The 178893-nt window shown below is 50.2% G+C and carries 143 protein-coding genes (1 of these 143 running past the window's edge); 66 read left to right on the top strand and 77 right to left on the bottom strand.

The genetic code is table 11. The features are described from left to right. A partial coding sequence (locus NT073_RS21850; protein ID WP_297377676.1) for a carboxypeptidase-like regulatory domain-containing protein occupies positions 1–642 on the bottom strand: 642 nt, incomplete at its 3' end. A gap of 364 nt (positions 643–1006) precedes the next feature. On the opposite strand from NT073_RS21850, the gene NT073_RS21845 reads away from it, so the two are divergent. Beyond that, a complete protein-coding gene (locus tag NT073_RS21845) occupies positions 1007–2146 on the top strand; it encodes a VCBS repeat-containing protein (RefSeq protein ID WP_297377674.1) in 1140 nt (379 codons plus the stop codon). A 79-nt stretch (positions 2147–2225) separates the two neighbouring features. Then, the gene (locus NT073_RS21840) at positions 2226–2624 is read left to right on the top strand and encodes a hypothetical protein (RefSeq protein WP_297377672.1); all 399 of its coding nucleotides are present in this window, start codon (positions 2226–2228) and stop codon (positions 2622–2624) included. Between the two features lie 80 nt (positions 2625–2704). On the opposite strand, the gene NT073_RS21835 is transcribed toward NT073_RS21840, so the two are convergent. Together NT073_RS21835 and NT073_RS21830 are read right to left on the bottom strand one after the other, a co-directional pair. Continuing rightward, on the bottom strand, positions 2705–4204 hold the full coding sequence (locus NT073_RS21835) for a Gfo/Idh/MocA family oxidoreductase (RefSeq protein WP_297377670.1): 1500 nt from the start codon (positions 4202–4204) through the stop codon (positions 2705–2707). A 76-nt stretch (positions 4205–4280) separates the two neighbouring features. Next, positions 4281–5009: a pseudouridine synthase gene (locus tag NT073_RS21830; RefSeq protein ID WP_297377668.1), complete on the bottom strand. Its 729-nt coding sequence runs from the start codon at positions 5007–5009 to the stop codon at positions 4281–4283. A gap of 40 nt (positions 5010–5049) precedes the next feature. Between NT073_RS21830 and NT073_RS21825 the strand changes: the two genes are divergently transcribed. Further along, positions 5050–6702: a CehA/McbA family metallohydrolase gene (locus NT073_RS21825; protein WP_297377667.1), complete on the top strand. Its 1653-nt coding sequence runs from the start codon at positions 5050–5052 to the stop codon at positions 6700–6702. Here the strand turns inward: NT073_RS21825 and NT073_RS21820 are convergent. Next, a complete protein-coding gene (locus tag NT073_RS21820) occupies positions 6699–7472 on the bottom strand; it encodes an SDR family NAD(P)-dependent oxidoreductase (protein WP_297377665.1) in 774 nt (257 codons plus the stop codon). The genes NT073_RS21825 and NT073_RS21820 overlap by 4 nt on opposite strands. An 87-nt stretch (positions 7473–7559) precedes the next feature. Then, positions 7560–8444: a 5-dehydro-4-deoxy-D-glucuronate isomerase gene (kduI, locus tag NT073_RS21815; protein ID WP_297377663.1), complete on the bottom strand. Its 885-nt coding sequence runs from the start codon at positions 8442–8444 to the stop codon at positions 7560–7562. Between the two features lie 554 nt (positions 8445–8998). Here kduI and NT073_RS21810 point away from each other — a divergent pair. From NT073_RS21810 to NT073_RS21775, 8 genes are all read left to right on the top strand, one after another. Next, on the top strand, positions 8999–9733 hold the full coding sequence (locus tag NT073_RS21810) for an HAD family hydrolase (RefSeq protein WP_297377660.1): 735 nt from the start codon (positions 8999–9001) through the stop codon (positions 9731–9733). A 46-nt stretch (positions 9734–9779) separates the two neighbouring features. Then, positions 9780–10931, top strand: a complete 1152-nt coding sequence (locus tag NT073_RS21805; RefSeq protein WP_297377658.1) for a TIGR03364 family FAD-dependent oxidoreductase — start codon at positions 9780–9782, stop codon at positions 10929–10931. A gap of 238 nt (positions 10932–11169) precedes the next feature. Then, positions 11170–14328 carry a SusC/RagA family TonB-linked outer membrane protein gene (locus NT073_RS21800; protein WP_297377685.1) on the top strand — a complete coding sequence of 1053 codons (3159 nt, stop codon included), beginning with the start codon at positions 11170–11172 and terminating at the stop codon, positions 14326–14328. Positions 14329–14412: 84 nt separating this feature from the next. Then, complete coding sequence (locus NT073_RS21795) at positions 14413–16011, top strand: SusD/RagB family nutrient-binding outer membrane lipoprotein (protein WP_297377656.1); 1599 nt, start codon at positions 14413–14415, stop codon at positions 16009–16011. Positions 16012–16128: 117 nt separating this feature from the next. Continuing rightward, entirely contained in the window at positions 16129–17043 is a 915-nt protein-coding gene (locus NT073_RS21790; RefSeq protein WP_297377654.1) for a metallophosphoesterase, read from the top strand. Positions 17044–17045: 2 nt separating this feature from the next. Continuing rightward, positions 17046–17594, top strand: a complete 549-nt coding sequence (locus NT073_RS21785) for an HD domain-containing protein (RefSeq protein WP_297377652.1) — start codon at positions 17046–17048, stop codon at positions 17592–17594. A 134-nt stretch (positions 17595–17728) separates the two neighbouring features. Beyond that, a complete protein-coding gene (locus NT073_RS21780) occupies positions 17729–20515 on the top strand; it encodes a phosphoesterase (RefSeq protein ID WP_297377650.1) in 2787 nt (928 codons plus the stop codon). Positions 20516–20728: 213 nt separating this feature from the next. Beyond that, complete coding sequence (locus tag NT073_RS21775) at positions 20729–22015, top strand: DUF5690 family protein (protein WP_297377648.1); 1287 nt, start codon at positions 20729–20731, stop codon at positions 22013–22015. 143 nt (positions 22016–22158) lie between these two features. On the opposite strand, the gene NT073_RS21770 is transcribed toward NT073_RS21775, so the two are convergent. Further along, positions 22159–24300, bottom strand: coding sequence for a PAS domain-containing sensor histidine kinase (locus tag NT073_RS21770; RefSeq protein ID WP_297377646.1), 2142 nt, complete (start codon positions 24298–24300; stop codon positions 22159–22161). A gap of 261 nt (positions 24301–24561) precedes the next feature. Beyond that, positions 24562–25614: a glycoside hydrolase family 43 protein gene (locus tag NT073_RS21765; RefSeq protein WP_297377644.1), complete on the bottom strand. Its 1053-nt coding sequence runs from the start codon at positions 25612–25614 to the stop codon at positions 24562–24564. Between the two features lie 229 nt (positions 25615–25843). On the opposite strand from NT073_RS21765, the gene NT073_RS21760 reads away from it, so the two are divergent. Together NT073_RS21760 and NT073_RS21755 are read left to right on the top strand one after the other, a co-directional pair. After that, on the top strand, positions 25844–27274 hold the full coding sequence (locus NT073_RS21760) for a PQQ-dependent sugar dehydrogenase (RefSeq protein WP_297377643.1): 1431 nt from the start codon (positions 25844–25846) through the stop codon (positions 27272–27274). Positions 27275–27359: 85 nt separating this feature from the next. Then, positions 27360–27935, top strand: coding sequence for a sugar O-acetyltransferase (locus tag NT073_RS21755; protein WP_297377641.1), 576 nt, complete (start codon positions 27360–27362; stop codon positions 27933–27935). Between the two features lie 62 nt (positions 27936–27997). On the opposite strand, the gene NT073_RS21750 is transcribed toward NT073_RS21755, so the two are convergent. From NT073_RS21750 to NT073_RS21730, 5 genes are all read right to left on the bottom strand, one after another. Beyond that, positions 27998–29521: a RagB/SusD family nutrient uptake outer membrane protein gene (locus NT073_RS21750; protein ID WP_297377639.1), complete on the bottom strand. Its 1524-nt coding sequence runs from the start codon at positions 29519–29521 to the stop codon at positions 27998–28000. Between the two features lie 103 nt (positions 29522–29624). Next, positions 29625–33077: a SusC/RagA family TonB-linked outer membrane protein gene (locus NT073_RS21745; protein ID WP_297377637.1), complete on the bottom strand. Its 3453-nt coding sequence runs from the start codon at positions 33075–33077 to the stop codon at positions 29625–29627. Between the two features lie 32 nt (positions 33078–33109). Then, complete coding sequence (locus NT073_RS21740) at positions 33110–34177, bottom strand: FecR domain-containing protein (RefSeq protein ID WP_297377635.1); 1068 nt, start codon at positions 34175–34177, stop codon at positions 33110–33112. Between the two features lie 82 nt (positions 34178–34259). Further along, positions 34260–34856: a sigma-70 family RNA polymerase sigma factor gene (locus tag NT073_RS21735; protein WP_297377633.1), complete on the bottom strand. Its 597-nt coding sequence runs from the start codon at positions 34854–34856 to the stop codon at positions 34260–34262. 77 nt (positions 34857–34933) lie between these two features. Next, a complete protein-coding gene (locus NT073_RS21730) occupies positions 34934–36250 on the bottom strand; it encodes a gluconate:H+ symporter (RefSeq protein ID WP_297377631.1) in 1317 nt (438 codons plus the stop codon). 164 nt (positions 36251–36414) lie between these two features. Between NT073_RS21730 and NT073_RS21725 the strand changes: the two genes are divergently transcribed. Next, positions 36415–37200 carry a hypothetical protein gene (locus NT073_RS21725; RefSeq protein WP_297377629.1) on the top strand — a complete coding sequence of 262 codons (786 nt, stop codon included), beginning with the start codon at positions 36415–36417 and terminating at the stop codon, positions 37198–37200. 86 nt (positions 37201–37286) lie between these two features. Here NT073_RS21725 and NT073_RS21720 read toward each other — a convergent pair whose 3' ends face one another. After that, positions 37287–37949 (bottom strand): NAD-dependent epimerase/dehydratase family protein, encoded by a 663-nt coding sequence (locus NT073_RS21720; protein ID WP_297377627.1) that lies wholly within the window; start codon positions 37947–37949, stop codon positions 37287–37289. 184 nt (positions 37950–38133) lie between these two features. Between NT073_RS21720 and NT073_RS21715 the strand changes: the two genes are divergently transcribed. Further along, positions 38134–39501: an amidohydrolase family protein gene (locus NT073_RS21715; protein WP_297377625.1), complete on the top strand. Its 1368-nt coding sequence runs from the start codon at positions 38134–38136 to the stop codon at positions 39499–39501. A 66-nt stretch (positions 39502–39567) separates the two neighbouring features. On the opposite strand, the gene NT073_RS21710 is transcribed toward NT073_RS21715, so the two are convergent. Next, complete coding sequence (locus NT073_RS21710; protein ID WP_297377623.1) at positions 39568–41466, bottom strand: AAA domain-containing protein; 1899 nt, start codon at positions 41464–41466, stop codon at positions 39568–39570. Positions 41467–41566: 100 nt separating this feature from the next. Further along, positions 41567–42514: a hypothetical protein gene (locus NT073_RS21705; protein ID WP_297377621.1), complete on the bottom strand. Its 948-nt coding sequence runs from the start codon at positions 42512–42514 to the stop codon at positions 41567–41569. 384 nt (positions 42515–42898) lie between these two features. Between NT073_RS21705 and NT073_RS21700 the strand changes: the two genes are divergently transcribed. Then, on the top strand, positions 42899–43324 hold the full coding sequence (locus NT073_RS21700) for a DUF2147 domain-containing protein (protein ID WP_297377619.1): 426 nt from the start codon (positions 42899–42901) through the stop codon (positions 43322–43324). 92 nt (positions 43325–43416) lie between these two features. Here NT073_RS21700 and NT073_RS21695 read toward each other — a convergent pair whose 3' ends face one another. Beyond that, positions 43417–43665 (bottom strand): DUF3820 family protein, encoded by a 249-nt coding sequence (locus NT073_RS21695; protein ID WP_297377618.1) that lies wholly within the window; start codon positions 43663–43665, stop codon positions 43417–43419. A 73-nt stretch (positions 43666–43738) separates the two neighbouring features. Between NT073_RS21695 and NT073_RS21690 the strand changes: the two genes are divergently transcribed. Then, positions 43739–45454 (top strand): arylsulfatase, encoded by a 1716-nt coding sequence (locus tag NT073_RS21690; RefSeq protein ID WP_297377616.1) that lies wholly within the window; start codon positions 43739–43741, stop codon positions 45452–45454. Here the strand turns inward: NT073_RS21690 and NT073_RS21685 are convergent. Further along, positions 45451–46476 (bottom strand): LD-carboxypeptidase, encoded by a 1026-nt coding sequence (locus tag NT073_RS21685; protein ID WP_297377614.1) that lies wholly within the window; start codon positions 46474–46476, stop codon positions 45451–45453. The two genes, NT073_RS21690 and NT073_RS21685, sit on opposite strands and share 4 nt — an antisense overlap. Positions 46477–46619: 143 nt before the next feature. Between NT073_RS21685 and NT073_RS21680 the strand changes: the two genes are divergently transcribed. The 4 genes from NT073_RS21680 (at position 46620) to NT073_RS21665 (ending at position 50635) form a co-directional block, all read left to right on the top strand. Next, entirely contained in the window at positions 46620–47165 is a 546-nt protein-coding gene (locus NT073_RS21680) for a DinB family protein (RefSeq protein WP_297377612.1), read from the top strand. 382 nt (positions 47166–47547) lie between these two features. Beyond that, entirely contained in the window at positions 47548–48915 is a 1368-nt protein-coding gene (locus NT073_RS21675; protein WP_297377610.1) for a DUF4403 family protein, read from the top strand. Between the two features lie 66 nt (positions 48916–48981). Next, complete coding sequence (locus NT073_RS21670) at positions 48982–49785, top strand: M90 family metallopeptidase (RefSeq protein ID WP_297377608.1); 804 nt, start codon at positions 48982–48984, stop codon at positions 49783–49785. 106 nt (positions 49786–49891) lie between these two features. Continuing rightward, on the top strand, positions 49892–50635 hold the full coding sequence (locus tag NT073_RS21665) for a DUF1080 domain-containing protein (protein WP_297377682.1): 744 nt from the start codon (positions 49892–49894) through the stop codon (positions 50633–50635). A 117-nt stretch (positions 50636–50752) separates the two neighbouring features. Here the strand turns inward: NT073_RS21665 and NT073_RS21660 are convergent, their stop codons facing one another. Then, on the bottom strand, positions 50753–51199 hold the full coding sequence (locus NT073_RS21660; RefSeq protein WP_297377606.1) for an energy transducer TonB: 447 nt from the start codon (positions 51197–51199) through the stop codon (positions 50753–50755). Between the two features lie 314 nt (positions 51200–51513). On the opposite strand from NT073_RS21660, the gene NT073_RS21655 reads away from it, so the two are divergent. Beyond that, a complete protein-coding gene (locus tag NT073_RS21655) occupies positions 51514–52368 on the top strand; it encodes a DUF2911 domain-containing protein (protein ID WP_297377604.1) in 855 nt (284 codons plus the stop codon). A gap of 282 nt (positions 52369–52650) precedes the next feature. Here NT073_RS21655 and NT073_RS21650 read toward each other — a convergent pair whose 3' ends face one another. Continuing rightward, on the bottom strand, positions 52651–53187 hold the full coding sequence (locus tag NT073_RS21650) for a GAF domain-containing protein (RefSeq protein WP_297377602.1): 537 nt from the start codon (positions 53185–53187) through the stop codon (positions 52651–52653). Between the two features lie 180 nt (positions 53188–53367). Between NT073_RS21650 and NT073_RS21645 the strand changes: the two genes are divergently transcribed. Then, complete coding sequence (locus NT073_RS21645) at positions 53368–54093, top strand: hypothetical protein (RefSeq protein ID WP_297377600.1); 726 nt, start codon at positions 53368–53370, stop codon at positions 54091–54093. 62 nt (positions 54094–54155) lie between these two features. Here NT073_RS21645 and NT073_RS21640 read toward each other — a convergent pair whose 3' ends face one another. Beyond that, positions 54156–54719: a cupin domain-containing protein gene (locus NT073_RS21640; protein ID WP_297377598.1), complete on the bottom strand. Its 564-nt coding sequence runs from the start codon at positions 54717–54719 to the stop codon at positions 54156–54158. 244 nt (positions 54720–54963) lie between these two features. Between NT073_RS21640 and NT073_RS21635 the strand changes: the two genes are divergently transcribed. After that, entirely contained in the window at positions 54964–56007 is a 1044-nt protein-coding gene (locus tag NT073_RS21635) for a proline iminopeptidase-family hydrolase (RefSeq protein WP_297377596.1), read from the top strand. Between the two features lie 34 nt (positions 56008–56041). Beyond that, complete coding sequence (locus NT073_RS21630; RefSeq protein ID WP_297377595.1) at positions 56042–57160, top strand: alpha/beta fold hydrolase; 1119 nt, start codon at positions 56042–56044, stop codon at positions 57158–57160. 167 nt (positions 57161–57327) lie between these two features. Here the strand turns inward: NT073_RS21630 and NT073_RS21625 are convergent, their stop codons facing one another. Further along, positions 57328–58896 (bottom strand): glycoside hydrolase family 43 protein, encoded by a 1569-nt coding sequence (locus NT073_RS21625; protein WP_297377593.1) that lies wholly within the window; start codon positions 58894–58896, stop codon positions 57328–57330. A gap of 269 nt (positions 58897–59165) precedes the next feature. Between NT073_RS21625 and NT073_RS21620 the strand changes: the two genes are divergently transcribed. Continuing rightward, a complete protein-coding gene (locus NT073_RS21620; RefSeq protein WP_297377591.1) occupies positions 59166–59732 on the top strand; it encodes an antibiotic biosynthesis monooxygenase in 567 nt (188 codons plus the stop codon). 37 nt (positions 59733–59769) lie between these two features. Here the strand turns inward: NT073_RS21620 and NT073_RS21615 are convergent, their stop codons facing one another. The 3 genes from NT073_RS21615 to NT073_RS21605 all read right to left on the bottom strand — a co-directional run bounded on the left by NT073_RS21615 (position 59770) and on the right by NT073_RS21605 (position 62443). Next, the gene (locus NT073_RS21615; protein WP_297377589.1) at positions 59770–60360 is read right to left on the bottom strand and encodes a DUF308 domain-containing protein; all 591 of its coding nucleotides are present in this window, start codon (positions 60358–60360) and stop codon (positions 59770–59772) included. Between the two features lie 158 nt (positions 60361–60518). Further along, on the bottom strand, positions 60519–61259 hold the full coding sequence (locus NT073_RS21610) for an SDR family NAD(P)-dependent oxidoreductase (RefSeq protein WP_297377587.1): 741 nt from the start codon (positions 61257–61259) through the stop codon (positions 60519–60521). 62 nt (positions 61260–61321) lie between these two features. After that, on the bottom strand, positions 61322–62443 hold the full coding sequence (locus NT073_RS21605; RefSeq protein ID WP_297377585.1) for a glycoside hydrolase family 18 protein: 1122 nt from the start codon (positions 62441–62443) through the stop codon (positions 61322–61324). Between the two features lie 206 nt (positions 62444–62649). Here NT073_RS21605 and NT073_RS21600 point away from each other — a divergent pair, with 206 nt between their 5' ends. After that, on the top strand, positions 62650–63081 hold the full coding sequence (locus tag NT073_RS21600; RefSeq protein ID WP_297377583.1) for a VOC family protein: 432 nt from the start codon (positions 62650–62652) through the stop codon (positions 63079–63081). 137 nt (positions 63082–63218) lie between these two features. On the opposite strand, the gene NT073_RS21595 is transcribed toward NT073_RS21600, so the two are convergent. Then, complete coding sequence (locus NT073_RS21595; protein ID WP_297377581.1) at positions 63219–63575, bottom strand: hypothetical protein; 357 nt, start codon at positions 63573–63575, stop codon at positions 63219–63221. Between the two features lie 544 nt (positions 63576–64119). Here NT073_RS21595 and NT073_RS21590 point away from each other — a divergent pair. After that, the gene (locus NT073_RS21590) at positions 64120–65916 is read left to right on the top strand and encodes a peptidase (RefSeq protein ID WP_297377579.1); all 1797 of its coding nucleotides are present in this window, start codon (positions 64120–64122) and stop codon (positions 65914–65916) included. 153 nt (positions 65917–66069) lie between these two features. On the opposite strand, the gene NT073_RS21585 is transcribed toward NT073_RS21590, so the two are convergent. From NT073_RS21585 to NT073_RS21565, 5 genes are all read right to left on the bottom strand, one after another. After that, entirely contained in the window at positions 66070–66372 is a 303-nt protein-coding gene (locus NT073_RS21585; protein ID WP_297377577.1) for a hypothetical protein, read from the bottom strand. A gap of 134 nt (positions 66373–66506) precedes the next feature. Continuing rightward, complete coding sequence (locus NT073_RS21580) at positions 66507–69890, bottom strand: DEAD/DEAH box helicase (protein WP_297377576.1); 3384 nt, start codon at positions 69888–69890, stop codon at positions 66507–66509. Positions 69891–69946: 56 nt separating this feature from the next. After that, entirely contained in the window at positions 69947–71182 is a 1236-nt protein-coding gene (locus NT073_RS21575; RefSeq protein ID WP_297377574.1) for a multidrug effflux MFS transporter, read from the bottom strand. A gap of 154 nt (positions 71183–71336) precedes the next feature. Next, a complete protein-coding gene (locus NT073_RS21570) occupies positions 71337–73211 on the bottom strand; it encodes a M1 family metallopeptidase (protein WP_297377573.1) in 1875 nt (624 codons plus the stop codon). Positions 73212–73342: 131 nt separating this feature from the next. Further along, a complete protein-coding gene (locus tag NT073_RS21565) occupies positions 73343–74704 on the bottom strand; it encodes a M20/M25/M40 family metallo-hydrolase (protein WP_297377571.1) in 1362 nt (453 codons plus the stop codon). A gap of 185 nt (positions 74705–74889) precedes the next feature. Between NT073_RS21565 and NT073_RS21560 the strand changes: the two genes are divergently transcribed. Then, positions 74890–76428 carry an amidase family protein gene (locus NT073_RS21560; RefSeq protein WP_297377569.1) on the top strand — a complete coding sequence of 513 codons (1539 nt, stop codon included), beginning with the start codon at positions 74890–74892 and terminating at the stop codon, positions 76426–76428. Between the two features lie 102 nt (positions 76429–76530). On the opposite strand, the gene NT073_RS21555 is transcribed toward NT073_RS21560, so the two are convergent. The 7 genes from NT073_RS21555 to NT073_RS21525 all read right to left on the bottom strand — a co-directional run bounded on the left by NT073_RS21555 (position 76531) and on the right by NT073_RS21525 (position 83790). Beyond that, positions 76531–77169 (bottom strand): DUF892 family protein, encoded by a 639-nt coding sequence (locus NT073_RS21555; RefSeq protein WP_297377568.1) that lies wholly within the window; start codon positions 77167–77169, stop codon positions 76531–76533. A 233-nt stretch (positions 77170–77402) separates the two neighbouring features. Continuing rightward, positions 77403–79142 (bottom strand): gamma-glutamyltransferase, encoded by a 1740-nt coding sequence (ggt, locus tag NT073_RS21550; RefSeq protein WP_297377565.1) that lies wholly within the window; start codon positions 79140–79142, stop codon positions 77403–77405. 386 nt (positions 79143–79528) lie between these two features. Next, positions 79529–80227: a hypothetical protein gene (locus NT073_RS21545; RefSeq protein WP_297377563.1), complete on the bottom strand. Its 699-nt coding sequence runs from the start codon at positions 80225–80227 to the stop codon at positions 79529–79531. 21 nt (positions 80228–80248) lie between these two features. Further along, positions 80249–81028: a hypothetical protein gene (locus NT073_RS21540; protein ID WP_297377561.1), complete on the bottom strand. Its 780-nt coding sequence runs from the start codon at positions 81026–81028 to the stop codon at positions 80249–80251. A 68-nt stretch (positions 81029–81096) separates the two neighbouring features. Then, positions 81097–81888, bottom strand: coding sequence for a HEAT repeat domain-containing protein (locus NT073_RS21535; RefSeq protein WP_297377559.1), 792 nt, complete (start codon positions 81886–81888; stop codon positions 81097–81099). Continuing rightward, positions 81872–82390: a sigma-70 family RNA polymerase sigma factor gene (locus NT073_RS21530; RefSeq protein ID WP_297377557.1), complete on the bottom strand. Its 519-nt coding sequence runs from the start codon at positions 82388–82390 to the stop codon at positions 81872–81874. Before NT073_RS21530 ends, NT073_RS21535 begins: the two co-directional genes overlap by 17 nt. A gap of 251 nt (positions 82391–82641) precedes the next feature. Beyond that, positions 82642–83790: a cellulase family glycosylhydrolase gene (locus tag NT073_RS21525; RefSeq protein ID WP_297377555.1), complete on the bottom strand. Its 1149-nt coding sequence runs from the start codon at positions 83788–83790 to the stop codon at positions 82642–82644. A gap of 134 nt (positions 83791–83924) precedes the next feature. Here NT073_RS21525 and NT073_RS21520 point away from each other — a divergent pair, with 134 nt between their 5' ends. Continuing rightward, complete coding sequence (locus NT073_RS21520; protein WP_297377553.1) at positions 83925–84788, top strand: TIM barrel protein; 864 nt, start codon at positions 83925–83927, stop codon at positions 84786–84788. Between the two features lie 59 nt (positions 84789–84847). Here the strand turns inward: NT073_RS21520 and NT073_RS21515 are convergent, their stop codons facing one another. Beyond that, the gene (locus NT073_RS21515) at positions 84848–85930 is read right to left on the bottom strand and encodes an acyloxyacyl hydrolase (protein WP_297377551.1); all 1083 of its coding nucleotides are present in this window, start codon (positions 85928–85930) and stop codon (positions 84848–84850) included. Positions 85931–86094: 164 nt separating this feature from the next. Here NT073_RS21515 and NT073_RS21510 point away from each other — a divergent pair, with 164 nt between their 5' ends. Then, entirely contained in the window at positions 86095–87543 is a 1449-nt protein-coding gene (locus tag NT073_RS21510; RefSeq protein ID WP_297377549.1) for an NADP-dependent isocitrate dehydrogenase, read from the top strand. A gap of 27 nt (positions 87544–87570) precedes the next feature. Beyond that, entirely contained in the window at positions 87571–87849 is a 279-nt protein-coding gene (locus NT073_RS21505) for a hypothetical protein (RefSeq protein WP_297377547.1), read from the top strand. 231 nt (positions 87850–88080) lie between these two features. On the opposite strand, the gene bla is transcribed toward NT073_RS21505, so the two are convergent. From bla to NT073_RS21480, 5 genes are all read right to left on the bottom strand, one after another. Beyond that, positions 88081–89130, bottom strand: coding sequence for a class A beta-lactamase (bla, locus tag NT073_RS21500; RefSeq protein WP_297377545.1), 1050 nt, complete (start codon positions 89128–89130; stop codon positions 88081–88083). A gap of 25 nt (positions 89131–89155) precedes the next feature. Continuing rightward, positions 89156–90337: a cystathionine gamma-synthase family protein gene (locus NT073_RS21495; RefSeq protein ID WP_297377543.1), complete on the bottom strand. Its 1182-nt coding sequence runs from the start codon at positions 90335–90337 to the stop codon at positions 89156–89158. Positions 90338–90555: 218 nt separating this feature from the next. Next, the gene (locus NT073_RS21490; protein WP_297377541.1) at positions 90556–91710 is read right to left on the bottom strand and encodes an aminotransferase class I/II-fold pyridoxal phosphate-dependent enzyme; all 1155 of its coding nucleotides are present in this window, start codon (positions 91708–91710) and stop codon (positions 90556–90558) included. A gap of 43 nt (positions 91711–91753) precedes the next feature. After that, the gene (locus tag NT073_RS21485; RefSeq protein WP_297377539.1) at positions 91754–93148 is read right to left on the bottom strand and encodes a tetratricopeptide repeat protein; all 1395 of its coding nucleotides are present in this window, start codon (positions 93146–93148) and stop codon (positions 91754–91756) included. Continuing rightward, a complete protein-coding gene (locus tag NT073_RS21480; RefSeq protein WP_297377538.1) occupies positions 93148–94512 on the bottom strand; it encodes a hypothetical protein in 1365 nt (454 codons plus the stop codon). Before NT073_RS21480 ends, NT073_RS21485 begins: the two co-directional genes overlap by 1 nt. Positions 94513–94729: 217 nt before the next feature. Between NT073_RS21480 and NT073_RS21475 the strand changes: the two genes are divergently transcribed. Then, on the top strand, positions 94730–95380 hold the full coding sequence (locus NT073_RS21475) for a hypothetical protein (protein ID WP_297377536.1): 651 nt from the start codon (positions 94730–94732) through the stop codon (positions 95378–95380). 16 nt (positions 95381–95396) lie between these two features. Here the strand turns inward: NT073_RS21475 and NT073_RS21470 are convergent, their stop codons facing one another. Continuing rightward, a complete protein-coding gene (locus tag NT073_RS21470) occupies positions 95397–96722 on the bottom strand; it encodes a DEAD/DEAH box helicase (protein WP_297377534.1) in 1326 nt (441 codons plus the stop codon). 108 nt (positions 96723–96830) lie between these two features. Further along, complete coding sequence (locus NT073_RS21465) at positions 96831–98678, bottom strand: PQQ-binding-like beta-propeller repeat protein (protein ID WP_297377532.1); 1848 nt, start codon at positions 98676–98678, stop codon at positions 96831–96833. A 248-nt stretch (positions 98679–98926) separates the two neighbouring features. Between NT073_RS21465 and NT073_RS21460 the strand changes: the two genes are divergently transcribed. The 4 genes from NT073_RS21460 to NT073_RS21445 all read left to right on the top strand — a co-directional run bounded on the left by NT073_RS21460 (position 98927) and on the right by NT073_RS21445 (position 103989). Continuing rightward, a complete protein-coding gene (locus NT073_RS21460; RefSeq protein ID WP_297377530.1) occupies positions 98927–100270 on the top strand; it encodes a DEAD/DEAH box helicase in 1344 nt (447 codons plus the stop codon). Positions 100271–100313: 43 nt separating this feature from the next. Continuing rightward, positions 100314–101456: a DEAD/DEAH box helicase gene (locus NT073_RS21455; RefSeq protein ID WP_297377528.1), complete on the top strand. Its 1143-nt coding sequence runs from the start codon at positions 100314–100316 to the stop codon at positions 101454–101456. Positions 101457–101560: 104 nt separating this feature from the next. Further along, positions 101561–102601 (top strand): TIM barrel protein, encoded by a 1041-nt coding sequence (locus tag NT073_RS21450; RefSeq protein WP_297377526.1) that lies wholly within the window; start codon positions 101561–101563, stop codon positions 102599–102601. A 194-nt stretch (positions 102602–102795) separates the two neighbouring features. After that, positions 102796–103989: a T9SS type A sorting domain-containing protein gene (locus tag NT073_RS21445; RefSeq protein ID WP_297377524.1), complete on the top strand. Its 1194-nt coding sequence runs from the start codon at positions 102796–102798 to the stop codon at positions 103987–103989. Between the two features lie 87 nt (positions 103990–104076). Here the strand turns inward: NT073_RS21445 and NT073_RS21440 are convergent, their stop codons facing one another. Further along, positions 104077–104574 (bottom strand): DinB family protein, encoded by a 498-nt coding sequence (locus NT073_RS21440; RefSeq protein WP_297377522.1) that lies wholly within the window; start codon positions 104572–104574, stop codon positions 104077–104079. Between the two features lie 253 nt (positions 104575–104827). Here NT073_RS21440 and NT073_RS21435 point away from each other — a divergent pair, with 253 nt between their 5' ends. From NT073_RS21435 to NT073_RS21425, 3 genes are all read left to right on the top strand, one after another. Continuing rightward, on the top strand, positions 104828–105520 hold the full coding sequence (locus NT073_RS21435) for a YMGG-like glycine zipper-containing protein (protein WP_297377520.1): 693 nt from the start codon (positions 104828–104830) through the stop codon (positions 105518–105520). 101 nt (positions 105521–105621) lie between these two features. Continuing rightward, entirely contained in the window at positions 105622–106077 is a 456-nt protein-coding gene (locus tag NT073_RS21430; RefSeq protein ID WP_297377518.1) for a nuclear transport factor 2 family protein, read from the top strand. A gap of 87 nt (positions 106078–106164) precedes the next feature. Then, positions 106165–107076, top strand: coding sequence for an alpha/beta hydrolase (locus NT073_RS21425; protein WP_297377516.1), 912 nt, complete (start codon positions 106165–106167; stop codon positions 107074–107076). Between the two features lie 72 nt (positions 107077–107148). On the opposite strand, the gene NT073_RS21420 is transcribed toward NT073_RS21425, so the two are convergent. Next, positions 107149–107916, bottom strand: coding sequence for a cupin domain-containing protein (locus tag NT073_RS21420; RefSeq protein ID WP_297377514.1), 768 nt, complete (start codon positions 107914–107916; stop codon positions 107149–107151). 128 nt (positions 107917–108044) lie between these two features. Between NT073_RS21420 and NT073_RS21415 the strand changes: the two genes are divergently transcribed. Both NT073_RS21415 and NT073_RS21410 read left to right on the top strand, forming a co-directional pair. Then, on the top strand, positions 108045–109100 hold the full coding sequence (locus NT073_RS21415; protein WP_297377512.1) for an SDR family oxidoreductase: 1056 nt from the start codon (positions 108045–108047) through the stop codon (positions 109098–109100). A gap of 140 nt (positions 109101–109240) precedes the next feature. Beyond that, a complete protein-coding gene (locus tag NT073_RS21410; protein ID WP_012927852.1) occupies positions 109241–109525 on the top strand; it encodes a microtubule-associated protein 1A in 285 nt (94 codons plus the stop codon). Positions 109526–109665: 140 nt separating this feature from the next. Here NT073_RS21410 and NT073_RS21405 read toward each other — a convergent pair whose 3' ends face one another. After that, entirely contained in the window at positions 109666–109923 is a 258-nt protein-coding gene (locus NT073_RS21405; RefSeq protein ID WP_297377510.1) for a DUF6582 domain-containing protein, read from the bottom strand. 81 nt (positions 109924–110004) lie between these two features. Between NT073_RS21405 and namA the strand changes: the two genes are divergently transcribed. From namA to NT073_RS21385, 4 genes are all read left to right on the top strand, one after another. Then, positions 110005–111075, top strand: a complete 1071-nt coding sequence (gene namA, locus NT073_RS21400) for an NADPH dehydrogenase NamA (protein ID WP_297377509.1) — start codon at positions 110005–110007, stop codon at positions 111073–111075. 96 nt (positions 111076–111171) lie between these two features. Next, positions 111172–112026 (top strand): neutral zinc metallopeptidase, encoded by an 855-nt coding sequence (locus NT073_RS21395; RefSeq protein ID WP_297377507.1) that lies wholly within the window; start codon positions 111172–111174, stop codon positions 112024–112026. A gap of 231 nt (positions 112027–112257) precedes the next feature. Beyond that, entirely contained in the window at positions 112258–112791 is a 534-nt protein-coding gene (locus NT073_RS21390; protein ID WP_297377506.1) for a collagen-like protein, read from the top strand. A 226-nt stretch (positions 112792–113017) separates the two neighbouring features. Then, positions 113018–116290 carry a CotH kinase family protein gene (locus NT073_RS21385; RefSeq protein WP_297377504.1) on the top strand — a complete coding sequence of 1091 codons (3273 nt, stop codon included), beginning with the start codon at positions 113018–113020 and terminating at the stop codon, positions 116288–116290. Between the two features lies 1 nt (position 116291). Here the strand turns inward: NT073_RS21385 and NT073_RS21380 are convergent, their stop codons facing one another. From NT073_RS21380 to NT073_RS21365, 4 genes are all read right to left on the bottom strand, one after another. Beyond that, a complete protein-coding gene (locus tag NT073_RS21380) occupies positions 116292–116651 on the bottom strand; it encodes a hypothetical protein (RefSeq protein ID WP_297377502.1) in 360 nt (119 codons plus the stop codon). Between the two features lie 48 nt (positions 116652–116699). Beyond that, complete coding sequence (locus NT073_RS21375; RefSeq protein ID WP_297377500.1) at positions 116700–119414, bottom strand: ABC transporter permease; 2715 nt, start codon at positions 119412–119414, stop codon at positions 116700–116702. A 3-nt stretch (positions 119415–119417) separates the two neighbouring features. Further along, complete coding sequence (locus tag NT073_RS21370; protein WP_297377498.1) at positions 119418–119747, bottom strand: helix-turn-helix transcriptional regulator; 330 nt, start codon at positions 119745–119747, stop codon at positions 119418–119420. A 232-nt stretch (positions 119748–119979) separates the two neighbouring features. Next, on the bottom strand, positions 119980–123660 hold the full coding sequence (locus tag NT073_RS21365; protein WP_297377496.1) for a PAS domain S-box protein: 3681 nt from the start codon (positions 123658–123660) through the stop codon (positions 119980–119982). 161 nt (positions 123661–123821) lie between these two features. On the opposite strand from NT073_RS21365, the gene NT073_RS21360 reads away from it, so the two are divergent. Genes NT073_RS21360 through NT073_RS21350 form a run of 3 tightly spaced genes read left to right on the top strand, consistent with a single transcriptional unit; the run spans position 123822 to position 126184 of the window. Beyond that, positions 123822–124157 carry a PKD domain-containing protein gene (locus NT073_RS21360; protein WP_297377494.1) on the top strand — a complete coding sequence of 112 codons (336 nt, stop codon included), beginning with the start codon at positions 123822–123824 and terminating at the stop codon, positions 124155–124157. A 5-nt stretch (positions 124158–124162) separates the two neighbouring features. Beyond that, positions 124163–125335: a hypothetical protein gene (locus NT073_RS21355; protein ID WP_297377492.1), complete on the top strand. Its 1173-nt coding sequence runs from the start codon at positions 124163–124165 to the stop codon at positions 125333–125335. Between the two features lie 18 nt (positions 125336–125353). Continuing rightward, a complete protein-coding gene (locus tag NT073_RS21350) occupies positions 125354–126184 on the top strand; it encodes a hypothetical protein (protein ID WP_297377490.1) in 831 nt (276 codons plus the stop codon). Between the two features lie 48 nt (positions 126185–126232). Here the strand turns inward: NT073_RS21350 and NT073_RS21345 are convergent, their stop codons facing one another. The 7 genes from NT073_RS21345 to NT073_RS21315 all read right to left on the bottom strand — a co-directional run bounded on the left by NT073_RS21345 (position 126233) and on the right by NT073_RS21315 (position 137004). Continuing rightward, positions 126233–127765, bottom strand: coding sequence for a WG repeat-containing protein (locus NT073_RS21345; protein ID WP_297377488.1), 1533 nt, complete (start codon positions 127763–127765; stop codon positions 126233–126235). Between the two features lie 47 nt (positions 127766–127812). Then, a complete protein-coding gene (locus tag NT073_RS21340; protein WP_297377486.1) occupies positions 127813–128385 on the bottom strand; it encodes a retropepsin-like aspartic protease in 573 nt (190 codons plus the stop codon). Between the two features lie 27 nt (positions 128386–128412). Next, the gene (locus NT073_RS21335) at positions 128413–129792 is read right to left on the bottom strand and encodes a hypothetical protein (protein WP_297377484.1); all 1380 of its coding nucleotides are present in this window, start codon (positions 129790–129792) and stop codon (positions 128413–128415) included. Between the two features lie 99 nt (positions 129793–129891). Then, the gene (locus tag NT073_RS21330; protein WP_297377482.1) at positions 129892–133326 is read right to left on the bottom strand and encodes a hypothetical protein; all 3435 of its coding nucleotides are present in this window, start codon (positions 133324–133326) and stop codon (positions 129892–129894) included. Positions 133327–133332: 6 nt separating this feature from the next. Next, complete coding sequence (locus NT073_RS21325; protein ID WP_297377480.1) at positions 133333–134823, bottom strand: hypothetical protein; 1491 nt, start codon at positions 134821–134823, stop codon at positions 133333–133335. Positions 134824–134972: 149 nt separating this feature from the next. After that, entirely contained in the window at positions 134973–135416 is a 444-nt protein-coding gene (locus NT073_RS21320; protein ID WP_297377477.1) for a hypothetical protein, read from the bottom strand. Positions 135417–135495: 79 nt separating this feature from the next. Beyond that, the gene (locus NT073_RS21315) at positions 135496–137004 is read right to left on the bottom strand and encodes a hypothetical protein (protein ID WP_297377475.1); all 1509 of its coding nucleotides are present in this window, start codon (positions 137002–137004) and stop codon (positions 135496–135498) included. A gap of 237 nt (positions 137005–137241) precedes the next feature. Here NT073_RS21315 and NT073_RS21310 point away from each other — a divergent pair, with 237 nt between their 5' ends. The 10 genes from NT073_RS21310 to NT073_RS33415 all read left to right on the top strand — a co-directional run bounded on the left by NT073_RS21310 (position 137242) and on the right by NT073_RS33415 (position 151361). Next, on the top strand, positions 137242–138999 hold the full coding sequence (locus NT073_RS21310; RefSeq protein WP_297377474.1) for an Ig-like domain-containing domain: 1758 nt from the start codon (positions 137242–137244) through the stop codon (positions 138997–138999). 105 nt (positions 139000–139104) lie between these two features. Further along, positions 139105–139410, top strand: coding sequence for an endonuclease domain-containing protein (locus tag NT073_RS21305; RefSeq protein ID WP_297377472.1), 306 nt, complete (start codon positions 139105–139107; stop codon positions 139408–139410). Positions 139411–139699: 289 nt separating this feature from the next. Further along, positions 139700–140515: a 16S rRNA (adenine(1518)-N(6)/adenine(1519)-N(6))-dimethyltransferase RsmA gene (gene rsmA, locus NT073_RS21300; RefSeq protein ID WP_297377470.1), complete on the top strand. Its 816-nt coding sequence runs from the start codon at positions 139700–139702 to the stop codon at positions 140513–140515. 58 nt (positions 140516–140573) lie between these two features. Next, complete coding sequence (gene mgtE, locus NT073_RS21295) at positions 140574–141926, top strand: magnesium transporter (protein ID WP_012927831.1); 1353 nt, start codon at positions 140574–140576, stop codon at positions 141924–141926. 16 nt (positions 141927–141942) lie between these two features. Beyond that, the gene (locus NT073_RS21290) at positions 141943–142500 is read left to right on the top strand and encodes a GNAT family N-acetyltransferase (RefSeq protein ID WP_297377467.1); all 558 of its coding nucleotides are present in this window, start codon (positions 141943–141945) and stop codon (positions 142498–142500) included. A gap of 44 nt (positions 142501–142544) precedes the next feature. Next, on the top strand, positions 142545–143726 hold the full coding sequence (locus NT073_RS21285; RefSeq protein ID WP_297377465.1) for a small-conductance mechanosensitive channel: 1182 nt from the start codon (positions 142545–142547) through the stop codon (positions 143724–143726). A 338-nt stretch (positions 143727–144064) separates the two neighbouring features. Further along, entirely contained in the window at positions 144065–144754 is a 690-nt protein-coding gene (locus NT073_RS21280; protein ID WP_297377463.1) for an SGNH/GDSL hydrolase family protein, read from the top strand. 208 nt (positions 144755–144962) lie between these two features. Further along, positions 144963–150287, top strand: coding sequence for an ATP-binding sensor histidine kinase (locus NT073_RS21275; protein WP_297377461.1), 5325 nt, complete (start codon positions 144963–144965; stop codon positions 150285–150287). Positions 150288–150471: 184 nt separating this feature from the next. Further along, positions 150472–150984, top strand: a complete 513-nt coding sequence (locus NT073_RS21270) for a CD225/dispanin family protein (RefSeq protein ID WP_297377459.1) — start codon at positions 150472–150474, stop codon at positions 150982–150984. Next, positions 150882–151361 carry a DUF2752 domain-containing protein gene (locus NT073_RS33415; RefSeq protein WP_366107623.1) on the top strand — a complete coding sequence of 160 codons (480 nt, stop codon included), beginning with the start codon at positions 150882–150884 and terminating at the stop codon, positions 151359–151361. Before NT073_RS21270 ends, NT073_RS33415 begins: the two co-directional genes overlap by 103 nt. 12 nt (positions 151362–151373) lie before the next feature. On the opposite strand, the gene NT073_RS21265 is transcribed toward NT073_RS33415, so the two are convergent. The 5 genes from NT073_RS21265 to NT073_RS21245 form a co-directional block, all read right to left on the bottom strand. Beyond that, positions 151374–152156 carry a caspase family protein gene (locus tag NT073_RS21265; RefSeq protein ID WP_297377457.1) on the bottom strand — a complete coding sequence of 261 codons (783 nt, stop codon included), beginning with the start codon at positions 152154–152156 and terminating at the stop codon, positions 151374–151376. A 93-nt stretch (positions 152157–152249) separates the two neighbouring features. Further along, positions 152250–153473 carry a protein phosphatase 2C domain-containing protein gene (locus NT073_RS21260; RefSeq protein ID WP_297377455.1) on the bottom strand — a complete coding sequence of 408 codons (1224 nt, stop codon included), beginning with the start codon at positions 153471–153473 and terminating at the stop codon, positions 152250–152252. A gap of 46 nt (positions 153474–153519) precedes the next feature. Next, entirely contained in the window at positions 153520–154215 is a 696-nt protein-coding gene (locus tag NT073_RS21255; protein WP_297377453.1) for an FHA domain-containing protein, read from the bottom strand. Positions 154216–154240: 25 nt separating this feature from the next. Beyond that, positions 154241–155590, bottom strand: coding sequence for a hypothetical protein (locus NT073_RS21250; RefSeq protein ID WP_297377451.1), 1350 nt, complete (start codon positions 155588–155590; stop codon positions 154241–154243). Positions 155591–155646: 56 nt separating this feature from the next. Continuing rightward, entirely contained in the window at positions 155647–156363 is a 717-nt protein-coding gene (locus NT073_RS21245; RefSeq protein ID WP_297377449.1) for an FHA domain-containing protein, read from the bottom strand. A 566-nt stretch (positions 156364–156929) separates the two neighbouring features. On the opposite strand from NT073_RS21245, the gene NT073_RS21240 reads away from it, so the two are divergent. The 3 genes from NT073_RS21240 to NT073_RS21230 are packed head-to-tail and all read left to right on the top strand — an operon-like array spanning position 156930 to position 160818. Next, positions 156930–158660 carry a protein kinase gene (locus NT073_RS21240; RefSeq protein WP_297377447.1) on the top strand — a complete coding sequence of 577 codons (1731 nt, stop codon included), beginning with the start codon at positions 156930–156932 and terminating at the stop codon, positions 158658–158660. A gap of 32 nt (positions 158661–158692) precedes the next feature. Further along, complete coding sequence (locus NT073_RS21235; protein ID WP_297377445.1) at positions 158693–159967, top strand: hypothetical protein; 1275 nt, start codon at positions 158693–158695, stop codon at positions 159965–159967. A 32-nt stretch (positions 159968–159999) separates the two neighbouring features. Next, the gene (locus NT073_RS21230) at positions 160000–160818 is read left to right on the top strand and encodes a hypothetical protein (RefSeq protein ID WP_297377443.1); all 819 of its coding nucleotides are present in this window, start codon (positions 160000–160002) and stop codon (positions 160816–160818) included. A 1-nt stretch (position 160819) separates the two neighbouring features. Here NT073_RS21230 and NT073_RS21225 read toward each other — a convergent pair whose 3' ends face one another. The 6 genes from NT073_RS21225 to NT073_RS21200 are packed head-to-tail and all read right to left on the bottom strand — an operon-like array spanning position 160820 to position 166449. After that, entirely contained in the window at positions 160820–161953 is a 1134-nt protein-coding gene (locus NT073_RS21225) for a type VI secretion system baseplate subunit TssG (RefSeq protein WP_297377441.1), read from the bottom strand. Between the two features lie 9 nt (positions 161954–161962). After that, on the bottom strand, positions 161963–163885 hold the full coding sequence (locus tag NT073_RS21220) for a type VI secretion system baseplate subunit TssF (RefSeq protein ID WP_297377439.1): 1923 nt from the start codon (positions 163883–163885) through the stop codon (positions 161963–161965). A 2-nt stretch (positions 163886–163887) separates the two neighbouring features. Continuing rightward, entirely contained in the window at positions 163888–164349 is a 462-nt protein-coding gene (locus NT073_RS21215; protein ID WP_297377438.1) for a GPW/gp25 family protein, read from the bottom strand. Between the two features lie 58 nt (positions 164350–164407). Further along, entirely contained in the window at positions 164408–164698 is a 291-nt protein-coding gene (locus NT073_RS21210; RefSeq protein ID WP_297377436.1) for a hypothetical protein, read from the bottom strand. Positions 164699–164710: 12 nt separating this feature from the next. Then, positions 164711–166006, bottom strand: a complete 1296-nt coding sequence (locus NT073_RS21205) for a PAAR domain-containing protein (RefSeq protein WP_297377434.1) — start codon at positions 166004–166006, stop codon at positions 164711–164713. A gap of 2 nt (positions 166007–166008) precedes the next feature. Further along, complete coding sequence (locus tag NT073_RS21200; RefSeq protein ID WP_297377433.1) at positions 166009–166449, bottom strand: DcrB-related protein; 441 nt, start codon at positions 166447–166449, stop codon at positions 166009–166011. A gap of 153 nt (positions 166450–166602) precedes the next feature. On the opposite strand from NT073_RS21200, the gene NT073_RS21195 reads away from it, so the two are divergent. Continuing rightward, positions 166603–167520 carry a TssN family type VI secretion system protein gene (locus NT073_RS21195; protein ID WP_297377432.1) on the top strand — a complete coding sequence of 306 codons (918 nt, stop codon included), beginning with the start codon at positions 166603–166605 and terminating at the stop codon, positions 167518–167520. Positions 167521–167565: 45 nt separating this feature from the next. Here NT073_RS21195 and tssD (NT073_RS21190) read toward each other — a convergent pair whose 3' ends face one another. The 7 genes from tssD (NT073_RS21190) to NT073_RS21160 all read right to left on the bottom strand — a co-directional run bounded on the left by tssD (NT073_RS21190) (position 167566) and on the right by NT073_RS21160 (position 175810). Beyond that, positions 167566–167997: a type VI secretion system tube protein TssD gene (tssD, locus tag NT073_RS21190; RefSeq protein ID WP_297377430.1), complete on the bottom strand. Its 432-nt coding sequence runs from the start codon at positions 167995–167997 to the stop codon at positions 167566–167568. Positions 167998–168052: 55 nt separating this feature from the next. Next, positions 168053–169819: a phage baseplate assembly protein V gene (locus NT073_RS21185; protein ID WP_297377428.1), complete on the bottom strand. Its 1767-nt coding sequence runs from the start codon at positions 169817–169819 to the stop codon at positions 168053–168055. Between the two features lie 23 nt (positions 169820–169842). Continuing rightward, positions 169843–170268 carry a type VI secretion system tube protein TssD gene (tssD, locus tag NT073_RS21180; protein WP_297377426.1) on the bottom strand — a complete coding sequence of 142 codons (426 nt, stop codon included), beginning with the start codon at positions 170266–170268 and terminating at the stop codon, positions 169843–169845. Positions 170269–170319: 51 nt separating this feature from the next. Further along, positions 170320–170721: a type VI secretion system tube protein TssD gene (tssD, locus tag NT073_RS21175; protein WP_297377424.1), complete on the bottom strand. Its 402-nt coding sequence runs from the start codon at positions 170719–170721 to the stop codon at positions 170320–170322. Next, complete coding sequence (locus NT073_RS21170; protein ID WP_297377423.1) at positions 170721–172136, bottom strand: type VI secretion system contractile sheath protein TssC; 1416 nt, start codon at positions 172134–172136, stop codon at positions 170721–170723. Before NT073_RS21170 ends, tssD (NT073_RS21175) begins: the two co-directional genes overlap by 1 nt. Positions 172137–172169: 33 nt before the next feature. Further along, positions 172170–172634: a hypothetical protein gene (locus tag NT073_RS21165; protein WP_297377422.1), complete on the bottom strand. Its 465-nt coding sequence runs from the start codon at positions 172632–172634 to the stop codon at positions 172170–172172. 665 nt (positions 172635–173299) lie between these two features. Further along, complete coding sequence (locus tag NT073_RS21160) at positions 173300–175810, bottom strand: ATP-dependent Clp protease ATP-binding subunit (protein WP_297377420.1); 2511 nt, start codon at positions 175808–175810, stop codon at positions 173300–173302. 377 nt (positions 175811–176187) lie between these two features. On the opposite strand from NT073_RS21160, the gene NT073_RS21155 reads away from it, so the two are divergent. The 3 genes in view from NT073_RS21155 to NT073_RS21145 are tightly spaced (at most 31 nt apart) and all read left to right on the top strand, a layout consistent with a single transcriptional unit that may run on beyond the window. Continuing rightward, a complete protein-coding gene (locus tag NT073_RS21155) occupies positions 176188–177936 on the top strand; it encodes a M48 family metallopeptidase (RefSeq protein ID WP_297377418.1) in 1749 nt (582 codons plus the stop codon). A 31-nt stretch (positions 177937–177967) separates the two neighbouring features. After that, positions 177968–178750: a caspase family protein gene (locus NT073_RS21150; protein WP_297377416.1), complete on the top strand. Its 783-nt coding sequence runs from the start codon at positions 177968–177970 to the stop codon at positions 178748–178750. 4 nt (positions 178751–178754) lie between these two features. Continuing rightward, positions 178755–178893, top strand: partial view of a caspase family protein gene (locus tag NT073_RS21145; protein WP_297377414.1) — the beginning only. The gene runs 725 nt beyond the window's last position; only the first 139 of its 864 coding nucleotides appear in the window; the start codon lies at positions 178755–178757; its stop codon lies off the right edge, out of view.

Raw genomic sequence — 178893 nt, 5'->3', positions numbered from 1 at the left:
GACGCCATCAACGACGTAGAGGGGGTTGTTGGAGGAGTTGATGGAGCTGAATCCCCGGATGCGGACGGTGGTGCGTCCGCCGGGTCGTCCCGAGTTGGTGTTGACCTGCACCCCGGGCATACGACCCGACAGTGCCTGGTTCAACGAGGATGTGGGGCGTTCCTGAAGCTGAGCTTCCTTCACGCTGGTGACAGCACCGGTAAGGTCAGACTTTTTGGCGGTACCATAGCCAATAACCACAATCTCATCCAGCACTTTGCTGTCGGCTTTTAGACTAATATTAACCGATGTTTGGTTGCCAACACGCACTTCCTGAGAGACATATCCGACAAAGGAGAAAACGAGCGTTGCGCCACCTGTAGGAATTTCCACCTTGTACCGGCCATCGGCATCGGTAACGGTTCCGCGCTGGGTTCCTTTCAGGATAACGCTCACACCGGGTAAGGCTTCATCTTTTTCATCCGTCACCCGACCCGTGAGTGTACGATCAGCTGTGATGGCACGTTGGTCTGCCAGTGATTTTAAGGGTAGAGGATTTTTAGCATAAGTAAAATTAACACACAATGCCGTCAGTAGTAACTGAGTAATTACTGCGCTGACTAACCTGCCCGGCAGGCTCTGAGGAGGTAAGTGTTTTTTCATAAATAAACTGGTTATAAGACAACAAATGGTGGTAAAGGTAAGTAAAATTGGGTTTTGTGGTATTATTCATAGAATAAATCAGTTGGATGGCGCTAACTACTCATAGCGGCAAAAGAAATAGAGTAAATAGTAGTTGAAAGATGTACTAGAGTTGGACTAGTGAAATATGCTCATAATATAATTAATATATTTTTTTAGGGTAATAGGTATTTTTACTATATGTGTATATTGATTGCGAAAAATAGGTCGAAGGGGCGATCCATTTATAGCAAGCAGTTTAAAGTCTTAAAAGGCGGGGAAGAATAACGGCTTCTTTAGTAGGGATGTAAGGCTTAAGTCTTTACGTAAGAAAACTAAATTGTCTATGCTCCGTCTGACTAGTTGCTTACTTATCTTACTTATTGCCGTTGGTGCAACGGCTCCCGAGCCGGGCTTACGCTTTACCCGTCAGTTTGTGGCTGCTGAGAGCTACGAGTCGGTAGGCGTGTTTGATGTTGATAATGACGATACACTCGATATTGTATCTGGTGATTTCTGGTATAAAGGGCCGGGTTTCTGGAACCGATATCTCATCGGAAATGAGCCCCGAAAAGATCAGTACTATGATGATTTCTCGACTATTCCCCTCGATGTCAATGGCGATGGCCGACTGGATTTCCTGACCGGCGGCTGGTTTGACCAGACGTTGCGGTGGGTTGAAAATCCCGGTAAGAAAAATGCGGTCTGGCCATTGCATGAGATCGGTAAAGTAGGCAATGTAGAAACGACCCGCGCCTGGGATGTGGACGGCGATGGCATCGTTGACATTGTGCCCAATAACCCCAACCATCCGCTAAAGTACATTAAACTAGTGGGCTCCGGCGTCTTTAAAACAGTTACCGTAGCGCCCACGCAGGGGCACGGACTGGGTTTTGGCGACGTGAATGGCGACGGACGGGGCGACCTTATTGTACCGGACGGCTGGCTCGAAGCACCTGTCGATCGGGAGGCTGGCCCCTGGACGTTACATAAGGAGTTCACACTCGGTACGGCTAGTGTACCTATTATTGTTGCCGATGTAAACGGCGATAAGCGGAACGACCTGATCGTAGGGCAGGGGCACAGTTATGGTCTGCACTGGTATGAACAAACGCGCGATGCATCGGGTCAGCGTGGCTGGACAAAGCACCTGATCGACGATAAGAACTCCCAATACCATTGCCTGGAGTGGGTTGATATTACGGGCGATGGGCGTCCTGAGTTACTAACCGGCAAGCGGTTTCGGGCACACAACGGCAACGACCCTGGCGAAAAAGATCCTGTCGGGCTATATTATTTCACCTGGGATGCCTCGAAGAAGCAGTTTATGAAGCATGACATTGCCTATGGTCCGGCAGGAATTGGTAAAGGCACAGGTATCTATTTCGCCGTTGCTGACTTGCACAAAACTGGTCGAAAGGACATTGTTGTTGCTGGTAAGGACGGCCTTTTTGTATTTTTTAACGAAGGAAGCACGAAAAAATAGTGGTTGTTGGTCTATATGGATAGTGGTTTTTGCGTATTTTTATCATTCGTACTTATCTCTTTCCGTAACAATCTAGTTTATGCAGCGTGCTCAATTAAAAGAATTTTACGGCTATGGACTCATTCTGGCCGTACTGACAACTGTTCAGATGTATTCAATTTACGTCGCAACGACGACGGATTTGATTCTCACCTGGAAGCATTACGTAGGCTTTGGCGCAACAGCGCTGGCTGGTATTTTATGGGCGTTCCGAAAGCCTGGCTATCTATTCTACGCCCTCGGACTAACGCTCGTGCTGGGTTACGAAAACCTCATCGGTTTCACGCCTACACTCGATTTCACCGCAACGCGGTACTATTTTAACAATATGGCCTTCCCGGTATCTTATCAGGATTTTTCCATGTACATGCTGCTCATATGGGCATACGTAGCCCACGGGCGCTTGCGTACGATAGTGCAGTCGTTGTTAGTGAAGTAAATGAAATGGGTGGAGTACATGTAATCTGTCAACAGATTACATGTACTCCACCCATTTCATTTACTTCACAGTAACCAAGTTTACGCCGTCAGCGACCAGCCCTGGCGGTAGTCGCGCTTAACGAACTGGTTGGCTTCGTCAAGGTTCGTAATTTTCATGTTTTTGCCGTCCCACGTCAGGCGTTTGCGGCCTGGGTAGTTGAAGCCTTTGCCATCGGCCTTCGGCGTCCGAAGGGTATAACTACGAATAGCCAGGTTACCCATCAGTACCGACTCGGTCAGCGGACCGGCAAAGTCGAACGAAGACGTGAGCGCCTTGTGTTCTTTGCTGTTGAAGCCAGCTTTGCAGGCTTCTGTCCAGAGTACCTGGTGGCCGTTTTCGGGCAGGCCGTTGCTCGGCTTGGGAGCGGCTTCATACTTCTGACCGCTCTTGGTATACAACCGTGGGTCATCACCGTACATGCCGCAAACCAGCAGACCTTTGTCGCCCTGGATCAGCACACCGTTTTCACCATTTTCTGGCATAGGCTCGCCTTCAGGCAGCATTTCTGGCCGGAAAGGACGTAGACCGCCATCCTCCCAGGTCATCGTTATGGCCGACTTATTCTTGGCCGTAGCCGGAAATTTCAACTCTACGTGTGAAGAAGGAGGACATCCTTCGGGAATGTATTCGGGAGTCCAGTCTTTCAGGAACACCTGACCGATACTGGTTTCCACTTCGGTGGGGTAGCCAAGACCAAGAACGCGGAACGGTACATCCATGATGTGACAGCCGATGTCTCCTAGCGCACCAGCACCGAAGTTCCACCAGCCACGCCACTTAAATGGATGATAGGCAGGTGTATAGCCAACTTTTTGAGCGGGCCCGAGCCACAGATCCCAATCCAGGTCGACGGGGGTTTCGGAAGCAGCTTGCGGAACCGGAATACCTTGCGGCCAAACGGGCCGGTTCGTCCACAGGTTTACAGAATGTACGGTGCCCAAGAGACCTTTGTCAAACCATTCCACCATTTGTTTTTGCTGTGGATTGGACGATCCCTGGTTGCCCATCTGGGTAACGACCTTGTATTTACGGGCCGCTTCGGTAAGCATGCGGGCTTCGTAAATGTTGTGGGTCAGGGGTTTCTGCACGTACACGTGTTTGCCGCGTTGCATAGCTGCCATGGCGACAACCGCGTGGGTATGGTCGGCAGTCGACACCGTTACGGCATCGATCGATTTGCCTTCCTTATCCAGCATCTCGCGGAAATCCTTGTAGCGTTTCGCATTGGGGTGCTTTGTGAAGTTTTCCTTCACGCGGGCCAGTCCCCAGTCTACATCGCACAGGGCCACAATGTTGTTGGCACCTTTGTTATAGGAGTTGTTTGTATCACTGAAACCTTTACCACCGAAACCTACTCCGGCAATATTGAGCTTGTCGCTGGGTGCAATAAACCCTTTGCCACCCAGCACATGGCGGGGCACAATGAAAAAGCTTGCCGCAGCCAGGGCTCCGGTTTGCATGAATTGACGCCGTGATGTGCCGGTATTCGTCTGCTCGGGCGAATCCACACGGGGCGTTGACTTATCTGACTGATTCATGAGAAAACAGATATTGAACGGATTGAATAAAGAAAAGCGAAGGGATTGTTTTTTTTACTTTCAGAGGAGTATGTTTTTAAGTCTTGCTCCCGAACAACTCCCCCAGCATCCGCCCAAACTCCGCCTGAAATGGTGCTGTTATTGTTATTATTTCTTCTGAAACAGGGTGAGTAAACTGAATCTGCTGCGCGTGGAGCAGCATGGTGTTCATCTCGAAATGCTCCTTGAATAACTTGTTTTGCTTGTTGCAGCCATGCGGCCGGTCGCCGATGATGGGGTGGAGGATGTGGGCCATGTGCCTGCGCAACTGGTGCATCCGGCCGGTGGTGGGCGTTAACTCCACCAGCGAGTAGCGGGACGTTGCGTGCTTGCCAAAGGGTAGGGGAACCTCCGTTCGCTGGATGGTTTTCAGGTGGGTAACGGCATCCTGAAGTACGCCTAATTGACCACTTCCGTCGTCCTTTCGCAGGGGGTAATCAATTGTTAGTTCATCCAATGTATAACCGCGCACAATGGCCAGGTAGGTTTTATGGACGACTCCATCCATAAACTGTTGCTGCATGATCGAGTTCATGGATTCGGAGAGGGCAAAGAGGAGGACGCCCGCCGTTTTTCGGTCGAGCCGGTGAACGGGGTAGACCCGCTGCCCCAATTGGTCGCGGAGGAGCTGAACGGCGAATTCGCTGGCGTCGCTGGCGATCATCGACCGGTGAACAAGCAAGCCATGCGGTTTATTAATGGCAACCAGTTCCGTATCCTGATACAGTATAGAAAGCGGTTGGGTTGTATTTAGCACTTGATTCATTGCCCGCAAATAGCAAAAAAATACAGACATCGTCTTCTATATGTTTCATATAAGCCTGGCTTATCTACGTGACCGTCCGGTATACAGCTATACACGTTTATGTTTTGGCTTTTTCTGGCTTTGGCTTTTTCTCTTTCCCCTGAACGATACCTATGCTACCGAAAAACCGCCCGGCTCAATCCACATTGCCGTGCGCGATGGCAAAACCGGGAAGCCAACGCCCGTTCGTGTGCGCTTGACGCAAGCGGGTAGACCCGTGAAGGTATTGCCAAACGAAGTCGTCGCGGTGTCGTATGGGCTGTGGGATCATGCCGATGGATATGCCTACCAGCCAGATAGCTCGTTTTATGTGCCCGGTGAGTTTGCCCTTGCCCTGCCAGCGGGCACCTATCAGTTGTCGCTGATGAAAGGCAATGAGTACGTCGAACAACATTATAAGCTGGTTATTAAATCGGGTCAGTCGCTACGAAAAACATACACCCTAACGCGCTGGATCGATATGGCAGCACGGGGCTGGTATTCGGCCGATGATCACATCCATATCCGACGGTCGCCGGGCGAGAACCAAGCGTTGGTGCAGTGGATTCAGGCCGAAGATGTCAATGTGGGCGTCTTGCTGAAAATGGGCGATTTCTGGGAGACCTACTACCCGCAGTATGCATTCGGTTCAACTGGAAATTACCTGAATGGGAACTACCTGCTGACATCCGGACAGGAGGACCCCCGAACGCCCGAGCTGGGCCACGCGCTGGGTTTTGGGGCTACGGGTTCGGTTCGCTACAAACAGGATTATTATTACTACGACAAGGTCTTCGACGAACTTCACAAACGGGGTGGCCTGACCGGCTACGCGCACCAGGCCGAATCGTTTCATGGGTACCGGGGGCTAACACTTGACGGGCTTCGGGGTAAGGTCGACATGCTTGAACTGCTGCAATATTGCGTGTCCGATGAACCCTTGCATACCGCAAACTACTACCGGATGCTCGATCTGGGCTTCCCGCTCACGGCTACGGCGGGTTCCGACTTTCCCTGGTGCGGGCACGACCACGACCACGGTCCGCCGGAACAATCGGCTCGCATTGGCAACGCCCGGTTTTATACCTATGTCGACAAACCATTCAGTTACACAGCCTGGAAAGCAGCTGTGCAGGGGGGCCATACTTTCGTGACCAGCGGACCAATTCTTGATCTGAAGGTCAATAATGCAATGCCCGGCGACCGGCTTACGCTTACCAAAGGCGACAAACTAACGCTAAAAGCCGAAGCATTCGGACATGCGCAACAAACGCCACTCAACGCCCTTGAACTGGTAGTACATGGCAAGGTTATAGGGCGCGTTACGAAAAATGATCCAGGCCAGTCGGCGGACCATCTGACCATTACGCTCGATTTACCTGCTTTAACTCACGGGCTTTGGGTGGCCGCCCGTTGTTATGGTGACGGTAAACAGGCGGCTCATACAACCCCCATTTACGTCAGCGTCGATGGAGGAGGGTTTCATAATCCTGAAACTGTCGGGAGCTATCTGGCACAAAGCGAGCAATACCTCACCGAACTGGAAAAGGAGTTGGACACGCACAGCGATAGCCCGGAGTTTCGGGCGTGGTATTACAAGAAAGGGCTCAAAACCCGAATTGAAGAAACGAGGGAGGTGATTCGGGTTTTGAGAGGGAAGTTGGTAGAGCGTTAACGTCCCATCCAGCCGCCGTCTACGGTGAGGATGGTGCCGTGTACGTAGTTAGCGGCTGAGGAAGCCAGGAAAACGGTCGGCCCTTTGAAGTCATCGGGTTCACCCCAGCGGCCGGCCGGTATCCGGTCCAGGATGGATTTGCTGCGGACGGGGTCGTTGCGTAAGGCTTCGGTGTTGTCTGTGGAGATATATCCCGGGGCAATGGCATTTACGTTTACCCCTTTCGACGCCCACTCATTAGCGAAGGCTTTCACCATACTGCCTATCGCACCTTTGCTGGCGGCATAGCCCGGCACGTTGACGCCCCCCTGAAAGGTCAGCAGAGACGCCGTAAAGATCACCTTTCCGCTTCCGCGTTCGACCATCTCCTTGCCGATTTCGCGGGTGAGGATAAATGGAGCTGTCTGGTTTACGGCAATCACTTCATCCCAGTATTCGTCAGGGTGTTCGGCAGCGGGTTTGCGCAGGATGGTGCCGGCATTATTCACCAGAATATCAATGACAGGGTGATCTTTTTTGACCTGCTCGATAAAAGCGTAGGTAGCGGCCCGATCGCTGAAATCGGCTTGATAGGCGTAGAACTTCCGGCCCAGTGCCTGAACGGCTCCGGCAACGGCGCTGCCTGCCAGCTCCAGGTTGGCCGAAACACCAATAATATCGGCTCCGGCTTCGGCCAGTGCTTCGGCCATGGCTTTGCCAATGCCGCGTTTGCAACCGGTTACTAAAGCCAGTTTGCCTGTTAATGAGAAAGAATTGAGAACTGAATTCATGTAAGTAAGCATGTTTGCCACTCAGTGGCTAGTGTTTATCTAAATCGATAAGGTTTCTAAAAACCTTATCGATTTGTGGTCAGGCTTTTACTTTAGATCGGTTATGGCGCAGAAGTCCATGTCGCCATAGTCGAGGTTTTCGCCCGCCATACCCCAGATAAAGGTATAGTTTGACGTGCCAGACCCGGCGTGGATCGACCAGTTAGGCGAAATGACGGCCTGTTCGTTCTGCATCCAGATATGTCGGGTTTCCTGCGGTTGGCCCATAAAATGACAAACGCTCTGGCCTTCGGGTACTTCGAAATAGAAATACACTTCCATACGCCGGTCGTGGGTGTGGGCGGGCATGGTGTTCCAGACACTACCGGCTTTTAGCTCGGTCATGCCCATCTGCAACTGACAGGTTGGTAATACGCTGTTGACCAGTAGTTTATTTATGATCCGGTGATTGGCCGTTTCCATGCTGCCTAACGTAACCACCTCGGCATCGGTCCGGGAGACCTTACGGGTCGGGTAGCTTTTGTGGGCAGGTGTCGAGTTAAGGTAAAATTTAGCCGGAGCACTTGCATCGTGCGAAACAAATTGAATGGCCTGCGTTCCCTGACCGATGTACAGGGCTTCTTTATAATTGAGGTCGTACGAGGTACCATCAGCAATAATACGGCCAGCGCCCCCTACGTTGATAATTCCCAGTTCACGCCGTTCCAGAAAGTAGCTTGCCTTGAGCTGGTCGGGCGTGTCGAGTGTAACGGGGCCATCAATGGGCATAATTCCACTGGTCAGGTAACGGTCAAAAAACGATAATACCCACTTGAATTGATTGGGAACGAAGAGTGTGTCGATCAGGAAATTTTGCCGCAGTTGCGTCGTATCCATGCCTTTCACTTCGCCCGGCGAAGAAGCATAACGGCTTTCAAAAATAGTCTGGGGTGCGGTTTTGTCATCCGCCACAGGAGTTATTTCAGTTTGCATAGGTGTAAAATTGCCAGGTGGCAATAGAAATTTATTCGTTTTTAAGCGCTGAAGTAAAGCTTAGCTAACTTTGAAAAATACAAGATAATGAGTTGAGGCTGGTCTGGGTAAAAAGCGCTCGTCTGTTATTTTTATTATTCCTGTACTGGGTATTTCACACGAATGTAAAGGGTTAATACAATCTGGTACGTCTTTTTAAGCAGAAAAAATGTGATTTCTCCGCAAGCGTTACTGCAAACGTTTGCGGTAACGCTTGCGAAGTGAAAAAAATTAATCTTAAAAACGTTTTATTTTTCTTCAGATCCGAAAAGCATATATAGTCTGGTTTTGGGGTGAAGTTGAACGGGTTGTGTGGCCCGTCTTTTTAAAATTATATTCGTCTGGTATAGAATAGCGGGTAGTGGAAGAGGCATGGTAAGCATAAGGGTAGTAACTTTTTGGTAAGGGTGTGTATTGTCGAATTTGTTGAATTATTTATTTCTTAATCCGCCACAAGTTGGCCGTAACAAAAGTTTCTGTTGATTTGCTTACATTTCCTCCTCATTCACTGAACTATGCAACCAATTGAATTAGTGGTATTTGATATGGCCGGTACTACTGTAACCGACCATCACGAGGTAGAACGGTGTTTCGCCGAAGCTGCCGTTGAAACGGGTTTGTCGGTTTCCGACGAGCGGATTCTGGCTATGCAGGGGCTCTCCAAACGCTATGTGTTTGAAACACTTTGGAAAGAACAACTCGGTGAAGATAGTCCCGCCGTTCAATCACAGGTTGACATTTCATACGATGCATTCCGTCGTATCCTGGAAAATCACTACCTCACACAGGGCGCTACACCCACCGAAGGTTGCCTTGATGTCTTCGCGTACCTCCATGAACGAGGTATCGCCATTGCGCTCACAACGGGCTTCTACCGGGTAGTAACCGACATCATTCTGGAGAAGCTCGGCTGGCTTAACGGGCTTAACGATGAGCGGATTGGCACAAAAGATAGCCTGCTACAGGTCTCTATTGCCAGTGATGAGGTGGAACGGGGAAGGCCCTATCCCCAAATGATCGAGCGGGCCATGAAACTATTGGACGTTACCAACCCAAAAGCCGTTGTGAACATTGGCGATACACCTTCCGATTTGCTCTCGGGACGGGCCGCCGGGGTAGCGCTGAATCTGGGCCTGACAAATGGTACCCATACCCGTGAGCAACTGGAACAACATCCACACGATCTGTTGCTGGGGTCACTCCGGGAATTACCCGCCCTTCTGGAAAAACATGATTTATCTCTTACCTAATCTGTGCCGTTCGTAAGCCATTTTGGCTACGAAACGAATTTATAAAATGACATCTTCTTACGATCTGATTGTTATTGGTGCCGGTGCACTCGGCACCTTCCATGCCTTCCATGCCGCTAAAGCCGGAAAACGAGTGCTCCTTCTCGAAAAAGACCGCTATCCGATCGGTGCCACCGTTCGCAACTTCGGGCAGGCAGTACCCTCTGGACTGGCTGGGCGGTGGTTCGACTACGGTAGGCGGAGTCTGGAAATCTACCAGGAAATCCAGCAACAGACCGATATAACCGTGCGCCAGAATGGTACGATCTATATAGCCTCCGATGCCGACGAGTGGACACTGGCCAATGAGCTTCATGACCGTTACCAGGGCATTGGTTACACCAGCGAGTTGTGGACAAAAGCGCAGTGCCTGGCCAAGTATCCGACGCTGAAGCCGGATTACGTGGTAGGCGGCATTTATTTCCCGCAGGAGATGAGCGTGGAGCCGGAGCAGATGATTCACCGGTTGATTGCCTTCGCCCAACGAAAGTACGGCGTCGATTACCGGCCCGGTTCGGTAGTTGTCGACGCCCAGTCGACTGCCAGAGGGGCTACCGTTACGCTTAGTAATCGGCAGCAATTTCAGGCGGAGCGGGTCTTTATATGCAGCGGGCACGAGGTTCGGCTGCTGTTTCCCGAGGTGCTGGCTCAGGCCGGGTTGGTGGTTAGTAAATTGCAGATGCTGCTGGTTGAGCCCGTTGCGGGTCTGAATTTACCGGGTAATATCCTGACGGGTCTAACGATTCGTCGGTACGAATCCTTCCAGGAGTGCCCATCTTATGAACGCGTGGTGGCCAACACGCCTGAGCATTTGACCGAACTTAAAAAGTGGGGCATTCATATTCTGTTCAAGCAGGCTACGGATGGATCGATCATTGTGGGCGATTCGCACGAATACGCCGAAGCGACCCAAGCCGAAGATCTTGGCTACCATACGCAGGACTTTATCAATGAGCTGATGCTGACCGAAGCCCGGCGCATTGTGAACCTCCCGCTAACAGTCCGTAAAACGTGGGCCGGGTTTTATAGCCAGACTAAAGACGAAATATTCGAGCATAGCATAGACGATAACATTCAGCTAGTGACAGGAATAGGTGGCAAGGGCATGAGTTCGGGAGCAGGTTATGCAGAAAACAATATACAGAAATGGGTAAAATGAAAATCTGTACATCGGATGCATTTATAATATTCTTATGTTAAGTATTAAGGCAGAATAAATATTCTGCCTTTTTATTTATATACTGGTAATATATCCTTAATATTAAGCCAATAGCCAAATGATACTTTTGCGGAAAATTACTTAAGCAAACTAACCCGTCACACGTATGAAGCTCTGTTTACAATCTTCAGCGCCATGGCAACGGATAATCGTTTCCCGCGATTCACACCGTTTATACATGGCGTTTTTATTTTGCCTGTTATCCGGCCTTTCAGCCGTTGCCCAGACGGTTACCGGACGAGTAACGTCGGGCGATAATAATCAGCCGCTGCCGGGCGTATCCATCGTTGTGAAAGGCACCAATGCCGGTACTACTTCCCGCGCCGATGGTACCTACTCCATCAATGTACAGCCGTCCAGCTCCCTGACATTCTCGTTTATTGGCTACGCAACACAGGAAATTACTGTAGCCAATCGTACCAAACTGGACGTGACGATGGTGGCTGGTGACCGTACATTGACCGAAGTGGTAGTAACGGCCCTCGGTATCAAGAAAGACGTTCGCAACATCGGCGTCTCGATTCAGTCTGTCGATGGTTCGCAACTGCTCAAAGCCCGCGAACCAAACGCAGTCAATGGTCTGGTCGGTAAAGTGGCCGGTCTGACCATCGGTGCCTCCGCCGAACTGCTGCGTCGGCCGAACATCGTGCTGCGTGGTAATACCGATGTTCTGTTCGTAGTAGATGGTGTGCCCATCAATTCCGATACCTGGAATATCAACCCGGACGATATTGACACGTATTCTGTTCTAAAAGGGGCTTCGGCGTCGGCGCTCTATGGTTTTCGGGGTAAGAACGGTGCCATTCTGATTACGACCAAACGCGGTACGAAAGATAAGCGTGGCTTTGCCGTAGATGTAAACACGAGCCAGATGGTGGATAATGGTTTTCTGGCCATTCCTAAAGTACAGGACGAATACGGCCCCGGCGATCACGGCGTTTATGAATTCGTTGACGGTAAAGGAGGTGGTAAAAACGATGGTGACTACGATATCTGGGGTCCCCGTTTCGAAGGACAGCTGATCCCTCAGTACGATAGCCCCATTGATCCCATAACGGGCAAGCGTCAGGGTACGCCCTGGATCGCACGTGGCAAAGACAACCTTAAGCGGTTTCTACAGCCGGGTCTTCTCTCGACCAACAATATATCGGTATCGTCGTCGGGTGAAAAGTATGACCTGCGTTTTTCGGTGTCGCACAACTACCAGCGCGGTTTGGTGCCCAACACCAAGCTGAACAGCACAACCTTTAAAGTATCATCGGGGTATAATTTCTCGAACCGGCTGCGGTTTGAAGGCGATGTGCAGGTAAACCGCCAGTTTACCCCCAACATCCCCGACGTGAACTACGGACCGAACTCCATGATCTATAATATCGTCATTTGGGGTGGTGCTGACTGGGATGTTGATCAATTGAAAAACTACTGGCAGCCAGGTAAAGAAGGTACGCAGCAGATTTACGCTGAATATCAGCGGTATAATAATCCCTGGTTTACGGCCAAGGAGTGGCTACGCGGCCATTACAAAACGGATATCGTTGGTCAGACATCGCTAAAATACAGCATTACCGATGGCCTTGACCTAACGCTGCGAACCCAAGTTTCGACCTGGAACCTACTGCGTAACGAGAAGTTTCCGTACTCGGCCACCAGCTACGGCCGCGAAGAAACGAAAGGCGATTACCGCGAAGACCGCCGGAATCTACTGGATAACAACACCGACTTACTGCTTAAATACAACAAGCGCGTTAGTCCGCTGCTGAACGTAAACGCTATTGCTGGGGGCAACCTGCGGGTGTATAACTACAACTCGAACTACACGTCGACCAACTACTTGAACGTGCCGGGCGTGTATAACTTCGCCAACTCGCTTAACCCGGTCATTGCGTCGAACTTCCAGTCTGACATGCGGGTGCTGTCAGCCTATTACTCGGCTGACTTCACGCTGAAAGATTTCGTAACCCTGTCGACAACGGGCCGGATGGATAAGCTGTCGACGCTGCCCAAAGGTAACAACACGTTCTTTTATCCATCGGTGGCGTTGAGCACGGTATTGTCCGATTACCTGCGGTTACCACAGGCCATTTCGTTCCTGAAATTCCGGGCATCATATGCCAATGTAAAAGACGGTTTGACCCAATCGACCATTGGTGTACCAAACTGGTCGCTGGGTTATGGTGAGCAGTATCAGTCGTCTTATGATGGGCCAACCTATCAAAATGCGGCTGTGTATGGTACACCGTTAACGATCAACAATACTTCAACCGCTTACTTTACCAATGCGCTGAATAACCCGAACATCAAACCCAACAGCACTTCGCAAACCGAAGTTGGCTTAGATGTGCGTTTTCTGAATAACCGCATTGCTTTCGATGCGGCTTACTTCATCAGTGACGACGGTCCACGTATTTTCAACCTGCCTATTTCTGAAACAACCGGCTATTCATCAGCCCTGGTGAACGGTATCAAAACCCAGAAGAAAGGCCTTGAACTGTCATTGACAGGTAAGGTGCTAACAAACCCCAGCGGCCTGAACTGGGATGTGCTCGCCAACTGGTCGACCTATAAAGAGGTGTACAAAGATTTCTACCCGGGCGTAACAGCGCTGAATACCTTCTTTAAAATCGGCGACCGGACGGATAAATACTACACGTCGACGTTTGTCCGCACGCCCGATGGGCAGATCATCAACGATGCCGGTGGTCGACCCATCCGTACAACCGTTGCGCAGTATGTTGGCAACATCAACCCGGATTGGGTATTTGGTTTGAACAACCGGTTCAGCTACAAGAACCTCACGTTTAGCTTCCAGGTCGATGGGCGTGTTGGGGGCGTTATTTCCGACTACGTAGAACAAAAAACCTGGGCCGGTGGCCGCATCATCAACACCGTACAAGGTGATATGGGCGTGGCTCGACTGAACGATACGAAAGGTATTAAGTCGTATCTGGGGGAGGGCGTACAGGTGAGTAACGGTGCCGTCATAAACTATAATTCAGATGGTTACGTGACCAACTATGCGGAGTTGCAGTTCAAACCAAATGAAACGAAAGCATTTTTGCAGGATTACATTGCCCGGCGGTATGGGTTCGATGGGGGCACTATGATTAGTCGGACCTACGTAAAGCTTCGCGAAGTAGTCCTTGGCTATTCACTGCCTCAGACATTCACCAGCCGCCTGGGTATCAAGCAGGCATCAGTTTCCCTGGTGGCCCGTAATCTGCTCTACTTTGCTGAAAGGAATGATATCGACATCGACCAATTCACCAGCGGTGGCCGTTCGGACCTGCAAACGCCAACCACTCGCCGGTATGGTATCAACCTGAATCTGACATTCTAATCCGTTGGAATTTAACGTCTATTAGCTAGTTGAGTGAACAGGTTATTACACAGAGACACGCTGAGACACAACTAATCACTAAATATGAAACTCAATAAACTCTTTATACTCTCGTTAACGACGCTGACTCTAACCCTATTGGGTTGCGAGAAGTCGTTTGACGAACTCGAAAAGGACCCTAACCGGGCAGTGAACGCACCGGCTTCACTCGTATTGAAGGGCATCCTGAACGATATGTACAACAGCGGGAACAGCCCATCCGGTTTTTCAGGCGTTACCAACCAACCCTGGGGTGCCGAGCAACGCTACAATCAGTTCTACGCCAGCAACTACGATTACTACTCGACCAATGAGTATAACTGGACCACCACGAACCTGAATTACTTCACGCTGAAAGACGTGATCAAAATGGAGCAGGAGGCCAAACGGGCGGGTGCAGCCGATGTGAATCCGTACTCCGCTTTAGGTAAGTTTTTTCGAGCGTATTTCTACGAAAATATGACCCGGCGCGTGGGCGATATTCCATTGACTGAAGCGTTGAAGGACTTGGGCAACCTGACGCCCAAATACGACTCGCAGAAGTCGGTCTATGTCCAGATTTTGAAATGGCTGGACGATGCCAATACCGATATGGCGGCTATTATCACCAAAGGCGACAACACGCTGGCGGGCGATTTCTACCTGAACAACGATCTGCGGAAATGGCAGAAGATCATCAACGCCTACCGGATTCGTGTACTGATCAGCCTAAGCAAAAAAGAAGGGGATACTGATCTGGCCATCAAGCAAAAATTTGCTGAAATCATCGGAAATTCGACGAAGTACCCACTGCCAGCGGGCCTGAGCGATAACCTCCAGTATATCCACAATAGCACTCAGAGCAAGTACCCACGCAATCAGGATAACTTCGGCCAGAGCGCTACCCGCGAAAACATGGCTAAAACCTATATCGACCTGCTGGTAGACCGTAAAGATCCACGCCTTTTTGTGGTTGCAGAACCTGCTTCGGCTAAAATAGCGGCTGGATTGAAACCAACGGATTTTGCTGCGTTCGTTGGCGCTTCGTCGGGCGAAGATTTGCAGGATATGGCGACCAAAGTGCTGAAAGGTGAGTATTCTTTCCAAAACCGGAAACGTTACTACACCTCTTATGTGGGCGAGCCAGTGTTCATTATCGGCTATCCTGAACTGATGTTCAACATTGCTGAAGGGATCAACCGGGGCTGGGCTACGGGTGATGCTGCTGACTATTATCAAAAAGGTATTGCGGCTTCCATGGAGTTTTACGGTCTGAAAGAAGGGGATAACACAGTAACCTTTTCGAAGGATGGCGGTATCTTCAACTTTAACGCGTACACACTTAAAATTAGCCTAAACGATTATCTGACGCAGCCATCGGTAAAGTATGCCGGGAATAACACGACGGGCCTGACCCAGATTCTGACCCAGAAATACATCGCTTTCTTTCAGAATTCCGGAATGGAAGCTTTTTATAACCAGCGCCGTACGGGTGTACCGACTTTCCTGACGGGTGTAGGTACCAGTAATAGCGGCCGGATTCCAAAACGCTGGCTGTATCCGCAAAGCGAACGGACCACCAACGGCGACAACCTTAAATCCGCCCTGACAACCCAGTATGGTGGTAATGATGATATAAACGCTACTATGTGGCTTTTACAGTAATAAGCGAGTTGTTTCGACACAGAGATACACAAAGAGTAAAAGAGATCCACGGAGTATTCCTTTAATCTCTTTTACTCTTTGTGTATCTCTGTGTCGAAACGTAATAATGTGTACATCATGAACCGCAGAACCCTCCTCAAATCGGCTGCTTTATTGCCCGCCATTGCTACCGAAGCAGCGATTTCACCCAATCTGGTCCGTAAACGTTCCGTTCGCTTTGCGTATTTGGGCGACACGCACATTACGCCAGAAACCAAGCCCATCGAAAGCATCGCTAAATGCTTTCATCATGTACAAAAACAAGTTGATAAGCCCTCGTTTATCCTGCATGGTGGCGACGTGATCATGGACGCGCTGGCCGAAGATCGGCAAAAGGTACAGCAGCAGTGGGATGCCTGGAACGGACTCGTAAAAGCCGACAACTCGCTGCCCATCGAGTATTGTATCGGCAATCACGACATTTGGGGCTTTGAGAATGCCAAGAGTGATCTGCTTTATGGCAAAAAATGGGCCATCGACCAGATGAAGATAAGCGGCCGCTATCGTAGTTTCGATCGGAACGGCTGGCATTTTATCATCCTCGACAGTGTACAACCCAAGCCCAACGGCAAATGGTACACCGGTTACATCGACAGCGAGCAAATGGACTGGCTAAAAGCTGATTTAGCCAAAACTAATCCGAAAACGCCCATTCTGGTCCTGTCACACATTCCAATCTTCAGTCCGACCGGGTTTTTCAGTGAGACGAACGTGAAAGAGGGCATCTGGAACATATCGGCGGGCCTTGTCCTGGCTAATACACCCGACCTGCTGAAGTTATTCTATCAATACCCCAATGTAAAAGCCGCCCTGAGCGGCCATATGCATTTGCTGGATCGGGTTGAGTACAATGGCGTTACGTACCTTTGCAACGGAGCCGTTAGCGGAAACTGGTGGAAAAGTGATGTTTACCAGCAAACGAAAGCCGGTTACGCTCTCTTTGATTTATACGACGACGGAAGCATAGAACGAACGTACCTCTCCTATATGTAATTATGGAAACCATTGCCAACCTCTTTGCCCAGGGCGGTGACGACGCCTACTTCGGCGAGCCGATCACTCAGCTCGAACACGCGCTTCAATGCGCTCAACTCGCTGAGGAAGCGGGTGCTGATGACGATACTATTGTAGCCGCTTTTCTGCACGACATTGGCCATCTGTTGCCGCCCGATATGGCTGGCGGATACATGGATGGCTACGGCACCGTTGATCACGAGCGCCTGGGAGCCGATTACCTGCGGGAGCGGGGCTTCTCGGAGAAAGTGGCGCAACTGATCGAAAACCACGTAAACGCCAAGCGATATCTGGTCTACAAAAACCCTGGTTACTTTGATCGCTTGTCTGAAGCAAGCTTGAAAACGCTGGAGTTTCAGGGTGGACCGATGACAGCCGCCGAAGCTATGCTGTTTGAAACGAATCCTTTTTTCAAGGGGATTCTATTAATGCGAACCTGGGATGAACAGGCCAAAATACCCGGTTTGCCAACCCCCAGTATCGACTATTATATGTCGATTGTTGAGCGTAATACCAACCGGGTCGATTAGGTTGTACGTTGGGTGGTTTCGATTCTGTACAACGGACCAGGCCGCCCGCGCGGTGGTACTCCGTTGTACAGAATTGAACCCTAATCAGTGACCTACTAAACCTTTCCTTTACCCACCTTTTCACTAGCCCTGCTATGAAGTACCTTTCCATTTTTGCACTTCTTCTGGCATCTGTTTATGCCTCGGCTCAACCCGCCCGCACCACGGCGGCAGCGGCCAAAGCAAAAACCTACACCACCTTACAGGTACCCGGTAGGGCTGAGTTTTCTAGAATAGACGTCAATGGGAAATCGGTGCTGCCCAGCGGCCGATATGTAACTCCGGCGGGCCAAACACTTCGCATCTCTAATGACCCGTTTGGGCTGGCCATCGCTCCCAATGGGCGGAAAGCTGTTTCCCTGCACGATGGTGTGCTAACTGTTTTTAACTTAGCTAGTTTACAGGCTACCCGAATTCCCGATTATGCCGGTACCATTCCACCTGCCCTGAAAGCGGGTTCGTTTCTGGGCGTGGCCTTTGCGCCCGATAATCGCACGGCCTACCTCAGTAACGGCGATAAAGGGCGGGTGCTGGTCTTTGATACCGAACAACTAAGAACAATCGACAGCATCAGTCTCGACGGTAACGGCTATACCGATAGCTTTACGTCTGATCTTCTCCTCAACGGCAACGAGCTTCTGGTGCTAGACAGGGCCAACTTCCGAATGGTACGCATTGATCTGGCTAACAAGCATATTAAGGCGTCTATTCCTACAGGTCGGCAACCTTTCGGTCTTGCCATCAGCCCCGACCGCAAATTGGCTTTCGTAGCCAACGTTGGCTTGTACGCTTACCCAAAAGTACCAGGCGTAACCAAAACCAATAAGGATACAATGGCGCTCAAATTCCCACCGTATGCTGCTCATACCAAAGAGTCGGCGGAAGGGGTGGAGGTAGAAGGTCGGCGGATTCCGGGACTGGGCAGCCCCCTGGCCGATGAAGCCATGAGCGTCTGGACGGTGGACCTAAGCACAAACAAAGTTGTTTATAAAGCCAAGACTGGTGTGCAGATCGGTGAGATGATCGAAGAAGCCGAAGTTGTTGGCGGGTCTTCCCCGAACTCGGTCGTGGTAGGTAGCCGGTATGCCTACGTGTCGAATGCAACCAACGACAATATCTCTATCTTGGACTATAAACCCACCAGCCGGTCAGCTAAACGACTGGTCGGTACGATTTCTCTAAAGGTCGACCCGAAGCTGGACCGCTACCGGGGCCTGATGCCCTTTGGAATGGCCCTCACAAAAGACCAGAAAACCTTATATGTTGCCTTGCTGGCCCTCAACGCAGTGGCCGTTGTCGATATACCCACGCGCAAAGTCACCGGGCTGATTCCAACGGGCTGGGGCCCAACGCGCGTGGCATTATCGCCGGATGAAAAGACCGTCTATGTTGTATCGGCGCGTGGGCACGGAGCCGGGCCGAATGGGGGTGCTACCTTCGTGAAACCACCACAGGGAACCTACATTGGCGACATTCAATTAGGTACCTTTCAGGCTGTTCCGGTGCCGGATGCAGCTCAGCTGGCGACTTATACAAAACAGGTGCTGGCCAATACCTACGAAACCGTTACCCTCACCGACGATGGCCGAAACCCATTGCCCGTATTGCCCAAAACCCGCCAGTCGCCCATAAAGCACATCGTGTACATCACGAAAGAAAACCGGACATTTGACGAAGTACTGGGGCAGCTGAAAACCGCCAATGGCGACTCAACACTAGCCCGTTTTGGCGAAGGTGTCACCATCAGAACCCGCGTCTCGACAAGTCGGGGTACCAGCGGACGCACGACCGATAGCGCCGTAGACAGTGTGCGTGTGACGGGTGCCGACGTTATGCCCAATCATATCCGTGTAGCCCGGCAATTTGCTTTCTCCGACAATTTCTATTGCGATTCTGACGCCAGTATTCACGGCCACCATTGGATGCTGGGCACTATTCCCAACGAATGGGTGGAGGCCAATGCCGCTTCGGAAGGGCGATTCGATATGGATTCCAAAGCGCCCGGTCGGCGGTTTCCCAAAGCGTCCGGCGCTATCGACCCCGAAGATTATAACGAAATCGGCGGACTCTGGGAAGCCTTCGAGCGCAACAAGGTCTCAATGTATAATTTTGGCCAGGTCAATGAATTTGCCGGAAATATAGAAGAATGGACAACCACGCAGTTTGGCGCGGCTCAGTCGGTGGTGTTTCCGATGCCGAAAGCCGTTTATCCGCACACCTCGCGCGACTTTGCCGGATACAACACCAACGTGCCCGACCAGTATCGAATGGAGCAGTTTGAGCGGGAGTTTACGGCCAAGTGGATAAAGGGGAAAGAGAAAATGCCCCAGTTTGTGACCATGCAGATACCGAACGATCACGGGGCTGGCCCTCGTCCTGATTTCGCTTACCCGTATCTGCATTCGTACATGGCCGATAACGATCTGGCGGTTGGCCGGGTGCTACATTTCCTGTCGCGCACCAAATACTGGAAAAACATGCTCGTCATCATCACCGAAGATGACCCGCAGGGGGGCGTCGACCATATCGATGCGCACCGGTCGATCCTGCTGATGGCCGGGCCGTACGTAAAGCGGGGCTATGTGTCGCACACGCACGCCAACTTCGGGTCGGTGCTGAAAACGATGTACAACATCCTCGGTGTTCCCTACGTAAACCAGTATGACCAGACGGCCTCGCTGTTACAGGATTTCTTCACCGATAAACCTGATTTCCGACCTTACGAGGTGGTACTGCCCGATAGCCGGGTGTTTGATCCGCAGGCGGCCATGAAACCCTACAAAAAAGTCTTCGACTGGCGCAAAATCCAAAAAGGTCCCGAAATGGATGACCGTGCCGACCAGCGTGCCGAACATTACCGCCAGCAGAACGGCGAGTATTGATGTAGTACCGACCGTCGATGCGTCGAACCGTCCCGGTCGGGTGTATGGGGAGTTGTAAAGTGCGGGGACATTACGTGTACAATGGACTAGTAATCCATTGTACACATAGCGTAAGAGGCCGATTTTATTTTATCTTGCGTTCTTACGAGACCCATTTTTCGCGATCAAAAATTCTTTATAACTCTTACGCATCAATATTAACGCAACCTATTTGTGAAATCTCCCGCTTTTTTACGCAACCCAACGGCATTTATGCTCTTTGGTGCCACGGCTGCGTTTTCTACGTATGCCTGCATGTATGCCTTCCGAAAAGGCATTACCGCCGTAACGTTCGAAGGGATGGCCTTCGCGGGTATTAGTTACAAAATATGGCTCGTTACGGCGCAGGTGTTTGGCTATGCCGTGTCGAAAGGTATCGGGGTGAAGGTTGTGTCCGAAATGTCGCCGGGTCGTCGGGCCGTTAGCTTGCTGTTTTTTGTAGGATTCGCCCTGCTGGCTCTCCTTGGTTTTGCGCTGGTTCCAGCTCCCTATAACATTATCTTTTTGTTCCTGAACGGATTACCGTTAGGCATGGTCTACGGCACGATGATTGGCTTTCTGGAAGGTCGGCGGCAAACGGACGGGCTGGTGGCCGGGTTGACAGCCTCGTTTATTTTCGCGTCGGGATTCGTGAAAACGGTAGCCCTCACCATCCGGGCCGACTGGGGCGTGTCGGAGTTTTGGCTACCCTTCGTGACGGGTATGCTGTTTGTATTGCCCATGCTGATTTCAGTATACGCCCTAACTTTACTGCCGCCCCCCACCGACGAAGACCGTGCCCTGCGTACCGAGCGCAAGCCTATGGACGGTGCCGAACGCCGGGCGTTTGTCCGCAACTTCAGACCGGGTTTGATCTTACTGATTGCCTCCTATGTGCTCCTTTCAGCCTTTCGCGATTTTCGCGATAACTTCGGCCCTGAAATTCTCAAGGATGCGGGTGTAGAAAACCCTGGCATTTTCGCCAAAACCGAAACGCTGGTCGCCCTTGGTATTCTGGTAGTGATGGCGTTGCTCCAGCGCGTAACCCAAAACTTCCGGGCCTTTGCCCTGCTCAACGGACTCATGCTACTGGGGGGCGCTCTGGTCGGCCTAAGTACCTATGCGTACTCGACGGGGGCACTCTCCGCCGGAAATTGGTTTCTGCTGACAGGTCTGGGGCTATATATGGCGTATGTACCCTGCAATGGCCTTTATTTCGAGCGGCTGATTGCGTCTTTTCGGTACGTGAGCACGGTCGGTTTTATGGTCACCCTGGCCGACTGGTACGGGTATCTGGGTAGCGTTGGTGTGTTACTCTATAAAAACTTCGGCCATGCCGACATTAGTTACCGAGAATTCTTTATGGATGGTGCCTACATTCTGTCAATAGTGTATGGGGTGTTGGTGATTGGTTCGTTTATCTACTTCCAGCGCAGGTATAGCGCTGAGTTGACGGTTCGGGTAGCGGAAGGTGTGGTTTAATGGCAAAATGACGAGCGAACCAGTCCGGCGTCGTGATGTGCTTTATCCTGAATCTGTGTCCGTATAGACTCAGGATAAAGCACATTTTATGTCTACAGTGGCAAGCTTAACCCAATGGATTGTTGCCCATGCTTCTTTGCCGATCAATTGGTGGATCTATTTTTTGGTAAGGTTAGCCTGAATGTGGTGCCCAAACCTAACTGGCTTTCAACATTTATTGTGCCTTGCTGTAACTCGACAAACTTTTTAGCAATGGATAGTCCAAGGCCAGAACCCGGTACGGCTGAAGCATTGCTTGCCCGATAAAAATCTTCAAATAGGTAAGAGATATCATTTTTAGAGATACCAATTCCTTCATCCACGACCTTAATAACTATTTCATTGTCTAGGGATTCCAGCATTATTTTTGGACTCTTTTGTGAAAACTTTAAGGCGTTAGATAATAGGTTTACTAAAACATGCTCCATGAGAGCTACATCTAAAAAAATTAACATGCGAGGCTTCTCGTGATTTAATTCTACTTTTCTGCCTTGCAGGTTATCTACAAAATAAGCGTTGATGATTTTTTGGCAAAATTCAACTAAGTCAATTTGTTCGAAATATACCTTTACTTTACCAGCTTCAATTTTACCCAGAATCAACATATCGTTTATGAGATTGCCATATTTCTTAATTTCATTTTGAATAATGTTAAGGTGTCGATGGATTGATGATGATTTATCTGAGGGTGCCTGTAAGTAATTATTTATTAAGTCAACACTAGTTTGCATCGTGCTCAGAGGAGTTTTGAATTGATGCGAAACCATTGACACAAACATACTTTTGAGCTTATTTATTTCCTTTTCCTGTTCTAAAGCTAATTGCAGGGACTCTACTTTTTTTTTCCCTTCTGTAATATCTGTAGCAATGCCCATGCGGTGAATAATAGTACCCTCAGTGTCGGCCAACGTAAGTAGTTTAGCCTCTAACCAGCGATAAGTTTGGTCTGAGAGTTTAATTCTGAATTCAATTGTCAGGTTTTTTTCAGTGGGCATTTCATAAAGTTGCATCAAAAATGGTTGATCATCAGGATGAATAAACTTAAAAAGGGAATTTGAATCGGTTCGCAGTTGATCTATTTTATAACCAGTAAATTTTTCGAAGTAAGAGTTGATATATAAAAATTTAAGTTCTTTCGGATCCCTGATCCATATAATGCTATTGATATTTTCCGCAATCTCTTTTAACAATGTTTGTTCATCGGACATAGACTGATGAAGCTCTGGCTGTTCTGCTATATATATGATCGTTCCTGTATAGCCAGTAATAGTATCATCGTCATCTCGGTCAAGCCACACGGATAGTTCAACCGAGCATGTCCCGCCATCTTTTTTTAGACAGTCTACCGTTGTTCGATCAAATCCTGCCTTTGCGTGAAAATTTTCTGAGAATAAATGGGAAATCAGTTGCTCATCTTCTGTATGGATAAAGTCGAAAAATGGTCGTCCCAGACTTTCTGCCTTTGTGAAACCTGTAATTCTTTCCCAGGCTTCGTTTAAAAAACTCCAATTTTCTTCTAAATCGACTTGAAAAACTACTTGCTTAAACTTATCAGCTATACTTCGATAGATAAGCTTACTTTCCTGTATGGCTTTTTCTACGATAACGGTATCTGTTATATCGTTTGCAGAACCAGGCATATGGAAGGATAGACCATTTTTATTCCTGATTGAAGCAGGCTGGTTTTCTATGTATGATAAACTGCTTTCAGCGTTAATGATATATCGATCCTGTTGTGGATCAAACTGCCGGTTATCCAAACCTGCCAACTGGGTTACTTGTTTTAATAGCAGCTTTGTATACCGTAACTGATTCTCTACATTATCTAAGCGTATACTAAGAGCTATATTTTGATTCTCATCGAAATTTTTTTCCTGCTGATTGACAGGATAGTGTAGCTGGCCAATGATGCCAATGGGTGATTGACTCAAATTAAGTCCAACTGAGTAACCAGATTCCAGGGCAAGATGATAGAAGCCCTCTCCTTTTTTTGAAAAGTCACTGAAAATGGGGGCGATATCAACATTACCGAATTCTAATAGACTTTGTTTGAAAGAGTCACCTATGTGCCACTCTGTCCCGGCCATTTTTAACAAATTACCCGCCGATTCACTGATCCAGGAGATTGTTAAATTTGAGCCAGTCTGTTCCTCTTGTATGGAACCTTTAAGCGTAAGCAAGCCAGGTAAATTGGGCGCAAAAAACGCACTGGGTCTCAGTGGTTTATCTGATAAACTATTTTTCATGTATACGCTAAAAATAAAAAGGTTATAACAAGTGTATTCATTGCTAATTTAAGTAATTATGCTATGTTGAGCGTAAATACTCGATGTATTAGGTAATTATGACCCTTGTTAATGTCATTTCGCGTATTGATTAACTAGTTTACTCTGTTCCGGGTAAGATGAATAGGATAGTTAAATAGGTTATTGAACTGTAATTGGGGCTCTTACTGTATGTTACTTTTGTTACGGTAGCAGGCTATTAATAAGCTAACGCGCTCCGGTTCACTCGCCACTGGGCCGCTTAATCCATTGCGTTATTGGCGCTGGCGTGCCAAAATCGGGAGAGCCGTCGGCTTTCCAACTAAAAGGCTGCATCCGGATGGAGCGGTTATCGCCACAGCCTTGTCCAGACGCGGCATTGGCATGGTAAACGAGCCAGTTCTCTTTTCCGTCGGGGGTAGTGAAAAAACTGTTGTGGCCCACGCCAAAGGTACCATTTCCGCCATTTGGGCCGAATACAGGCGTGGCCGATTTTGTCCAGGATGCCGGGTTGAGCAAATCCGTGCTGGTATCGGCGGAAAGTTGTCCCAGTGCGTACAGATCAGTACCGCAGAAACTGGCCGAATAAATCAGAAAGACTTTGTTGTTGTGCATCAGGAACTCCGGCCCTTCATTCACGCCAAAGCCGTTTTTCTCCCAGGCGTAATCAGGCGACGATAACCGGACCCGGCTGGTACTTTCGACGGTGTATGGATTCGATAGTTTAGCGATGTAGATATGTTGCGACCCGCCCAGATCCGTTTCCCAACCTGACCACGCGAAATACAACTGACCATTTTGCTGAAGCAGTGTACCGTCAATCGCCCATCGGTTTTCGGGTAAGTTAAGCAGCCCCCGGTCGACCCACGTTCCCTGCGTCGGGTCGGCGGATTCGTTTTCTAGCACAAACATGCGGTGGGTCGCGTCGTTGCCGTTATTGTCGGCAGCGTAGTAGATGTACCATTTACCATTGACGAAAAACAGTTCGGGTGCCCAGATGTCGCGGGAGTTGGGGCCAGTGGCGGGCGGTGTCCAGACGGTCACCGGTCGCGCCGAACTCAGACGACTCATAGCGGCTGTTTTATAGATGCGCAGGTTGTTTCCGGTGGTGTGCATTACGTAATAGAACCCATCTTTATACGTCACCCAAGGGTCGGGAGCGGCTGTCAGTAATGGATTCTGAAATTTACCGACCGTGTCGACCGTCGTGACGGGGGGCGTAGGAGTGGGGTTTGGCTTGTCGGCCGATTGGCAGGCGATCACCAGCGCCAGCAGCATAAACAGATAATTTTTCATCGTTGAGGTAAGCTATTCCTGACAACAAAGATACGTTTACGTAAGCATTACTTCTTCGCTTGCTTAAGCTACCCCATTGTAATCCGGGTAAAGGGGCGAACTACGGAACTCATTGGGCGTAACACTTACGTTATTTTCGACGGACTGACGTCTCTCCTCCATACCCGCACCCTCTGAGCTATACAAAAAAATGTAACTTGCTACTCAGGAAACCTCAACCCAGAGACTAATGCGTACTTCGTTATCGGCCCTCCCGGTCTTTGGAACGTTACTGTTCATCTTTGTTTTAGTTGTGTCTGTCTCTCTTCAGTCAATGGCGCAGAACGGGCAGATCGTTTACAAAAAATACTGTGCCGGATGTCATGGAGCCCAATTACAGGGCAGTGCAGGACCCGCACTCATCAAAAAGGAATGGAAACACGGGGGCGACCGCAACTCGTTGCTCAAAACCATCCGGAATGGCGTTCCATCGACCGAGATGATCAGGTTTGAAGGCGTTCTTTCGGCTAAAGAGATAGAGGCCGTCACCGATTTTATACTGAATGCGCAAACCTCGCCGGAACTGGTAAAAAAGACAGACTTACCCCTTCGCGTTGATACAAAACTCTACAAACTCAGGATTGAAAAGCTGGTGACCGAAGGCTTGACCAGCCCTTGGGGCATTGAATTTGTCGATGCTAACCATGCGCTTGTTACCGGCAAGAACGGGGAGCTTTTTTCGCTGGTGAATGGCAAACTCGACAATCAGAAAATTGCCGGCCTACCGAAAACGTACGGAACTGACCTGGTTGGGGGGATGATGGATCTGGCGCTCGATCCCGATTACAAAACCAATGGTTGGATTTACATTGGATTCAGTCATAACCCGCAAAATAGCTCGGATAAAAAGACGCCGGGCATGACAAAAATCGTCCGGGGAAAAGTTCGGGAACATCAGTGGGTAGAGGAACAGACGCTGTTTCAAGTTCCCGACTCGCTGCTGGTGACGGGTGGCACGCGCTGGGGGTGCCGGTTTCTGTTCGATAAACAAGGGTATCTGTATTTCACCATTGGCGATATGAACCGCGCTGGCGATTCCCAGATATTATCGAGACCGTCCGGCAAAATCTACCGAATCAATCCCGATGGGTCGATTCCGAAAGACAATCCCCTCTACGGCAAAGCGAATGACTTACAGGCGATCTACAGTTGGGGAAATCGCAACGCACAGGGGCTGGCCCAACATCCGACAACCGGCGTAATCTACGCGAGTGAACACGGACCACAGGGGGGCGACGAGTTGAATATTCTAAAGAAGGGAGCAAATTATGGTTGGCCAGTAATTACTTATGGCATCGACTATAACGGCAGCATTATTACCACAGAAACCCATCGGGAGGAGATGGAACAGCCAATTACCTACTGGACGCCCTCTATTGCTGTCAGTGCCATTGAATTTGTGACCGGTAACCGCTTTCCGCGCTGGCAGAATAACCTGCTGGTAACCGCACTCAAGTTCGAAGAGATCCGACGGCTTGTGGTCAAGGGCGATAAGGTGACGGAACAGGAAGTGTTGTTGAAGGGCTACGGCCGTGTGCGAGATGTAAAGATCGGACCGGACGGTGCCCTGTATGTGCTTACCAACAGTCCTGATACGCTCTTACGAGTTACGCCCGAATAAGCGTAGCCTGGACGGCCACATCCGGGTAAGTAATCGATATAATTTAGCCCGGACGTGGCCGTCCGGGCTACTGATATACCAGAAGATGACCGATCAAACCGCCAATACCGATATTTTCCAGCGATTGCAGGCTGGTGAACTCCTCCGAAAAGACGACCCAGAATATGCCCGCTTCGGCGAAGTAGTTTCACGAACCATCCGGCTATGCGTTGAAATGAACGCCACAGCCACCAGCGTCGATCAGGTACGTAATCAGTTGAGCACCATTATAGGCAACCCAATTGATGAATCGACAGCGATCTTCCCGCCGTTCTACACCAATTTTGGCCGGTCGATCCGTCTGGGGAACAACATCTTTATCAACCACGCCTGTTCGTTTCTCGACATTGGTGGCATCACAATTGAAGATGACGTTCAGATTGGCCCACGAGTCAACCTGACTTCCGAAAACCACCCGCTCGACCCAACCGACCGGACCACCCTGATTCCCCGCCCGATTGTCATCAGGCGCAATGCCTGGATTGGCGCGGGGGCAACCATTTTGCCGGGCGTTACCATTGGTGAAAACTCGGTTGTAGCCGCCGGAGCTGTGGTAAGTCGCGATGTGCCACCCAATACCGTTGTGGCGGGGGTCCCGGCTAAAGTCGTCAAGTCTTTGTAATTCTTTGTCACCGCAACGGCGGACCGTGTGTCTCTGTGGTTCGCCGTTGCGGTGACAGAAAATCAGTAATTCGGGTTTTGCACCAGGTTGGGGTTCAGGTCCCGGTCGAGTTGCGGAATCGGCAACAACTCACTCTTGCCTTTCACAAAGGTAGAGAAAGCTGGGTCGCGCGGGGCTAATTGCGGACCGAGGTCACCCCAGCGGGCCAGGTCGTTCCAGCGCCAGCCTTCGCCCGATAGCTCTAGTAACCGCTCGTGCTTTAGCTGGGTCAGAAACTGCGCCTGCGTGAGTCCCGGTTTTGCGACGGTCAATGTAGGCAGCCCAGCCCGCTGGCGCACCTGATCGACGTAGGTGTATGCCTGCGTTGTTTTGCCGGTAGCGTTGAGGGCTTCGGCATACATCAGCAGCACATCGGCGTAGCGAATGTACCGCCAGTTGTTGGGCGACCGATAATCTTCTTCAGTTTTCCAGTGATCGTTCTGAAACTTCCGGAACCATACCCGTTTGTTATCCCGGCCGTATCGCTGGGTGAATGTCTGCCCGTAAATCTGGGTGAAATCAGGGCCACGCACATCGGTCGAGTCGAAGAGAAACGACGCTTCAAGACGCGGGTCGCGGGCGCCGGTTGTTGTTCGTTCGGTGAATTCGCGGGTAGGCCAGCGTTGCGCTTCGCCATCCGACCAGCCAACCGGTGGCGGGCCAAAGAACTTTGCCAGTGAGGTGCCGTAGTTTTGATTCGGCGTTTCAGTATCGTCGTCGGTGTATTCGGCCGGGTTGATCTGGAATTGCCATTCGAATACGGACTCACGGTTGTTTTCGGTCGTAATCAGGAAATTGTCGCGGTAGTTCGGCATCAGTGAGTACACACTTTTTCCATCACCTTCTACCAGCCATTGCAGGGGTGTGAGTGCTTCGGTATATTTCTGCTGCTGCATCTGCGCTCTGGCCAGCAGGGCATAAGCGGCCCCTTTGGTGGCGCGGCCCAGATCGGCGTTGCCATAGGTTGTGGGCAGGACGGCAGCGGCATCGGTCAGGTCTTTCTCGATCTGCGCCCATACCTGCGCTGTGGTGGCCGAGTTGGGTTTATCACCAACGACCGAGGTTTGCAGGATCAGCGGCACGTTGCCCCAAAGCGTAACCAGATGGAAATAATACATGGCCCGCAGGAACTTGGCCTCGCCAATATACCGGCCCTTCAGCGTAGCGTCCATCTGAATGTCGGGCACGTTGTCGATGACCTGATTGGCGCGGTTAATGCCGATATAATTGTCATTCCAGATGGAATATGCATTGCCGTAATTATAGTCCGTAACCAGGAACTGGTCCATGTTATTGACAATGTCGGTTGCCGGGCTCTGGCTGCGGCCTTCATCGGACCGGATGATGTAGTAGAATGGCATCCAGCGCGAAATACCGCCCCGGTGCGTGGCGCTGTAGACGGCATTGACACCCGCCAGCGCATCGGTCGGCGTTTTCCAGAACGACTCGGCTGTCACCTGGTTGGGGTTCACGATATCGAGGCTACGCTGACAACCCGTAAAGGCCAGGGCTGCGGCTATCGTTAGCGAAATGAATCTATTTTTCATTTTTATGAAAGAGCGAAAGAGTGATAGAGTGAAAGAGCGGTTATGCTAATAGCATGTCTGAATAGATCATCATGTAGTTTCATAAAAGGCCTTTCAAGGATAGTTAGAAATCGCAATTGACACCAACGGAAACAACGCGGGGTGACGGCCAGTGACCAAGGTCAACGCCCCTCTCCTGAATGTTTGCACCCGTAACGTCGGGGTCGAGGCCGGTGTATTTGGTGATGGTGAATAGGTTCTGTCCACTTACATACACACGGGCATTGCGGATTTTGATAGTATTAAGCAGGGCTTTCGGTAACATATAGCCAATCTCAACGTTGCGCACCCGAACGTAAGAGGCATTCTCCAGCCAGCGGTCGGTATACCCGAAGTTGTTCGAGATAATGCCCTGATCGCCGGATTCCAGCCCCAACCGAGGGTCAGTTGCGCTAGTATTGCTCGTTGTCCACGGGTTGATGTCGTTGCGGAAGTTGGTGAGCTGGTAGCTATCCAGTCCGCGCCGTACGTCGTTGTAAACGGTGTAGCCAAACACGCCGGTCAACTGCACATTGAGCGAAAACTGGCCGTAGGATGCATTGGCCTGTGCACCCGCCTGCAATTTGGGCCAGGGTGAACCCACAAACTGACGGTCGTCGTTCTGGGTGATCTGCCCATCGCCGTTGGTATCGACATACTTAACATCACCCGGTTTGGCATTCGGCTGAATGAGGTTTCCGTTGGCTCCTTTGTAATTATTGATTTCCTCCTGATTTTGGAAGAGCCCTGCCGTTTTCAGCACGTACCACTGCCCAACAGCCTGCCCAACCTGCGAGCGTGTATTACCGCTCTGGATGTAGTTGATGTTCTGCCCTTGGTTTCCTACGTTTTCAACTCGGTTCTTGATGGTCGTAAAGTTGCCGGATACATCCCATTTAAGGGCATGTTCGTTGTTGCGGTAGGTAGCAGAAAACTCGACGCCCCGGTTGCGGATAGAGGCCGTATTCACGTACGGATTACCGCGCAGGTTACCCAGGTAACCCGGCACCGCCAGGTTCAGAATGGCATCGTTCGATAACGAGTTATAGACGTTAATTTCCGTCGTAATACGATTTCTGAGGAAACTTGCCGACACACCGTAGTTCTGCTGGATTCGCTCTTCCCAGCGCAGATCGGGGTTGGCCAACTGCGCCTGATAGGCTCCGACGTACGGTGTCTGGTCGACCCCAAAAATAGTTCTCGGATTGTTGTTGATGAAGGCCGTGTAGGGGAACGAACCCAGTGTAGGCACCACGATGCCCAGCTTACCATACGACGCATTCAGCTTTAGATCCGAAATCCAGTCGACGTTAAAGAATTTTTCCTCACTAATGCGCCAGGCCGCGGCCACCGATGGGAAGAAACCCGTTCGGTAATTGGCCCCGAAACGGGAGTCCTGATCGACCCGACCGGTCAGCGTTAGCAGGTAACGGTCGTTATAGGTGTAGTTGACCCGGCCAATGTAGCCCAGAATTCGGTAATCATCGGGCGTGCCACCGGCCGAGTTGGAAATGCCCGTGGCCGCATTGATGGTGTTGAAATACTGCCCACCGGCAAAGCCCAGATTGGTGCGTGAGCCGGACGTAATGTCGCGACGGGTCGTTTGCTGGCTGATACCCACTACGCCGTTGATGTTGTGCATACCGAACACTTTATTGAAGTTCAGCGTGTGCTCGAACAGCATACTGAGGTAACGCGAGCGGTCTTCGCCAACCGACGTGGGCACCGGCGAAGCACTGTACTGGTAGATACCCAGCCGACGCAGATTTTGAGTGTAATCGAAGCTTACTTCCAGACCCGCGTTGGCGCGGTAGGTCAGCCAGTCGGTCAGTTTTACATCGAGGTAAGCGTTGCCGACCAGCTTGGCGAAATTGCTTTTGTTGCTGGCCAGATTACGAACCGCCACCGGGTTGAAGGCGTACGTAACGGCATCCGGGTTACGGCCAAGGCCATAGCCCCCCGGGTTGCTGGCGTCGATATAACTGGGGTCCTGTACCGGAATAACGGGCAGCATGCCGGCCATGTCGTAAATAGGGTTGCCCGCCGGAAAATTCTGAATATTCGAGTTCGTCAATAGGGCGTTCTCGCCAAATGTGAAGCGCCCAAGCTGGCTTTTGGTATTGATACGCAAACTGGCCCGGTCGAAGCCGCTGCCAATCACATAGCCTTTGTTGCTGAAATAACTGCCTGATATCAGATACGTACCGGTTTTGGTACCACCCGACAGTGTCAGATTGTAATCCTGAAGATTACCCGTTTGCAGTACCTGATCCTGCCAGTCGGTGTTGATGTTCGGATTGAACGTACCGGTAGCTACGCTCGATGGGGGTGTTTGTCCGGCGTTCTGGTATTGCGTCCGCTGCGTAGTCGCAAAGTTTGTTGCGTTCATCACATCCCAGCGTTTGTACACCTGCTGTATCCCGTATTTGGCCGAAAAAGCTACCCGGATGGGGCCTTCTTTGCCTTGTTTAGTGGTAATGATGATAACGCCATTAGCCGCCCGCGACCCATAAATGGCCGCAGCCGAGGCATCTTTCAATACCTGAATAGATTCAATATCGTCGTTGTTGATGGTTGGATTGGCATCGGCAATCATCCCGTCAATGATGTATAGCGGGTCGGTATTGAGAAAGCTGGCCACCCCGCGAATCTGGATCGACGCCTGCTGCCCCGGTACACCCGTGTTGCGTACCGTAACCCCCGGCGACAGCCCCTGAATGGATTCGGCCAGCGAGTTAGCCGTCACTTTGTTGGCCTGCGCGGGGCTGATCACATCATTGGCACCGGTTACGTCCCGCTTCCGAACAGTCTGATAGCCGATTACAACGACCTCATTCAAGGTTCGATCGTCGGGAACGAGTTTGACGTTCACAACCGTGTTGTTGCCGATCGTTATATCCTGACTGGCGTAGCCCACGCTGGAAATCGTTAGCGTCGTGGCATTGTCGCTAACGTTCAGGACGAAATTGCCATTGGCATCGGTTGTGGCACCTGTCGTCGTCCCTTTTTCAATGACGTTGGCGCCGGGCAACCCCTGGTTATTTTCGTCGGTAACCTGCCCCGTAATGCGCTTTAGCTGTGGTGCTTCCGTTACATCGGTCGGTGCGTTACTAACAGTAGCCAGCGCAGGAGCGGTACTTTCGGCGGGCACGGTCATACCTACTTTTTTGGCCGGTATCGCCTGAATGGCAAACAGGTTGGCGTTCACTTTGCGGTAGCGCAGCCCCTGCGAATCGATCAATTGATTGAGCGCCTGTTCGAGCGAGAGGCCCTCCAGGTCGGTGTCGGTCTGCCGACCGGCCACGACTTGTTCATCGTAGGCGAAGTTGACGTTGAAGCGCTTTTCGAGTTCAGACAGGGCTTTTTTGAGCGAGCGACTCCGGCGGCTGTGCTGACCAGCCGGTGCCTCCGCTTGCTGCCCGCTGGCGTTGCTCTCATAGGCTGGTTGGGCGCGGGTCAGTACCTGCGCAACGCTGGGTTGCGGCAGGGTGTAGACTCCGCCCATAAGCATAGAAAGGAGAAGATACTTGTTTTTCATAAAGAGAGATGTAAGAAAAGTTGTTGACTCAATCAGGGGTTATGACGTAAACTGATACGGTCGCCGTTGCGATGAGCCGTCAGGTCGAATGTGAGCGAAAGGGTAGCTAGCAGTGTCTCGATGCTCTGATCCGACAGATTACCCGTAAACCGACGGTTAGCCAGGTCACTGTCTTCGAAGACAATATCCAGCCCATAGGTGTCATGAAGCTGCTGGGCAATGTCGCTCAGCGCCGTATTCTCAAATACAAATTGATGCTCAACCCAGGAAGTGTGCAGTTGTGGCTTTTCCTCCCGAATTTCAACGGCTTCGATTGCGGGTTTGGTGGCGGCAAACTGGCCGGGTTTCATCTCGATCACCTTACCCGCTGGTTCGTCGGGTTTAGACAGTTGTACTTTGCCTTCCACCAGCGTAACGGCCGTGCTGCCCCGTCGGGTGTTCACGTTGAACTGCGTGCCCAATACGGTAATGTCCAGTCCGGACGTGTGCGTCACGAACTTCACCCGGCCGCCCCGGTGGCTCTTTTTTGTGACAGTGAAAAAGCCTTCGCCATCGAGCCAGACCTCGCGGGATTTGTCGTCGCTCCAGCCATCGGTATAGGTGAGGGTGGTATTGCCATTCAGGAGTACCGTTGAGCCGTCGGGCAGCGTAACGGTCTTGTTCTCGCCGAAAGCCGTATGGATACGTTGCTCTTTGGGCAGTAGCTTATAGTACGTAAGCCCACCAACAATCAGCAGAAAGCCCGCTATAGACGCGGCCAACTGCCAACCAAAGCGGGCTCGTTGATCCAGGAAACGCTGCCGGCCAGTCAGCGGCCGGACACGGGCCTCTCTGGTCTCATGCTCATCAAAGGCCTGGTTCAGTGCCAGCCAGATACGTTCCTGGCTGGCATTTGTCAGGTCGTTAAAGCGAACGTTCAGGTGAAGTAGTAACGAAGCGGCTTCATCGACCATAGCCTGTTTTTCAGGATGCTGAAGCATGAAGCCATGCCAGAAAGTCATACTCTGCTCGTTGGGTTGCAGAACCCACTGGCGGAACGAGTCATCGAGCACGAACTCGTTGAGGGAGTAACGGCTGTAATCGGGTAAAGGCGTATTCATCTACGGAAACCGGCTGTCGTATACTCAACAAAGAGCTTCGAGCGGCAGATTATCCCTCGGTATCTCCACTTTTTACTAGATTTTATCGGAGGAATGCCAAAAGGAGGAAAACGGTGTTGGTCGGAATGCGTTTTTGAAGGGACGCAATGGCTTTGTACACGATTTTGTAGACGGATGTTTGCTCGATGCCCATAATGCCGGCAATTTCCTCGTAGCTGAGGTTATCGAAATACTTCAAAAATAAGGCTTCTTTCTGGCGGGCGGGGAGGTTGTTCAACTCATACAGCAGCAGCGTCGATTGCTCCTGCGAAATCTGCCGATCAAGCCAGGTGGGTTCATAATAAAACTCGATGGCGAAGTCCAGATGATCAGAATCATGGTCGAATCGCTGCTCATTGCTGAGCTTCCGGACGATCTCCCGCCGAAGCGAGCGCATGAGGTAAAACTTGATGGAATCGGTACGGCCGAGTCGTTCGCGGGTTTCCAGAATGTTCAGGAACAGGTCTTGCAGGCAATCTTCGGTCAGCTCCCGATTCTGAGCTATTTTATATCCGTAGTTGTAAAGCGTAGGAGCGTATTTATGGTACAGAAAAGCGTATGCCTGTTTACTGCCGCTCAGGAAATCATCCCACAGGGCAGCATCCGTAGTATAAGGATAGGATGTCGTTGAGCTTTCCAATGATTCGTTGAGTAATTGGAAGCTTAAATTTACGACCGTTTAGAGAATAGTACAACTGAGTCGGTAAAAAGTAATGTTTATCCCATCACCCAGCTCAGTACCATTACCCCGGCCAGACCACTCACCGAGACCAGCGTTTCCATAACGGACCACGTCTTTAAAGTGTCGGCCATGGAGAGTTGAAAATATTCCCGGAACAACCAGAAACCCGTATCGTTGACGTGCGAGAACATCATGCTCCCGGCTCCGATACTCAGCACCATCAAATTGGGCTCTACGCCCGGCGCACTTAGCATGGGCGTAACAAACCCGGCGGTAGTAATGCCCGATACCGTTGAGGACCCGACGCACACCCGAATGAGAGCCGCCATGCCCCAGGCCAGCACATAGGGATGCAGGGTCGAGTCGCGCATGAGGTCGGCAACAGCCTGGTTCACCCCACCATCGGTAAGCACTTGTTTCAGCGCACCCGCTCCACCAAAAATCAGGAACAGCAAAGCCACATCCTTTATCGACTCGCCGAGCATGGCCGTCACCGTTGGCATCGACTTGCCCCGCCAGATACCGAGCGTAACCGAAGCCACCAGTACCGCACAGAACATACTCACTACGGGTTCACCCACGAACAGCAATACCTGCTGGCTAACCGAACTGGCAGGAAGCATCGGACTCACCAGCGTACTCAGGCCGATTAGTAAAATGGGTAGTAAAACGGTCAGGAAGCTCACGGGAGCCGAGGGCATCTGATCGTCGGGGAGATCGGGGGCGATGAAGGCGGGGTTCGGTAAGGTTGTGTACCGTTTGACCGTCGAGCCGAACAGCGCGCCCGAAATCAGGATGGCCGGAATGGAGACGATGATGCCATAGAAGAGCGTGAGGCCCATGTCGGCGTTGAATTGCTTAAGAATCGCCAGGGGGGCCGGGTGGGGGGGGAGGTAGCCCTGCGTGACTGACAATGACGCCAGCATGGGCAGTCCGATGTAAAGTGCGGGCAATTTATACCGGTACGCCACCGTAATGACCAGCGGGGCCAGCAGCATGAAGCCAACAGAATAAAAAAGCGGCAAGCCGACAATAAAGCCCGTCACCAGAAAGGCCCATCGCGCGTGCCGGGTACCCACCAGCGCCATGATGTTGGCCGCAATGCGCTGAGCCGCACCGCTTTGTGCCACCAGTTTGCCCAGCATTGCCCCCAGAGCGATGATGGCCGTTATGGAGCCCAGTGTGCCACCAATACCCTTCTGTATAGCATCTAATACAGCCAGCGGTTGGAGTCCAAGTGCCAGACCAACGCCGATGGAAACGGCCAGGAACGCCAGAAAGGCATGGATACGAACGAGTGAAATAAGTGCAATAAGGGCCAGAATGCCAAGTAGGGTAATGGTTAGGGGCATGACAGAACATCGGTAAGCTATCCAGCAAAGCGTGTGTACGGGTAAACTCTAATGTACCGGGCCAATGTCAGGGAACCAGCAATCCGGTAAAATGAACGCCGACCTGTATCTTGCGCTCCATATGTGATCCGCGAAGCACAAACAATATACCACGCTCTCCATTCATGAAAACTGTTTTTATGCTGCTGTTTTTGGCTTGTCCGCTGCTAAGCCGGGGCCAGAAAGCAACCGAAATCCGCCGGTTCCAACTGCCACAGGTGCAGCAGGGTGTGGCCGTCGATCAGACTCACTTTTACGTCATTAATAACCATTCGCTGACAAAGCATACCAAGCAAGATGGCCGACAGGTAGCCGCCTGGCAAGATACCACCGGTATGCTAAAACACATGAACAGTGGGGTGGTAATGGGGCAGAAGCTGTACTGCACGCATTCCAACTATCCCGATGTACCAATGGCCAGCTCGATCGAAATTTTCGACACCCGAACGCTCAGGCACATCGGCACGCATAGTTTCGGGCTCTTTCCCGGCTCCGTAACCTGGGCCGATTTCTACAACGGCTACTGGTGGGTGGCCTTCGCCAACTACTCGAATAAAGCCTCGGCCGAAGGGCGCGACAACCGCTGGACGACCCTGGTTAAATACAACTCAACCTGGCAGCAGGTCGAGTCGTGGGCGTTCCCGGCCAACGTGTTGCAGGCTTTCGGTTTATACAGTACCTCGGGTGGAACCTGGGGGCCAGATGGGCTGATCTACTGCACCGGCCACGACAAACCCGAACTATATGTACTGAAGCTACCCGAACGCGGGCATACCTTACAATACGTTAAGACCATTCCAACCGTGAGCGAAGGGCAAGCCTTTGCCATCGACCGGAGTCTCAAAGGGAAAACAGTGTTGTATGGCATCACCCGGAACGACAATTACGTGATCGTTTCGGTAGTGGAATGAGGGTTTGTCAAATATAAAGGCACAGGGCTCTCAGTAAAAAGCTTTGTTTACGTTGTCCCTCTGTGTTCAAGAGGGACAACGTAATGCTACCGCTTTGCTAACTCCACAATATCCTTCACTTCCAGAATGGGCTTTTCATAACCGATGCTGACCGACTTTATCATGGCCAGCGCCAGTTCCTGCAAGGTCGAAAAGCCAGCCGGGTAAAGTGCCCGGCCGATGGGATACAGCCAGTTGATGTATTTGTAATAGACCAGCGTGTTTTTCAGGCCGGGGGTTGGTTTCATGAAGCCCGGCCGAAACATATACGCTTTTTTGAATGGCAGCCGCATCAGGGCATTCTCGGTAGCGCCTTTTACCCGTGCCCACATGCTGCGGCCCTGTTCGGTGCTGTCTGTACCGGCGCCGGAGATGTAGCCAAAGGTCATGTCGGGGTTGAGTCGCGCCAGCGTTTCGGCTACATGTAGCGTCAGATCGTAAGTCAGATGTCGGTATTCTTCTTCTTTCATGCCTACCGACGATACCCCCAGACAGAAAAAGCAGGCGTTGTATCCGCTCAGTTGCGATTCGATTGCCGACAGATCGAGGAAATCTTTGTGGATAATCTCGCTGACCTTCGGATGTGAGACGCCACTGGGTTTGCGGTTGATGAGCAGTACCGCTTCGACGTCGGGCTGCTGTAAACATTCGTGCAGGATGCCTTCGCCTACCATGCCCGTGGCACCGGTTATGATCGCTCTGATTTTCATGAAGTGATTGGGTTTGTGTCGGGTGAATCCGGAATGAATGAATAAATTTACAGGGCGGCTTATTACTCCCAATCAGAACCAACGGCAATAGGTTCAACGATTTAGCCAATTTGATGACCTCATTTGTACCCCGGGCGGGCCGCTCGTGGGTATAGCCGAATGCTACGACTAACTTATTTACTGTATGAAACACCTGCTTCTACTCATTTACCTGCTCATGGCTCCGTGTGCCACGCTTTCGGCCCAGGAACTGGTCAGCAATGGACAGCGCGACATTGTATTCAAATCCGTAAACGTTATCCCCATGGACCGCGAGCGCGTGCTCGAAAATCAGACGGTTGTCGTGCGAAATGGCAGGATAGCCGCCCTGGGTACGGACGGAAAAGTAACTATCAGTAAAGACGCGCTGATTATTGACGCAAAAGGAAAATATCTGACTCCGGGCTGGGCCGAAATTCACGCCCATGTGCCGCCCATCGACGATATCGAGCCTATGAAAGAGGTGTTGATGCTCTACTTGGCCAACGGCATTACGACCATTCGGGGTATGCTGGGCCACCCCCGCCATCTGGAACTCCGCAGCAAGATCAACAGCGGTGAAATTCTAGGACCACATTTTTACGCCACCGGCCCGTCGTTCAACGGGCAAACCGTAAAAACCGCCGAGCGGGGTGCCCAGATGGTTCGCGAGCAGAAAGTGGCTGGTTATGATTTTCTTAAACTGCATCCGGGATTAACTAAAGAGACGTTCCCGGCTATTGCCAAAACGGCGCACGAAGTCGGTATTCCTTTTGTAGGCCACGTATCGTTCAATGTTGGCGTCTGGCGGGCGATTGATGCGGGGTATTCGTCCATTGACCACATGGACGGATTTGTAGAAGCCATCGTTCCTCGTTCGGATACGCTGGCCGAACCCGAAACCGGCCTGTTTGCGTCCTGGATTGCCTATCGGGCCGATGCCTCGCAGATTCCAAAACTGGTAAAGGGGCTGCGCGATAAGCACATACGCGTCGTACCCACGCAGGCTCTGGCCGAGCGCTGGCTTTCGCCTTTACCCGCCGATGCATTCACGAACGATCCGGAAATGAAATACATGAAGCCCGAGCAGGTTAAAGGTTGGGAGAACACCAAAAAAGGCTACCTCGCCAACCCGAACTTCTCGAAAGAACATGCCGAAAAACTGATCCAGATTCGGCGGAAGCTCATTTATGCATGCCAGAAAAACGGCGTCGATATTTTGTTAGGCTCCGATGCGCCCCAGATTTTCAATGTACCTGGCTTCTCTATCCACCACGAAATGAAATACATGGTCGATGCCGGACTAACGCCTTACGAAACCTTGCGGACGGGTACGGTCAACGTGGCATCTTACCTGAACAAACCCGATTGGGGCGTCGTGAAAACGGGAAATGTATCGGACCTGGTGTTGCTTGGCGGCAACCCGCTGAAAGACATCAGCCAGACCAAAAATATTGAGGGTGTAATGATGGGTACGAACTGGTTGTCGAAGGCGTATATCCAGAACGAGTTGAAAAAGCTGGAGAAACAGTAAATGGTCGCTGGTATGGGTAGGCTGGCGCGGGCATTTGCCCGCGCCAGCCTACCCACACGATCTGCCTCACATAAACTCCCAGGCGCTTTGGTAAGCGTTCAATTGCTCAGCGTAGGCGATAAAATCCGCGTAGAAGGAAAGCCCCGCCAGCGTCGCACTGTCGCCAACGATGACCAGTTTCTTGCGGGCGCGGGTCATGGCCACGTTCATCCGGCGAATGTCGGACAGGAAACCAATTTCCCCTTCGGCATTGCTGCGGGTCATGGAAATGTACACAATGTCGCGCTCCTGCCCCTGAAAACTGTCGATGGTATTGACTGAAATCCGGTCGCTATAAGGCTGTAGTTCGGGCGTATGCAGCAACTGGTCTTTCAGTACGTTTATCTGCTGCTTATAGGGCGAGATAATGGCGACAGTCGGGAAATTCTCCTTTGCGTAGCGGGTACTCAAGTCCGTGACCAGTTGTGTCAGGTGTTTCATCAGCAGGGCGGCTTCTTCGGGATTTGTCGAACTGGTGCCATCCAGTTTCTCATCGAAACCGCACCCGGCTGTATCTACAAACACCAAAGATGTATCGCTGTCGAACAACGAGTGCCGCGCTACCGAGCCGTGCGCCTTTAACTTGTTCTCATAAAATACCTGCGACGAATACCCCATGATGTGTTCGTGCATCCGGTATTGTTCATCTAGCAGGGAAACGGCCTCAGGATGCAACTTAATGCATCTTTCGAGCAGCGTATGGCTCAATCCCTTCCGGGCGGCTTCGGCCGATTTGATGGTGGGCGGGAGCTGGCAATGATCACCGGCCAGAACAACCTTCTGCGCTTTGAGAATGGGAATCCAGCAGGCCGGTTCCAGCGCCTGACCGGCTTCGTCGATGACCACCGTATGATACGTGAGGTTGCGGACCGTGTAGTGATTGGCACCCACCAGCGTTGCCGTAATCACCTGCGCTTTACCAACCAGATCATCGATGACGTACTGCTCCGTATTGCCCACCTCCTTCATAATCCGGTGGGCCTCGTCGAACAAGGCTTTGCGCTGATCACGCTCCGCTTTACCGAAGTTGCGCTTGTATTTATGCGCCATGTTCTTGAACTCGTTGGCCTGCTTCTTTAGCTTCTTCGCTTCTTTCATGGCCGGGTGATCGGCTACTTTATGATCGAGCGTAAGGGCCATCAATCGCTCCGATACGCGGGCCGGATTACCCACCCGAAGCACGCTCAGCCCTTCGTCATGCAGCTTTTCACTCAGTAAATCGACGGCCGTATTGCTGGGCGCAACGACCAGCAGCTTCTTGTTGTCCTGTTTATGCAGGGCTTTAATGGCCTGTACCAGCGTAGTGGTTTTGCCCGTGCCGGGTGGGCCATGTACAATGGCCAGTTCGTTAGCCGTCAGTATCTTGCCCACGGCAGCTACCTGACTGGGGTTCAGTCGGGGCAGCGATAAGGGTGGCGTATCGGGGTGAAAGGTCGGCGATGTGGAGCCCGTCAGTACGTTGATCAGTCGGTTGTCGGCTTTCTCGGCGAGGGAGTTGGCCAGTTTAAGGGCCGTTTCCATTTCGTCGTAGCTATTGTCGTCAAACAGTACTTCAACGCCCAGTTTACCATCCCTCGACCAGTCGGGCAGTTCGTCCACGCGCAGAGTTATGCGCAGGCGGTTGCCGCTCTGGTGAGAGATCGTACCTTCCACACGATCAGTCCTGGGGTCGTGGTTGCTGAACAGTACGGCGGGCATACCAAACCGCAACTGATGCGGAATGTCCTGGTGGGTAGTCCGCTCGACCTCTACGGATATATAATCGCCCCGGCTCATTTCGGAACCCCGGATGGCAATAGGGTACCAGGTCAGGCCATTAGCCCGACGCTCGGCAATGGAAGTTGTTTCGGTGAGTTTACGGTATTGGGTGCGGTCTTCTTCTCGTTCAACCTTTAGTAATTCAAGCAGATTTTTGAAATAATCCATTCACAAAGGTAATCAGTTTACCGCCCATAAGATCAGATTGCAGTAAGGGTCTGTGGCATCCAATTTCCTGAAGTCGCCCGTTGCGTCAGCTCAGCTAGTCCTAAACCGTTTCCAGAAATCGCTGGAACTCGTCCGATTGCAGCTTCGTCTGTTCGGCTGATTGAGCCAGCTGACGTTCGAGTTCGGTTAGAGCGGCAACCAGTTGATTTTCGATAGTCTTGGCCGCTTCTCTGGCTTCGTTGATGCGGGCTTGTACCGACCAGTCGGTGAAAATATTGTCGAAGAAGATGTCTACGAACCGGGTCAGGTTGTTATCGATAGTCCAGTCGGACCGGAAAGTTTGGTTGATATCGCCGTATTCGCTACGAAACAGTTGTAAACGCTGGGCCACCCGTTCCGATTGATCCCGGACTTCGTCCAGCTTTCGGTATTTAACAATTGACGAAATAGTGGAGCCACCCAGCATGTCCCAGGTACCCCAGGTATGGGCTTCATCCAATAATTTCCGGAGTTGCATCACTTCCTGAAGCGCCTGAGCCCCCGCACCTTTTGCCTCCGTCAACTCCTGCGCGTAGTGGTTATTGTGAATAAGTGCGGTCAGGTGCTGCTGGTATTGGTCCCGTACGGCATCCGAGCTGTTAAGCAGCGCTTCCCGTTTGCGCTCAATGAGTTGTTCATACACGCTGTTGACATCGTTGAAGTCGGGCAGTCGTTTTTCCTGATTGGCACATTGCTGTTGCAGTGTACTCACCGTAGCACAGATGGCATCGTAACGGAGCCGGGCCTGTTGGGCTTCGGCTTCTTCTTTGCTGATTTGCTGGCCTTTCTGATTAAGAAGATCATGGTACAGACTAGCCCAACTCAGCCGGTTTAATCGGTCTACATCGGCTTGTTCATCCCGCCATTGGTCGAGTAAGGCCGCCTGTTCGAGCAGCCGCTTTCCCAGTTCTGCCTTAGTTTGTACCAGTTGCTTCTGTAAGATATCGCGTTCATTACGACGCTGAATTGCATGCTGCAAAGCGTCCTGTTGGGCCGTTGTCCAGTTCATTGTTCGGATGTAAAGGTTAATTCAAATCAACTGCCGTTTGCTGATTTGGCCTATCAGTATCGGATGAGAGGGCGTAGATGTGGTTAAGCGCATGGAAACAAGGTTGCCGCTTGTGTCTAATCGTTTAATGACTGACTACTTGCCTGATGGTCATTCTAGTGAAAGTATATAGGGCGTTTATATTAAAATTGAGCCTTAGCTTATATCTTTGATTTTCAGTTGGTTGTGCAATAAAGTCTTTTAATTGGCCAACTGTGATTAAACAAACACCCGCTTTAAGGAGTCATTTCTATAAGATCTGGCCATGAAGTAGCCTATCAATTAGTCAGCTACTTTCTCAAATAAAATTATCTTCCTACTTTGTATCAAAAATCCTAGTCTATTGTGAATAATAGTAACGAACCAAAATCTGTATTCATCAATCAGCGTCTACACTGGTTGATAGCACTGGTTTTCCTCTTGATGGGAGCGAAAGCTGATCAGCCAGCGGATCGACTCATAGGCCGGTGGCAATTTCCCTCTAAGGGATCCAGTGTTGATATTTACAAACAAGGCGGTCTGTACTTTGCCCGGGTAGCCGAAGTCGATCAGGCCGGTGAACGAAACTTTGGCCTGATGAAAGATAGTCTTCTGATCCGCAGTCTTCAGTACAATGGAGAGGTGTGGGGAGGAGGGCGCTTAATTCATCCCAAAACTGGAATTTCCTTAAGTGTTGAGGTGGAAATGCAAAGACCGAAAGCTATAGATGTGACCGTTTATAAAGGCATCAAACTCCTTCATCGAAAATTTACGATGACTCGTCAGGAATAGCAGTAGCGTTTAAGGCCGACAGGCTACAAGCAGTAACAACGTGAGGTCTTTTGCGGCTGGTACGGGCTCATTCCGCACTGGCCTATCCACTATCAGTTTCCTTTCCGCAGCCCGTCCAGCAAGTACTCCAGTCCGTTGAGCCGGATTTCGTACATTGTTTGCAGGAGCATACCGAGCTTGCCCGCCGGGAAGCCTTTCTGCACGAACCACTCCAGATACGAAACAGGCAGTGTTCTGATCAGGTGCCCCTTATACTTGCCAAACGGCATCTGGTAATGTAGTAATTCCCGTAAAATATCGCTGTTGCCTTTGGCGGGGTCGTTCATCATATCGTTTACCATAGGTATCAAAATAAGAAATATAATTGAAATGACAACATGATAAACCGGATCGGACAGCCTTACTACTAGCAAGATGAAAAAAGGTTTATTCGTACTGGTATTACCGTTGATGGCACTGATATCTATACTGATACTGGGCGGATTTGAACGGGAACAAGCAACATCGCCAAGCCGTAAGGAAGCACCCAGGCCCAACATTATTGTGATCATGGCCGATGATATGGGCTATTCGGATCTGGGCTGCTACGGGGGCGAGATCCATACACCAAATATCGACTATCTGGCGAACAACGGCATTCGCTACACGCAATTTTACAATACCTCGCGCTGTTGTCCAACCCGGGCATCGTTGCTTACTGGCCTCTACAATCACCAGGCAGGTATCGGCAAAATGACCGATGCTGAAGACGAGCCTGGGTATCGGGGCCATTTGACGGAGAACACCGTTACCCTGGCCGAAGTCCTTAAATCGGCAGGCTATCAGACGGGTATGACCGGTAAGTGGCATGTCTCGAATACCAATGTACAGAAGAACCCACAGGAGCAGCTCGACTGGTTGAACCACAAGAAAGACTATGGTGATTTTGCGCCCATCAGCCAGTATCCAACCAGCCGGGGCTTCGACAGGTTTTTTGGTAATATCTGGGGGGTGGTCGATTTCTTCGACCCGTTTAGTCTGGTGAGCGGTACTAAACCGGTTAAGGAAGTCCCCAAAGACTACTACCATACCGACGCTATCAGCGATACAACGGTAGCCTACATTAAGTCCTTCGCCGGAACATCGTCGCCCTTTTTTATTTACGTTGCCGAAACGGCCCCCCACTGGCCTCTGATGGCCTTGCCTGCAGACATTGCGAAGTACAAGGATACGTACAAACCCGGTTGGGATGCCATTCGGAAAGCGCGCTACCGAAAAATGAGCAAGCTGGGACTGATCGATTCAACGAAAACAAAACTTTCCAAACGCTGGCAGGATGACCTGACCTGGGAAGCCAACCCGGATAAGGAGTGGGATGCGCGGGCGATGGCGGTTCATGCAGCCATGATCGACCGGATGGACCAGGGAATCGGGCGCATGATTAAAGCCCTGCGCGAAACGGGACAACTCGATAATACGCTAATTCTGTTTCTGTCCGACAACGGGGCTAGTCCGGAGAACTGTGCGGCCTACGGTCCCGGCTTCGACCGCCCGAACGAAACCCGCGATGGCCGAAAAATCGTATACGACTTGAAAAAACAGGTTCTACCCGGTGCCGAAACGTCCTATGCGTCCATTGGTCAGCGGTGGGCCAATGTGGCCAACACGCCTTATGCATTCTGGAAAGCAGAGTCCTATGAAGGGGGGATTCGTACCCCGCTGGTTGCCTTCTGGCCAAAGGGGATCACGGCCAAAAAAGGTAGCTACAGTACGCAGGTAGGGCACGTGATGGATTTTATGAAGACGTTCCTCGACCTGACGGGTGCCACCTATCCGGCCACGTTCAAGGGACATTCCATCACGCCTACAACGGGTGTAAGTCTGCTGACCTCTTTCGCAGGAAAGGCTTCAGTTGGTCATGAGACCTTGTTCAACGAGCATTTTGGTGCCCGATACGCCCGTTCAGGTGACTGGAAGCTGGTTTCTTCCGGCCGCGACAGCACCTGGAGTCTGTTCAATCTGGCCACCGATAAATCGGAAGTGCAGGATCTGGCAGCCAGGTACCCCGAAAAGGTTCGTCAACTTCAGGGCTTATGGCAACAATGGGCAAGTCAACATCAAGTGTTTCCCAAACCGGGTAAGAAGAATTAACTAACTGCCGATTCCAGTAAGCGGATCGTGCCCGCTGTGGCGTCCATTTCGGCGTCGATGCCCACCGGAACGGTGAATTTATCTTTAATATGCCCGATCATGGCCCCCGAATAAGCGGGCTTGTTCAGGGGTATGATGTACTCGGTCAGCACATCGTCCAGCGTTAGCGAGCCGTAGCCACTGCCGGGACCACAGTCTGTACATTTGCCAAATACGAAACCAGAAATCTGATCCAGAATGCCCGCTAATTTCAGGTGGTTCATCATCCGGTCCATGCGGTAAACATCTTCGTGGGTATCTTCCAGAAACAGGATGGCGTTTTTCCAGTCGGGCAGGTAAGATGACCCGATCAGGTGGCTCAGTACGGTGAGGTTACCGCCCATTAATCGACCACGAGCCAATCCCGGACGGAGCGTCGTAATCCGGTCCTGAACCTGGGTTAGGTTGTCGCCTTTTTCGGTGGGGTTTTTCATGGTCAGCGTTTCGCCCTCAATCAATAGCCGTTTGAGCCAGTCCACCGTGTAGGCGTTGAAAGTTGCCGAGGCAACGGGGCCGTGAAAGGTTACGAGTCCAGTTTTGGCGTAAATTCCCAGCAATAAGGCTGTCACATCGCTATACCCGATCAGGATTTTGGGATTGCGCTGAATGAGGTCGTAGTCGAGCAGGGGCAACAGGCGGGCGCAACCCCAGCCGCCATGAATGGCCATCACCGCCTTCACGTTTCGATTATCGAAAAGGGCGTGCAGATCGGCGGTCCGGTCGGCATCACGTCCGGCGAGGTAGCCGTACCGGTCGTAGGCATGTGGGCCAACGATGGTTTTGAACCCCAGCGCCTGGAGTGACTCTTCGGCAATCTGTACCGTTTCGCGGGTAAAGGCCGGGGCCGCCGGACAAAAAAGCCCGATGGTATCGCCCGGTTTGAGCCGGTCGGGTTTAAGAGGTGTAACGGGTGGCTGAGTTGTTGCCAGGGATAAAAACGGAGCCAGAGTTGTGGCCTGTAAGAACGAACGGCGTGAAGGCATGGGGTCGAAAGATGAACGGATTCTTGCAGAAAGATAACCGAAAAGGGAGGAGTTGCCAAGTAAAGACAGTAGCTTCAATCGTGGTAAAACTTTTTACCCTTATAAACCAAAACCGGTTATCACTTAATCATAATCCTGCACTGATGAATAAACTACCTTTTCGATTTGCATTGGCTCTGATGAGTCTGTTATGCGCCTTTTCGGCTGTTCAGGCCGCCCGGCCCATGACCACCATTACGCAGCTCACCGCCGACTGGCAGCGGGCTAAGGAATACACGAAGGAATACCTGGACGTGATGTCGGAAGATGGTGTAAACTACAAGCCAACGCCCGAAATCCGCAGTTTTGCCGAGCAGATGTTGCACCTGACGGCGGCTAACTACAACTTTGGCGCGATGGTGAGCGGTAAGCCCAACCCCATGCAGGGGAAAAAGCTTGAAGAGATGAGCGAGTTAAAAACGAAAGCCGCGCTGACCAAAGCGGTTATGGATAGCTACGATTTTATGATCGACGCGGTTAAGGGGTTAACGGATGCGCAACTGGCCGAGAATGTGAAAATGGGCCAGCGGGAAATGACACGCGAGGTACTGCTCGCCAAAGCGTTTGAACACCAGACCCACCACCGGGGGCAGTGTACCATTTACATCCGGATGAAAGGCATCAAGCCACCAAATGAAAAACTGTTTTAAGAAACAGGATGCTCTATAAAACAAAGCGGTGTCATGGATTTAACTCACGACACCGCTTTGTTTTAAGGTACAGCAGATCATCTGCTTGCTGGCTGCTCGACCTAGTCTGTGGCTATATCGGCGTTATCCGGTCTCTGACCGGTGCGGATGTATTGCTTAGTATACCGGTCAGAGACCGGATAACGCTCGACCGTAGTTATAAACTACGGTCAACGAAGACTATGCCCAACGTCAGGCTAATCTATACGCATTAACAGTAGGGGACGGCTTTGTGGCGGCCTGTTTGTCAATTGAGTAAACATACCGAAATGGTCCGATGTTAGGTAAGGATGCAGTCTCATCAGGCGTCTTGTTGGCCTGTTGTGAACGGCTACCACCATTGATGAAAACACCACTACAGCTACTTACAGGAATGGGCGTCCTGTTGCTACTGGTACAATGCCAGAAACTGAAACCCGAAGCACCGAAAGCTGAGGGCTTCGACCCACCTATTTCGCCCACCATGTCTTATCTGGCAGGGCCTATTACATTTCAGCTTTCGGAACTGAAAGAGAAAATCAATGCCGAACTCGATCCGGTGCTTATTGGCAAACAGACAAAAGACGGAAAAACGAAAGGTATCATCTCCTTTCGGGTCAAACGCCTGGGACCAGTGAATGTCGAGTACGTTGACCAGCAGATAAAGCTGTCGGCACCCCTGCAAATGTGGCTGACCAAACCGTTCAGTCGGGACACGACCCCACCTAAAGAACCCTTCTGTGCGCTGAACGTTAATTTCAAAACACCCATCAGTGTGACACCTAACTGGCGGCTGGGGAGTCGAACGACCTTCACTGATTACACCTGGATTGTCCAGCCCAAAATTGCAGGTATTTCCCTGACAAATATCGTTCAAAATATACTGGACCGACACCGGACGGACATCGAAATGGCCATTGACTCGGCCGTTCATACGCAATTGCGGCTCGATGAAATGGTGAAACCTATCTGGCACGACATTCAGAACCCGCTTCTGATCAGTAAAGAATATGGCCTATGGCTGATACCGAAACCCATTAGTGTGGCTGCAGGTCCGATTACGGGCAATGCCCGTCAGCTAACGACCCACATTCGAATTGCGGTTCAAACGCAAACCGAACTGAAGCCCAAAGCACCCGAACACCCGCGTACTCCCCTGCCCATATTACAGAAACGGGAGCAAGTCTCGGAAGTATCCGATCTGAACGTGCTGAGCTTTATTCCCTATGCCGACATCAACCGGATGCTCGCCATCACGACCAATAACAAGAACAAAAAACTGGCCCTGGGCTCGCTGACAATTAAGAAGGTAAGTGTCTACGGCGGGCAGCGGTCATTGATTGTCAAAGCCGAAGTTAGCGGACTTATGGACGGAACGATGTATCTGCGCGGTCGGCCGGTATTTGATACGCTGACGAATACCCTCCGTGTCACGAATCTGGATTTTGATGCGGAAACCTGGAGTGCCCTGTCCAGCAGCTCAAACACGGTCTGGCACAAAGGACTGCGTAAACTGCTCGAAAGCCTGCTGACTATTCGGCTCGGCGACGATATTGCCAAGTTACCTCAAACCATTGATAAAGCTTTTGAAGAAGGAGGGCCGGGAAAAACGACCGACCTGACAATTCAGTCGTTTCGGTTCGTGCCGCAGAAGATTGCGATCCGACCTGATGGTATTCAGGCATTGATTAAAGTAAAGTCGACGGTTGGGGTTAAAATAAACCAGTTGTGAAACCCTATCCGGGCATATTGGTTCCTAGTTAAGGGGAGTATATTACAGGCACCCTACATCATTAAAATGGAACTATTCATCACGATTACGTTGCTGGTAGCAGGCTGGTTTCTGTGGCGTTACATACAGGATAAAAAGTCGGTTGTACCCCCTTTGCCAGCTACATACCCGCAACTGTTGGAAACACATGTGCCCTACTATCAGTCGCTGAGTGACGAGAAGAAGCCTATTTTCGAGAAACGCGTCAGTGAGTTTCTGGGCAAAGTGAGTATTGAAGGAGTGGGCGCCGAGGTGAGTGATATCGATAAAATTCTGGTAGCCAGCAGCGCTATCATCCCCATTTTTGGCTTCGATGACTGGTATTACCCGCTCACCAATGTGCTGCTGTATGAAGACCGGTTCAATGTCGATTATCAAACCACGGGCAACGACCGGAATATTCTGGGCATGGTAGGTGAGGGGGGAGCCTTGCAAAGTACGATGATTCTCTCAAAACCCGCTCTCTACGAAGGCTTTGCCAACGAAAGCAGCAAGTCGAACACAGGTATTCACGAATTTGTACACTTGCTGGACAAGATCGATGGGTCGACCGATGGGCTACCGGCTTATCTGTTGGAAAAAGACCATATAAAACCCTGGCTACAGCTTATTCATCGGAGCATCCGCGATATTAAAGCCAATCAGTCAGATATTGATCCATACGGTATCACGAACGAAGCCGAATTTTTTGCCGTCGTTTCCGAATACTTTTTCAAACGCCCGGATCTGCTGGAGCAAAAACATCCTGAACTTTTTGCCCGATTGGAAGAAATATTCCGCCAGAATCCGTTAGAGCCCGGCCAAACTGTTGGTGATGCCGCTTCGGTATGAGTAAATCTTAAACGCGGCACTCTTACCACATGATACATATCAAACCAACTGCGACTTCATGAAACGCTCCCTCACCAGATTTTATGCTTTCATTCCGGACCTGGTTATGCTGGTCTTAATTATAGCCATGACCCCAGCGGCTAAAGAACCGGTTGGCGTGGGGGTAAAAGCCCCTAAAGGTGCAGAGGTTCTGTTCGATGGGTCGAAGAAGATGCTCGATGAGAAATGGCAGTATTGGGAAGGACCTCGACTGGCCGCTACCATGCCCATCAAATGGCAAATCGAAAAAGATCCGGCGGGCAGCGGTACCGTCATGAATACCAACGACCCGGCGGCTGCGGGCGGCCTCTACGGTGCTGCCGATATTGTGACAAAAGAAACCTTCCGAGATTTCCGGCTGCATGTGGAATTCTACGTCAGCAAGCCGGGGGGCAACAGTGGGGTATATCTGCAAAACCGCTACGAAATCCAGATATTCGACGGCGATACGACCTCGCACGGGCTGGGAGCCGTGATCAACGAATCGCAATCGCCCTACAAACTATACAACGGTATCGGGAAATGGAACGCCTATGATATTCAGTTCCGGGCAGCACGCTTTGCCAATGGTAAACGTACCGAACCAGCCATGGTGACCATTTACCTGAATGGTAAAAAAGCCCACACCAACCAGAAAATCAGCCAGGTGTGGGGCGGGCCTAATTCGGGAATCGACGGCGGAAATGACGGCGGCAAAGGCATCACCGACACGCCCGGCGGCATCAAATTACAGGCCGAAGGCCATGACGTGCTGTACCGTAACATATGGATCAAACCGATGGAAATAAAGCAGTCTAATACGGATTTTTGACATAATTTGATCCGAGGGTTGCAAATTCACAGGCCAGGGGGTCAGATGCAGGGATGTTCCTGTATCTGACCCCCTGTTGTCGTTATAAACCGTTCAGGGTCGGCCCGCGTCCGGCTCTTATCGGGCACGAAAGGTAATGGGTAGTATGTATAGGCTGCTAACTGCCAGGCCTGACCGGTGCGCCGGGTACCAGCGGGGCATTCGGACAACCGCCTGCATGGCAACCTTATTCAGCATCGATTCGGTTGAGCGCACCACTTTAATTTCCGTCAGGTGACCCGTGGGCATTACCCGAAACTGGATATGAACGGTCCCTTCGTGTTGGTCAGCGTTTGATGGGTTGAGGTCATTCAGGTACGTCTGTAGTGCCTGCTGACCACCCGGGAAAAAAGGCACATTGTTGAGGGGAGCATAGTCCGTTGACTGGTCAGAAGGCGACGATACCGACTCCTGAACAGCCGTTAGAAGATCACGTTGATCAGCAGTATCGATATTAGCTTGTTGAGCAAACAGTAGCGTACTCGCGATCAGCAAACAGGCAGTGGTCAAAACGATTTGATTCATGATCTTATTGATTGAAAGAGGTTGAGAAAGGGAACGTACCGGTGGGATTAGCCCGCTAACCCCGTTGATTACATGTACAATCAAAAGTAGAGAGTAGGCTAAGGATCAACACTTAGTTTTGGGACAATATCACTTACTTTTAAGACAGTGGCAGCTAGTCAGCGAATTAGCAGACCGAGTGTTTCCGGTTGCGAAAAGAAAAGCCATAAACCTGTGAGCCGACTTATGGCAGAAGAAGCGTAACCGGCGCAATAATCTGTACCTTTGGGTATCGGAAATAATCTGACAACTATCAATTTCATCATTCCTTCATCATGAAGAAGCTTAATTTTTCGTCCGTTGCCGTAGCTTGTTTATTTGTAATTTCCTCATTATCAGTTGCTCATGCTCAGCTTAAAGTGCCAGCGGCTAGCCCGGCTCAAACCACTAAACAAAGTTTTGCTCTGGGTGACATTACGCTTGACTATTCCAGACCGGCGGTTAAAGGGCGGGCTATTTTTGGCGATCTGGTTCCTTACGACAAGGTTTGGCGGACGGGGGCCAACGCAACGACGAAAATCACTTTCTCGTCGGATGTGAAGCTGGAAGGTAAAGAGGTGAAAGCGGGTACCTATGGGCTATTCACCATTCCCGGAAAAAGCAGTTGGGAAGTAATGCTTTCGAAAGACCTGAATCTAGGTGCTAACGTGGGTGATTACAAAAAAGAAAACGAGGTCGTTCGCGTTCAGGTGAAACCAACTACGCTGGCCAACAGAGTAGAAAACTTTACCATCAACATCGCCAATATTTTGCCAAATTCTGCCGTGCTGGAAATCATGTGGGATAAAACTCGGGTTCCCGTTGCCATCACAGCGGATATTGATCAAACGATCGTAAAGAATATCGAGGCTTCGCTGGCGTCTGATAAGCCCGCTTATTTTGAGGCAGCGAGTTATTATTACGATACCAACCGGGATTTGAAGCAAGCCCTTGGCTGGGTAACCAAGGCTACGGAGCAAAATCCCAAAGCCTTTTGGGTAATGTTGCTCAAAGCCCGCATTGAGTTGAAATTAAAAGAGAAAGCCAATGCGATTGCCAGTGCGGAGAAAACCGTTGCGCTCGCCACCGAAGCCAAAAATGCGGACTACGTAAAAATGGCAAACGACCTGATTGCCTCGGCTAAAAAGTAACCTTCAATCATCAGCTTTTAAAAGAACGGCTGGCCCCGAATGGAGCCAGCCGTTCTTTTTTAATGACTCATGGCAAACGGTACGCCGTGCGGTCTATCTCTGAAATCCGCTACGCTTTCAGGATTTGAACTTGAACGAAACTTATTGTTATGTCTGGGCCAAGCCAGAGCTTGCCCCAGACATAACCCACTCAAACGATTAAACCGGAAGACCCCTAGTCTTATAGGGACTTTACGCAGTGTATCAGACAGCATCCTGCTGTCTGATACGATTTAGTACGATTCAGGCAGACGCGACATAAGCCGCTATTACCGGCTGCAAACGCGGCAGAATGGTCTCTATCTGGCTTTTCTCTTCATCGGTCCAGTGGCGGGGACTCCCAAACATACAGGGCTGTAAAATTCCCCACAGTTTATTGCCACTCTGAATATGTGCATGAATTAGCGCCCGGTGACCAAAGGTCTCTTCTTCAAATTGCCGGTTCAGCACCTCAGGCCCGGCCGTATCGACATCATCGACGTAGACCGACGGCTTCATGGCTAGCCCCGCCCGAATCAGAGGATCTTCGGCGGGTAAGGTATCGGTGTCGGGTTGCCAGTTGGGCTGTATTGTGTTTTTATCGGGGATATGCTCGTTTTTCCGCCAGCAAAAAGCGGTTCGTCCCCGACCCAGATCGGGCTGCCGGACGTAGAGGAAGCAGCGATCGACCTGTAAGGCCATTCCCACGGATTGCACAACCCTGTTCAGCGTATCGGCGGGGGCATGACCTGCCGTAATGAGTTCTTCGACGGTGGCCGACAATGTATGTAGCGGAATCATAGTACTTGACTTACCTGATGTTTACGGAACGATTATGTAACGAACTCCAGAATAAAAAGACGGCTGAACATGTCATTTATTTAGCAAGTGCAAGTCTATTCTATAGTTATACGGGTTTATGCCAAAAGCGCCCTACCCGCTTTAGCCATGATTATTACTCATCCATTCATGTAAACTTTTATGAAAGCATTCATCTTAAGCCTGTCAACCTGCGTAGGTCTCGCAACGACCGCATTCACCCAAAATAACACCGTTACCCTGACTCAGATAGGAACGGCGCAAGAAGCGTCGGTTAGCCAGATCGGTAAGGCACTAACGGCAACAGTTACCCAGGCGGGTACTGACCAAAACGCCACCATCAGCCAGAAAGGATTCGGCTATTCGGAGGCCATCATTAGTCAGGGGCAAAATACAGCCGATAATCAGGCAACTATCACGCAGGTATCTGCCGGTGCGGGAGGCAGCTATGGCGTTATCAGCCAGGTAAATGCCTCAGGCAATAAGGCCACTATCACGCAAACGGTGAGCGCAAACGGCGGGGATAACTTTGCCACCATCACGCAGGGCTCTTCAATAGGCGTTGAGCTTGCCGGAACAGCTGGTGCCGGCAGCGTCAATAATCAGGCAACCATTACCATAGAAGGGTCTAACAACCGAAGCCGAATTCTACAGGTTGGCGACAACAACAGCCTGACGACGAGCCAGTATGGTGAGGGGAATTTAGTGAAAGGCATACTCGGTAATCCGGCGGGGACTAACCCCGAGGAAGCTACGCAACTGGGTGTAGGAAATAGCCTGTCGGTCGTCCAATCGTCTCCTTTGGGGGCTTACTTTGGTACCAATACCGTAAATGTCTACCAGAGCGGGATGAGTAACGTAAGTACCGTTAATCAGACGAATCAATAAACTCACGTTTCGTTCAGGATTGGCCAGCCGGGCAGGGCACTTGGTCAATCCTGAACTACGCTTTAGTCTACTTTTAAAGGCGGACCAACGATCTGCATTTGGTTGTCTTTGAATAACCTGGCTATTTCTTCCGCACTGGGGTCATGGTCCATACCGGCCAAACTGACAAAGAAATCCTCCATTTTACCCGCCGGTTGAAACACCACAATCATTTTGCCTTTATCAGCCATCTGAGTCCAGGCATGGGGTACGTTTCGGGGAAGAAAAATGCTGTCACCGGCCTTCAAATTGAATTTTTCGTCGCCTACCTGAAAATAGTAAGCCCCTTCAATCACATGAAAAACCTCATCCTGCTCTGGATGAACGTGTAGGGGTGTGCCCCGTTTTGGCGATAGGGAAGTTTGCTCGAAAATAGCCAGACCGCCGTTGGTATCGCTACCAGAAATCTTTACATCAAGAATGTTGACGTTGACGCCCTTGAGTTTTAGATGACCACGTTTACGGCTTTCGCCTGCATTCACTTTAAAGCCTCTGTCGGGTAAAAGCGTTTTTCTAAATCCGGAGAATGCCAGAGATGGCACGGCTGCCAGCGCGGAGAGAGCTGCCATAAATCGGGTTCTGTTCATGATCTTAGCCAGTTAGCGTTTGTTCGCTGAGTTGAAATTGGTTGAATTAACAAGGTGGAGAGGGGCGCTGAATAAATGACCCCTGGCTAAGGTACTGTATCTGCTAATCGAGTATTCCGATGGTTTATCCATCGGTTCATTTGCCGGAAACCAACTGCTAGACAAGGCTTTCGATCAAAAAAGTAGAAGTTACGGTCGACTGTGTGTATACTTGTCAACTGTCTCTCCTTTAACCGGTTTCCTGATGAAATACCTCTGCTTACTCCTTCTTTTTACGGCTGCGTTAAGCTGGTCGTGCCGGTCGTCCGAAACGGATACCACTACCCTCAAAAGCTATTTTACGTCGGATACGAGCGGAGTGGCTACCGGCGGAATGCGTTTTGTGCCGATCAAAACACCCAAGGGCAACTTCAACGTCTGGACGAAACGCTTTGGCAACAACCCGAAAATCAAACTGCTGCTCCTTAACGGTGGACCCGGTGCCACACACGAGTACTTTGAAGTAATGGAAAGCTTTCTGCCCGCTGAAGGCATCGAGTTTATCTACTACGATCAGTTAGGCACGGGCAACTCCGACAATCCGAACGACACGACCTTTTGGGATTTGCCGCGTTACGTGGAAGAAGTAGAGCAGGTGCGGGCGGCCCTGAACCTGACATCCGACAATTTCTACCTGCTGGGCCACTCGTGGGGTGGTATTCTGGCGACCGAATACGCGCTTAAATATGGTAAGAATCTGAAGGGACTGGTGATCTCGAACATGATGTCCAGTTGCCCCGACTACGGCAAGTATGCCGATAACGTGCTGGCAAAACAGATGGACCCCGCCGTCGTGAAAGAGGTGAACGACATCGAAGCCAAAGGCGCGTATACAAGTCCCCGGTACATGGAACTGCTCCTGCCAAACTTCTACGCCAAACACATCTGTCGGCTACCCCTCGACCAGTGGCCCGAACCCATGACCCGTGCCCTGAACAAAACGAACCAGTCGCTGTACGTGACCATGCAGGGACCAAGCGAATTTGGTATTGCGGGCAACCTCGTCAACTGGGACCGCAAAGCCGACCTCCCGAAAATTACCGTGCCCACGCTGACCATCGGTGCTCAATACGACACCATGGACCCGGAGCATATGAAATGGATGGCCACCCAACTGCCCAACGGCAGCTATCTCTACTGCCCCAACGGCAGCCACATGTCCATGTACGACGACCAGAAAACGTATATGAATGGCCTGATCAAATTTATAAAAGGCGTTGATCAAGGGGAGAAGAAGGTGACGCTGTAAAAGTAAAAAAGACGTTTTCCGTTCTTCTGTCGCCATGAACGTTAACTCTATGAATCGCCAATCAACACAATCAACTCGTTTAGTTCGGTCCCTGCTGATGCTGGGTATTTTAGGTATACTCTTTGCCATACCAGGCCACAGTCAGGACAGTCCCGTCAAAGCCGGTAAAGTGGAACGCATAAAAGTACACGGCAAAGGGCTGGAAGGTAATCTGGCTGGTGACTCGCCGGATCGGGATGTGTCGGTGTATTTGCCGCCCAGCTACCAAACCGACAAAAAACGCAGGTATCCCGTCATCTATTTTCTGCACGGCTTTACCGACAGCGACGATAAATGGTACGGGTTAACAAAACACTGGATCAACCTGCCCGCCGTGGTCGATAAAACGCTGGCCGATGGTAAATCGGGGGAGTTTATTATCGTAACGCCCAATGCCTACAACCGGTATTTCGGCAGTATGTATTCCAACTCGGTAACGATTGGCAACTGGGAAGATTTTGTGGCTGATGAACTGGTAGCGTATGTCGACAAAAACTATCGCACCCTTCCGCAAGCCGTCAGTCGCGGGCTGGCGGGTCATTCGATGGGCGGTTACGGCACCATTCGCATCGGGCAGAAGCACCCCGAGATCTTCTCCAGTTTGTACCTGTTAAGCCCCTGCTGCATGGTGCCGAATATGGGTGGCTCCGCTAACCCGCAGATGGCAACCCGCATGGAAGCTGTAAAAACGGTGGCCGACCTGGAAAAAGCCGACTTTGGCACCAAAGCCATGTTTGCGTCAGCGGCATCGTGGTCGCCTAATCCCACAAAGGCCCCGTTCTTTCTGGATTTGCCGGTGAAAGAAGGGGAGGCACAACCGATGGTTACGGCCAAATGGGCTGCCAACGCGCCCCTCGCCACCCTCGATCAGTACATCAATAACATCAAACAACTGCACGCGCTGGCTTTTGACGCGGGCTCAAAAGATGCCAGTATAGCCGCCAACAACAAGATACTGGACGCCATGCTCACCAATTACAGCATCCCGCATACCTACGAAGAGTACGATGGCGACCACATCAACCGAATCGGCGAGCGCATCGAACAGAAAATGCTGCCGTTCTTCACCAAAAATCTGTCGACGGAGATGGTGAAAGGAGGGAAGAAGAAGTGAGCGAATACTTTGTTTGTTGCTCGACATAGTCTGTGCCTACGTCGTAGCGTTATCCGGTCAGAGACCGGTGGGAGTAGCTTATTTAGCACACTGGGCTCTGACCGGATAACGCTACGACGTAGTTTACAACTACGGTTAACGAAGTTTTCTGAACAAAGTCACTGAACTTAGTCATAGTGAGCCGTTATGGTTCGTACTAGACTGCTTGCGTTGTTTTTGCCAAGCAGGCCAATGCCAACACGGGGTGCACGGTCCCAGCGAGGTAGAAAAGACCCATTCAATGGAGCATCCGTTATGAGGTTAAGTCCACCAGTTTTAGTACCCCAGCCAAACTCATACAAATGCTGCCCCCGACTTCGTATTTGCAGCGTAACTGAAGAGGTACCGGCTGGTATGGACTGCGTCTTCAGAACACTACGCGTTCCGGCTTTAAGCTGCCATAACTCAAGAAATCCAGACCTGATACCAATGCCTAGTTGATTTTGGGCATCTCCATATATACACAAACTTTGAAGCAGATCAATCTGGGGAATGATGTTGGCCGACAGGGTAAAGGCGCCTTTTTTGATGACTAGACCCAGAAAGGTACCCGTCTGGCTTGAGCCCTGATTGACGAGCTGCAACTGGCCCTGCTGTACCCGATAGACAGGCTTGGGAAGGCTCACATCCCATACCCAGGGGGCTTTTTTAGAGGGGTGGCTAAAATCAATCGTCAGGTTTGACTGCCGTACTTGTTTGGCCTGTAGCGGTGATTCAGCCTGAGTGGGCGTAGAGCGTCCATACCGAAAAGCGGGCCATTGACTTTGCTCATCCCAGATCAACTCACTGAGTACACCCTGACGTCCGGTTAAGGTAAAGTCAATACCATTGTAGGCATGGTGTAAGTAGAAGTATCGCTGATCGGGCGTTACCACTACGGTACCATGTCCGGGGCATTTCCAGGTGGAATCACTAACTAATAGCGGATTGTTTGCATACTTTTCCCATGGCCCCTGCAAGGTTTGAGCCCGCGCTATACCGACCTGATAGTTACACTGTAAACCGCAACAGGCGTTGCCCGAGTAGAGCATATAATAGTAGTTACCCCGTTTGAAAATTGCCTGTCCTTCGGCTCCTCCTTTTTCCCAGTTGCCTGCCTCCGCCTTGATAAGCGAGAAAGCAGGGCCACTAACCTTAAGTCCGTTGGCCGACAGTTCGGCCCCCAGTATTTCGATGCTTCTGCCTCGATCTAACCCGTAGGCTTTCCAGGTTATAAACCGTTTACCGGCATCGTCGATGATAAAGGGATCAATCGCTTCGGCTGTCCATTCGAGTAATAAGCCATGGTCGGTGAAACCCTTGGTCAGGTCATGTGTGGTGGCCACACCGATAAATGATCGCTGGTCGGTTTTTCGTCGAGCGGTATAATACAGAAAATAAGTACCCTTCTCATAGAATAGCTCGGGAGCCCAGTAGCTACCCATCGTCCACTGAGGTAATTGGTTAAAGGCCGGGCCTATATAAGTCCAATTTACAAGGTCTTTTGAGGTATAAATGGGAAAGGCTGGCCCCCACTCCGAGGATGTACCAACGGCGAAATAAGTATTACCTACCCGAATGATGGAAGGGTCCGCAAAATCACCTTCAATTACTGGATTGGTATAATCGACCTTCTGGCCAGATAAATGTGTCGATTGAGCTAATGCCTGCCAGACCATAGCCAGGGTAAAAATAATTGTAAGTAACTGTTTTTTCATTGGATGATTGCTTGCTACCGGCCGTGGGGAGTTGGCTATCGACGTAGAGGCTCTGCCATGGGCCGAAGATAGTTAGCGGCTTTTACCGTTCCGCCTGGATGACGGTAATTGTTCGCATCAGGCAAATTTGTTTGAGTTAATAGTATCTTATTATCCAGGGAAGGGAATTGATAATGTATTAATGATAGAGCGGCTTATTTCGCTGGAGTAATATTTTTTACTTTGTGCACCCAAAAAAAGCTTCCCTTTAGTTTAAAAGAATTCACGTTATGTCAGCTCGTATCCCCATCGAAATCGAGAGTGCCGTTACGACCATCATTGTGCAACGGCCATATAAAAACCAGGTTCAGGCATATGAGAATTGGTTGAAAGACATGGTAGAACTAGCCCAAGGAGCCACCGGGCATCGCGGAGTGAACATCATCAAACCCCACGGCCAGAACGACGAGTATACCATTGTCCTGCATTTCGCATCCGAAACGACGCTACGCCACTGGCTGGAATCTGATACGCGCAGGCAGATGGTCGAGAAGGTGCGTCCGTTTCTGAACACGGACGAGAAGATAGAAATAAAGACAGGACTTGAGTTTTGGTTTACTCCGCCGGAAACCAGAAAAATAGCACCCCCGTATAAGCAGTTTCTGCTGACGTGGTCAGCTATTTTTCCATTGTCTGTACTTGTCCCGCTGGTGCTTTCGCCCCTTTTTTCGGCACTTCCTGTTTTGTCGTTCTCACTGTTCAAGCCGTTGCTGATAAGCATGCTCATTGTAGCGCTCATGACGTTTGTTATCATGCCCCGCTACACCCGGCTTGTTGCCAAATGGCTCTATCGGTAAGTACCCGACAGCCAGAGGCTGTCGGGTAGAATTCCGGTTACCCAACGCGATGCTCGGTCTCGTTGGCTTTTTGGGCGCGCATCAACTGGATCAGTACGAAAAGAAGGACACCCAGCCCAATGGTAAATAGACCGGACAGGTGCATGGACTCATTAAAGCCCGTTGCAAACGTTAACAGCACATACGACATACCCCCCGATACCAGCACCGTGACGCCATGCGTTAACATGCTCTTGAGCGGTGCGCTTGTTCCACCCCTTGCGGCAATAAACGAATACATAGCCTGTACGGATTGTAAAATGGCATACAGCAACGCCCAGAAGGCAAGCGTTTGTACGATGCTGTCCGAATCGCCCAGCGAATAAATGAGGATGGCGATACCGAAACCGATGTCGCTGAAGCCGTACATCAGACCCCAGATGTTGGAGGTATCGGTAGTTTTGTTCCGTCTCGAAAATAAGAGCTGAAAAACGCCCGCCAGCATAAATAATGCCGCCAGAATGCTACCTGATACTGCCGTAAATGAACCGGAAAATGCGAATATGAAGGCTCCAATAGCCACATATATAATTGCCTTTGCTGATAGAAGGCCCCAGGGGGTTGACTGATTGTGATCTTGATTTGTCATGGCGTTGAGTTCAGTTAGTTCTGTTGCTATTTTGAGGCTGAACAGCCTACTAAATGGCATTGTTTGGGAATATGCGTAAATAGTTAGGGTCTGTCATGTATGGATGACAGACCCCTGTATTCACTCCCCTTTTTCGTGGGAAAGGCTTCTTTTGCTCATTAAAACCGGCTGTTCATCTGCTGGAAAATTGCGTCGATCTGCTCCCGAGATGCGTTTCGGTTCGTTTCCGATGTGCCATAGCCGACTTCCAAAGCGCCGGCTTCCAGACCCGCTATCATCGCGTCAGCAAAATCGCCCACGGGCACACCAAAATTATGCAGTCCTGTACCGCCTAAATCCGTGTTGACAGCCGGAGGCACAAGTTCAATAACTTCAATCGAGGTTTTGGTCAATTGAAACCGCAGTGACATGGTAAACGAATGCAGAGCGGCTTTAGTGGCGCTGTAAACGGGCGCAAAAGCCCCCGGCACAAAGGCAAGTCCGGAGGTTACATTGACGATGGCGGCTTTAGACTGTTCCCGCAGATGCGGAATGAACAGCGTTGATAGATGAATGGGCGCTTCCAGGTTGATAGCTATTTCAGCCTGGGTTTCGGTCCAGTCTTCCTGAGTGTTGGTCAGTTGCACCCGTCGCTGGATACCCGCATTGTTGATGAGTACATTGACCTGCGGGAAATCACTGCGCACCCAGTCGAGCAGCGCCACTCGTTCGGAAGCTTGCCCCACGTCGCACTGGCGAATGTGGAGTTGCGGGTACTTCTGCTGGGCTTCCTGTAGCTTGTCGGCCCGTCGTCCGCAGACGATCACCTGACTGCCTGCCTGAAGAAAGCGTTCGGCCAGTGCCCAGCCTATGCCGGAGGCCCCGCCCGTAATCAGGATGGTATTTGTGGATATATCCATAGAATAAGTTGACGGTCAATAAATGAGCAATAAATGGTTGTCTTATCTTTAATGAACCTGTGCTACAGTAACTCCCGGTTAATTTCATCCAGCAGATACATTTTTTGGTCGCTGAAGTATTCCCAGAACATCACACCTGCCAGGCCGTTTTTCTTCACGTAGTCACACTTGGCCTTCACCGATTTCTCGTCATCGTAGGAGACAAACCGTTTAAGGTCGGCATTGTACAGGTAAGGGGCTTTGGCACGCCGGTCCCAGTGGCGTTTGTAAGCCGGATTGGTGAGCAGGCTGTCTTTGATAAACGTGTAGCCACCGCCCCGCTCCACTTTTGTAATAGTTCTGGGATGTGCTTTGGGATTATCGTTTTGCAACTGCCAGGCCCGACCATAGAAGGCAATGCCTAGCAAAAGCTTACTGGCCGGAACACCCGCCTGTTCATACCGCTTCACCGACAAATCGCCGGAGCTTTCCTTGTCTACTTTACCGGATGCGTACAGGTTCGTATGATGCCCGGCCTGTGGACCTCCCGTAAAGAAATCGTACGACATCACGTTGATGTAATCCAGATACTGCTGGGCCTGAGCCATATCGGTATGCGTAAAAATGGCCTCGAAGCCAGGCAGGGCGGTCGTAACCAGGTAGTCTTTGCCCGTTTGCTTTTTCAGGCCGTTCAGCTGTTCGCGCAGGGATTTGAACAGCAGGGTGAAATTCTCTTTGTCTTCCGGCCGAAAAACGTTGTCTTCGCCCTTCATGCCGGGGTATTCCCAGTCAATATCGATACCATCCAGCTGGTACTCCCGGACAATGTCGACGGCTGATGCGGCAAAGGCTACCCGACCTGTATCGCTCACGACCGCGTCGGAGAAGTTCTCACTCCAGGCCCAGCCGCCAAGGGAAATCAGTATTTTAAGGTCCGGGTTGCGTCGTTTGAGCAAGTTCAGTTTTCTAAAATTGGTGGAGTCGGTAGCGAGGTTATGTAGCCACGCCCGGTTCTTGCGTACATCCACAAAGGCGTAGTTGATATGCGTGATTTTTTCGGCAGCAATTTTCTCGGTATCCACCAGTCCGCGAAAACCGCCTACATAAGCCAGCACAATGGGTTTTGCCGACGGTTTGGGTTTGAACGCCACCAAAAGCAGTAGGGTAAATGAGAATAATAGGAAAGTGTATACCGGTCGAATCATGAGTAAAGCAGGTTTAGAAGGTGATGAAAGGTCATGGTTTGACGCGAGGATGTTTCTGTAAAAAAAGTTCGGGAGCGCGATTTTGCGACCCTATACCAGAAGGCCAAAGATTGCCGCAATTACCCCTTTTATTGCCGCATTTACACACCCTCACTTCAGGCTGGGGCTGGTATTTTTGTGTAGTAAACAACTAAACATAACTACGTATGGCAACCCAAATCTTTGTAAATCTACCCGTTAAAGACCTGACAAAATCCATTGAGTTCTTTACCCGCCTAGGGTATACTTTCAATCCCCAGTTTACGGACGAAAAGGCCACCTGTATGATCATTAGCGAGAGTATTTACGTCATGCTGCTGGTCGAGGAGTTCTTTAAAAGCTTCACAAAGAAAGAGATCGCCGACACTGCTAAATGTGCCGAAGCCATCATATGCCTTTCGTCGAATAGTCGGGAAGCGGTCGATGAATGGGTAAGCAATGCCGTAGCCGCCGGGGCCACCACGCCAAATGAGCCGCAGGATCACGGCTTCATGTACGGCCACGGCTTTCAGGATCTGGACGGTCACCTTTGGGAAACCATGTACATGGACCCCAGTTACATCCAGCAGGAGCAACCGGCTTCGGAGGTTAGTGCGTAGCGACTAATGATAAAGAAACTATTGGTCGTTGTTGGGCATAGTCATTGACTATGCCCAACGGTCACTTATCAGCTTGTAGCGTCCAAGCATATGTCGATTATCATATCGACATGGTGTTTATATCAAATCAATTTCGATCAATCCTTTACGTCCACCATAATTGCGAGCGCTTGAGTAGAGGTATTCCTGTGGCTCTTCCACCAGCCTGCTCGAACTGGGTTTTCATGAATATAATTTAATTTCTGGTTGATAAACTTAGTAGATGTAATTTCTATAGGGTGATTTTCGTGTGTCCAGAATTGATGGACGGAGTTACGAACATGGCGTTGAGCCGAAAATTCGAATCGCTTGAGCATCCAGTCTCTGCGACTTTCCCTATCACTGCTACTAATTTCCTTGATTATACGATTAGCGGTGAATTTCTTAAGGTCTCGTAATACGTCGGGCAAATTCTCATCACGAGCCCGAACCATTACATGTACGTGATTACTCATTATGACATAGCCGTAAACCAACAACCCTTTCTTCTGACGGCAATAGGTTAAACTTTCCAGTACAATATCCCGATAAATACGTCAGGTAAAGACGTCTATCCAGTCGACCACCTGCAGTGTAAGAAAATGCGTAGCGGCTGGGTCTCTTATTATGTAGCCTTCACTCATGGATTGGTAGACTTTTGCATGTTGGTAAAGTAAGTGAATTTGCGCCTATGGGTTACTTATGCTTGCTGGTATTATTTTTAGACCAAGCGTAGTTGGTTGAATAGGTCCGGTGGTTAGGCGTAGTCTGTGACTACGTCTTTGTGTTATCCGGTCTCCGACCGGAGCAATACGCTAGTTTCTTAATACCGGTCAGAGACCGGATAACGCCCGGACGTAGTCACAGACTACGCCCGACGTCTGGCGCAGCAGATTGACAACTTATTCTTGCCAAACACACCAACGCCATTTATCCCGTAATACTTCCGCAAGAACTATCTGCCTTTAGCCGTTTTGTGGGTTCAGTTAACTTGCTGCTTTACGTTGATATAGACCATTTATGAAGATCTTACGCTTGCTGGTTCTGGCGTCCAGCACACTCCTTTTTCAATTCACAACGGCCAAACCCACTACGCCACTGGTATACGAAGTGAACCTTAACGACCGCGCCGACGATCAATTTAAGGTGACCCTGCGGGTTAGCGGACTGACGGCCGCCAATGCCGTTTACCAGTTCGCATCCACCGCCCCCGGCACCTATCAGATCATGGATATTGGCCGGTATGTGCGGTCGTTCAAAGCATTCGATGCCAAAGGCCGCGAGCTGAAAACACAGCAGGTGTCGACCAATCAATGGCAGTTTGATAAACCCGAAAATGTGCGAACTGTCCAGTACAGCATCGCCGAAACCTGGGATACACCCGTCAACGAGCACAAGCCGTATAACATGTGCGGTACGTCCATCGAAAAAGACCACGTGCTCATCAACGGACAGGGTGTGTTTGGCTTTCCTACTGGTATGCAGGACGCACCCATCGACGTAAAACTCAATTACCCCGTCGAATGGTCGGTAGGGACGGCGCTGGAAAAAAACACAAAGGGTTACTTTACGGCCGCTAACTACGACCGAATTGTGGATTCGCCCATCTTGCTCGGTCGTCTGACCAAAGCAACGACCACGGTGGCCGGGGCACAGATCGACGTATATACCTACTCGAAAAGCGACAAGATCAAGTCCGATCAGCTGCTCACCAATATGCAGTCGATGCTCAATGCCGCTGGTCAGTTTTTGAAGCAGTTGCCCGTAAAACGGTACACCTTTCTTTATCACTTCGAAGATCAGGACTGGGGCGCGTGGGAGCACTCCTATAGTTCCGAATACGTGATCAAAGAAGAGGAATTCTCGAAAAAGCTGGCCGACAATATGACGTCTATTGCCGCACATGAATTCTTCCATGTCGTTACGCCACTCAATATTCACAGCGAAATCATCCAACAGTTCAACTTTGTGACCCCTACACCTTCCGAACACCTCTGGCTTTACGAAGGGGTAACTGAATGGGCCAGCGATGCTATGCAGCTTCGGGGACAGATTATGGATATGCCAACCTATTTCGAGGAGCTGAGCCAGAAAATAGCGTACGACAAAAGTCTGGATACGACCTATAGTCTGAGTAAGCTGGGCCTAACCTGCTACACCGACGAAGGGCAGCGGCAGTACGGCAACATTTACGCCCGGGGTGCTCTGGTAGCCGGTTTGCTGGACATTCGCCTGCTCGAACTGTCGAACGGGAAACGTGGGCTGCGTGAGGTTATCAATGAACTGGCCACAACATACGGTCCTAATCAGGCCTTTCCCGAGAAAGAGTTCTTTACCATTTTCACCCAGAAGACGTATCCCGAAATTGCCGATTTCTTCAACCGATACGTGAAAGCGACCGATCCGCTACCCTTCAGCGATTACTATGGGAAGTTAGGAATCACTTACATGCCCAGTGTAAATACGGGTCAGAAAGCACCCTACATGGGTATGGGAGCTGGTTTTGTCGATAATAAGTTCTTGTTGACAAGCCTGAGTGACTCCCTACGCAAAGCGGGTTTGCAGGAAAAAGACGAGTGGGTTGCATATAACGGGCAACCTGTAACGCTGGAAACGTTCAGTGACATTCAACATGAGTTGAAGAAGCAAAAGGTGGGCGATGTGTATGAGCTGACTGTCAGACGAAATGGGCAGGAACTGAAGGTTAAAAGCACGGTTCAGGAAAAAAAACTCGTTCAAAAATATAAATTTCAACTCAACCCGCAGGCAACACCTCAACAGGTTCAATTACGGGAAACCTGGCAGCGGAATCTGTAAAAAAACAGGCAAGGCGAACTACATCGTAGTTCGCCTTGCCTGATAACAGTATATTATTTTAGTAGTAGCTCTATACAGGAACGACTAGTATATAAACGTACCTGTCAACTTATTTTTAGCGTATTATTGTAGCAGTTTCTTTAAGTAGATTTTCTAGTTCAAACATAAAGGCGCTAGGGGTACTGACCTGGTCTGCGTTGATTTGGCTAAAAGCCGTTCGGCCGTTCGCAAGGTGTTGGCCAAAAACGAAACGATTTCCCGTTCATACGCTTCAAGCACAGCCTCAACGGTGAAACTGTCTGTATTGAACGTCAACGTAGATTTGGTCAGCGGAAGCCCGTCACGCAGTGTAGGCTTAAGAATGACAACAATAGTATCTGTATTTTTGTAAGGATAAGCATCCGCTACGAAAGGTAATTCGGACACGGCGGCCATAGTATGTAATAATGTAGGCATAAGTAAAAGTTACGGTGAGTATTACGCTGTAAAGATAAATAAGAATTCTATTGTAAATCTATAGTTTATGATAATTTATTTTTGTTAACCTAGGTAGTAACTTCATTTTTGAATCATAAAGTGAAAAAGCTGCATTAATTAAGTAGTTCCAGCAGATCTTTCTTTGATAAAGATTTGAGTATAGCAGTATCTGTTCTAACCAGTTTATCGGCCAGCTCCTGCTTGGTTTCCTGAAGCAGCAAAATCTTTTCTTCAATGGTACTGGGGCAGATTAACCGCACGGCCACTACATTATTCTTCTGCCCAATTCGGTAACTCCGGTCAATGGCCTGATTTTCGACCGCCGGGTTCCACCACGGGTCAACCAAATATACATAATCGGCCTGGGTCAGGTTAAGGCCAATTCCACCCGCTTTGAGACTAATTAGAAACACTCGAACGGTAGCGTCGGTCTGAAACCGGTCAACGATAGCCTGCCGGTCGCTGGTTTGGCCGGTGAGGTACCCAAACCCGATCTGCCGGGCTTCCAGTTCTTTCTTAATCAGGTCGAGCATGGTCACGAACTGAGAAAAGACCAGGATTTTATGGTTCGGGGACTTGTTCTCGATCTGCTCCATCAGCACGTCGATCTTGGCCGACGAGTTGCCGTAAAACTCTTCGTCGTTCAGCAGCGCCGGGGCGTTACAAATCTGGCGCAGCTTCGTTAATCCTTGTAATATATGCAGCTTGGCACGGGGAATGTCGCCTTCTTTAGTCGACAGCAGGTAATTCCGGAACTCCTGTTCGTAGGCGTCATATACCCGACGCTGTTCCAGTCCCATGTCGCAGTGAAGCACCATTTCTGTTTTTTCGGGCAGCTCTGTCGCGACCTGGGCTTTGGTTCGGCGAAGGATGAACGGGTTAATTTTTTTCTGTAGCTCGCGGGCACGCTGGTAGTCACCAAACTTGTCGATAGGCGTGGAATAATGCGCCCTGAAATGGTTGTAACTGCCCAGCAGGCCGGGGCAGGCGAATGATAATTGCCCATACAGGTCGAAAGTGTGGTTCTCGATGGGGGTGCCCGTCAACACAATCTTGTTGCGGGACTGTAGCAAACGGGCGGCCTGGTACCGCTGCGATTCGGGGTTTTTAATGGCCTGCGACTCATCCAGAAATACGTAATTGAATGGGTATTCTTTCAAAGAGCGAATGTCGGACAGGAGCGTACCATACGAGGTCAGGATGATTTCATATTGATCGAACACCTGTTTTGTCAGGCTGCGGTTAACGCCGTAGAAAGTGTATATCCGGAGGCTGGGAGCGAATTTCGCCACTTCGGCCTGCCAGTTGAAGAGCAGCGATTTGGGAACAACGACCAGATTGGTATTCGACCGGTTTTTTGTGCGCTGCAAGAGAATAAACGCGATAATCTGAAGGGTTTTCCCAAGACCCATATCGTCAGCCAGGCAACCGCCAAAACCAAGTTCGTCGAGGAAATTAAGCCAGTTCAGCCCTTCTTTCTGATAATCCCGAAGGATGGCCTGTAGTTCGTTCGGAACGGCAACGGGGCGGATGGACGTAAAATCACGAAACCCCTTCGCGAAGAGCGCCAGCTGATCTTTTACGTCATTCAGTAGTTCTTCTTCGGCGTAAAGTTCGCGAATGCTCTGAAAGTTGACTTTTGGCGTTCTTATACGGTCTTCGACAACGTCGCCCGCCTGGAAATAGGCCGAAAAACGGTCGAGCCATTCGGTGGGGAGTACGCCCTGTGTTCCATCGTCCAGCGTAACGAACCGGCTGCGATTTTTGATGGCTTTGTGCAGGTGTTTGAGTGATACCGTTTGCTTGCCGTACGACAGTCCCAATTCCGTTTCGAACCAATTGAGGCCGCTGCTCACCGTCACCGAAACTTTAGCCTTATTAGGGTTCAGCTTATTATCCTTCAGCGTATTGAAACCCAGTACTTTAATTCCCTGGCTAGCCCATGCCTCGAAGGCGTCCAGAAACCAGCCCTCATCCAGCACATGCTTTTTGTGAAGATAGAAATAACTCTGGTTGAGCTGATCGTAAAAATCGGGATGCTGCGCCAATACAGTCATGGTGAACGCTATCTCGGCGGCTTCGTCCCGAGCTACCGAAAACGGCTTCCCCTTTCGGTCGACGCCGTGAATCTGCCGTTTGGAGAGCACCGGTACTTCGACGTTGCCATAGTTCATAACCGGTGTCAGGAACACATAATTCTCCGTACCCGATAGGTAAATAAGCCGCTCCCGGTCCTGCGTGAACCCCTGCTGAGCCAGTTGACGGGGCGTAGCGGGTTTCAGGTATGCGTATTGAATCGAAACCTGATCTTCCAGTTCCGACAAAACCGTTTGCTGAAAGAAGTCGTACTTCGACTGGTGGATGGCTAGTTTCGTTTTCTTTTTACCGAAAAACTGGATAACGCGCAGGTAAGCCGGGTTGTCGATTAGATACAGCGTGTCATCGAGCAGAATGAAGTAATCGTACCGGAGTGTCAGGGTGTGTAAACCATGCGTTGCCCCGTTGATCTTGACGGTGCCGCCAACCTCATAAAAGCTGTCACTATACTGAACGGTTAATTGCAGGTCGGTTTGCAGGCTGGCCAGTTTGATGGGGACTAGCGAGTGAGCCGTTATGTTCTCCGAAATACGGCTTGAGTGGTAGTAAACCGCCATCTTCGATGAATTGCCCGTCACCAGTCGCAGTCCTTCCAGATCAATTTCTTCCTTTTTGGTTCGGTGATGATTCTGGAATCTGGCTACAGCCGAGTAGAATCTGACTTCGTTCAGGTCGTTGACTTTCGTAAGCAGGTCGAGTGGCTGGAGGGTCGTTAAGGGGTTCTTGGGCTTGCCGTCTCTGGTCGTCGCCACGTCGAAAAGCTCCAGACAGAAGTTGTCGTAATGCCGGTGCTTCGTAAATACCAGTATGCGTTTGTGGAGGGGCGACGGCTCCTCCACAAACGCATACTGCCGTGAGGTTTTCGGGAGCAAACTGGCGGTTAAGCGCTCGCGATCGGCCGTGGTAAACGGGATGAGTTCTTCCCGTTTTGGTCGAATACTGATGGATTTATTATCGTACTCAAGCCGGAAAAAGGCGTCCAGTTGGGCTTCGTTTTCCAGTCCATAGTCGCGGGCTACCTGCCGGATAGCCTCGTGCCGGATGGCCGGGTCGAAAAAAATACGCAGCTCCCGCCGACCGATCAGGCTGGACAGTACTTGTGTTTGATGCGGACAGAGCTTGTTTTTTTGGGCGTCGCAGGTGCAGGATACGAGTAGCGAATCGGTTGTTTGCTGGATGGTAACGATGGGGAAATATGCCACCCGCGATGCCGTTGTAAACGTTCCCTGGTCAACGCCGATAGTAGTCGGAATAATATCGGCGTACGGATCTACCGGCGACAGAAAACCCCCGCTATGCACGGCCAGCAGGCTATCCGTCAGCGTGGGAACCGTAACAGCATCCAGCCGGTAGTCGTATTCAAAATTAGTGCTGTCGCTTTTTTCAGAATGTTGGGGCATTGTGGTAGGCCGTCGTCGATTCGCCGTATTGGCTATAAGACACCCGTTTGAGGAATTTATAACAAAGCCTCGGTCATTGGCCCCTCCAGGTCTGCGGATTTGGCCTGATGGCGAATGACCCGCTCGCCGATCAGCAGAATGACCAGCCCCAAGATAATACAAGTAGTCATGACCCCCACCATCGGAATGGCGGTATTGTTGTGTAACAGGCTGACAGAGGCCGAAACGAGCGAGCCGAAGCCCATCCGGAAGCTCCCCATCAGGGCAGCCGCACTACCCGCATGTCGGGAAAACGGTGCCAGCGACAGCGCCGATGCATTAGGGTTGGTAATGCCCTGCCCGCCCAGAAACAGGAACAGCATACCGATCAGGCCATATTGCCCATACCAGCCCGCCCAGGTACCCAACACGAGAAGCAGGCCAACCACCGTTTGGTAGATCAGCGTGGCAAAAATGATCTGTTCATTACTAAACCGCCGAAGCAGAAACCGATTCAACTGCGTCGGGCCGATCAGAGCGATGGCCAGAAAAGCGAAGATCCAGCCATATTCCTGAGCACTGACGTGGTAGATATTCATGAACACGTCGGAGGAACCCGCCAGATAGGCGAATGGGGCCGACGTAGCAATGCCGCCAACGAGCGCATAGGTCAGAAACTGGGGTTGTTTCAGTACCGTATAGAAACTGCCCATGACGGCCTTCGGGCGGAGGGACAGAGATGTATCGGGGGCTTTACCGTTTGGCAGAACGAAATACACACCAACCAGCATCAGGAGGGTGATGATGGCCAGAATGACGAAGATCGAGTGCCAGCCAAACGCAACGGTGGCATACCCGCCCACGGTTGGCGCGATCATGGGCGACACGGCTACTACCAGCGTAAGTAACGAAAAGACCTGGGCAATTTCGCTCACCGGAAACAGATCGCGTACCAGCGCCTGAGCCGCTACCAGCCCCACGCAGCCGCCCAATGCCTGCAACAGACGCATAACAATCAGCACCTCAATCGACGAACTGAACGCACAGCCAATCGAGGCAACAAAATACACGATCAGCCCCGCATATAGCGGACGCTTCCTGCCAAACCGGTCGAGCAGGGGCCCGTATAAAAGCTGCCCGACCGAAATGCCCACCAAATAAGCCGTCAGGGAAAGCTGAACCTGCGAAATGGACGTGTGGAGGTCTTTGGCAATAGCCGGAAAGCCCGGCAAATACATGTCGATAGAAAACGGACTGATTGTCGAGAGAGCCCCTAAAATCAGGATAATAACAAAATGCTGTCGGCGAGTCATAAACTCAACTGGGAGGTGCTTATTTACATACGCGTTCCAGCAAACGATTGTTCCCACCAGGCAGGGAGTTGTTAGGGGAAGGGGTATCGACGTTGGCGTTTGTTAACGGGTTATGATAAACTGTTTTTGTTGCGGCCGGGCGGGCCGCCCGGTGTTACTTTGCTTTCCAGTCATTGTTTCGCTCGTCGGCGTCCATGAAGATGCCGCCTTCCAGCCGAATGGACGCAACTTTCTTTTTGATGGGAATCTTAACCACGGCAAGGCGCTGGTTGGCCTGCCAGATGGCCGGTGTCTGATGATAGGTTCCAGAAGTACCATCGGTAAATTTCACGATAATATCCGTTGGAGCTACGTAGCCGCCGATGTTCTGAATCGTGACAGTGCACAGCGTTGGGGTTGTGGCAACGTTCTGAATGGCGAGGTCGATGTAGTTATTGCTGAAGAACCAGTTGCTCCAGAACCAGTTCAGGTCTTTGCCCGACGCGTTATTGAAACTGTAGAACATGTCCCAGGGCGTGGGGTGTTTACCATGCCAGCGGGCCATAAATTCGAGCAAACTTTTTTTGAAATTGGCATCGCCCAATAGTTCTTTCAACGCCAGATAACCCAGCGCGGCTTTCCCGTATTCGTTATTGCCCATAGCCGCTCCGCTCAGGACGTTAGCGGGCGTGATGATCGGTAAATCCTGCTCCGCAGATGGGTCTTTTATCCAGCTTCGTACCCGAAATAGCTGGAAGTTCTTTGTCGCCTGATCGTTGCCAAGATCGGCCTGACTAATCAGGTACTCGAAGGCCGTAACCCAGCCTTCGTCCATAAATCCGTAGCGCGTTTCGTTGATGCCCATGTAAAACGGAAACCAGGTATGGGCAATCTCATGCTCGGCCACAAACCGCGAAAAATTCAGATCGTTGGTGCTACCATCATTCACCATCATGGGGTATTCCATATCGGCAAACCCCTGAACGATGGTCGTTTTAGGGTAGGGGTAAGGCACACCGGGCGTGTTGTTGGAAAACCAGTCGAGCGCGTGCCGACCAAAGCCCACCATTTCATGGAAATCTTTGGCCGTATCCAGGAAAGCTGCCTGTACGCTGGAGCGTCGGTTCGTTTTCTTATCGACCACCACGCTGGATGCATCCCAGACGTACTGGTTGCTGATGCAGAGGGCGATGTCGGGTACATAATTCGCTTTCCATTTCCACGAATTGACCGGTTGCTGCATCGTTACGTTTTTGGTGGACAGATCAGCGAGGGTGGCTACGTGGATGATGGAGTCCGCTCGCAGGGATTCGCTCAGGCGTTTGGCGTAGGTGGGTTGCAGTACTTCGGCAGCATTCTGCAAATCGCCGGTGGCCCAGACGAGGTAATCTTTCGGTACGTTGACCGTGAGGGTATAGTCATTGAAATCGTTGTAAAACTCTTGGGCTTCGGTAAACGTAGTGCGATCCCAGCCGTAGTAATCGTCCATCACGGCCACCCGTGGGTAGAAGTAAGCCAGGAAAAAGGTCGTTGAATCCAGTACACCTTCGCGCCCGCTTTCTTTGGAAACATCGTAATGCCACTCGAAGGCCAGCTTTATGGAGTCGCGGGGCATGAGGGGCTGCGTCAGCGCAACCTGCCGCTGGGTGGCGTTACCGGCATCGCGCCAGAGTTTATCGTTTCTGCCTTCGGTGTACTTATCGATAGAAATGCCGGAGGTCAGGTAATCGTCGGAGGCTGGCGACTGCCGCACGGCGCCGGGTTTGTGGCTGTTCAGGATCAGTTTGAAAACGAGCGACCTGAGCGTATCGGGGCTGTTGTTGATGTACGTGATCTCTTCCTTTCCGCGAATGGTCCGGTTGGGGGGCGTGGCTGTGATGGTAATGTTGTAGCGGGCGAAATTCTGCCAGTAGTTTTTTCCGGGTCGGCCATCCAGGGAACGGGTTCCTTTCTGGTAAGCCTGCTTCACGTTGCGTGGCATGTATAAACCCTGAGCCGTTACGGTGCCGCCCACAAGGGCGAAGCAAAAAGCAATGATGAGTGATTTCATTGGAAATACGTTGGTAAGTGCTGTAGTGCCGACCGGGACGGTTCGACGCATCGACGGTCGGCACTACAGGGTTGCAAGCTACTAAAAAAGCAACACGACCAATTTGTTATTGGTAGGAATGGTTAAGCCATTTACCGCCGTTTCTCCGCTTTCACTTTCGAAGCTGCTGATCCTTTATCAAGCCCTGCTTCGGCCAGAAGAACCAGCAGGATTCGCTGCATACCCAGGTAACCTTTGTCGTTCAGCCACCACTCATTCAGCGAGTGCTCGCCCCCGCCACTACCGCCACTCCCGATGGTAACCGCCGGAATTCCCAGCGCAATGGGCGTGTTGGCGTTTGTTGAAGCCACATCCAGTTGGGGAACCGCGTTCATGTAGCTGGTAGCGGCCATGGCCCGCTGAACAATAGCGGCCGACGCGTCGGTTTTACCCGATGGCCGATCGCCAATTTTTTTCACCTCTACCGTCAGGGCCGGACCCTGCCGTTTAATGCCGTTCTCCTCGTTCAGCGCCCGCTGAACGGCCCCCTGCAACAACTGGTCGACTTCATTGAGCTTCTCCGGACTTTCGGAGCGCATGTCGATCTCCATCCACGACTCGTACGGAATGGCGTTGACAGACGTGCCTCCGTTAATTACGCTGACACTATAGGTTGTCTTCACACCCTGCCGCGTCACTTTATCGGCTTCTGTGGTGAAGTAATAAATGGCTTTCCCGAGGGCACTGTGCGGGTTGACAATGCCGAACGACCCGTACGAGTGCCCGCCCGGCCCCTTGAAGGTAATCCGATAGCGGTGCGAGCCCAGTCCCCGGTGAACGATGCTGCTGATGCCGTCGCCATCCACGGCAATGTAGGAGTCGACTTTAGGGCCGCCTTTTCGGAGGAGGTGCTTCACTCCACGCAGGTCGCCCAGGCCTTCTTCACCCACAGCCCCCACAAATAGTACATCGGCGTCGGTCTCAATGGAGGCCGCTTCCATACCTTTCAGGACGGCCAGAATGGCGGTCAGGCCGCGGGTGTCGTCGCCTACTCCTGGCGCGTAGAGAGTGTCGCCTTTATGCTTGACGTTTACATCGGTTCCTTCCGGAAAAACGGTGTCTAGGTGCGATTCCACGACCACCGTTTTGTTACCTTTTCGGCCTTTGCGCTTGGCAATCACGTTGCTCACCTCGTCAATCCAGACGGAGTCGGCTCCGGCTTCTTTCAGCATGGCCGCGTATTTTTTAGCGCGTACCGTTTCCTTGAAAGGCGGAGAAGGTGTTTCGGTCAGGTTGATCAGATCCTTCATAGTCTGGGGTTCAAGATCAACAAAGAACTGAAAGGCTTTTTTTACCGAAGGCTGAGCGCCCAGCGCATTCACTTCGTCAACGTACCGCTTCTCAACGCCAGAAGAAGGTTGTGTTTTTGAGGACGTCTGTTGCGCCCGGAGTGGTTGCGAAACAGAAATAAGAGAAATGAATGCCAGCGCAACAGGGCTAAGTACTCGATTCATAAGAAGTGTAAAAGCACAAAAACGTGCTGAAAGAAATATGAAATTAAACTATTTGAGGTTCTGAATTTTTCTTCGGCATAAAAGCGTATTATTATGCCTTAAACTCACTGTAATAGCGTCAAAGTTATTGTTTATTCTGCTAAATGAAGAAATTCATAACTTCCTTCTCTTTTGTTTATTTGCTTTTGAGCACGCTCGTAAATGGCCAGTCGTTCAGTGCTAAAACCATTCCAGAAGCTACTGTCACCAGCTTACATGCTGCCATGCAGGCGGGTAAACTGACCGCCGTACAACTGGTACAACTGTATCTGGACCGGATCGAGGCCTACGACAAACAGGGGCCTTACCTGAACGCCATCATCATGGTCAATCCTAAAGCCCTGGCCGAAGCCCGGCGACTGGATTCACTCTACAAAGCAACCGGCAAGATGGTTGGCCCGCTGCACGGTATTCCCGTAATCGTAAAAGATAATTACGATACCTACGACATGCCCACTACCAACGGAACATTGGCCATGAAGAAGTCCATTCCACCCGACGATGCCTTTGTGGTTCGGAAAATCCGGGAAGCTGGAGCCATTATCATTGCCAAGTCGAATCTGGCGGAGTTTGCCTACTCAGGGCAGTTTTCGGTAAGCTCTATTTTGCCCGGTTACTCCCGAAACCCCTACGACACCAAACGGACAACGGCCGGTTCAAGTGGGGGGACGGCGGCTGCCGTCACAGCTAATTTCGGCGCTATCGGCTTGGGAACAGATACGGGAAGCTCCATTCGCGGACCCGCTTCGCACCAGAGTCTGGTTGGTTTCCGGCCAACGCTGGGCCTGGTTAGCCGGGATGGCATTGCGCCCCTGGCCATGACCAACGATACTGGCGGACCCATCTGCCGGACGGTAGAAGATGCCGTTCGGGTGCTCGATGTAATTGCTGGCTACGACAAAGCGGATACGGTCACAAAGCGTAGCGAGGGCAAAATTCCGCCAACGTATCGGCAGTTTCTGGACAAAGATGGGCTAAAAGGAGCGCGGATCGGGGTGTTTCGCCAGATGGTTATGCCTAAGAATTCAGACCCGCAGGTGTACGCGGTGTTTAATAAAGCCCTTGACGAACTTCGGGCTGCGGGGGCCATTGTCATCGACTCCGTTCGGGTGCCCCAACTCGATACGATCAACAAATCCTTTGATACCATTCCGCAATTACGGCGTGACTTCAATTTGTATCTGGCCAGTCTTGGACCCAACGCACCGCATAAAACACTGGAATCTATTGTTAAATCACGCCAGTTTCACCCCTATCTGGAAAAAGGACTGCTGGATGCCATCGCCGATACGCTGGCACCGGAAGCGCACAAAGGCTGGGGTAAAAACCTGGCTATGCGGGAGCGGCTTCGTCAGTTGCTGCTGCGGGCTATGGATTCGACGCAGGTCGATGCGTTGGTATACCCATCATTCAGCTACCCGCCCCGACTCATCGGCGATCTGAATACACCTTCGGGGACAAACAACAATGCCTTGTCGCCCCCAACGGGATTCCCGGCTTTTTCGGTACCGATGGGATTTACGTATGATGTGCTGCCCGCCGGGTTGCAATTTTTCGGCAGACCATTTAGCGAACCAACCCTGATCAAACTGGCCTATGCCTATGAGCAGGCTACCCACCACCGCCGACCGCCGGAGAGTACGCCCGCGCTTCCGAAGAAAAAACGCAAAGCGGTAGTGCAGTAGTTATAGCGTTATGTATGTTGTTGGGTTGTGTATGTGGTGTCGGGGCCTTAAACCCCGACACCACATACACAACCCAATACATTGACCGTCGATGCTACATAGTTAAACGCCCAGTGGTCCGCCCAACGTGATGTCTGAGTCGGATCCATGGGGAACAGGCCGACTGGCGTGGTGGCTGCCAGGGTGTTTTTCTTCCTCCTCTTTGGCGCGTTTGTTGACGAACGATTGCGCCAGAATAGTCAGTTTGTAGTCTTCTTCTTTCTCCTCTTCCAGCGTCTTTTCAATTAATTCGGCCGACTGGTTAAAGTCAAGCGTGCGAGCTAATGTAAGGAGTGATCCATAGGCTGCAATTTCGTAATGCTCAATCTTTTGGGCTGCAATAATTAAGCCTGCGTCGCGCGTCAGTGAATCCGCTTCTGTTTCCGAAACAACCCGTTTTGCATCACCAATCAGCCCGTCGATGCCATCAGAGAGGTGTGTGTCTACTTTGATACCGATAATTCTGAAAATTTCTTCCAGGCGTTCCACCTGAATATGACTCTGCTCCTGATGCGCCAGAAAAGCACTGCGTACTTCATTAGTTGTGCTTGCTTCGGCTTGATCACCCAGGGCGTCGACGGCTCGCTTCTCTGCATAGTAAACGCTTTTCAGCTCACTAATGAAGAGGTCGCGTAATCCTTCGTCGGTGTTGGAATCGTTACCACTAAAAAAACTTGCTATACGATCTGCCAGGTTTGCCATGCTAATTAACTAATTAAATTTAATCTACTTGTTTTGAAGAGTAATATCCAAATCTATGCCAATGATTGATTATCAAAGTCTTATCAATCATGCTGGTAAAAAATGATTCTATTTTTCCACAGCATTTGTAGTAAAAATTCACCTTACTTCGAGGAAAGTAATCGCACTGATAGCGGCTATTCAATTATAAGTCGGTGCAAATCAACGGCTAAATATAGATTCCTTTTCATTAGTTAGTAACCGGTGGCCTGACCATCTTTTCGCATCTCCGTTGCTCCCCGGTAAATTCGGTTGACAAGATCCCATTGAATGGCCTGATAACCCCCAAAAAAATCGGTTGGGGCGAGGTGATGGCCGCGCTTTTCGAGTTCGGCCCGAACTTCGGCTGAAATGCCGCTTTCGAGGGCCAGCTTGCCGCCATCAGTCATGACCGTGCCAATGGGTTCACTGCTGCCTGCATGGCTGAACCGGGCCGCATCACCTGCTTCCTGAACGTTCATGCCAAAGTCGATGATGTTGCACAGTACCTGCACATGACCCTGCGGCTGCATAGCGCCCCCCATAACCCCAAAGCTTAAAAACGGCTTCCCATCCTTCATGACAAAGCCTGGAATGATCGTATTGAACGGCCGTTTTCCGGGGGCATACACGTTGGCATGACCCGGGTTCAGGTTGAAACTGGTGCCCCGGTTGTGAAAGACAAACCCAAGGCCGTCGGGCACCATACCGCTGCCAAACTCCAGCATATTACTCTGGATGAGTGATACCATATTGCCCTGCTCATCGGCTACGGTCAGGTAAACGGTGTCGCCCGAACGGAGAGTTGGTTCACCCGCGTCCAGTCGCTCCGAGGCTTTTTTCGGGTCAATGAGTTGGCGTCGGTTGGCCGCATAGTCTTTGGCGAGCAACCGGTTTACGGGGATGGCAGAGAACTCGGGGTCAGCATAGTATCTGGCCCGGTCTTCAAAGGCTAGCTTCTTGGCTTCGACCAATAGATGCAGATAGTCGGCGCTATTGTGCCCAAGGCTTTTGAGATCATAACCTTCCAGCAGATTAAGCATCTGCAAAACGGCAATGCCCTGTCCATTGGGTGGTAATTCGAAGACGTCGTAGCCTCTATAATTTACCGAAACCGGGTCGACCCAGGTGCTTTTATGAGCGGCCAGATCGGCTTTACGCAGGTATAAATCGGCCCGGCGGGCATAGCGGTCCATGGCGTCGGCCAGGCTGCCTTTGTAGAAGGCATCCCGCCCTCCGGCAGCTATTTTTTCGTAAGTAGCTGCCAGATCCGGGTTGCGGAATACCTGCCCTTCGACGGGCGCTTTGCCGTTGATCAGAAACGTATGGCGGAAATTGTCGAATTCCTGAATAATGCGCTCGCTGGCGGCTAATCGGGCTGCCGCCACCTGCCAGGAGTAGGCGATTACCTGCGGCACAGGAACACCTTCCCGCGCATAGCGAATGCTGGGTGCCAGCAGCGTACGAACGGGCAGCTTGCCAAACCGCTGATGCAGGGTGAACCAGCCGTCTACCGCTCCTGGAACTGATACGGACAACGGGCCATACAATGGAATGTGAGCCTGATCCCCCAGCTTAGTTCGTAAGTTGCTATACGTCAAACTTATGGGCGATCGGCCACTGGCGTTCAGACCGTATAGTTTATGGTCTTTCGCCGACCACACAAGCGCGAACAGGTCGCCACCGATACCGCCGTTATTTGGCTCGATTACCCCAAGGGCGGCATTAGCTGCAATGGCTGCATCAACTGCCGTGCCGCCCTGTTTAAGAATGTCCAGCGCAATTTGTGTAGCTAGTGGGTGGCTGGTAGCGACCATCCCGTGTCGTCCCAGAATCGGGCTGCGGGTAGCGAAGTTAGGCCCCGTAATCCGGTCGCCTTTTCCGGTAAGTTGCCCGTAAAGAGGTAAAGTAAGGAGCCAAAACAATCCTAGACAGTAGGCAACCCGGGTATTCATGCCGAAAGAGAATGATTAAGAAAAGAGGTGACGAACAAACGCTGATTATTTTTATCTGTCAGCGTGCGTATTGCCAATACACAACGTACACAGTAAAATGGACAACAGGTCCTATCTACTTGCCTTGTGTGTAATCTCAATATAATTTAATTCTATATAGGCAATGAGCTTCAAAACTCACGCATTTTCAGAACCTCCCGTTTATCGTCAGAAATTTAGAAAGTGTCCTGAACGCCTATTGGTGGCAATCAATAGACATTCAGGACACTTTAGTATAAAAGGGATACAGATTTACGGTCTTTTCAGGGCCACACCCAGGCAAAGGGGAGGTGTATAATTTCGGTCTGGTGATCTAGTTGATTCTTGAATAGACGGTTAACAGAATGTCAGTCTTTCTGCCGCAGATACACATTATTGCTGATGGATTCCAGCCGGACACTGGGGCCTCCGCCGTTCACCGTTCCCTCCAGTAGATAGCCTACAATCGGATTTTTCTGTTTTTTATTCCTGAAGTCGATGTTGAGGTCCGAATAAACTTCACCCGTAATGGTTTGCATGGCTATGTTTGCTCCTTTAGCTTTGGGCCAGTTCATATCGACAAAACCGCTGATTGTCTTCGCGAATACGGGCCCTGTCGCTCCCTGAATGTCAATATTGCCACTAATGGTTTCGATTTTGAGTTGCGCCTGCCGGGGTAGAAACACCTGATAGTTAATTTCGCTGCACACCGAGTACCGGTTTCCATTGCGGTCTGAGTTCCAGGAATGTCGCTGGCCAGGGCAGTCTTCTTCTTTTCCCTGTTTGATCATCTCTTGATCAAAATCGGTTTTCAGACTGGCTTCCTGTGCCGTAGCGCCTGTAGTTACGACCAGAGCATCGTTTAATCTGCCTCCGTTAATGGTAACCGAAATCCGGACGGCTGCATTCGGCTTATCCCAATACCGAACCTGAATACTATCCGCAAATTTCAGGTTGAGGTTCACCAGTTGATTCCCGGAGACTGGTAACGTTTTCTCGATGATTTTCTGCGCAACAGCTGGCCGGATAATGGCGCATAGTAGTATGAGGAATAGTAGTTTTTTCATGAGTCGATAGGAGAGTAGGTATCACTTTTGTTTTCGGATATAGATATTACTCGTGATCGTCTTGAGTTGCATCTCAACACCCCCGCCGTTTGTCGTGCCGTCGATATCATGACCACCGCCAACTTTCAACATGCCATCTTTCGATGTTTTCACGCCCAGGTCAAAATCAGTATACATCTCACCGTTTATCGACCGAAGTTTCAGATTTGCTTTGGCATTGGCAGGGAGGGTAATATCGACCGGGCCATTGATTGTAGAAATCGCCGTTGGCTTCTCCTGGCTTAGTGTCGAATAAACCACTTTAACTTCGCCGTTGATCGTATTGGCTACAACTGGCCCCGTCACATTAGTAAGGTCGATAGACGCATTATTGGTTTTTATCTCCAGGTCGCCGTCCATATTGCTAATGCTGATGAGGGAGCCCTGCCAGTTCGTTTCCTGGTATAGTAGGGCCACTTTACGGGGTAGCTTCATGGTATACTTTATCGGCTTCCGGGTTGCCTTTTCAATTTTTAACCCGCCATTTTCCGTTGTGACAGCCAAACCTATCCCCGAATTATCTACTGCTGTGTTATAGATCGGTTTTAGTCCTTTGGCTCGCTCGGGTGGAGCTTCATAACCGGATGATGCCTGAATAAGTATGTCGTCGCTATTATGCCCTTCAATCTTGAGTGACGTGGCATCCATCTCTATGGTTATTTTTCGGTCTTTAGCGTTTGTCAGTTTCGTCTTGTATTCCTGGGCCTGAAGGGTAGTAAAACTCCAAAATAGGTATGCACTAAGCAAAAGAATGGTTTTCATGGTTTGATTATTTATATGTAGAATGTTCTAGTCAGTAAGATGCTGATTAAAACAGGTGGCCGGTTAACTCATGAAAGTGAATGTGACGTATTATCCAACTGGGTAATGCCTTCGGCTGCTTTGATACGTACGGCTTCAAGTACCTGCTGATTCTGGGCGAGACGTTGTATTTCAGTAACGGCCCGCTTTTCTTTAATGGCAACGAGTGCGTCAATGAGTGTTATCTGAACATTCGGGTCCGTTTGAATTTGAAGAGACTGGATTAGTGCATTACGTACCACAGGTTCGTTTTCAAAGCGGACCAGCGCCTGACAGGCAGCCAACCGGACGTTTACGTTCGGATCAAAATTCAGGGTATTGATCAGAAGCTGGGTTATATCCCGATCCGCCTGGGTAAGCTCAAAACTCTGGTTGATCGCCTGAATACGCTCACTGGCCGATGTTTTTGGATTCGACTCGAACGCCAGCACTTTTTTGATCGCTACTTCAGGGGCGGCACTGGTTGTCGAATTAGCCAACTGGGTGGTGGCATCGGCAGATCGCCAATGGGTATAAAGCAGTCCTCCGGCAAAGCCAATAAGTAGCAACGCAATACTGGCCGCTATCCGTACACTCCAGTTTTTCAAAATGCCGAACGGATTGCTTGTCAACGGATCCAGTTTGCTGGCTAATGCGGTGCTGAACTTTAGCGAGGGATGTTCGTCACGCGCATCTGCAAAATAGCGAAACTGGGCTGCATGGTGTTGCAGGTGCACCGGAATAGATTCCTGCCGGAAGAACTGTCGTAGCTGTCTTTCTTCATCCAGCGATGTTTCTCCCTCATAATAGCGTTCCAGCAACTTGTCAATATCCTGCTTCATAGTCGTTGGTTTTTATATACCTATCTCGTAGCCGCTGGCGGGCTCTCGATAAGATCACCCGAATGTTGTTAATACTGAGACCTGTTACCTGTTCGATTTCATCGAACGAATACTCTTCCACGTCACGCAGGTGTAAAATGAATCGTTGTTGTTCCGGCAAATCATCCATCAGTCGATGCATGAGCCTAACGCTGTCGGATAGCTCTAGCTGCTGGTAGGGAGAGGCACCCTCCGCCTGAACGCCCGGCAGGTCGGTGTCGTCCGTTGTTTTCTGTCGAACATGGGCTTTAAGTTTGTCCAGGCATATATTTCGGGTCATCTGGACTGCCAGCGCTTCTACACTATGATACGAATCCAGCTGTTGCCGGTTCGTCCATAGCCTCAGTAGTACATCCTGCAACGTGTCTTCCGCTTCTTCGCGATTGCGTAGAAACAACTGCGCCAGCCGAAAAAGGCGTCCCTGAACAGGCAGTATCCGTTGTTTGAAGACGTGTAGATCCATTTCACTGACAAAGACGACTATGTCGGCGAAACATTACAGGGGAAGGAGAGATTTTTTTAAGAAATAGCAAACATGCAGGGTGGGCTTTGTTACCAATGACATACGGCAGGCCATCGATTCCCCCAAAATAAATAGTGCCCTCACCTGTTCCTACAAGTCTTAAATACCTGCCAGAATCAAGTAAGGGCTAAAGTTGAAGAATCAGCACGTTGGGCAGGCATTCAGCCAGCTACAAACCTTCGGGATTACGGTTATGCCTTTCTGATCAGCTCCAGTAGTTTTCGGTCGAGTTTATAGCCATACCAGTCTTCGTAAGCCACATCGGCCCGGCCCGAATTCAGGATGCCGAAATCGCCGATAAACTCCCAAAGGGCAAAGCCGATGCCGTTTTTTGACAGGATGTCGAGTACATCGCCAAACCAGGCCAGGAACACATCGTGCGGGGTTTTGTTCCAGCAGCCGCACTCGCCACAATGCACACCAACGCCTTTGTTTACCAACTCGATCCAGGGCTGGTAGAAGGTCTCCAGCATGGCCCTGCTCAGGTATTTGTCGCCTACCTGCCCAGGCCACTTGGGTTCGGGCAGGTGTTCCGGGTCTTTATTGGCCCAGGGGGCTTTGTAGTGCGAGATAATGCCCGGATTATACCCCCGGCAGCTCTGGGCAATGTTCAGATCGGCGATGGATGGAATCACCGACGAGCCGGTATCGTTGCCATCGGCAATAATGAGGTGGCTTTTGTTCTCTTTCCAGATAGCGTCCGAAGCGGCCAGCGCCACTTTTCGATATACCTCGCCCGGAACCGTGCCCCGCTTGGAGTGCTGGTCGTTCATGTCGGCCCGCATGCCGGGTTCGTTCAGCAGGTCGAAACTGATCTTTTGGGCAGATACATTCTTGTACCGTTTCGCCCACATGTTCCAGTGAAAGCAGAATGCATCCAGTGCTACCTGATCGGTCCAGAGGTTATACGGTTCGTGGAAGCCCGCATTGACGCAGTAGCCCGGTGCGCGGTGCAGGTTCAGGCTTACATGCAGATTATGCTTGTGAGCCATAGTGACCAGCTCGTCAATCCGGTCGACGGCCTGCGGGTCAATCTGGTAGACTTCGTCGGGGGTAATGTTGCGACTCCGGTCGAAATTGAGGTAATACGGATACGCCATCGGCAGCCGAACAAAATCGAAACCCCAGTCCTGCATCCATTTGAGGTGATCCTCCTGCGTGCCTTTCCGGCTTTTGGACGGATCGGGCGAAAAGAAGTCCAGCAGGTTGAACCCCTTCCATTTGGGTAGTTTGTTTTTGGCTGCGGTGGCCGGAGCCGAACGGGCTAAAAGCTCGGTTCCGGTGGTGCTGAGGGCTGCCGTAAGCAAACCCGTGTTCTGGATAAACGTCCTTCGTTGCATGGAAAAAAGAGTCTGTAAATCCGGTAATCTACTTATCGATAGTTTGGCAAATACAGTAAAAATAGTGCGTATAACGCCTTATTGAACGAAGACTTGCTGTTGACTGACAGGCATAAAATGAAAAACCGTTAACCATGAAAAAACTCGTTTTCTCGTTGTATCTGGCAACGACAATTGCCCTGGGTATAACCGATAGCGTTGCCCAGAAAGGCAAACCGCTGTACACCTTTCCGGTGGGTGTTCAGGCTTATACCTACCGCGCCAGTTTTCCTAAAGATGTTATTGCTACGCTGGATACGATCAAAGCGCTGGGTATCACCGAAATGGAAGGCGGAGCACCCAAAGGATTTACCGAAGCAGAATTTAAGAAGCTGTGTGACGAACGAGGTATCAAAATTCCGGCAACGGGCATGGGGTATGAGCAGATCGTAAAAGAGCCTATGGAAGCGGTACAAAAAGCCAAAGCTCTGGGAGCTTCTTTCGTGATGGTCGCCTGGATTCCGCATCAAAAAGGAAATTTCTCGCTGGAGAACGCAAAGAAAGCCGTTGAGGATTTTAACCGGGTGGGCAAGACGCTGAAAGAAAACGGCATCACGTTCTGCTACCACAACCACGGCTACGAATTTCAACCGTATCAGGATGGAACCCTGTACGACTACATCGTAAAGAACACGAACCCGGAATACGTTTCCTTCGAAATGGATATTTTGTGGACCCAGCACGGGGGCGGTGATCCGGTTGCGTTGTTGAAGAAATACGGTAGCCGGTATAAACTCATGCACCTGAAAGACCTTAAGAAAGGGATAAAAGGTGATTTGACGGGTGGCACCCCGCCCGAAAACGACGTGACCCTCGGTGATGGACAGGTGAACATTCCCGAGATCTTACGTCTGGCCAAAAAGGCGGGTGTGAAGCATTATTTCATCGAGGATGAAAGCAACAAGGAATACGAACAAATGCCCAAAAGCATCGCGTACCTGAAAGGTTTGAAGCAGTAAATAAACAATCTATCACGTGTAAAAGGGCAGCTGGTCAGGATGATCAGCTGCCCTTTTGGTTAGAATTGTATCCCCATTCGCAGATCGAACCCCTCGGCCACGTTCAGCCTGGCCCGAAGGCCAACACCCACCAGATAGCGATTATGCATCGTATAAAGTAGCTGGTATCGTTGAAAAAGGCGACCGTCGGGCAGAGCCGCCGGTTGAACGAGGTTCCAGCCCAGATGCGTCGTGAACGTGTACCGGCCAAGCCATAACTCATAGCCCCCCAGCAAACCCAGTTGACGATGGTTGGTCAGCTGATTTTCCCGAAGGAGCTGTTCCCGAATATAGCCGTCGTCCACAAACTCCAACCCACCCGTGAAGGCATGAAACCGGCTCACGCGGTACCCGGTGGTAATTGACAGGCCCCAGAGCCACCCGGCCGTTTCCGGCAGATTATCCGTTTGGGGCAGCGTCCGCACGGAGCCAAACGCCATCACCCGTTTCGTAAAGCGGTTGTTTACCGTTGGTTTCGGCCAGTAAGCCGGATTGGGCAAAGGTGTTGGATTAGTTACGTATACTAGTCCAAGCCCCAGCGTGGGAAAGTTCATACCCCGGTTGGGTTGACGGATACCGCCATTGGAAATGTGGTTGTAACTGGCCGTTACCGATGCATGAATATGCCTCGTTAGTCGGTGATGCGCGCTGGCAGAAAGGGACAGCATCCCACTCAATGGCGAGCCAAAAAAGGTATTTCCGGGGTTCGACTCGGCATCATATACCCGTGTAATGTAGGCCAGACCTGCTGTTGCCCGAAGTGAAAAATACAGTGATTCCCGGTGCCGGATCAGCGGCTCGAAATACCCGCCAAGGCCCACTGTCCGGCCCAATTCGGCGGGATTGTTAAAGGCGACGTAATTTATGTACCCACCTGTACGTGCAAAGCAGTTGCAGCGTTCGTAAGCTGCCCGGTTGAAGGCCGTTCGGCTATAGGTTAGTTCGGTACCAACGGGTCTGCTTTGCGAAATAGCTTTCAGGTCCGGCGCGTGCGGAATGATGAAGCCGGTATACGCCTGTACTCCAATCTGCTGTTGCACAGAGTCACTCATCGCTGGCTGCATCAACGCCCAAACTCCGCTTAGGTAAACTAAAAGGTTCATGCCTGTAGTTATTCAGCCCGATCTATATGGCTATAATTCAGTTAGATGACCAATTATTTATTAGTTATGCTAGTAAAATTAGTAGTAAAGCGTTTATTTTTGATAGTATTACTATCATTTGTGAATATTAGTCTTACATTTGTCAAAAAAACACTGTATTCACTATGTCTTATTCGATTCCCGTAACCGTAGCCTACGGCGACGGCATTGGTCCTGAAATAATGGAAGCAACCCTTCGCATTCTCGAAGCTGCGAAGGCTCCATTGGCGTATGAAACTATACAAATCGGCGAAAAAGTCTATCAAAGCGGCCACTCGGCGGGTATCCGGCCCGAAGCCTGGGAGTCGCTGCGTCGGACGAAGGTTTTCCTGAAAGCCCCCATCACAACCCCACAGGGCGGTGGCTTCAAAAGCCTGAACGTTACTACACGCAAGATGCTGGGTCTGTACGCCAATGTTCGTCCGTGTATTTCCTACGCGCCTTTTGTAGCGACCAAACACCCAACCATGGATGTGGTGATTATCCGGGAAAACGAAGAAGATCTTTACGCGGGTATCGAACACCAGCAAACACCGGAAGTTGTCCAGTGCCTCAAACTTATTTCGCGGCCCGGCTGCGAAAAAATTGTGCGGTACGCGTTCAACTACGCCCGTCAATACGGTCGCTCAAAAGTGACCTGCTTCACAAAAGACAATATCATGAAGCAAACGGATGGCTTGTTCCACCAGGTGTTCGATGAAATAGCTAAGGAGTATCCGGAGATTGAAGCAGAACACTGGATTGTTGACATTGGAGCTGCTAAACTGGCCGATACGCCCGAAGCGTTCGATGTTATTGTGATGCCGAACCTGTACGGAGATATTCTTTCCGACGTGGCAGCTCAGATTGCCGGGTCGGTTGGGCTGGCCGGTAGCAGCAACATTGGTGAAGAAGTGGCCATGTTTGAAGCTATTCACGGATCGGCCCCCCGGCGGGCAGGTCAGAATCTGGCCAATCCATCGGGCTTATTGTTGGGAGCCATTATGATGCTGGTCCATCTGGGCGAGGGCGAGGTGGCTTCTAAAGTGCACAATGCCTGGCTCAAAACGCTGGAAGACGGTATCCATACATACGATATCTACAAAGAGTCGGTTAGTACCGAGCGCGTGGGGACAAAAGAATTTGCCGACGCGGTCATTGCCCGCATGGGGCAGTTACCTACCCAACTCAAACCTGTCCAGTACGCCAGCGTGAAGGCTGAGCCGATAAAAGATAAGCTGAGTGTGAGAAAACCTGTGACAACGGAAACTGTTGGCGTCGATATTTTTCTCTACCACGAAAACCGGGATGCGGCTCTTCTGGGCGATGGCCTGGCTAAGTTTACCTCCGGACCACTGAGCTTATCCATGATTACCAACCGGGGCGTAAAAGTATGGCCGGACGGTTTCGCCGAAACGTTCTGTACGGATCACTGGCGCTGCCGGTTCAAGGCCGGTGATGTGAAAAACGTCCGGTACGAAGAAATTCTTGCATTGCAGAGTAAGCTCACCGAAGCCGGTTACCGCATCATCAAGACGGAGAACCTTTGCACGTTCGATGGTCAGCCAGCCTTCTCGGCGGGTCAGGGCGCTTAAGTAATCACTCTTTTTAGCAGAAAAAACATGTCTGAGCCAATAGAATTAAAGGTCATTAACGGCCGCTTTAACCCCGAAGAGGCTACGCCTATCCTTACGGGAATCATAAATGCTAAATTACAGCATCATGCCCGTAAAATTTCCCTGCACGACCAGACGGAAGAGGGCATAAAAGCGTCGGAAACCCGAATCAAGCAGCTCGAAGAGGACTTGCGGCAGTCCCTTCGTTTTCTTCGGGAAGCGGCTCAACGAGGCAGCCGGGTCGATATTGATGGTGTACTGACCATCAGGGAAGTTCCTCAATAGGCAAGACCTGTCTGGTAACCTGCTTTACAAACGGATCATTACTATACCTATATTTTATGATCACCTGCTACAGGCCTGAATGACGTAACAACAGCCTTTCGGACTATACCGCACTGATTGTTTGCACGGTAGTCGGGTCTGTAGCTATTTTAATTGTTTGAGAAGACAGCACGGTCGGTAGCGTAGTATAACGCTGCCGTACCGTGCTGTCATTTTATATGAGTGAATCTATTACCGGCCCGTGTTCGACATAATGGCCGGTTGATACAGAAAGTAATCATAAATAGAGCGGGCGGCATGGGCGATCGTCTGTTCCCGCTCGGCGAGTGGCATGGGCGAATCACCCACAAAAACGGCAATGGCAATATGTCCCGCATTGCCGGGAAGCGTGATAATACCCACATCGTCCGTAGCGCTGCCATCCAGCGACCCGGTTTTGTGGGCAATAATCGTGTTCGGTGGTAAGTAGCCTTTCAGGCGGGCGGCTCCACCCCGGCAACGTTCCATTACCCCCAGCAACAACGCCCGACTTTCGGGTTTGAGGGCCGTACCCCGATAAATTTGCGCCAGTAAATTAACCATCGCATCGGGAGTTGACGTATCGCGTGGGTCGGTTTTGAGTCGCGCAGCCGCAGCCCGTCTTGTTTCCGGTGTCGTGGTGCTGTCCAGTTTTGCGTAAAAACCGACCGTCCATTTATCGGAAGGGGGCAGCGTGATGCCTTCGAGATCGGCGATCAGCTGGACAATCGTCCGGTCGACGGACATGCCCTGTATGCCCAGCGTCTTAAGCCGATTCTGAACGGCTTCGGTACCGCCCACCAGCCGAAGGAGAATATCGGTGGCTGAATTATCGCTGATGACCATCATCAGCTCCAGCAGGTTTTGAACGGACAGTTGAACGCCGGGTTTGGCAAACAGAACTTCAAGCGTACCACTTCCCGGATGAAGGTCAGACGGTTGCAGATCCACCATTGTCATCAGGGATAATTTACCTTGTTCAATCAGAGTAAACAACTGCACCGCAATGGCAACCTTTACGGTACTTGCCATCGGGAATCGCTCCTGTAAGTTCAAGCTCACCTGCTTACCCGATTCGAGGTGAAGGGCGCAAATGCCCACTTTGGCTTTAGCGATTGCCGCAGCCCGGTCCAGTTCCTGCTCCAGCCGTTGGGTGGCTATGTCTTTTTTGCCAGCGGTGCCGGTTTGGGCCAGCGATGGGCTATTGAAGAATAGTAATACGCTTAGTACGAATACGTTGATTTTGAAAAGAATTGAGGTCATTGTATGAGGGTTTAGGGCAATTTGATTAGAGCGATGCCAGCGCCTGTTCCAAATCGGCAAGCAGATCATTCACATTCTCGATCCCTACCGAGTACCGAATCAGGCTCTCGGGAATGCCCAGATGCCGGCGCTGTTCTTCCGTCAATTCGACGTGGCTGGTAGTTCGGGGTGGGCCGGCCAATGTACTGACCGAACCGAGGCTGGCGGCCAGATGCACAAACTGGAGCTTCGGTAAAAACTTCCTGACCTGGTCGTAGCCGCCATTCAGCGAAAAGCTCATGATGCCCCCGAAACCGGACATCTGCGCTTTGGCGATATTGTGACCGGGGTGCGTTTCCAGTCCCGGATAGAACACATCGCTTACTTTGGGGTGGACTTTCAAATACCGGGCAATGGTCAGGGCCGAAGCGTTTTGCCGTTCGATGCGCAGTTCCAGCGTTTTCATGCCACGCGCAATCATGTAAGCGGCATCGGCCTGTATGCTGGCTCCGTTGATCTCCCGAAACTGGAATACTCTGCTGACCAGTTCTTTACTGCCGCACAAGACGCCACCCATGGCATCGGAGTGGCCACCCAGAAACTTGGTCGCACTGTGGAGCACAAGGTCGGCACCCAGGGCCAGTGGATTTTGGTTGATGGGTGTGGCAAAGGTATTATCGACAACCGTAACGGCACCCACCTTTTTAGCGGCTGCGGCCAGTCGGGCCAGATCGACCACTTTCAGGGTGGGGTTGGTGGGCGTTTCGAGGTAAAGAACGTCGCAGCCTTTGGCTACTTCGGCTTCGACCTGGTCGAAATCTGTGGTGTCGCAAAGAGTAACGTTTACCTGATAGCGGGGGAGGAAATCGAGGAAGAGTCGGCTGGTGCCGCCATAGGTATCTTTGAGCGAAACCACCCGTTTGCCGGGTCCCAGTAGCGCAAACAGCGTATTACTAATAGCGCCCATGCCGGTGGCAAAGGCCGTGGCGGCTTCGGCACCTTCCAGAATCCGGATTTTTTCTTCGAGTACGTGAACGGTTGGGTTGGTGTTGCGGCTGTAGATGAAGCCGTCGGCTTTGCCCAGGGCTACTTCGTGCCATTCGTCCAGATCGGTATAGGCGAAGGCAACGCTTTTGACGATGGGTGTTGTGACAGCACCGTTGGGTACCGGGTCGGTTTCGCCCGCCCAGACGGACGCGGTACTTTTCTCGTATTTCGAAAAATCCATTACTTGAGTTTAGTTATGTCACAGAGATGCACTGAGAAAAATAGAGATGCACAGAGATTTTTATTGTCTCACTAGCGAAATGCGATACCGTGGAGATTATTGCCTCTGTTGCATTTTATCCTCTTTTTGTTGTCGGAAAATAACTCCTCATGGAAAATTGGATTGATTTTCCATGAGGAGTTGAGCAGGAGGTAATAATACGCAAAAAACGAATTGATTTAAGGCTTTATATGCTCTTCCAAACAGCGTTCGATGTTCTGAAGGCCGGTTCGTAGCTCGTCGGTGGTAGGGTAGCCGAAGCCGACCCGCATGTAGATTTTGTCCTGCTCGAACCAGTGCCCCGGACCGACAATAGTTTGGTAAGCGCTGTAAAGAGACTGGTAAAAGTTATCGGTGTTGAGGGAATATCCGGCTTTCAGACGCGGAAAGCAGACGACGCCCGCCGTTGGCTCCACCCATTCCAGATAGGGCGTTTGGGCGAAGAATTGCTGAGTGAGGGCAAAGTTGGTGCGGATGTGTTGGTGAGCTTCGGCCAGTTGGCTGGCCTGATGCTGTAATACGTGCAGGGCGATCTGCTCGTCCACCACCGAGTTGGTAATCATAATCTGCTCTTTGGCGGCCAGAAACCGGTGCATGAGCGACGCATCCCGGCAGATGATCCAGCCGATGCGAATACCCGGCACACCAAACGCCTTCGACAGCGAACTGACCGAAATGACATGCTTACTTTTTTGGGCCAGATAGGGGAGAAGCGGGGTCTGGAAATTCAGATAACGGTAGGTTTCGTCAACCAGCAGATAGCAGTTATACGCTTCTGCTAATGCCACCAGTTCATTCAGTACCGTTTCGGGAATGACCGTGCCCGTTGGATTATGCGGGTTGGTGATGCTGATGAGCCGGGTAGTGGGTTGAATGGCTTGACGAACCTGCTCGATATTTAGTGCAAACTGTTCATCAAACGTTAGGTCGATGAGGCTCATTTCGCAGTTGATGGCCCGTGGTGTTTCGAGGTTGGTGGCGTAGTTGGGGCGCACCACAATGAGGTGGTCGTGTTCGCTGAGCAGGGTGGTAGCAACGACAAACAACGCCGAAGCGGCACCGCTGCAAACCAGCACATCGGCGGGCGTCAGTACCGTACTCTCGCTGGCAATACAGTCGAGTAAGTCCGGGTGGCCCCGGTGGTGGCCATAACTCAGGACGAGGTCGTTTAAGTTAAGATTCAGCTCACCCAGCGGAATGTCCCGTATGGAGCTTTCCGCCAGATTATACCGGATGGTCGAATAGCCAATTTCTTCCGGCGATTCAATTTCGATGGGCATTCGGGTGTAGCGCATAAATGGGGCTGGTGATCGGTAAAGGCTGAAAATAGCCATTTATCGCCAGTTTATGCTTAGACGGCTTTTAACAAGTACAGGCTTAGTCGATTGGGTATACTGAGTCACTTGGAATAGACTGAACGATCTGGTTATATTTCTCTTCGCCTATTTGGGCAATAATTTTATTGAGATGCCCTTGGGTTATTGTAGAATTAGGTGAACCGATTGTTTCAAATAGCTTGTATGCTCTTATTAGTAAGGGAATAGCCTTTTCGACTTGTTGCTGTTCAATATAAATCCGGCCTATATTATTTAAGGTTGTTCCTTCCCCCCTACGGTCGCCAATTTGCTGTTGGATGGCCAGGCTCTGTTCCAGATACGCAAGGGCTTTCTCATAGTCGCCCCGGGCATAATAAATCTGACTGATGTTGTTTAAGGTTGTTCCTTCTCCGCTTCGGTCGCCAATTTGCTGTCGCATGGCCAGGCTCTGTTCCAGATACACAAGGGCTTTCTCATAGTCTCCCTGGGCATCATAAATCTGACTGATGTTGTTTAAGGTTGTTCCTTCCCCCCTACGGTCGCCAATTTGCTGTCGGATGGCCAGGCTCTGTTCCAGATACGCAAGGGTTTTCTCATAGTCGCCCCGGGCATAAGATAATGTGGCCATATTATTTAAGGTTGTTCCTTCTCCGCTTCGGTCGCCAATTTGCTGTCGCATGGCCAGGCTCTGTTCCAGATACGCAAAGGTTTTCTCATAGTCGCCCCGGGCATAATAAATCTGACTGATGTTGTTTAAGGTTGTTCCTTCTCCGCTTCGGTCGCCAATTTGCTGTCGCATGGCCAGGCTCTGTTGCCAATAGGTGTTAGCATCATCATAATTAGAAAGGTCGAAAAACAACGATCCTAATTGAGAGTAAAGCGCGGCTAGGATTGCCTTGTTCTCTGGTTCGGTCGTCTCAACTTGCCGGAGGAGTCGCTGGATTTCGGCTTGCTTTTCTTCTCTCGTTTGGCCACCTAAAGAAGAAGACGGTTCTAGTTCCTGATTGATGAATTCACCCGTAGAATCAGGTGTTTCCCGATGAAAGTCCAGTTCCAGGGAGCGTAGTGACCACCAATCGGGGACTTTTTTAGGCACTTGTACAAACTCACTTGGTTCTATGAAACAAATCAGGGCTATATCGAGCCGGGCAAAAGCATCCCGGCGCTGATTGAACGCCACACAAATAGACTCGTTGCCTTCTTTGAAAAGCCAGCCAAAATCGGGAATAAGCACTATTCCTGGTTTTAATGTCAGTAACTCGTCGTTGATGTGGCGATAATCTTTCTCGGCTAAGCGAAGTTCGACAGGAGTCCGCTCTGGAAATGTAGCCCGGAGCCAATCAGCAATGTCTTTGTACAGACTGTAGCGATTATGGCCAATCAGAATAAACCGGAACGTTGGCTGCCGTAATGCATTCTTTAGTTGCTGTAGTTCGTCGTCGAATTGCGGTTCCATCAGGCTTCTCCAACAACCCGGTGCTGGTATAATCTGGATACTTCCAATAAAGGGTTAACCCGCTTGTACGTACCGTCGTTATATTCAAAAATGATTTCTTTTTCCAGTAGATTTTGAATCGAACTATTGAAACCAATTGGGTTTCCGGCGTCGAGGTCGGTTTTGAGTGATTTCAGAATATCAAAATCAGTTGGTTCCAGATAGCGGGCAGTCGCATTGCCGAGCTTATCAATGGCCCGGCGCATATTCTCGTTCGTAATCTGCCCAACCGCCGTATCGGCCTGCCAACCCGCCTGTTCTATAATTCGTAATAATTGCCGTGGCGACCCACCACTGTATCGAATTGCCAAATGAATAGTTTCTAAGGAGTCGAATAACTCGGGTGCTACCCGCTTACAAATAAACTCCTCGAAACGCTCGATCGCTTCCTGAACGGTACTGCCGTCGCGGTCGATAATTTTGATAAACGGGAACGTGATGATCTCGCTGAAATTACGAATATGTTGCTCCTCCTTCATCAACTCAATGGGCAGCGTAAAAATCGTATTCGCTTTTATTTGCCGGATACGATTTGACTCATCCATGATGATGGCCCGGCGCGTTGTGGCACTCATCGTTTTTTCGAGCCCGTCGACAATGAAAAGTACTTCCTGTCCTTTCCCTTCCCGTCTTAGCTGTTCGTTCGTTTGTTCGATAAACGTATTGAATTTGATGGAGAAGTCGGGGAAGCGGTTTTTGATGGTTGTGCGAATAGCCACTGCCCGCTCATAACTGCCGGAAAGGCCAAGTTTGAGTTTGGTGGTTACGCCCAGCAACTTACCCAGCAGACCAGCCACCGAGAACGGGTTTTCATTACCGACTTCCAGTTCGGCGCTGCCTTCGGCTTTCAGACTACGATTGATTTCCTTTACCCGTTCCTGAAACCATTCGTTCATGCTGTCAAGAATATCGTCACTTATGCTTAAATCAACCTCGGCTGCTTTCTGAAGTAATTTTTCCAGTTGGAAAACCAGAATGTCCATGTACTGAACATTATCCATGTCGAGTTCTTCATCGACGTTGCAGGTCACGACGAAAAAGCAGCCAGGTGAGTGCAATAGCTGGGCGTATTTGGCTAGTTCAGACGTTTTGCCGGAGCCTCGCATTCCCGCCAGAAATAGCAGTGTTTTATTCGAGCGATTAGGCTGATAGTTGAAACGGTAGTGGCCATCCGGTTTTGTTACATTGAGGATGCGCATAACATCCCGCTCCTGAAAGTCTCCTCTAAGATTTTTGAAATCGACATAGAATTCGTCGTTTGGCGTCACAGGTTCAAACTTATTGACGGCCGCATCAATCTCGTCCATCCGAGTTGCCTTTTTCATGTACTTGTTTTTTTGCAAAAGTAATCAGTTATGGTAGGAGTTTATAACTGGCCTACGAAAGAACAAACTGGTCAGTAATAACTCGCCCATTACCAACCGTTTTTTTAGAGACTGTTCTTTGTACAGTTCATTCAGCTTTTTTGACAGTTCATCCAGCAGGTCATTTCGAGCATGAGCTGTACCGGCTTGTTTTGCCAATTTAATTCACGGTCGAAAAATGAAAGCGATAGTAATTGCCCTTGCTGTTTTGAGCAGCACGCTTGTTCGGGCGCAGTATATGCCCCTTGGCGCGATGACCATGTGGGCCGACGGCTATGTGGTGACGCTGGAAAATGATACCCTGCGGGGTCAGGTGCGGGTTGGGACGATGGTTAACGACTTCCCGGCATCCATTCAGGTTAAAACTGATGACGGAACGAAAACCAAAGTTAAAGGCGAGAGAGTGCGTCTTCTGGCGCAGCGAATCCCTGCCTTTGCGTATGCCACCGGCAGCATTCCCCGCGAGCGGGAGATGATCGTTTTTGAACGCATTCCCAATCCCCGTCGGAATGGCAAACCCATACTGCTGGAACGCCTGACGCCGATTGGTGGGCGAATCGCCCTTTACTTCGATGCATCGGGTTGGAAGAAAACGTCGGAATACACCTTCGGTAACTTTGCGTTTGAGCTAAATCGGCAGGACCTCAGCTACATCGTTCTGAAAAACGGGAGTGAGTCGATGCTTGCCAAGCGTGGCGACATCGAAGCCGTTCATGACCAGCTTTTTGGTGACTGCCCTTCTTTAATTCGTACCTATCCAAACGTTACCCGCCGGGACTGGAGCCGGTTAGGCGATATGGTGCTGGCGTATAATGAGCTTTGCCGGTGATTGACGCGTTGCCAGTTTACCGCGCCACCTCAATCTTGTACTTCTTTCCTTTCATTTTCTCCTGACTGATCTTTGCCAGCAGGGCTTTCACTTTGTCATGCTTCACAGCGGCAAAGGAGATGAAATCCTGCACGTCGATACGGCCCAGGTCGCCTTTTTCAAGGCCGCCCTTCTGGGAGAAAAAGCCGACGATGTCCACCTTGTTGAGCTTGTTCTTCTTACCGCCACTCACGTAAAGCGTAACAAAATCTGGCGGTTGGGGTAAGATCTGCTTTGTGGAAACATGAAATTCCTCAAGCGATGGATCGAGGTAAGTGGGCGGGGTTTCATCGCCAGAAAGAATAACGTAGGCCGTGCCCGACGCGTGCATCCGGGCGGTGCGGCCGTTGCGGTGCGTGAACTCATGCGCCTGCAAGGGCAGGTGGTAATGAATCACGTATTTCATTTCGGGGATGTCGAGCCCACGGGCGGCCAGGTCGGTGGTGACGAGGTAGCGGGTGCTGCCGTTTCGAAACTGGATCAGGGCGCGTTCGCGGTCGGGTTGTTCCATGCCGCCATGATACACGAGCGAATGAATGCCCCGTTCGGCCAGTAGCTCGCGGGTGCGTTCGGCGGCTTCCCGGTGGTTCAGGAAGATCAGCGCCGGTTCGGAGTCGAGGGAACACAAAAGATCAAAAAGGGTGTCGATCTTGTCCTTCGATTGAGAGTAAACAACCTTGGTCGTTAAACCCGTTTCTTCATCGTTCTCCGCCGAAAAGGTCAGTTTGGTTGGCGATTTAAGCCGGATAAAATCGGGAATGCTGATGCCCGATGTGGCCGAAACCAGCACACGTTTCCGCAGGTTACGCAACCCCCGAACGATGAACTCCATCTCATCGTGAAACCCTAATGCCAGCGACTTATCGAACTCGTCCAGCACCAGCGTCTGAATGCCGTCCAGCGAAAACGTTCGGCGGGTGATGTGGTCGGCAATGCGGCCGGGCGTGCCAATGAGCAGGGCAGGGGGATTGCTCAGGTTCTTGATCTCCGTTTCGACGGGGTGCCCGCCATAGCATACGTTGACTTTGAAGCCCGTCGCCATTTTCTTCCAGACCTGTTCGATCTGAATCGCCAGTTCGCGGGAAGGGGCCAGAATCAGGCACTGAACGCTCGTTTTCTGGTCGGATTTGAGCAGATGCAGAACGGGCAACAGAAAACCCACCGTTTTGCCGGAGCCGGTGGGGGCAATTAAAAACGTATCGTTATCCTGCGTAATGGCTTGTCGGGCGGCTTCCTGCATCGGGTTCAACGCCGAAATGCCCAGGTTCGTCAGGATTTGTGTTTGCTGCTCAGGGGTTATCATCCCGTAAAAGTAAACCCTTTTGTAGTACCGACCGTCCCGCTCGGGTGTTTAGTCTGTATTCGACTATTAATCAGCCGACCAGGACGGTCGCAGTGCCGACGCTCGGTACTACAACTCAAACGCCAGCAGCACGTTGCCCGGCAGCTCACCGAACAAGCCATAACCGGAATTGACAAACAACATGCCATCGGCCACAACGGGTGAAGGCCCATCCAGCGAGCCGCCTTTGCCTTTTACACCGTTGACCGTGTCGAACTCACGCGCGGTATCGTAATCCCAGAGAATTTTTCCATCGGTAGTCGAATAAGCCCGTATATACCCGTCCAGGCCCCCGGCAAACACAACGCCAGGAATAACCATTGGCGCGGCTGAGTTAGCTTCGATACACCCTTTTTTGTCGCCACAGGGCGGACTGGCGGCTTTCCAGACTACCTTGCCTGTAGTTACTTCCAGTGCATACAGGCCCGGTGCGGGTTGGTGCTGGGCGTCCGTCTTGCCGAACAGCGCATATTTATTGTCGGCATTGGCAACGTATGCGTATTGCCCGTCGGTGGCCATGCCCCAGTGAATGCCGCCCAGCGCACTACCCAGGCCAACCGATGTTTTCCAGAGCAGTTTGCCATCATCGGGCGATAAGCCATACACCTCAGCCGACTTCTGTCCGACAACCAGCATGTCTTTGCCGTTTGGCTGTTTCACCAGAATGGGCGCCATGCCGAAGTCAAAATCATTGCCCGGTTTATCGGGACAGTTGGGGCCGCCGGGGCAACCCATGTTCCACGCATCATTCTGAGTCGCCTGAAAATTCCAGATGAGCTTGCCCGTTTTCAGGTTCAATGCCTGAATCGCGTCGCTGGTGTTTGTAACGGGATAAGTGTAGTTTTCGCCGGTGCCGATGTAGAGAAGGCCCCGTTTAGTATCGACCGTTGGGCTGCACCAGACAATGCCCCCCGCCGGGCCATAAGCCGGTGCTCCGTTCTTACGTTTACCCGTTTCAGCGGCTTCTTCGGCAATGACCCGATGCCGCCAGATTTCATCACCCGAACGGACGTTCAACGCGACAACTTCACCCGATGACGAACAGCAAGGGTAGTTGGGCAGCAGTACCGACACCACTTCGAGCGACGTAAGCGGCACATACACGATGTTGTCATAGACGACCACCGAGCCCGTGTTCGCCGATTGGGCATGTTGCCCCACCCGCTTCTCCCACAGGAGCTTGCCGGTAGTTACATCGAGGGAGTAAACATTGGTAGCGTTATCGGCAAAAAAAGCCTGCGGGCCACTGGCCTGCTGTACAATGCTGATGGCTCCGCGAATGGCGGCTTTGGCCGTAAATTTCCAGCCGATTTTACCCGACTGCTTGTTTAGACAATAGACATCCCCCAACTGCGAACCTACAATCAGCCAGTTGCCAACAAGAGCGGGTTTACTGCGTACCTGATTGACATCGGGAAAGGCAAACGCCCACTTCAGCTTGAGCGAACCGACGGTAACGGCCGAAATACCCGCCTGTTTGGCCGTGCGAAAGCCAGTTCCTTCGAGGTCGCCACCCCAGCCCGAATGAAGGACAGCCGCTTTTTTTGCGTTGGGAAGGGAGAATGCCGTGTACGCTTCTTTCGGTATGACGGTTTCGGTCAAGGGCTTGTTGGCCAGGTATTGGGCTACCGCTTTCCGCTGCTCATCCGTAAGGTCTTTGGCCTGCACACGCATTTTTCCTGTTTCCAGTGCCGCCAGAATGGCGCGGGGCGGCATGGTACTCAGGATAAAACTTCCCGGAGCTTTAAACGAAGCTTCGGGTTTGTGGCAGTTGTGGCAGGTGGTCATGTAGACCTGCATACCGAGTTTGGCAACAGCCGGGTCTATCGGCTGTGAAAAGCTGATGGTTGTCCGGCAGAAGACCAACATAGAACAGGCAATTCCGGAGAACGTGATGGATGGAGGAAGGTTCATCATGTAGTAGATAAAATTTTTCCCGGCAAATTGGAGCGTATCTAAAAGTAAGGTGTTCCGGAACGAAAGTTCATGAGTTTCGGACGAATGGCTGTTCGGGTTGGATAAACCCCGGCTCTGGTGGGGTAAACGTGATCAGTCTTCAGGTGCCCAATCCGTTTCACTTACTGGAAGCCCGGCTGTGTTCCTGCAGAAGCGCGGTGGGTTGGGGGATAAGCCGTACCTTCGTAGTCTATTTGACTGGTACTGCTATGACTTTCGACGAACTGAATCTAAATAAACCCCTTCTGAACGCACTCCGCGATTTGGGCTATACAACACCCACAACTATTCAGCAAAATGTATTTTCGGTCGTAATGTCGGGGCAGGATGTGTGCGGCATTGCCCAGACCGGAACAGGGAAAACGTTCGCCTACCTGTTGCCTACGCTTCGCCAGATGCAGTTTTCGAAGGACAGACAGCCGCAGTTACTGATCATCGTCCCCACCCGCGAACTCGTGGTGCAGGTGGTCGAAGCTGTGAAGAAACTGACGACCTATATGACTTTAACTGTTGTTGGCGTATATGGTGGTGTCAACATGAAAGCTCAGACTCTTGAGCTTCAGCAGGGGCTGGATGTGCTGGTAGCTACTCCCGGTCGGCTGGCCGATTTCATGCTGGGAGGTATCCTGAAATCGAAAGCAATCAAGAAGCTCGTTATCGACGAATTTGATGAGATGCTCAACCTCGGCTTTCGGGCTCAGTTGAAAGTGGTGCTCGACTTACTGCCTCCCAAACGGCAAAACCTGCTGTTCTCAGCTACGCTGACAGAGGATGTCGATCAGCTCGTGAATGAGTATTTCAATAGTCCGGTGCGTGTGGAAGCGGCTCCCATGGGTACACCGCTGGAAAAAATCGACCAGTCGGGGTATCGGGTGCCTAATTTTTATACCAAGATCAACCTGCTCACGCTACTCCTGAACCGGAATGCGGCCATGACCAAAGTGCTGGTCTTTGTGGCAACCAAGCAACTCGCCGACCAACTGTTCGAGCAACTGGAATCGGGTTTCCCGGATCAGGTGGGGGTTATTCATTCCAACAAAGCGCAGAACAAACGATTCGAGGCCGTCAATAACTTCAAAGCTGGAACTTACCGGATTCTGATTGCGACGGATATCATTGCGCGCGGTATCGACGTGACCGACGTGTCGCATGTGGTCAATTTCGACTTGCCCGAAGTGCCCGAAAACTACATTCACCGTATCGGTCGAACGGGCCGGGCCGATCGGGAAGGGATCGCCATTTCGTTCATTACCGAGAATGCGCGTGAGGAACAGGAAGCCATTGAGCAGTTGATGAATCAACCGATTCCGATGCTTCCTCTGCCCGAAAATCTGGTCGTATCAGACGAGCTAACCGACGATGAGAAGCCGAAGGTGCAGATGAAGTTCATTGACGTCAAGCCACCCAAACGGGAAGATGTTGGCCCCGCTTTTCATGAGAAACTCGCCAAGAACCAGAAGGTGAACGTCCGACGGAATATTGCGGAAGAAAAAATGCTCAAGTACGGCCGACCCATCAAGCGGGTAGGAGGGAAGAAGAAGCGGGATAAATAGGTAAAAGGGGCTGGGAACCTTATAATCAATTTCAAAAAATCATATGCCATTTTCAGAACTCGGTTTATCAAAACCCCTTATCAAAGCCATTGCGGCTCAACACTACCCAAAGCCGTATCCCATTCAGCAGGAGGCTATTCCGGCTATTTTGCAGGGGAAGGATATTTTGGGTATTGCCAAAACGGGTTCGGGGAAAACCGCCAGTTTTGTACTTCCTATTCTGGAACTGTTTCAACGGAAATCTCCAGCCCGGAACCGATATATAAAGTCATTAGTGCTTGTGCCAACGCGTGAACTGGCCGTTCAGGTGGCCGAGGTTTTTCAAACATTTGGCGCTAATCTGCCCCGTAAAGTGAAAACAGTGGCGGTATTTGGGGGCGTATCCATTAATCCGCAGATGATGGCCCTCCGGGATGCCGAAATTGTGGTGGCTACGCCCGGCCGGTTGCTGGACCTCATGGCGTCCAACGCGCTTCAACTGACAGAGGTTGATATTTTGGTGCTGGACGAAGCCGACAAGATGCTCGATCTGGGCTTTGAAGAGGAAATGGAGCGGATCTTCGATCGACTGCCGCGCCACCGGCAAACGATTCTCTTCTCCGCCACACTGGGCGACGCTATTGAGGACATTAACAAAAACCTACTGCGGAATCCGGTCAAAATTGAAGTGGTTGAGGAGGAGCAGAACCTGGACCTGATTAAGCAAACAGCCTATCGTGTCGACGCTGAGCGCAAAGGCCCGCTGCTGCGTTACCTGATCAAGGAAGGAAAAATGAAGCAGGTATTGGTCTTCGTATCATCTACCCGAACGGCCGATAATGTGGTTGTGAAACTCAATAAGAACGGGATTCATGCAGCCGCCATCCACAGCGGCAAAACGCAGGGTGCCCGTACTGATGCGCTCACCAAGTTCAAAGGGGGGCACTTAACCGTTCTTGTGGCTACCGATTTAATTTCCAGAGGTATTGACATTCAGTTGCTGCCGCATGTGATCAATTTTGAGTTGCCGCGTTCGCCCAAAGATTACATTCACCGTATTGGCCGAACGGGTCGTGCCGAAGCCGAAGGGGAAGCCATTTCGCTGATTTGCCCGGAGGATGAACATCACTTCAAGATCATCCAGAAGAAAATGGGCAAACGGGTTGAGATTCGGGAAACAGAGGATTTGAATCTCATGGGGTACTAACCGGATGTATTTGCATATCCGAGTAAACGGGTTTCGCAATAATCTCTATATTTATAGTCATATTTCTATTCCTTTTCCCTAACTGAATAAACTGACTATAAACCATGAACAACCATCCATCGCGCCGTAAGTTTTTGGGCGCTACTGCCGCACTTGTAGCCGGGACGGTAGCGGGTACCAACAAGCTATTTGGTGCCCCGGCCCTGATTCGCTCATTAGGGGATAAGCCGAATTCGTTAATCGACGGGGTGCAGATAGGTGTCATCACCTATTCTTTTCGGGAGATGCCCGATCAGAGTGCCGAAGCTACCTTACAGTATGTCCTGGATTCGGGTGTGAGTGCCATTGAGTTAATGGGTGGCCCCGCCGAGTCGTTTGCCGGTGCCCCGAAAAGTTCGGTCGATATGCGGTCGGTGTTCCCCCTGATGCGGAAGAAGCGGGAAAATCAGCCGCTCACGGAGGATGAGCAGAAAATGCTTACCGAAGCCGAAACCCAAATGAAAGCCTATCGGGCCGAGATGACTAAATGGCGGCTCTCAGTGCCTATGTCGAAGTTTGAGCAGGTGCGTAAGATGTATAACCAGGCGGGAGTGCGTATTTATGGCTTCAAGCCCGACACTTTCGGGATGCAGAGTTCGGACGCGGAAATCGAGTACGGCCTGCGCGCGGCCAAGACGCTGGGAGCCAATCAGGTTACGCTGGAGCATCCGGCTAATGACGCGCATACGTTGAAACTAGGCACAATGGCGCAAAAGCAGGGTATGAAAGTGGGCTACCATGGCCACGAGCAGCAAACGCCTACTTTCTGGGATACGGCGCTGGCGCAATCACCAGCCAATGCAATGAACTTTGATCTGGGGCATTATGTGGCCGCCGGAAACCCTGATCCACTTGTATTGATTAAACAAAAGCATGATCGCATTGCCAGCATGCATATTAAAGACCGCCAAACGGCCGATCACGGCAAAGGTAATCTGGTTTGGGGGCAGGGTGATACGCCTTTGCTTCAGGTGCTGAAGCTGATGCGTGAGCAGAAATATAACTTCCCGGCTACCGTTGAACTGGAATATAAGATTCCGGAAGGGTCAAATTCTGTAGCCGAGGTGAAAAAGTGCGTTAACTTTTGCAGAAACGCGCTCAGCTAGGAAGAGCAAATACATCAGGTTAACAAAGGACGGCTGCGTACTCAATGGGAAATGAGTACGCAGCCTTTTCTTTTATCGTATAGGCAGACTGGAGAAGATACATTTTATATACTTTATGGGGCTTATTTGTGACTTTGTAGATATTATGCGTACTAGTATCATTAGCTAGCAGTACATCCGAAGGAACATATCCTATGAACCCATTTCCCGTTTACACCGCTATTCTACGCCAATGGCTATTGATCATTTCTTTTTTCGGGATACTGCTTAGGTCGGGTTACGGCCAAGTGATTTATAGCAATACATTTACGGGTACTGGAGCCTGTCCCACGCAGGGAAACATTCCAGTCATGTCGTCTAATGCTACAGGAACGGTGTTATCAAGGAGTAGTTCTCTAACATGCGACACTGGCGCAGATGTCTTCAATTCCAGAGGAATCAATAATACTGCAACCGTAAATGATGCTTCTTATATCGAGTTTTCGGTTACGGCTAATACAGGCGCTCAGTTGAACGTGATCTCACTTAGCTTTTTACGGCAGGCCAGTGCTTCAGCACCTAACCAGTTAGACGTGCGCTTTAGTACCAATAATTTTGCGACATCGACGAGTTGGGGAGCTGCTCCGCTTACGCCTATTGTAGGTACTTCTGTTGCTAGTTCTACTATTACCTGGGATTTTCCTAATTTCTCCGTACCTCCTGGTACGACATTGTCGTTTCGATTTTACCCATACGGAACCCAACGAACCGATTTAGGGCCGGGAGCTTCTAATGGTACGATTGGCACCTTCAGACTGGATGATGTGACGCTGAATGGGGCATCGCCTTTACCCGTTAACTTGGTTTCATTTGCTGGTAAAGCCACTAAAAAGGGCGTAACGCTGAACTGGGTGACCGCCTGGGAAGAAGAAAATCGGGGCTTCGAGATTCAGAAAAGCAGCAATGCGAGAAGCTTCGAAACGGTGGGTTCGGTGGAGGGTAAGTTAAACACAAATGTGCAAGCGGTTTATGAGTTCATCGACACCAATGTGATGCCTAGTCAAATTTACTATTACCGGCTTAAGCAAAACGACAGAAGTGGCGCGAGCGATTTGTCGGAAATCATTTCCGTACGGGCAGGTGAGAGTGTGCAGGAAGATAAAGCAGTTATATTCCCTAACCCCAATACTGGCAATTTTACTCTTTTAGGGTTTGGTTCAGAGTCGGTTAGCCTTACGTTGTATGGTCCTTCTGGTGCTGAAATACCAATTGATACCGAAGGAAGTACAGAACGTAAAGCACTTGATATCCGTGCACGTACATTTCTGCCACCGGGTGTTTATTATCTTCACGTAAAGCCAACCGACGCAACGAAGCTGGAAGTACTGAAAGTGCTGATTGAGCCTTAGTCAACATAAGTCCGTTCGAATGAGCTATAAAAAAGCGTGTCGCCCGAAAGTTCAGCAACACGCTTTTTTTGACGAATCAGAGCAAGTCTAGAAATGCTGTTCGTCGGCGCTGGGGCCGTAGCTGCCGGGAATCGGAATATCAAGCAGTCGAAGGCATACGCCCAACTGCGCCCGATGGTGGACAATCTGCGAAAAAGATATACGAACCATTTCGCCCTTTGTCGTTTTACTCAGAACTGTATCGCCGTGACGCAGGGTCCACATTGGCTCCAGTTGCTCGTCCGTTGCCTGACTAAGAGTTGTTTCTCCTGCTGCCAGCGACTGCTCAAAAAGGGTCAATAGTTCCGATGTGTTGTTGATCGTTACGGGCGAATAGGGGCTGGTGGCAAAGTCTAGTTCATCAGTTTGTAGTGTCAGTTCAACCCAGGTTGGCAATTCGGCAATATGGGTTGCCAACTGGCGAATGGTCATACTTTTGAGGTGTGGCTGCCAGTCGTATTTGTCGTCGGGAATGCGCTCAAGCATTTTACGCGTTGTCTGGGCTTCCTGTTGCATTTCCTTGACCAGCATTTGAATCAATGACATAGAGCTATGTGTTTTTGGTTGATGTGTCAAAGGTATTGGCAGTCACTGACAGCCCTATGTCAGGAGTGTTTTGCAGGAACTGTATATAGGTAAATCCGGACGGCTGTCGTCTGCCGTAAGTAAGTCTGTACTAACCGGGCCATTAAACCATATAGCTTCGGAACGATCTGAGGGTAAAACAATCGCTTACGAAGACAAGTTGATTGTGTGCTATGTAACGTAGTAAGTATATCACGCACTAAAAAATGACGCTATGAGAACGATTCAACATACGGCCATTGCTCTGATACTCGTTGGTATCCTTGGCCAATCGATGGAAACGAAAGCACAGGGCCTAGCCCCGCAAACCAAAGGTGCCGCTATTGGCACTGGTGTTGGGGCAGCCGCAGGCGCTATTATCAACAAACGAAATCGCGCCGTAGGCGGTGTTATCGGCGGACTTGCCGGTGGTGCCGGTGGGTATGTAATTGGTAAGAACGGTAAAAAGCGGTGGAGCCCGCAGGCAAAAGGTACGGCGATCGGTGCCGGGGTAGGTGGCGCGGCCGGCGCTGTTATCAATAAACGAAACCGGGTTGTGGGTGGTGTTATTGGTGGCGTCGCGGGTGGAGCCGCCGGGTATGCCATCGGTAAAATTAAAGACAACAAGAATAAAGAAGCGGCTCGTGTCGCTGCCGCTAACCGGGCAGCAGCCGAGGAGCGTGCCGCTGCCGAACGAAGAGCGGCTGACAGAGCGACCGGACATGCCGGAGTCGCCGACAGCAAGCCCATGGTGGCTTCTGCCCCGGCAAAAGGAACGAATCCGAAAGCCGTTCAGCCGGTAGCTATGCTGGCCGCCAATCCAACCACACCAGCGTACATGATGAACGCCAATTTCCTTGAAAACGAAACCTACGGTGACCCTTCCGCCCCTTACGGAACCTCGGAGTACAGGCGCAAAAGCTGGTAATCAATTTATGTTTAGGTTTTAGCTTGTTCCGGTGAGACACTTAACGACGTCTCGCCGGAACGGCAATACCCTGTTTTCTCACCATTTTAAATCATACGTTTATGAAATCTTTTCTTGGAATGCTCATCGCTTCCGTGTTGTTGACGGCTTGTTCACAATCGGGCGATACCGTTAACGTGCAGGATCTTAACCGGCAGTTTATTGACGCCTGGAATAATAAAAACGCGGATAAAATAACGTCACTCATGGCCGATGACGTGGATTTTCTTCAGGGAAATGTCCATTATAAGGGTAAGTCGGAGGTGAGTCAGAAATGGGTTCAGGCTACCTTACCTACGCTGGCGAACCTGAAAACGAACGTGATCAGCTCGGCTTCCGATACGCGCACCGCCTATGAGGCAGGTACCTTCGCCGTCGATGTGCTAACTAACTTGCCTGACCAGCCTCGTGCCTTTGGCGAGGGAAACTTTATGCTCCTCTGGAAAAAAGGAGACGATGGAAACTGGAAGCTCAGCTATGCACAATTAGAGGATTTGCCCGTACAGGCTAAAAATTAAAACTATTACAGGCGTGGATGTGGTTAGGCTGGCGTAGGTCAATGTGAATAAGGCTGTATGTTTGCACCGACACTACCTGACACCTCCATGCCGAGGCTTTTTAATATGTTCATTTTTCGCCTGCTCTGGCAAATCCCAACTGGACTTTTCTTTGTCGTCGTCCTTTTCCTGTTTGTCAACGAATATGCTGCTGCCCGACCTAGTCGGCGCATAAAAAATATCCCTTATGTATCAACGAATGCTTCTGAAACCGATGCAGAGCGGCATTTGCTGGACGTGTACACGCCCCGAAAAACAACATCTGCGGGCAGAATGCCGGTAGTCATGTTCATTCATGGGGGGAGCTGGAATAGCGGCAGCAAAAATCTGTACGCGTTTATAGGGCGTCGACTGGCGAAACAGGGTGTTGTGGCGGTGATTATCAACTACCGGCTCTCGCCCGCTGTGCTGGTACCTGCTATGGCCGACGATTGTGCGGAGGCTGTACGCTGGACTACGCAGCACATCGCCGAATATGGTGGAGACCCTGACCGTATTTTCGTGATGGGCCACTCGGCGGGGGCGGGACTGGCCGCCCTGCTGGCTACCGACAGTCGGTTATTTACCAAGCTGGGTATAGCCAAAAATCCTGTGAAGGGGGCCATTCTAGATGATCCCGCCGGGCTGGATATGTTGGATTACCTCACCAAACTGGAGTATCCGAATGATGAACAATACCTGATTCCTTACGGAAAAGACCCGGCTGTCTGGCGTAGTGTGTCACCCATGTATTTTGTCAGCGATGCTACACCGCCTATGCTACTGTATACTGGCGGTCGTACCTACCCGAGCATTACGAGCAGTTCCCAACGTTTCCTCGAACGCCTGAAAGAACATAACGTAAAACATGACTATGAGGTATTGCCGGGGAAGAAACACGTCGCTATGGTGACGCAGTTGTTCTGGCAGCACAACCTCATTTACCGGGAGTTACTGGCATTTGTAGGCGCTGGTAAATGAATGTATTGCCTAGGTTGCTGTCGTGTCGGGTTTGAGAACCCGACACGACAGCAACCTAGGCAATACACCATATCACTCAAATTGAAAAGCAAAGTAGGTACAGGGTTTGTTACCAGTATTCTGAATCGCGTGAGGCACGTTGGATTCCAGAAAGATAAGGTCGCCGGTGGTGGCTGGATGCAGTTTGCCGTCAATGTTTTCCTGCGCCGAATTTTCGACCATCAATAGAATTTCTGCCGCCCGGTGGGTATGGGGTGGATGGCTCCACAAGCCCTGGTTAAGGGTCGTGACGTGCATCTCGAATCGTTTTGACATGGCCGTAGCCCGGTCGAACATGCGCCGGATGCCGCCTTTATCGTGCGCTTGAAAGGCTACGTCGTTCCAGTCGATCCAGAACGAGCCCCCTGCCTTTTTGCCCCGTTCAGCATCCGCCGGTTCCTTGGCTGCATAGCGCATGACGTAATACGCAGCGGGTGCGTCGCTCCGGTTGTCGAAGCCATGTTCGTCGCCGGGCATCATCAGGGCTATACTTCCAGCGCCGAGGGTCTTTGTCTTCCCCGCAATCGTAACGGTTAGTTTGCCTTCTTTAATAATGATGAGTTCTTCTTCATCGTGTTTGTGCGCTGGATGTGGAGTCTGATGGGGTTGGAGCGTAGTCGCGTGAATTTCGATGTGACTAAAATCGGTTGAGGTACCCTCTAGAATAGCCCGTTGGTCGGAGGCTGTTTTACGGGTTACGGGTGCCTGAGCCCAGACGTAAGTTTTGGAAACAATGGGCTGCGTAGGGTCCGGTTTAATGGATAAACCCAAGGCGATAAGAAAAGTGAAGACTAGTTTCATGAGGTAGACAGGGTTCTGTTTGACAAAGTAGACAACGACTGTAGATTACTCTTGACACCCGGCTGCTCGTTACCCGATAACCTTCCGGCTGCACGGTAGTTATGGTAATTCAACGATATGAAGAAACTATGAATGTGTCACTTCCAACAAAAGCCCTGCTCTGGGGTATTGCCGGTATAGGTGCATGGACGGCCGTTAAAGCGGCTCTGGGCCAGAAACGTAAAATTGACTTTCGTGGAAAAACAGTGCTGATCACCGGTGGTTCCCGTGGCCTCGGTCTCGAACTCGCCCGGCTGCTGGTAAAGGAAGGCGCGAACATCGCCCTGTTGGCCCGCGATGCCGACGAACTCGACCGTGCAAAAGCGGAACTGGAACAATCCGGCGTTTCGGTGTACACGCTGGTGTGCGACGTTACGGATAAAATGCAGATCGAGCATGCGGCTGAAAACGTTAGGCAGGCGCTTGGCCCGGTCGATGTGCTCATCAATAATGCCGGAACTATCATTGTGACACCCTACGAACACGCTACCGAAGATGATTTCCGGCTGGCGATGGATACGCATTTCTGGGCCTCGTTCCACATGATTAATGCCGTACTACCTCAAATGCTGGTGCGGAGTACTACTAACAGCCCCGCAGGCATGGCAGGCCGCATTGTGAACATAACCTCGATTGGCGGAAAGCTGGCCGTTCCTCACCTGCTGCCTTATTCAACGAGTAAGTTTGCCATGGTCGGCTATTCGGAAGGGTTACGGGCGGAGTTGCTCAACAAAGGTATTTACGTGACTACCGTCGTGCCCGGTCTTATGCGTACCGGTAGCCCGCGAAATGCCATTTTTAAAGGACAGAATGAGAAAGAGTATGCAGCCTTCAAGATAAGTGACTCCATGCCATTCTTTACCATTGATTCGACCAACGCGGCTCGTGATATTATTGAGGCCTGCCGGTATGGCGAAGCTGAACGAACCATTACCCTGTCCGCTAAAGTTGGGGCCGTTCTTCAGGGCGTAGCCCCGAATCTGATGGCCGAGACGATGGCAGTTGTCAATACGATGTTGCCCGATCCTGGTGGAATCGGTGAGCAGCGGGCGAAAGGCAAAGAAAGCGAAACGGCCCTTTCTGAGTCCTTTTTAACAACCCTCACCGATCAGGCTGCCGAGCGAAACAACGAGTTCGACCGCTGAGCTATGCGCCCGCTAGAAGTTTTGAGGGCGCGCTGAACAAGATGAGCGATTGGATGTTTAGTACTTACAAAACTGTTAGGAAATGGTCCGGCAGGGTTGTTGACTAATCACTCACTAACGGGCTACGGCCCAAAAACGCTATGAAAAAAGTACTTTTCGCCCTTGCTGCTGTTGCGCTAACCATGACCGCCGTGCAGGCTCAGGACAGTAAGATGAAGAAAAAAGCGGATGTTGTTGAAGCAAAAGCTGAAGTAGCTGGCGATAAAGCCGCTCTGGAAGTGAATAAAGCTGAGCGTAAAGCCGCCAAGATGACTGGTGATAAAGATGCCCTGAAAGCCGCCCGGAAGGATCGGGTGAAAAAGGAAGGCGAACTGATTAAAGACCGCGCCAAGAAAGATGTGAAAGTTGTAAAGGAGAAGATCTAGATTCTCTGGAAATTACCAACACAAAGGCCCGACTTGTAAAAATCGGGCCTTTGTGTTGGTAATTGGTTGCTAATTAAAGTATTAACTAACAGTCAGTAACAATTAACCAATTACAACAGACTGCCTGTATAAGACGATGACTAAGACTCGTCAATCGTCACCTCGAACTTTTTTGCGGCTTTCCTGATCCGATCTTTTATAGTAGCTACTTCATCGGCATCATATTTGGCCGCGTTGTCCTTGTGGTTTATATAACTCCAGGCTGCTCTAACGTGTTCTGGCGTATCTATCGGGTACTTTTTGTTGGTGCGGTCGGCAAAATCAACATCACCATATTTGCGTTCACCTTCATTGGGGTTAACGTCCTCCCGAGGGTCAATTTTTGAATCGGCTGCCATATCTATTGCGGTTTTGTTGGATTAAATTAACCGTTTTTAGAATTGAATGTTTTATTAAAAAACACGTCTCTATTTACCAATATGTCTGTTCTTTTTTCACCGCTTACCATCCGTAGTATCCAGCTCAAAAATCGTATCGTAGTGTCGCCCATGTGTCAGTATTCCAGCGAAGACGGCTTTGCAACGGACTGGCATCTGGTACACTTGGGCAGCCGGGCCGTTGGTGGAGCCGCGCTCATTATTACCGAAGCTGCTGCTATATCGCCGGAAGGGCGCATATCGCCCAATGACCTTGGCATCTGGAAAGATGAACACAGGGACGGCTTAAAGCGAATTACTCAGTTTATTCAGCAGCAGGGATCTGTGGCAGGTATTCAACTGGCTCATGCCGGACGGAAGGCCAGCACGCAGCGGCCCTGGGACGGAGGGAAAGCCATTGCGCATACCGAGGCAACCGGCTGGCAAACGGTGGCTCCCAGCGCCATTCCATTCAGTGAAGGCAGTCCAGAACCGTTAGCATTAACCGATGAAGGCCTCGAAAAGGTACGTGCCGACTTTGCGCTGGCGGCTCAGCGCTCGCTGGAAGCAGGCTTTCAGGTGATCGAAATACACGCGGCTCATGGGTATTTGCTCCACCAGTTTCTGTCGCCGTTGAGTAACCACCGCACCGATGCTTACGGTGGTTCGTTCGAGAATCGCATCCGGTTGTTACTCGAGGTGATTGAACGCGTCCAAGCAGTGTGGCCGTCAACGTTGCCGCTGTTCGTACGTATATCGGCTACGGACTGGACGGAAGGTGGCTGGGCAATTGACGATTCGGTGCGGCTGGCGGGTGTTCTCAAAGGCAAAGGCGTAGACGTAATCGACTGCTCAACGGGAGGCAATGTGGCTCATGCCCGAATACCGCTGAGTCCCGGCTATCAGGTAGCATTTTCTGAGCAGATTAAACAACAGGCAGGCTTGAAAACGGCCGCCGTAGGTTTGATTACGAATGCTGCACAGGCTGAGGCTATCCTGGCGAATGAGCAGGCCGATTTGATTTTGCTGGCGCGTGAATTCTTGCGCGATCCGCATTTCCCGCTTCATGCGGCTAATGAGTTAGGCGAAGATCTACCGTGGCCGGTACAGTACGAACGTGCGAAACCCCGCTGAATGAGCACGGTGGCAAAACATTTTAGGGCTGGAAACAGTAATCTTGCCAGCAGAAGTTAAACTATACATTCACCAGTTAATTAACTAGAAGAAATTATGCGTTGGTTAGGAGGACGTGAAAGTGACAACGTCGACGATCGCCGGGGAAGCGGTGGTGGCGGATTACTCGTAGGTGGTGGCATTGGTTCGGTTGTCATTGCTGTTATTGTCATGTTGCTGGGTGGCGATCCGTCGGAAATTCTGAACCAACGTTCGTCAGAACCCGCTGCATCATCGGCCCCCGCAGGCCCGCAGGCCGACGATGGTGCCGCTTCGTTTACCCGAAAAACACTGGCCAGTACAGAAGATGTCTGGACAAAGATATTTGCCGATCAGGGCGAGCGGTACCCAGCCCCAACCCTGGTTATGTTCCGACAGGTTACCCCGTCGGGATGCGGAACGGCATCGCAGGCATCGGGGCCATTCTACTGCCCGGCCGATCAGAAACTGTATATCGACCTGTCTTTCTACGACGAACTCCGGGAGCGCTTCAATGCGCCGGGTGAGTTTGCCATGGCGTATGTTATTGCTCACGAGGTGGGTCATCACATACAAAAGCAACTGGGTATTATGGATAAAGTAGATGCCCTGCGAAGTCAGTTGAGCGAAAAAGAATACAATAAGGTATCGGTTCGACTCGAATTACAGGCTGACTTTTTTGCCGGTGTCTGGGCCAATCATGCGCAGGGACAAAGTATTTCTATTGACAAGAACGACGTAGAAAGTGCGCTTACCGCAGCCAATGCCATTGGCGACGACCGGATTCAGCAGGAAACGCGTGGAACGGTTGTGCCCGATGCTTTTACGCACGGGACGTCTGCTCAACGGGTATACTGGTTTTCGAAAGGATTAAAAACCGGCGACCTAAAGCAGGGAGACACCTTCAATAGCCGCGAAGATTCAAATCTGTAAAGTAGGCTTAGCTTACTTTTTGAGAAAGCCCGACTTGCGAGAGTCGGGCTTTTTTTATTGAACTGTCCTAAAAATAAGGCACTACTGATTTATCGGTTCATGATAATGCGTACTGCTCCTGATAGTAAGCGTATTAGTACCTGATTTGACCGCGTTTAGATTGCTTATACTGCGTACTTCTCGACATTCGCAGTACCGAAAATAACCACTAACGATCAATCATAACCGGTCATGAAACAGGTACAAACTCTACTCGTCGTCGCTTTTTTAATCCTTTCTTCAGGTTTATTTCAACGCTGTCAGCCCAAAGCCGGTGATCCGGGTCCTAAAGGCGATACGGGCGCAACCGGTCCTGCTGGTCCAGCCGGTCCTGCTGGACCAGCAGGACCGACCGGAACGGCTAACGTACAATATTCGCCCTGGATTTCCACTACGTTTACGGGAAGTGGAAGTTTATTTACAGCTAACATAACGGCAACCCCGATCACACAGGCTGTGCTGGATAAGGCAGATGTTCGGGTATACTGGAACGAAGGTGGCCGTATCCTTAGCCTGCCTTACGCCGAGACATTTGGCAGTACGACCTTTACGGTACATCAACGCATTTATGTGGGACGCATTGAACTTAGGGCATCCTATCCGCTAACTACTCAACAATTCAGGTACGTTATTATTCCGGGTGCCGTGAGTGTAAGCGGACGTGTGGCTGCCATTGATTACAGCGATTATGCGTCTGTTAAAAAGGCTTTTAATATTCCCGACTAACCGAGGATGAGAAGTAACTATTGCTAGTTACAAAATTCGTAAAGTCAGGCTACAAATACCTGACTTTACGAATTTTGTAACTTATAGTTTCTTTTTAGCTTTCTAAATAGATAATTATTTATGTATAAATGAATATGCTTTAAGTATCTTTGCCTCTTTGTTCAGGCACATTATTTGTGTGGTACAGGCGCTTGGCACTCTCTCTACACTTGTCTAGTTAATTAGTATGAAAAACAAAATTTCTATCCTCATCCTATTCTTAAAAATAAGTTTATCAAGTTACGGTCAGCAGATTTACATCAATGAATTGATGGCCTCCAATAGTCGCACACTGGCTGATCACACAGGTGCCTACGAAGACTGGATTGAATTGTACAACCCAACATATGCGCCCGTCGATATTGGGGGTTATTACCTTACCGACAACATTAAGGCTCCTACCAAGTTTAAACTACCCACCGGCTCGCCCCAAACCGTTATTCCAGCTAATGGGTATCTGCTGATCTGGGCTAGTGGCGAGGTCAGCCGTGGCCCTCTGCACGTAAGTTTTAAGCTGGGAGCCGAGGGCGAACAAATCGGTTTGTACCTTCCCGATGGTGTTACGAAGGTCGACACGCTGAGTTTTGGGCCGCAACGTACAGATATATCAAGAGGGCGTCAGCCCGATGGGAGTGCTAACTGGCGTTATTTTCAGGGTACAAACGTAAGCCCCGGAACAACCAACGACGGGAAAACAGGTTACGAAGGGTTTGTGACTACGCCTGTTTTTTCAAGAACTGGCGGTTTCTACAGCACCGACTTTACGCTGTCGATTACATCGGCCGACCCTACTGTTACCATTTATTACACGCTGGATGGGTCGGACCCCGACCCGACGAATCCCAATGCTGTTTCGTTTCCTTATAAAAACAGTTATCCCGATCAAGCCGGTCAGCCTTTTGGGCCTATGTTAGCCGGGTCGTTTAAAACGTATACGTATTCGGGAGACATTCCCATTGCTGATCGAACCAGCAGTGCGAACAGCCTTTCCGTGAAATCGTCTACATTTAATTTTTCTCCCGGCTATTTCCCTACGACACCGGTTTTCAAGGGTACCGTTGTACGGGCAGTTGCGTACAAAGCTAATTCGATTGCCAGCGACATTGTGACGCAAACCTATTTCGTCACTCCGTCAACGAGTCGCTATTCGTTGCCAGTCGTGTCCATCACGTTAAACGAAAAACACCTCTTCGATTACAATACAGGCATATACACAGCTGGTGCCGTATTTGATAATTGGCGGTCAACGTACCCCGGTGGTCCCGCCGAATTTTGTACAGTTTCAAATTATACAATGGAAGGTGACACATGGGAGCGGCCTGGCAACGCAGAGTTTTTCCTGAATAACGCGTCAATCATTAATCAGCCAATCGGGCTACGCATACATGGTGGTTGCTCGCGGGCGTTTCCCCGAAAAAGTTTGCGGCTGTATAGCGACACAGATTTCAATTATCGGTTCTTCTCAAATCGGCCCTCTTCGGTGTTTTATAACCGGTTGCTGCTTCGAAACAGCGGCAATGACTGGGCTTATTCGTTGATGATCGACTCGTATATGCAAACAATGGTGCGCCATTTGAACGTCGAAACCCAATCGAGCCGCCCCAGCGTTTTATTCCTTAATGGTGAATATTGGGGAGTACATATCCTTAATGAACGGTATGATAAGTATTACGTTAACCGGAACTTCGCCGTTGATCCCGACAGTGTGGATATTGTCGATATACGCGACGGCTACTCTGCCGACGAAGGCGATCTGGTTAAGTACAATGAGCTAAAAAGCTACTTCGAACAGAATGCCTCTATCGATTACACATACGCCAAAACACAGATTGATATTGACAATTTAGCTGATTACCAAATCGCCGAAGTGTATTCGGGAAATAGCGACTGGCCGCAGAACAACCAGCTTTCCTGGCGCAAACGAACCAGCCAATATGTGCCGAATGCCCCCCGTGGGCAGGACGGACGCTGGCGATGGATGATCAAGGATATGGACTATGGCCTTGGGTTGGTCAATGACGTTACCAACCCTACGCTTTACCGGGCTACTGACAACAACGAGTTTACCCTGTTTTTCCGGCGGCTGCTCGACATTCCGGAATTTAAAGGCTATTTCATCAACCGCTTCGCCGATCTGCTCAACACTACTTTCCTGCCCTCCCGAACGACTGCTCTGTTAACGTCCTTCAAAGACGAATATCAGCCGAATATGCAGGAGCACTTTAACCGCTGGCCTTCCAGCAATACCTATAGCGAATGGTTAATTAATGTTAGCAGAATAAAAAGCTTTGTCGAGGAACGCCCTGCTTATGTCCGTGAACATATTCGAAACAAATTTGGCTTAACGACCAACCGAAACCTGACGGTTAATGTGTCGAACATGGCTCAGGGATACGTTAAAGTCAATACTATTGATATCCTGCCTATAACCCTGGGAATAGCAGCCAGCCCGTACCCCTGGACTGGTACCTATTTCCAGGGAAATCCCATTCGGGTGGTGGCTAAAGCAAAAACCGGCTTTAAATTTCAAGCCTGGCAGGAGGGAAGCACTGTTGTCTCTACCGATACCGCTTATAGCTACAACCCTACGTCGGACCGTACGTTGGTAGCCGTTTTTGAGCTGGACGATAGCTTCAATTCTAACCCGCCTTCGTTCAACTTGCTTGCCTGTAGCTATAGTTTGGACGGCTGGTCGGCCACGGCTCCGGCCGGAACCTATCCGTCCAACATGCAACTGGTGGTGATGAATCAGGCCGATCCGACCTTAACCGCTACTATTGCCGATACGGTTAAAGGGGCATACAACCTTACCAGCGGTACTCGTATCAATGGGCTGGGCGATGCCGGAATCGCGTTTATTAATACAGGTGGGAGCAATCCCGGTTTTGCCGCCAGTGCCGTAGGAGGTGCCCTACTGGCTTTGCGAACAACGGAACTGACTCAGGCGTCGGTGAAATGGACCGGTGGAACGGTAACGCCCAACCCCCGCCAGTACCGGATTCGATTGCGGTACAGGATCGGCGACAGTGGCTCGTTTAGTGACCTGCTCGATGCGTCCAACAACCCCGTAGAGTATGTTCGCAATGCCAGTGCAGGCCATAGTCAGGTTATTGGCCCGGTAGATTTGCCGGCAACGTTGCTCAACAAGCCGTATATTCAGTTACTCTGGCAGTACTACTGGACGGGCGTGGGTACTTCAGGCGCACGGGATCAACTCCAACTGGATGACATCGTTATTAGTCGGGGTAGTTGCGCGAGCCTGGCGTCGGGTAATTGGAACGCGGTGGCTATCTGGAGTTGTGGCCGGGTACCAACGGTTTGCGATGATGTGTTGATCCGCGCGGGGCATGTTGTTTCAGTAACTATAAGCAATGCAGTAGCGAAACGAGTTCAGTTTGAGACCAATGCCCGTCTTGAATACGCCACACCAACCTCAGCCCTGATGCTGGGTACGCCCTAGGCTACACTACCCTCCTAGGGGCGCTTTGTCCAGACCGATACCACAAAATCAATACGGTTATAAACAGCGAAAAAGAGCCCAGACAAACAGCGATCAGCCCCGGCACTTCCTGAAAAGGAATACCTAAACCCTGATTTGAAAAGACCCGGTATTTTATGAGTTCTTTTCGGAGACTGCTCATATTTTCTACATCGAACGATTCGTTAACGTGGATTTTTCGGCTGTTTCTCTGGCCGTTGATCTGGATAGAGAGGGTTTTCTCATTGTCGCTAATCCGCGTTTGCAGACTCGAAAAGGCTGGCTTCTGGGCCATCGCCAACAAGCTGAGACAAAGCAGCAAGGTGATTAAGATGAATTTCATAATTGACAAATGGCTTAGAAGAGCTTAGTAGTTAGTTGGGTACGTTTGTTATTCCGTTCGTAAACTCTTTACCGGATTCATTAAAGCCGCTTTTATGCTGTGGAAACTGACCGTAACCAGAGCGATAAAAATAGCAGCTAGGCCCACCAGAATGAAAACCCAGACACTTATTTCAATACGATACGAATAGGAGTCCAACCATTTCTGCATGAAAAACCAGGCTGGTGGTGTGGCAATGACGATGGCCAGTACAACCAGCCGTACAAAATCCTGCGACAGGATAAAGACAATATTCGGAATGCTGGCACCCAGCACTTTGCGGACGCCGATCTCTTTGGTACGTTGCTCAATCACCATCAACGCCACGGCAAACAGGCCCAGGCAGGACAAAAGAATAGCAATGCCCGAAGCGAGTGTAAATAATTGCGAGAGCTTTTCTTCATCCTTATACCAGGCATTTGTGTTCTCATCGAGAAAGGAGCCAATGAACTCCGACCGGGGAGCGACCTCTTTCCAGACCGCTTTGAGTTTATCCATAGCCCCTGCCAGACGTTGCGGTGCCACACGAACGAAGATGTAACTGATGGGCTGCGAATGAGCCAGGTACATGGTGATTGGCTTTCGCTCGCTCTTGGACGAGTACAGATGAAAATCAGGGACTAACCCGATGATCTGGTATTTCACCCCTGCGCTGTCGGTCTGGAAGTACCGGCCAACGGGGTTTTTCTCGCCAATCATTTTGGCCATACTTTCAGTAATGACCACCCGGTCCAGCGAATCGGATGGGTAGGCCGGGTTGAACTCGCGGCCCGCCAACAGCTTAATATCAAGAGTCTTGAGGTAGTCGTAATCAATTTGCAGCCAATCGGTTGAGATGTCCCGATCCTTGTAGGTAAAGCCCATGACAGACCTTGATGTACTTCTGTCCTTACCCAGACCCAGATTCACTCCAGTTCCGGTTATTGAAATAATAGTGGGGTCGTTTGCCAGCGTGTTTCGCATTCGTTTGAGCACCTGCTGGCCGTCGGCTTTATTACCCACGGGTATGCTGATCACCTGCTCTTTATGAAAGCCCAGCGGCTGCTGACGCATGTGGCTCACCTGCTGAATGGCAATGATCGTGCAGCAGATTAACAGGGTCGACAGGGCAAACTGTGTAACGATAAGCGAGTTGCGGAGAAAGCCCGGCCGTTTCATCGTGATTTTACCTTTCAGTACGTCGACTGCGTTGAACTTCGTCATTTGCCAGGCCGGGTATCCACCCGCTATGAGCGTGACCAGTGCAAAAACTCCCAGCATGAGGGCAATCTGTTTGGGCTGCCTGATGTATTCCAGCGTTAGCTTGCTTTGAAAAGTAGTATTAAAAGCGGGTAACAACAGGTAAGTAAGTACCAGACCAGCCAAAAAACCGGTAAAGCAAATGAGTGTGGCCTCGCCCCATATCTGGATGAACAGTTGATTTTTGAGCGCCCCGAGCGATTTTCGAACACCTACCTCTTTCGCGCGGGTGAACGACCGCGCAACACTCAGGTTGATGAAGTTGATGCAGGCAATCAGCAGGATAAAAAATCCGATACCCATCAGCGCATACACCAGCGCAATGGGGGTGCCGGTGCCACCGCCCAACTCCCTGTCGAAGTGTATATCGGCCAGCGTTTGTAACCGTACTGCAAACAAATCGCCCCGCTCGTCAGGCTTGGCACCCTTCTTTTTTAAGTTGTCAATGGTGCTCTGGAAGTACTTCGCGGCAAAGGGTTTCAACCGGCTTTCAACGGTTGCCCGGTCGACGTTGGGGGCCAATTTTACAAACGTGATGTGAGACATCGCGTCCCATTTGTCCTTGTCTGTCTGGTAATTACCGGCGTTGGTTATTTGAACAAACGCATCGTATTGAATAGATGAATTGTTCGGGAAGTCCCCCAGAATCCCGGTAACGAGAAATTCTTTCTGACTGCCGTCGGGCCCCAGGAGCAGACGTTTGCCCATTGGATCTTCGGTACCAAATACGGCTTTCGCCATTTGCTGGCTGATAACAATGTTGCTTCGGTCGTTGAGTGCCGTTGCCTTGTTGCCCTGAATCAGCGGAAAGGAAAATAATCGAAGGAAGTCCGGGTCGGTAAACATGATCTGTTTATCGAAGTATTTCCCTTTGTAGGCTACCACATTGCTGCCATTCATCAGACGGGTGGCTGCTTCAATTTCCGGGAAATCGGCTTTCAGGGCCGGGGTAAGGGGCAAGGGAACTGTAGACGAAGCACTTGCCTTATCGGGGTCATTCGAGAACAGATAAACCTGAAAAATACGGTCGCCATCTGCGTGAAAGGAATCGTAACTAAGCTGGAAGTAAGCCGTCAGGAATAAAAACGTACAGACGCAGAAAGCGACCGAAAGGCCAACCACGTTAATAGTTGCGTAGCCTTTGCTTTTCCAGAGGTTACGAAACGCGATTTTAATGTAATTACTCAGCATAGCCGGTTGTAGTAAAGAAGGTTGAGGATACGCACTCGATGCAGCGTTTTTATAGCTGGTTTTTGTATAAACAGGCCCGGTGTTCAGGGGACTTGTGACTCGTCTTTTCAGAAAATAAGGTCGGAAGAACCGGATTACTTCCAGTATATAGAACTGGCGGGCCTTTCGCTCGCCAACCTGCTCAACCTGTTCGGCAAATTGCTCGTGCAGGTCGCCAAGGAGTTCTTCACGCAAATGGGGCGGGCAAAGCCAGGTAAACAAGCGGTCGGCCCAGACGGGTGGGGAGTTTTTCATACGCTACGTTAGAGAAGGAGTAGTCGGAATAGAGTCCCAAAGTTGATTGCGTACATCCCGTATCTCGCTGAGGGTTTGCTTTCCCTGGGCTGTTACTATAAAGAACCGCTTCCGACGTCCGCCACGAGCGGTTGTGGCGCCCCCCAATTCGGATAGTACGAATCCTTTTTCCTCAAGCCGGTACAGCGCAATATGAACGCCACTCAGGCTAATAGTTCGGTTAGTACGTTGCTTCAGTTCGGTCGCAACGGTAACTCCATAGGCCTGCCCTTCCAGTACTGCTACTGTGAGCAGTACCAGCTCTTCAAATTCACCTAAATAGGCTCTTGTCATAATGGGTTGCATTGCCGGAAATCTGGCCGTCTTTATTTCCTTGCTATTTGCTAAACAAATGCCTTGCCAAGTTGAAAAAAGTTCTTTCAACGGGCTTATAGGCTTATTCTTGGTAGATTGATAGGGGGAAAATGTCCAGAAACGGACAGGAAAGTACGTTTCTGGACAGGGCAGCATAACCACAAAAAAGCCCGTGCAGACACGGGCTTTGGTAATTTGATATGGTCGTTATTTACTTCTTCCAGGTGGTCAGAAACTCTTCGAACGCCAGTTTCAGCGCCTGAAGTGCGTCGGCTAATCCACTGGTATCATTCACTTTGAGCTTACCTTCGGCAGTACGGGAAATTTCGGCTACGCGGGCCACGCCAATTGTTCCGGCACTGCCCTTTAGCGTGTGCAGATGACTCTTTACCGTTGGAATATCCCCAAGATCGTAGGCCGAAAGCGCCCCCGTAACCAGATCATTGGCTTCTGTTACGAACTCCTCCATGATGCTGTCAACGAGGTCCTGCCCGCCAATATCCCGAAGCTGCCCGACAATGTCTTCGTCAATAACCGGCAATTTAGGGTCTACCGGCGGGGAGGGAGCCGGTTTCGATGCTTTGGGTGTTTCCGACTGCTGTCGGGCCTGATTAGCGTCGGTCAGTTCCTTCACTTTGGCAATAAGACTCTGGGCACGAATGGGTTTGGCAATGTAATCGTCCAGCCCCTGACTGATAAACCGCTCGCGGTCCTCGCGCATCGAGTAGGCCGTCATGGCAACAATGGTTGGCAGCTTGTTACCAAACTGCTTGCGCAGGTTGCGGGTAGTTTCCACCCCGTCCATATCGGGCATCTGAATATCCATGAAAATAACATCAAAGCCCGGCTGTGCATCTTTTACCCGTTTTTCCACCTCGCCGATGGCTGCCGGTCCGCTGTCGGCCGTTGTGACGACGCAGCCAGCTTTGCGCAGAATTTCGCTGGCAACTTTGCGGTTTACGGCGTTGTCGTCAACCAGCAACACGTTGGGGTGGTAGGTGCTGAAGAAATTGGCAAGGGCTATTTCAGCTACTTCTGTCGTTTGCTGGGTGGGGCTGATGCTGGTTTCCTTTAGCTCGATGGTGAACCAGAAAGTGCTGCCCATGCCTACGGTTGAGTCGACGCCGATGTCACCTTTCATCAGGCTGGCCAGTTCTTTGGAAATGGCGAGGCCCAGGCCCGTGCCGCCAAACGATTTCCGCGATGAAGTGTCGACCTGACTGAACGAATTGAACAGCAGGTTGATGTTTTGCTGCGAAATACCAATCCCCGAATCTTTTACCTCAATGCGTATCCGGTTGAATTTGCCCCGTTTGCTAATCAGGGAAGCCTCCACCCGGATGGAGCCATTTTCCGTAAATTTGATCGCGTTGGAGGTTAAATTCGATAGTACCTGTAGCAGCCGCGTTTGGTCGGCAATAACGAAGGTGGGCAGGTCGGAACCGAGATGATACGTTAGTTCATTGTTCTTCGAATTAGCCTGCTGGCCGAATAGCGCGATAAGTTTCTCGAAAATCTCTTTGAAGGCCACCGGCGCTTCGTGGAGTACCATTTTCCCCGCTTCAATTTTCGACAAGTCCAGAATATCGTTCAGGATATTCAGCAGTGTCTCCGACGAGCGTTTTACCGTTTTGACGTAACTACGTTGCTCTTCGTCCAGTTTGGTGTCGTTGAGCAGATCAATCATGCCGATAACCCCATTCATGGGTGTCCGGATTTCGTGGCTCATGTTAGCCAGAAACTGCTCTTTCACCTTCAATGACCGTTCGGCTTCATTTTTAGCTTTTACCAACTCGGCCGACTGCCGTTTCAGTTCGGTGATGTCGCGGGCCAGTACGGCTACCACGGAGTCACTGCCGGGTCCTTCGTTCAGCATGAGCATGTTGAACATAAACTGCCGCTCGCTACCATCTTTCCGGCGCATACTGGCTTCGAAATTCCGGAGGCTGCGGTTGCGGCCGAGTTTGAACATGGCGTGCCGAATGTCGTTCTCGTCGATGAAAAACCGGGTGATTTCCTGCCCCAGCACTTCGTCCGGCGTATAGCCCATGCGTTTGAATACCGACGGGCTAATCATGGTTATACGCCCTTTACGGTCTACGCGGGCGTATATATCCTGCAAATTCTCGAAAATACCCCGGAATTTCTCTTCACTTTGCCGGGTAGCAATTTCTGCCCGTTTGCGGTTTGTAATGTCGCGGGCGATACCGGAGACTTCGTCAATGACGCCCCCCGCCAGCAAAATCGGGTTGAGGTGAAATTCGAGGTAGGTCTCGCCTTTGGGCGTTTCGAAGAACAGCTCAAAGTTCTGGGCGAAGCCCCGGAATGCCTGCCGGTAGCGGTCTTCCAGATTTTTGCGATTATCCGCTCCAATCATTCGCCAGCCCAGGTCGGGGGCACTAGCCTGAATGGACGGTGATTCATTTAACTGATACTCAATGAGCCGGGCATAGTTTTTATTGAACGACGTCAATTTCAACGCTTTATTAACCGACCAGATCAAATAGGTACTGCTGTCGAAGATGGCATTCAGGCGGGCATTCTGTTTGTCGAGCCGAGCTTCCGACTGTTTTCGGGCAATCGCTAGTGCCACCTGCCCCGATATGAATTCGAGTAATTCGAGATCGCGGGGGCCGTAGGTTTGCGCGTCGTCGTACGATTTCACGCCGATGATGCCCGTGATTTCTTCGCCGATCCGGAGCGGGGCCGTTAGCATAACCTGTGGCTGAAGCTGGCCATACAGGTCCACCTGGTGCTGGTCGGCCAGTTTACGGATATCCTTTTCGTAGAGGAATAAAGGCTTATTGGCCAGAATGGTGTATTCAATCAGGCCATTTCCCAGTTTACGCTTCGTAAACCGCATGTTGCCCCCAAAGTACTCGTCAACGTAGTACGGAAACGACAGGTACGTTTTGCTGGAGTCGTACAAGGCAATGAAAAAGTTACGGGCATCAATGATGTTCCCTAGCTCTTCATGAATTTTGTGATAAAACTCGCCGAGGTTGGGCGTATTGATAGTCCAGTTGGCAATGCTGTAATACAGCTTCTGCGATTTCTCCGCCCGTATTTTGCCTGTCGTATCGTGCAGTATACACCGGAAAGCCGTTGGCCGTCCGTTGTCGAACCGGCAGTTGACGCTTCCCGACAGGAAGAGGGTTTTACCACTTTTTGTCCGAAAGACCGTTTCTACATACGGCAGTTTATCGCCTTCCTGAATTCGTTTGAGTAGCCCGAGGGTGCTGTCGGCATAATCGGGATGAAGAACGTCGCGCAGGTTTAAGGCCGATATTTCGTCAGAATTATAGCCTAGTGCTTCGCGCCAGGCCCGATTCACGAAGATGAACTTACCGTCCAGCGTCAGCAGCTGAATCAGGTCGGACGTATTATCGACCAGGTCCTGTAATTGGGCATTGGTGTTAGACAGGGCAGAGGCAACCCGTCGTTTGTTCGTTACATCTTCACCAATCAGGGTGAATGAGGATACGTGGCCATCCGCACCATTGATTATGAATGAGTTGACTTGTACATTGCGCAAAGCACCTGAACGAGCCAGCAGCGTAATTTCTTTCTGCTCGGGAAAGCCACCTTTAGTGAGGGCGTCTTCAAATTCGGCTTCGAGTTTGGCGCGTTCGGCGGGGGGGATAAAAATGTCGAAAAAATTCTGGCCGATGATGTGCTCCGGTTGCCATGCGGTTACGCGGTAGGTATACGGGTTAGCATAGCTCAGCGTTCCGTCGCGTTCGATGGTTAAGCCAACCAGATTAAGTTGGTCAACCGTTTGGCGAACATCAAAGGCGGGTAGCGCATCGGTTACGGCTACTTCGTTTCGTTCGTGCTGTAGCCGTTGAATTTCGGCTACCAGTTCATCTTTGGTTTTGGCAGACCAGCGCATGGGTACGTCAGTGGGTTGATATGTCGTCAGACTCTTTAAATTTACGAAAAATGTTCATCTTCCTCATTCATGAAAACGAATCCTGATAACGTTTTTCAGCTATACTACTCAGTATTAGTTCCGTAACTGTTGTTCACTTTGTTACATCTCAGCTAGCTATTATGCTAAAACGTTTGAGTTTATTACTGCTCATAGTGGCTTCGGCCGCCTGTGAGCCGTTTGATCTGGCGAAGAAAAATTTCCCGGTCTGTACCAAGCCTTCCGCAGGTATCGGCTACACCTCCGACCGGCTGGATGTTACCTTCTTTCTGGAAAACCCGCAGGGCGATTTTAATGCAGTAGGCTGGGACCCCGGCGACGGAAAGGGTAAAAACCGGGTTGGCACGCGCGTTACCTATAATTATGATAAGGCGGGTACCTACACCATCACGCTGGTTCTGGTCAACTCGTGTGATGATACGTTTACGACCACCAAAAAGATCACCGTCAGCAACTAATTCTTATGCGCTTACTTTTCCCTTTCTTTCTCTGTGTACTTCTGGCCGGTTCAAGTCAGGCACAGGAGCGCGTACGCAATGTCCGGATACGGGTCGTTGATTCGTCCAGAATTGACGTGTTGTACGATATGCTGAATACCCGCTTTGGGGATTCCGTTTTTCTTGACGTGCGCAGCCGTCTGCGGGGTACCTTACGTATAGCCCCCGAATTTGTTCGGGGCGATGTGGGCAGGCAGGTCACTGCGGGGTCCGACCGGCGTATCATTTGGGAGGCTTTGGCCAATGGCTATTCGCTCAATGAAGAAATTCAGGCACGAGTGATGGTAAAAGCAAGGCCTGTTGTGGCGGGAGAGTCAGCCTTCTCCGCTGCTCAGGCCCCTTCGAAGGCACCACCTGCGGCACCGAGAGTAGTAGTAACCACACCTGTACCCGCATCGGCTCGACCCGAAACAGTACCAGGACCCGTACCCGTACCCGCCAGAGCTGCTGTTGTGCCTGCTCCGGTTAACGATACCCCACCTGTTCCGGTAGCCTCCGAACCAGTTTTGCCACAAAAACAGGCTGTGGGCACCAAGCCGTCTGTTTTTGCCGTTGATTCAGTGGAACAGGTAGCGCAACCTTCACCGGCAGTGGTTTCTGCACCTGTAACACCACCCGTCGCCCCCGCCGTCGATTCGCCGAAAAAGCCAGCTCCTCAGCCAAAAGAAACGGAAATCGCAGCAGCACCTTCCAACGATGCCAGGCGTGAGCGAATTTTGTACAATGGACCTGCTTGTGCACTGCTTTCGGCAGTTGCGCCGGGTGTTGGTAATATATTTGTTCAGACGCCTAAAGCCAAAATAGGCCTGCGCCCTTTGGTGACGGTTGGTTTTTATGGTTTACTGATTTACGGGTTCTCGGAGCGAACCAAAGCGCAGGATGTATACCGTGTTTACGAACAGCAGAAAAACAGGGAAGCCGGCGAACCATATTATCAAACGGCCAATGGGCATCATCAGCGGTACTTTCTGGCAACACGCGGTGCGCTGGTTGTGGCCGCTGCTGATGTCGTGCTGACGTTTATTAAGGGGCTGCACAACAGCCAGATACAGAAAGGAACACAACGCTTCAAAAGCCTTACACTACGACCCGGCCTTCAGGTTGGGCAGCCAACGGCAGTAGTGCGGTATTCATTTTAAATAGCCTTTATTTTATTTATGCGCTTAATTTTAATCATTGCCTTTATGGCCCTGCTCTTGACGGACACCTTTGCCCAGTCGGGTCGACGGACTAAAACCGCGATCTTTTCGGCTTCCAGCCAGTGGCAGCAAGTTACACTCAAACCACTACCTCCGATTAAGCCGCCCGAACCGGCCCGAATAGAATCCGTTACACCAGCTCAAGGCTCTTCCACAACAATTGTTGAGCGAACGCAGCCCGCAACCAGCAGAAGCCCGTTAACGATGGGAACGGCGGAATTCCGGCCCGCCTTTACCGGCGATTTTGCGACCAACCGCAACGGCTGGCGAGCGGGTAGTCAGGGTGATTATTACTACCAGATTGGGTTAGGACAGTACAGCATTCGCAAGCGGGTGGCCAGTACGCAGCAGGTACCATTCAGTGTCGTTGAACTGCCCAATGAAATCAACCTGAACGCGGCTGATTTGTACACCATCAAGGTTGATATGCTCGCCGATTCGGGACAAGTACCGGCAGGGGGGCTATTGTTCGGCGTTCGGGACTCACTCAATTATAACGCCTTCTTGTTGAACGCAAAAGGCGAAGTAGCTGTCGTGCGGGTAGCCGATGGCCGAGCATTCAGTGATTATATGCCCGCCGATTTTCTGGCACCTGGGGTATCGGTGGAGAAAAACCGAAACCGGCTCACGATTCAGCGACGGGGTAACGCCCTGCATTTTTACATCAACGCGCAGGAAATCCGCAGCAGTCCTTATCCCGTCAGGCTTCTTGCCGGCAATGGAATTGGCTTTACGTCTTCGGCTTACTGGACCGCATTCCAGAAGCTGACGGTCACGCTAGGGCTGTGATGAATGCTTTTCAGCATACTTGGTGAAGGTGATATCGGCTGCTGAAAATCAATTTTTTACCTGCTCACCCTGGCGGTTAATGGTCATAAGCTGCCCATTCTGAAATACGGCTGCGTTGTTGCCACGGAACGGCGTAACGGCTTCATATTCGGGTTTTATCACCCATTCATCCTGCTCGTTAATAAAGCCCCAGCGGCCCTGACTCCGGGCTCGACGCCAACCCCGTTCATCGATACCAAGCTCTACTTTGTCGTAAGGTTTATCCCCAAAAGCTTCCTTGTATTTTCCCTGCCGGGCGTCGGCGGGCGTCGCTGGCTTTTGTTCAGGTTCCGACGAGGCTACATCTTCCTGGGGTTGTTTCCTGACAGGAGGAGCCGCTTTTTTAGGCTTCTCTACGATGGCGACATCGGGCTTATCCATCATGTCTGGTGGGATATAAGTTTCCTCATCCGGCCTGACTTCTATCGGCTTTTGCGCTTGCTCCTGATTTATACTTCGTTTGCGGTTTTTGCGTTTGCCCGATGAGGATTCTGTGGTTTGCTCGGTTTTGGGTTTCTGCGGCTCTTCTGTCTCCTGCGAATTATTCCGCCGGATATACCAGTAAATGCCGGCAAGTAGTGCCAGCGCAAACAAAACGCCATAGATTCCGCTCCGATCCGGCTCAATAACCACCACCCGAACGGTACTTAACGGATTGTTATTGGCATCAAAAAGTGTGTAGTCCGTCGTTTTCGTCGGTTTTACCCAACCCCGGTTAACGGGCGAAAGGCCCTCGCCCAAATCATCAATCGTAACCGCCAGCAGGTTGTCTACCGACCAGGCCAGTGTAACGGGCTGGCCTTTCCGAACCCGACCCGGCGTGGCCGTAAAAGACCGGACAACGGGGGGGCGTTCGGGTATTCGTTCCGATGCCGTTCTTGAGGCAGGTGCCACCGACGGGGGAGACGTAGAGACTGGCGTTACTACCGGCGGAGCTGGCCGGGTTGCAGCCGGTCGGGTCACGACTGGTTCAGCAACCGGTGGAGCTGGTTTGGCTACCGAAGGGGGGGGTATGGGAGCCGGTTTTGTTACCGCCCGCTCGGCCGTAACGGTTGGCACAGCAGGAGCCGGTTTGGTTACTGCCGGTTCCGGAACAACTGGCCTGACTGGCTCTGGCTTCGTTTCGATGAGTTGCTCAAAAGTGGGCTTAGCAGGCTCGGGAACAGGTACAACAATCGGTTCGGTACGAATTGGCTTCGACGCCACCTCCAGTCGTTGCAACACCGTAGGTATCCACCGATTCTTAACAAAATCGGGCGTCAGCTTTAATGAAGTTGCTGCATTGACAATCTGGTTGAAATCCTGTTCAATATACTGACTTCGCGACGGCAGTGCCAGTCGAGCAATGCGAGCCTGTATATTCTGGAACAGCAGACTGTTGGCAGCAACTTCCTGAGCTATTTCAGTTGCGCGTTTTAGTGCATCCTCCTCTGATAAGCCTGCTTGCTGGGCCTCTCTGAGGTAGCCATTAGTGCGCCAAACGTCAGGGCCGTTGAGCACGATGGCTTCGCGAAGTCGGTCGGTCAGTTCGGTTTCAGTCATTGAAGAAAGGCGGGCTTTATCCTGTAATTTTAGTAAAACACCGAATTTCAATCGAAGGTCACAACATTACGTCGATAATCTACTGAAATTTTACCAAACTGTGATAAAGCCGACTGGCCGAGCAGCAGGGGCGCTTTGGCCGTGCTGACCACATTGGCATTTACATTTTCGAGAACGCGGTTGCCAATCTGTACCGATTTGAGCCGGATGATGGCACCGGGCGATATATCGCCGTTGGCATTCTGAAACCGGGCTTGCCCTACCACATCATCATCTGTTATAGTGCCCTGCTTCATCATAAATTCGGCTTCGGTGGCCGATATGGAAATCAGGCTGGCCCCGGTATCCAGGATGAACTTCATTCGGGTTCCATTCACGGTTACGGGCACAGTATAAACGCCGTTCTCTTTTTTCATCGCCACCTCGGTAGGGCCGCTGCCCATTTTTGTGAGTACGGGTTGCCTGTCGACTGGTGTTTCGGCCGGTGGTTGTTCCGTTTTGGCGGTATTGTTTCGCTTGCTTCGGCGTGGTTGATGACTACCCGACCGCGAGCATCCTGAACAACCAGCCAGATACAGCAGGTTGCCGAGAAGAAGTAAGAGGATGAGTAGTCGTTTCATTGGTTGAGTATTTATTGAAATAGGGGTTTATTCGTATCGGATCAGGGCTTTGGTTTTTACGCGCCAGGCTCCATTCTCTAGTACGGCCTCACCGTCTCGGCGCATGGTAATGCGGGTGTGTGAGGTCATATAACTGTTTTCGCTGTCGCAGGCGGGCTCAATCATGTAGTTTCGATACGTTAAAAAACGCGCCACCCGCCCCGGTTCGGCTTCGAACCGGAAGGTCGCCAGCGATGGGTTATTGACGTCGATGCTGAATCGATAGGCTGATTCGGGTGAGAGCATATCGGCTTTATGCTGACTGTCGAACTGCCCATTTGGGTCGGGCGGAGGAAAGTAAAAGACGGCTGAACGGACCGGGGCGGGAGTAGGTGCCGGACTGGGAGCTGCCACGGGAGCAGGCACCGGTGCCGGGCTGGGTGGCGGTACAGCAACTGGCTGTTTTTGAACAGGCGTAGGCCGGGGCGGGGTCGACTCGACTATCGACTCACTCTGGCGGGCACGAGGAATCACTTTGGGAGCCGAACTGCTATCGGCCGAATCAGACTGTGACTTAAGTTGCCGGATGGCCATCAGGGGGTTGTTTGTGCCTAACTCCGCAGCTATGGCGTCGAAGGCACTGGCCTTTTGCACAAGGTCACCTTGTGGCTTGCGTGGCTCGTTGACCGGTTTGTGGCGGAGACTATCATTTTCTTTACTTAGCTTCTTGTTTTCGCCAATAAGTCTATCAACTTCAGTTTTTGTTCCACGGTATGCCAACAGATACACGGCACCCGCTCCCACGATTAAGCCACCAACCGCGCCAAGAAGCAGCATCCAGAGTTGTTTTTGTTGAGCTTCTTTAGTCTGCCGTTCTAACTGACTTAGCTGAAGGGCGGCCGGGCTTATGTCGGTTTCCTCTTCGTCGGTTGGTTGCGAGGCCGTAGTGGCCTTTTCGGCCGGGGGAGCCGCCTGCGAAACCTCGGCGGGCGGCAGTAGCGCGTCTATTTTAGCCAGCATTCTGGCCTGGATATCCGGGCTTAGGGGCTTTCCGTAATTCTGATCAGTCTTGTATTTGGCGTAGAACATTGCCAACTGCTTACGAATAGCCGCGTTGGCTTCTTCGGGCGGAAGGCTTACAAAACGAGCGGTGTTTTTCAACTCGCTTAGCTCTTGCATCTTGGCACCCACCTGATCCCAGCTACCCACTCCCCGAATAATCTGTTGCGGGTCGCAGCCATCATCGCATGCGAGCAGCTGCGCGTAAATCTCCTGTGCTTTGGGCTGGCTTATCTTCGCGAAGACCGCAATCGCCACATCTTTGGTCAGTGTATCAACAGCCGCCTGATTCGTATTCTGGGCGAAGCTGAGGGAAGCTGATGCGAGTAGAACAACTGTCGTTCGAAACGTACATTGTAATAGGTTCATTGTCGTGCCGAGCTACTGACCCGGTTGTGTAGAATGAATGAGTTGTACAAGACAGAAGGACAACGCCGGACCAACGTGAGCGGTCCGGCGCTGCCAGAATTATGCCAGCGCGTTTGCAAGTTTGTTGATCGCGCCAATGAGCGGGTAGAAAAACAGCGTTTCTTCGATGGGTGCTCCCAGGGCATCCGTCATGCCGCTGTATTCGGCCACTACATCACCCTCTTTACGCTGTATGCCATCCATAAGCGACGTATCCAGATGTGTCCGTAGTTCCTGCTGCGCCACCACCAGCGACCGCGACGATACGTTGAGGTTTCTGACGAAGCTGAATTGCTGGTTGATGGCAAAGAAGAAGTCGATAAACGCGTTGGTTTCCTTAAGCAGCGATTCGACCACTTCCGGTTTCCGCAGGTCAGCATAAGTAAGCGCTGAAAACTCATCGTCGAACGTGGCCGGATACACATAGCTGATCGCTTCCGTATCCACCGGCCGGTTGTTGGTCGGCTGCATCAGAGCACCTTTGCAGGTAACCTCTTTCGGTCCTTTGCGCTCGTAAAACAGCGTTAAACCGCTGGTGTCGTAGGCTTTATCATACACTTTTTCGAAAATCGCCCGCGCCAATTTGCCCAGCATCTGGTCGTCGGCGCTGATAATCGTCAGTACTTTTGAACCCGTACCGCTAAACGTGATAGCTCCCGGCAGACCAATTCCCCGGTGTTTCATGAGCTTGGCGACGTGGTACAACAGGGCTGTGTAGAACAGCACAAACACTACTTTTAGGTCTTCGTCCTTTGCCAGCATGCCATTGAACGACAGCATATTTTTGGCTTTCACATCGTTGCTCTTTTCAATGGAAAACCAGAAGGCCATGATATCTTCCGAGCGGTTGGTATCCAACATACGCCGGTTGTTGTCGCTCAGGTTGCCAAGGCTCTGGCTGTCGAGCAGGGTCTGTATCCGGTCGGCGTATTTTCGGATAAACCCGTTGTGGCTGGCGGCCCCGTATTCACTGAATGCATCGCCATAAATGGCATTGCCCGCAAACCGGAACGAGGTTAGCAACTTAGGTTCGTTTCGCTCATACACCACTACGTCCGACGTGCCACCGCCAATATCGACGTTGATAACGGGCCGGGCCGATGCGCTTAGTGTTGGGTTTTGTTTGTAGTAATAGAACGGTGCTACCGACTCCGACACTTCGCGCAGCCGTCCGGCCGATCCGCCAATGTAGCGGTCATAAAGCTGCTGCCAGTCGGCGCGGAGCTGGCTCACGCGACCTGGTGTCATACTGGCCGGGAAGAACCAGTATACGGTTGTTTGGGCCAGATTGCCGCCTTCCGTCAGAACTTTGTTCTTAATGAGCATCAGCAACTCTTCCAGGAACGCTTCCACACGCCGTTCGGTCTGGTCGCTGGTTTTTGCCCATTTCAGGTTGGTCGTGATGCGGTTGGAACCGGCCGGTTGCCGCTCCACATAGAATGGAATGTTGAAGTCTGCCAGCGCCTGCGTTTGCTGGTTGAAGCTCAGGTTCATGGGCTCGGCAATGGCCGTACGCGTTGGGAAATTGTCGGGTCTGCCAGGACCAATGGTTGGCGGAACAAACTCCAGATCGTACAGCAGAAACAACTCGAACAGGGCCGGGTTGTACTGAGCCGGAGCCACCAGTGTGGCCACCTGCGGAGTTAGTTCGGCAACGTCGAACGGCCGGGGCGAGCTGCCATCCACTTTGTATTCGACGTGGGTGTTGGTCGTGCCAAAATCCACCGAAAACTCAAACTGTTTGCTACCGCCATTGTACTCTTGCCAGCGCGGAATCAGTACGCCGTACATATCGCGGCCATCGCCCCGAATGTGCGTTTGCAGGTAATCGAATTCTTCGCGCAGGACATAATACACACTCGATCCGTCGGTATTTTGCTGCCGAACGGTGCGCTGGTGTTTCGACTCGACCGTCACTTCGGCATTGGTCTGTTGCCGGAAATAGGTCAGGTCGTACTGGTTCTGGCTATCGAAACCGGATTCGATCAATTGAACGCGATAATCGGCGGGTACGATGACTGAACCGGAGCGAACAAAAGGATAAATATTGACCGTGAACGAGTTTTCGACAATGATACCCTCGTTCGTCAGCTCATTGGGGGCATTGGATGTTCCAACAGTTTGACTGTATAAGCGTTCGAAGGTAATGAACTGGTTGCCCGGCTGGTTAGGTGCCGTAACGGGAATGTCGAGGGTAACGTTGATACCGCCAGCCTGTGGGACCATTTTAAGCCGGACGCGGCCGGTTAGCAGATCCTCAACGTCGAAGAAATCGAAGAAGTCTTTCTTAAGCGGTAGCAGAAATCCTTTCTCGATGGCCGACGTTTGCAGGTTACCGTCAAAGAACCGGCTTCGGTCGGTTGGAAAGGGTAACCGGATAAGGTAGGGCTCCAGAAAATCGCTGACCGTTAGCCAGGGGTAATTGCCCGGTTGACCGGGTAAAGGCCGCTGGTTCTCTCGCCACGACTCGCGGGCGTAGTAGGGGACGGGCGTATTGGAGTTCCACTGGGCCTGCGGTACATACGTAAACTGCCGGAAAAAGCGGTTTTGCAGCGCCATAGGGCGCGGCTGACTGGGGTTCAGTCGAGCATATTTGTCTGACTTGATAATGAAGTCGCTGACCTTGTCGATGGCGCGGGCGTCTGATTTCTTCTTGCGCAGCGGGAAGCCCAGCACCTCAACAACATCGCCGGGACCGGTAGTTAGCTCGTCGAAATCCTGATCGAATTGCTCGCGTGTCAACAGCGGCTGACCGTTATGCGATTCGATATGTTCGTAGAACATGGTCGGGTTCTGCTGTTGCAGGAGTGCCCGGCTGCGATTCAGGTAATCGTCCACTTCGCGGAACCGGTCGCGGAAGTTGGGCATGAACAGTTTAATGGCGTACCAGAACTTCTGATACTCGATGTCGCGCTCGTGCAAGGGGCAAACCGATGCGTCGAACAGCCGGTCGTTTCCCATCGTAACATCGACCCAGTTCAGGTCATTACCCGAACTGAAGAACAGTGTTTTGGGCGATGTGCCGCCCACAACCCGCCCCCGATAACTCAGCACAAATAGCCGGTTGATGGCGTTGAAATTGTACTCGGCCGCATCCTGGTCAAGAAAAAGCTTCAACGCATCGCCGAGCCGTTTATGCCCCAGGCTGGTCGACTGCTGCAAGCGGGTGAGGTCCGTGCGGATGTCGAATGGGGTAATGGTAACAAACGTTTTAAGCTTGTCGTAATTGAAAAACAGCTGGCCCACATCCAGGCAATCCGACACAATGCGCTGGTCATTACTGGTGCCGCTGAGGTCGGGTTTGAGCGACAGGTTCAGAAAGGCCGACCGTACCAGGTCCATCCGTGCAAACGGGCTTGGAATGGAGGTTGGCTGCTTTACCGTCTGCCCCCCCTGCGGGTCGCGAATGGCCGCAATCTGGTCGGTGCCGAGGGGCTTGCTGACGTACCAGTGCAGACCGGGAGTAGGGTTATGTAAACTAAATGTTGTTGGCATGTTTCTCTAATAGTCCATCACTTTCGGTAGCCGTTCGCGGACAAACCGCTCAGTACCTTCCGAAAACAACTGAATGAATTTATCCGCTTCCGTACCATAGGCTTTGCCTTCGGCGGTTTTGTTGAGGGTCTGGTCGAGGTCATCGACGATGTCCAGTTTTACATCGGACTCACCGCCAAATATTCCTTTCTTTTTTGGCTCAAATCCCCGGACGGTATGGCCTAGGTTGGCCGCATCGAGCAGGAATGGCTCAAACGACCGCTTGTTTTGCCGCATTTCAGTTAGCCATTGCCGAAAAGCCGAATCAAAGTTTTTAACACTGTTGAAAAAGCCTGAATTCAGGAAGGAAGTAGAAATCTGAGGATTTCCCTTCGACCACTGCACCGTTCCGGCCGCCTGCCGCAGGCGTTGGCTCAGATAGGTGCTGAACAACGCCATTTTAGACAGGGGCAAATTGATCACTTCTTTCGTTGCCCCGGCAAGGTTGCCTAACTGAATACTGATGCCATCCTGCTCAATGCCAAACTCTTTGTATACTGGGTTGGTAGGCCGCCCATTTGCAACCGCCAGACTGCTGTCGTCGGTATTCATGAAATCGACAATGGCCAGTGCAGAGGCCATTTCTACGAAGTGAGCTTCGTTTTTCTGGCCACCCGCACCGGGGTCGTAGGTATACGCTTTTGTCTGATCGTCGCCAATGTAATAAAGCGCGTTGACCGAGGGGTTAACCCCTTTCTGGTAATAGTTCAGCGCGGCTTTGGTTTTGGCAATGAACGAAGCCGGGTCAATGAGTTTATTTTCATTGGTTGTCAGGCTAAAATACGGCATCACTGTTACCGCCCCGATTTTGGCGTTAGTGAGAAATGCCGGATTCGGAATCTGCCCGATGGCCTGCGCACCCCGGATATTCTTGAGAAGGATCGGAAAGCCAGCGGCCCCCGTGCCGCCAAAAATAGAACTGACGATAAATATCCGGTCGTTGGCACCGAAGTTCTCGGCAAAAGCCTGGAACACATCGGAGTAACGGAACTGATTAAGTACCGTGCTGCCAATGTTGGGGTTTCCTACGAAACCAATGTCCATTTTAGTTTCCAGATTCTCTTCCGAAAAGAGCAGACTAGCGAAGGCCTTGCTCGGCCCGTCCAGTCCTTCATAATTGATATAGTCGCGGAATTTCTCCTGCTGAACGCCCTGCAATTCGAAGACGTAGGTATCGGCGATAGTTGCGTTGCCGCCGATGGACCGGTTGAGGGTTTTAATTTCCGTGCCAAAGAAGCCCGACGTGGGTTTCGTCTGTAAACCCGCCCGAATGTTGCCATATTCGCGCAGCAGATCTTTGGTTCTTAGAAGGTCGTCGTTGGTGGCATGGGGGTCCAGCACAATGGGGATAACCTCGTCGGTATTGTTAAGTTTCACGCCCGACGCCAGCAAAAACGTGAGGGCTTTCAGCACCCGCGAGCCGGTTCCGCCAATGGCGAATACAAATAATTTAGCCATAGTTTTTGTTTTGGGCCACAGATCGGACCGCCGAAGCGGATACACGCAGTTGCACAGAGATTTTTTTAGAATAAATAGCGAAGGTTTCTCTATGTAACTCCGCGCTTCTCCGTGTATCCGCTTCAGCGGCCCATGCTGTGGCTAACGTTTTATTTCGATGGCCACAGCATGGGCCGATGTTTCGCGTTTTTGCTGAAATTTTTCAGTACCATAGAGATGATAAAGAAAATAAAGGCCGTTAACAGGGCCATCTCGAAGGCATAACTAAGGAATACGCTGATGCCCTGATCGAATAGCGTACCCTGGTCTGGGTCGGCTTCGTCGCGGGCAATTTCCTGATTGGCTTTCTGATAGCAGGTAATGAGCGTAATGACGAGAAGAATCAGGGCACTAACACCCATCATCAGAAGCCAGCTACCCATGCCGCTAAAACTCACTTTGTTGAATGGCCAGATGTAAAAGGCGAACGCAACCAGAAAAGCAAGGCCAATGGCCGTCCAGGTCAGCGGTGAAAGCAGTTCTTCCTGATAGAGATCTTCGAGCAGGCTGCCGTTAACGAACAGATTGTAAAAATTATAAAGTGATTCTTCCATGGGTCAATGAGTGAATGATTGAATGGGTCAATGAGAGAATAGGTAACGCGTACACTTATTCTCTCATATACCCATTCAATCATTCTAAATTAATTATTAGCGTGAAATATTCGGTTTGGTTGTTAGGGTTGTAGGCGCGCTCTACCCCTTGCAGGAGGTTCTGAATGCCAAAGGTTGAATTGGCATCCGGCGAGGCATCGTTGGTTGTATTGGTGCTGGCAATCCAGCGGGGTGGAAACTGACGAAGTAGCCGAATGGTGGCCGTTCGTTCCCCGCGAGCGGGTTTTTCGGTTGTCAGCAATAATTTATGGGTAGTGCCATTGGCCCCGGAGTAGGCTTGTACCGCCGTAACTTTAAAATTGTCCTTCCCGTCGACGATATACTGGCTGGGGTCTGTCAATAACGACGTGGGCAGGCGCAGCGCCGAGAGGTCGACGGCTATTGGAATCGTCAGACTTTTATCGGTAACATCGGGTTGTATGTTTTCCAGCCCGTGGATGGCTTTGGCGTGACTGCGGACTTCTTCGTCGGAGCGCTTGAACCGACCTTTGCGGGCAGGGTCGTTCACCAGAATGCTGTAAAAAGGAGTAACCGCTTTGGCATCCCGGCCAAAGAACCAGGAATCGGCATAGCCCGGCAACTGGTCGAATCGGCGGATGGTCTGGTACGTCTGATCCTGATACAGCCGTTGCATGGTTTCGTTACGCCCAATCAGGCAGAGGTAATAAGGCCGCTCACCGGTGTATTTTTTCTTCGCATTATTCCAACTGTAGTAAGTGCCATCGAAGTCGGATTTTAGCTTGATAACCAGCATCGAATGCGTACTGGCGTAAGGGTTAAAAACCGTTGTTAGCAGGGAACTGGCCGCGTCGAGTGTTTTCTGGGCGCTCATGCCCGCCAGACTAGGATCGGAATAGATCAGATCCGAAACCAGTATGCTCAGGTCATCACCAGAGGTATTTTGTAGAATGTTGCTGAAAATACCTTCGAAGTCGGTACTGCTGGTCTTGCCTTTGGTTTTCGCTACCGTAAAGATGTCTCTCTGTTTAAAGAACTGAGGCAGTGAAAGGCCTAGGTCGTTGATTTCCGTGTTCACGACGAAGAGCTTGCCCTGTCCGGGGTTCACGGCATCGAACTCGGTCAGCACATCGTTGAGTGTCCGTTTGAAAGCACCGTTTCCGCCGGGAGCGTCGTATGGAAACATGCTGCCGCTGGCTTCAAGGTATACTTTCAGGCGCAGAGGTTTGCTGGCCGATACGGCTCCTGACAGGGATACCGTTGGTGTTTTGCCGTCTTTCGCCAGTTTTCGGTACGTTCGATTGCGTTTGATGTAGGCCATCAGCGCCGATTCGTCAATTTTACCGTCAGGGGTCAGCAGGGCGGCTGTCTTTTTGTCATCGCCAAGCGTCTTGCTTTCCTGCGAAACAAAGACGCGCAGGGCATCGGCTTCGGCCACGTCAATGGTGTTATCATTTTCCAGGGCATCACTGATCTGTTCGTCAAGTTTATCGACGGGACTAGAACAGCCAGCTAGTCCGCCAAGGGACACCACAAGAAGGGACAACAAACAAAAACGGGTATGAATCATGAATAGTCGTACTGTTTAGCAGGCTGCCGGGTAAAGGTCTAACAACACAAAATGGGGCTCTGTAAAAGGCCCAAAATTAGAAATCCTTATTCAGGCTAACCTCTCATTGGCCCAAGTGGCCTTAAAATTTCTTAAATTACTATAGAACGTAACGAAGCTAAGGCCCATTTTATGTCAATCGGTACGGATTAACGATGAACGGACGTTTACCTTTGTAATGATTTTGAATCCAAAAACATGTCGTTTCGTCACCTTGTCCTGAGTTGTTTACTAATTCTTCCGATTCTGCTTCAAAACTGCGCGCAGGTAGCTCAGCCGCCGGGCGGTAAGAAAGATACGCTGGCCCCGAAATTGGTAAGCAGTCTGCCTGCACCCCGCCAATTGAATTATACTGGCAAAACCGTTGAACTGGAGTTCGATGAATACGTCAACAGCGAAAACCTTCAGCAAAAAATAACGATCACGCCACAGGATAGTAATACGTTTATCGTAAAGTCGCTGCCCCTCGGTATTCGGTTGAGCTTCAACAAGCCATTTCTGCCAAATACGACCTACACGATCGACTTTGCCGATGGCATCAAAGATATTACTGAACGAAACATTGCCAAAAATACCAAAGTAGTATTTAGTACCGGGCCTGTTATCGACTCACTTTACCTAACGGGAAATGTGGTCGACGACGAAAGCCGTGAACCATTGTTGGGTTTTGTGGTGGGTCTCTTTGCCTCGACGGATACATTGCCCATCAACCGAAAACGCCCGCAGTACTTTGCCCGGACAGACAGCAGCGGAAATTACCGGATTGAAAACGTAAAAGCCGGACTGTACAAAGTATATGGTTTCGACGATAAAGATCTGAATCTGGTGAACAATACGCCGGGCGAGCGTATCGCTTTTCGGGATAGCATCCTGAACCTGACTCGAAATTATACGGGTATTAATCTGGTAGCCTTTCGAGGCTATGGCAAACCCCGGATCAGTCGGCGGGAGCGCACCGACGAAACGCTCGGGCTGGAACTCAGCAGCGGTATTGCCAGCTACAAAATTCGATACGGCAGACCCGTTTCCACGTCGGCCGTTTCCACGTCGGCCGCATCCACGTCGGCCGCATCTACTACGGTAACGTCCGCACCTGCCACCACAACGCCGGTTGCAGCAACGGCATCGACAGGAAGTTACTCGGGCGATACGCTGATTTCGTTTCTGGAGAATCCAAAAATGATTCGGCTTTTTCGGCCTGCCAACCGGGCGGCTGATGACACCCTGCATCTGACCGTGGTGGCCGAGGATTCGGTGGGAAATGTGACGGAGCTTAGGGAACGGATTTATTTCTCTCCGCTGAAAACGAAAGCTAAAAATCGAAGTCCGCTAACGGTTCAGGTAAGCCCGCCATCGAACGAACCTATTGACAATAATCTGGAGTTTACCTTGACCTTCAGCAAACCAATCTTCACCTTCAAAACCGAGAGGATCATCATCGGCCCCGACAGTACGAAGCCGTTTGTGCTTACTCCCGCCAACCTGACCTGGATGAATAACAAATCCCGGCTGGTTATCAGACAGAAGACCAATCTGAAAGATACGCTGCTGTTTCGACTGCAAAAAGGGGCTTTTATTAGTGTTCAGGGCGACACACTTGCTCGCTATTCGGCCCGCTACACCATTGCTGAAGAAGACAGCTACGGCCTCATTGCGGGGCGAGTAAACCCGGCCACTACGGGAGCTGCCGGGAATAAGTTCATCGTTGAACTGCTGGACGATAAATACAGTGTAGTACGATCTTCTTACGGAACAACGGCCTATAGTTTCGGACGGCTAAAACCTGGATTATACCGGGTTCGCTTGATCATCGACGCCAACGGAAACCGAAAGCGCGATATTGGCAATGTGCAAAAGGGCCTTCAGCCCGAGCGAATTATCTATAACCCCGGAACGGAGGAAAACGGGACAATCCGCGTGAAGCAGAATTTCGAGCTGACGGACATTGATTTTTGAGTGGACCGCCCCCAACCCCCTCCTAAAACAGAAGAGGGTCGGGGGCGGTAAATAATTGACTGAGACATACAAAAAGAAGCTATTCGGAACGGCCAGTTAAATAAGTTGAAAGTCTTAACGCCTATCCGTAAAACCCTTCGTAACGGAGCAACCGAAGCCGAGGCTATACTATGGCAAAACTTGAAAGGTCGACAACTATTAGGCCGAAAATTTAGACGTCAGCATAGCGTTGGATTATTTGTGTTAGATTTTTACTGCCCTTCAGAACGGTTGGCTATCGAACTGGACGGTGAAGTACATAACACAATTGAGAGCCGGATTTACGATGAAGAACGTCAGAAAGCAATTGAGACGCTTGATGTTCGTATAATTCGCTTTCGTAATAATGGGGTCCTGGAAGATTTAAGCTAACTGCTGATAAGCATTAAAGCACACATCAGCAGTTAGCTCATCTTTGGCATAGTCACAGACTATGTCCAGCCTCCAACGCTCCTCCACGCCCTCTAACCAACCCCGTAAACGGTCATTGATCAGGGCCGAATAGAAATTACGTATGTCTGAGCGATCATGCCTTATTTTCAGAAAAGCACTAAAACAATTTGGTAATCGAAAGGGTCGCCAATAATTCGCCCAATGGGACTTACCTTTGTATTGGTCCGCCAACTGGCCCAAAATGCCCGCTTTTGCGGCCTGATACAACATGTACGTTAAACCTAAAAAAGAACTCGGTCAGCACTTTTTAAAAGACCTGAGCATTGCCCAACGCATCGCCGAACTCCTGACCGGTCACGCCGGACCGGATGGCGTGCCGTATACTAAAGTGCTTGAAATTGGTCCGGGTACGGGCGTTCTGACCCAGTTCCTGCTACAGAACTCTCAGTTTGATACGTATGTCATTGAAATTGACCGCGAATCGGTCGAGTACCTGAAGCAGTATGTGCCAGCCCTGGAAGGCCGTATTCTGGCATCCGATTTTCTTAATATCCGACCGGATCTACTGCCGACAAAACAACCTGATAATACGGAGCCTTTTGCTGTTATTGGCAATTTTCCCTATAATATATCAACCCAGATACTCTTTAAAGTGCTGGACATGCGCGACCGGGTTCCTGAGGTTGTAGGCATGTTTCAGCGCGAGGTAGCGCAGCGGGTAGCTTCCGGGCCAGGCAACAAAGACTATGGTATTTTGAGCGTGCTGTTGCAGGCCTGGTATGATATCAAGTACGAGTTCACGGTAGACCCCAGCGTATTCAATCCGCCCCCAAAAGTTTTTTCGGGGGTGATTTCGCTTAAACGTAACGGCGTTACTGACCTTGGTTGCGACGTGAAAAAGTTTACGCAGGTAGTTAAGCACGGGTTCAGTCAGCGTCGAAAAACGCTCCGGAATGCCCTGAAGCCCCTGTCGCCATCTGAAGCTGCCCTTGCCAGCCCGCTCATGGACAAACGGGCTGAACAACTGGGTGTAGCTGAGTTTGTAGCCTTAACTATATTAATGAGCGAAAGAGCGGAAGGATAAAAGAGCGAATATACGCCAGCCGGAATGCCGAATCATCACTCTTTTATTCGTTACAACCGTGACCTTCGAACTTACTAAAGAATACCTCGACCAGATCCAGTCGGCTATCGACGCGGGCGATGATGCTACGTTACGGACGGAGATGGAAGAGCTTTATCCGGCCGATATTTCGGGAATATTGGATGAACTGGAACCGGAATCGGCCCATTATCTGCTCAGTCTGCTCGATAAAACCGTTGGTGCCGAAATCCTCGCCAACCTCGACCAAACCGAGCGAACCAACCTGCTCAAGCTGTTTACGTCGGCCGAGATTGCCCCCTTTATCAACCAGATGGACTCCGACGATGCCGTTGACGTGTTGAATCAACAGCCCATTCAGGTACGTGAAGAGGTAATTGGTTTTCTGGAGGATCGTGAGCAGGCCCGGTTTATTCTGGATTTGCTGCATTACGAAGATGGTGTGGCGGGGAGTCTGATGCAGAAAGAACTCATCCGGATCAACGTAAACCTAACGGTTAATGCCTGCATCGAAGAGATCCGCCAGCAAGCCGAAGACGTAGAAAACGTATATGCGGTCTACGTAGTCGATGATGTGGGTAAATTGCTTGGCCTGGTTTCACTCAAAAAGATTGTCCTGGCCCGCAAAAACGTCAAGATCGCCGATATTTACGACGACGACATTGTGTTTGTCGAAACGTATCGTCCTGTAGCAGAAGTGGCCGAGGTCATGCAGAAGTATGACTTGGATGCTATTCCGGTCGTAAATGTGCAGCAGCGACTACTTGGCCGAATCACCATCGACGATGTAGTAGACGTAATTACCGAACAGGCCGAAGAAGACATTCAGGTTATTTCCGGTTTATCTGGAGAGGTTGAGGAAGACGACAGTGTGTGGGAGCGCTCGAAAGTGCAACTGCCCTGGCTCGTAGCCGGAGCGGTTGGGAGTTTGCTGGCGGCAACGGTCATCAACGGATTTCAGTCGGAACTTGGCAAAATAGCGGCATTAGCGGCCTTCATTCCAATTATTGGGTCGACGGGTGGGAACGTGGGTATTCAGACGTCGTCGCTTATTCTGCAAAGCCTGGCCGACACCTCGGGCTTAAGTGTAAGTCTTGGTAAACGATTGCTGCGGACTCTCCTGGTGGCAGTCATCAACGGACTGGTTGTGGGCCTCATTGCCGGAGCTTACACTTTTATTATTGGGGAGCCCCGCTTATTTTTTGTCGTAGCTACATCGCTGTTGGCGGTCGTTATGCTGGCTTCTTTCATGGGAACCGTAACGCCGTTGTTACTCAGTCGAATAGGTATTAACCCGGCGGTTGCTTCGGGGCCATTTATTACAACGGCCAACGACCTGATCGGTATCGGCGTTTATTTTCTAATTGCTCAATGGTTATTAGCCGAAGTTTAAATAACTTCCCGGTGCTATGACCATTCGTTTTGCTCAGCCTGTCGATGCGTCCGCTATCCTGGCTGTTTATGCGCCCTTCATTACGGGCTCAACCATTACATTCGAGTATGAAGTGCCGCCCGTAGCGGAATTTGCCGGTCGTATTCAGGCGATCCAGCAGCAATTTCCCTATCTGCTTGCCGAAGAGGAGGGGAACGTGCTGGGCTACGCGTATGCGTCCCGGCACCGGGATCGACCTGCCTACCAATGGTCGGTCGAAACATCGGTATATGTGCATCCGGCCGGACATCGGCGAGGGATAGCCCGGCAACTTTACACAAGGCTATTTGACTTATTGGTTCGGCAGGGATATTACAATGCCTACGCGGGCATCACAATTCCTAATCCCCAAAGCGAATCATTTCATCGGTCGATGGGCTTCAACTACATTGGTACCTACGCCAAAATTGGCTACAAAATGGGGACCTGGCATGATGTGTCGTGGTTTCAGCGGGCGCTACAGCCTCATCAGATAAACCCTGTTATACCAACACCCATTTGCCACGTTCAGGACGAATTGAGCGCGGGACAGTAAATTTTGGCGTAATACCCGTTTCCGGTCTATACTACACTTTTATTATGAAAAAGAAGGCTTTACTGATCATCTCATTCCTGTTTTTCTTTATTCTACCCTTTCTGGGAAGTTATCTGAAATGGGGTGGTTTGCCGCCTGGGTATGGGTTGTTTCCGGCGCAAAAAGTAGCTGACGATCCACCGTTCAACCAGACGTATTTTAATGTCTGTTCACTGGTTGCTATTTTTATACTAACCTTTTTACTGCTGCCGCAACTCTTTGGCTTCAAGAAAAAGCCGGATGTGGTGGAGAGTGAAAAAACAGCTGTCGGGTATCCGGTGTGGTTTAAACCGGCGCTCATTGTTGTTATGATCAGCTGGCTACTGATGTGGGGCCGATTTGAGGTGTTAAAGCCCGCCGACAACTTTACATTCGTGCCGCTTTGGTGGGGGTTTATTTTTGTTTTGGACGGCATTGTCTACAAACGGAATAATGGCGTGTCATTGATGTCGGCCAAACCTAATACCGTGAAAATTCTGGCGGTTACGTCGGCCTTTAGCTGGTTCGTTTTTGAATATCAAAACTTTTTTGTGCTCGAAAACTGGTATTACCCAAACAACAACATACTCAGTAATTTCGGCAATATCTCCTGGCAGCTAGTCTCCTACACAACCGTGCTACCCGCCATTTTTGAATGGTACTGGCTGTTGCGTACAGTCAAGTCTATGAAGAACCGGTACTCGTTTGGCCCGGCGATCCGGTTTTCAACCACGGGTCAATACATATGCCTGGTTATAGGTGGTATATCCCTTTTCCTGATGGGGTATTTTCCAAACGAATTATTCTGGATGTTGTGGGTAAGTATGTTGCCAATGCTGGTTCCTGCTATGGCAATTTCTGGTTTTTGGACTCCCTTTACTGAAATCAGTAAGAAAGGTGACTGGTCATTTGTTGTTTTAATTGCAATCAGCACGTTACTGAATGGCTTCTTCTGGGAGTTCTGGAATTTCGGAAGCGAGTGGTTTCATGATGATATGCCTACCAACCCAAACTACTGGAAGTACTCTGTCCCTTATCTGGATAAGTACCATCTGTTTTCTGAAATGCCGATTTTGGGTTACTTCGGTTATCTGTTGTTTGGTAATGCCTGCTGGTTACTATGGGTTATCGTTGCTCGTCTGGTTGGTTTTGACGCATCAGTCGATGCGGGCCAGGTGAGCGAAGAAAAAGTATTACAGGTAAGTTAAATCACCCGAGTTGGTAGAAAGTTTATCCTTTTACTGGTTCTTATGATTTATGGATAAACGAAAGCGAAATTGCCAGGTAACCTTCTGTCTTACCGGCAGAGTACAGACGTTGTCTGTTTTTTGGGAAACTTTTTCGTCGCCATCGTTAACCTGATTTAGGCTGGCGCAACGATCCACCGGACAGGGCTTATTAGGGCATTTTTATGAGGCAGGCCAGCATTGATTTAATTGTATACTGTACTAAGTTACTATTATGAGTTGGATACAATTTTGTGTTGAGTATGAATGCATAATCGACTATTTTTGTAAACAAAGCTCACACTGTGGATTAGGAAAATATGCAAAGACAATTATTTATATTACTATTTGTTACTTTTTTACCAAGCTGTAAACCAACAACAGTAGACACACCGATAGGAGGAAATGGAACCGTAAAGCCTTCTACTGAAACAATTGTCATAATAGGCTCGTCTACGGCAGCCGGCTGGGGCGCTTCGGATTACAAATATTCATGGGCAGGACGGCTTACCCAGCAACTATCAAACAGCCGAGTTGTGAATCTGGCTAAAGGGGGATACACCAGTTACCAGCTTTTGCCAACAAAATCGAGTCACCCTAATAACCGGCCAGATGCAGATACCCTTCGGAACATAAACGCTGCGCTGAAAGAAAAGCCGACTACATTAATCATCAGTAATTCATCAAATGATGCTGTGGCTGGCTACAATGTCGATGAGATCATTGACAATTTTAATATGATCAGGAGCCGAGCTTTGGCCGCTGGGGTAGGTACTGTAATCATTACCACGCCTATTCCCCGTAAGTTCAATGCCGAAGTTACGACCAAATTGCTGCTTCAGAGAGATCTGGTTATGAAAAGTTATGGCTCGTTTGCTGTCAATATATACGACCCTTTAGCCACCTCGGAGAATTTAGTAAAGCCGGAACTCCTTAGTGAAGACGGCATTCACCCTAACGATAAAGGGCATGAGGTAATTTTCAAGATAATTTCAAGCTTCCTGCTTTAAGGGTCAATCAAGCAGATTAGCTGTTGCGTATAGAACAATCGTATTAACTAATACTAGCATATTACCCTATAGCCATTGCTCTCAATGTCGCATCAAATAGTTTATACAACTATTTGTCCCATAATAAGGATGTCTAAAATCATGATGGCAAAAAAAGGAGTGATAAATTCGGTGCGAAATACGATGGTAATTGTTCTAAATTGATTCTATGATACGCGAAGATAACATACCTGGTTATAAAATTAATGAAGTTGTTTATGAAGGAAAACGCGCACTAATTTATCGAGCTGTAAGAAATACAGATAAAAAAAGCGTACTTCTAAAGACGTTGGTAAATCCCTATCCCGGCGCAACCGAAATTGCTTATTTAAAAAAAGAATACGCATTATTAAGTGATATCAATGTACATGGAGTCAGTAAAGTATACGACTTACTAACTCACAAGAACAGGCCGGTTATCGTACTGGACGATTGTAATGGGCAGTCTTTAGCCAGCTATATAAAATCAATCCGGCTAGGCATTGCGGAGTTTCTGGATATTGCTATCCGGATCACCACTATTTTGGGCGATCTGCATGCATTGAATATAGTTCATAAGGATATTAATCCTGAAAATATTGTTATCAATGTTGATACAAAAGAAGTTGTTTTAGTTGATTTCAGGATAGCTACAAAATTATCCTCTGAACGTACATCGGCTCGTAATCCACACGTACTGGAGGGTACTTTACCGTATATATCTCCGGAACAAACGGGCCGAATGAATCGCTCTACAGATTATCGGGCTGATTTTTATTCATTAGGAATAACTTTTTATGAGATGTTGCTTGGCTTTCTGCCTTTTTTCAGCGAAGAGCCAATGGAGTTAATTCACTATCATCTAGCTAAAAATAGTATTCCGCCGGTCGAACTGGATGCGAAAATACCGGGTGTTCTATCCGATATTGTGTTGAAATTAACGGAGAAAAATGCCGAAAATAGGTACCAGAGTGCAAGTGGTCTTAAGTACGATCTTGAGAAGTGTTTACTTTTTCTAAAAAATGAATCAGACATTCCTCATTTTGTAATTGCTGAAAAAGATATTTATTCTAAATTTAATATACCTGAAAAGCTATACGGACGCGATCATGATATTGCGAAATTAATGTATCTCTTCAGAGAGGTTTCTACGGGCGGGTGTAGATTTGCGCTGATCAGTGGAGCGTCTGGCGTTGGGAAAACTGCTTTGGTTAACGAAATTCACAAACCGACTGCGAAGAAAAATGGCTATTTTGTTGCAGGTAAATTTGATCAATTCAAAGTTAACTCCCCCTTTAATGCATTCTCCCTTGCGTTTTGTGAACTTGTAAAAGACCTGGTAAGTGAACCCAGCGATAAGCTGAAAAAGATTAAAGCCGAACTGACTAGTGTGCTGGGGTTGAATGCTCCCGTATTAGTCGACCTGGTGCCTGAGTTTGAGTATATTATAGGTAAACAAGGCCCGGTGCAGCCATTAAATCCGGCCGAGTCTAAAAACCGTTTCTTCTTTACGCTGCGTGAATTTATTCGCGTGTTTGCTACGCAGGAGCACCCATTGACTATTTTTCTGGACGATCTTCAATGGGGCGATGACTCATCATTTCGTCTGATTACTGACCTTATCAGTACAGATATTCCCTATTTATTCATTATTGGTGCCTATCGGGATAATGAGATAGGTCCGGGTCATCCCTTACGGCTCACAATTGATAAGATAAAAAAAACCAAGGAAGTAGATGAATTAATCCTATCTGATTTAGCCGAAGTTCATGTTAATCAGTTAGTGGCTGATACGTTAAAAGTTACTCAGGAAGAAACGAAAGCACTGGCTACAATAATTTACAAACGAACGGTCGGAAACCCATTTTATTTATACGAATTATTTAAAACAACACATTCGCAGGGACTGGTATTTTTTGATCACCTGAGCGGTAAATGGTCCTGGAATATAAAAAAAATAGCAGCGTATAATATATCCAGTAACGTAGTTGACTTTATGGCGGCTAAATTAAACGAGTTGCCTGGAGAATGTCGCGAGTTGTTAGAACTTGCTGCCTGTATTGGAAATACCTTTTCGCTTAGAACGCTTAGCTTACTTAAAAAAAAGAATGCCTTTGATACATCAGTTATTCTGTGGCCTGCACTTGAAGAAGAAATTATTATTCAGACAAGTCAAGCTTACCGCTTAGTCACAGGCGATGATGATTTTGGCGTTTCATACAGGTTTCAGCATGACCGTATTCAGCAAAGTGTTTATCAGAATATAGCCGAAGATACAAAGAAACTGCTGCATCTTACCATCGGTAAACTGCTGTTGGAGACCATGTCTGACTCAGAAAAAAGTGAACTTGTCATAGAGGTAGTCAGGCACTTTAATGAAAGCAGTGATTTGCTCGATGAAGAAGCCGATCGGATTGATCTGGCTCGAATGAATTTACAGGCTGGAAGAAGAGCCCAATCAGCTGTAGCGTACAGTTCGGCCCTCGATTATTTTAAAAAAGGTATTGATTTAATGCCTGATTCGCTTTGGGAATCGTATCATCAGCTAGCCTTTGACTTATATGCCGGATATGCGCAGAATGCGTATCAAACAAACGATTATTTTACTGCTGAGGCATCTATAAATCGTTTACTCGAAAAGGCCCGTACTAAACTGGAAAAGGTTGAGATACTGTCCTTCAGAATACGCCAGTATAATACCGTAGGAAAGTCAGAAGAAGCCATTCGGTCCGGTATAGAAGGGCTTGCCTTGTTAGGATACGATTTGCCTGAAAAACCGGCTGCAGCACTAGTCTTAAAAGAAGTTATTCTTGCTAAATGGCGACTTGGCACGCGAAAACCTATCGCGCTGCTAGATGCGCCCCTCCTGCGTGACCCGGAAAAAAAAGCAGTAGCCCGGTTATTAACCGAAATTGGTCCATCAGCTTTTGTGTTAGGGAATGACAGTTTGTATGGCTTAACGCAGCTTAAAATCGTAAACCTCTCCATGCAATATGGAAACTGTGAGGAATCGGCCTATGCGTATGTCGCGTTTGGCGCTGTTTTGTCGGAAGCGTTTGGAGATCTTAAATCAGCGGAAAGCTTTGGCCAACTTGGCCTGGCTCTTAACGAAAAGCTGGGGGATATTGAGTACCGATGCCGGGTAATAGCTGCCTACGGTGTGTTAACTCATCATTTTAACAATCATTGGAATACAACGGGTGACTTTTTTAAAAGGGGAATAGAAGCCGGGTACCTTTCCGGCGATTTATTTTATTTAGCCTACTGTGCTACGAATTGTACCGTTTGGCAACCGTCTCTTGATCTTCCTTCATCACTGGCCGACCAGAAAAAATATTTTAAGGTTGTTCTTGATACCGATTATACGGACGCAATTGATTCGGCAAACATGAATATGCAATTGACGAAAAACTTCATGGGTTTAACCGAAGGTTTGTTCGTTTTGGATGATGCTGAGTTTGATGAAGTTCGCTGTTTGACGCAGATGACACAACGGAAATATTCGTCTGGCATCGGGATGTATCATATCCATAAGGCCTACATATATTTGTTCTACGGGCAGCATGAAAAGTCTTATGAATCGGTGAAGCAGGCCGATCAATATATTAAATCACTCGTCAGTCTTATTAATTTAACCCGACTTTGTATCGTCTCTTTCTTTGCCTCTTCGGGCTATCTTCTGTTTGGTATTGATCCTCCGAAAGATCAGCTGAAAAAGCGAATGAAAAAGGAGCTTGCCAAAATGAAAAGGTGGGCGGCTTATAACCCAACTAATTTTCTGCATATGCAGCATCTTATGGAAGCTGAGATTGCCAATATTGACGACGATTTTGTAGGTGCAACTAAGCTTTATGAAAAAGCCATACGATTGGCGGGTGAAAATGCCTGGCAGGCCGATGAAGCGTTTGCCAATGAACTAGCCGCAAAATTTTTTAGTCGGCACGGAATCGATACGGCTTCGTCCGGGTATTGGAAAGATGCCTATTATTTGTACAATAAATGGGGAGCCCAGGGCAAAATTAAATTTTTGCGGGAAGACTATCCACAGTTATTCAAGACTGTTAGGAATAGTAACGCTGAGCGTGTTAACGATTTAGGCGGGGGCGAAGAGGGCGAAACCATTTATGCATTAGATGTCGATACAATCGTAAAATCATCGCAGGCTATTTCGGGAGAAATAGAGTTGAAGTCACTTGTTAGCAAAATGATGAACATCATCATGATGAACGCAGGAGCTGAAAATGGAGTGCTTTTATTAAAACAGGATGATCGAATACTTATTCAGGCCTCGGCTTCGGCCGATGAAGTCAAAACGATGCAAAACACGCCCGCTGAAGACAGCAGTCAACTTCCGCAAACAATCATAAACTACGTATCTCATTTGCAGGAGTCGGTGGTCCTTTATGATGCTGCCAATCAGGGTAAGTTCAGAAACGATGATTATATTTTAAGGAACCAGACTAAGTCGATTCTGTGCAGTCCGATTGTTTTTCTGAATAAATTATACGGAATAGTATACCTCGAAAACAATATTTCTGTGGGTGCTTTTACCGAAGAGCGATTGAAAATAGTACGGCTATTGTCATCACAAATGGCCATATCCATTCAAAACGCCATTTTATATTCGAATCTGGAAAATAAAGTGCAGGAACGAACGGTTGAGATACAGGCGCAACGGGATCAGACTCAGCAGGCCCTGACGGAGTTAAAAGCAACGCAGGCCCGCCTGATCCAGAAGGAAAAGATGGCTTCCCTCGGTGAGCTGACCGCAGGCATTGCCCACGAGATACAAAACCCCCTCAACTTCGTAAATAATTTCGCTGAAATAAGTTCTGAGATTGTTGATGACCTAGTGCTGGAACACAGCAAACCAAGTCGAACCCCAAAGCTTGAGTCAGATCTATTAACGTTTCTGAAAGATAATCTTACTAAAATTCACCATCACGGGCAGCGGGTCTCAAATATCGTTAAAGGTATGTTGGAGCATTCCCGCATCGGCAGTGGCGAAATGCAGCCAACTAATCTTGGTGCGTTGGCTGATGAATATATGTATCTGGCTTATAATGGATTAAAGTCGAAGGATAAAACGTTTAGCTGCGAGTTGATCACGTATTATGACCCGGCAGTTTATGCGGTTAATGTCGTGTCGCAGGACATCAGCCGGGTATTTTTAAATCTCTTTAGCAATGCATTCTATGCGGTTCGGGAGCGGAAACAGCAGCAGGGTGATGCTTACCAGCCTTTTGTTCGTGTACATGTCAGGCAGGCGAAGGGCTTTGTTGAAATTCTGATTGCTGATAACGGTTTTGGCATGTCTCAGGCTGTACAGCAAAAGATTTTTCAGCCATTTTTTACAACGAAACCTACGGGTGAAGGAACCGGTCTGGGCCTCTCACTCAGTTACGATATTATAACCAAGGGACATCGTGGGGGGCTATTCGTGCAAAGCTGGGAAGGAGAGGGAACAGAGTTTACAATCCAGTTGCCTACATCCGAGGAGAGCATTGTTTCTTGATTGATAGTATTTTGTGTTATCAATGAATAAGGCCAACCACCTTATTTTTAGCCAACATGTATATCGTGGCTAGTGGCGATTTTTCTAGAGCAAATAGCTTAACTAATTGATGAATTTGACCAAATTAGCCTTTGATAAATAGCTTATTATTTGTTTATTTAGAAAAAAATATCCTCACCAATTGATGAAACAATACTACTACTTAGATAACAACAAACAAGTTGGTCCCTTCACGCTGGAGCAGCTCCGTACGCAACCCCTAACGCCTAACACGCTTGTCTGGACGGAGGGTATGGCCAATTGGGCTAAAGTGGCTGATACGCCTGAAGTGCGTGATTTAATTGGGTTTAGCAGTATACCTCCCATCAACCCCCAGCCGGTTTATGCGCAACCCGGCTTTTCTCAGCCTAATTATGCGTTTGGTAATCCCACTGGATTTATGCCCAAAACATGGCTGACTGAATCAATTTTAGTAACCTTGTTCTGTTGCTTACCGTTAGGCATTGTCGGGATTATTAATGCTTCTCGCGTTGAATCACGTTATCGGGTAGGCGATTTTAACGGAGCGCAACAGGCTTCTCTGGAGGCTGGCCGATGGACCAAGATTGGGTTCTTTGCTGCCTTTATTCTTATTGCGCTTTACTTTCTACTGATTTTCGCCGGTATATTTTCGGGCTTTGGCCGCCGTTATTATTGATACTAATGAAATGGCTGCTCATTCTGGCCGGTGTTGTCCTGGGCGTTGTATACTATCGCTTCGACCCCGGCCAGAATTCTTTTTTTCCGCCTTGCCCTTTTTTGTGGCTCACAGGTTTGCCTTGTCCAGGATGTGGTTCGCAACGTTGTTTGCATCAATTAATGCACGGCCATTGGCAGGAAGCGTTTTTATTGAATCCGCTTTTAGTTTCGCTTTTGCCTTATATTCTGACGGGCCTGGTGCTGGAGAACAGTTCTTTAAGAAATACATACTCGGGCTTTCGGCAAAGGTGGTATGGACTGGCCGCAACTCGCTTTTTCGTCGGTCTAATTGTAGTGTGGTGGATCTGGCGTATATGGGACACGTTAACTTGTTGATTCAATCAGTAATCAACGCTTAACAGTTGAAAAAGGCAGATTTTCTGGAAAGCGACCATAAGCTACAGGTGTCTGCTGGTTTTGGGATTCTTGCCGAACACCTTGCCGAACATAATCGTAAAGTTCTTTAATCGTAACAATGCCATTGCGTGGATTAATATCGGCGTCACCGGTAGCTCCTTTTACCAGGTAATGTGTAAAAAAGCCTTGCTGTAGATTTGATCCTTCCCGCGATGTTTCCTCATTGCGGGAAGATAATAAGACAACTACAGTACTGTTGTCAGTAGATGAGCTTACGGCGGGTGGTCTCGATGGGTACTGGCGGTTACGCATGGTTCCAGCCATACAGGCATCGGCCAACAATAATTTCGTTCGGGCTGCCGATTGCCGAAAGGCCGCTTTTACATCACGGTCGTACAGAGTTACCCGCGCATCCGGCGTATAATCATACGGGAGTAACATGCCGGGTGCTCCATGTCCCGAAAAGTAAAAGATGATTCTGTCGCGCGGAGTGGCCTGTTGAAAGAGTGTCATAGCCCGCATAATATTAGCCCGCGAGGCCCGACTGTTGGTTAGGAGGATAATATTTTCACTGGGAATGCTGCCGCTCATGGGGCTGCGAAGTAGTCGATAAAATAACTCGGCATCATCGTCCGAAAAAGTAAGATCGCCCTTACCCGGCCGCCCCAACTGATAGTCAGAAACGCCTACAATAACGGCATACGTACGTTGAGCCTGTATGGGCAACCAACAGAAACTAAGCAGGGCAGTCAACAAAAAGGGGAAGAACTTCATGGATGGGTTTTAATTTTTGGTGGATTGGGCGGTGCTCAGGGGTATTGTTTCCAATGAACGGTCAATACGCTTACGGGGTGTTTATATTCGATTCTACTTCTTTGCAGAACGGTGTTTTGGGGGAGTGTTAGCTAAAGGAAGCTGCGAAGGAGGGGTTGGCGCTGAAACAACTGACGCTGCCGCCGTAGCGGTAACAAGTGGTTGCAGGGCTGGAATAGTCGGTTTATGCGTTGTTGTTGCTCGTTGGGCGTTACTAATAGTAGTCCAGCCAAAATAACTTGCAGCGAGAAGGAATAAACCAGCTGCGGTCCATAAAAGAAACTGATTTAACAGTCCTGACTTCTTTTGAGGGAGTGGATCTGTTGTTGGGTGACTGGCCTGCTGAGGTACGTAAACTGGGCTTGAATCTGGCAGGCTGGCTGCTGAATTGACGTCGATTGGGTCATAGTCAACGTCAACCAACTTTACAACAGGCTCCTGATTGTCAACCACCAAGATCGCTTCATCCTGTTCGGGCCGTTCATAGGTGGGGAGGGCTGTCCAGCGGGCTGGATCAATACGCCCGATTACCTGATTGATCTGAATCAAATAAGCCGTAAAGTTATCACGGGTTTTTCCATGGATACAGAGTTGACGGATCGTTTCCAACTTTTGGTCATTCGAGGCAGGTTTCAGCAGGGTGTGCTCCAGTAATTCATCCCCGATGCGTTCGAGTATGCCGTCTGAGCAGAGAAAAAAGTAATCACCCGCCCGAATGTCGTTGATGATCTGAACCGAGGCCTGTACTGGTTTTTCGCTTTGAAGGGCACGGGTAATTATATTCCGCTGTGGATGTGTGCTGGCTTGCGCGGGGGTCAGTACCCCTGATCTTACTAGTTCATTGACGTAAGAGTGGTCGTCGGTTCGCCACCTGGTCTGCCCACCCCGAATGAAGTATACCCGACTATCGCCAATATGAGCGACTGTAGCCCCTTCCTCGTGTAAATAAAGCAGCGTAACTGTAGTTCCCATTCCTGTAGCCTGCGGATTTGCATTCAGGTACGTTTCAAACTGCTTTTGAGCGAACTGTACGGCCAGATGGATATAGTCTTCCGTGGCAACGTTTACCGGATTTTCCTTAAAGAACGTGTTAAAAGAAGTAACCGCGAGTTCGCTGGCTACTTCGCCTTTTTCGGCTCCTCCCACACCATCGCATACCAGAAACCACCGTTGGTCTATTGAAGCCTGAGCCGGAACTGGCGGAAACAGCGCATCCTCATTGTTGGCTCGCGAGCCGGGTTCCGTAAAGCCAACCGGTTGGTAAATAGAGATATCCATAAGTCGTTTCTTTAAATGGTATGAATGGGTGGAGTAGCAATAGCATCTAGCGATTGATAAAGTTCATGACCGTACGTTCATAATCCATATCAGCAACCTTTTGGCTAGCCTGTTGTGTTGACTGCGCCGAATAACCCGTTTTAAGTACCAGTTTAGTAATCCCGATCTGGATCGTATCACCATCCTGTAAGTAAATTCGGTCCTGTGCGTGTAAACGAGTCTCTTTACCATTCACATAGGTTCCGTTAAGGCTGTTTTTATAAGCACCTTTGGGCAACGCAACACCGTCCTGCAGAATAAAGTCGAGTACACCCATCTTATTGAGTCGAACGTCGAGAGTACAGTGTGGCCGGCTCATGTACTTATCGCCGGAGGTGATCATATGGTTGGCCGGATTGTCTACCGATTGACGCCCTATGGTATTTGAGCCGATGTGTAAAGTAAACGTTTGTGACTCCGTCAACTCATCTTTCACAATCAGCCAGCCCGGTGTGGCTGGCTGAGGTGGTGCCTGTACCCGCTGGCCCAGGCCGGTAGGGGCGTCGTCATCGGATTGAAAAGCCGTTGGCCGTTCTCCGATGCCAGATGAAGTGACAGGTGGAGGAGGGGGCATTACAGGCAACAGATTAATGTAGCCACAAGGGCATTTGGCACCTTTTGTGAATTTTTCGGGCTCGTTTATCTGCAATCGTTTTCGGCATTGCGGATTGCCACAGGTAATAATGATCGACTGTGTGGGCATAGTTTTGTGAGAAGCCGGGTCAGAATTAACCTACCCAATCGCTGATGTCTGCATTACCGTTGTAATCGAGATTCTGATCATCGTACGCTACTGGGCCTTCATCGGCGTAGGTTATTTCTTCCGTAGCGGCAGGGTGATGGATCTCTTCCAGATTCGTTAATTCATGCGTAGTTGGGTCATACGAACCGTGCGCATCGGCCACATTGTCATTGTCCATATCCACCAGAACTTCATCGGCCATGCCATCATGGTTTACATCGAAATAAGCCACATTGTGGCCATCTACCGATGTCAGGACATAATCGGCCGTTCCCGTTTCCGTATTTATTGTACCTGTGTCGAGTACGTGGACTACATGCTGCGTTGCCGATTGTCCGTTAGTTTGGCCCGCAAGATGACCTTCCGACGAATGATCATCGGCCAGATCGACCGGATGTTGCATGGGCTCAACATGCGTTACCGCGTGGGTGGAAGGGTCGAGGGTTACCTTGGTTTCCAGCACATGATCACCATCGTTATCGACATAAGCGATTTCCAGCTTTCCATCCTGATTGGCGTCGATATACACCACATCGTGACCATCAACCTTGGCAAGCACGTAATCGACATCGCCACTTTCTGTTTGTATCGTACCCTGCTCTATTTTTTCAAAAGAGTGTCTGGTATCGCCTGAATCGGGCGAAGGATCAATCGTATAGGTCGCTGTAGCATCAGTTCCATCTGCGGGGGTGGTGCTTTCAGCGTTTGGCACGTCGGCTGACGGGGAGTCATGCGCCAGCACCGTTTCTGAATGGGGTACATCCGTCATTGAATCGACTTCAGACCCGGCATGGCTCGGCTGGTTCTGATACGACTCGCCATAGACGCTAACCAGAAATTCATCCTTTTGAGGAGCGCTCAGGTGATCCCATTCTTCAACCGTGTACGTATTGTAGGTATCGCCATGCCAAACGAAATGCCCCCCACCTCCGCCATGCTCGGCCCGGGCTTCGGCAAATGCCTCCGCAAAGGTTTGTTCGTGCGGGGCGACCTCATGCGTGGGGTGTTGAGCTTCCGATTGGTCAGGTTTTTCAGGTTCTTCAGGTTTTACAGGTTCTACCTGATTAATAGATGCGTGAGGTTTACCAGGTGGAATAACATCCGGATGGGGTGTTTCTGAGCCATTATTTGTAACGGATTCCTGCCCCCACTGTTGACTGGCCAGAAAAGCGGCTCCGGCCAGGGCTGCCGTTCCGCCCAGGGCAATGGCTGCGGCTTTCGTGCCTCCTCCCGAATTGGTAGCTGGTTTGGGTGGCGGGGGCGGAGAGGCCGGTGGTGGCGGGGGCGTTCCTGAGCTACTATAACCAGAATTGTCGTACGGGTTTGATGTTGGCATGACACGATCAGTTTAGAGATTGGAGAAGGAAAATTAGCGAACAGAATCAGGGGGAATCAACCTGCCCATTTGGCTTTGCAACGCGGGCATTGCTTCTGAAAAACCAGGTCAGTGTAAGGTGTATTCCCAAGAAAACGATTGCAGGCAGGGTTGGGGCAGGTGTAATTTTGCTTAAACTCCTTATCAAGAGCAAGTAGCTTTTCGGTTGGATTGATTGCCTGCGAAGCGACAATTTGTCCGATCGCAGCGCCAAAAACGCCCAGAGTCAATGCCGCTACTGTGCCCGCGCCAAAAGTAACAATGCCCAACAACGGCGCCAGTGCGAAGGTAGCCCGAAGCCACGACTGGTGCCGGGGGCTATTGATCTGGATGGCTTCTCTGGCTTCACTATACACCTGCTGCATGCGCTCCAGCTTCTTAAATTCGGCTTTAAAATCGAGGGGGTCAAGCTTGGTTGGTGGCGGGGGCGGGGGAGTAGCTTGTGGTGGGGGGGGCGGAGTTGTGTGGGCCAGCCGCCGGGCAAGTACCAGCCGCAGGTCGAGCGGTTCTTTGTTGGCCAGTACTACAGCGTCGTTCAGGTCGATGATTTTACGGGCAATACGTTGTCCGTTGACCATTGTGCCAAATGCGGAATCCATATCTTCCAGCAGCAGCACATGATCGGTAATAAACGTGATTCGGGCGTGGGTGCGGCTTACCTCAGGATTGGCGATAACGATATCATTTGTACCTGTCCGACCAATGGTAAGCGCTTGTTTACCTGCTTGTTGCACGGCAGTAGTGGATTAATAACCGGGTTGTCGAATAGTATACTTACAAGCCATACGCAAACGTACAAGTAGCTTTATTATCAAGTGGAGAAACAACTTGACCGCGTATTTAATGAAACTTAAAATAGCAAATAGAGCCTACGGACAGTCAATGACTTAAGTTGGTGTACTCCTGCGGTTAGCTAGCCGTAGCAGCCTAATGGAAGTAGTTTCGATTATCTTGATGGGCCAGGAATAAACCTTGACCTGATGGCTAAACCATGGACCTACTGGCTAAGGGGAACTCTATGGGGCAATAAATGCTGAGCAGGCCTTAACCTATACGAAAAGTTGAATTGAGCCCTTACTCCGACGTGATAACCGTAAACAACGCGTTTGATAATATCAGTTAATGGCATATGTATGTAGTGATAAGGGTGGATAGCAACCCTGCATGTTAACATGAGTAGATACTGCAAGGTAAATGTATTTCGAATTAGTTGAAAATAAGTATCCCTTAACTTTCGTATAATATTGCTAAAATTTTGCTAATTAGAGCCTAATAAGCATTTCGCCGTCGCAATTACCTCATGTCTATCCGCAAACTACTTACGTATAATTTACTGCATGAACTTGGTCAGGGAGGGATGGCAAGCGTATGGTACGCCGAAAATTCAGTTGGCCGCCCATTCGCTATCAAACTTCTGAAGCCTGAATTGATTGCCTACGAATCTTCGGTTTCAGATCGCTTTCGTAACGAAGCGCAGATTATGGTAAAACTTGACCATCCTTATATACGTCGGGTTGAGGATTACTACGAAGAAGGAGATACACTGGCCATTGTTATGGAATACCTGGATGGGCAGGATATGCATCGTTACATACGAAAACAAGGTAGGGTACCGGAAAAACAGGCCGTCGACTTGTTTCTGAAAGTACTGGACGCATTCGGCTACGTTCATAAAAAGGGCTATTTTCATCGGGACGTCAAACCGGCCAATCTTTTCCTGACCGCTGCCGGACAGGTGAAAGTGATGGATTTCGGAATCGCCAAAATTGTTGGCACTGACATGGGGTTGACCCAAATTGATGCCCTGATGGGATCGCCCTTGTACATGAGTCCTGAACAGATTCTGGCCCCGAAAGATGTTGACTATCGAACCGATATTTATTCTCTTGGCGTAACACTCTATACGTTACTAGCAGGCACAAAACCCTACGACGATCAGCAGCAATCCGCATTCGGCATTCAAAGTGCCATTGTTCAGCAGCCTTTACCCAACTTGCCGCATGTCTCGGCGGTGGTAAACGAAGCTATTCAAAAGGCTACCGAAAAAAAGCCCACCGATCGTTTTCAGACCTGTGAAGCCTTTGCGGAAGCATTAACCGCTAGTTCGTCTATTCCGGAAGATGCCACCGAATTGAACCAACCGGTCCGGTATAGCGAAACGCAGGCGGCTGCCTTAACAGAAGAGGCCACACAACTGCGGCAACCGGTTCAGTATGTTAGCCCGAAACCAGCTATTCCAGTTACCAGAGTTGCCCCCTCAAAACCTGAGCCTGTTGTTGAACCTGCCCAATCAGCGGGGCAGGTGCCGGTTACTGCTATGCCTGCAACGACGGCCTCCCCATCTCGGTTGGGCTGGGTAATAGGAGTCGTGCTGGGGGTAGCCGTTCTGGCCGGAGGAGCGTATGCATTACTAGGTCGGCAAGCGAAAGAACCATCGGCTAACCCAACCGCTAAAGTGAGGGAAACCACTGACGAGACACCGATAAAAAAGCCTGCTTCTGATCCGGAGCAGGTCAATGGAATCAGGCAGGGTATTGCCGATTATCAGCAGGAGAAATATAGTTCCGCTCTGGCACAGTTCAGCCGGTATCAGGATACGCCAGCGTTTCTGTCAAACCCGGAGGCCATGACTGACTTAGGGGTTATTTACTACTTTGGCGGGAGCAATACCGACGCCATTCAACCGGATTTGGTGAAAGCGAAGGAGTGGTTCCAGAAAGGGGCCAATGGCAACAGTGCCAAAGCCTATTATTACCTTGGCCTGCTAGCCGATGGTGTTGACTTCAAAAATGTTAACCGGGCAAGGGGCCTGACGAACGAAGCTGTCGCTTTGTATCAAAAAGGAGCAGATGGGGGAGATTCATTTGCGCAAGTTACGCTGGGTGAGCTGTACTTGGCAGGTAATCGGCTGGTTACTAAACAGGATGCATGTGCCGTGCTTAACTACCTGAAGCAGGCCGCAACCGACTCGGCCAATAAAGAAGCTCAATCAGTTCTTGACGATTTCAAACGGAAAGGCTTTTGCCATTAATCGTAAACCCGTTTTTATAACCACTGCCACGTATGCTTCCCAAACTTGAGCACTTTCCCGTCAACTGGGTTGATGGAATGAAAATTGCCCGCCGACACTTCTCCGAGTTCGAGCATTTTGTAAATGATCACCTTCGGGACTCAACCGCTGTGGGCCTTAATGCCTTTAACTATGGGTTGCTTCCGTCCAATGCGCCCGCGTTTAATCTTCAGGTTGTACCGGAGTCGAATCAGAATGTACGGGTTCAGCTTTTCAATTGCCGGGCCATTACGGGTGCCGGATGCCGGATTGAAATTATCAATGACCAGTTAACGGTATCGACCAACCTGAATGAGTTGCGTGAGAAATACAACCTCCCGCGCGAAAAGGAGCTGGATTTCCTGGTTGTTCTGTCCGTCAATCTGTTCAATCGTAAGCCCTACGGTCAGCCATCGCCGGAAGAGTATATGGCACGGCCCCCCTTTACCTTACCAACGTATCAATTAAGTATTGAACCCAGTCACCTATTCACCAGCCGACCGGATATCGACGGCCAAGTCCCGTTTATGTCGGATGACTTTGAGTCGACGAGGTTGATTGTTGGCCGACTCCGTAGCCAGGCCGATCGGATCAGTAAAGACGAAACGTATATACCGGCCTGTGCAGCCGTTAACAGCCATATCAAGTTAGCTGAATGGGCTGGCGAAATGGCAAAACTACTCGCCGAAACTCAGCGGGATGCCCTCGAAGTGGTTAGACTAGTCTGTAAAAAGCGTGGTTCCGATGAAGTGAAGCAGGATACAATTCCACTGGCCGAGCTGATTCGGGATTGGGCTGAGCAACTAGCCGATCATCTGGATGAGCCCATCAACCAGCTGCGGTTTACGGGCCGTCAATTGCCGCCAATTTATGCTATTGAAGCCATCACGCTGGCAACACGGCGGTTGCGTACAACAAACTCGTGCCTTAATCATCCCGATGCGCGGTACGGTGCTACCCAGATGGGTGAAGAGAAAGTACTGAGCTACTTCAATGACTGGACAAGCATCGCACCCAGTGTCTTGCGAAATGCCTTAACCACCGTGATCGACTACCCCTATACGCATTTCGACGTACAGCCTCAATTGATGGCCATTCGTGAGTGCTGGATACATATTTATCGAATCGTTCACCAGTTGACGGAGCTTGATTACATTGGTCAGGGTACGGATGACTGGGAAATCCGTCGAAGGTCTGTCGTGACAAATCGGCAGAATATCCCCCGAGAAAGTGCTTCATCCGCTACTACCGATGTTTTTGATTACAAGCTTACCCGCCCCCGGCAATAAACTACCTTTAACCACTAACCCAATTTCACATCATGCAAGCTGTAAACAGTGCCGAACGCAGTACTTCCATCATTACCTTCATTGCGGTATACGTTCTTCTCCTGATCATTCCACTTTATGCCGGTTATATGCTGGGAAACCAGGGTAAAGGAACGGCGGTCGGCGATGGCGGCCCGGAGCAGAAAACACTGTCCGAGTCGTTGATCAATGTCCAGAGTTACATTGATATTATGAAAAAACGGGATGAGGCCCAGGCTACTGGCCTTGGAACGGCTACTTTATGGGAAGGATGGGTTGCCGATGCAAAAAAGGAAAAAGACGACTTTGATAAGGCAATCAAGCAGTTAACAGATAGTCAGTTTACCGGCACCCGAAAGGATATTAAGAATAGTGCAGTCATTTATCTGACGCGCCTGTCTGTAGAGCGGGCCGCCCGTATCCGACTTGAAGAAAATTTGCATGGCGTGCGTACGGAAACCAGCGAGTTACAACGGCTCAAGGCAGAAAATGAGTCGCTTCGAAGCGCCAAAGAAGGACTTGAGAATACGGTACGAACCAAAGATCAACTGATTACCAGCCTGCAGAAGTCATCGGGAGGAGGTGGCGGAAGCCAGAACAACGAAGCCGTTGCCAATTTAAAGTGGGAGTTATTGTTTTGTGATGCCAACTCCCAAAAAGCACAGGCTGATATTCTGACGCCCTGCAATCAGACACCCAGACGTAAACAGCTTTACAGCGTTGCCAAAGTAAACTTCAAGAAAATTACCACGGGCAACTTATCGAGCTATACCCTGAAGAAATTGGCGGAGGATAAAGTGAGAGAAATTGACCAGTTGTTGGTGAAATTATAATTCAGATATAAGCGGCAAAGCCAAGTATACTGGTGGGGGTATCGTCGTACAGGTACTTGTTTCGTTCGTCTGGCAGTAGGTGAGTGACCACCGTTACCTCCGCCGGGATAAAATACCCCACCAGTAAATCCAGTAGTTTACTGCCATCCTGCCCGGGCAAGAAATAGATGAGCTGATCCGTCGACAGGGGACCTAAACTAAGCTGAAGGGCAGGCATAGTGTCCTGGTAATAACCGCCCAGCGAAAAATTACCCAACGACAAACGCCCCAATTCGTCAGGCTCGGGGCCAATCCACCGCGATGTTTCCTGGGAGGCATCGCGGTTTTCGTCAATTGGGCAATTTATTGGGGGAATGGTTTCCAGGTTCACCGGCACGCCAAGCAGTAACCGAAAGGCCTGGGCAACAAGCTCCGTATCGCCCACAATCCGATGTACGATGGGGAGCAGGTGTAACAAGTTGGCTACTTGCCGTATGTTCAGTAAATGGAACGGCAGCTGCCAGAAGTCGCGCAGCGTTTCGCCCTTGTCGTTCTGGCGCAGATTCTCTTCGGTAAGCAGGTATTTACGCTCCTCCAATTCCAGAAGTAACCGCTGGTGATAGAATTCCTGTTCGATGGGTTGAAAAAATCGCCGGGCTGCCTGCTCCCTGCGAAATTGCTCCGCTATTTCGATTGCCCAATCGGATTGATCACGGTCACGCGTTTTGTTGACGGGCTGGTGAAACAGGCCTTCGGGTAAGTAATCGTACAAGCTGTCGCGATGCACAACCAGATTTAAAAAGACCTGCTGCCGCTCCAGCTCTTCATAGTCCCAGTCGGGCTTGGGTAGGCCACTTTCGTTAGCCGAAGCGTGGCCGATTTTCACCCGCTCTTTTAGCTTATCCAGGCAGCGGGCATCCCCAATAAGTATCCGCTCAGGGTCCAGGTCCACATCGTTGCGGTAATCGCGCTCAAACAGACTCCACGAATGGATTAATACGTCGCGCAGGGGATCTAAACCCTGGTGAGCCAATTCGGCCAGAATTACCTCCAGCCGCAGATCAACGGGCGATTCACCAATCGCTCTGCTTTGGTTAAGGCCAATAACTTCCTGCTGGTAGTGGAGCAACGGCCCGTATTGGTTGAAGTCGTCCATGGTCAATAGTTACGGTTTTCTGATTTGTACCCGGTAAGGAAGGTTCATGGCTGATTGCCCCGTGAGGTAATGCCGACAGCGTTCGCACTCAGATGCCCACTCCTCGTCACTCAGTCGATCCGGCTGCTGGGGCGTTATGACTACATCGAGGCAACGTACGTACCCCGCCCCTTCAATCAACCCCTCCGCGAAGCCTTTCTGCACCGTCACGTGTACGGTTGAATCGACAAGACGTCCCCCAAAAAAGGTCTGGCAGGCCGCTCGAATATCTTCCATTGTCACGAGTCGATGGCGGGTGAGCAGGGTTTGCCGGAGAATCAGTTCTTTCTCCGCCACGTCGGGCTTGTTTCGCCCACCAACGGTATCGGTCAGGAGCTGTATGTTCGTTTCTGTTAAGCCAAAGGTCTCTGTGTACAGGTTTATCTTCGCACCTGCCCGGATGCCGTTGCCTTCGGCACCGTTGGTACTCCAGAACTGAATACAGACATTTACCGTCGAGTTTGGCTGTCGGGGCTTAATAAAAATGTACGGATAACCCACCTTGAAGCCCTGCGATGCTTCTCGTTCCAGTTTAACTTTGAGTTCGTTGACATTGCGGTTCAGGCTTTCGATGATTTCCATGAACACACCCGAGCCTAACGCCGAAAAGGCGCGGCTTTCCTCGCGCAGCAGCTGCTGTACATAATGCAGAATTTCGCGCGCATCCCGAACATCGAAACGGCCAACGCCCTGTGGTCGCCACATGAACGAGTTTTCGGCCATTTCATCGGCATTCCGGAGCGGAGAGGAACGATACAGGTCATTGCCATCGGTATAAAACACACGCCGAATACATAAAAACTCTTCGGGCGAAATGAGCGGGAACACATTGATGGTTTGCTGGAGATTTTGCTGTTCATCCCGCAGCCGCCGGTTCATGATTGGGAAGCAGTTGACCCGTACGTCCATTTTGACAATGGCGGCCGGTGGAAAATCTCCGCGCAAACGGAGTTCGACCCAAACCAGCTTTTCATTAAAATGCCGCTGTACGATGCTGTCCGACACGGTAAACCCTTCCGGATACGCCTTCGGGCTGTAGTCGAAGGTGGTTTTATCGGGTAGATCGCCCAGGGTCACAAAGGCCTGGTTATAGTAGCTCAGCACATCGGTCTCCAGTTGTTTAAGCGCATCGAGTTGTTGGATGAGCTGCTGGTTGGGCATTTCATAACCGGCCAATTCAGAATCTGATGGTGGTGTAGGGGAGTGTAAGCCCGTTTTGACCGGCAGGGGCTGGCCGTTTAACCACCAGCTTGTCTGATTCGTATCCTGTAGTTTGCGGTAATAGCTGGCCTTTACGGCATCCGGTTCATTTTCCCAGTCAACATAAAAGGACAGGCCGGCCAGCGACTTAACCTCCTTGTCGACGGCCAGTCCAATCCAAACGGATCGGTAGGGCGTGAAAGGCATAAATTGCGGCCGGGGTTGTATGGGCAACCGGTCGCGACCACGAAGCTGGCAAAGGCTCTGATCGCTCAGTACGTAACGGACTTCGGCGTCGATGAGCCGGGTCGTGCTGGCGGGCGAAAATAGTACGTCCTGATTCCATTCGTTGGTACTTCGGTTGAACTGCCGGTGAAAAAACTGCGCCGTCTGGGGTAAATCGACGATTGGGTTTTCGGGACGGCAGTTCAGAATGGCGTGTGCCGGACGGGGAAGGTCAATCACTTCCGGACACATGACACTGGCCAGCCGGTCTACAATCCGGTGCCGGGTGGCTTCGATGACCTTGGCCGTATTTTCAAACTCAAACGCGCAGGCATCCAGCAGGTAGCCAACCAGTGGGTCGGCGGTATCGACATCCCGAACGCGCATTTGCCAGATGGAAGCGGCCCGCTCCGTCATGCGCTTGCGGACTTCATCCCTTGTGAAATTGGAAGTATCTAATAAGCTCATAGTCAGCGAAGGTGTTCAGCAATGAATGGGGCAATGATAATATCCCGTTGAAACGTAAATCCCTGGCGGTTCAGCCCCCGAATGTAGCCCGTTACGGTAATGGTAAGCCGCCGGTGGGCATCGGTGAAGCCATCCCGATTCAGTTTTACGGCTATTTTAATTGATTCGAGCCGCTTTTCGTAACTCCTGACGCTGTCCTCGATCATATCCTTGATACTGCTCTCCCAACGGGTTTCGTTAACTTCACTGCCTGCATTCAGGTCATACTCCCAGATGGCGCTGCCGAACGCATCGTCGAACCGAACTTCGCGAAAGGGAGTCGTCAGAATGAGATAGATATGATTCCAGAGGGAGTCTTCGAGCGAGCACATCAGCTCGCGGGTAGCGGTGGTATCCTGTTTATTCTGGCCACCACTGGTAATCAGGTCTAAGCGGAGCGGCAGGCGGTAGTAATAGTCGGGCATTTTTGGGCGGATGAGAGGGTACTTGACGATCGGGAGAGAATGACTCACGATTCTGGCATCATTCTTCGAAAACCAAGTGGGTAAACCAGTAATTTATCAGGCTTAACGTATCGCCATATTGATTTCCGGGCGCAAAATGGTTTCTGGCTAATGAAGAGATAAAGACTGCATTTTTTTCTTCAAATGTTGGCTGGCGCTTTTCGGTAAAAACAATACTTCTTATTAGGAAAAGCTGCTCTTGTATTGTCTTGAATAAATTGATGCTCAAGTTCCTGGCGATGCGTTCTGCGGTGCCATCCAAGGCAAATTGAATGAGTTGTTCATATTTATCCTGTTCTTTGAATCTCATGGGAAGGCTTTTTTACTTTTCAAACGAATAGTCCTGACTTCGGGGGATGTAAATCTGATTAGCTCCGCCATCGGTTGGTTGAACAATGCCTGGTATGCTGAAATCGTCGGGAATTGCTTGTGCCGTACTTTCAAGCCCGATGTTCTCAACACCATCCGGTTGTTTTAGTACCCCTGTCTGTTTGTCTAACCGCATGTTGATTTGCCCATTGGCATCTTCATAATAGTCAGCAATACCCAGTTCAGATGGCGTTGCCTTGGTGTCGCGGGTAAAGTATTCTCCTCGATCTATAATTTTACCATCTTCAGTTCGTACGTACCGGTTCAGTTTCTGATCAGAGCCTATCTTCACTACTTTCACGCGTTTACTGTAATCAATGCCTCTGATATGGCTATCTATATCTGCGTCGCTCATACCCGGGTTATGTTGCTTGTAGAAATCTCTGGCTCGTTTTTCCCGCAGCTCATAAACTCGCTGAAGTCGTTGCTCTCTCAGAGTTGCTTTCGACCCCACCCCCGATTTCGCTAGTCCACCAATAGGCTCTGTAGCTTTACTGCCACCCGGTAAACTTTTGCCTAACCCGGCTTTGCCAGCTGCCTTTCCGCTAAGCATGCCTCCACCCATAACGGCCAAGTCATTAACCAAACTACCTGATTCAAAGCCCGCTTGTTCGGCCACCCATCCTGCCCCCATTCCCCATCCTGCGCCACTCGCGGTTCCGGCAGTTGTCCAGGCTACCGCCCCAAATAGGCTCATACCGGCTGTCCGTAAAGCACCAACGCCACTTAAAAAGCCAATTGCCGTTAAGCTCAAGCTTAACCAGGCGGGCACTTCTGAATCAATTTCTAAGTAGGTTACAGTACCTCCTCCAATATCTACACTACTGCAGCCATGGCCAACTTTTGCCCCACACGTTAACTTATCTCCTATTCGGGCTGCCGCAAGGCCCCCAATAAACACACTGCTACTGCCCTGAGCAATTAGTGAGCCCGGATGAGGAAAGCCAATGCCTGCACAAGCGGCAGGAGTAGTCACTACAGCCGCTGGCAGGTATTCGATCAGGACGGTTGGTACACCCAATAGAATTGGGCCGCGATCAATACCGGGAATAAAATGGCGGCCTACAAGCTCACCGATACCTCCCCCGGCCGAAATACCCGCACCTACCGTTGCCGCTACAACTAAAGCTCCGCCACCAGTCCCTACAATGATGACAGCAGCAGCAGCGCCAATAACAACGCCAGCAATGAGTCCAATCATAGCACCACCGTGTTTTACCTGATGGGTTTGATGTGCAGCTTCCGGCATGGCTATTGGTCGAACGTATAGGAGCGAATGGTTCGTGCAAAAAGTAATTCCAGGTCCGGATGGAATAAATCTTCCGGAATGCTCATGGTTATGCTGTAGCCTTTCAGCAGGCGCTGCGATTGTTTTGTCGCGAATAAAGCCTGGAAATGGTGCATAACGCCATTTGGAGAGTTCCATGTATATTCCAGCACATAGCACGGTAATGTACTCATGATAACCGTAGCTAACTCCTTTACTAAACTAAAACCAGGTAACTCTTTGGGTAAACGTTGCAAAGCCATATCACGATAGCCAGCACCATCGGCTACCCGGTCCAGCTGTTCAGACGTAATTACGATTGTGTAACCCGCCTTACCCGGTTGTTCAGAAGAAAAGATATGTAATGTTTGATCGTGCCAGTCATCAGGAATATCAATAACTGCATCGTTCGTACGGTAGCGCATAACTAGTTGGGGTAAGCGTAAACTCAAAAATAGACGTTTTAAATTGAGTAATTCCTGTAATAGTCTTTTCGGTAAATATTCGCCGGGTCTTCTATGTTATTCATTGGTTTTCATTTAGTTTTGGAAAAATCCATCCATAACCGGCCGTCGGCAATGAATCCTTATTTTAACCCTCAGAATGAAGCGCGTACAATGGCTGGTCAGGTCGTTGGGCAGGCCAGAAGTAATCTTTCTCGTAATGTTCCGGTTCGAAATACCATCCTCTATATGCTGGTAGTTTTTTTTGTGTTCTGTGGCGTTGGGTACCTTGGGTATCTTACTGCAACAACCCTATTCGCATCGTCCGGTAACGCAGCGCTCTGGACGTACACCCTAATTCTGGGCGTAGTACTCTTGCTGGGCGTACTCCATGCCAATGCGTTGCGCTGGGCAATGCCCTGGATTGCTCCCGACAATTATCTGCTCGGTACACTCATGACGCTGCTCATGGGTATTTTTGGAGGCCTGGCTCTGTTTCTGGTGTCCTTTTCTCCAAACATGTTCGGTTGGGGAAGTGGCACCCTCGACGAAGCGTTCAAAATCCACGTGCGTCCGCTGGTCACTACGGTACCGGCCTTTTTAATCGCCTATTTTGTTCAGTGGGCGTTTGACGCCTTTAATCGTATTCCACCCAAGATTTACAAGGTTTGGAAGTACGATCCGTTAATGCCCCGGCCCCGGCTTTCAGAAAGCGACCTGAAACGGCTTACCGACATCGTTTTTGTTGTCGACATTCGTCTGGGCGAGCGCAATATTTATGATATCGTTTCGGATATTCCCGACAAATTAAGCATTGGACAGGCCTTTCAGCTCGCTGTCGATGAGCACAATCGGGATGAACCCAAACGCCAGATTGAGGTACGTGACCCGTATAATCCAGACCCGGTTACCAACCTGTACGAATGGCATTTTTACGTTCAGCGCCCGTGGTGGCGAGGGAATCTGTACATCGATCCGGAACGCAACTGCCCCGAGAACTACGTAATCAACGGGCATCGGATTATAATCCGCCGTCTGACTCCGGGACAATGAAGCAGAGCAGGTCAGCGAGTGTATTCCATTCGCTGACCTGTTTTTTTATTGCTTATCGCTCCAGTTGTTGTCATGCAAGGCACCACCGATGCTGATCTTCTCCGCCGACATTTTCAGCTTCATTGTCATGGAAGGCAGGTCTGGGGTCTGGATGTTTTGTACTTTGTCGAACCGTTCGGAGTAGCCAATGCAGCGGGCATTGTTGAATTCAACCCGTTTAACACTTTGCTGACGGTCATCGAAAAATTCAAGTCCGCCATCTCCTTCTTTAAATGGATCGGTAATCCACTCGGCCAAGGGGGTTGTGTCTTTATTGGCGGCAATCTCAACCGTAATAATTCCGCCCTGTGTAATACCGGCGGGGCGACCTTTCTGGTCAACCGAGCGATGTAGTTCGTAGGAACAGGATTGTACCTCTACCGGAGAAAATCCAGTAGCCCAAAATTTAGCAGCGACTGCGGAAGCTGACTGAGCCATAGTAATGGATGTGTTTAGTGAACAGTTATAGGTAAAACAGAAATAAAAGTGCGGGTTATGAATTGAGTTTAATCTTGGGCGCTTTCACATCAACCACTCGTCCACCATCAACATGGACAGTAGTTGCCTGTATATTGGCGTCCTGCCCAGCCTCAATAGTAACTTCTTGCTGCGACGACGAGGAAGTATTTTCGGCTATCGCTTTAATGTCTTCCTCGACCGTTATGGTCAAATTCTTAGCGGTCATCTCAATGCTTTCCTCGGCCGTCATTTTGATGTCTTTGGCTTCCAGTTGAATCAGACCCTCGGTTTTGAGCGTGATGGTGCCATCATCTTTAAACGAGAAGTGCATACTCGTTCCCTTCTTATTGGCGTTGGTGATAAAGATTTCCTGTTCGCCCTTTTTGTCTTTAAAGACAATTTTGTTACCCCCTTTAGTCCGGATCACTTTCTGGAGGTTATCATCGAACCAGTAATCATTGGCCGGAGATTTATGGTATAAACTGCCCACTACGACCGGAAAATCGACATGGTTGGCTTCGTAACTGATTAACACCTGGTCGTTGGTTTCCGGAACAAACAGCATACCCCTCGACGACCCGGTATAAGGGAAGGTAACACGCATCCACGACGATTTACCCTGCATCTGGTTGGGCCAGTGAAACTGAACCCGCACCCGGCCTAATTTGAGCGGGTCTTCGTTCTTGATAACCGTTGCAATTTCGGGCAGGGCAATGGGCATGCGTACGGTTGGGTTGCGGGGTGGGTAGTCGGCTGCGGAGGGAATTGCTTCGAAGTTATTCTCATAATTCCCGATGTTATCCACCGTGTGCGAGATGTGCGTAATTCGGTATTGACCGGCATTCTCGCGTTTGTACTGCCCCGGTTTAACCAGCTTCTGCGCCGTTACGTCTACGATAACCCCCACATTGAGATTCGGATTTTCGCCAACGCCCTGAAATCGAACCAGGTCGGCCGCATTGGTTGCGTTAACCGTCTGTACGGTTTCATCGAGCTCACTCTGGAACTGGATATTCCGTAAGGGCCATAGCTGCGCCGACCGGCCAAATAATCCCTGCGATTGCTGGTAGGCAAAGCTGCCCAGGTTGCCTAACCCAACGGGCGTCCCTTTGCTGACGTATTCTTCGTGTTTGGTCGAATTGTAATGATACATACCAAACAGGTTGGGCTTTAAGCCAATGGCGATGTCGAACGTTTGAATCCCATCAACCACAAACGATTCTACCTGTGTGGGGGCTTTTCCAACCACCAACTGCGTGCCATTGTAGTAAAACCACTCGCCGTATTCGGCCGCCAGCCGGTTCAGAAAATCAAAATTGCTTTCGTCATATTGAGCTTTATAGTCGATGCTGTTTGCGTACACTGGCGCCACCGATCGCGGGAGCAGATTCTGCGGATAATCGCGCAGGACTCCATTCATGATTTGGGTTAGCGTCTGGCCAACGAAAGCACGTCGCTGAACGCCGTCTTCAGCCAGAAAAGTTGGGCTGTAGCCTTTAATGATGAAGGAATTGACCAGTTCGCTGTTATTCTGTAAAATCAGCTCCGTAACAACGCCGTTGAACTGGAAACTGGAGGTGACATTTTTGAATAAAGGCTTAAAGGAAATGGAAATAGGTTTGCCGCACACATCCTGATGAGCCGATTTGAAAAAGAAATCCTCTTTGTTCTCCAGCGCTTCGAAGGGCACAACAATGGCAAAGGTGTGATGCGTAAACAGCGATTGGTTAATCTGTAAACTCGTGAAATGGGTAATGCGTTTCTGACCGACAATAACGTTTACTTCAACTTGCTGTGCCATCTGCGAATAAAGACGAGTTAAGACTACCGGTTACCAAATTTCCAGTCGAGCCATTGATTATCATGAAGCGTATCGCCCAAGAGCGTTACCTGAGCCGCTGTAATACCCAGATCGAAGCGGTAAACAACCGCTTCGCCATCGTGGGGAGTGAAAATCTCGCGGTAGGAAACGCAGTACCCTTGCGTAAACGTGATGGTCTTAAACGTTTTTCCAACCAGATCTTTAAACACAATTGAGCCGTCATGTGCCTTGAATGGGTCGATGGCCCAATGCGTGAGTGACTGGTAGTTGGCTCCCATAATGGCTATACGTAACAGCCCGCTTCGTACGCCAGCCGTTGGCCGACCCCGCTGGTCGGTCATTTGCGATAATTGATAATCGCAGGTCAGCACCCGGAAACTGGCACCAGCATCGGGCAATATAAATTCAGCTGAGAAAGAAGCTGCCATTCGGGAGCGTGGATAGGTTGAAACTGGCTGAAAAACGGGTTGGCGGTTTGTCTATTCTGTTGCGGGCCACCGATTATCTAGTTCGATGCCCCCGATATTTATTTTTTCCGGAGAAATCGTAATGATTGTTACCATCTGACTACTGTTGGTTGTACCATCAAATCGTTCGTGTAAATCAATGCAGTAGGCGTTCAGGAAGTTGATTTCTTTTAACGTTTGCCGGGCAACCATGTTCATGAATACGATTGAGCCCTCCATTCGTTTGGATGGATCGGCCATCCATTCGGCCACTACATAATCGTTCGTTGAGTTGAACTCGACGGTAATTTTGCCGCCCCGCGTTAAGGATGCGGGGCGGCCTAGTGTGTCAGTAGCCTGGTTTATATCCAGGTAAACGTAGTTAAGTTGGGTCGAAAACCGACCAACATGAAGGTATGCAACGAACGAAGCCATTAAGAATCCCTGCGTTGATCAATGGAACCTTCGAATGAGTTTCGCCGGGCAGTGTTCGGATTGAGGCCTTGCTCGCCATGCAGGTTAATGATAAACGTTTTGGCCGGGAAGAAAGGCGTAATATTGATATCGAGAACAATGCGGGATGGATCGGCCGGGTCTTTATCGAACTTAGGCGTATCGAACCGGTCGATTACACGGCCAGGGCCGGTAATGCTATCCAGAAAGCGGATAATCTCTTTTTTGATTTGCTGTTCTACGGTACTGCTCCAGTTCTCTCCCGCCCGTTTGTTAAGAAAGTGCATAAGCACTTTCATGATCCAGTCGAAAACACGAACAACCGAATAGGTTTTCAACCCCACGTTTGAGCCATTGTAGAGTGTTCGAGCCGAAAAGGGGATGACTTTGCCGAAGGCTTTTGTCATCGGAATAAGGCCTAAGTTCTCTAGTTCACCCACTTCTGTTTTTAATAAATCGAGCCGGACTCCGTTGGTCTGTTCGAGCGCCCCGTACTGAAGCCCCATAGAAGACTGAGAGATCAGGTTCATGTAAACTTTGCCCGCAAGTGCAGCCGAAGGGGCAACATACAAATCTTCCTCTTCTTCCAGTTCGGTGTACTTGCCCCGGCCGACCAAATAGTTCGCCGTCATGAGTACGTTGGCATACTTGCCTTCGTCAGATGCTATTTCATCCGTCAAAAATGAATCCCGGATCATCTCCAGCGACTGTTCGTCTACGAAGTCGGTAATAAGCATCAGCTTATGATTATTGGCAATGGTAGCCCAGGTATCCACGGCTACTTTGCTGCCCAGATAGCCTGGTACGACCAGTAACGAGTAACTGTCTGTCAGGTCGAACTGGTTATAAACCTGATGGATGGATTTCTTAATATACTCCAGGGTTTCTCCCTCATAGTCTGTATGCTCGGGGTTGAGCTGTTCGAGTGGTGCATCTACGAAGTGGACATTTCGAACTTTGAGGCCACTGGTTTCGGCGTTAATAAAGAACGAAGCCACCCCTCGGTACGTACTTTCGAGTTCGCGGGTTTCCTGAGTTACTTCATAAAGATTAGTTTTCAGCAGGGCTTCCAGGCTTTTCTGAAGATTATCTGCCTTGCTGGTAATCTGTTCTGTAGAGGTCGTATCATCGCTGAGTAAATCACGCCAGATCTCCAGCCGATTCATCAGTTTCTTACGATCTGCTTTTCGGGCTTCATTCGGGTCGTTCAGCCAGAGTGTACGTTTGTTGCCTCGGTCAGGGTTAAGATTCTCCGTTCCGGGAATAACGGTTTCAAGTAATTTGAAATCACCCAGCCGTAGTTTTTTTAGCTGGGCAACCTGTTGTTCAAGAGAAGGGGAAGCCTGTTCATTTTCGCGAACGGGCTGGCTGGTGTTTTCACTTTTTTGCGCTTCCATACAGGGGGTGGCTAAGACGGTTTAGGGAGAGTGTTAGCGTGAAGTCGATGCCGCTAATTCGTCGATCATTTGCTCGATCATACCGCGCAGAAGGCTTCTGGATTCTGGATTTTGAAGCGCTTTTTGCAGCATTTTATTAGAACGGAGATTCATGTTTATCTTTTTTAAGTCCTGTATTTTTCCCGCCTGAGCCTGCAATAGTTTGCTTTGTCCGATCAATCCCTGTTGGGTAAAATCTCCCATCCGTCGAAAATGAAATTCTTCTTCCTGCGTATTCTCATCTTCCTGGGTCAGGGATATATTTTTTTTGGGTTTAAAATAATCCATGACTTCATCAACAGATTTCAAACCCTCTACTTTAGTAGGCTCTGGTACTCCATCGTCGTGCGTAGTTAACTTAGTGACATATAGAGTTTGATTCTGATTGAGTGGCAATAAGCTGGGAGGGACTTCTTTTACGCCAGCCCAGGCTCCAGGCATATTCAGTGTTGGATTCATAAATGAAAGAATTTTCAGTGTTATTAAGGATGATTAAAGTAACTTGAAATTATGCTTTTGCACAAACTTTATTTAAAAAAAGGCAAAAATAAAGTTAAACTTATACGACAGACAAGATATCGAAATAGACTTGCTTGATAAGCACATATCAGGTACATTATCTTGACAATAGTAAGGAGTTAAAGCTTTGTAAAGCAAGTAATTAACTTTAATTTCCTGCTTTGTTAATTACCTTTGAAAATCTAATTAGCGGCTTTTTTGTGCGTGAGCTAAATAGTTCTTTGTCGTAAGCAAGAGACGAACTGATTTGGGATTTAGCATTTGGTAAATTTTGAGTCAGTTCGTCTGTCAGATATCAATAACTATGCGTATATTTTTTTTCGTCGAGAACAAAAATGAAACGCTAATTATTTTTAACTGCATCCGTTCATTTTTTTAATTAAAAGCTCTGTAATTAAGCCTTACATAAACCAAACTATTTACTCGATACAATTGATCATTTCCTTTGTCTGTTGTTCTCGTTCCTTCTGTCAGATAATACCTGTTTCTGAACGTATAGCTCCGGTTTGAAAATCCCGTTAATGTACCTATTCTATTTATGCCTTTGTAAATAGAGACTTCTTTTCGTTTAAATTCAATTCCATTTGTTATAGGAAAATATTGCCCTAAATGGGAGGAGTTACCGTCCAGACTAATTCTTTTTCATCATTCACACTCACGGTTACCACCTGATCTTTACCCAACTCTCCGGCGATGATCATCCGGGAAATTGGTCGGCGAAGCTGGCTGCGTATAACACCTTTAAGCGGACGGGCTCCGTACCGGGGTGAAAAACCAGTTAATGCCAAATACTCACGGGTTTCGGGCGTCAGCATAAGGGTGATATTTTGCTTTGCCAGTAGCTTTTCCAATGCCCGAAGGTGAATGTTGAAAATCATGACTGCGTTTTGTTCGCTGATGGGGGCAAAGGGTATGGTTCCGCCCAACTCGTTAATGCGACCTAAAAATTCGGGACGGAAGTGGCCGCTCATAATCTCGGTCAGGTCATTGGACGCCGGAATTTTGCCTTCACCAAACGCCCGACCAATAAACTCACTGCCGATATTCGAGGTAAACAGAATAACCGCATTAGAGAAATCCCCTTCCTTATCGAGACGGTCATGGAGTTTGCCTTCATCCAGAATTTTAAGGAAAAGATCGAACACCGAAGGGTGGGCTTTTTCAATTTCATCGAACAGCACCACAGAATACGGCTTCTCGCGAATTTTGTTCACCAGTAACCCTCCCTGTTCATACCCTACATAGCCCGGCGGTGCACCGTAGAGCAGAGCTACAGAATGTTCTTCCTTAAACTCCGACATATCGAACCGGATTAGAAACGATTCGTTATTAAACAGAAAATCGGCCAGGGATTTCGCCAGTTCTGTTTTCCCCGTTCCGGTTGGGCCAAGTAGAAAAAACGCACCAACAGGCTGTTTCCCTTCAGACAAGCCCGATCGTGCTACTAGGATTGAAGCCGAAAGAGCCTCAATGGCATGATCCTGCCCCACCACCCGTTTTCGCAGAACAGCGTCCATCTGCATCAGTTTATCCCGCTCGCTCGATTGCAGTTTGCCTAAAGGAATACCCGTTTTGGCCGATACCATAGCCGCTACATCCTGCGGGGTGAGGATTTCTTTTTTGATGTCGGCCAAAGGACGAAGCTTTTCCAGACGGTCGTGCAGGTAGTTGTGCAAAACGGACGTGACGTCGATGGTTTCCGGCTGGGTGTCATCGTCGAGCTGATGCCGCAGAATAGGACTGATGCGGTGCTGAAACTGTTGAATCAGCCAACGGTAGGCTGATAACTGGGTTGTGTCGGGTTGTCCGGTTAGCTTATCGGGTAGGCCGTTGAGCTCTTCCTGTAGGGCCAATAGTTCAATAGGGCCTGTTTCGCTGGTAATACAAATGGCCGCCATAGTGCGGTCCAGCAGGTCGATGGCGGCATCGGGCAAGCGCCGGTCTTTGATATAACGACTAGCCAGGCGAACCGCTTCTTCGGCAACGGCAGGCTCTGTTTTGAGGTTGTGATACTGTTCATACCGTGGCAGCAGGCTTTCCACCATTCGGATAGCGGTAGGGATATCCGGCTCCGGAATAATGAGTTTTTCAAACCTGCGGCCAAAGGCTTCATCTTTCTCGATATACTGTCTGAATTCATCCAGCGTTGTTGCACCAATTACCGTCAGTTCTCCCCGGGCTAATTCCGGTTTCAGGAGCTGAGCCACGCCCGTACCAATCGAACCATTTGGATTAAGAAGCACGTGAATCTCATCGATAAACAAAATAGCTTTATCAAGTTGCTTTACCTCCCGGATAATGCTTTTAATTCGATCTTCAACTTCGCCTTTATAGGCCGCACCGGCCACCAGGGCACCGAGGTCCAGCTCGAAAAGTTTTGTGTTTTTCAGCCGACCAGGCACTTTACCCGCTATGATTGCCTGAGCGAACCCTTCGATCAGTGCTGTTTTGCCAACACCCGGCTCGCCTACCAACAATACATTTGGCTTGGTTCGTCGCACCAGAATCTCAAGCATAAGTCTCAGTTCCTGGTCGCGCCCAACAATGGGGTCCAGTTTACCGTCACGAGCTAATTCTGTTTTGTCGACACAGTACTTATATAATGATGGCTGACCTGCGCCAGCGGCCTGAGCTGGGGCGGGTGTTTCTGTTGAACCAGAAGCCGTAGCTGGCCTTAGGGCTGTTTGTACAGACTGCTCATCCAGAGCCGCATCCAGCAGTTCCTTTTGGGTTAGAGGCAGTGATTTGAGCTGACCAGCCGTAAACGCAACCTCTGCCTTGAGCGAGGCCGCCAGCAGATGGATTGGCTCTATGGAGAGAGAGGAAAGCTGAAGCGCGATCAGTTCCGCCAGTTTAACCAGCTCCTGTACCTGTAAATCGCCGGCCGGACTTTCTGCTATTTTATCGGACTTGGGTAGACCCTCAAGTTGGTATTCGGCCCAGTCGCGCAGGAAATGGATGTCTTTCCCGAGTACGACAAGCCAGGTTGCCAGTCCTACATCATTATGAAAGAGACCCAGCAGCAGGTGGGCCGGTGCAAAGGCAGGATGCTTATTTTCCTTCGCTAAAGCCTGGGCAATCTGAATAGCTCGTTTCGACGTTTCCGAAAGGGTCATTGGGTGGATAATTAAAGGCTTGTGTGGCGTCAGCCTGGTATCAGAACGACTGAGAAATTAATGATTACGTACATTAGACAGTCGTATCAGGACTACTGGTAATGTAGCCGGTAACTTATTACTCAGCTAATGAGATGCTAGTAAACTGCCTAAAATGACTAGGCAACCTCGAAGGAAGGAATAATAGAGGAATAGATCGATTGTTATTCATGTGTGGATTTAGAAAATATGCCGTTTAATATATTTACTACTGTAGAATTTTGTTCATCACAAAATTTCTTCGGGAAATTATGTGATTTAAGTAGTATTACCAAAATATACCTTGTTATTTTTACGGCTACTGCTTGGTAAGTTAACGTCATCTACACTACCCTTATATGAGAAATCTTTCCTGCTGTTTAGCTACCCTTCTTGTTAGTCTGGGGAGTCTACTCCCTTCTTTAGCGCAGACTGAAGTGCCAATTCTTAAAACTGAGTCTGCTTACGTTGTCGAGTTCAAACCTCCCCGCCTGAAAATCCGCGTTAACATCGAAAGCGATTATAAGGATTATTACTCATTTATTGATTATACGGACAGTACGCTTGTATTTATGGGCAAAAGCGAACGACGACAGTACGAAAACAGGAAGCAGAAGGCAGAAAAGGAACATCAGAAGTTTGAGGAAAAGAAAGCCAAAGCGCTGGCCAATAACAAAACATTTAAAGATCAGGAGCCAGCTCCGTTCGATAAATCTCCATATCTGAAGAATAAAGAGTTACTACGGCCTGGCCTGGAGGTTGAAATCGCTTTTCACGAGTATCGTTACAGTAAAAAGTTTGCCATGCAGGAAGTTATCATCCTGACAGACTTAACCGGTAGTGGTACCGTTGCGGGTACATATGAGCAGTTGGATGGCGATGTCGCCACGGTAGATGGCCAGGCGGTTAAGATTAAGACAGGGGCTAAACTGGTTGGAGAGAAAGGCTATAAAGGTCGTCTGTTCAGCAGTTTCAAGGAGATGGAAAAGGGGATGGAGCTGAAGCTCAAAGGGCAACGGCAAACAGATGGCATACTTCTCGTAGAATCCGGTACGGTAGTGCCCGATGAGTTTACGGAAACGGATCATAAACTACTGACCACGCTTAAAGCAACAAAGAAAATGTCGCTGGATGGTAGTGAAGTCGCCTTTGGTAACGCCAAGTTCAATCTGCTGCGGGATGAGCCGATTAATGCCTACATATCCCGCGTTGGCCGAAAACTTATTCCTGACCACATTAAGAAGCTGCCAAAAGATCACCCGGCTTATGTGAACTTCAACTTTTTTGTCGTCATCGATACCACCTTCAATGCCTGTGCTTATCCGGACGGGTCAGTATTTGTGCATACTCAATTACTAAACGAGATCGAAAATGAAGCACAACTAGCTGCCGTTTTAGGGCATGAAATCGCACACGTTACCTATCGCCATAGTCGTCAGGAGTATGAACAAAGCCAGGCCATCTCGGTGGGAAAAGTGGCGGTTTCTACAGCGCTGGTATCGGCTTATGGGTTGGAGGCAAGCGAGTTGTCGAATGCGATTGCTGCATTTGGCGGGGCTGCCTTATCGAGTAGCTACAGCCGAAAATTAGAAAATCAGGCCGACCGTATTGGGCTCAACTACATTTACGAAGCGGGTTATGACCCACGAGAAGCGCCTAAGCTCTGGGAGCGCCTGTTTCACCGAACCCCCGATGTGCCAACCAAATCATTTGGCGAGCGCATGTTGAGTCAGGCGGGTGCTCTGGCGGCTCTCTCGCAACAGGGTACAACGCCCAGTACTGCCCAGGTAAAGGATCTGGCTATGGCGGCCTTAAAAAGTAATGCCATTTCATCGATTTACGCATCGCACCCTTCGGCAGGTAAGCGCTTTAAAACCTTGAACAGCCTGATCATTCAAAATTACCAGGAAGCCGATCTGGATAATTTAAGTAAAGGTGAAACGGAGTATAAGTTGATCCAGAAGCGCCTTCGACGCCTGGTGAAAGGCTTACCCGCTACCGATGAAAGCGATGAAGTAGCTTCACCCGTCAACAGTCTCAAACCGGCGACGGTTACCAAACCGAAACCCCGTAACCTGAAGCCGCAGCCAGTTAAAAAGAAATCCTAGCCGGCTATAAGCCACTGTCCGCACCACCTACATGAAACAGATACTTGCTTTCTTACTTATCCTGACTACGCTGAATGGCTACTCGCAGCAGATTCATCTTTTCTTCCTGGCGGATAAAGCAGACCAGCGCGGAAGTAAAGATCGTCTGGAGATGGAAAACTTCTGGCGGTACGTCGGCCCTTACCTCGATTATCCGGTAGCCACGCACACGGCCTTCACGCATCAGGAGCTTCTGGCCACGTTGACCTCTACCCGAATTGTTGCCGCTAAAGATATTATCGTCTTCTATTTTTCAGGCCGGGGCGAAGCCGCCAGCGACCGTGTCTGGCCAATCATGAAGTTGAAAGATGGCGATGAGACACCCATGCGTGACGTGATGGAAATCTTAAGGCCTAAAAAAGCGCACCTTACTCTGGTTGTTGCCGACTGTGATAACCAGCCCGAACCGGTTTATGTAACCCGGCTTATACCCCGGCCTCACCCGCCCGCCCTGCGTGAAAGCAGCCAGAAGCTGTTTCTTGGAAAAGCAGAGTGCAAAAAGATGTTCATCAAGATTGCGTCGGCATCCGTGGGACAACGAGCCCTACGTGATAAGAATGGTAACTCAGTTTTTTTAGGGGCTTTTCTTGCCGCCATGAAAGAGCAGATGACCGAAGGCGATCCACGCTGGGGGCTGAACCGCCCGCTAAATACTGTAAAAAGTAGCCTTGTCGAAAAGATGCAGGAACAGTCAAACGGGTTACAACGCCCTCGTTTTACGGTCGATTGCCCCGCCGGGATTGATGACGACGAGGAGGAAACAGAGCCGAAATAAATTTATGCGATTATACCAAAAGGCTTTCTTCGCTTTGTTTCCATTTGCCGTTGCGCCGGTTCAGGGGCAAAATCTATACGTGTTTTCGGTTATCGAAACCACTGATTCCCGGCGCCCCGATCGAAGGCTCGACGCTCACTCGT

It is taken from the genome of Spirosoma sp. (assembly GCF_026391055.1).
In the GTDB taxonomy this organism is placed as follows: Bacteria; Bacteroidota; Bacteroidia; order Cytophagales; family Spirosomataceae; genus Spirosoma.
This window is presented reverse-complemented; position numbering and strand designations above follow the sequence as displayed.

What these genes read in the sequence shown, in the direction of transcription:
- NT073_RS21460 (WP_297377530.1), top strand. Translation starts at nt 98,927, where the DNA reads ATGACTTTCGACGAACTGAATCTAAATAAACCCCTTCTGAACGCACTC.
- NT073_RS21510 (WP_297377549.1), top strand. Translation starts at nt 86,095, where the DNA reads ATGTCTTATTCGATTCCCGTAACCGTAGCCTACGGCGACGGCATTGGT.
- NT073_RS21220 (WP_297377439.1), bottom strand. Translation starts at nt 163,885, where the DNA reads ATGAGCTTATTAGATACTTCCAATTTCACAAGGGATGAAGTCCGCAAG.
- NT073_RS21265 (WP_297377457.1), bottom strand. Translation starts at nt 152,156, where the DNA reads ATGAAGTTCTTCCCCTTTTTGTTGACTGCCCTGCTTAGTTTCTGTTGG.
- NT073_RS21640 (WP_297377598.1), bottom strand. Translation starts at nt 54,719, where the DNA reads ATGAACAGAACCCGATTTATGGCAGCTCTCTCCGCGCTGGCAGCCGTG.
- NT073_RS21695 (WP_297377618.1), bottom strand. Translation starts at nt 43,665, where the DNA reads ATGGTAAACGATATGATGAACGACCCCGCCAAAGGCAACAGCGATATT.
- ggt (WP_297377565.1), bottom strand. Translation starts at nt 79,142, where the DNA reads ATGAATACCCGGGTTGCCTACTGTCTAGGATTGTTTTGGCTCCTTACT.
- NT073_RS21315 (WP_297377475.1), bottom strand. Translation starts at nt 137,004, where the DNA reads ATGATTCATACCCGTTTTTGTTTGTTGTCCCTTCTTGTGGTGTCCCTT.
- NT073_RS21290 (WP_297377467.1), top strand. Translation starts at nt 141,943, where the DNA reads ATGACCATTCGTTTTGCTCAGCCTGTCGATGCGTCCGCTATCCTGGCT.
- NT073_RS21585 (WP_297377577.1), bottom strand. Translation starts at nt 66,372, where the DNA reads ATGCCTACATTATTACATACTATGGCCGCCGTGTCCGAATTACCTTTC.
- NT073_RS21255 (WP_297377453.1), bottom strand. Translation starts at nt 154,215, where the DNA reads ATGCCCACACAGTCGATCATTATTACCTGTGGCAATCCGCAATGCCGA.
- NT073_RS21635 (WP_297377596.1), top strand. Translation starts at nt 54,964, where the DNA reads ATGAAATACCTCTGCTTACTCCTTCTTTTTACGGCTGCGTTAAGCTGG.
- NT073_RS21230 (WP_297377443.1), top strand. Translation starts at nt 160,000, where the DNA reads ATGCAAGCTGTAAACAGTGCCGAACGCAGTACTTCCATCATTACCTTC.
- NT073_RS21205 (WP_297377434.1), bottom strand. Translation starts at nt 166,006, where the DNA reads ATGCCGGAAGCTGCACATCAAACCCATCAGGTAAAACACGGTGGTGCT.
- NT073_RS21575 (WP_297377574.1), bottom strand. Translation starts at nt 71,182, where the DNA reads ATGACTCGCCGACAGCATTTTGTTATTATCCTGATTTTAGGGGCTCTC.
- NT073_RS21540 (WP_297377561.1), bottom strand. Translation starts at nt 81,028, where the DNA reads ATGAAAACCATTCTTTTGCTTAGTGCATACCTATTTTGGAGTTTTACT.
- NT073_RS21375 (WP_297377500.1), bottom strand. Translation starts at nt 119,414, where the DNA reads ATGAAAAACTCCCCACCCGTCTGGGCCGACCGCTTGTTTACCTGGCTT.
- NT073_RS21755 (WP_297377641.1), top strand. Translation starts at nt 27,360, where the DNA reads ATGACCGATCAAACCGCCAATACCGATATTTTCCAGCGATTGCAGGCT.
- NT073_RS21520 (WP_297377553.1), top strand. Translation starts at nt 83,925, where the DNA reads ATGAAAAAACTCGTTTTCTCGTTGTATCTGGCAACGACAATTGCCCTG.
- NT073_RS21780 (WP_297377650.1), top strand. Translation starts at nt 17,729, where the DNA reads ATGAAGTACCTTTCCATTTTTGCACTTCTTCTGGCATCTGTTTATGCC.
- NT073_RS21580 (WP_297377576.1), bottom strand. Translation starts at nt 69,890, where the DNA reads ATGCCCCAACATTCTGAAAAAAGCGACAGCACTAATTTTGAATACGAC.
- NT073_RS21630 (WP_297377595.1), top strand. Translation starts at nt 56,042, where the DNA reads ATGAACGTTAACTCTATGAATCGCCAATCAACACAATCAACTCGTTTA.
- NT073_RS21160 (WP_297377420.1), bottom strand. Translation starts at nt 175,810, where the DNA reads ATGACCCTTTCGGAAACGTCGAAACGAGCTATTCAGATTGCCCAGGCT.
- bla (WP_297377545.1), bottom strand. Translation starts at nt 89,130, where the DNA reads ATGACCTCAATTCTTTTCAAAATCAACGTATTCGTACTAAGCGTATTA.
- NT073_RS21430 (WP_297377518.1), top strand. Translation starts at nt 105,622, where the DNA reads ATGAAATCTTTTCTTGGAATGCTCATCGCTTCCGTGTTGTTGACGGCT.
- NT073_RS21715 (WP_297377625.1), top strand. Translation starts at nt 38,134, where the DNA reads ATGAAACACCTGCTTCTACTCATTTACCTGCTCATGGCTCCGTGTGCC.
- NT073_RS21345 (WP_297377488.1), bottom strand. Translation starts at nt 127,765, where the DNA reads ATGACTGAAACCGAACTGACCGACCGACTTCGCGAAGCCATCGTGCTC.
- NT073_RS21825 (WP_297377667.1), top strand. Translation starts at nt 5,050, where the DNA reads ATGTTTCATATAAGCCTGGCTTATCTACGTGACCGTCCGGTATACAGC.
- tssD (WP_297377430.1), bottom strand. Translation starts at nt 167,997, where the DNA reads ATGGCTCAGTCAGCTTCCGCAGTCGCTGCTAAATTTTGGGCTACTGGA.
- NT073_RS21490 (WP_297377541.1), bottom strand. Translation starts at nt 91,710, where the DNA reads ATGGCTATTTTCAGCCTTTACCGATCACCAGCCCCATTTATGCGCTAC.
- NT073_RS21240 (WP_297377447.1), top strand. Translation starts at nt 156,930, where the DNA reads ATGTCTATCCGCAAACTACTTACGTATAATTTACTGCATGAACTTGGT.
- NT073_RS21710 (WP_297377623.1), bottom strand. Translation starts at nt 41,466, where the DNA reads ATGGATTATTTCAAAAATCTGCTTGAATTACTAAAGGTTGAACGAGAA.
- NT073_RS21665 (WP_297377682.1), top strand. Translation starts at nt 49,892, where the DNA reads ATGCTGGTCTTAATTATAGCCATGACCCCAGCGGCTAAAGAACCGGTT.
- NT073_RS21165 (WP_297377422.1), bottom strand. Translation starts at nt 172,634, where the DNA reads ATGAATCCAACACTGAATATGCCTGGAGCCTGGGCTGGCGTAAAAGAA.
- kduI (WP_297377663.1), bottom strand. Translation starts at nt 8,444, where the DNA reads ATGCAAACTGAAATAACTCCTGTGGCGGATGACAAAACCGCACCCCAG.
- NT073_RS21210 (WP_297377436.1), bottom strand. Translation starts at nt 164,698, where the DNA reads ATGAGATTCAAAGAACAGGATAAATATGAACAACTCATTCAATTTGCC.
- NT073_RS21310 (WP_297377474.1), top strand. Translation starts at nt 137,242, where the DNA reads ATGTCGTTTCGTCACCTTGTCCTGAGTTGTTTACTAATTCTTCCGATT.
- tssD (WP_297377424.1), bottom strand. Translation starts at nt 170,721, where the DNA reads ATGGCTTCGTTCGTTGCATACCTTCATGTTGGTCGGTTTTCGACCCAA.
- NT073_RS21395 (WP_297377507.1), top strand. Translation starts at nt 111,172, where the DNA reads ATGCGTTGGTTAGGAGGACGTGAAAGTGACAACGTCGACGATCGCCGG.
- NT073_RS21170 (WP_297377423.1), bottom strand. Translation starts at nt 172,136, where the DNA reads ATGGAAGCGCAAAAAAGTGAAAACACCAGCCAGCCCGTTCGCGAAAAT.
- NT073_RS21155 (WP_297377418.1), top strand. Translation starts at nt 176,188, where the DNA reads ATGAGAAATCTTTCCTGCTGTTTAGCTACCCTTCTTGTTAGTCTGGGG.
- NT073_RS21215 (WP_297377438.1), bottom strand. Translation starts at nt 164,349, where the DNA reads ATGCCCGACTATTACTACCGCCTGCCGCTCCGCTTAGACCTGATTACC.
- NT073_RS21330 (WP_297377482.1), bottom strand. Translation starts at nt 133,326, where the DNA reads ATGCCAACAACATTTAGTTTACATAACCCTACTCCCGGTCTGCACTGG.
- NT073_RS21225 (WP_297377441.1), bottom strand. Translation starts at nt 161,953, where the DNA reads ATGGACGACTTCAACCAATACGGGCCGTTGCTCCACTACCAGCAGGAA.
- NT073_RS21795 (WP_297377656.1), top strand. Translation starts at nt 14,413, where the DNA reads ATGAAACTCAATAAACTCTTTATACTCTCGTTAACGACGCTGACTCTA.
- NT073_RS21785 (WP_297377652.1), top strand. Translation starts at nt 17,046, where the DNA reads ATGGAAACCATTGCCAACCTCTTTGCCCAGGGCGGTGACGACGCCTAC.
- NT073_RS21605 (WP_297377585.1), bottom strand. Translation starts at nt 62,443, where the DNA reads ATGATTCGACCGGTATACACTTTCCTATTATTCTCATTTACCCTACTG.
- NT073_RS21670 (WP_297377608.1), top strand. Translation starts at nt 48,982, where the DNA reads ATGGAACTATTCATCACGATTACGTTGCTGGTAGCAGGCTGGTTTCTG.
- NT073_RS21590 (WP_297377579.1), top strand. Translation starts at nt 64,120, where the DNA reads ATGAAGATCTTACGCTTGCTGGTTCTGGCGTCCAGCACACTCCTTTTT.
- NT073_RS21480 (WP_297377538.1), bottom strand. Translation starts at nt 94,512, where the DNA reads ATGAAAAAGGCAACTCGGATGGACGAGATTGATGCGGCCGTCAATAAG.
- NT073_RS21335 (WP_297377484.1), bottom strand. Translation starts at nt 129,792, where the DNA reads ATGAACCTATTACAATGTACGTTTCGAACGACAGTTGTTCTACTCGCA.
- NT073_RS21805 (WP_297377658.1), top strand. Translation starts at nt 9,780, where the DNA reads ATGACATCTTCTTACGATCTGATTGTTATTGGTGCCGGTGCACTCGGC.
- NT073_RS21380 (WP_297377502.1), bottom strand. Translation starts at nt 116,651, where the DNA reads ATGAAATTCATCTTAATCACCTTGCTGCTTTGTCTCAGCTTGTTGGCG.
- NT073_RS21835 (WP_297377670.1), bottom strand. Translation starts at nt 4,204, where the DNA reads ATGAATCAGTCAGATAAGTCAACGCCCCGTGTGGATTCGCCCGAGCAG.
- NT073_RS21730 (WP_297377631.1), bottom strand. Translation starts at nt 36,250, where the DNA reads ATGCCCCTAACCATTACCCTACTTGGCATTCTGGCCCTTATTGCACTT.
- rsmA (WP_297377470.1), top strand. Translation starts at nt 139,700, where the DNA reads ATGTACGTTAAACCTAAAAAAGAACTCGGTCAGCACTTTTTAAAAGAC.
- NT073_RS21675 (WP_297377610.1), top strand. Translation starts at nt 47,548, where the DNA reads ATGAAAACACCACTACAGCTACTTACAGGAATGGGCGTCCTGTTGCTA.
- NT073_RS21750 (WP_297377639.1), bottom strand. Translation starts at nt 29,521, where the DNA reads ATGAAAAATAGATTCATTTCGCTAACGATAGCCGCAGCCCTGGCCTTT.
- NT073_RS21250 (WP_297377451.1), bottom strand. Translation starts at nt 155,590, where the DNA reads ATGCCAACATCAAACCCGTACGACAATTCTGGTTATAGTAGCTCAGGA.
- NT073_RS21425 (WP_297377516.1), top strand. Translation starts at nt 106,165, where the DNA reads ATGCCGAGGCTTTTTAATATGTTCATTTTTCGCCTGCTCTGGCAAATC.
- NT073_RS21720 (WP_297377627.1), bottom strand. Translation starts at nt 37,949, where the DNA reads ATGAAAATCAGAGCGATCATAACCGGTGCCACGGGCATGGTAGGCGAA.
- NT073_RS21845 (WP_297377674.1), top strand. Translation starts at nt 1,007, where the DNA reads ATGCTCCGTCTGACTAGTTGCTTACTTATCTTACTTATTGCCGTTGGT.
- NT073_RS21325 (WP_297377480.1), bottom strand. Translation starts at nt 134,823, where the DNA reads ATGGCTAAATTATTTGTATTCGCCATTGGCGGAACCGGCTCGCGGGTG.
- NT073_RS21385 (WP_297377504.1), top strand. Translation starts at nt 113,018, where the DNA reads ATGAAAAACAAAATTTCTATCCTCATCCTATTCTTAAAAATAAGTTTA.
- NT073_RS21390 (WP_297377506.1), top strand. Translation starts at nt 112,258, where the DNA reads ATGAAACAGGTACAAACTCTACTCGTCGTCGCTTTTTTAATCCTTTCT.
- NT073_RS21150 (WP_297377416.1), top strand. Translation starts at nt 177,968, where the DNA reads ATGAAACAGATACTTGCTTTCTTACTTATCCTGACTACGCTGAATGGC.
- NT073_RS21650 (WP_297377602.1), bottom strand. Translation starts at nt 53,187, where the DNA reads ATGATTCCGCTACATACATTGTCGGCCACCGTCGAAGAACTCATTACG.
- NT073_RS21360 (WP_297377494.1), top strand. Translation starts at nt 123,822, where the DNA reads ATGCTAAAACGTTTGAGTTTATTACTGCTCATAGTGGCTTCGGCCGCC.
- NT073_RS21600 (WP_297377583.1), top strand. Translation starts at nt 62,650, where the DNA reads ATGGCAACCCAAATCTTTGTAAATCTACCCGTTAAAGACCTGACAAAA.
- NT073_RS21470 (WP_297377534.1), bottom strand. Translation starts at nt 96,722, where the DNA reads ATGATAACCCCTGAGCAGCAAACACAAATCCTGACGAACCTGGGCATT.
- NT073_RS21565 (WP_297377571.1), bottom strand. Translation starts at nt 74,704, where the DNA reads ATGAATCGAGTACTTAGCCCTGTTGCGCTGGCATTCATTTCTCTTATT.
- NT073_RS21615 (WP_297377589.1), bottom strand. Translation starts at nt 60,360, where the DNA reads ATGACAAATCAAGATCACAATCAGTCAACCCCCTGGGGCCTTCTATCA.
- NT073_RS21830 (WP_297377668.1), bottom strand. Translation starts at nt 5,009, where the DNA reads ATGAATCAAGTGCTAAATACAACCCAACCGCTTTCTATACTGTATCAG.
- NT073_RS21555 (WP_297377568.1), bottom strand. Translation starts at nt 77,169, where the DNA reads ATGGCAAACCTGGCAGATCGTATAGCAAGTTTTTTTAGTGGTAACGAT.
- NT073_RS21195 (WP_297377432.1), top strand. Translation starts at nt 166,603, where the DNA reads ATGAATCCTTATTTTAACCCTCAGAATGAAGCGCGTACAATGGCTGGT.
- NT073_RS21810 (WP_297377660.1), top strand. Translation starts at nt 8,999, where the DNA reads ATGCAACCAATTGAATTAGTGGTATTTGATATGGCCGGTACTACTGTA.
- NT073_RS21840 (WP_297377672.1), top strand. Translation starts at nt 2,226, where the DNA reads ATGCAGCGTGCTCAATTAAAAGAATTTTACGGCTATGGACTCATTCTG.
- NT073_RS21745 (WP_297377637.1), bottom strand. Translation starts at nt 33,077, where the DNA reads ATGAAAAACAAGTATCTTCTCCTTTCTATGCTTATGGGCGGAGTCTAC.
- NT073_RS21625 (WP_297377593.1), bottom strand. Translation starts at nt 58,896, where the DNA reads ATGAAAAAACAGTTACTTACAATTATTTTTACCCTGGCTATGGTCTGG.
- NT073_RS21530 (WP_297377557.1), bottom strand. Translation starts at nt 82,390, where the DNA reads ATGGATCTACACGTCTTCAAACAACGGATACTGCCTGTTCAGGGACGC.
- NT073_RS21475 (WP_297377536.1), top strand. Translation starts at nt 94,730, where the DNA reads ATGAAAGCGATAGTAATTGCCCTTGCTGTTTTGAGCAGCACGCTTGTT.
- NT073_RS21685 (WP_297377614.1), bottom strand. Translation starts at nt 46,476, where the DNA reads ATGCCTTCACGCCGTTCGTTCTTACAGGCCACAACTCTGGCTCCGTTT.
- NT073_RS21260 (WP_297377455.1), bottom strand. Translation starts at nt 153,473, where the DNA reads ATGGATATCTCTATTTACCAACCGGTTGGCTTTACGGAACCCGGCTCG.
- NT073_RS33415 (WP_366107623.1), top strand. Translation starts at nt 150,882, where the DNA reads ATGGACCAAGATTGGGTTCTTTGCTGCCTTTATTCTTATTGCGCTTTA.
- NT073_RS21450 (WP_297377526.1), top strand. Translation starts at nt 101,561, where the DNA reads ATGAACAACCATCCATCGCGCCGTAAGTTTTTGGGCGCTACTGCCGCA.
- NT073_RS21405 (WP_297377510.1), bottom strand. Translation starts at nt 109,923, where the DNA reads ATGGCAGCCGATTCAAAAATTGACCCTCGGGAGGACGTTAACCCCAAT.
- NT073_RS21350 (WP_297377490.1), top strand. Translation starts at nt 125,354, where the DNA reads ATGCGCTTAATTTTAATCATTGCCTTTATGGCCCTGCTCTTGACGGAC.
- NT073_RS21525 (WP_297377555.1), bottom strand. Translation starts at nt 83,790, where the DNA reads ATGCAACGAAGGACGTTTATCCAGAACACGGGTTTGCTTACGGCAGCC.
- NT073_RS21185 (WP_297377428.1), bottom strand. Translation starts at nt 169,819, where the DNA reads ATGGCACAGCAAGTTGAAGTAAACGTTATTGTCGGTCAGAAACGCATT.
- NT073_RS21270 (WP_297377459.1), top strand. Translation starts at nt 150,472, where the DNA reads ATGAAACAATACTACTACTTAGATAACAACAAACAAGTTGGTCCCTTC.
- NT073_RS21725 (WP_297377629.1), top strand. Translation starts at nt 36,415, where the DNA reads ATGAAAACTGTTTTTATGCTGCTGTTTTTGGCTTGTCCGCTGCTAAGC.
- NT073_RS21495 (WP_297377543.1), bottom strand. Translation starts at nt 90,337, where the DNA reads ATGGATTTTTCGAAATACGAGAAAAGTACCGCGTCCGTCTGGGCGGGC.
- NT073_RS21660 (WP_297377606.1), bottom strand. Translation starts at nt 51,199, where the DNA reads ATGAATCAAATCGTTTTGACCACTGCCTGTTTGCTGATCGCGAGTACG.
- NT073_RS21505 (WP_297377547.1), top strand. Translation starts at nt 87,571, where the DNA reads ATGTCTGAGCCAATAGAATTAAAGGTCATTAACGGCCGCTTTAACCCC.
- NT073_RS21645 (WP_297377600.1), top strand. Translation starts at nt 53,368, where the DNA reads ATGAAAGCATTCATCTTAAGCCTGTCAACCTGCGTAGGTCTCGCAACG.
- NT073_RS21275 (WP_297377461.1), top strand. Translation starts at nt 144,963, where the DNA reads ATGATACGCGAAGATAACATACCTGGTTATAAAATTAATGAAGTTGTT.
- NT073_RS21595 (WP_297377581.1), bottom strand. Translation starts at nt 63,575, where the DNA reads ATGAGTAATCACGTACATGTAATGGTTCGGGCTCGTGATGAGAATTTG.
- NT073_RS21690 (WP_297377616.1), top strand. Translation starts at nt 43,739, where the DNA reads ATGAAAAAAGGTTTATTCGTACTGGTATTACCGTTGATGGCACTGATA.
- NT073_RS21705 (WP_297377621.1), bottom strand. Translation starts at nt 42,514, where the DNA reads ATGAACTGGACAACGGCCCAACAGGACGCTTTGCAGCATGCAATTCAG.
- NT073_RS21765 (WP_297377644.1), bottom strand. Translation starts at nt 25,614, where the DNA reads ATGAAAAATTATCTGTTTATGCTGCTGGCGCTGGTGATCGCCTGCCAA.
- NT073_RS21515 (WP_297377551.1), bottom strand. Translation starts at nt 85,930, where the DNA reads ATGAACCTTTTAGTTTACCTAAGCGGAGTTTGGGCGTTGATGCAGCCA.
- NT073_RS21820 (WP_297377665.1), bottom strand. Translation starts at nt 7,472, where the DNA reads ATGAATTCAGTTCTCAATTCTTTCTCATTAACAGGCAAACTGGCTTTA.
- NT073_RS21800 (WP_297377685.1), top strand. Translation starts at nt 11,170, where the DNA reads ATGGCGTTTTTATTTTGCCTGTTATCCGGCCTTTCAGCCGTTGCCCAG.
- NT073_RS21420 (WP_297377514.1), bottom strand. Translation starts at nt 107,916, where the DNA reads ATGAAACTAGTCTTCACTTTTCTTATCGCCTTGGGTTTATCCATTAAA.
- NT073_RS21235 (WP_297377445.1), top strand. Translation starts at nt 158,693, where the DNA reads ATGCTTCCCAAACTTGAGCACTTTCCCGTCAACTGGGTTGATGGAATG.
- NT073_RS21570 (WP_297377573.1), bottom strand. Translation starts at nt 73,211, where the DNA reads ATGAAATCACTCATCATTGCTTTTTGCTTCGCCCTTGTGGGCGGCACC.
- NT073_RS21455 (WP_297377528.1), top strand. Translation starts at nt 100,314, where the DNA reads ATGCCATTTTCAGAACTCGGTTTATCAAAACCCCTTATCAAAGCCATT.
- NT073_RS21410 (WP_012927852.1), top strand. Translation starts at nt 109,241, where the DNA reads ATGAAAAAAGTACTTTTCGCCCTTGCTGCTGTTGCGCTAACCATGACC.
- NT073_RS21535 (WP_297377559.1), bottom strand. Translation starts at nt 81,888, where the DNA reads ATGAAGCAGGATATTGACAAGTTGCTGGAACGCTATTATGAGGGAGAA.
- NT073_RS21200 (WP_297377433.1), bottom strand. Translation starts at nt 166,449, where the DNA reads ATGCGCTACCGTACGAACGATGCAGTTATTGATATTCCTGATGACTGG.
- NT073_RS21770 (WP_297377646.1), bottom strand. Translation starts at nt 24,300, where the DNA reads ATGAAAAATAGTTTATCAGATAAACCACTGAGACCCAGTGCGTTTTTT.
- NT073_RS21285 (WP_297377465.1), top strand. Translation starts at nt 142,545, where the DNA reads ATGAAAAAGAAGGCTTTACTGATCATCTCATTCCTGTTTTTCTTTATT.
- NT073_RS21680 (WP_297377612.1), top strand. Translation starts at nt 46,620, where the DNA reads ATGAATAAACTACCTTTTCGATTTGCATTGGCTCTGATGAGTCTGTTA.
- NT073_RS21485 (WP_297377539.1), bottom strand. Translation starts at nt 93,148, where the DNA reads ATGGAACCGCAATTCGACGACGAACTACAGCAACTAAAGAATGCATTA.
- NT073_RS21340 (WP_297377486.1), bottom strand. Translation starts at nt 128,385, where the DNA reads ATGAAACGACTACTCATCCTCTTACTTCTTCTCGGCAACCTGCTGTAT.
- NT073_RS21440 (WP_297377522.1), bottom strand. Translation starts at nt 104,574, where the DNA reads ATGTCATTGATTCAAATGCTGGTCAAGGAAATGCAACAGGAAGCCCAG.
- NT073_RS21790 (WP_297377654.1), top strand. Translation starts at nt 16,129, where the DNA reads ATGAACCGCAGAACCCTCCTCAAATCGGCTGCTTTATTGCCCGCCATT.
- NT073_RS21610 (WP_297377587.1), bottom strand. Translation starts at nt 61,259, where the DNA reads ATGGATATATCCACAAATACCATCCTGATTACGGGCGGGGCCTCCGGC.
- NT073_RS21435 (WP_297377520.1), top strand. Translation starts at nt 104,828, where the DNA reads ATGAGAACGATTCAACATACGGCCATTGCTCTGATACTCGTTGGTATC.
- NT073_RS21355 (WP_297377492.1), top strand. Translation starts at nt 124,163, where the DNA reads ATGCGCTTACTTTTCCCTTTCTTTCTCTGTGTACTTCTGGCCGGTTCA.
- NT073_RS21655 (WP_297377604.1), top strand. Translation starts at nt 51,514, where the DNA reads ATGAAGAAGCTTAATTTTTCGTCCGTTGCCGTAGCTTGTTTATTTGTA.
- NT073_RS21320 (WP_297377477.1), bottom strand. Translation starts at nt 135,416, where the DNA reads ATGGAAGAATCACTTTATAATTTTTACAATCTGTTCGTTAACGGCAGC.
- NT073_RS21415 (WP_297377512.1), top strand. Translation starts at nt 108,045, where the DNA reads ATGAATGTGTCACTTCCAACAAAAGCCCTGCTCTGGGGTATTGCCGGT.
- NT073_RS21760 (WP_297377643.1), top strand. Translation starts at nt 25,844, where the DNA reads ATGCGTACTTCGTTATCGGCCCTCCCGGTCTTTGGAACGTTACTGTTC.
- NT073_RS21620 (WP_297377591.1), top strand. Translation starts at nt 59,166, where the DNA reads ATGTCAGCTCGTATCCCCATCGAAATCGAGAGTGCCGTTACGACCATC.
- NT073_RS21370 (WP_297377498.1), bottom strand. Translation starts at nt 119,747, where the DNA reads ATGACAAGAGCCTATTTAGGTGAATTTGAAGAGCTGGTACTGCTCACA.
- namA (WP_297377509.1), top strand. Translation starts at nt 110,005, where the DNA reads ATGTCTGTTCTTTTTTCACCGCTTACCATCCGTAGTATCCAGCTCAAA.
- NT073_RS21740 (WP_297377635.1), bottom strand. Translation starts at nt 34,177, where the DNA reads ATGAATACGCCTTTACCCGATTACAGCCGTTACTCCCTCAACGAGTTC.
- NT073_RS21465 (WP_297377532.1), bottom strand. Translation starts at nt 98,678, where the DNA reads ATGATGAACCTTCCTCCATCCATCACGTTCTCCGGAATTGCCTGTTCT.
- NT073_RS21280 (WP_297377463.1), top strand. Translation starts at nt 144,065, where the DNA reads ATGCAAAGACAATTATTTATATTACTATTTGTTACTTTTTTACCAAGC.
- NT073_RS21365 (WP_297377496.1), bottom strand. Translation starts at nt 123,660, where the DNA reads ATGCGCTGGTCTGCCAAAACCAAAGATGAACTGGTAGCCGAAATTCAA.
- NT073_RS21445 (WP_297377524.1), top strand. Translation starts at nt 102,796, where the DNA reads ATGAACCCATTTCCCGTTTACACCGCTATTCTACGCCAATGGCTATTG.
- tssD (WP_297377426.1), bottom strand. Translation starts at nt 170,268, where the DNA reads ATGGCAGCTTCTTTCTCAGCTGAATTTATATTGCCCGATGCTGGTGCC.
- NT073_RS21545 (WP_297377563.1), bottom strand. Translation starts at nt 80,227, where the DNA reads ATGAAAAAACTACTATTCCTCATACTACTATGCGCCATTATCCGGCCA.